This window comes from Acidovorax radicis, from assembly GCF_020510705.1.
Lineage (GTDB): Bacteria > Pseudomonadota > Gammaproteobacteria > Burkholderiales > Burkholderiaceae_C > Acidovorax > Acidovorax radicis_A.
In genome coordinates this window covers 3381204-3606207 of sequence record NZ_CP075184.1, presented here as the reverse complement: position 1 = coordinate 3606207, position 225004 = coordinate 3381204, and the positions used below count along the sequence as shown (strand labels likewise).

At 63.3% G+C, this 225004-nt stretch carries 214 protein-coding genes, 1 tRNA gene, 3 pseudogenes and 1 other annotated feature (1 of these 219 running past the window's edge); of the genes and pseudogenes, 94 read left to right on the top strand and 124 right to left on the bottom strand.

Features of this window, described 5'->3' with window-relative positions:
* Both KI609_RS16515 and cysE read left to right on the top strand, forming a co-directional pair.
* Positions 1–295, top strand: partial view of an RNA methyltransferase gene (locus KI609_RS16515; protein ID WP_226444659.1) — the final stretch only. It extends 515 nt beyond the left edge of the window; the window shows 295 of its 810 coding nt (coding positions 516–810); the start codon falls outside the window, past its left edge; it ends in the stop codon at positions 293–295.
* A 35-nt stretch (positions 296–330) separates the two neighbouring features.
* Positions 331–1113 carry a serine O-acetyltransferase gene (cysE, locus tag KI609_RS16510; RefSeq protein WP_226444658.1) on the top strand — a complete coding sequence of 261 codons (783 nt, stop codon included), beginning with the start codon at positions 331–333 and terminating at the stop codon, positions 1111–1113.
* Between the two features lie 29 nt (positions 1114–1142).
* On the opposite strand, the gene KI609_RS16505 is transcribed toward cysE, so the two are convergent.
* From KI609_RS16505 to yjgA, 3 genes are all read right to left on the bottom strand, one after another.
* Positions 1143–2162 (bottom strand): hypothetical protein, encoded by a 1020-nt coding sequence (locus KI609_RS16505; protein ID WP_226444657.1) that lies wholly within the window; start codon positions 2160–2162, stop codon positions 1143–1145.
* 63 nt (positions 2163–2225) lie between these two features.
* Positions 2226–2825, bottom strand: a complete 600-nt coding sequence (gene mog, locus KI609_RS16500; RefSeq protein WP_226444656.1) for a molybdopterin adenylyltransferase — start codon at positions 2823–2825, stop codon at positions 2226–2228.
* Entirely contained in the window at positions 2818–3489 is a 672-nt protein-coding gene (gene yjgA / locus KI609_RS16495) for a ribosome biogenesis factor YjgA (RefSeq protein WP_226444655.1), read from the bottom strand. The genes mog and yjgA overlap by 8 nt, the downstream gene beginning before the upstream one ends.
* A 77-nt stretch (positions 3490–3566) precedes the next feature.
* On the opposite strand from yjgA, the gene pmbA reads away from it, so the two are divergent.
* From pmbA to KI609_RS16475, 4 genes are all read left to right on the top strand, one after another.
* Entirely contained in the window at positions 3567–5036 is a 1470-nt protein-coding gene (gene pmbA, locus KI609_RS16490) for a metalloprotease PmbA (protein ID WP_226444654.1), read from the top strand.
* Positions 5037–5515: 479 nt separating this feature from the next.
* Complete coding sequence (locus tag KI609_RS16485) at positions 5516–6019, top strand: helix-turn-helix domain-containing protein (RefSeq protein WP_226444653.1); 504 nt, start codon at positions 5516–5518, stop codon at positions 6017–6019.
* Positions 6020–6021: 2 nt separating this feature from the next.
* Entirely contained in the window at positions 6022–6456 is a 435-nt protein-coding gene (locus KI609_RS16480; protein WP_226444652.1) for a VOC family protein, read from the top strand.
* Positions 6453–6698: a hypothetical protein gene (locus KI609_RS16475; RefSeq protein WP_226444651.1), complete on the top strand. Its 246-nt coding sequence runs from the start codon at positions 6453–6455 to the stop codon at positions 6696–6698. The genes KI609_RS16480 and KI609_RS16475 overlap by 4 nt, the downstream gene beginning before the upstream one ends.
* Before the next feature lie 42 nt (positions 6699–6740).
* Here the strand turns inward: KI609_RS16475 and KI609_RS16470 are convergent, their stop codons facing one another.
* Complete coding sequence (locus tag KI609_RS16470; protein WP_226444650.1) at positions 6741–7622, bottom strand: LysR family transcriptional regulator; 882 nt, start codon at positions 7620–7622, stop codon at positions 6741–6743.
* A gap of 72 nt (positions 7623–7694) precedes the next feature.
* On the opposite strand from KI609_RS16470, the gene KI609_RS16465 reads away from it, so the two are divergent.
* Entirely contained in the window at positions 7695–7907 is a 213-nt protein-coding gene (locus KI609_RS16465) for a hypothetical protein (protein WP_226444649.1), read from the top strand.
* A 95-nt stretch (positions 7908–8002) separates the two neighbouring features.
* Here KI609_RS16465 and KI609_RS16460 read toward each other — a convergent pair whose 3' ends face one another.
* Positions 8003–9106: a tartrate dehydrogenase gene (locus tag KI609_RS16460; protein WP_226444648.1), complete on the bottom strand. Its 1104-nt coding sequence runs from the start codon at positions 9104–9106 to the stop codon at positions 8003–8005.
* Between the two features lie 121 nt (positions 9107–9227).
* On the opposite strand from KI609_RS16460, the gene KI609_RS16455 reads away from it, so the two are divergent.
* A complete protein-coding gene (locus KI609_RS16455; protein ID WP_226444647.1) occupies positions 9228–10175 on the top strand; it encodes a LysR substrate-binding domain-containing protein in 948 nt (315 codons plus the stop codon).
* A gap of 122 nt (positions 10176–10297) precedes the next feature.
* Here the strand turns inward: KI609_RS16455 and KI609_RS16450 are convergent, their stop codons facing one another.
* Positions 10298–10744 (bottom strand): GatB/YqeY domain-containing protein, encoded by a 447-nt coding sequence (locus KI609_RS16450; protein ID WP_142144474.1) that lies wholly within the window; start codon positions 10742–10744, stop codon positions 10298–10300.
* Positions 10745–10959: 215 nt separating this feature from the next.
* Positions 10960–11172 (bottom strand): 30S ribosomal protein S21, encoded by a 213-nt coding sequence (rpsU, locus tag KI609_RS16445; protein ID WP_005799779.1) that lies wholly within the window; start codon positions 11170–11172, stop codon positions 10960–10962.
* Positions 11173–11482: 310 nt separating this feature from the next.
* Here rpsU and KI609_RS16440 point away from each other — a divergent pair, with 310 nt between their 5' ends.
* Entirely contained in the window at positions 11483–14770 is a 3288-nt protein-coding gene (locus KI609_RS16440; protein ID WP_226444646.1) for an EAL domain-containing protein, read from the top strand.
* On the opposite strand, the gene KI609_RS16435 is transcribed toward KI609_RS16440, so the two are convergent.
* Genes KI609_RS16435 through KI609_RS16425 form a run of 3 tightly spaced genes read right to left on the bottom strand, consistent with a single transcriptional unit; the run spans position 14716 to position 15728 of the window.
* Positions 14716–15168 (bottom strand): antibiotic biosynthesis monooxygenase family protein, encoded by a 453-nt coding sequence (locus KI609_RS16435; RefSeq protein ID WP_226444645.1) that lies wholly within the window; start codon positions 15166–15168, stop codon positions 14716–14718. The genes KI609_RS16440 and KI609_RS16435 overlap by 55 nt on opposite strands.
* Positions 15165–15530, bottom strand: coding sequence for an NIPSNAP family protein (locus tag KI609_RS16430; RefSeq protein ID WP_226444644.1), 366 nt, complete (start codon positions 15528–15530; stop codon positions 15165–15167). The genes KI609_RS16435 and KI609_RS16430 overlap by 4 nt, the downstream gene beginning before the upstream one ends.
* Positions 15531–15572: 42 nt before the next feature.
* On the bottom strand, positions 15573–15728 hold the full coding sequence (locus tag KI609_RS16425; protein WP_413463331.1) for a hypothetical protein: 156 nt from the start codon (positions 15726–15728) through the stop codon (positions 15573–15575).
* Positions 15729–15814: 86 nt separating this feature from the next.
* On the opposite strand from KI609_RS16425, the gene KI609_RS16420 reads away from it, so the two are divergent.
* Entirely contained in the window at positions 15815–16552 is a 738-nt protein-coding gene (locus tag KI609_RS16420; RefSeq protein ID WP_226444643.1) for an ArsR/SmtB family transcription factor, read from the top strand.
* Positions 16553–16555: 3 nt separating this feature from the next.
* Here KI609_RS16420 and KI609_RS16415 read toward each other — a convergent pair whose 3' ends face one another.
* Complete coding sequence (locus tag KI609_RS16415; RefSeq protein ID WP_226444642.1) at positions 16556–17881, bottom strand: NAD(P)/FAD-dependent oxidoreductase; 1326 nt, start codon at positions 17879–17881, stop codon at positions 16556–16558.
* Between the two features lie 75 nt (positions 17882–17956).
* On the opposite strand from KI609_RS16415, the gene KI609_RS16410 reads away from it, so the two are divergent.
* On the top strand, positions 17957–18439 hold the full coding sequence (locus KI609_RS16410) for a DUF4124 domain-containing protein (RefSeq protein ID WP_226444641.1): 483 nt from the start codon (positions 17957–17959) through the stop codon (positions 18437–18439).
* Positions 18440–18469: 30 nt separating this feature from the next.
* Here KI609_RS16410 and KI609_RS16405 read toward each other — a convergent pair whose 3' ends face one another.
* Positions 18470–19603, bottom strand: coding sequence for a sterol desaturase family protein (locus KI609_RS16405; RefSeq protein WP_226444640.1), 1134 nt, complete (start codon positions 19601–19603; stop codon positions 18470–18472).
* Between the two features lie 128 nt (positions 19604–19731).
* On the opposite strand from KI609_RS16405, the gene KI609_RS16400 reads away from it, so the two are divergent.
* Complete coding sequence (locus tag KI609_RS16400; RefSeq protein WP_226444639.1) at positions 19732–20220, top strand: acyl-CoA thioesterase; 489 nt, start codon at positions 19732–19734, stop codon at positions 20218–20220.
* A gap of 131 nt (positions 20221–20351) precedes the next feature.
* Here the strand turns inward: KI609_RS16400 and KI609_RS16395 are convergent, their stop codons facing one another.
* The 7 genes from KI609_RS16395 to nirB form a co-directional block, all read right to left on the bottom strand.
* The gene (locus tag KI609_RS16395) at positions 20352–21068 is read right to left on the bottom strand and encodes a type IV pili methyl-accepting chemotaxis transducer N-terminal domain-containing protein (RefSeq protein ID WP_226444638.1); all 717 of its coding nucleotides are present in this window, start codon (positions 21066–21068) and stop codon (positions 20352–20354) included.
* Between the two features lie 168 nt (positions 21069–21236).
* Positions 21237–22079, bottom strand: a complete 843-nt coding sequence (cobA, locus tag KI609_RS16390) for a uroporphyrinogen-III C-methyltransferase (RefSeq protein ID WP_226444637.1) — start codon at positions 22077–22079, stop codon at positions 21237–21239.
* Entirely contained in the window at positions 22076–22999 is a 924-nt protein-coding gene (ybiB, locus tag KI609_RS16385) for a DNA-binding protein YbiB (RefSeq protein ID WP_226444636.1), read from the bottom strand. The genes cobA and ybiB overlap by 4 nt, the downstream gene beginning before the upstream one ends.
* Positions 23000–23169: 170 nt before the next feature.
* Positions 23170–26016, bottom strand: coding sequence for a nitrate reductase (locus KI609_RS16380; protein WP_226444635.1), 2847 nt, complete (start codon positions 26014–26016; stop codon positions 23170–23172).
* Positions 26017–26884: 868 nt separating this feature from the next.
* Positions 26885–27286, bottom strand: coding sequence for a nitrite reductase small subunit NirD (gene nirD, locus KI609_RS16375; RefSeq protein WP_226444634.1), 402 nt, complete (start codon positions 27284–27286; stop codon positions 26885–26887).
* Between the two features lie 68 nt (positions 27287–27354).
* Positions 27355–28170, bottom strand: coding sequence for a type IV pili methyl-accepting chemotaxis transducer N-terminal domain-containing protein (locus tag KI609_RS16370; protein WP_226444633.1), 816 nt, complete (start codon positions 28168–28170; stop codon positions 27355–27357).
* Positions 28171–28189: 19 nt separating this feature from the next.
* Positions 28190–30634 (bottom strand): nitrite reductase large subunit NirB, encoded by a 2445-nt coding sequence (gene nirB, locus KI609_RS16365; RefSeq protein ID WP_226444632.1) that lies wholly within the window; start codon positions 30632–30634, stop codon positions 28190–28192.
* 498 nt (positions 30635–31132) lie between these two features.
* Here nirB and KI609_RS16360 point away from each other — a divergent pair.
* Positions 31133–31507: pseudogene (locus KI609_RS16360) on the top strand (PAS domain-containing protein); the annotation flags it as partial.
* A gap of 183 nt (positions 31508–31690) precedes the next feature.
* Here the strand turns inward: KI609_RS16360 and KI609_RS16355 are convergent.
* Both KI609_RS16355 and KI609_RS16350 read right to left on the bottom strand, forming a co-directional pair.
* Positions 31691–31825, bottom strand: a pseudogene (locus KI609_RS16355) (IS5/IS1182 family transposase); the annotation flags it as partial.
* A 255-nt stretch (positions 31826–32080) separates the two neighbouring features.
* On the bottom strand, positions 32081–33106 hold the full coding sequence (locus tag KI609_RS16350) for a LacI family DNA-binding transcriptional regulator (protein ID WP_226444631.1): 1026 nt from the start codon (positions 33104–33106) through the stop codon (positions 32081–32083).
* 204 nt (positions 33107–33310) lie between these two features.
* Between KI609_RS16350 and KI609_RS16345 the strand changes: the two genes are divergently transcribed.
* The 5 genes from KI609_RS16345 to KI609_RS16325 all read left to right on the top strand — a co-directional run bounded on the left by KI609_RS16345 (position 33311) and on the right by KI609_RS16325 (position 37487).
* Complete coding sequence (locus KI609_RS16345; protein WP_413463435.1) at positions 33311–33796, top strand: gluconokinase; 486 nt, start codon at positions 33311–33313, stop codon at positions 33794–33796.
* Positions 33793–34317, top strand: coding sequence for a TRAP transporter small permease (locus KI609_RS16340; RefSeq protein ID WP_226444629.1), 525 nt, complete (start codon positions 33793–33795; stop codon positions 34315–34317). Before KI609_RS16345 ends, KI609_RS16340 begins: the two co-directional genes overlap by 4 nt.
* 2 nt (positions 34318–34319) lie before the next feature.
* On the top strand, positions 34320–35612 hold the full coding sequence (locus tag KI609_RS16335) for a TRAP transporter large permease (protein WP_226444628.1): 1293 nt from the start codon (positions 34320–34322) through the stop codon (positions 35610–35612).
* 67 nt (positions 35613–35679) lie between these two features.
* Positions 35680–36699, top strand: a complete 1020-nt coding sequence (locus KI609_RS16330; RefSeq protein WP_226444627.1) for a TRAP transporter substrate-binding protein — start codon at positions 35680–35682, stop codon at positions 36697–36699.
* A 344-nt stretch (positions 36700–37043) separates the two neighbouring features.
* Positions 37044–37487 (top strand): CBS domain-containing protein, encoded by a 444-nt coding sequence (locus tag KI609_RS16325; RefSeq protein WP_226444626.1) that lies wholly within the window; start codon positions 37044–37046, stop codon positions 37485–37487.
* Between the two features lie 120 nt (positions 37488–37607).
* Here KI609_RS16325 and KI609_RS16320 read toward each other — a convergent pair whose 3' ends face one another.
* The 3 genes from KI609_RS16320 to KI609_RS16310 form a co-directional block, all read right to left on the bottom strand.
* Positions 37608–38447: an ABC transporter ATP-binding protein gene (locus KI609_RS16320; RefSeq protein WP_226444625.1), complete on the bottom strand. Its 840-nt coding sequence runs from the start codon at positions 38445–38447 to the stop codon at positions 37608–37610.
* The gene (ntrB, locus tag KI609_RS16315) at positions 38444–39442 is read right to left on the bottom strand and encodes a nitrate ABC transporter permease (protein WP_226444624.1); all 999 of its coding nucleotides are present in this window, start codon (positions 39440–39442) and stop codon (positions 38444–38446) included. The genes KI609_RS16320 and ntrB overlap by 4 nt, the downstream gene beginning before the upstream one ends.
* A 68-nt stretch (positions 39443–39510) precedes the next feature.
* Positions 39511–40755 carry a CmpA/NrtA family ABC transporter substrate-binding protein gene (locus KI609_RS16310; RefSeq protein WP_226444623.1) on the bottom strand — a complete coding sequence of 415 codons (1245 nt, stop codon included), beginning with the start codon at positions 40753–40755 and terminating at the stop codon, positions 39511–39513.
* A 724-nt stretch (positions 40756–41479) separates the two neighbouring features.
* On the opposite strand from KI609_RS16310, the gene KI609_RS16305 reads away from it, so the two are divergent.
* On the top strand, positions 41480–42265 hold the full coding sequence (locus KI609_RS16305) for a MetQ/NlpA family ABC transporter substrate-binding protein (RefSeq protein ID WP_226444622.1): 786 nt from the start codon (positions 41480–41482) through the stop codon (positions 42263–42265).
* Positions 42266–42344: 79 nt separating this feature from the next.
* Here KI609_RS16305 and KI609_RS16300 read toward each other — a convergent pair whose 3' ends face one another.
* Positions 42345–42971, bottom strand: a complete 627-nt coding sequence (locus KI609_RS16300; RefSeq protein WP_226444621.1) for an ANTAR domain-containing response regulator — start codon at positions 42969–42971, stop codon at positions 42345–42347.
* Positions 42972–43246: 275 nt separating this feature from the next.
* Between KI609_RS16300 and KI609_RS16295 the strand changes: the two genes are divergently transcribed.
* The 6 genes from KI609_RS16295 (at position 43247) to KI609_RS16270 (ending at position 50870) form a co-directional block, all read left to right on the top strand.
* On the top strand, positions 43247–44446 hold the full coding sequence (locus tag KI609_RS16295; protein WP_226444620.1) for a branched-chain amino acid ABC transporter substrate-binding protein: 1200 nt from the start codon (positions 43247–43249) through the stop codon (positions 44444–44446).
* A 57-nt stretch (positions 44447–44503) separates the two neighbouring features.
* Complete coding sequence (gene tsaD / locus KI609_RS16290) at positions 44504–45562, top strand: tRNA (adenosine(37)-N6)-threonylcarbamoyltransferase complex transferase subunit TsaD (RefSeq protein ID WP_226444619.1); 1059 nt, start codon at positions 44504–44506, stop codon at positions 45560–45562.
* 372 nt (positions 45563–45934) lie between these two features.
* On the top strand, positions 45935–47380 hold the full coding sequence (locus tag KI609_RS16285; RefSeq protein ID WP_226444618.1) for an efflux transporter outer membrane subunit: 1446 nt from the start codon (positions 45935–45937) through the stop codon (positions 47378–47380).
* A 117-nt stretch (positions 47381–47497) separates the two neighbouring features.
* Entirely contained in the window at positions 47498–48883 is a 1386-nt protein-coding gene (locus tag KI609_RS16280; protein WP_226444617.1) for an efflux RND transporter periplasmic adaptor subunit, read from the top strand.
* On the top strand, positions 48880–49665 hold the full coding sequence (locus KI609_RS16275; RefSeq protein ID WP_413463330.1) for an ABC transporter ATP-binding protein: 786 nt from the start codon (positions 48880–48882) through the stop codon (positions 49663–49665). The genes KI609_RS16280 and KI609_RS16275 overlap by 4 nt, the downstream gene beginning before the upstream one ends.
* Complete coding sequence (locus KI609_RS16270; protein ID WP_226444615.1) at positions 49665–50870, top strand: ABC transporter permease; 1206 nt, start codon at positions 49665–49667, stop codon at positions 50868–50870. Before KI609_RS16275 ends, KI609_RS16270 begins: the two co-directional genes overlap by 1 nt.
* A gap of 157 nt (positions 50871–51027) precedes the next feature.
* Here KI609_RS16270 and KI609_RS16265 read toward each other — a convergent pair whose 3' ends face one another.
* Positions 51028–51426, bottom strand: a complete 399-nt coding sequence (locus KI609_RS16265; protein WP_226444614.1) for an Hsp20/alpha crystallin family protein — start codon at positions 51424–51426, stop codon at positions 51028–51030.
* 93 nt (positions 51427–51519) lie between these two features.
* On the opposite strand from KI609_RS16265, the gene KI609_RS16260 reads away from it, so the two are divergent.
* Genes KI609_RS16260 through KI609_RS16245 form a run of 4 tightly spaced genes read left to right on the top strand, consistent with a single transcriptional unit; the run spans position 51520 to position 55300 of the window.
* The gene (locus tag KI609_RS16260; RefSeq protein ID WP_413463329.1) at positions 51520–52893 is read left to right on the top strand and encodes a branched-chain amino acid ABC transporter substrate-binding protein; all 1374 of its coding nucleotides are present in this window, start codon (positions 51520–51522) and stop codon (positions 52891–52893) included.
* 55 nt (positions 52894–52948) lie between these two features.
* On the top strand, positions 52949–53374 hold the full coding sequence (locus KI609_RS16255) for a GIY-YIG nuclease family protein (RefSeq protein ID WP_226444613.1): 426 nt from the start codon (positions 52949–52951) through the stop codon (positions 53372–53374).
* Positions 53371–53931, top strand: coding sequence for a DUF2239 family protein (locus KI609_RS16250; protein ID WP_226444612.1), 561 nt, complete (start codon positions 53371–53373; stop codon positions 53929–53931). Before KI609_RS16255 ends, KI609_RS16250 begins: the two co-directional genes overlap by 4 nt.
* A gap of 1 nt (position 53932) precedes the next feature.
* Positions 53933–55300, top strand: a complete 1368-nt coding sequence (locus tag KI609_RS16245; protein WP_226444611.1) for an MATE family efflux transporter — start codon at positions 53933–53935, stop codon at positions 55298–55300.
* Positions 55301–55325: 25 nt separating this feature from the next.
* On the opposite strand, the gene KI609_RS16240 is transcribed toward KI609_RS16245, so the two are convergent.
* From KI609_RS16240 to KI609_RS16215, 6 genes are all read right to left on the bottom strand, one after another.
* Positions 55326–56096 carry an ABC transporter permease gene (locus KI609_RS16240; RefSeq protein ID WP_413463328.1) on the bottom strand — a complete coding sequence of 257 codons (771 nt, stop codon included), beginning with the start codon at positions 56094–56096 and terminating at the stop codon, positions 55326–55328.
* Positions 56093–57073: an ABC transporter ATP-binding protein gene (locus KI609_RS16235; protein WP_226444610.1), complete on the bottom strand. Its 981-nt coding sequence runs from the start codon at positions 57071–57073 to the stop codon at positions 56093–56095. Before KI609_RS16235 ends, KI609_RS16240 begins: the two co-directional genes overlap by 4 nt.
* A gap of 165 nt (positions 57074–57238) precedes the next feature.
* The gene (gene mltB, locus KI609_RS16230) at positions 57239–58360 is read right to left on the bottom strand and encodes a lytic murein transglycosylase B (RefSeq protein WP_226444609.1); all 1122 of its coding nucleotides are present in this window, start codon (positions 58358–58360) and stop codon (positions 57239–57241) included.
* A 42-nt stretch (positions 58361–58402) separates the two neighbouring features.
* The gene (locus tag KI609_RS16225; RefSeq protein ID WP_226444608.1) at positions 58403–60457 is read right to left on the bottom strand and encodes a DUF3488 and DUF4129 domain-containing transglutaminase family protein; all 2055 of its coding nucleotides are present in this window, start codon (positions 60455–60457) and stop codon (positions 58403–58405) included.
* 133 nt (positions 60458–60590) lie between these two features.
* On the bottom strand, positions 60591–61625 hold the full coding sequence (locus KI609_RS16220; protein WP_226444607.1) for a DUF58 domain-containing protein: 1035 nt from the start codon (positions 61623–61625) through the stop codon (positions 60591–60593).
* 147 nt (positions 61626–61772) lie between these two features.
* Positions 61773–62693 carry an AAA family ATPase gene (locus KI609_RS16215; protein ID WP_226444606.1) on the bottom strand — a complete coding sequence of 307 codons (921 nt, stop codon included), beginning with the start codon at positions 62691–62693 and terminating at the stop codon, positions 61773–61775.
* A 52-nt stretch (positions 62694–62745) separates the two neighbouring features.
* On the opposite strand from KI609_RS16215, the gene KI609_RS16210 reads away from it, so the two are divergent.
* From KI609_RS16210 to KI609_RS16180, 7 genes are all read left to right on the top strand, one after another.
* Complete coding sequence (locus tag KI609_RS16210) at positions 62746–63699, top strand: histone deacetylase family protein (protein WP_226444605.1); 954 nt, start codon at positions 62746–62748, stop codon at positions 63697–63699.
* 139 nt (positions 63700–63838) lie between these two features.
* Positions 63839–64627: an enoyl-CoA hydratase gene (locus KI609_RS16205; protein WP_226444604.1), complete on the top strand. Its 789-nt coding sequence runs from the start codon at positions 63839–63841 to the stop codon at positions 64625–64627.
* A 33-nt stretch (positions 64628–64660) separates the two neighbouring features.
* A complete protein-coding gene (locus tag KI609_RS16200) occupies positions 64661–65983 on the top strand; it encodes a mechanosensitive ion channel family protein (protein ID WP_226450482.1) in 1323 nt (440 codons plus the stop codon).
* Between the two features lie 220 nt (positions 65984–66203).
* Entirely contained in the window at positions 66204–66953 is a 750-nt protein-coding gene (locus KI609_RS16195; RefSeq protein WP_226444603.1) for an electron transfer flavoprotein subunit beta/FixA family protein, read from the top strand.
* 12 nt (positions 66954–66965) lie between these two features.
* Positions 66966–67898, top strand: coding sequence for an electron transfer flavoprotein subunit alpha/FixB family protein (locus tag KI609_RS16190; RefSeq protein WP_226444602.1), 933 nt, complete (start codon positions 66966–66968; stop codon positions 67896–67898).
* An 89-nt stretch (positions 67899–67987) separates the two neighbouring features.
* The gene (locus tag KI609_RS16185; RefSeq protein ID WP_226444601.1) at positions 67988–69778 is read left to right on the top strand and encodes an acyl-CoA dehydrogenase; all 1791 of its coding nucleotides are present in this window, start codon (positions 67988–67990) and stop codon (positions 69776–69778) included.
* 162 nt (positions 69779–69940) lie between these two features.
* Positions 69941–70894 (top strand): NAD(P)H-dependent flavin oxidoreductase, encoded by a 954-nt coding sequence (locus tag KI609_RS16180; RefSeq protein ID WP_226444600.1) that lies wholly within the window; start codon positions 69941–69943, stop codon positions 70892–70894.
* A gap of 152 nt (positions 70895–71046) precedes the next feature.
* Here the strand turns inward: KI609_RS16180 and KI609_RS16175 are convergent, their stop codons facing one another.
* The 3 genes from KI609_RS16175 to KI609_RS16165 are packed head-to-tail and all read right to left on the bottom strand — an operon-like array spanning position 71047 to position 74057.
* Entirely contained in the window at positions 71047–72057 is a 1011-nt protein-coding gene (locus KI609_RS16175) for a cytochrome d ubiquinol oxidase subunit II (protein WP_226444599.1), read from the bottom strand.
* A gap of 13 nt (positions 72058–72070) precedes the next feature.
* Positions 72071–73429 (bottom strand): cytochrome ubiquinol oxidase subunit I, encoded by a 1359-nt coding sequence (locus KI609_RS16170; RefSeq protein ID WP_226444598.1) that lies wholly within the window; start codon positions 73427–73429, stop codon positions 72071–72073.
* Positions 73430–73433: 4 nt separating this feature from the next.
* Positions 73434–74057 carry a GbsR/MarR family transcriptional regulator gene (locus tag KI609_RS16165; protein ID WP_226444597.1) on the bottom strand — a complete coding sequence of 208 codons (624 nt, stop codon included), beginning with the start codon at positions 74055–74057 and terminating at the stop codon, positions 73434–73436.
* Positions 74058–74252: 195 nt separating this feature from the next.
* On the opposite strand from KI609_RS16165, the gene KI609_RS16160 reads away from it, so the two are divergent.
* Positions 74253–75374 carry an acyltransferase family protein gene (locus tag KI609_RS16160; protein ID WP_226444596.1) on the top strand — a complete coding sequence of 374 codons (1122 nt, stop codon included), beginning with the start codon at positions 74253–74255 and terminating at the stop codon, positions 75372–75374.
* A gap of 123 nt (positions 75375–75497) precedes the next feature.
* Here the strand turns inward: KI609_RS16160 and rnk are convergent, their stop codons facing one another.
* On the bottom strand, positions 75498–75911 hold the full coding sequence (gene rnk / locus KI609_RS16155; protein ID WP_226444595.1) for a nucleoside diphosphate kinase regulator: 414 nt from the start codon (positions 75909–75911) through the stop codon (positions 75498–75500).
* A gap of 176 nt (positions 75912–76087) precedes the next feature.
* Here rnk and KI609_RS16150 point away from each other — a divergent pair, with 176 nt between their 5' ends.
* A complete protein-coding gene (locus KI609_RS16150) occupies positions 76088–77272 on the top strand; it encodes a PA0069 family radical SAM protein (RefSeq protein ID WP_226444594.1) in 1185 nt (394 codons plus the stop codon).
* Between the two features lie 254 nt (positions 77273–77526).
* On the opposite strand, the gene KI609_RS16145 is transcribed toward KI609_RS16150, so the two are convergent.
* The gene (locus KI609_RS16145) at positions 77527–78495 is read right to left on the bottom strand and encodes a LysR family transcriptional regulator (protein WP_226444593.1); all 969 of its coding nucleotides are present in this window, start codon (positions 78493–78495) and stop codon (positions 77527–77529) included.
* Between the two features lie 114 nt (positions 78496–78609).
* Here KI609_RS16145 and KI609_RS16140 point away from each other — a divergent pair, with 114 nt between their 5' ends.
* From KI609_RS16140 to KI609_RS16130, 3 genes are all read left to right on the top strand, one after another.
* On the top strand, positions 78610–78942 hold the full coding sequence (locus KI609_RS16140) for a nuclear transport factor 2 family protein (protein ID WP_226444592.1): 333 nt from the start codon (positions 78610–78612) through the stop codon (positions 78940–78942).
* On the top strand, positions 78939–79733 hold the full coding sequence (locus tag KI609_RS16135; protein ID WP_226444591.1) for an SDR family oxidoreductase: 795 nt from the start codon (positions 78939–78941) through the stop codon (positions 79731–79733). The genes KI609_RS16140 and KI609_RS16135 overlap by 4 nt, the downstream gene beginning before the upstream one ends.
* A gap of 157 nt (positions 79734–79890) precedes the next feature.
* The gene (locus KI609_RS16130) at positions 79891–80853 is read left to right on the top strand and encodes an IS1595 family transposase (protein WP_226444590.1); all 963 of its coding nucleotides are present in this window, start codon (positions 79891–79893) and stop codon (positions 80851–80853) included.
* A 215-nt stretch (positions 80854–81068) separates the two neighbouring features.
* Here the strand turns inward: KI609_RS16130 and KI609_RS16125 are convergent, their stop codons facing one another.
* On the bottom strand, positions 81069–81380 hold the full coding sequence (locus KI609_RS16125; protein ID WP_226444589.1) for a hypothetical protein: 312 nt from the start codon (positions 81378–81380) through the stop codon (positions 81069–81071).
* A 211-nt stretch (positions 81381–81591) separates the two neighbouring features.
* A complete protein-coding gene (locus KI609_RS23060; protein WP_226450480.1) occupies positions 81592–81804 on the bottom strand; it encodes a zinc-ribbon domain containing protein in 213 nt (70 codons plus the stop codon).
* 176 nt (positions 81805–81980) lie between these two features.
* Between KI609_RS23060 and KI609_RS16115 the strand changes: the two genes are divergently transcribed.
* Both KI609_RS16115 and KI609_RS16110 read left to right on the top strand, forming a co-directional pair.
* Positions 81981–82988: an integron integrase gene (locus tag KI609_RS16115; protein WP_226444588.1), complete on the top strand. Its 1008-nt coding sequence runs from the start codon at positions 81981–81983 to the stop codon at positions 82986–82988.
* A 110-nt stretch (positions 82989–83098) separates the two neighbouring features.
* Positions 83099–84259, top strand: coding sequence for an IS30 family transposase (locus KI609_RS16110; protein ID WP_226450124.1), 1161 nt, complete (start codon positions 83099–83101; stop codon positions 84257–84259).
* Between the two features lie 199 nt (positions 84260–84458).
* On the opposite strand, the gene KI609_RS16105 is transcribed toward KI609_RS16110, so the two are convergent.
* Positions 84459–84746 carry a GNAT family N-acetyltransferase gene (locus KI609_RS16105; protein WP_226444587.1) on the bottom strand — a complete coding sequence of 96 codons (288 nt, stop codon included), beginning with the start codon at positions 84744–84746 and terminating at the stop codon, positions 84459–84461.
* A gap of 164 nt (positions 84747–84910) precedes the next feature.
* Positions 84911–85780, bottom strand: a complete 870-nt coding sequence (locus KI609_RS16100; protein ID WP_226444586.1) for a LysR family transcriptional regulator — start codon at positions 85778–85780, stop codon at positions 84911–84913.
* Positions 85781–85961: 181 nt separating this feature from the next.
* Here KI609_RS16100 and KI609_RS16095 point away from each other — a divergent pair, with 181 nt between their 5' ends.
* The gene (locus KI609_RS16095) at positions 85962–86951 is read left to right on the top strand and encodes an NAD(P)H-quinone oxidoreductase (protein ID WP_226450478.1); all 990 of its coding nucleotides are present in this window, start codon (positions 85962–85964) and stop codon (positions 86949–86951) included.
* Positions 86952–87044: 93 nt separating this feature from the next.
* Here KI609_RS16095 and KI609_RS16090 read toward each other — a convergent pair whose 3' ends face one another.
* From KI609_RS16090 to KI609_RS16080, 3 genes are all read right to left on the bottom strand, one after another.
* A complete protein-coding gene (locus KI609_RS16090; protein WP_226444585.1) occupies positions 87045–88778 on the bottom strand; it encodes a phosphoethanolamine transferase in 1734 nt (577 codons plus the stop codon).
* 24 nt (positions 88779–88802) lie between these two features.
* The gene (fghA, locus tag KI609_RS16085; RefSeq protein WP_226444584.1) at positions 88803–89696 is read right to left on the bottom strand and encodes an S-formylglutathione hydrolase; all 894 of its coding nucleotides are present in this window, start codon (positions 89694–89696) and stop codon (positions 88803–88805) included.
* 147 nt (positions 89697–89843) lie between these two features.
* Positions 89844–90959, bottom strand: coding sequence for an S-(hydroxymethyl)glutathione dehydrogenase/class III alcohol dehydrogenase (locus tag KI609_RS16080; RefSeq protein WP_226450476.1), 1116 nt, complete (start codon positions 90957–90959; stop codon positions 89844–89846).
* 331 nt (positions 90960–91290) lie between these two features.
* On the opposite strand from KI609_RS16080, the gene KI609_RS16075 reads away from it, so the two are divergent.
* The gene (locus tag KI609_RS16075; protein WP_226450474.1) at positions 91291–92307 is read left to right on the top strand and encodes a GlxA family transcriptional regulator; all 1017 of its coding nucleotides are present in this window, start codon (positions 91291–91293) and stop codon (positions 92305–92307) included.
* An 88-nt stretch (positions 92308–92395) separates the two neighbouring features.
* On the opposite strand, the gene KI609_RS16070 is transcribed toward KI609_RS16075, so the two are convergent.
* From KI609_RS16070 to KI609_RS16040, 7 genes are all read right to left on the bottom strand, one after another.
* Positions 92396–93706 (bottom strand): citrate synthase, encoded by a 1311-nt coding sequence (locus KI609_RS16070; RefSeq protein WP_226444583.1) that lies wholly within the window; start codon positions 93704–93706, stop codon positions 92396–92398.
* Between the two features lie 62 nt (positions 93707–93768).
* A complete protein-coding gene (locus KI609_RS16065) occupies positions 93769–94098 on the bottom strand; it encodes a succinate dehydrogenase assembly factor 2 (protein ID WP_226444582.1) in 330 nt (109 codons plus the stop codon).
* 27 nt (positions 94099–94125) lie between these two features.
* Entirely contained in the window at positions 94126–94827 is a 702-nt protein-coding gene (locus tag KI609_RS16060) for a succinate dehydrogenase iron-sulfur subunit (RefSeq protein WP_226444581.1), read from the bottom strand.
* A 26-nt stretch (positions 94828–94853) separates the two neighbouring features.
* Positions 94854–96659 carry a succinate dehydrogenase flavoprotein subunit gene (gene sdhA, locus KI609_RS16055; RefSeq protein ID WP_226444580.1) on the bottom strand — a complete coding sequence of 602 codons (1806 nt, stop codon included), beginning with the start codon at positions 96657–96659 and terminating at the stop codon, positions 94854–94856.
* Between the two features lie 22 nt (positions 96660–96681).
* Positions 96682–97047, bottom strand: coding sequence for a succinate dehydrogenase, hydrophobic membrane anchor protein (gene sdhD / locus KI609_RS16050; RefSeq protein WP_226444579.1), 366 nt, complete (start codon positions 97045–97047; stop codon positions 96682–96684).
* A gap of 62 nt (positions 97048–97109) precedes the next feature.
* A complete protein-coding gene (sdhC, locus tag KI609_RS16045) occupies positions 97110–97544 on the bottom strand; it encodes a succinate dehydrogenase, cytochrome b556 subunit (protein ID WP_226444578.1) in 435 nt (144 codons plus the stop codon).
* 134 nt (positions 97545–97678) lie between these two features.
* On the bottom strand, positions 97679–98467 hold the full coding sequence (locus KI609_RS16040; protein WP_226450472.1) for a GntR family transcriptional regulator: 789 nt from the start codon (positions 98465–98467) through the stop codon (positions 97679–97681).
* A gap of 226 nt (positions 98468–98693) precedes the next feature.
* Between KI609_RS16040 and KI609_RS16035 the strand changes: the two genes are divergently transcribed.
* The 4 genes from KI609_RS16035 (at position 98694) to acnB (ending at position 104169) form a co-directional block, all read left to right on the top strand.
* Positions 98694–99680 carry a malate dehydrogenase gene (locus KI609_RS16035; protein WP_226444577.1) on the top strand — a complete coding sequence of 329 codons (987 nt, stop codon included), beginning with the start codon at positions 98694–98696 and terminating at the stop codon, positions 99678–99680.
* A 19-nt stretch (positions 99681–99699) separates the two neighbouring features.
* Positions 99700–100788 carry an HpcH/HpaI aldolase/citrate lyase family protein gene (locus KI609_RS16030; protein ID WP_226450470.1) on the top strand — a complete coding sequence of 363 codons (1089 nt, stop codon included), beginning with the start codon at positions 99700–99702 and terminating at the stop codon, positions 100786–100788.
* Positions 100789–100819: 31 nt separating this feature from the next.
* Positions 100820–101440, top strand: coding sequence for a hypothetical protein (locus KI609_RS16025; protein WP_226444576.1), 621 nt, complete (start codon positions 100820–100822; stop codon positions 101438–101440).
* Positions 101441–101577: 137 nt separating this feature from the next.
* On the top strand, positions 101578–104169 hold the full coding sequence (acnB, locus tag KI609_RS16020) for a bifunctional aconitate hydratase 2/2-methylisocitrate dehydratase (protein ID WP_226444575.1): 2592 nt from the start codon (positions 101578–101580) through the stop codon (positions 104167–104169).
* 131 nt (positions 104170–104300) lie between these two features.
* On the opposite strand, the gene KI609_RS16015 is transcribed toward acnB, so the two are convergent.
* From KI609_RS16015 to KI609_RS15960, 12 genes are all read right to left on the bottom strand, one after another.
* Positions 104301–104996 carry a DUF5610 domain-containing protein gene (locus KI609_RS16015; RefSeq protein ID WP_226444574.1) on the bottom strand — a complete coding sequence of 232 codons (696 nt, stop codon included), beginning with the start codon at positions 104994–104996 and terminating at the stop codon, positions 104301–104303.
* A 520-nt stretch (positions 104997–105516) separates the two neighbouring features.
* Entirely contained in the window at positions 105517–106521 is a 1005-nt protein-coding gene (gene tolA, locus KI609_RS16010) for a cell envelope integrity protein TolA (RefSeq protein WP_226444573.1), read from the bottom strand.
* Between the two features lie 30 nt (positions 106522–106551).
* On the bottom strand, positions 106552–106977 hold the full coding sequence (locus KI609_RS16005; RefSeq protein ID WP_226444572.1) for a biopolymer transporter ExbD: 426 nt from the start codon (positions 106975–106977) through the stop codon (positions 106552–106554).
* A gap of 16 nt (positions 106978–106993) precedes the next feature.
* On the bottom strand, positions 106994–107704 hold the full coding sequence (tolQ, locus tag KI609_RS16000; protein WP_226444571.1) for a protein TolQ: 711 nt from the start codon (positions 107702–107704) through the stop codon (positions 106994–106996).
* Positions 107701–108120, bottom strand: a complete 420-nt coding sequence (gene ybgC, locus KI609_RS15995; RefSeq protein WP_226444570.1) for a tol-pal system-associated acyl-CoA thioesterase — start codon at positions 108118–108120, stop codon at positions 107701–107703. Before ybgC ends, tolQ begins: the two co-directional genes overlap by 4 nt.
* Positions 108121–108129: 9 nt before the next feature.
* Positions 108130–109314: a pyridoxal phosphate-dependent aminotransferase gene (locus tag KI609_RS15990; protein WP_226444569.1), complete on the bottom strand. Its 1185-nt coding sequence runs from the start codon at positions 109312–109314 to the stop codon at positions 108130–108132.
* 101 nt (positions 109315–109415) lie between these two features.
* The gene (nusB, locus tag KI609_RS15985; protein WP_226444568.1) at positions 109416–109973 is read right to left on the bottom strand and encodes a transcription antitermination factor NusB; all 558 of its coding nucleotides are present in this window, start codon (positions 109971–109973) and stop codon (positions 109416–109418) included.
* A complete protein-coding gene (ribH, locus tag KI609_RS15980; protein ID WP_226444567.1) occupies positions 109970–110434 on the bottom strand; it encodes a 6,7-dimethyl-8-ribityllumazine synthase in 465 nt (154 codons plus the stop codon). The genes nusB and ribH overlap by 4 nt, the downstream gene beginning before the upstream one ends.
* A 14-nt stretch (positions 110435–110448) precedes the next feature.
* Positions 110449–111570 (bottom strand): bifunctional 3,4-dihydroxy-2-butanone-4-phosphate synthase/GTP cyclohydrolase II, encoded by a 1122-nt coding sequence (ribBA, locus tag KI609_RS15975; protein ID WP_226444566.1) that lies wholly within the window; start codon positions 111568–111570, stop codon positions 110449–110451.
* Positions 111571–111804: 234 nt separating this feature from the next.
* Complete coding sequence (locus tag KI609_RS15970) at positions 111805–112098, bottom strand: 2Fe-2S iron-sulfur cluster-binding protein (RefSeq protein WP_226444565.1); 294 nt, start codon at positions 112096–112098, stop codon at positions 111805–111807.
* Positions 112099–112148: 50 nt separating this feature from the next.
* Positions 112149–112787, bottom strand: coding sequence for a DUF938 domain-containing protein (locus KI609_RS15965; RefSeq protein WP_226444564.1), 639 nt, complete (start codon positions 112785–112787; stop codon positions 112149–112151).
* 631 nt (positions 112788–113418) lie between these two features.
* Complete coding sequence (locus KI609_RS15960; protein WP_226444563.1) at positions 113419–113700, bottom strand: DUF427 domain-containing protein; 282 nt, start codon at positions 113698–113700, stop codon at positions 113419–113421.
* A gap of 315 nt (positions 113701–114015) precedes the next feature.
* Here KI609_RS15960 and KI609_RS15955 point away from each other — a divergent pair, with 315 nt between their 5' ends.
* The 3 genes from KI609_RS15955 to KI609_RS15945 all read left to right on the top strand — a co-directional run bounded on the left by KI609_RS15955 (position 114016) and on the right by KI609_RS15945 (position 118835).
* Positions 114016–114924: an SDR family NAD(P)-dependent oxidoreductase gene (locus KI609_RS15955; protein WP_226444562.1), complete on the top strand. Its 909-nt coding sequence runs from the start codon at positions 114016–114018 to the stop codon at positions 114922–114924.
* A gap of 73 nt (positions 114925–114997) precedes the next feature.
* Positions 114998–116521, top strand: coding sequence for a glutamate--cysteine ligase (gshA, locus tag KI609_RS15950; protein ID WP_226444561.1), 1524 nt, complete (start codon positions 114998–115000; stop codon positions 116519–116521).
* Between the two features lie 31 nt (positions 116522–116552).
* Complete coding sequence (locus KI609_RS15945) at positions 116553–118835, top strand: FUSC family protein (RefSeq protein WP_226444560.1); 2283 nt, start codon at positions 116553–116555, stop codon at positions 118833–118835.
* Positions 118836–118921: 86 nt separating this feature from the next.
* Here KI609_RS15945 and KI609_RS15940 read toward each other — a convergent pair whose 3' ends face one another.
* Together KI609_RS15940 and KI609_RS15935 are read right to left on the bottom strand one after the other, a co-directional pair.
* The gene (locus KI609_RS15940; RefSeq protein WP_226450468.1) at positions 118922–119107 is read right to left on the bottom strand and encodes an oxidoreductase-like domain-containing protein; all 186 of its coding nucleotides are present in this window, start codon (positions 119105–119107) and stop codon (positions 118922–118924) included.
* Positions 119108–119187: 80 nt separating this feature from the next.
* Positions 119188–119457, bottom strand: a complete 270-nt coding sequence (locus KI609_RS15935) for a hypothetical protein (protein WP_413463327.1) — start codon at positions 119455–119457, stop codon at positions 119188–119190.
* Positions 119458–119549: 92 nt separating this feature from the next.
* Between KI609_RS15935 and ylqF the strand changes: the two genes are divergently transcribed.
* Positions 119550–120521, top strand: coding sequence for a ribosome biogenesis GTPase YlqF (gene ylqF / locus KI609_RS15930; RefSeq protein WP_226444559.1), 972 nt, complete (start codon positions 119550–119552; stop codon positions 120519–120521).
* A 117-nt stretch (positions 120522–120638) separates the two neighbouring features.
* Here the strand turns inward: ylqF and KI609_RS15925 are convergent, their stop codons facing one another.
* Together KI609_RS15925 and KI609_RS15920 are read right to left on the bottom strand one after the other, a co-directional pair.
* Positions 120639–120782, bottom strand: coding sequence for a hypothetical protein (locus KI609_RS15925; RefSeq protein ID WP_226444558.1), 144 nt, complete (start codon positions 120780–120782; stop codon positions 120639–120641).
* A gap of 311 nt (positions 120783–121093) precedes the next feature.
* On the bottom strand, positions 121094–122920 hold the full coding sequence (locus KI609_RS15920) for a hypothetical protein (protein ID WP_226444557.1): 1827 nt from the start codon (positions 122918–122920) through the stop codon (positions 121094–121096).
* A 105-nt stretch (positions 122921–123025) separates the two neighbouring features.
* On the opposite strand from KI609_RS15920, the gene KI609_RS15915 reads away from it, so the two are divergent.
* The gene (locus KI609_RS15915; protein ID WP_226444556.1) at positions 123026–123961 is read left to right on the top strand and encodes a succinylglutamate desuccinylase/aspartoacylase family protein; all 936 of its coding nucleotides are present in this window, start codon (positions 123026–123028) and stop codon (positions 123959–123961) included.
* Positions 123962–124021: 60 nt separating this feature from the next.
* Here the strand turns inward: KI609_RS15915 and KI609_RS15910 are convergent, their stop codons facing one another.
* The 6 genes from KI609_RS15910 to KI609_RS15885 all read right to left on the bottom strand — a co-directional run bounded on the left by KI609_RS15910 (position 124022) and on the right by KI609_RS15885 (position 128660).
* Positions 124022–124561: a DUF924 family protein gene (locus KI609_RS15910; RefSeq protein ID WP_226444555.1), complete on the bottom strand. Its 540-nt coding sequence runs from the start codon at positions 124559–124561 to the stop codon at positions 124022–124024.
* Between the two features lie 107 nt (positions 124562–124668).
* On the bottom strand, positions 124669–124887 hold the full coding sequence (locus tag KI609_RS15905) for a hypothetical protein (RefSeq protein ID WP_226444554.1): 219 nt from the start codon (positions 124885–124887) through the stop codon (positions 124669–124671).
* A gap of 147 nt (positions 124888–125034) precedes the next feature.
* The gene (locus KI609_RS15900) at positions 125035–125880 is read right to left on the bottom strand and encodes a DMT family transporter (RefSeq protein WP_226450464.1); all 846 of its coding nucleotides are present in this window, start codon (positions 125878–125880) and stop codon (positions 125035–125037) included.
* 276 nt (positions 125881–126156) lie between these two features.
* Entirely contained in the window at positions 126157–126690 is a 534-nt protein-coding gene (locus KI609_RS15895; protein ID WP_226444553.1) for an MgtC/SapB family protein, read from the bottom strand.
* A 150-nt stretch (positions 126691–126840) separates the two neighbouring features.
* Complete coding sequence (locus KI609_RS15890) at positions 126841–127791, bottom strand: NAD(P)H-dependent flavin oxidoreductase (RefSeq protein ID WP_226444552.1); 951 nt, start codon at positions 127789–127791, stop codon at positions 126841–126843.
* 68 nt (positions 127792–127859) lie between these two features.
* Positions 127860–128660: a pseudouridine synthase gene (locus tag KI609_RS15885; RefSeq protein ID WP_226444551.1), complete on the bottom strand. Its 801-nt coding sequence runs from the start codon at positions 128658–128660 to the stop codon at positions 127860–127862.
* Between the two features lie 150 nt (positions 128661–128810).
* Between KI609_RS15885 and KI609_RS15880 the strand changes: the two genes are divergently transcribed.
* A complete protein-coding gene (locus KI609_RS15880; protein WP_226444550.1) occupies positions 128811–129746 on the top strand; it encodes a DHH family phosphoesterase in 936 nt (311 codons plus the stop codon).
* A gap of 53 nt (positions 129747–129799) precedes the next feature.
* On the opposite strand, the gene KI609_RS15875 is transcribed toward KI609_RS15880, so the two are convergent.
* Positions 129800–130984, bottom strand: coding sequence for an MFS transporter (locus KI609_RS15875; protein WP_413463434.1), 1185 nt, complete (start codon positions 130982–130984; stop codon positions 129800–129802).
* A gap of 300 nt (positions 130985–131284) precedes the next feature.
* On the bottom strand, positions 131285–131743 hold the full coding sequence (locus tag KI609_RS15870) for a thermonuclease family protein (protein ID WP_226444548.1): 459 nt from the start codon (positions 131741–131743) through the stop codon (positions 131285–131287).
* 603 nt (positions 131744–132346) lie between these two features.
* Between KI609_RS15870 and KI609_RS15865 the strand changes: the two genes are divergently transcribed.
* Positions 132347–132934, top strand: coding sequence for a DUF2242 domain-containing protein (locus KI609_RS15865; RefSeq protein ID WP_413463433.1), 588 nt, complete (start codon positions 132347–132349; stop codon positions 132932–132934).
* Between the two features lie 68 nt (positions 132935–133002).
* Here the strand turns inward: KI609_RS15865 and KI609_RS15860 are convergent, their stop codons facing one another.
* The 6 genes from KI609_RS15860 to KI609_RS15835 all read right to left on the bottom strand — a co-directional run bounded on the left by KI609_RS15860 (position 133003) and on the right by KI609_RS15835 (position 138600).
* Entirely contained in the window at positions 133003–133707 is a 705-nt protein-coding gene (locus tag KI609_RS15860; RefSeq protein ID WP_226444546.1) for an SDR family oxidoreductase, read from the bottom strand.
* Between the two features lie 184 nt (positions 133708–133891).
* Positions 133892–134893 (bottom strand): NADP-dependent oxidoreductase, encoded by a 1002-nt coding sequence (locus tag KI609_RS15855; protein ID WP_226444545.1) that lies wholly within the window; start codon positions 134891–134893, stop codon positions 133892–133894.
* A gap of 387 nt (positions 134894–135280) precedes the next feature.
* Complete coding sequence (locus tag KI609_RS15850) at positions 135281–135886, bottom strand: TetR/AcrR family transcriptional regulator (protein WP_226444544.1); 606 nt, start codon at positions 135884–135886, stop codon at positions 135281–135283.
* A 77-nt stretch (positions 135887–135963) separates the two neighbouring features.
* Complete coding sequence (locus tag KI609_RS15845) at positions 135964–136500, bottom strand: pseudouridine synthase (RefSeq protein ID WP_226444543.1); 537 nt, start codon at positions 136498–136500, stop codon at positions 135964–135966.
* Between the two features lie 31 nt (positions 136501–136531).
* Complete coding sequence (locus KI609_RS15840) at positions 136532–137494, bottom strand: IS1595 family transposase (RefSeq protein WP_226444542.1); 963 nt, start codon at positions 137492–137494, stop codon at positions 136532–136534.
* Between the two features lie 170 nt (positions 137495–137664).
* Positions 137665–138600: a M23 family metallopeptidase gene (locus KI609_RS15835; protein ID WP_226444541.1), complete on the bottom strand. Its 936-nt coding sequence runs from the start codon at positions 138598–138600 to the stop codon at positions 137665–137667.
* Positions 138601–138795: 195 nt separating this feature from the next.
* Here KI609_RS15835 and KI609_RS15830 point away from each other — a divergent pair, with 195 nt between their 5' ends.
* The gene (locus tag KI609_RS15830; protein ID WP_226444540.1) at positions 138796–140058 is read left to right on the top strand and encodes a phospholipase D-like domain-containing protein; all 1263 of its coding nucleotides are present in this window, start codon (positions 138796–138798) and stop codon (positions 140056–140058) included.
* A 168-nt stretch (positions 140059–140226) separates the two neighbouring features.
* Here the strand turns inward: KI609_RS15830 and KI609_RS15825 are convergent, their stop codons facing one another.
* Positions 140227–140475 carry a hypothetical protein gene (locus KI609_RS15825; protein ID WP_226444539.1) on the bottom strand — a complete coding sequence of 83 codons (249 nt, stop codon included), beginning with the start codon at positions 140473–140475 and terminating at the stop codon, positions 140227–140229.
* Positions 140476–140948: 473 nt separating this feature from the next.
* On the opposite strand from KI609_RS15825, the gene KI609_RS15820 reads away from it, so the two are divergent.
* The gene (locus KI609_RS15820) at positions 140949–141731 is read left to right on the top strand and encodes a transporter substrate-binding domain-containing protein (RefSeq protein ID WP_226444538.1); all 783 of its coding nucleotides are present in this window, start codon (positions 140949–140951) and stop codon (positions 141729–141731) included.
* 42 nt (positions 141732–141773) lie between these two features.
* Here the strand turns inward: KI609_RS15820 and KI609_RS15815 are convergent, their stop codons facing one another.
* The 3 genes from KI609_RS15815 to KI609_RS15805 form a co-directional block, all read right to left on the bottom strand.
* Complete coding sequence (locus KI609_RS15815) at positions 141774–142265, bottom strand: SRPBCC family protein (RefSeq protein ID WP_226444537.1); 492 nt, start codon at positions 142263–142265, stop codon at positions 141774–141776.
* A 175-nt stretch (positions 142266–142440) separates the two neighbouring features.
* Positions 142441–142758, bottom strand: a complete 318-nt coding sequence (locus tag KI609_RS15810; RefSeq protein WP_226444536.1) for a DUF2322 family protein — start codon at positions 142756–142758, stop codon at positions 142441–142443.
* A 133-nt stretch (positions 142759–142891) separates the two neighbouring features.
* Positions 142892–143041: a hypothetical protein gene (locus KI609_RS15805; protein ID WP_226450606.1), complete on the bottom strand. Its 150-nt coding sequence runs from the start codon at positions 143039–143041 to the stop codon at positions 142892–142894.
* Positions 143042–143445: 404 nt separating this feature from the next.
* Here KI609_RS15805 and KI609_RS15800 point away from each other — a divergent pair, with 404 nt between their 5' ends.
* Both KI609_RS15800 and KI609_RS15795 read left to right on the top strand, forming a co-directional pair.
* Positions 143446–150111 (top strand): DUF3320 domain-containing protein, encoded by a 6666-nt coding sequence (locus KI609_RS15800; protein ID WP_226444535.1) that lies wholly within the window; start codon positions 143446–143448, stop codon positions 150109–150111.
* Positions 150112–150555: 444 nt separating this feature from the next.
* On the top strand, positions 150556–150903 hold the full coding sequence (locus KI609_RS15795; RefSeq protein ID WP_226444534.1) for a hypothetical protein: 348 nt from the start codon (positions 150556–150558) through the stop codon (positions 150901–150903).
* Positions 150904–152236: 1333 nt separating this feature from the next.
* Here KI609_RS15795 and fusA read toward each other — a convergent pair.
* A complete protein-coding gene (gene fusA / locus KI609_RS15790; RefSeq protein ID WP_226444533.1) occupies positions 152237–154546 on the bottom strand; it encodes an elongation factor G in 2310 nt (769 codons plus the stop codon).
* Between the two features lie 679 nt (positions 154547–155225).
* On the opposite strand from fusA, the gene KI609_RS15785 reads away from it, so the two are divergent.
* From KI609_RS15785 to KI609_RS15770, 4 genes are all read left to right on the top strand, one after another.
* Positions 155226–155375: a hypothetical protein gene (locus tag KI609_RS15785; protein ID WP_226444532.1), complete on the top strand. Its 150-nt coding sequence runs from the start codon at positions 155226–155228 to the stop codon at positions 155373–155375.
* Positions 155376–155390: 15 nt separating this feature from the next.
* On the top strand, positions 155391–155873 hold the full coding sequence (locus tag KI609_RS15780; protein WP_226444531.1) for a PaaI family thioesterase: 483 nt from the start codon (positions 155391–155393) through the stop codon (positions 155871–155873).
* A 63-nt stretch (positions 155874–155936) separates the two neighbouring features.
* On the top strand, positions 155937–156884 hold the full coding sequence (locus KI609_RS15775; RefSeq protein ID WP_226444530.1) for an IclR family transcriptional regulator: 948 nt from the start codon (positions 155937–155939) through the stop codon (positions 156882–156884).
* 4 nt (positions 156885–156888) lie between these two features.
* Entirely contained in the window at positions 156889–157281 is a 393-nt protein-coding gene (locus KI609_RS15770; RefSeq protein ID WP_226444529.1) for a hypothetical protein, read from the top strand.
* A gap of 309 nt (positions 157282–157590) precedes the next feature.
* Here KI609_RS15770 and KI609_RS15765 read toward each other — a convergent pair whose 3' ends face one another.
* The 4 genes from KI609_RS15765 to KI609_RS15750 all read right to left on the bottom strand — a co-directional run bounded on the left by KI609_RS15765 (position 157591) and on the right by KI609_RS15750 (position 162594).
* Entirely contained in the window at positions 157591–158574 is a 984-nt protein-coding gene (locus tag KI609_RS15765) for a Bug family tripartite tricarboxylate transporter substrate binding protein (RefSeq protein ID WP_226444528.1), read from the bottom strand.
* A 30-nt stretch (positions 158575–158604) separates the two neighbouring features.
* On the bottom strand, positions 158605–159813 hold the full coding sequence (locus KI609_RS15760) for a CaiB/BaiF CoA transferase family protein (protein ID WP_226444527.1): 1209 nt from the start codon (positions 159811–159813) through the stop codon (positions 158605–158607).
* Positions 159814–159818: 5 nt separating this feature from the next.
* A complete protein-coding gene (locus KI609_RS15755; RefSeq protein WP_226444526.1) occupies positions 159819–160958 on the bottom strand; it encodes a MaoC family dehydratase N-terminal domain-containing protein in 1140 nt (379 codons plus the stop codon).
* 73 nt (positions 160959–161031) lie between these two features.
* Positions 161032–162594, bottom strand: a complete 1563-nt coding sequence (locus KI609_RS15750) for an acyl-CoA synthetase (RefSeq protein WP_226444525.1) — start codon at positions 162592–162594, stop codon at positions 161032–161034.
* A 1444-nt stretch (positions 162595–164038) separates the two neighbouring features.
* Here KI609_RS15750 and KI609_RS15745 point away from each other — a divergent pair.
* Positions 164039–164608 (top strand): DUF6998 domain-containing protein, encoded by a 570-nt coding sequence (locus KI609_RS15745; RefSeq protein WP_116005700.1) that lies wholly within the window; start codon positions 164039–164041, stop codon positions 164606–164608.
* 241 nt (positions 164609–164849) lie between these two features.
* On the opposite strand, the gene KI609_RS15740 is transcribed toward KI609_RS15745, so the two are convergent.
* The 9 genes and pseudogenes from KI609_RS15740 to KI609_RS15700 form a co-directional block, all read right to left on the bottom strand.
* Positions 164850–165626: a TIR domain-containing protein gene (locus KI609_RS15740; RefSeq protein ID WP_226444524.1), complete on the bottom strand. Its 777-nt coding sequence runs from the start codon at positions 165624–165626 to the stop codon at positions 164850–164852.
* Positions 165623–167398, bottom strand: coding sequence for a hypothetical protein (locus KI609_RS15735; protein WP_226444523.1), 1776 nt, complete (start codon positions 167396–167398; stop codon positions 165623–165625). Before KI609_RS15735 ends, KI609_RS15740 begins: the two co-directional genes overlap by 4 nt.
* Before the next feature lie 545 nt (positions 167399–167943).
* Positions 167944–168105, bottom strand: coding sequence for a DUF4113 domain-containing protein (locus KI609_RS15730; RefSeq protein WP_226450462.1), 162 nt, complete (start codon positions 168103–168105; stop codon positions 167944–167946).
* 818 nt (positions 168106–168923) lie between these two features.
* Positions 168924–169922 (bottom strand): hypothetical protein, encoded by a 999-nt coding sequence (locus KI609_RS15725; protein ID WP_226444522.1) that lies wholly within the window; start codon positions 169920–169922, stop codon positions 168924–168926.
* 120 nt (positions 169923–170042) lie between these two features.
* A protein-coding gene (locus KI609_RS15720) for an IS3 family transposase (RefSeq protein ID WP_226444521.1) occupies positions 170043–171274 on the bottom strand; the annotation gives its coding sequence in 2 pieces (ribosomal slippage) (positions 170043–170989 and positions 170989–171274; 1233 coding nt in all).
* Positions 170877–170993: a sequence feature (AL1L pseudoknot), on the bottom strand. Its footprint overlaps the gene before it by 117 nt.
* A 47-nt stretch (positions 171275–171321) precedes the next feature.
* Entirely contained in the window at positions 171322–171711 is a 390-nt protein-coding gene (locus KI609_RS15715; RefSeq protein WP_226444520.1) for a hypothetical protein, read from the bottom strand.
* 301 nt (positions 171712–172012) lie between these two features.
* Positions 172013–172249 (bottom strand): annotated as a pseudogene (locus tag KI609_RS15710) (hypothetical protein); the annotation flags it as partial.
* Between the two features lie 65 nt (positions 172250–172314).
* The gene (locus tag KI609_RS15705; RefSeq protein ID WP_226444519.1) at positions 172315–173307 is read right to left on the bottom strand and encodes an FHA domain-containing protein; all 993 of its coding nucleotides are present in this window, start codon (positions 173305–173307) and stop codon (positions 172315–172317) included.
* Positions 173304–174740: a S1 family peptidase gene (locus KI609_RS15700; protein ID WP_226444518.1), complete on the bottom strand. Its 1437-nt coding sequence runs from the start codon at positions 174738–174740 to the stop codon at positions 173304–173306. The genes KI609_RS15705 and KI609_RS15700 overlap by 4 nt, the downstream gene beginning before the upstream one ends.
* A 78-nt stretch (positions 174741–174818) precedes the next feature.
* Between KI609_RS15700 and KI609_RS15695 the strand changes: the two genes are divergently transcribed.
* On the top strand, positions 174819–175778 hold the full coding sequence (locus tag KI609_RS15695) for a M14 family metallocarboxypeptidase (RefSeq protein WP_226444517.1): 960 nt from the start codon (positions 174819–174821) through the stop codon (positions 175776–175778).
* 160 nt (positions 175779–175938) lie between these two features.
* Here the strand turns inward: KI609_RS15695 and KI609_RS15690 are convergent, their stop codons facing one another.
* From KI609_RS15690 to KI609_RS15665, 6 genes are all read right to left on the bottom strand, one after another.
* Complete coding sequence (locus tag KI609_RS15690; protein ID WP_226444516.1) at positions 175939–176838, bottom strand: bifunctional GNAT family N-acetyltransferase/nucleoside diphosphate kinase regulator; 900 nt, start codon at positions 176836–176838, stop codon at positions 175939–175941.
* Between the two features lie 219 nt (positions 176839–177057).
* Positions 177058–177357 (bottom strand): hypothetical protein, encoded by a 300-nt coding sequence (locus KI609_RS15685; protein WP_226444515.1) that lies wholly within the window; start codon positions 177355–177357, stop codon positions 177058–177060.
* A gap of 91 nt (positions 177358–177448) precedes the next feature.
* Positions 177449–177802 (bottom strand): DUF86 domain-containing protein, encoded by a 354-nt coding sequence (locus KI609_RS15680; RefSeq protein WP_226444514.1) that lies wholly within the window; start codon positions 177800–177802, stop codon positions 177449–177451.
* On the bottom strand, positions 177799–178089 hold the full coding sequence (locus KI609_RS15675) for a nucleotidyltransferase family protein (RefSeq protein ID WP_060987401.1): 291 nt from the start codon (positions 178087–178089) through the stop codon (positions 177799–177801). Before KI609_RS15675 ends, KI609_RS15680 begins: the two co-directional genes overlap by 4 nt.
* A gap of 89 nt (positions 178090–178178) precedes the next feature.
* A complete protein-coding gene (locus KI609_RS15670; protein ID WP_226444513.1) occupies positions 178179–178493 on the bottom strand; it encodes a nucleotidyltransferase family protein in 315 nt (104 codons plus the stop codon).
* Positions 178494–178507: 14 nt separating this feature from the next.
* The gene (locus KI609_RS15665; protein ID WP_226444512.1) at positions 178508–178951 is read right to left on the bottom strand and encodes an addiction module protein; all 444 of its coding nucleotides are present in this window, start codon (positions 178949–178951) and stop codon (positions 178508–178510) included.
* A gap of 87 nt (positions 178952–179038) precedes the next feature.
* Between KI609_RS15665 and KI609_RS15660 the strand changes: the two genes are divergently transcribed.
* Positions 179039–179788 (top strand): NYN domain-containing protein, encoded by a 750-nt coding sequence (locus KI609_RS15660; protein ID WP_226444511.1) that lies wholly within the window; start codon positions 179039–179041, stop codon positions 179786–179788.
* 75 nt (positions 179789–179863) lie between these two features.
* Here the strand turns inward: KI609_RS15660 and KI609_RS15655 are convergent, their stop codons facing one another.
* The 4 genes from KI609_RS15655 to KI609_RS15640 form a co-directional block, all read right to left on the bottom strand.
* Positions 179864–180592 (bottom strand): phospholipase D family protein, encoded by a 729-nt coding sequence (locus KI609_RS15655; protein WP_226444510.1) that lies wholly within the window; start codon positions 180590–180592, stop codon positions 179864–179866.
* 156 nt (positions 180593–180748) lie between these two features.
* Positions 180749–181819 carry a DUF262 domain-containing protein gene (locus tag KI609_RS15650; RefSeq protein WP_226444509.1) on the bottom strand — a complete coding sequence of 357 codons (1071 nt, stop codon included), beginning with the start codon at positions 181817–181819 and terminating at the stop codon, positions 180749–180751.
* A complete protein-coding gene (locus KI609_RS15645; protein WP_226444508.1) occupies positions 181816–182409 on the bottom strand; it encodes a hypothetical protein in 594 nt (197 codons plus the stop codon). The genes KI609_RS15650 and KI609_RS15645 overlap by 4 nt, the downstream gene beginning before the upstream one ends.
* Before the next feature lie 36 nt (positions 182410–182445).
* The gene (locus KI609_RS15640; protein ID WP_226444507.1) at positions 182446–184299 is read right to left on the bottom strand and encodes a glutamine--tRNA ligase/YqeY domain fusion protein; all 1854 of its coding nucleotides are present in this window, start codon (positions 184297–184299) and stop codon (positions 182446–182448) included.
* A 172-nt stretch (positions 184300–184471) separates the two neighbouring features.
* Between KI609_RS15640 and KI609_RS15635 the strand changes: the two genes are divergently transcribed.
* From KI609_RS15635 to KI609_RS15610, 6 genes are all read left to right on the top strand, one after another.
* Positions 184472–184837, top strand: a complete 366-nt coding sequence (locus KI609_RS15635; protein WP_226444506.1) for a hypothetical protein — start codon at positions 184472–184474, stop codon at positions 184835–184837.
* A 277-nt stretch (positions 184838–185114) separates the two neighbouring features.
* Positions 185115–185576 carry a type II 3-dehydroquinate dehydratase gene (aroQ, locus tag KI609_RS15630; protein ID WP_226444505.1) on the top strand — a complete coding sequence of 154 codons (462 nt, stop codon included), beginning with the start codon at positions 185115–185117 and terminating at the stop codon, positions 185574–185576.
* A gap of 83 nt (positions 185577–185659) precedes the next feature.
* Entirely contained in the window at positions 185660–186076 is a 417-nt protein-coding gene (arfB, locus tag KI609_RS15625) for an alternative ribosome rescue aminoacyl-tRNA hydrolase ArfB (RefSeq protein WP_226444504.1), read from the top strand.
* A 182-nt stretch (positions 186077–186258) separates the two neighbouring features.
* On the top strand, positions 186259–187128 hold the full coding sequence (locus KI609_RS15620) for a dioxygenase (protein WP_226444503.1): 870 nt from the start codon (positions 186259–186261) through the stop codon (positions 187126–187128).
* 89 nt (positions 187129–187217) lie between these two features.
* Positions 187218–187889: an alpha/beta hydrolase gene (locus KI609_RS15615; RefSeq protein WP_226444502.1), complete on the top strand. Its 672-nt coding sequence runs from the start codon at positions 187218–187220 to the stop codon at positions 187887–187889.
* Between the two features lie 167 nt (positions 187890–188056).
* Positions 188057–188971, top strand: a complete 915-nt coding sequence (locus KI609_RS15610) for a DUF3014 domain-containing protein (RefSeq protein ID WP_226444501.1) — start codon at positions 188057–188059, stop codon at positions 188969–188971.
* Between the two features lie 25 nt (positions 188972–188996).
* Here KI609_RS15610 and KI609_RS15605 read toward each other — a convergent pair whose 3' ends face one another.
* On the bottom strand, positions 188997–189464 hold the full coding sequence (locus KI609_RS15605; RefSeq protein WP_226444500.1) for an Lrp/AsnC family transcriptional regulator: 468 nt from the start codon (positions 189462–189464) through the stop codon (positions 188997–188999).
* Positions 189465–189566: 102 nt separating this feature from the next.
* Between KI609_RS15605 and mdeB the strand changes: the two genes are divergently transcribed.
* Both mdeB and KI609_RS15595 read left to right on the top strand, forming a co-directional pair.
* Entirely contained in the window at positions 189567–192233 is a 2667-nt protein-coding gene (gene mdeB, locus KI609_RS15600) for an alpha-ketoglutarate dehydrogenase (RefSeq protein ID WP_226444499.1), read from the top strand.
* A gap of 146 nt (positions 192234–192379) precedes the next feature.
* The gene (locus KI609_RS15595; RefSeq protein WP_226444498.1) at positions 192380–192613 is read left to right on the top strand and encodes a hypothetical protein; all 234 of its coding nucleotides are present in this window, start codon (positions 192380–192382) and stop codon (positions 192611–192613) included.
* A 163-nt stretch (positions 192614–192776) separates the two neighbouring features.
* Here the strand turns inward: KI609_RS15595 and KI609_RS15590 are convergent, their stop codons facing one another.
* The 8 genes from KI609_RS15590 to KI609_RS15555 form a co-directional block, all read right to left on the bottom strand.
* Positions 192777–193751, bottom strand: a complete 975-nt coding sequence (locus KI609_RS15590) for a threo-3-hydroxy-L-aspartate ammonia-lyase (RefSeq protein ID WP_226444497.1) — start codon at positions 193749–193751, stop codon at positions 192777–192779.
* Positions 193752–194016: 265 nt separating this feature from the next.
* Positions 194017–194700 (bottom strand): transcriptional regulator, encoded by a 684-nt coding sequence (locus KI609_RS15585; protein WP_226444496.1) that lies wholly within the window; start codon positions 194698–194700, stop codon positions 194017–194019.
* Between the two features lie 101 nt (positions 194701–194801).
* Positions 194802–195632 carry a zinc-dependent peptidase gene (locus KI609_RS15580; RefSeq protein ID WP_226444495.1) on the bottom strand — a complete coding sequence of 277 codons (831 nt, stop codon included), beginning with the start codon at positions 195630–195632 and terminating at the stop codon, positions 194802–194804.
* A 36-nt stretch (positions 195633–195668) separates the two neighbouring features.
* The gene (locus KI609_RS15575; RefSeq protein ID WP_226444494.1) at positions 195669–196484 is read right to left on the bottom strand and encodes a UDP-2,3-diacylglucosamine diphosphatase; all 816 of its coding nucleotides are present in this window, start codon (positions 196482–196484) and stop codon (positions 195669–195671) included.
* Between the two features lie 166 nt (positions 196485–196650).
* Complete coding sequence (locus KI609_RS15570; protein ID WP_226444493.1) at positions 196651–197157, bottom strand: peptidylprolyl isomerase; 507 nt, start codon at positions 197155–197157, stop codon at positions 196651–196653.
* A 44-nt stretch (positions 197158–197201) separates the two neighbouring features.
* The gene (locus KI609_RS15565; protein ID WP_226444492.1) at positions 197202–197783 is read right to left on the bottom strand and encodes a peptidylprolyl isomerase; all 582 of its coding nucleotides are present in this window, start codon (positions 197781–197783) and stop codon (positions 197202–197204) included.
* Positions 197780–199081: a L,D-transpeptidase family protein gene (locus KI609_RS15560; RefSeq protein WP_413463432.1), complete on the bottom strand. Its 1302-nt coding sequence runs from the start codon at positions 199079–199081 to the stop codon at positions 197780–197782. Before KI609_RS15560 ends, KI609_RS15565 begins: the two co-directional genes overlap by 4 nt.
* Positions 199082–199155: 74 nt before the next feature.
* Entirely contained in the window at positions 199156–200262 is a 1107-nt protein-coding gene (locus KI609_RS15555; protein ID WP_226444491.1) for a nuclear transport factor 2 family protein, read from the bottom strand.
* Positions 200263–200472: 210 nt separating this feature from the next.
* On the opposite strand from KI609_RS15555, the gene cysS reads away from it, so the two are divergent.
* The 6 genes from cysS (at position 200473) to KI609_RS15525 (ending at position 206516) form a co-directional block, all read left to right on the top strand.
* Positions 200473–201852, top strand: coding sequence for a cysteine--tRNA ligase (gene cysS / locus KI609_RS15550; protein WP_226444490.1), 1380 nt, complete (start codon positions 200473–200475; stop codon positions 201850–201852).
* A gap of 51 nt (positions 201853–201903) precedes the next feature.
* The gene (locus KI609_RS15545) at positions 201904–202605 is read left to right on the top strand and encodes a DNA-3-methyladenine glycosylase family protein (protein ID WP_226444489.1); all 702 of its coding nucleotides are present in this window, start codon (positions 201904–201906) and stop codon (positions 202603–202605) included.
* Positions 202606–202684: 79 nt separating this feature from the next.
* Positions 202685–203662 (top strand): acetyl-CoA carboxylase carboxyltransferase subunit alpha, encoded by a 978-nt coding sequence (locus KI609_RS15540; RefSeq protein WP_226444488.1) that lies wholly within the window; start codon positions 202685–202687, stop codon positions 203660–203662.
* A 404-nt stretch (positions 203663–204066) separates the two neighbouring features.
* The gene (tilS, locus tag KI609_RS15535; RefSeq protein ID WP_226444487.1) at positions 204067–205032 is read left to right on the top strand and encodes a tRNA lysidine(34) synthetase TilS; all 966 of its coding nucleotides are present in this window, start codon (positions 204067–204069) and stop codon (positions 205030–205032) included.
* Positions 205033–205112: 80 nt separating this feature from the next.
* A complete protein-coding gene (locus KI609_RS15530) occupies positions 205113–206381 on the top strand; it encodes an aspartate kinase (RefSeq protein WP_226444486.1) in 1269 nt (422 codons plus the stop codon).
* A 42-nt stretch (positions 206382–206423) separates the two neighbouring features.
* A tRNA-Ser gene (locus KI609_RS15525) sits at positions 206424–206516 on the top strand.
* A 171-nt stretch (positions 206517–206687) separates the two neighbouring features.
* On the opposite strand, the gene KI609_RS15520 is transcribed toward KI609_RS15525, so the two are convergent.
* Genes KI609_RS15520 through KI609_RS15510 form a run of 3 tightly spaced genes read right to left on the bottom strand, consistent with a single transcriptional unit; the run spans position 206688 to position 209274 of the window.
* A complete protein-coding gene (locus KI609_RS15520) occupies positions 206688–207122 on the bottom strand; it encodes an RNA-binding S4 domain-containing protein (protein WP_226444485.1) in 435 nt (144 codons plus the stop codon).
* On the bottom strand, positions 207119–208597 hold the full coding sequence (locus KI609_RS15515; protein ID WP_226444484.1) for a sensor histidine kinase: 1479 nt from the start codon (positions 208595–208597) through the stop codon (positions 207119–207121). Before KI609_RS15515 ends, KI609_RS15520 begins: the two co-directional genes overlap by 4 nt.
* Positions 208594–209274, bottom strand: a complete 681-nt coding sequence (locus KI609_RS15510; protein WP_226444483.1) for a response regulator transcription factor — start codon at positions 209272–209274, stop codon at positions 208594–208596. Before KI609_RS15510 ends, KI609_RS15515 begins: the two co-directional genes overlap by 4 nt.
* A 181-nt stretch (positions 209275–209455) precedes the next feature.
* Here KI609_RS15510 and KI609_RS15505 point away from each other — a divergent pair, with 181 nt between their 5' ends.
* The 10 genes from KI609_RS15505 (at position 209456) to KI609_RS15460 (ending at position 220721) form a co-directional block, all read left to right on the top strand.
* A complete protein-coding gene (locus KI609_RS15505; protein WP_226444482.1) occupies positions 209456–210415 on the top strand; it encodes a Bug family tripartite tricarboxylate transporter substrate binding protein in 960 nt (319 codons plus the stop codon).
* Positions 210416–210534: 119 nt separating this feature from the next.
* Positions 210535–211098: a tripartite tricarboxylate transporter TctB family protein gene (locus KI609_RS15500; RefSeq protein ID WP_226444481.1), complete on the top strand. Its 564-nt coding sequence runs from the start codon at positions 210535–210537 to the stop codon at positions 211096–211098.
* Positions 211098–212618, top strand: a complete 1521-nt coding sequence (locus tag KI609_RS15495; protein WP_226444480.1) for a tripartite tricarboxylate transporter permease — start codon at positions 211098–211100, stop codon at positions 212616–212618. The genes KI609_RS15500 and KI609_RS15495 overlap by 1 nt, the downstream gene beginning before the upstream one ends.
* 157 nt (positions 212619–212775) lie before the next feature.
* Entirely contained in the window at positions 212776–214293 is a 1518-nt protein-coding gene (locus KI609_RS15490) for a sigma-54 interaction domain-containing protein (RefSeq protein ID WP_226444479.1), read from the top strand.
* A 151-nt stretch (positions 214294–214444) separates the two neighbouring features.
* Positions 214445–215647, top strand: coding sequence for a substrate-binding domain-containing protein (locus KI609_RS15485; protein ID WP_226444478.1), 1203 nt, complete (start codon positions 214445–214447; stop codon positions 215645–215647).
* Between the two features lie 202 nt (positions 215648–215849).
* Complete coding sequence (locus KI609_RS15480; protein WP_226444477.1) at positions 215850–216638, top strand: ABC transporter ATP-binding protein; 789 nt, start codon at positions 215850–215852, stop codon at positions 216636–216638.
* Positions 216635–217372 carry an ABC transporter ATP-binding protein gene (locus KI609_RS15475; protein ID WP_226444476.1) on the top strand — a complete coding sequence of 246 codons (738 nt, stop codon included), beginning with the start codon at positions 216635–216637 and terminating at the stop codon, positions 217370–217372. The genes KI609_RS15480 and KI609_RS15475 overlap by 4 nt, the downstream gene beginning before the upstream one ends.
* A gap of 241 nt (positions 217373–217613) precedes the next feature.
* Entirely contained in the window at positions 217614–218600 is a 987-nt protein-coding gene (locus KI609_RS15470; RefSeq protein WP_226444475.1) for a branched-chain amino acid ABC transporter permease, read from the top strand.
* Positions 218601–218616: 16 nt separating this feature from the next.
* Positions 218617–219687 (top strand): branched-chain amino acid ABC transporter permease, encoded by a 1071-nt coding sequence (locus KI609_RS15465; protein WP_226444474.1) that lies wholly within the window; start codon positions 218617–218619, stop codon positions 219685–219687.
* 170 nt (positions 219688–219857) lie between these two features.
* Positions 219858–220721, top strand: a complete 864-nt coding sequence (locus KI609_RS15460; protein WP_226444473.1) for an alpha/beta fold hydrolase — start codon at positions 219858–219860, stop codon at positions 220719–220721.
* Positions 220722–220857: 136 nt separating this feature from the next.
* On the opposite strand, the gene KI609_RS15455 is transcribed toward KI609_RS15460, so the two are convergent.
* From KI609_RS15455 to KI609_RS15445, 3 genes are all read right to left on the bottom strand, one after another.
* Positions 220858–221100 (bottom strand): glutaredoxin family protein, encoded by a 243-nt coding sequence (locus KI609_RS15455; protein WP_226444472.1) that lies wholly within the window; start codon positions 221098–221100, stop codon positions 220858–220860.
* A gap of 138 nt (positions 221101–221238) precedes the next feature.
* A complete protein-coding gene (gene map / locus KI609_RS15450; RefSeq protein ID WP_226444471.1) occupies positions 221239–222033 on the bottom strand; it encodes a type I methionyl aminopeptidase in 795 nt (264 codons plus the stop codon).
* Complete coding sequence (locus KI609_RS15445) at positions 222033–222287, bottom strand: ParD-like family protein (protein ID WP_226444470.1); 255 nt, start codon at positions 222285–222287, stop codon at positions 222033–222035. Before KI609_RS15445 ends, map begins: the two co-directional genes overlap by 1 nt.
* Positions 222288–222616: 329 nt before the next feature.
* Between KI609_RS15445 and KI609_RS15440 the strand changes: the two genes are divergently transcribed.
* Genes KI609_RS15440 through KI609_RS15430 form a run of 3 tightly spaced genes read left to right on the top strand, consistent with a single transcriptional unit; the run spans position 222617 to position 224982 of the window.
* Entirely contained in the window at positions 222617–223519 is a 903-nt protein-coding gene (locus tag KI609_RS15440; protein ID WP_226444469.1) for a glutamate ABC transporter substrate-binding protein, read from the top strand.
* 3 nt (positions 223520–223522) lie between these two features.
* Positions 223523–224185, top strand: a complete 663-nt coding sequence (locus KI609_RS15435) for an ABC transporter permease subunit (RefSeq protein ID WP_226444468.1) — start codon at positions 223523–223525, stop codon at positions 224183–224185.
* Complete coding sequence (locus tag KI609_RS15430) at positions 224182–224982, top strand: amino acid ABC transporter permease (protein ID WP_226444467.1); 801 nt, start codon at positions 224182–224184, stop codon at positions 224980–224982. Before KI609_RS15435 ends, KI609_RS15430 begins: the two co-directional genes overlap by 4 nt.
* The last annotated feature ends 22 nt before the right edge of the window (positions 224983–225004 follow it).

Genomic DNA, 225004 nt, shown 5'->3' with positions numbered 1-225004 from the left:
TCTGGGCGCTGCCATTCAGGTCATTGCCTATGACTGGCGCCAGGCGCTGGGCGGCTTTGCGGTGCAGGACGCAACCCCCGCCCGTGTACAGGCCGATGCGGCGCAGGTGGCGGGGATGTTGACCCATTGGGAGCACGCGCTCACGCAGATCGGCTTTCTGGACCCTGCCGCGCCCAAGAAGCTCATGCCCCGCCTTAACCAACTTTTCAACCGCGCGCAGTTGAGCCCTGAGGAAATCCACATCCTGCGAGGTGTCGCCAAGGCCATGATCGAGACCGCGCAGGCGAAACGATAGACTGTGCAGCCCATAAACACATAACCATAACAACCATGTTCGCCCGCCTGCGCTCCGATATCCAGTGCATCCTCGACCGCGATCCTGCCGCGCGCAGCACGTGGGAGGTGATCACCTGTTATCCGGGCTTGCACGCGATCTGGCTGCACCGGCCTGCCTACTGGTGCTGGCACAACGGCCTCAAGTGGCTCGGGCGTTTCATTTCGCACTTTGCGCGCTGGTTCACCGGCATCGAGATCCATCCCGGCGCCAAGATCGGCGAGCGCGTGTTCTTCGATCACGCCATGGGCGTGGTCGTGGGTGAGACGGCAGAGATCGGAGATGGTTGCACCATCTACCAAGGGGTGACCCTCGGCGGCACCTCGCTCTACAAGGGCGCCAAACGCCATCCGACGCTGGGCAAGGATGTGGTGGTGAGCGCGGGCGCCAAGGTGCTCGGCGGCTTTGAGGTGGGCGATGGTGCCAAGATCGGCAGCAACGCCGTAGTCATCAAGCCGGTGCCCCCAGGCGCCACGGCGGTGGGTATTCCGGCGCGCATCATTCCATCCAAAGCCGGTGAAAGCGCCGACGTGACCGAGCCGCAACAGGCACGCAAATTCACGGCCTATGGCATCACGCAAGAGGACGACCCGCTGTCGCAGGCCATGCGCGGGCTGATCGACAACGCATCATCGCAAGAGCATCAGATCGCGCTGCTGTGGCAGGCCATCGAGAAACTGTCGGCGAACAACGCTCAGAACAAGGACTGTGTGCCCTGTGATGCTGCGCTCAAGGAGCAGTTCGAGGCGGGCAAGTTCAACGAGTTGGTGGGCAAGTAGGTGACCGTCTCCCCTGCTTTCGCTGGCGGTTAGCCTTTTTCTTCGTAGAACTTGCGCAACGGTGGGTCGAACAGTTCGTGATCCAGCTGCCACAGGCCCAGTGGCCCCTGCAAGAACGGGATGGAATATTCGCTGCCCACCGGGAACTGCTCCCAGTAGTCCTTGCCGCGTGGAAACCGCATCACGGGTAGCCCCCGGCGGGGGGCAACGGGTTCTAGCCGGGCAATTTCTACTATGCGGTAACGGTACTCCTGCGAAGGCGCATCGGCCAGCCATTGGTCCACGCGTTTGGCCCCGGGCAAGGCTGCACCCAGGCAGGTTGCGGCCAACAGCGCGACCAGCCCCCACGACTCCATGGAAGGGACGCCACCACGGCGCAGCCATTGGAAGGTCAGGAATCCCAAGGCGCTCACGGCGAGCAGCGTGGTGGCCATCACCAGGGGGTTGAAGATCAGCGAGACGATCTGAGAGTCGGTCAGCTCGTAGCGGCTGATAACGAAGGAGTCGATCATGCTGAAGAAGAACAGACCGAAGAAGGTCACCATCGTAGCGACGCTGCGAGGGTTTTTCTCCAGCGCGAAATCGGCGGTAGCGGCTTCGTCGAACTCCAACGCGGGGAAGGCGCTGTTCAGGATGTCGCGCAGCATTTCACGAGACTGCATGACGTTCCTGCTGTCGGCGCAAAAGAGCAGGCTCCCTTGCGGGCTGGCGCATTCGGCCCAGTAGAAAGGTCCTTTGGACATCTGGCGACCCAGCCAGTGGATCGTGACATCGCTTTTGTTCAGGACGATATCGACGCTCTTTTTATTGTTGAGCCGAAATCCCAGAAAGTGGATTTTGTCGTCCTCGTCGATGAGAGCACCTGTGGCCTCGACGGACGAAAAACGCCAGAAGCTGGTGTGGTAGCTGGGCTTTGCCAGATGGATGCGCCAAAACCGCTTGCCTTTCAATGGCTTCACCAACGCATCCTGCAGTTTCTTCTGTTGCCGGTTTTGCCACAGCATCCACACTAGGCAGGCCACCGCAAGAAGCTGAACGATATAGATCACGCAACCCTCCACCCATAGTTTGTTTGGCGCGATCTTATCGCCCAGGGGCATGGAAACGGGGTGCTACTGCTGGGCAGTCCGCACGGCATTTTTGGGCCGGAACGCCTTGCACACGTCGTCGTGCGTTTCCAGGTACGGCCCGCCAATCAAGTCGATGCAGTACGGTACAGCCGCAAAGATGCCCGGCACAAGCTGTTTGCTCTCCGCATCCTTCAAGCCTTCCAGCGTCTCGGCAATGGCCTTCGGCTGACCGGGCAGGTTGATGATGAGGCTCTGGTCACGGACCACCGCCACCTGGCGCGACAGGATCGCGGTGGGCACGAACTTCAGGCTGATCTGGCGCATCTGCTCGCCAAAGCCTGGCATCTCCTTGTGTGCCACAGCCAGTGTGGCCTCGGGCGTCACGTCGCGCAGGGCGGGGCCGGTGCCGCCAGTCGTCAACACCAGGCTGCAGCCCGCGTTGACCAGTTCGATCAACGTGGCGCTGATGCCATCCTGCTCGTCGGGGATCAGGCGCGACTCGAAGGTGATGGGGTTGTGCAGCGCACGCGTGAGCCAGTCCTGCAAGGCTGGCAAGCCCTTGTCTTCATACACGCCGCTGCTGGCACGGTCGCTGATGGAGACGATGCCGATCTTGACGGCGTCGTGGAGGGTTTCACTCATCGTCGTTGTCCTCGTCTGTGTCGCTTGCGTCTGCCGTGCCGGTGCCGCCCAGGTGCTCGCGCACCAGCTGGAACAGCTCGCGGTACGCACGGCCCTTGCGGGGCGCCAGGCCTTGCGAGACCTGGACATTGGCTTCTTTGCCCGCAGGCTGCGCATCCTTGCGGGCCTGGCGGACCAGGGCACGCAGTTGCTGCGTATCGGTGTCGGGGTGTTCCGCCATCCACGGTGCCAGCGCGTTGTCGTCGGCAATCAGGCGGTCACGCCACTGTTCGGCCAGGTGCAGTTGCAGCTTCTCGGTGGCTGATCCTTTGTGTTGTTCTTCCAGGGCCTGGCGAGCGGCCAGCACGAGCGCGGGCTCCAGCTTGCGCATGAGTTTGCCCACGTATTGCATCTGGCGGCGCTTGCCCTCGAAGTTGGTGATGCGTTTGGCCTCGGCGATGGCATCCACCAGCTTGTCGGGCAGGCCCACTGCGTCGAACAGATCCGGGCGCAGGCCCAGCAGGTCCTTGCCCAGGTCTTGCAGTTCGTCGCTTTCGCGTTTGAGATCCGTGCGGCTGGCATCGGGCGTGCCTTTGAGTTCGGCTTTGAGCTGAAGGTCCATTTCGCTGCCTTCGGCAACGAACTGGCCTCGCACAAAGTAGCCTTTTTTGGGTTTGCGTGACATGGGTGGGGGACAAAAATTAGGGGCACAGAAGACGGCAACAGGGCGGTGCCACAGCGGCAAGTATCATAGCTGCCGCTATGAACACACCCTCCCCACGCGCCCCCAAGGCTGTCCGCGCCCCCAGCGCACCCCACGCTCGACGCGCGCCGGCGCCCACGCAGGCCTCTGCCGCTTCCTCCACCCCCGACAGTGGCTTCAGCTACAGCCGGCCATTTTTTGAAGAGCTGGTGGACCGCGCGCTGGCGCACGCTAAAAAGCTGGGTGCCACCGACGCTGGCGCCGAGGCCTCCGAAGGCTGTGGCCTGTCGGTCAGCGTGCGCAAGGGCGAGCTGGAAAACGTGGAGCGCAACCGCGACAAGTCGCTGGGTGTCACGGTGTATATCGGTCATCGCCGTGGCAACGCCAGCACCTCTGATTTTTCGACCAAAGCCATCGAGCAGACCGTGCAGGCGGCCTACGACATTGCCCGTTTCACCGCCGAAGACCCCATGGCGGGCCTGCCCGATGCCGACGATATCGCGCCCGCCAGCACCCACCGCGACCTCGACCTGTTCCATCCGTGGTCGATCGACAGCGAGGCCGCCGCCCGCCTGGCCATGGCCTGCGAAGCCGCTGCCCTCAAAACCAGCCGCCGCATTACCAACAGCGAAGGCGCGGGCGTGTCGGCCCAGCAAAGCCATTTTTTCAGCGCCCACACGCGCGGCTTTCGCGGCGGTTATGCCAGCTCGCGCCACAGCTTTTCGGTCTCGCCGATTGCGTCGTTGCCCGGCAAGAATGCAGAAATGCAGCGCGATGCCTGGTATAGCTCGATGCGCGACGCGGCTGAGCTGGCATCGCCCGAGGCGGTGGGCCGCTATGCCGCGCAGCGCGCCCTGAGCCGCCTGGGCAGCCGCAAGATCCCCACCACCCAATGCCCGGTGCTGTTCGAGTCCACGCTGGCTGCCGGCCTGCTGGGCAGCTTTGTGCAGGCTGTGAGCGGCGGGGCGCTTTATCGCAAAAGCAGCTTCCTGCTCGACTCGCTGGGCAAGATGGTGTTCCCCAAACACATCGACATCCTGGAGGATCCGTTTTTGCTGCGTGGCAAGGGCAGTTCGCCGTTTGATGAAGAAGGCGTGCGGGTGGCTCCGCGCAAGGTGGTGCAGGGCGGGCGGGTGCAGGGCTACTTCCTCAGCAGCTACTCGGCCCGCAAGCTGGGCATGAAAACCACGGGCAATGCGGGCGGCTCGCACAACCTGACCATGACATCGCGCCTGACGCAGGCCAGCGACGATCTGGACGCCATGCTGAAGAAGCTGGGCACGGGCTTGTTTGTGACCGAGTTGATGGGCCAGGGAACCAACTACGTGACTGGCGACTACTCGCGTGGCGCCAGTGGTTTTTGGGTAGAAAACGGCCGCATTGCCTTCCCCGTGCACGAGATCACTATCGCCGGCAACATGAAAACCATGCTCAAGGGCATCGAGGCCGTGGGCGCCGATGCCTACAACTATGGTGCCAAGACGGTGGGTTCCATCCTGATCAATCGAATGAAGGTGGCGGGCAGCTGATTTCGGCTGGCTGCATCGCCCCATGCAAAAAGGCTCCTGGGTTCCAGGAGCCTTTTTGTTTTGTGCGTTGCCTTGCGGAATGCCGATCAGGCTATTCTCGCTGTTTACTCACTTTTTGATAGCTGCTAACGATTTATGGATGGTCGTTAGCGCTCGATTTTTTTGAAATCATTGGGGTGCAACACCATGCATTTCACGGCACGCAGCGTGGCCGCTCATTTTGCGCAGCGGGGCGTGGTGGTTGTGCTCAAGCGGAGCTGTACCGGTGGATTTGCCGCCCGTGGGCCTGATCACGCTGCGCGGGTAGCGGGTGACGCCGACGACGGGGTTGTTGCTGGAGTGCTTGCGGGCGGTGACAGCGATGGCTGTTGCGGGGCGCACCCGCCTGCGCAGTTGAAGAAGATATGCTTGCTTGGCCCGTTCCTGCTCCAGCAGACCGATGATTTGTCGCCATACCCTTTGACGCCAAGCACGCGCCCATGCCCACCCCTTCATCCCTTGCAGCGGACGCTCAGCCAGACCCTGGGCTGCTGCGCCGTCTCCTGCGTGCCAAAGACCGCATGGATGCTGCGTCGCACGAGGCTTGGTCGGTGCAGCGCCTGGCGCAGGTGAGTGGTGTTTCTTCGGCGCATTTCGCACGGTTATTCCGCCAGGCTTTCGGCATTCCGCCGCACCGCTATTTGCTGACTCGGCGCATTGAGCAGGCCACCACGCTGCTGCGCGATACCAACCTCCCCATCACTGAGATTGCATTTGTCACCGGCTGGGAGAGCCTGGGCACCTTTGGTCGCACCTTCAAAGACATCACTGGGCGCAGCCCCAGTGCCGTGCGCCAGGATGCCCTATCCGACACCTCATCGCTCGACAGGGTGCCCGCCTGTTACCTGAAAGCCGCGCAGCGCCCGGACCTGACCACCGCAGTTTCGGAGAAGCGCCGTACCGCAGCAACAGGTACAAACCAGCCATCAACAACCAAGGAGTAGTGATGACGAACCAAGGTGCGGGCGGGGGTGGCGTTGGAGTGGTGGGTTTGTATGTGGATGACCAGGATGAGGCGCTGGCCTTTTATGTCGGCAAACTGGGATTTCGGGTGCACACCGACGTGCGCAACGGTGCCTACCGGTGGCTCACGGTGCAACACCCGCAGCAGCCAGCGTTTCAGCTCGGTTTGTTCACCCCTGGACCTCCGATACACGACGAGGCCACCGCGCAGACCCTGCGCGCCATGGTGGCCAAAGGTGCCATGCCACCGCTGGTGCTGCATGTGCCTGATTGCCGGGCCGCGTATGCACAGTTGCGTGACAAGGGGGTGGAGTTCACCCAGGAGCCAGTGGACCGATACGGCAGCGTGGATGCGGGGTTTCGTGACCCTGCGGGCAACGGCTGGAAGATGATCCAGGCAGCGGGAGATGCCCGGTGACCGGCGGCCATGGCGTTCACCGGTTTCACCGGTGGGTGTCTGTGGCGTTCACGCTGACGGTGATCGCCAATTTTGCCGCCAGGACGGGCGTAGGCGAACCCCCTGCGTGGTTGACATATGCGCCGCTGCTGCCGCCGCTGGCCTTGCTGCTGCTCACGGGGCTGTACCTGTTGGCCCAGCCGTACTGGCAAGCGGGCAGCAAGCCAGGCCGTGGGCAGGCGCGCAAGGCGCCTCCCGCGTGACATCGTGGCCCGCGCGCCTGTCCTGGTGCGTCTTTCCTGCGGTTAGTCTGCAAACTCCGCCAGCAGCCCCAGCACGCTCTGAACGGCGGGGGATGCCTGGTGGCGGTGCGCCACCGCCATGGGCCGCATGAGCGGCGGCTGTAGGTGGCGGATCTGCGCGCGGGCGGTGCCTTGCTGGTCGGCGACCTCCTCCAGCGGAAGCAAGGCGGCGCACTGGCTGGCCAGGGCCAGGTTTTTGAGTGCGCCGGGGTAGCTCAGTGCCAGGAACGGGCGCGGGTGGTGCCCTGCCTGGCCGAACCAGTTGGCGATCAGGCCGTGCATCTGTGTGGCGGGGGCGAACGAAGCCCAGCGGCGCTGGGCCAGCCAATCGGGCGTCACAAACTCTGGTGCATCCCAGTCTGCGGGTAGCAGGGCCACCATGGGGTCGTTACGCCAAGGGGCTTGCCGCACCTCGGCCAGTGGGGGCTGGGGGCTGGCGACGATGGCGATGTCCAGCGTGCCGGTCTTCAGTCGCTGCATGGATTCGGCCGAACCCACGGCCTCCAGCCGGATCTCCACGCCCGGGCTGCGTGCCGCCAGTGCCTCCAGCACGCGCGGCAGCAGGTGGGTGCTGACCCCGGCCGATACACCTACCCGCACCACGCCTTCACGGCCCGAAGCGCGGCGGCGCACGCGTTCCACCAGATCGTCGCTGGCCAGCAGCAGTTGCCGGCCCTCGCTTACCAGCACCTCGCCCGCTGGCGTCAGGTCGGCCTGGCGCCTGCCGCGCACCACCAGGTCGGCGCCCAGGCGCGACTCCAGTTCCTTGATGTGCATGCTCACCGTGGGGGGCGCCAAGTGCAGTGCCTGGGCGGCGGCAGCGAAGGTGCCCAGGTCGGCGATGGCGATCAGGGTTTGCAGCTGGTCGAGGTTGAGGTTACGCATCAGGTTTTATGAATTGAATCGTCATTGAATTCAACTTTACAGATGGTAAGCCGTTGGCGAGCATTCGTCGTCATGAACCCGCTCTCTACAGACAACCCCGCCCGCGATCCCAAATCTCCCCCAATGGCACGCCGTGCCGCTCGCCCGGGCCCCGCCGCCCCCGCGAATTGGTGGCCGCGCGTTGGTACATGGCTGCAGGGATGGGCGGCGCGCGCAGGTGACGCGCTGGCGCGTGCGCAAGCGCGCATCACCGAGGAGTTCAAGGTGCCGCCCGGTGGTGGATGACCATGGTGTTGCCTCTTTTGAAGCGAAATCGGCCGCTTGCGCTTGTCCATCAAGCGCAAGCAGCTATGAAATCAGGAGTTGTCGTGCGGTGTGGCTCACTCCCCGGCCACCAGCGCCGCAATCGCTTCACCCACCTGCGTGGTGTTGGCCGTGCCGCCCAGGTCCGGCGTACGGGGACCGCTCTTGAGTGTCTCTTCAATCGCGCTCACGATGGCATCGTGTGCTTGGCGGCCTGCGCCCTGGCCCTGGGTGAGAAAGTCCAGCATCAGCGCCCCCGACCAGATCATCGCGATCGGGTTGGCGGTGTTCTTGCCGTAGATGTCGGGCGCCGAGCCGTGCACGGGCTCGAACAGGCTGGGGAAGTGGCGCTCGGGGTTGAGGTTGGCCGAGGGGGCCAGGCCAATGGTGCCGGTGGTGGCCGGGCCCAGATCGCTGAGGATGTCGCCAAACAGGTTGGTGGCAGCCACCACGTCAAAGCGCCCGGGCTGCAGCACAAAGCGGGCGGTGAGGATGTCGATGTGCTGCTTGTCCAGTGTGACCTCGGGGTAGCTTTTGGCGACGTCGTCGGCGCGCTGGTCCCACCAGGGCATGCTGATGGCGATGCCGTTGCTCTTGGTGGCCAGGGTGACATGCTTTTTGGAGCGGCTTTGGGCCAGGTCAAAGGCGAACTTCAGCAGGCGGTGGGCGCCGTGGCGGGAGTAGACCGATTCCTGGATGACGATCTCGCGGTCGGTGCCCTCGTACATGATGCCGCCCAGCGACGTGTACTCCCCCTCGGTGTTCTCACGCACCACGTAGTAGTCGATGTCGCCAGGGTTGCGGCCGGCCAGGGGGCAGGGCACGCCTTCAAACAGGCGCACGGGGCGCAGGTTGATGTACTGGTCGAACTCGCGGCGGAACTTGAGCAGCGAACCCCAGAGCGACACATGGTCGGGCACCGTGGCGGGCCAGCCGACGGCACCGAAGAAGATAGCGTCCATGCCCGACAGTTGCGCCTTCCAGTCGTCGGGCATCATTTTTCCGTGGGCGGCGTAGTAATCGCAACTGGCCCAGTCGATGGTGGTGGTTTCGAGCGCAATGCCAAAGCGCGCTGCAGCAGCCTGCACCGCACGCAGGCCTTCGGGCATCACCTCCTTGCCGATGCCGTCTCCGGCGATGAGGGCGATGCGGTAGGTTTTGGGGGCGATGGAGGCGGTCATGAAGCAGTCCTTGGGATGGGTGGAGGGGGCTGCTGTGGGGGCAGCCTGCGTTGTGGGTGCATTGTTTCCAGCGCCATCAAAAACTACAATCCACCAACTGTGGCTTCATCCTTCACACATCGTGCATAAAAGTCCTGCGGCAGATGACCTGCGCGTGTTCGCGGCTGTCGTGCGCAAGGCGAGCTTTGGCGGCGCCGCCACCGAGCTGGGCACGTCCCCTGCCTATGTGAGCAAGCGCATCCGCCTGCTGGAGCAAGACCTGCAAGTCAAGCTGCTGCATCGAACCACCCGCCGGGTGGCGGTGACGGAGGAGGGCGAGCGCGTCTTTCACTGGGCGCAGCGCATCCTCGACGATATGGAACAGCTGATGCAGGAGGTGGCGGTCACCCGCAGCGAGCCACGCGGGCTACTGCGCGTGAGCAGCAGCTTTGGTTTTGGCCGCCAGATCGTGGCGCCTGCGGTGTCGCGCCTGGTGGGGCGCTATCCGGGGCTGCAGGTGCGGCTCGAAGTGTTCGACCGGCTGGTGGACGTGGCGGTCGAAGGCTTTGACCTGGATGTGCGCGTGGGCGACGAGATCGCCCCGCACCTGATCGCGCGCCGCCTGGCTGATAACCACCGCGTGTTGTGCGCGGCGCCCGCTTACCTGCAGCGCAAGGGCACGCCACGCACGGTGGCCGACCTGGCCGCGCACGACTGCCTGGTGATCAAGGAGCGCGACCACCCGTTTGGCGTGTGGCGCCTGCGCAGTGGCGCGCAGGAAGAGTCGGTCAAGGTGCGCGGCCCGCTGTCGGCCAACAACGGCGAGATGGCCGTGCAGTGGGCCGTCGATGGGCGCGGGGTGGTGCTGCGCTCGCTATGGGACGTGGGCGCGCACCTGCAGGCCGGGCGCCTGGTGCAGGTGTTGCCGCAGTGGCAGCAAGAGGCCAATGTGTGGGCGGTGTACCCCACGCGGCTGGAGCGGTCGGCCAAGGTGCGGGTGTGCGTGGAGTTTCTGCAGGCGCATTTCCGCGCCGGGTGGATGGCGCAGGCGGCGGGAAATGACGGCGCCAGTGAAAACGGCGTGGTTTGAAGCAAAAATAGCCGCCAGCGCTTATCTGGCAAGCGCGAGCAGCTATCAAAATGATATTGACCGCAACGTAAACCGCAGTGCGGCCCACCCTGGGGTGTTATCGAGTTCTGGTCGTCGGTGGATCAGCCCGCCAGCGCGGCCTTCACCGCAGCCGACACCTGGCCCATGTCGGCCTTGCCCGCCAGGCGGGTCTTGACCACGCCCATCACCTTGCCCATGTCGCCAGGCCCTGCAGCGCCCAGTTCGGCCACGATGGCCTTCACGGCGGCCAGGGTTTCTTCGGCCGACATGCGCTCGGGCAGGTAGGCCTGCAGCACGGCCATCTCGGCCTTTTCCTTGTCGGCCAGGTCCTGGCGGCCCGCGCCTTCGAAGGCGGTGATGGAGTCCTTGCGCTGCTTGATGAGCTTGTCCACGATGGCCACCACAGCCGCGTCGTCCAGCACGATGCGCTCGTCCACTTCCTTTTGCTTCATCGCGGCCTGCAGCAGGCGGATGGTGCCCAGGCGCTCGCTGTCCTTGGCGCGCATGGCGGTCTTCATGTCTTCGGTGATCTGGTCCTTGAGGCTCATGGCGGCTTCCTTTTTTGGTTTCAGACTGGGACGGAGGGTTTGCACAAAGCCCCTCTGGCTAGGCGTCAGCGCCGCAGACAGTAGCCTTGCTACGGCAAGGCGTTGCAACGACGCCAGAGGGGCTTTGTGCAGACCCGAAAAAACAAAAACCCGCGCTTGGCGTCCCTAGCGCGGGTTTTGGGACCCAAGCGAAAAGGCTCGGGGCCGAAGATGGATCAGTACATCTTCTTGGGCAGTTGCATGCTGCGAACGCGCTTGTAGTGGCGCTTGACGGCAGCTGCCTTCTTGCGCTTGCGCTCGGCGGTGGGCTTCTCGTAGAACTCACGGGCACGCAGGTCGGTCAGCAGGCCGAGCTTTTCAATGGTGCGCTTGAAGCGGCGCAGTGCAACGTCAAAGGGTTCGTTTTCTTTTACGCGGATCGTAGTCATTAGCTAATGGTTTCCAAAATGTTGCTCGCAGAGGGACTTGGGGAGATCGGGCCTCAAGACCATACGTAGCGGTTTCCCCGTCTGTAACTAGTATTTGGCCGACGGGGCATTGCCAGCAAAGCCGGAGATTATAGCCTTTATGGCGACCCATAGCGCAAATGCCTGTCAATCGGCCCACCGCAGTGGCGTCGAAGAGGTGCCCGGGGCGCACAAGTGCTGGATGGCGTGGAAGTTGCTTCACGTTGTAACACTCACATTCACCGGTGGGCAGGCCCGGCCATTCGCCAGGGCCCGCCCTTGCCGCAAAACCATGGCATTCATGCAGCGCGTATCGGGTTGGTTGGGCCGCCTCAGTGTGGGCCGCAAGCTCATGCTCATCTATCTGCTGGACCTGACGGCGGTCATTTACGTCTCCAGCATCCTGATCCACGAGAAATACCAGGCCATCGATTTCACACGCAAGGAAATCGTGGGCACCACCTATGCGGCGGTCGTGCGCGACAGCCTCATGGAGCAGTTTCTGGAGCCTGCCCCCGATGCTGCGGCGGTGGCTCAAATGCGGGTGCGCCTGGCGGTGGTGCGGCAGATCCATGACGACGAGCTGCGCACGGAAGCGGTGGGCCAGCGTTTTGATGTCGCACTGGAGCAGCTGACCAGCGCCACGCGCGATGCAGCCGGCGGCGCGGCCGTGGCCGCGCCGTTCAGCGCGCCCTCGGTCACCAGCATGCGCAGCCAGTTGCTCAGCCAGGGCCGTGAGCTACTCACCACCGTGGGCAATCAGTCCAACCTCATCCTCGACCCTGACCTGGACAGCTACTACGCGATGTCGCTGGTGGTTTTGCGTTTTCCCGAACTTTTGCAGGCGGTGCACGACACGGTGGTATTTCTCGGCGCCGCATCGTCGGGCCATCATGGCCCGCAATGGTCGTCCGAATTGCTGACGCTGGTGGGCCGTCTGGATGCCGTGGCGCTCAGCATCGAATCGGACTACAACCAGGCATTCATCGCGGGCACGCCCGAAATGCGCGCCACGCTGACCCACCAGCGACAGGGGCTCAAGGCATCACTGGAGGGGTTTCAGGCCCTGCTGCAGGGCATTGCGGCCGGAGAGTCGCGCCTCACGCAGGCGCAATTGGCGGTGCAGCAAGCGCAGGTGCTGAGTGCGCTGCGCGACGCCTGGGGCGTGGGCTTGGTCGATCTTGAGCGCCTTTTGCAACAGCGCGTGGACAGCCTGTTTGCACGCATGTGGCTGCATCTTGGCACGGCGCTGGTATTGCTGGGCTGCATTCTGAGCCTGGTGACGTTGGTGGCCCGCCAGATCGCCAAGCCGCTGCAGCAACTGGCGCGCGTGGCCGATGAGGTACGCCGCAGTGGCGACCATAGCCTGCGCGCGCATTGGATCAGCGGTGACGAGATCGGCCGGCTGGTGAGCGCCTTCAATGAAATGCTGGCGCAGCTTGACCGCGAGCGATTGCTGCAACAGGAGATGGCCGCCAGTGCCCGTGCGGCCGAGGCGCAGCGCGAACTGGTGGAAGCCTTTCCCATTCCGATGGTGGTCACCTCCATCCCGGCGCACGACGTCTTGCATTCCAACGCGCCCGCAGCCCGGTGGCTGGGCGAGCGCAAGACCGACCCCTGGGCGCAGGGGTTGGAGCCCGGTGTGCGGGCCCGCTTTTTTCAGCGCCTGGCCGACCATGGCTCGGTGGATGAGTTCGAGGTGCGCTGGAAAGGTGGGCTGGAGCCTTCGTGGGCGGTGCTGTCGGCGCGGCGATTGCAGTTTCAGGGGCGCGACGCGGTGCTCACGGCGTTCACGCCGATCAACGTGCTCAAGGTGATGGAGCAGCGCCTGGAGCTGTGGGCGAAGGTGTTCGAGGCCTCGTCTGAGGGCATCATCATCATGAACGCCGAGCAGCAGATCATCAGCGTGAACCATGCGTTCTGCCGCAGCACGCATTACGACTTTTACGAGGTCATTGGTGAAAGCCTGGGTTTTTTGCTCGAAGACTCGGACAGCGAGGCGCTGTCGGCCCAGATCCGGCGCACCATGTTGGACAAGGAATCCTGGCAAGGCGAGGTGCGGTTTCGCAAACGGTCGGGCGAGACATACCCGGCCTGGCTCATGGTGTCGGCGGTGCGCGAGGGCAAAGGCGGCGAAGTGGCCAACCATATCGGCATCGCCATCGACATCACCGATCGCAAACGCAGCGAGGAACGCATCCAGTTTCTGGCCCACCATGATGTGCTCACCGAGCTGCCCAACCGCTCGCTGTGCGTGCAGCGCCTGCAGACGGCCCTGGCCCAGGCGCCCGTTACGGGCGAGAAGGTGGCCGTGCTGTTCATCGACCTGGACCGGTTCAAGTCCATCAACGACACCTTGGGCCACCATATTGGCGACGGCCTGCTGCGCTCGGTGGCCGGGCGCCTCACGCAGGCCGTGCGCAGCCGTGACACCGTGAGCCGCCTGGGCGGCGACGAGTTTGTGGTGGTGATGCGCGACGTGGCCGGGCGCGAGGACGTGCAGCAACTGGTGGAGCGGCGCCTGATCCCGCTCATCCGCCAAAGCCACCCGGTGGAAGGGCATGAGCTCAACGTGTCCTGCAGCGTGGGCATTGCCGTGTACCCCGAGGACGGCAACGACATCGACGAGCTCATGCGCCGCGCTGACGCCGCCATGTACGAGGCCAAGACCACGGGGCGCGACATGGCGCTGTTTTACTCGGTGGAAACCGACCAGCGTGCCGTGGCGCGCCAGACCATGGAGCAGCAGCTGCGCCGCGCCCTGGAGCGCCAGGAATTGAGCCTGCACTACCAGCCGCGTCTGAGCGCCCAGGGGGCGCTACTGCTCGGCGTGGAAGCGCTGCTGCGCTGGAACAGCCCGGCGCTGGGCGCCATCCCGCCCAGCGAGTTCATTCCCATTGCCGAAGAGACCGGCATGATCCGCGCCATCGGCAACTGGGTGCTGCAGCAGGCGTGTGAGCAGTGGGCGCGCTGGCAACCCACATCGGCAGGCGTTGCGGGCGCCACAGCGGCGCACCCGCTGGCCGACGTGTCCATCTCCGTCAACCTGTCGGCGGCCCAACTGTCCGACCCGGAGTTGATCGGCGACATCAAGGCGCTGCTGGGCCGCACGGGCATGCCTGCCGACCGGCTGGAGCTGGAGATCACCGAGTCGCAGCTCATGGACAACGCCCATGCCGCCGAACAGCAACTGGCGGCCCTCAAGGCGCTGGGCGTGCAGCTGTCCATCGACGATTTCGGCACCGGGTATTCGAGCCTGGCGTACCTCAAACGTTTTGACATTGACCGGCTCAAGGTGGACAAATCGTTTGTGCGCGACATGCTCCGCAACCCCGCCGACATGGCCATCACACGCGCCATCATTGCCTTGGGCCACACGCTGGGGCTCAAGATCGTGGCCGAAGGGGTGGAAGACCAGGCCACGGCCCAGGTGCTGGGCGCACTCGATTGCGAGGAGTTGCAGGGTTATCACTTCAGCCGGCCCCTGCCGGTGCCCGCGCTTGAAGAATGGGCACGAAGCCATGCTCAGCAGCGGTTGGGGCCCATGGTGATGGAGGAGGGCACGGTGTGCACGCCGTAAACGGTGTCCGTGCCCATGTCCGTGGCCATGTTCATATCCACGGCGGGTGAGCATGTTTCATGGGCCACCCGCGAGTCGGCGGGCGCCTGTGTGCGCTGGTGCAGGCCATAGTCGCGCAGCACCTGGGCCACACGCAGGCGGTAGTCGGCAAACACGCCCGCGCGCCCTGCGGCTTGGGCGTGGCGATGGCTGCCATGCTCGCGCCATTGCGTCACGGCCGCCTCGTCGCGCCAAAACGAAAGCGACAGCAGTTTGCCTGGCTGGGCCAGGCTCTCATAGCGCTCGATGCTGATGAACCCGTCCATCGCATCCAACTCGGCCCGCAGCGCGGCGGCGGTGTCCAGATAGGCCTGCCGGCCGTCGGCGCTGGGCAGCACCTCGAAGATCACGGCGATCATGGTTGGGGTTCCGATGCGCAGCGCTCTGGCGGCGGCAGTGCCGCACGTTCGAACGTGCCGGCCACCACCTCGGTAAATCTGCGCTCCTCGCGCAGGATGAAGCGCTGGCGCTGGGCGCTTTCAAAGTTGGCGCGGCCCTGGGCATCGGCGCGCAGGCGCTGCCTATAGGCCTCGTAGGCGGCCAGGCTGTCAAAGGCAATCAGGCCCCAGGCCTCGTAGTTGGAGCCCTCGGAGGGCAGAAAGTAGCCCACCAGATGCCCCCCGCAGCGCGGGATGATGCGCCCCCAATTTTCGGCATAGGTGCGAAATGCATCGAGCTGGAAGGGGTCGATTTCGTAACGGATGAAGCAGGTGATGGTCATGTGGAGAGCTCCCTGGGAGCGAGGGTGGAGGAAAACAAGCGCTCAGGCCAGCCTGTGCGCGAGACCACCGCCTGCAGAAAAAACAGGCGGGCCATAAACCCCCGTGCCCCAACCGAAGAGGGCGATCAGAAAGGCGGCACGGACCACGGCAGTGCCGTGGAAGGCGCGGGCTGGCATGGGAATCGATGGGGTGGACATGGCGGTGATCGTGCCCCGCCGCATGGCCGCAATGCTTCGCTGTGGAGCGAATCGTCGCCGCCCGCTTTTGCAGCACACTGCAAGCCATGAACACCAACCGCATCGCGCACGTGGCCGCCCTGGTGGGCGAGCCTGCCCGCACAGCCATGCTGATGGCGTTGATGGATGGCCGTGCCCTCACCGCACGCGAGCTGGCCGATGCGGCGCACATCACGCCGGCTACGGCCAGTCGCCATCTGGGGCTGCTGGTAGAGGCTTCGCTGCTGAAGGTGGAGCGGCAGGGGCGGCACCGCTATCACCGCTTGGCCTCGCCCGAAGTGGCGCGCGTGCTGGAAGGGTTGATGCAACTGGCTGTTTCGCCGGAGCCGTCGTCCGCGCTGCGCCGGGTGGTGGTGGGCCCGCGCAATGCGGCCCTGCGTGCCGCTCGCACGTGCTACGACCACCTGGCAGGGCGCATTGGCGTCGCCATCACGGGACACCTGCTGGATGAGGGCGCCGTGGTGTTCGAGGGCGAAGGCGACGCTGCGGCCGGTTATGTGACGGACTGCGCTGCGAGCGTGTTGCGGCACCTCGGCATCGAGCTAGACGCGATGCCTGCGGCTGGCGCAGGGCGGCGCCCGCATTGCCGCCCATGCCTGGACTGGAGCGAGCGGCGCATGCACCTGGCGGGACGCCTGGGCGCGCTGATTTGCAACCACTGTCTTGACAGCGGCTGGCTGTTGCGCGGCGAGGGCACGCGTGCGCTGGCGATCACACCGCGCGGCGCCGTGGCGCTGCGCGATGGGCTCGGCCACACGCGTTGGCGCGACGTGGTGGGCGACTGAGCGTCAGTGCGTGGGCAACGCCTGCGCGCAGGCAAACGCGCTGGCCCAGGCCCACTGGAAGTTGTAGCCGCCCAGCCAACCCGTCACATCCACCACCTCACCAATGAAGTACAGGCCGGGCTGCATCTTGCATTCCATGGTCTGCTGCGACAGGGCGCGTGTGTCCACACCGCCGAGCGTGACCTCGGCCTTTTTGTAGCCTTCGGTGCCGGTGGGTGTCAGCTCCCAGCGCGCCAGTTGCTCGGCCAGCCGCGCCAGCGCCTTGTCTGACGCTTCGGCGATGGGGCGCTGCCAGTCGGCGCTTTGCTGCGCCCAGGTGTCGGCCAGGCGGCTGGGCACCAGCGAGGCCAGTTCGTTGGCAATGAGCTTGCGTGAGCGCGCCTTGCCCTGCGCAAGTGCTGCGGGCAGGTCGACCGTGGGCGCGAGGTTGATGGCCAGGGGCGAGCCCTCTTTCCAGTAGCTGGAGATCTGCAACACCGCCGGGCCCGAAAGGCCCCGGTGGGTGAACAGCAGGTCCTCGTCAAAGGCCATGCGGTTTTTCTTTTTGCCGCCGGGCCGCCCCAAGGAAAAAGCGGCCCCCTCGGGGGGCAGCGACCCGCGCAGCGGTGGAGCGTGGGGGCCTTCATGGTCCCCCGTGCTGATCTGCACCGGCAAAGCCAGCCCGGCCAGCTGCGCATACGGTGCCCAGCCTGCACCGTCAAAAGTCAGCGGCACCAGACCCGGCTTGCGCTCGATGAGCGGGACGTTGAACTGCTGCGCCAACCGGTAGCCAAAGTCGGTGGCGCCGATCTTGGGAATGGACAGCCCGCCAGTGGCAATCACCAGCGAGTGCGCCTGCACCGGGCCCCGGTCAGTATCAATTTGATAGCTACCTGCGCTTGATGGATCTGCGCTAGAGGCCAAAAAGGCTACATTCTTGACGCTGCATGGCTGCCAGCGCGTCACTCCGCCCGCCTCGCATTCGGCCAGCAGCATGGCAATGATGTCCTCGGCCGAGCGGTCGGCAAACAGCTGGCCCTTGTGCTTTTCGTGAAACGGGATGCCGTGCTTTTGCACCAGTGCAATGAAGTCGGCAGGCGTGTAGCGCGACAGCGCCGACCGGCAAAACTGCGGGTTTTGCCCCACGAAGTGCTTGTGCGGCGCGGCTGGGTCGAGGTCGCGGTTGGTGAAGTTGCAGCGCCCCCCGCCCGAGATGCGGATCTTCTCCGCCACCTTGTCGGCATGGTCGATCAGCAAAACCTTCAGCCCCCGCTGGCCCGCCTGGCCCGCGCAGAACAGGCCAGCGGCGCCGGCGCCGATGATGATGGCGTCAAAGAAAGGGGTGGTCATGGGAGCGGCGGATTGTAGGGCGTTACATTGTGCGCAGCGCGATAGCATGTGCCATTCACCCGCCAAGGACGTTTCATGAATCCAATCCGCTACGCCGCCTGCGCGGTGGCACTGGGCTTTCTGGCCCCGGCCTGGGCCATCAACAAATGCACGGACGCCAATGGCAAGGTGTCGTTCCAGGACGCTCCCTGCGCGGGCGAGGGCGAGAAGATCGAGGTGCGGCCCGCCATCCAGGGCGCCACCCCCATTCAGCCCAGCGCTTCCCCCGTGAAGGAGGGGGTGTTCGGTGCATCCTGGCAGCGCAAGAATTACCTGCAGGCCCAGGGCATTCCCCAGGCGCGCGCGGCCATCGAGCGCAACCAGCGTGAATGCACGGCCCAGCCCCATGCCGTGGCCACGGCAGGCCCGCTGCGGCGCGGCAACCTGCCGTCGGGCAACCAGTTTGTGCAGGAGAGTGCGGCAAAGGCCGCCGATGACAAGGCCGCCTGCGAGGCACGGACCGAGGCGCTGCGCGAGCAACTGCGGGTGCTGGAGAGAGAGCTGGCCGCTATGCCCTGAACCTGCAGCCGCCCTGCACCTGAGGAGCCCTCACCCCTTCCAGGTGAACGGAAACTTGAACTGCTTCACGAACCCGTTGGGCACATAGTCGCCCAGCACACCGTAGTGCTCGGGCCAGAGCTTGGTGCTTTTGACGGCCGTGCCAAACAGATAGTCCAGAAACGCGAATTGCGCGGCGTAGTTCTTGTCGAGCGCCTCCTGGTCCTGGCTGTGGTGCCAGTGGTGAAAATTGGGCGTGACCAGCACATAGCGCAACGGGCCCAGCCGCACGCTCACATTGGCGTGGTTGAAAACGGCCTGGAAGCCCACGATGACGATGTAGGCGTCGATCACTTCCTTGGAAAATCCCAGCACGTAAATGGGCGCCAGCACCAGTGTGCGGGTGATGATCAGCTCCAGGATGTGCTGGCGTGAGCCGGCCATCCAGTCCATGCTTTTGACACTGTGGTGCACCGCGTGCAGGCGCCACAGCACAGGCACCTCGTGGTAGGCGCGGTGGGTCCAGTACTGCACGAGATCGGCCACCAGGATGATGCCAAACAGTGCCACCCAGAAGTTCAGGCCCTGCACCCAGCCGCGAATGCCGTCGCTGGCGGCCCAGCCAAAGAACTTGTGCACCACAAGGTTGGTGGCCAGCAGCACAAAGCCCACCACCATGTGGTTCACGATGAAATGGTGAAAGTCGGTCTGCCACTCGGCGCGAAACACGGGCTGGTCCTTGCGCAGCGCGAACAGCTTTTCGATGAAGATGAAGATCAGCGAGCTGCCCAGCAGGTCCAGGATGAACCAGTCCAGACCGATGTAGGGCGTGTTGTCGGGGAAGTTCGGGTTCACCTCCACCTTGTGGCCGCCCAGCAGCGCGGCGATGGCCACCATGGCAAACGCAAACGTGGCCAGCCAGCGCGAGCGGTTGAACAAAATATTGACCACTGAGATGCCGCCGGCGATCGCCATGGCGCCCAGCATGATCGTTCGGATCATCGTCACGTCGTAGCTCTTGCGCAGCTGTGGTGTGGTCAGGTACTCCGGAAAGTGAAAGGCCAGCACGCCCAGCAGGCACAGGGCCGCCAGGGTGAGCGCAATCACGCCCGACAGCAGTCCTTTGCCACGGCGCAGCGCACCATGGCTTTCGGTGAATTCGTTGAGTTTTTCTAGTTCGATCATTGGTTCCTCCTCGCACCCGGTCAGCAGGTGCTGCGCGAGTGTAGCGAAGCCGCCACGGCGGTTGCTGGTTGTGTGATGCAGCGCAAAGCAAGGCCCTCAGATGCCTGCGTGGTTTCTAAAATCGCTGCATGAACATCCCTTCACACCAACTGAGCATGACCGTGCTCATGTCGCCTGACATGGCCAACTTTTCGGGCAACGTGCACGGCGGCGCCATCCTCAAGCTGCTCGATCAGGTGGCGTATTCGTGCGCCAGCCGCTACTCGGGCTGCTACACCGTGACGCTGAGCGTGGACCAGGTGATGTTCCTGCAGCCCATCCATGTGGGCGAGCTGGTGACCTTTCTGGCCAGCGTGAACTACACGGGCAGCTCGTCGATGGAAGTGGGCATCAAGGTGGTGGCCGAAGAGATCCGCTCGCAGGTGGTGCGGCATGTCAACAGCTGCTTCTTCACCATGGTGGCGGTGGACGAGGCGCGCAAGCCCGTGCAGGTGCCGCCGCTGTCGCCCTCTACCCCCGACGAGCGCCGCCGCTGGGAGTCGGCACTGCTGCGCAAGTCGCTGCGCAAAGAGCTGGCGCAGCGGTTTCAGCAGGTGCGAGAAACCGCCGGGCAATAACGCCTTGAGTGGGTGCCTTGAATGGACGCCTTCGAAGGCCCTGGGCAGATCGCCCCGGGCCTTTTCTCTGTCTCTCACGCTGTGCTGCTCAGAACGTGTTTACGATCCCCTGCGAGATCGTAAACACGTTCTCAGGCAGCGCTTCGGCTGCGCCCGGCCAGGGACACCGCCTGCAGCGACAGGCCATCGATCTCGTTGGTGATGCCCGACAGCACATTGGCCACCACCGCAAATTCGCGCCCGTGTTGCCCCGCGCGTGCGGCCATCACCTGGGCGTTGAAGCTGACCACCTTGGCCTCGCGCGCCACGGTCTGGATCGAGGCCACGATGCCCGCCAGTTCCTTCATCAAGGTTTCGGACTGGGCCTTGTTCACCTGATCGAATGCGGTGGTGGCCGTGTTGAGCGCTTCGAGCACACCATCGGTGGACTCCACCAGCCGGGCCAGGGCCTCTTCCACACGCGGGCTCTGGCGTTCGGCCAGGTCCAGCGCGGCGTCTACCTGCTGCGCAAACAGGTCAATGGTGGCGCCCACCCCCGTGGGGCCTTGGTACACCTTGCGAATCGGCTCTGCACTCTTGGCATCGAGGTGGCGGGGTGTGTCGAACAGGCGGGCCTGGCTGTCGGCGAACAGCGCCAGGGTGCTGCGCGCCGCTTTCAGGTGCAGGTCGCTGCCGCGTGCGGCCAGCACGGTCTGCAGCACCATGCGCTGCGACAGCATGCGCTGGCGCGCAGCGAGGTTGACCAGCGACATGCCGTTGTCGCGGGCTGATGCGGGTGCTGCGGGGGCAGACGAAGGGGACAGCGTGGGCATGCTGGGGTTGCGTGCGGGGAGGGGCAAGGCTGCCATGGTGTTCCTTGTGCTGTTGCATTCAGATACCTGCCGTCAAGCAATACCCGGGCCAATGCGGGCGCCGTGAACGACGGGTGCGACGGGTGCGATGGGGTTGGAGGCAAGGCGCGGCCCCGCACCGCGCGCCATGCGGTGCGCCGGTGCGGCTTGCGGACGGCGGAAGGTTCAGCTGGCGCGGCGGGCCAACAAGGGCTGTGCTGCGGCGTCGTGTGATGCGAGCGCCACGCCCCGCACCACATCACCCACCACGATCACCGAGGGGCTGGTCAGCCCCTCGCGCGTGATGGTGGCGTGCAGTGCACCGAGTGTGGTGACGGCATGGCGCTGGTGGGGCAGGCTGGCGTGCTGGATGATGGCGACGGGTGTGCTGGCAGGCAGGCCGGTGAGCAGCTCCTGCTCGATGGTGGCTGCGCCGCTCACGCCCATGTAGATCACCAGCGTGAGCTTGGCATCGCGCGCCGTGGCGGCCAGTTGGCGCCAGTCGGTGCCAGCGTCGCCGGGCTTGGCGTGGCCGGTGACAAACACCACGCCGTGGGCATGCTCGCGGTGCGTGAGCGGCGCGCCCAGCGAGGTCAGGCCTGCCAGGCCCGCGGTGATGCCGTTGATGACGGTGACGGGCACGCCCGCCGCACGCAGGTGCTCCACTTCTTCGCCTCCTCGGCCAAAGATGAACGGGTCGCCGCCCTTGAGGCGCACCACGTTCTCGCCCTCGTTCACGGCCATCAGCATCAGCTTTTCGATAAAGGCCTGCGGCGTGCTCTTGCAGCCGCCGCGCTTGCCCACATAGACGATGCGCGCCGTGGGGGATGCGTGTGCCACGATGGCGTCGCTCACCAGGTCATCCACCAGCAGCACCGTGGCGGCCTGGATGGCCTTGAGCGCCTTGAGGGTGAGCAGCTCGGGGTCGCCGGGGCCCGCGCCCACCAGCGTGCAGGTGCCCCCGGTGCCAAGGTGGGGCGCATGGCGTGTGTGGGGCGTGTGGGGGGCGGTGTGCGTGGGGTGGCTCATGGTGTTGTCTCCGAAGCGGTTTGATCCGCGAGACGCAAGATGTGTTCCACCTGCCGTTCGATGGCGGGCGGCACGGGCAGCTCACCGGCCAGCACGCGCTGTGTGTAGGTGGCGGTGGTGGCCACGTCGATGTCGGTGGGCAGCCCGGTGACCTCGCTGGCCGTGCCCGGCTGCTGTTCCTCGAGCACGGTGTGCACGCCGCGCACAAAACCGTCATAGCGCGGTGTGCGGCGCGGGTCGGTGGCCACTTCGCCTTCGAGCCCGCGCGAGAGCAGCACGCTGGTGCCCAGGGTGCAAAAGGTGGTGCGCAGCATCTCGAAATATTCGGGGTGGGTGTAAGCCGTTACCACCACCGAAGGCCCCGCGCAGGGCGCCATCAGCTTGACGACGCTGTGCCCCGGGTTGCGCAGGCCCACCACTTCGCGCACCGACAGCAGCCGTGCCAGGCCCGCATGCAGGTGCTGCGTGTGGATATGGCGCACCGTTCCATTTGCTATCTTTTCAGGAGCTTTCAGCGCAGGTGCATCAAGCGCTGCAAGCACATCCGATGCCAAAATTCGGCGCGCCTCGGTGCGCATGCCATGCAGCAGCACCGGCAGGCCCTTGCGCGCCAGCAGCAGCGCCAGCAGCGGCGTCAACACGGGGAGCTTGCGTGCGCCGTTGTAGCTGGGCAGCACGATGAGTGGGCGGTCGGTGGCGGGCAGCAGGGCCAGGCGCTGGTGGGTGGCGTCCAGAAAGCCGCACATCTCCTCGGGTGTTTCGCCCTTGATACGCATGGCGATGCAGAACGCACCGATCTCCAGGTCGGTCACCGTGCCGTCCAGCACCTGGCCGAACAGGTCGGCTGCCTGCTCACGCGTGAGCGGCTTGGAGCCGCGGGGGCCGCGGCCGATTTCCTTGATGTACTGGCTGATACCCATGGTCTTTGTTGTGGTTGGGCTTGTGAAATACGGCTCCAGCGTCGTTATTTCGGCTTGCCGTACGCATGTACTGTCTGCGCCGAAATGCCTAGCTGGAGCCGTATTGCACAAGTCCTGATAAGGGTTGGAGTGGCTGTGCGCTATTTTCAAGCAATTCAGCCAACTTTTGGTTATATGGCAGCCCGCGCTACGGGCATGGACGCCAGCGGCCCGGTGCTGCGCACCATGCGCTTGAGCTCGGGCACGCACGAGCCGCAGTGGGTGCCGCAGCGTAGCTTGCCCTGCAGTTGCGCCAGGCGGTCGCCGTCGGTGCCGTGGCAGTGCGCCAGTTGAGCGGTGATGGCGGCGTCCGTTACGTTCAAGCAGGTGCACACCGGCTTGCCGCGCGACTGCACGGCCACGGGGGCCTTGGCGCCGGGCACCAGCAGCAGGCGGCCGTAGGTCTGTGCGGGCAGTTCTTCCTGCAGCAGGGTCTTGAGCCAGCCTTCGGCGCTGGTGTCGCCTGCGAGCACGATGCCTTCGAGCGTGGTGTTGTCGCCCTGGCGCGCCAGCCGTGCGGCCCGGCGCTGGCCGCGCTTTTTGTCGGCATAACGCAGCGTGTCGGCACCCGCCATGCCCAGCAGGGCTTCGATCTGGTCAATCAACGCATCGGGCGGTGCCTCGTGGGCGGCGGCGCGCAGCAGCACGCCAGTGCGCTCGCGGCCGGGCTCATCCAGCGGGGTGTTGTTGCTGAAGGGCACGCAACTGGTGAACTGGAAGGCGGGAAACTGTGCAATGAGTGCGGACAAGGCTTCGCGCGCAGCCAATGCCCTGTCAGCAGGCAACCAGGCCATGGCCAGCAGCGTCCACGGCAGTTCAGCCTTGAGCACCTTGACGGCCGCGTGTTTCAGCTCGGGTTGTTTGGAGGTGGGGCAGAACGCCGAGGTGGTGAGGGCGTTCACACCCGCCAGCCGCTCGCCGGTGGACGAGATGCCGCTCAAGAATTCGCTGCCCCAGTGCATCGCCATGAACACCTGCGACAGGCCCAGCGTGCTGTCGGCCTGCACGGGCACCACGATGGAGCCGCGCTTGCTGGTCACATGCACCAGGTCGCCGCTGGCCAGCTTGCGCCGCTCCATGTCCTGCGGGTGCATCTGCAGGCTGGGCTCGGCCACATGGCCAAACAGGCGGCCCAGCGTGCCGGTGCGCGTCATGCCGTGCCACTGGTCGCGCAGGCGGCCGGTGGTCAGGCTGAAGGGGTAGCGCGATTCGCGTTGTTCGGCCGTGGGTTGCCATGCATGCGGGGCAAAACGCGCGCGGCCATCGGTGGTGGGGAAGATGCCGTCTTCGTACAGGCGGGCCTTGCCGGTGGCGGCGCCCTCTGGAAGCGGCCATTGCTGGGGGCCTGCAGATTCGAGCATCTCCCACGACAGGCCCGTGATGTCCAGGTCGCGCCCGCGTGTGCTTTCGCGGTGCTCGTTCCACACGGTCTCCGCGCCTTGGTCTGCATGCTCGGTGGTGTAGGGGAACAGCGTCGGCATGCCAGGCCGCAGGCGTGCCTCCAACTGGTGCGCAAACTGCACCGCAATGGCCCAGTCGTGGCGCGCCAGGCCGGGTGCGGGCACGGCAGTGTGCACGCGCGAGATGCGGCGCTCGCTGTTGGTCACCGTGCCGGTCTTTTCGCCCCAGGTGGTGGCGGGCAGCAGCAGGTCGGCATAGGCGCAGGTGGCGGCGGTGGCAAAGGCCTCCTGCACCACCACAAACTCGGCGCGTTGCAGCGCGCGGCGCACGGTGGCCTGGTCGGGCATGCTTTGCGCGGGGTTGGTGCAGGCAATCCAAAGGGCCTTGATCTCGCCGTCGGCAGCGGCCTGGAACATCTCCACCGCCGTCTTGCCGGGTTTGGATGGCACATCGGCCACGCCCCAGAGCGCGGCCACTTCGGCGCGATGCTGGGGAAGGCCCAAGTCACGGTGGGCGCTGAGCAAGTTGGCCAGCCCGCCCACCTCGCGCCCGCCCATGGCGTTGGGCTGGCCGGTCAGGCTGAAGGGGCCCGCGCCGGGTTTGCCGATCTGGCCCGTTGCCAGGTGCAGGTTGATGAGCGCGGCGTTTTTGGCGGTGCCGCTGCTGCTCTGGTTCAGGCCCTGGCAATAGAGGCTGAGCGTGGCTTTCGATGTGGCAAACCACTTGGCGGCGGTGGTCAGGTCGGCCACGGTGATGCCGCATACCTGGGCCACGCGCTCTGGAGTGCAGTCGCGCACCAACGCCTTGAGTTCGTCAAAGCCCATGGTGTGCGCGGCGATGTAGGCGGTGTCGACCCAGCCCTCCCACAGCATGATGTGCATCATGCCGTTGAACAGCATCACGTCGCTGCCCGGCTGGATGGGCAAGAACAGGTCGGCCATGCCAGCCGTGTCTGTGCGGCGCGGGTCGGCCACGATGACCTTCATGCCCGGGTTGGCGGCGCGCGCGTCTTCGATACGGCGAAACAGGATGGGGTGCGCCCAGGCCACATTGCTGCCCACGATGAACAGGCACTGCGCGTGGTTCACATCGTCATAGCAGGCGGGTGGGGCGTCGGCGCCCAGCGTCTGCTTGTAGCCCGCCACGGCGCTGCTCATGCACAGGCGCGAATTGGTGTCGATGTTGTTGGTGCCGATCAGGCCCTTGGCGAGCTTGTTGAAGACGTAGTAGTCCTCGGTGAGCAACTGGCCGCTGACGTAGAAGCCCACGGCGTCGGGGCCGTGTTGGGCGATGGTTGCTGCGAATTTTTCGGCGGCCAGGGTGAGGGCGGCGTCCCAGCTGACGGGCAGGGCGGCCTCGTTGCGCTGTGCGCGGTGCAGGGGGTGCAGCAGGCGGGTTTGCAGGGTGACGGGGCTGGTAGCGGTGAGGTGCAGGGTTGAGCCCTTGGTGCACAGGCGGCCAAAGTTGGCGGGGTGCGTGGGGTCGCCGCGCACGCCGGTGATTTGCGCGCCTTCGGATTCGATGATCACGCCGCAGCCTACGCCGCAGTAGGGGCAGGTGGATTGGGTTTCTTGCATGGCGTGGTTTTTTTGGTGTTTTTGGCTTCTAGCGCTTATCTTTCAAGCGCTAGAAGCTATTGTTTTGATAGTGTTTGGTTTTCCTGCTACCCGTTCGGGTTGAGCTTGTCGAAGCTGGGGCGTGCTGGTTGTGAAAGCATGCTGGGTTTGAGGGCGGGAGCCGGGTTGTCGCCCCGGCGGGCGAGGTACTTTTCTTTGCTTCGCCAAAGAAAAGTACCCAAAAGAAAGGCGACCCCCAGTCTGCGACCCCTTCGCTGTGCGAAGGGGCAAACCTGCGTCGGGGCGGTTGCGGGGTGCGCCGTGGAACTCGCTTTGCTGCTGCGCAGCGCCGCTCAGACAACCACGGCGAGTCAGAGCACGAAGCACGCGCGCTCCGACGCGCGTGCCACCCCACAACCGCCCCGCCGCAGGCTCAGCCAGCAGGGGTGGGACAGCCGAACATCCATTCGGGCCATTGCTTCGCTCGGCCCAGGCTGCGCAGCGCGTGGCGCTTGCGCCCGCGAGGTGGGGCCGAGCAACGCGATGGCCCGTGTGGATGTCCGCTCCCCCGGGTTCCCTTCTGTGTGTGCCGAGAAGCGCAGGGCAGGGGGGGCGTGCGTGTGCCGCAGGACACACGCACTTCGTGCACTGGCTTGCCGCAGTTGTTTGAGCGGAGCGCGCAGCGCGCAGTGAGTTCTGCGGCGCACCGCCTGACCGAGCATCGCAGGTTGCCCGCAGCGCAGCGAAGGGACGCGCACAGTAGGGTCGCCCTTTCTTTGGTTCCTTTCTTTCGGCGACGCGAAAGAAAGGGGCTCGCCCGCCGGGGCGACATCCCGGCCTCCGCCCTAAGCGACGGCACGCGATCAAAAAAGGCAACCCCGGAAACATCTCAAGCCCCCACAGCCCTGCGCGCAGGCCCCGCGATGGGCCGCGTCAAATCCGTAGCCACAGAAACCAGCTCCAGCGCATCCAGATACACCGCTCCCTCCTCCACCTTCACCGCAAACTTCGGCGTGCACCCCTCATCCGGCGCAGCCGCCTGCCCGTCGCACAAGCCAATCGTCCAGTTGTGCATGGGGCAGGCCACCTGCGTGCCAAACACAATGCCCTGGCTCAGCGGGCCACCCTTGTGCGGGCAGCGGTCCAGCAGCGCAAACACGCCGCCCGCATCGTTGCGGAACACCGCCACATCCAGGCCTTTGTCGCGGGCCACGCGGCGCGAGCCCAGCACGGGGATGTCGTCCACGCGGCAGATGAGCTTCCATTCAGGGGTCGGGTTGTTGGTGGTCATGGAAATGGTCCTTGGTGTTGTTCGGTGGGGTGTCGGTGGGCGGATGGGGGGCCGTCGCAAGGCTGGCTTCAGCTGTTGCCCAGCGCTGCATACAGGCCTGTCACGCGGTCCATGCTGGCCAGCAGGTTCTCGCTGCTTACAAACACTTCAGACACCTGGCGGAAGGTGTTGCTGCCGTTGCCCAGGCGCTGCAATGCGGCGTCAAAAAAGACCCACTGGCCGTCGGCCAGCAACAGCTCTTGCCGGATGCGGGCGGTGGCCTGCGGCGCGTTGCGCAGCAGCTCGGTGGCGCTGATGAATTCATCGCGCGCCTTGGCGATTTCGGTGGTGGCGGTGGCGGTGTCCACCCCCAGCATGGCCGACAGGCAGAACTTGGCCATGCGCTGGCTCAGCATGCGCTGGCGGCCTGCCACGTTGACCAGCTTGCCCACGGGCTTGCCCGAGGCCGCCTCGTACTGCACCGTGCCCTGGTGGGCCAGGGCCAGCACCTTGGCGTCGGTCTGCAGCAGGGCGGCAGTGCCGTCGCGCGATGGGGTGGAGCCCAGCAGGGCGGCCTTGTGGTCGGCCCAGGCGCCTTCGAGCTTCACATAGGTGTCGCGGATGGGGGCCGACGGTGCATAGGCCTTGAGCTCACCCAACTGGCGTTCGAAAAGGGCCATGGATTGGTCCAGCACGGTGCGGGCTGCCGGGGTGTCGGCTTTGTGGGCCAGTGCCAGCCAGGCCTTGCTCATGCGCTGGCTCAGCATGCGCTGGCGGCCTGCCTTGTTGATGGCGTCGTTCAGATCGGCGACCTGGGCGTGGGCTGCGCCCGCAGGCATCAGCAAGCCCATGGCACCCCACGCGGTGGTGCAGCTTGCAGCGGTCAAAAGAGTGCGGCGATGCATGTGGTGGCTCCCGTGGTGGTCAGGCGCCCAGGGGCACAAACTGGCGCGTGTCCACCGCTGCCTTGTCAAACTCGAACCAGGGGTCGGGCTCGCCGTCCAGCGCAAACTGCAGCTGCTCCCACAGCGCCTTGCGGCCTTCGTGGTCTTCGAGAATGCGCTTTTTCACATAGTCCAGGCCCACGCGGCTCACGTAGTGCACGGTGCGCTCCAGGTACCAGCCTTCCTGGCGGTACAGCTCGCAGAACGCGCCGGTGTACTCCAGCACTTCCTCGGCGGTTTTGAGCTTGGTGAAGAAGTGCGCCACCTCGGTCTTGATACCGCCGTTGCCGGCCACATACATCTCCCAGCCGCTGTCCACGCCGATGATGCCCACGTCCTTGATGCCGGCCTCAGCGCAGTTGCGCGGGCAGCCCGACACTGCGAACTTCACCTTGTGCGGTGCATACATGCGCCACATGGCGCGCTCCAGATCTTTGCCCATCTGGGTGCTGTCCTGGGTGCCCATGCGGCACCATTCGCTGCCGACGCAGGTCTTGACCGTGCGCAGCGCCTTGGCATAGGCATGGCCGCTGGGCATGCCGATGTCCTTCCACACATTGACCAGGTCCTCCTTCTTCACGCCCAGCAAATCGATGCGCTGGCCGCCCGTGACCTTGATGGTGGGGATGTTGTATTTGTCGGCCGCATCGGCAATGCGGCGCAGCTCGTCGGCCGTGGTCTCTCCCCCCCACATGCGGGGGATGACGCTGTAGGTGCCGTCTTTCTGGATGTTGGCGTGGCTGCGCTCGTTGATGGCGCGGCTTTGCGGGTCGTCCTTGGCGTCCTTGGGCCAGGTGCTGATCAGGTAGTAGTTGACGGCGGGGCGGCAGGTGGCGCAGCCGTTGGGCGTCTTCCACTCCATAAACTTGAACACGTCGCCAATGCTGAGCAGCTTGTTGGCGCGGATCGCGTCGCGCACCGCCTGGTGGCCGTGGTCGGTGCAGCCGCACAGGGCCTTGGTCTTGGGGGTGGCGCTGTAGTCGCCACCGGCGGTGAACATGATGATCTGCTCGACCAGCCCGGTGCACGAGCCGCACGATGCGCTGGCCTTGGTGTGCTTGCGCACTTCATCGAGCGTGAACAGGCCTTTGTCCTTGATGGCCTTGCAGATGGCGCCCTTGGTCACGCCGTTGCAGCCGCAGACCTCGTCGCTGTCGGCCATGGCGGCGGCCTTGCTCTGGCCCTGGTGGCCGGTGTCGCCCAGGTGCGATTCGCCAAACATCAGCTTGTCGCGGATGTCGCTCACGCTGCGGCCGTCGCGCAGCAGCTTGAAGTACCAGCTGCCGTCCACCGTGTCGCCATACAGGCAGGCGCCCACCAGCTTGTCGTCCTTGATGACGAGCTTTTTGTACACGCCGCCAAAGGGGTCGCTCATCACGATCTCTTCGGTGTGGTCGCCGCCCTGGAAGTCGCCTGCGCTGAACAGATCGATGCCCGTCACCTTGAGCTTGGTGGACGTGAGCGAGCCCTGGTAGCGGCCGATGCCGAACTCGGCCAGGTGGTTGGCCAGCACCTTGCCTTGCTCAAACAGCGGGGCCACCAGGCCGTAGGCAATGCCTCGGTGCGCGGCGCATTCGCCCACGGCGTAGATGCGGGCGTCGGTGGTGGTCTGCAGGGTGTCGCTCACGACAATGCCGCGGTTGACGTGCAGGCGCATCTTTTCGGCGAGCTGAGTGTTGGGGCGGATGCCCACGGCCATCACCACCAGGTCGGCGGGCACCTCGGTGCCGTCCTTGAACTTGACGCTGGCCACGCGGCCTTCGGCGTTGCCCACCAGCTCTTGGGTCTGCGCTTTCATCAAGAACTGCATGCCGCGCTCTTGCAGCGACTTTTGCAGCATCTTGCCGGCCACGTCGTCCAGCTGGCGCTCCATCAGCCAGTCGCCCACATGCACCACGTTCACTTGCATGCCGCGCTTCATCAGGCCGTTGGCGGCCTCCAGGCCCAGCAGACCGCCGCCGATGACCACGGCGTGTTTGTAGGTGGCTGCCGCGTCGATCATGGCCTGTGTGTCGGCAATGTCGCGGTAGGCCAGCACGCCCTTGAGGTCCTTGCCGGGGATGGGCAGGATGAACGGGTTGGAGCCCGTGGCCATGATGAGGCGGTCGTACTCGGCGGTGATCACGTCACCGTCCTTGCTGGTGGCGCTCACCACCCGGCGCACGCGGTCCACATCGGTCACGGTGAAGCCGGTGTGCAGCGTGATGTGGTGGTCGGCGTACCACGACCAGTCGTTGAGGATGATCTCGTCGATCGTCTGCTCGCCCGCCAGCACGGGCGAGAGCAGGATGCGGTTGTAGTTGGGGTGGGGTTCGGCCCCAAACACCGTGATGTCGTACAGATCCGGGGCCATCTTGAGCAGCTCTTCCAGCGTGCGCACACCGGCCATGCCGTTACCTACCATCACCAGCTTGGGTTTTTTCATCGTGAGCCACTCCGTCGGTTCTATCGCCTGGGCGATTCGAAAAACAAAAAAGGCGTCCGCACGATGCGCCGCCGAAGTCTCGGAACCGCATGTGGGGACGCCTTCGTCCTGGCAATCCGTCTGCGCGCCGTTGCACAGGCGGGTTGCGTGACCCTTTCGGGTCGTTGCCTGCGGATAAGCAATGGCCATGCCAGTGTTTTGCACCGTGTTGGGTGCCGGGGCCAGGACGATGGGTGAAAGCGCCGCCGCAAGAGGGGGCCGCCGTTGGACGCCGGGCCGGCTGGCCGCCCTCCATCAGTGCGGTGCCCGCTCGGTGGCTTTGTGTGTAGGCGTTTGCACCACGACGGTGACACTTTGCGTGGATTGGCGACTTCTCTATTTGTAATCGAATGTTTTCAGCATTACGATGAATTGGGCGTTTCAATTGGGCGCTTCAATCGCGCGGCTTACCGCATCCATCATCCGGATGGCGCGCATCTTTCAGATGGAGGGGGTTTCATGCGCGTCAATCTGCCGGTCAGCACCCACGAATATGCGTTTCCCAAAGGCCAGACCCTGGTGTCCACCACCGATCTCAAGGGCCGCATCCTGTACTGCAACCCGATGTTCATCGAGGTCAGCGGGTACGACAGGGATGAGCTTCTGGGCCAGCCCCACAACATCGTTCGCCACCCCGATATGCCCGAAGAGGCCTACCGGGACATGTGGCAGACCATTGCCAGCGGCCTGCCCTGGTCGGCCGCCGTCAAAAACCGGCGCAAGGACGGCAGCTTCTATTGGGTGATGGCCAATGTCACACCGCTCATGCAGGGCGACCAACCCACGGGCTACATGTCGGTGCGCACCGAGGCCCGGCGTGAGCAGATCCAGGCAGGGGTGTTGGGCTGGGCTTGATTGATTTAGGTGTTTTATGGCTCTAGGGAAGCTCTTCACGAATCGGTTCTGGCTATGTCACAGCGATGCCTGAACTAAAACAGCACTCGCTTTGAGTAATGAGGCGTGCGCAGCGCACCCAGCAGGCGTTTGGCGAGGGCCATTGCCCCTATATCGGAGGCTTTACGCCCCCTGCACGCGCACCTGCCCCATGCAGGCCAGCAACTTGTGCCTTGCCATCCACAGATTGCCCAGCGCAAACAGCGTGACGATCTGCGCCGTGTTCTTCATGAGCCCCCGGTAGCGCACCTTCACGTAATGGACTGCGCAAGGGGTGGTTCAGCGACACGCGGGCGGGACCGCCGCCTCGGTCTGGTGGGGTCGATTTCCTGCGCGGGCAGGCGTGCTTGGAAGCCGGGCCCATACAGCGCAAAAAGCGCAATGACTCTCAAAAAGATAGCTGCTAGCGCTTATTTCATAAGCGCTAGAGGCCAGAAACACTCAAACAATTCAAAACAAACCTCGACCCACGTTGTCACGCATCGGTCACCCCCTGGTCACGCGTCCGGCCTGTCACGTGCTCGCTCGCACCGTCAGCTCAAACCCCAGGTCGACCGAGTTGCACTCAGGCACTTCGCCGCGCATCAGCGTGAGCAGCATGCGGGCGCTGGCTTCGCCCATCGCTGCGCGGGGGGTGCGCACGGTGGTCAGCGGCGGGGGCATCTGGTCGCTGCCCGCCAAATCGTTGAAGCCTGCAATCGCCACCTGGCCAGGCACGGCGATGCCCATGCGCTGCGCGGCCAGCAGGCCGCCCTGGGCCAGGTCGTCGTTGCAGAAAAAAACGGCATCCACGCCCGGCCGGGTGCGCAGCAATTCCTCCAGCAACTCACCGCCCAGCCGCATGGACGAGGGCTGCGCGCTCAGCAGCTCCAGCTTGGGGTCATACAGGCCCGCGTCTCTGAGGCAACGGCGGTAGCCCTCGGCGCGTTGCATGGTGCGCGGGTCGAGCTGCGCGGCCACAAAAGCGACCTTGCGGTAGCCCCGCGCCAGCAGGTGGTCGGTCATGTCGTGGCCTGCGTCGTGCTGCGAAAACCCCACGCAGTACACGCCGGGCGCCGACGTCATCTCCATCAGGTGCACGCAGGGCACGCCACTGGCGGCGATGAGGTGGCGCGCGGTTTCGGTGCGGTCAAAACCGGTCACCAGCAGGCCGGCGGGGCGGTGCGCCAGATAGGTGCGCAAAAGCTGCTCTTCTTCTTGCGGGTCGTAGTGGGTGACGCCGATCAGCGCCTGGTAGCCCAGGGGCACCAACGTGCGGTGCACCGATTCGAGAACGTCCACAAACAGCGCGTTGGACAGCAGCGGCACCAGCACGGGCACCTGCACGCTGCGCTGCGATGCGAGCGCGCGCGCGGCCGGGTCGGGCACGTAGCCCAGTTGCTCTGCCGCTTCCTTGACCCGCAACACCAACCCATGGGCCACGCCCCGCTCTCCGCGCAGCGCGCGGGACGCCGTGATCGGACTCACTTCTGCGGCCTTGGCCACGTCAGTCAGCGTGATGCGCCCGCTGGAGCGGCGTTTTGTCTCGGGTTTTTTCAAGGGATTACCCTTATTGGGATGGGTGTTGATTTGGGTAGGATAGCGCTGTCCAAAACCTTGGGCAAGGCTGCAGACCGCTTTATCGCATGTTTGGCGCATTTGCACTGGCTTTTGCAGGCACCCTGTACGGGTGCTTTTTTTGTGGATCAATGGGATAGCGCTACCAATATGAGTTTTTTGCCATCATCGGTTTTTCTGGTGGTCATGGGTGTGGCCGGCTGCGGCAAGTCCAGCGTGGGTGCCGCGTTGGCTCAGGCCGAAGGCCTGCCCCTGATCGAGGGGGATGACCACCACAGCCCCGCCAGCCGCGAAAAGATGCGGCGCGGCATCGCCTTGACCGACGCAGACCGCGAGGGCTGGCTGGCCACGCTGGGGCAGTTGCTGCAGGCGCAACCGCACGGGGTGGTGCTGACGTGTTCGGCCCTCAAGAAGGTGTACCGCGACCGTTTGCGCAGTGCCTGCCCCGGGCTGCGTTTCGTCTTTCTGGAGATTGACCGTGCGAGTGCCGGGCAGCGGGTGGCGGCCCGTGCGGGCACCCATTTCTTTTCGACCGCACTCGTAGACAGCCAGTTCGCCACGCTCGAATCGCCCGTGGGCGAGGCGGGCGTGCTGCGGCTGGATGCGTTGCTGGATCTGTCCACATTGCAGCAGCAGGCTTCGGCCTGGATTGCCACGAAGGAGGTTGCATGAGCACCCCATTGAATCCCGAGGCGGCGGCCGCTGAGCCCTTGAGCCGATTCGCCAGAACCTCCCAGGTGTTGATAGCGGGTTGCCTGGGCGTGATGGCCGTGGCCGTGTTCGTCAACGTGGTGCTGCGCTACGGCTTTGGCAGTGGCATCGCGGCGAGCGAAGAGCTCTCGCGCCTGCTGTTTGTCTGGATGGTCTTCATCGGTGCTGCGGCGGCCTACCCGGCGGGTGAGCACATGGCCTTTACCAGCCTGGCGGGGCTGCTGGCCAAACGCCCGGTGGCCTTTGGCGTGTTGACGGCGGTGATCCGGCTGCTGGTGATTGCCGCAAGCGCCATGCTGGCCTGGGGAGCCTGGCAGCAGGTGGTGGTGGGCATGGAGAGCCGGTCGGTGGTGATGGCTTACCCGGCGGCCCTGCTGCCGCTGCCCGCCTTGTTGTGTGCGTTGGCCATCGGCGTGATGGCGACCATCGAATTGATTCAACGCAAGCCGCTGGACCTTGGTCACGGCGCCGAGGTGGAGTGACCATGGGACCCGAAGCACAGGCTTTTATTGTTTTTTCGCTGGGCATGCTGGTGCTCATGGGCACGGGCATGAACATGGGCCTGGCGCTGGTGCTCACCGGCGCCGCCATGGCCTGGGTGCTCGATTTTTTTGACACGCAGCTCCTGGCCCAGAACCTGGTGGCGGGGGTGGACAGCTTTCCGCTGCTGGCGGTGCCGTTTTTCATCCTGGCGGGCGAGCTCATGAACTCGGGCGGCATCAGCCGCCGCATCATCGACATGGCGCAGGCCTGGGTGGGCCATATCCGTGGCGGGCTGGGCTACGTGGCCATTGGCGCGGCGGTGCTCATGGCGAGCATGAGCGGCTCTGCCCTGGCCGACACGGCCGCACTGGCCACCATCTTGCTGCCCATGATGCGCCAGCAGGGCTACCCCATGAACACGTCGGCCGGGCTGATCGCGTCGGGCGGCATCATTGCGCCCATCATTCCGCCGTCCATGCCGTTCGTGATCTATGGGGTGACCACCAACACCTCGATCTCGGCCTTGTTTGTGTCGGGCATCGTGCCGGGGCTGATGATGGGTGGGGGCCTCATCTTTGCGTGGCGCTGGGTGCTGCGCGGCCTGGACCTGCCGCAGGGCGAGCCCTTGCCCGTCAAGGACCGGCTGAGCGCCACGGTGCGTGCCTTCTGGGCCATGCTGATGCCGCTCATCATCATTGGTGGCATGAAGTCTGGCGTTTTCACCCCCACCGAAGCCGCCGTGGTGGCTGCGTTCTATGCACTGGTGGTGGCGTTGTTCGTCCACCGCGAAATGAAGGTGGCCGACATTTACGGCGTGCTGGTGCGCGCGGCCAAGACGACGTCCATCGTGATGTTCCTGTGCGCTGGTGCCCAGGTGGCCAGCTACATGATCACGCTGGCCGACCTGCCCACGGTGCTGACCGGCTGGCTGGGCCCGCTGGTGGAGAACCCGCGCCTGTTGATGGCCGTGATGATGATCGTGCTGGTGCTCATCGGCACCGCGCTCGACCTCACGCCCACCATCCTGATCTTTGCGCCCGTGATGCTGCCCATCGCCGTCAAGGCGGGGATCGACCCGGTGTACTTCGGCCTGATGTTCGTGCTCAACGGCGCCATCGGCCTCATCACGCCCCCCGTGGGCACCGTGCTCAACGTGGTGGCCGGGGTGGGGCGTATCTCGATGCACAGCGTGATCAAGGGCGTGAACCCGTTTTTGCTCACCTATGTGCTGATTCTTGCGCTGCTGGTCGTGTTCCCGCAGCTCGTGACCGCACCCGTGCTGTGGATGCGGTGATGGCGTTTGCCCCCTCTTTTCCCCCTCTTTTCCCGTGCCTTTCTTTCCCTTGCCAATGGAGACAACCATGAAAACTTTCCGTCGCACCCTGCTCGCCGCCCTGTCAGTGGCCGCGCTGGCTTGCTCGTTCCAGGCCGCCGCGCAAGACTTCAAGCCGCGCATCGTCCGCTTTGGCTACGGCCTCAACGAAGCGTCCAACCAGGGGCGTGCCACCAAGCTGTTTGCCCAAGAGGTCGAAAAAGCCTCGGGCGGCAAGATGAAGGTGCGCGCCATTGGTGCGGCCGCCCTGGGCTCTGACGTGCAGATGCAGCAGGCGCTGATCGGCGGCGCGCAGGAGATGATGGTGGGCTCCACCGCCACGCTGGTGGGCATCACCAAGGAGATGGCGATCTGGGACACGCCCTTCCTGTTCAACAACACCCACGAAGCCGACGCGGTGCTGGACGGCCCGGTGGGGCAGCGCGTGATGGACAAGCTCCAGGAAAAAGGCCTGGTGGGCCTGGTGTATTGGGAGAACGGTTTTCGCAACCTGACCAACAACAAGCGCGCCATCACCAAGCTTGAAGACATGGACGGCGTGAAACTGCGCGTGATGCAGAACACCGTGTTCCTCGACAGCTTCAAGACCCTGGGCGCCAACGCGGTGCCGCTGCCATTCTCGGAGCTGTTTACCGCGCTCGAAACCAAGACGGTGGACGGCCAGGAGAACCCCTACAACACCATCTTGTCGAGCAAGTTCTATGAGGTGCAGAAGTACCTCACGGTGACCAACCACGTCTACAGCCCCTGGATCGTGCTGGTCAGCAAGAAATACTGGGACGGCCTCTCGAAGGCCGAGCAGAAGGTGCTGCTCGACGCCGCCAAGAAGAGCCGCGACTTCGAGCGCCAGGACACCCGCGATGAGGCCAACAAGGCGCTGGCTGACCTCAAGGCCAAGGGCATGCAGATCAACGAACTGTCTGCCACCGAGGCCAGCCGCATGCGCGACAAGCTGGGCGCGGTGAACGCCAGCATTTCCGCCGATGTGGGCGAGGGCTTGTGGAAAGACGTGCAGGCTGCGGTAGCAAAGGTGCGCGCGGGCAAATAAGCCTGGCCATTGACCTGCAGACGACCCGCAGACGACCTGCAGACCGGCGCCTTGCCGGGTCTGGTGGTCTGGCGGGCAAAAAGGGGCTCCCCACGCGGGAGCCCCTTTTTTTATGCCCGCCCGCTGGTGAGCCAGTGCTTGCTGTGCGCCTGGGGCATGCCGCACCCCGAACCCTGTCCCCGAACCTCAATTGCAACAGCAGGGCAACACTTGCGTCGAAGTTGCCGTGCCCACCCCCATTCGCGAGATATCGGGCTTGCGCGGGTTGCGTTCGCAAGCCTTATGGGCTGAAATCAGGCGGTGGTAGGTGTTTCAACTTTCCAACTTTCAAGAGGGAGGTTCCAATGACGGTTGTTGCCAAGATTCTTCAATCCAAGCCCGACGCCATCGTGCACACCATCGCGCCGCAGGCGTCGGTGCTGGATGCGCTCAGGCTGATGGCGGACAAAGGCATTGGCGCCCTGGTGGTCACCCAGGGGGATGCCATTGTGGGTATCGTCACCGAGCGTGACTACGCCCGCAAGATTGCCCTGCTGGGGCGCACATCGGCCGCCACGCTGGTGCAGGACGTGATGACCACGTCGGTGCGGTTCGTGCGGTCCACCCAGACCAGCGAGCAGTGCATGCAGCTCATGACGGGCAACCGCCTGCGCCACTTGCCCGTGGTGGACGACAACAAACTCGTGGGCATGATCTCCATCGGCGATCTGGTGAAAGACATCATTTCCGAGCAGAAATTCATCATCGAGCAGATGGAGAACTACATCACCGGCAGCCAGGTGCGGTAGGGCGATAGGGCGGCCGGGCGGTAGCCTGGAAAAAAAGAGAAGCCCTGACAGCGGACAACGCGGTCAGGGCTTTCGTGCGGATGGCGCTGCCATCCGGGGGGCGGCCGCGCTGCGTGCGGCTCAGGCCACCTTCTCCACATGCGCCTGGCGCGTGTACAAAAAGTCGATCACCGCCTTGCGGTATTGCCCGTAGCGGGGGTCTTCGGCCAGCTCCACACGGCGGCGCGGGCGGGGCAGGTTGACGGCCAGCACCTCGCCAATGGTGGCGGCGGGGCCGTTGGTCATCATCACGATCTTGTCGGACAGCAGCACGGCCTCGTCCACATCGTGGGTGACCATGACCACCGTGCTTTGCGTGCGGGCGACGATCTCCAGCAACTCGTCTTGCAGCTTGGCGCGGGTCAGTGCGTCCAGCGCGCCAAAGGGTTCGTCCATCAGCAGCACCTGCGGCTCCATGGAGAGGGCGCGGGCAATGCCCACGCGCTGCTTCATGCCGCCCGATATTTCGCCGGGGCGTTTTTGTGCCGCCGCCGTCAACCCGACCAACGCCAGCGCTGCATCGGTGCGGGCCTTGAGTTGCGCCTTGGTTTCCCTGGCGCCAAAAACCCGCTCCACGGCCAGGTAGACGTTGTCAAAGCAGGTCAGCCAGGGCAGCAGCGAGTGGTTCTGGAAGACCACGGCGCGTTCGGGCCCGGGGCCTTTGATCTCCTTGTTGGCGCACAGAAGCGCGCCGGTGGTGGGGGTTGTGAGGCCCGCGATCAGGTTGAGCAGGGTGGACTTGCCGCAGCCCGAGTGGCCGATCAGCGCCACGAACTCGCCTTTGGCAATGGTCAGGTTGATGTCGCGCAGTGCAGGGAACAGGCCCTTGGCCGTCTTGAAGGTCTGCGCGACGCCGTGGACTTCGATGAACTTGGTGCTCGTGGCGGGGTGTGCGGATGCTGCCGCGGTGGTCGTGTTCATGCTTTCACCTCTTCAAAAGTAAATGCGGTGGCCAGCTTGATGAGTGCAAACTCCAGCACCAGCCCCACGATGCCGATCACGAAGATCGCGATGATGATGTTCTTGACGTTCAGGTTGTTCCACTCGTCCCACACCCAAAAGCCGATGCCCACGCCGCCCGTCAGCATCTCGGCCGCCACGATCACGAGCCACGCGGTGCCTACGGCCAGGCGCACGCCGGTCAGTGTGTAGGGCAACACGGCGGGGAAGAGGATTTTGGTGACGATCTTCCACTCCGACAGGTTGAGCACCCGTGCCACGTTCATGTAGTCCTGCGGCACACGCTGCACGCCCACCGCCGTGTTGATGATCATGGGCCAAATTGAGCAGATGAAAATCGTCCAGATGGCGGCGGGGTTGGCGCCCTTGAACACCAGCAGGCCAATCGGCAACCACGCCAGTGGCGAGACCGGGCGCAGCAGGCTGATGAGCGGGTTGAACATGCGCGCCAGGAAGTTGAACCGGCCGATCACAAACCCCGCCGGTATGCCCACCAGCGCAGCCATGCCAAACCCGATGGCCACACGTTCCAGCGACATCAGCACGTTCCAGCCCACGCCCTGGTCGTTGGGGCCGTTGCGGTAGAACGGGTTGCTGAAAATCTCCAGCGCCTGCTTCCAGGTTTCTTGCGGGCCGGGGATGCTGCCGCCCGTGGTGGTGGACACCACCGCCCACACGCCCACCAGCAGCCCCAGCCCACACAGCGGTGGCAGCACCGCCATCCAGAACGCGCGGGACATCGATGCCCAGTCGCGGCCCTTGGCCGGTGGAACGGGCCCAGTGGAGGGTGGTGTTGCAAGGGCTGCCGACGCGGTAGGCGTGCTGGTGGCATCGGTTTCTGAGTGTTTTTGGCCTCTATCGCTTATGGATAAAGCGCTGCTAGCTACATTTGTCATAGCGTTTTGTGCAGGCGCGGGCGCTGCATCCAGGGGGGCGTGAAAAACGGCACTGACCATGGGGTTCTCCTGTGCGGGGCGTCAAGAAAGTGGGGCAGGGGCGCGGTGGGAGCGGGCGGGGCAGGGCCTCACGCCTTGATCTTGAAGCCGTCGGCGTACTTGGCGGGGTCTTTGCCGTCCCACACCACGCCGTCGATGAGCTTGCTGGTGCGCATCACGTCCTTGGGCACATTGATCTTCATGGCGCTGGCCACCGATTTGTACAGGTCGATCTGGTTGATTTGCTTGGCCACCGCCAGGTAGTCGGGGTGGCTCTTGAGCAGGCCCCAGCGCTTGTGCTGGGTGAGGAACCACATGCCGTCTGACAGATAGGGGAAGTTGACCGCGCCGTCGTTGAAGAACTTCATGTGGTTGGGGTCGTCCCACGTTTTGCCCAGGCCGTTTTGGTAGCGGCCCAGAATGCGCTGGTTGATCACGTCCACGCTGGTGTTGATGTAGGCCTTCTGGGCCACGGTTTCGGCCATCTTCATCTTGTTGGACAGGCTGGCGTCGATCCACTGGCTGGCTTCGAGCACGGCCATCATCACGGCGCGGGTGGTGTTGGGGTTCTTCTTGACGAAATCGGCCGTGGTGCCCAGCACCTTTTCGGGGTGGTCTTTCCAGATGTCTTGTGTGGTGTTGGCCGTGATGCCAATGCCGTCCATGATGGCGCGGTGGTTCCAGGGCTCGCCGACACAGAAGCCGTCCATGTTGCCCACGCGCATGTTGGCCACCATCTGTGGTGGCGGCACGGTGATGAGCTTGGCGCCCGAGATGGGGTTGATGCCGGCCGCTGCCAGCCAGTAGTGCATCCACATCGCGTGGGTGCCGGTGGGGAAGGTGCCTGCAAAGGTGTATTCGCGCTTTTCCTTGGCCATGAGCTTGGCCAGCGAGGGGCCGTCCACCGCGCCCTTGTCGGCCAGGGCCTTGGACAGGGAGATGGCCTGGCCGTTGTTGTTGATGCTCATCAGCACGGCCATGTCTTTCTTGGGGCCCGCCGTGCCCAGGTGCACGCCATAGACCAGGCCATACAGCACATGGGCAAAGTCGAGTTCACCGTTCACCAGCTTGTCGCGCACACCGGCCCAGCTGGCCTCTTTGGTGGGGATGATGGTGACGCCGTACTTCTTGTCGAAGCCCAGCACCGAGGCCATGACCACGCTGGCGCAGTCGGTCAGCGGGATGAAGCCGATCCGCACTTCCTTTTTCTCGGGCGCGTCGGACCCCTGCGCATGAACCAGGGCGCGCAGCGCGGGGCTCACCCCCACCGCGCCCATGGTGGCGGCCTGCAGCACGGTGCGGCGGTTGAGGCTGGTTTTCAACAGATCGGTCATGGGGCGTTTCCTTGGTGCGTTAAAAACAAAAAAGGCGTCCTCTCCGGCTGGGTTGCACACTCACATGCAACGCCAAACGCGAAGAGGGACGCCTTTGTCCATGGCGATACCCCGGGGGCTCGCCGCAGCACCAACCCGTCATTGGGTCCGTGCCGTGATCAGTGGAACCGTCATTGGTCCCGCAAGGGGTAATGCAAGCGCCGTGCCAGACACGGGTTGTCTTGGGTTTGGTTGTTATCGGTGGATTATTGCTATATTTCGTATAGCTGTTAGCGCTTATAGGTTGGGCGCTGGAGGCCGATTTGGCTTGATTGACCAGCTATCTCAGGCAAACCCCATTCGCCCTGGGTTCTTGGGCAAGCGCAGGGCAGGCCCGTCGAAGGGCTCCCCAAAGTCGCGCAAGGCGCCGACAAGCTCAGCCCGAACTCAGCCCGAACGGATGTGGGGGCAGGCCTGGGGCCAGCAGTCCATCAGGCGATGGGGTTCTCAAAGTAGCCCGTGGGCCCCAGCCTGTTCTGCACTGTTGTTGTGCAATGCACCATTCGGTGGCCTCGCCTGGTGCAATGATTGCGCATAATTCGCATATAAAACCTTGTTTTTATATCAAAAAATGGCTAAGGAAGCTGTTTTGAAGGGGATTTCGCCGTTAAACTTGCCGCCAAGCGTCAGGGTTATCCCGTATTTTTTGACCCTGCCGTGCCTTCATTCATTGAAAGAGCCTGTCATGTTGAAAAAGACCCTGTCCGCAATTGCCCTTGCCGCCCTGGCCGTCAGCGCCCATGCTGCCGACGTGCTGAAGGTGGCCGCCACGACCGTGCCACACGCCGAGATCCTGAACTTTGTGAAACCCCAGCTCAAGGCCCAGGGCGTGGATCTGCAGGTCAAGGAGTTCAGCGACTACATCCAGCCCAACGCGGCGGTCGAAGACAAGCAGCTGGACGCCAACTTCTTCCAGCACCAGCCCTACCTGGACAGCTACAACAAAGACCGCAAGAGCAGCCTGGTGCAGGTGCCCAATGGCAAGGTGCATGTGGAGCCCTTCGGTGCGTACTCCAGCAAGATCAAGAACGTGAAGGACCTGAAGGATGGCGCCACGGTGGCGATTCCCAACGACCCATCCAACGGTGGCCGCGCACTGATCCTGCTGGCCAAGCAAGGGCTGATCGAGCTCAAGGACCCCAAGAGCCTCACGCCCACGCCGCTGGACGTGGCCAAGAACCCCAAGAAGCTGAAGTTCAGGGAGCTCGAAGCGCCCCTGCTGCCCCGTGCACTGGCTGACGTGGACCTGGCGCTCATCAACACCAACTACGCGATCGAAGCCAAGCTCAACCCGACCAAGGACGCGTTGTTCATCGAAGGCGCAGACTCGCCCTACACCAACATCGTGGCCGCCCGCGCGGACCGCGCCAACGATCCCCGCATCGCCAAGCTGATCCAGGCCCTGCACACCCCGGAAGTGAAGAAGTTCATCCAGGACAAGTACAAGGGTGCCGTGGTCCCTGCGTTCTGAGCGCGTCTGCGGCCTCTTTGCGCACCATCCAAAACGCTGCCTTCGGGCAGCGTTTTTTTGGGTGCACCAGGCGCGGGCGTCAGCCCAGCAGATCCATCACATCGAGCATGCGCTGTGCTACGTCCGCCAGCTTCAGGCCCTTGTCCATGGCCGTCTTGCGCAGCTTTTCATAGGCCGCCTGCTCGCTCAGGCCCTGGCGCTGCATGAGCAGGCCCTTGGCGCGGTCGATGGTCTTGCGGTCGCGCAGCTCGGTTTTGGCATCGGCGAGCTCGGCGCGCAGGGCCTGCTCGTGTTGGAAACGCGCCATCGCCACGTCCAGGATGGGGCGAATGCGCTGCGGTGCCAGGCCGGCCACGATATACGCCGACACCCCGGCGGCCACGGCATCCCTCACGTGCGAGGTGTCCTCGTCGTTGGTGAACATCACGATCGGGCGGCGCTCGTCGCGGGTGGCCATGACCACGTGCTCCAGCGCATCACGCGCTTCGCTTTCAGCGTCCACGATGATGAGGTCGGGCTGCAGCTGGGCGATGCGTTCGCTCAGAAAAACGTCGGCGGGCAGCGTGGCCACCAGATTGAAATTGTTCTCCAGCAAGCCAATGCGCAGCGCCCGCGAACGTTCTGCCTGTTCCACGGCGTGTTCGTCCTCGGGGTCGGCAATGGCCAGATCAGGGGCCACCACCACGATGCGCAAAGCCTCATTCATGGCTGCAGGCGCATGCAATTTTTGCGCCATGACGGCCCCGGCCGAGCATTGCAAAAGCAACCGCGTGCCACGCAGTCCCCATGTGGGTGGCCGTGCCTCGACCTGTTTTGCCGGGGCCGGTTGCCTGTGTCGTCGCGCTGCAGCCGGGATGGTGAGGCTTGTGGGGCCTGAAAGTTGCTAATACAGCAGCGTCCGGGCGGGCTTACCCCGTGGTGTCTTGGGGTGGGCCGCATGAACATCTCGTCACATTCATCCAACGATTGGGAGTTTTCTGCATGAATCAGCACATTCGCCGCCTGCGCCCCCTGGCGGGCGCTGCACGCCGCCTTGCCCCTGTCGCCCGCGTGGCCCTGGCCGTTGTGGCCGCTGCTGCCACTGCGGCACTGGTTGCGGGCTGCAGCAAGGTGCCCGATACCCTGAAAATCGGCGTGGCCCAGCCACTGACAGGCCCCCTGGGGGCCCTGGGGCAGGATCTGCTCAACGGGGTCAAGCTGGCGGTGGACGAGCTCAACAAAGCGGGCTACGCCGTCGATGGCAAGCGGGTGACGCTGGAGGTGGTGTCGGTGGACGACAAGGCCGATGCAGCCACGGGCAAGGTGGTCGCCCAGCAGCTGGTGGACTCGGGGGTGGTGGCGGTCATCGGGCACCTCAACTCGGGTGTGAGTATTGACACCGCACCCATTTATGCCGCCAAGGACATTGCGCAGCTCGCCATCTCGACCAACCCCAAGTTCACGCAGCTGGGTTTTCCCACCACCTTCCGCCTGGTGGGCAACGACACCTTGCAGGCGCGTGCCATCGGCTCGTTTGCTGCGACGCAACTGGGGGCTGCCCGCTACGCCGCGCTTGACGATGGAACCCCCTATGGCAAAGGCCTGGCCGATGGCGCAGCCGAGCAGCTCAAGGCCGAGAAAAAAGAGGTGGTGGTGCGCAAGTCGTTTGACGACAAGACCGTGGCGTTTGACGCACTGGCCGGTGAACTCAAGGCGGCGAAGGTCGAGGTGATTGTTTCCACCCTCAACGATTTTCAGGCGCTGGCACTGATAGACGCGCTGCGCAAGGTCGATCACACCAACGTGCGACTGCTGGGCGGAGACACGATCAAGACCACCGACATGACCCGGGGTGCCGGCGTGATCCAGGGCATCTATGCCACGTCGCCCGTGCTTGAAGCCAAGGAGTTCACCACCGGCAAGCCGTTTTTGGAGAAATACGTCGCCGCCTACAAAAAGCCCCCGGCCTATGGCGGCCACTACAGCTACGACAGCATGTACGTGTTGTCGGCGGCCATCCAGAAAGCCAAGTCTGCCGACCCCAAGGACATCACCAAGGCCCTGCACAGCATCAACGGTTATGCACCCGTGATCGGCACCATGAGCTGGGACGAAAAAGGCGAGCAGCGCTACGGTGCCGTCGGGGTGTACGAGCTGCGCAGCGGGGGCTGGGAGCTGCGCATGCGGTCAGACCGCTGGTGACACCCGCACGGGGCGCGCAGGCTCTCGCAGGCTCTCGCAGGCTCTTACACTCGCGGCATGAGTCTGCTGATACTGGGTATTGAATCTTCGTGCGATGAAACGGGCGTGGCACTGGTGCGCACCACAGGCAGTGCCGTGCCCACGCTGCTGTCGCACGCGCTGCACAGCCAGATCGAAATGCACCAGGCCTATGGTGGTGTGGTGCCCGAACTGGCAAGCCGCGACCATATCCGGCGCGTGCTGCCGTTGGCGACCCAGGTGCTGAGCGACGCTGGCCTCTTGCTGTCGGAGGTGGACGTGGTGGCCTATACCCGTGGCCCGGGCCTGGCGGGTGCGCTGCTGGTGGGGGCCGGTGTGGCCTGCGCCCTGGGAGCGGCCTTGGACAAGCCCGTGCTGGGGGTGCACCACCTTGAAGGGCACCTGTTGTCGCCCTTTTTGAGCGCTGACCCGCCCGAATTCCCTTTTGTGGCGTTGCTGGTGTCGGGCGGGCACACGCAACTTATGCGTGTGGACGGCGTGGGCCGCTACGAAATTCTGGGTGAAACCATTGACGACGCTGCTGGCGAGGCGTTTGACAAGTCCGCCAAGCTCATGGGCCTGGGTTACCCCGGTGGGCCCGCGCTCTCGCGCCTGGCAGAACAGGGCGACCCTGCGGCTTTCAAGTTGCCACGGCCCTTGTTGCACAGCGGCAATCTCGATTTTTCGTTTGCGGGGCTCAAGACCGCTGTGCTGACGCAAGCCAAAAAGCTGGGCGACGACCTGCCTGCGCGCAAGGCCGACCTTGCGGCCAGCACCGAGGCCGCCATCGTGGATGTATTGGTGAAGAAGACGCTGACGGCCCTCAAACAGACCGGCCTCAAGCGCGTGGTGGTGGCCGGGGGCGTGGGCGCCAATCGGCATTTGCGCGCTCAGCTCAATGCGGCCTGTGCTGCAGCCAAGGTGCGCGTGCATTACCCCGAATTGCATTTGTGCACCGACAACGGCGCCATGATCGCCATGGCGGCAGCGATGCGGTTGCAGGCAGGGCAGCAAGAGGCGCGCACCGACTACGCCTTTGACGTGAAGCCGCGCTGGCCGCTCGACGCCATCAGCCCCGTGCCGCAGGCTGCGACCTGACCCTCATAGGAACCGACGCCAGTGGTGCCGTTGTGCACCCCGGCGGGTGTTGGAGAGGCCGCATCATAGGCTGCGGCTCTCTGCGCGAGGCCGATAGATGTGCGCCGGTCTGCAGGGCGATCGGGCCGCCCATTGGCGAAAAGATGGCCCGCGTTGGCAGGCCCATCACCCCAGGCGTTCGTGGCCCGTTGGCTGGCGGGTGGCCACTGTTCATCCAAAGAAAAGACGGGAAACTTGACCCCGGGCATGGCAGCGCACCATATCCAACCCAGATTGTCTTGATTCTTTACCTGCGATTGACGTGCTGGGTGCCACCGCTCGGCCATGAGTTTGCACAATAGCGTCTCTTGCGCGAACGCGGTCCTGACCTCCATGAATCCCTTATCTACGTTGCACCGAGCCACGCCCCGTTTTCCCCCCCGTTGGGGCGTCTCACGGGGTGTGTGGGCCCAGGTGGCTGCCTTGGCCGCCTTGGCATCGTTGACCGGCTGTACCACCCTTGCCCCGCAGGATGCCCGTCTGCCCTCGCTCAACGTGCCGGCTGCCTGGTCTGAGGACGAGGCTGCCGCGCCGGGCCGCGCGGCCGATTCGCTTGCGCAATGGTGGCTGCGGTTGGGTGACCCCCAGCTCACCGCGCTGATCACGCAGGCCTTGCAGGCCAACACGACCGTGCGCACGGCGCAGTCTGCGCTGGCGCAGGCGCGCGCCCAGGTGGATGTGCAGGCTGCGGGCCTGTTGCCCAGCGTGAGCACTTCTGCCTCTGCGCAGCGCAGCCGCGCCGCCAGCAGCACCAGCAATACCTTCCAGGCCGGTTTTGATGCCAGCTGGGAGCCCGATGTGTTTGGCCGCCTGCGCAGCGGTGTGAACGCCAGCGAGGCCGATGCCGGTGCCGCCGAGGCCAGTCTGGCCGATGTGCAGGTGTCGCTGGCCGCTGAAGTCGCGGTGAACTACATCGAGCTGCGCGGGCTGCAGCAGCGCCTGGCCATTGCACAGAGCAACCTGGCCAGTCAGCAGGAGACCTTGCAGATCACGCAGTGGCGGTTGCAGGCCGGTTTGACCACCTCGCTGGTGTCCGAGCAGGCGCGGTCGGCGGCGCAGCAGACGGCGGCGCAGATCCCGGCGCTCGCGTCGAGCCTGGCGCAGTCACGCTACAACCTGGCCGTGCTCACAGGGCAGGCGCCCGGCGCGCTCGATGCCGCGCTGGCCGCCACCGCGCCGGTGCCGCAGCCATCGGCAGCGCTGGCGGTGGCCATCCCCGCTGAAACGCTGCGCCAGCGGCCCGATGTGCGGGCGGCGGAGCAGCGCATTGTGGCGGCGCTGGCACGGGTGTCGCAGGCGGATGCGGCGCGTTACCCCAGTTTTTCGCTCGGCGGCTCGCTGGGTTTGCGTGCGCTCACGCTGGGGGCGCTCTCCGGTGGCGGTGCGGTGACCAGCGCGCTGCTGGGCAGCGTGTCCGTCCCATTGTTGGATGGAGGCGCTGCGCGCGCCCAGGTGCGTGTGCAGGCTGCAGGCCTGGAGCAGGCCCGCGTGGCCTACGAAGCCACTGTGCTCACGGCGCTGCAGGATGTGGAAAACGCGCTGGTGGCCTTGCGCACGGACCGCGAACGGTTAGCGCTTTTGCAGGACGCAGCTGATGCCGCAGGCAACGCCGCGCTGCTGGCGCAGCAGCGATACAGCAGTGGCCTCATCGATTTTCAGTCTGTGCTGGAAACCCAGCGCACGCTGCTGTCCACCCAGGACAGCGTGGCGTCCGTCAACGCGGCCGTCGCGGCAGACCATGTGCGCCTGTACAAGGCACTCGGCGGTGGCTGGCGGTAGCCGTAGTGGCGGTTGCGGGCATGCGCCATGGTTGTTGTCTTGCCATTCGCCGGTCCGCCCGCAGCCTGGCCTGTGGCATCGCCACACGCCGACGGACCTTTTTTTGAATGACGCTTTATGAAAAAAACTGATACCCCCGACGCATCCACTTCCACCGGGCCGGCGGCTTCAGCCGGTCTGAATGCCTTGCTGGGCGCCGACCGCCCGCGCCGCTGGTGGCTGCGCACGCCGGTGTGGCTGGGCGTTGCAGCGCTGGTGGTGGTGGGTGGCGTCGTTTATTGGTGGCAAGCGGGCCAAAGTGCCAGCGTTGCGCCCAGCTACATCACCGAAGAACTGCGCCGTGGCAACCTCACACTTACGGTGTCCGCCAACGGCACGCTGCAGCCCACGCGGTCGGTGACCATCGGCAGTGAGCTGTCGGGCACCGTGCGCAATGTGCTGGTGGACGTGAACGACAAGGTCAAGAAGGGCCAGCTGCTGGTGGACCTGGACCCCGCCAAGCTGGAGTCGCAGGTCCTGCGGTCACGGGCTTCGCTGGCGTCGGCGCAGGCCCGCCAGGCCCAGGCCGCTGCCACCACGCAAGAGGCAAAGACCTCGCTGGCACGGCTGCAAGAGGTGGCGCGGTTGTCGGGCGGCAAGGTGCCGTCGGCGGCCGAACTGGACACCGGCCGCGCCACCCTCGACCGGGCACTGGCCGATGAAAACAGTGCGCGGGCCACGGTGCAGGATGCCCGCGCGGCCCTCTCCACCGACGAAACCAATTTGTCCAAGTCCTCGATCCGCTCGCCCATCGACGGCGTGGTGCTCGCACGATCGGTCGAGCCCGGCAACGCGGTGGCAGCGTCGCTGCAGGCCGTCACGCTGTTCACTGTGGCCGAAGACCTCACTCGGCTGCGTCTGGATGTGAACGTGGACGAGGCGGATGTAGGCTCGGTGAAGGTTGGGCAAACCGCCAGCTTCACCGTGAGCGCATATCCCTCGCGCCGGTATCCGGCCAAGGTCACGCGGGTGTCGTTCGGGTCCACCAAAACAGACAACGTGGTGACCTACATCACCTGGCTGGATGTGAACAACAGCGACATGAGCCTGCGACCGGGCATGACGGCGGCGGCCACCATCACGTCCACCGAGCGCAACGATGTACTGCTGGTGCCCAACACGGCCTTGCGCTTCACGCCTGCGCAGGCCCCCGGTGATGATGCCAAGCCAGGTGCTGGCGGTGCGAAGACGGCCGCATCGGGCAGTGGCGGGGGCATCATGTCGCAGCTCTTGCCGCGCATGCCACGCTCTGGCTCGGGTCCGCGCAAGCCTGGCAGCGCCGCAGAAGCGGGCGACGGGGCCGGCAAGACCCGGCAGGTGTGGATCCTGAAGGACGGGGCGGCGCAGGCGGTCACCGTGCAGGTGGGCATCAGCGACGGACGCCACACCGAGGTCACGGGCGAAGGGCTTGTCCCCGGCATGGCCGTGATCACGGACCAGCGCAGCGCCGCTGCCAAGCCATGACCGCAATGGACACACCCATCATCCGCCTGCGTGGCGTGACCAAGGTCTATGGCGAAGGCGCACTGGCTTTTCAGGCGTTGAAAGGCGTGGACCTGGACATTGCCCAGGGCGACTTCGTGGCCATCATGGGGCCCAGCGGCTCGGGCAAGTCCACGGCCATGAACACGCTCGGTTGCCTGGACCGTCCCACCACGGGCGAATACCTGTTCAAGGGCGTGCATGTCGAATCCCTCTCGCGCGATGAGCGCGCGCGGCTGCGGCGGCGCTATTTTGGCTTTGTGTTCCAGGGCTTCAACCTGCTGGCGCGCACCTCGGCGCAAGAGAATGTGGAATTGCCCCTGCTGTACCGTGGTGAATCAACCGCAGCGCGCCACGCCGCAGCGGCCAGGGCGCTCGACGCGGTGGGGCTCAAGGGGTGGGAGCATCACACGCCGTCCGAGCTGTCGGGCGGGCAGCAGCAGCGCGTGGCGATTGCACGCGCCATCGTGACCGAGCCAGCCGTGCTGCTGGCCGACGAGCCCACGGGCAACCTCGACACACAGCGCAGTCGCGAAATCATGGAGCTGCTGTGGCGGCTCAATGTGCAGCAGGGCATCACCGTGTTGATGGTCACGCACGAGCCCGACATGGCGGAGTACGCGCGGCGCATCGTGCGGTTTGTGGATGGCGTGGTGGACAGCGATGCACCCAACCCCCATCCACGGGGTCTGGGCCCTGATGCCGCCCAGGCCGCCAGCGCAGTGGTCCCCGCAGCGGCACCGGCGCATGGGGAGGGCCACTGATGTTCTTCAACACCATCTTTCTGGCCTTGCGGTCCATCCGGCGCAACCTGATGCGCTCGTTCCTCACCGTCCTTGGGATCGTGATCGGCGTGAGTGCGGTCATCACCATGGTCACTCTGGGCAATGGCGCCACGCTGGCCATCCAGAACCAGATATCGGGCCTGGGCACCAACCTGCTGCAGGTGCGCCCCGGCCAGCGCATGGGCCCCGGCGGTGGCACGGGCGCCCCGGCGTTCAAGGACACCGACGCCGACGTGATTGCCCAGCAGATCGGCGGCATCCTGGCCGTGGCGCCCGAGGCCCGCGCGGCCGCCACGGCCGTGGTGGGCGGGCGCAACTGGACGACCAGCGTCATCGGCAGCACCAATGCCTGGCTGCAGACCGGCAACTGGACTGTGCGCACGGGCCGCGACTTTTCGGACGCCGAGCTGCGTGCGGGCGCCGCCGTGTGCGTGATCGGCGAAACCGTGCGGCGCGAGCTGTTTGGCAGCAGTGATGCCGTGGGCGAACAATTGCGTGTAAAGGCCTTTTCGTGCGAGGTGGTGGGCGTGCTCACGTCCAAAGGGCAGGGCGCTTTTGGCAATGACCAGGACGACATGGTGCTGGTGCCGCTGCGCACCCTGCAGCGCCGCGTGACGGGCAACACGCGCGTGAACACGCTGCTGGTGTCGATGAAGGACGGCAGCGACCCCGAGCGTGTGAAGGCGAGTCTCACGCAGCTGCTGCGCGAGCTGCGCAAGCTCGCCGATTCGGACGAAGACAACTTCAACGTGCTCGACACCAAACAACTGGCCGACACGCTCTCGGGCACCACCAAGGTGCTGACCACGTTGCTGGGCGCCGTGGCCGCTGTGAGCCTGCTGGTGGGCGGCATCGGCATCATGAACATCATGCTGGTGAGCGTGACCGAGCGCACGCGCGAGATCGGCCTGCGCCTGGCCATTGGAGCGCTCGAGCGTGAGGTGTTGCTGCAGTTCCTGATCGAAGCGGTGGTGCTGGCGGCGCTCGGTGGGCTTGTCGGCATCGTGCTGGCCACGGGGGCATCGCTGGCGCTGTCCGCACTGATGGGGGTGCCCTACCTGTTCAACCCGGGTGTGAACCTGTTGTCGTTCGTGTTCTCGGCCGGCATTGGGGTGGTGTTTGGCTACTTCCCGGCCCGGCGCGCAGCCCGCATGGACCCCATTGATGCGCTGAGGCATGAATGAGGTTGGGGTGCGGCCCCGCAGCGATCAGCGTAGTGGTTTGACATGAAAAAGGCATGTAGCGCTATTGCTACATGCCTTTGTTGCTATATTTATAATAGCGAACTGGCCACGTGAGCTGCCTTGCGAAAGCAGCAGGCCTTTGCGCGCAAGAGGCCGCTCAGTGAATGGTCAAGGTAGTGGCCTTGCTGGTGGGCTCCACGCGAGCGAGGGTCAGCGTCAGTACGCCGTTCTCCAGCTTGGCATTGCTGGCGGTGGCATCCACTTCATCGGCCAACTCCCAGGCGCGCTGCACCTGGCGCGGTGCGCCTTCCACGCTTTGCAGGCGCACGGTGTTGCCTTCGATGCTGATCTGCAGTTGGTCGCGGGTGAGGCCAGGCACATCCAGTTGCAGCGTGGTGGTTTTTTCGTCCTGGGTCACGGTGCAGCCAGCAGAGCCTGCAGAGCGGCCTGCGGTCGGCGCGGCCATCGTTCCCATCAGAAAACGCTGCAGAGCGAGATCGGCAGAACGGGGGGCTTGGGCGTAGGCTGCGCGGCGAATCACGGGGGCGAAGATCATGAGGTACTCCTATACACTGCGCGGCTCTCGACGTGGTCGCCGCATGGCAAAGAGGTGTGTACGGCCGCGCCGCTTTTCAAGGGAAAAATCAGCATGTTTATATTGCGCACGGCAGGCTTGAAATCAGGCTTCGCGGCATTACGTCAGTCCGTTTGTGTCCTTGGTGCCGCTTGTGTGGCGGTGTTGGCGCCCTTGACTGCAGGGTGGGCACAAGCGGCTGCACCATCGGCTCCATCGGCGGGCTCGGCAGCCTCGGCGGCGGTGACGCAGGCCAAGCCGGTGAAGATGGCATTGATCGAGAGCCTCTCTGGCCCGTTTGCCAATACGGGCGAAGCTGTCTACCGCAACATTTATTGGGCCATGGAACGCGTGAACGCACGCGGTGGCGTGCAGCTGCCGGCCACCGCTGGCGGCCCGCGCCCGCTGGCGCTGGAGCGCTATGACAGCAAGGGCCAGAACGAAGAAGCGCTGTCGGCATTGCGCGCGGCCATTGATGACGGTGCCCAGGTTATTTTGCAGGGCAACTCGTCGGCCACGGCTGCGGTGCTTATCGAGGCCATCAACAAACACAACGAGCGCGATCCGGGCAAGCGGGTGCTGTTCCTCAACTATTCGGCGGTGGACCCGATCCTCACCAACGAGAAGTGCAGCTTCTGGCACTTTCGTTTTGACGCCCACGCCGACATGCGCATGGCAGCGCTCATGCAGGTGATGCGCGAAGACAAGGCGATCAAGCGCGTGTACCTTATCGGCCAGGATTACAGTTTTGGCCAGGCTGTGCTGCGCGAGGCCAAAAAGCAGCTGGCCACACAACGTCCCGATGTGGCGGTGGTGGGTGAAGAGCTGCACCCTGTCGGTCGCGTGAAAGACTTCGCGCCTTATGCCGTCAAGATCAAGGCCAGTGGTGCGCAGGCTGTCATCACCGGCAACTGGGGCAATGATCTGACGCTGCTGGTGAAGGCCGCACGCGACGTGGGCTATGAAGGAAGCTTCTACACCTTCTATGGCAACGCGCTGGGCGCGCCTGCTGCCATTGGCGACGCTGGTATCGGCAAGGTCGTGGCCGTGGCCGATTGGCTGCCCAACGTGCCAGGCGCGCAAAGCGAGGCGTTCTACCAATCGTTTCGCGCGCGCTTTCCCAAGCCACAGGACGACTACGTGCACATGCGCATGCAGCTCATGATCGAGGCACTGGCCCAGTCCATTGAGCGCGCGGGCAGCACCGACGTGGTGGCCGTCGCCCGGCAGATGGAAACCGCCAACGTGCAGATGGCAGGCCAAGGCGGCCACATGCGCGGTGCCGATCACCAGTTTCAGCAGGCGCTGGCCGTTGGAGTGATGGGGAAAAAAGGTTCGCCCGGTGTGAAATTTGACGTGGAAGGCTCGGGCTACGGGTTTCGCGTGGTGCGGCAGATAGCGGCCGACAAGGCACAACAGCCGCACAGTTGCCAGATGCAGCGTTTTTGAGTTATTTTTTACCCGGGTATATTGCGTAAAAATATTGCCCGGGTAAAATTTGGCAATGATCACTTCGTTGCCTGCGTTGACCCCTCTGCCTGCATGCGGGGGCGAGAACGCCATCCCTCCCTCTTCGGAAACACGCCGCGAGCTGCTGCGGCAATACAAGCAGTCGCGTCCTCTCGCTGGTGTTTTCAGGCTCACCAACCTGGTCACTGGCCGGGTGTTTGTGGGCGGCAGTCTCCAGCTCGACGGCGCGATGAATCGCATGCGATTCGAGCTGAAAATGCGTTCGCACCGCAATCACTTGCTGCAGCAGGACTGGATCGCGCACGGCGCCGAGGCTTTCAGCTTCGAGGTGCTCGATCAGCTCAAGGAACGGGACGATCCTCTGTTTGACTATGCGGGCGAGCTGGCCAGCATGCTCGCGCTGTGGCGCGAAGAGATTCCTTGTCACGGCGATAGCGGCTACAACGGTGGGCGTCCATGAGTGTTCATACCCTCACGGCGTTCGGAGGTTTTGAGCGCATCGCACACGGCAACCGCGAAGACGTCTTTGCACAGTTGCGCCCTCTCCAAGGCGGCGCTGCGCTCCTGATTTTTGACGATGCCACCGGTGCGTTGGTGGACCTGGATCTGCGCGAACCGGCAACCGCTGCTGCCCCAGAGCCCGCCATCGAGAGCCCGCCGCGCAGCGTAGGCCGCCCCAAGCTGGGTGTCATTGCGCGCGAGGTCACGCTGTTGCCGCACCACTGGGATTGGCTCAGCCGCCAACCCGGCGGTGCCTCGGTGGCCCTGCGCCGCCTGGTGGAGGAAGCGCGACGCATCCACCAGGGGCGCGACACGGTGCGCGAATCGCGCGAGGCGGCCTACCGGTTCATGACCGCCATGGCCGGGTCGCTGGAAGGTTTTGAAGAGGCGGCCCGTGCGCTGTTTGCGGGTGACCAGGCGCGCTTTGATGCGTTGCTGGCGCTTTGGCCTGTGGATGTTTCACACTATTTGCAGGGCCTGGCCGCTGCGTCCTGGAGCCCCGATGCCCCCCACTGAGATGACCCCCGGCGCCGTCGCAGCCACCCCACGCCCGCTGTGGCGCGTTTTTGGCGCTTTTCTGGCGCCCATGCTGGCGAGCAACATCCTGCAGTCGCTCTCGGGCACGCTCAACAACATCTATATCGGCCAGATGCTGGGCGTGAAGGCGTTGGCGGCAGTGTCCGGTTTTTTCCCGGTGATGTTCTTTTTTATTGCTTTCATGATCGGCCTGGGCGCTGGCGCATCGGTGCTGATTGGCCAGGCCTGGGGTGCGGGCAAGGTCGACCGGGTGCGTGCAGTGGCCGGTACCACGCTCGCAGTGGGCGTAGTGTTTGGCCTGTTGGTGGCCGTGCTGGGTGGGACTTTTACTGGTCCCATGCTGCGCGCGCTTGGCACGCCGGCTGACATCCTGCAAGACGCCACCGCATACGCTCGCATCATCCTGATTGCCATGCCTGGGCTGTTTGTGTTTCTGCTGGCCACGGCCATGTTGCGTGGGGTGGGCGACACCGTCACGCCGCTTTACACCCTGCTGATTTCGGCAGGTATCGGCCTGGTGCTCACGCCTGCACTGATTCGCGGCTGGGCAGGGTTGCCCCAGCTGGGCGTAGCCAGCGGCGCGGCTGCGACGGTGGTGTCGTTTGTGGTGGCCACCACATGGTTGGGCTGGCGGCTGGTGCGCCTGAACAGCCCGCTCGCGCCCGGGCATGCGTTGGCGCGGCATTTGCGCATTGACCTGGCCTTGTTGCGCGGTGTGCTGCGCGTGGGGCTGCCCACCGGGGTGCAGATGATCGTGATTTCGCTGGCCGAGCTGGCGTTGCTGAGCCTGGTCAACGGCTATGGCTCCAAGGCCACGGCGGCCTATGGCGCGGTGAACCAGGTGGTTGCGTATGTACAGTTTCCGGCCATCTCGATTGCTATCACCACGTCTATCCTGGGCGCGCAGGCCATCGGGGCCGGGCGCCTGCATACGCTGGGGGCCATCGTACGCACGGCGCTGTGGATGAACGTGGTGCTGACGGGAACACTGGTGCTGCTGGGTTACTTGTTCTCGCGTGTACTGATGGGTTTTTTCATTACCGATGCAGCCGTGATCGAGGTGGCGCAGGAGCTGCTGCACGTCATGCTGTGGAGCACCGTGATTTTCGGCATGGCCTCTGCGCTGTCGGGGATGATGCGGGCCAACGGCGCGGTGCTGGTGCCCACCGGCATTGCGATTGCCTGCATCGCGCTGGTTGAGCTGCCTGCCGCCTGGTTGTTGAGCCACCAGTTCGGGCTGCACGGGGTGTGGATGGGTTATCCGGTAGCGTTTGCTGCGATGCTTTTGCTGCAGGGCACCTACTACCGGAAAATCTGGCGCCACCAGCCTATCCGCAAGCTGGTGTAACCCCGTCCGGCCTTTGAACAGGCTCTTAGCGCCGGATGCGGTGCCCCGTTTTGAACACCCACCACACCACTGCAAGGCAAATGGCCATGAAGACCAGCGTCATGCCCACGCTCACGCCGATGTGTACATCCGCTTGGCCGTAGAAGGCCCAGCGCAGGCCGCTGATGAGATACACCACGGGGTTGAACAGCGACACCGTCTGCCAGAAAGGCGGCAGCATGTTGATGCTGTAGAACGCACCGCCCAGAAAGGTGAGCGGCGTGATGACCAGCAGCGGTATGACCTGCAGCTTCTGAAAGCTGTCGGCCCACAAGCCGATGAGGAAGCCGAACAGGCAAAACGTGATGGCCGTGAGCACCAGAAAGCCGACCATCCACACAGGATGCGCCACTTCATACGGCACAAACACGCGCGCCGTGGTCAAAATGAGCACGCCGACCAGCAGCGACTTGCTGGCCGCTGCGCCCACATAGCCTAACAGCACCTCCACCCAGTTCACCGGTGCGCTCAGCAGCTCGTAGATGGTGCCTGACCACTTGGGCATGTAGATGCCAAAGGCCGAGTTGGAAATGCTCTCGGACAGTAGCGACAGCATCAGCAGCCCGGGGATGATGTAGGCGCCGTAGCTCACACCGCCGATGTCGCCCATGCGCGAGCCGATGGCCGAGCCAAAAACAATGAAATAAAGCGCGGTGGAGAGCACCGGTGCAATCAGGCTTTGCATCCAGGTGCGAAACGCGCGGTGCATCTCGAAGCGGTAGATGGCGCTCACGCCATGCAGGTTCAGGCTGGTCATGCTGTTGGTGCTTTCGGTTCGGTTTTGCCCTGGTGCACAAGGCTCACAAAGATGTCTTCGAGCGAGCTTTCGCTCGAATGCAGGTCCTTGAAGTCAATGCCGTGCTCGGCCAGTGCACGCAAGAGCGCGGCAATGCCGGTGTCCTCCTGCTGGGTGTCGAAGGTGTAGGTCAGGGCGGAGCCGCCGTGGCTGAGCACCAGCGGCCAGCGCGCCAGCGCATCGGGCACATGTCCCATGGGCTGTTGCAGCGTGAGCGTCAGCTGCTTTTTGCCGAGCTTGCGCATCAGCACGTCCTTGTCTTCCACCAGAATCAGCTCGCCCTTGCGGATCACGCCGATCCGGTCGGCCATGTCTTCGGCCTCTTCAATGTAGTGGGTGGTCAGGATGATGGTGGTGCCCGCGTCACGCAGCGCGCGCACCAGGCGCCACATGTCGTGGCGCAGCTCCACGTCCACGCCGGCGCTGGGTTCATCGAGGAACAGGATCTTGGGCTCGTGCGACAAGGCCTTGGCGATCAGCACGCGGCGTTTCATGCCACCCGAGAGCGCCAGGATCTTGCTGTCTTTCTTGTCCCACAGCGACAGGTCCTTGAGGATCTTTTCGATGAAGGCCGGGTTGGGCGCCTTGCCAAACAGGCCCCGGCTGAAGGTCACCGTGGCCCACACGGTTTCAAATGAATCGGTGTGCAGCTCCTGGGGCACCAAGCCTATGGCGGCCCGGGCGGCGCGGTAATCGTGCACGGTGTCGTGACCGTCAGCGGTGACGCTGCCCTCGGTGGCATTGCTCATGCCACAGATCACGCTGATGAGCGTGGTCTTGCCCGCGCCGTTGGGCCCGAGCAGCGCAAATATCTCGCCCGGACGGATGTCGAGGTCGATGTTTTTAAGCGCCTGAAAGCCGCCAGCGTAAGTTTTGCTCACGCCGCGCACGCGGACGATGGCGTCCACAGCAGGTGTTGTAGATGGTGATGCAGGCATAAGGCAGGGGTGAAAAACAGGCGGGCCGCTGCGGTGGCGCTGCCACGCCAGCGGTCGAAGCCCACGATTGTGGACTGACTGGCGCTGGCGTGCACGGGCGGGGATAAGCGTGCTTCTCGATGCGCCTGGGTGCCTCTGTCCCCAGCGTCTTTATGGCCGGGTGGGTTATCGCCCGCGTGCCTCCGCCACTTCGCGCCCCAGTTCAATCACGGCCATGGCGTAGTAGCTGGACCAGTTGTAGCGTGTGATGGCGTAGAAGTTCTCGGTGCCCGCCACGTAGCTCGGTGCATCGCCGCCGTTTTGCAGCTCGACCAGCGCCAGCGGGCCCGGGTATTGCGCACCCGCAGCGTCCAGCACAGCGCCTTTGGCGGCCATGCTGGCCACGCTGAAGGTGGGCAGGATGTCGGGGGCCAGCAGTTCATCGAACTGTTGCGGGGTCGCGTCCAGTTGCACGCCGAAATGGGTGACCATGCCCGGGGTCCAGCCGTGGCCACGAAAGTAGTTGGCCACAGAGCCGATGGCGTCGGCAGGGCTGTTGAACAGGTCGATGCGGCCATCACCGTCAAAGTCCACCGCGTAGCGCACCCAGCTCGACGGCATGAACTGCCCCAGGCCCATGGCGCCCGCGTAGCTGCCCCGTGGCTCGAAAGGATCGGTGTTGCTGCGATGGCTGAGGCTCAGAAACTGTTCGAGCTCGCGGCGAAAGAACTCGGTGCGTTCTTTGGCGCGCGGGTGGGCCGAGGGGAAGTCAAACGCCAGTGTGGCCAGCGCGTCCATCACGCGAAAGTTGCCCATCTGCTGGCCGTAGATGGTCTCCACGCCGATGATGCCGACAATGATCTCGGCGGGCACGCCGTACTCGCGCTCGGCCCGCTCCAGCGTGGCCTGGTTGTCTTGCCAGAACCGCTGGCCTGCGCGGATGCGCACGGGGTCGATGAAACGGCTGCGGTACACACGCCAGTTCTTGGCCGCACCCTTGGCGGGCGGCAGCATGAGCTTGGGCACCTGGGACAGGAACTGCGCCTGGCCGATGGCCTGACGCACCCATTCGCGGTCGAGGTCGCGGCGTGCGGCCAGGTCGTCGGCAAACGCAAGGGCTTCGGGGCGCGATGCATAGAAAACGGGGGCGGCTTTGGAGCGGCCGCCTTGGCTTGTGCCTGTGGGGCGTTGGGTCTGCAGGGTGTGGATTTTTTGGTGTTTTTGGCTGCTAGCGCTTGCTGGTGTTGCGCAAGCAGCTATCAATACGCTAGCGATGGCGAGCGTGATCGTACGAAATATGTTGGGCATGTCCGGTGGTCAGGGTCTGGGGCTGGGTCAGGGTCTACAAAGTCAACGGCGGGGCGCAGTGGGCCAGGTCAGTGTGCGGAACTCGCGCCGCAGGCGCTTCCATTCGTTGTCGGGGTGCTGCGCGTAGCGTTGCTGTTCCAGGCGCAGCAGCCAGTGGGCCAATGCGGTGGCGGAGGTGCCAAATTGTGCCTGCGCCCGCTCGGCCATGGCGCGCGGCGGCAGGGTGTCGGGCAGGTCCAGCCCGGCGCGCGCCAGGCGCTGGCGTGTGCGGGCCAGCAGGCGCAGCCAGGGGTCGTGCTGGCTGCGCTCCCACAGGCTCCATCCCATGCCCCCGACGGCGGCAAGCAGGATCAGACAACCCAGCACCATGGTCAGGTCCTGCCAGCTGGGTGATTCGAACCCCAGCGACTTGAGCAGATCGAGCTGGCGGCTTTGGGTGTAATTGAGCACCCACTGGTTCCAGCGGTTGTTGGTGGCTTCCCAGAAAGCGCGCAGGTTTTGTGCAATCCCGGGGCTGATGACCGCCCCCATGGCCGACGCAAACGCGCCCTGCGGGGCGCGCAGGCGCTGGAAGGCGCCGACACGCCCTGGCGACACGGCGCCGGTGGGGTCTACCCGCACCCAGCCACGCCCCGCGATCCAGACCTCGGCCCAGGCGTGGGCATCGCTTTGGCGCACGGTCCAGGCGTTGTCCACGGGGTTGCGGTCGCCGCCTTGGTAGCCGGTGACGATGCGCGCCGGGATGTCGAGCGCACGCATCAGCACCACAAAAGCCGAGGCAATGTGCTCGCAAAAGCCTTCCTTGCGGTCAAACCAGAACTCGTCGGCAGTGTGCTGGCCATACACGCCGGGCTCCAGCGTGTAGAGATAGCCGCCGGTGCGCAGGCGCGTGAGCGCGGCCTGGACCAGCGCCTCGGCCCTGGCGGGCCCGGAGGCCGCGTTGGCCGTGATCTGTGGGTCGCTCTGCATCTGCTGCGCCAGCGCCAGCGTGCGGGGGTTGAAGCCGGCGGGCAGCTCGGTATAGGCGCGCAGGCTGGCGGTGGGCGTGCTCGGGCCATGGGTGAACTGCGGGTAGCTGGTGGCCTTGTACCGCACGAGGTCGTTGACGGGCCGGCTGGTCAGCCACTGCAGGTCCTGGGTCATGAAGGTGTCCATGCCTGCCACGACGGGTTTGTCCACCGCTGCGTCGAGCAGCAGCAGCCAGGGGCGCTGGTGGGGCTCCAGCGTCACCTCGTAACGCACAGGCTCGCCTTGCACCTGCAGGTTGGCAGGCGTGCTGGCGCGCGACAGCGTGAGGTCGCCCGAGCGGCCCGATAGCGGGAGCCACTCGGTGCCGTCGAACCGCGCGAACACCGGGCCGCGAAAGTACAGCGCGCTTTGGGGCGGTGCAGCGCCGCCCGGGGTGTCAAAACGCACCCGCATGGCCACGCTGTCATCAAGCGCCAGATCGGCCATGTTGCCCACCTTCATGGCGCCCGACAGCCCGCTGCGCCCGGTCATGCTGTCGCTGGGCATGCCCCACAGCGGCGCCATGCGCGGAAACAGCAGGAACAGCGCGGCCATGATGGGCGCGCCCAGCAGCGCCATGGTGCCGGCCGTGCGAAACGCCTGCGACAGTGGCGGGCGGCCCACCGGCATGTGCGCGTTGACCAGCGCTGTCAGCAACCCCAGCAGCGCCACCAGCATGGCAGCGGCCGTGAGCAGCGATTGCGAAAAGAAGAAGTTGCTGAGCATCGTGAAGAAGCCCAGAAAAAACACCACCATGGCGTCGCGCCGAGCGCGCAGCTCCAGCATCTTGAGCGCCAGCAGCATCACGATCATCGTCACCCCCGCATCGCGGCCCAGGATGGTGCGATGGGTGTACAGCGTGCCGGCAATCGCCAGCACCAGCGGGATGCTGAGCACCCAGCGCCCGGGCAGCGGCAGCCCCTTGAAAGCCAGCCAGCCCCGCCACAGCAGCAGCCCGCCCGCCAGCAGACTGGCCCACAGGGGCAGCACCCCCACTTGGGGGCCGATGACCCAGGCGATCACGAACAGCAAAAACAGCGTGTCCCGCGCGTCGCGGGGCAGGGCATTGAAGGTCTGGCGCAGGGTCATGGCACTTGTGCTGGCAGTTGCAACATACGGCACGCCTGGGGCGTCATGCACGATTTGCTATCAAATAAATAGCTGATTGCGCTTGTGTAATAAGCGCTAGAGGCCAATTTGTTATATAAAACAATGGAAGAAATCAGCACAGTGCCAGTGCCTCCAGGCAGCGCATGCGGTGGGCGGCGCCGGTGTCGGGCGCGATCTCCAGTCCAGGCAGGCGCAAGCCGTAGTCCAGCCCCAGGCGGTCGGCCTGCAGCACCCAGGCGGTCAGCCGCGAGATGCGGGCTTCGGGGTCGGGCAGCGAGGCGCTGGCCAGGTCGAGCCACAGCTCGTGCCGCTGGGCTTGCTGGGCGTCGCGGCTGACCAGGTCGTCGGTGCCGGTGGCCAGCGATTTGGCGGCTTTTTTCCAGACCACGAGCTTGAGCGGGTCGCCGCGCCGGTAGGCACGCACGCCGTCGAATTCGCCAATGCCCTGTGACAGCGCACTGCCCGTGCCCCCCGCGCGTGGCTCACCCGCAGGCAGCGGCGGCGCGGGCGTTTCTGGCGTGGGGTACACCAGCACCTCGGCGGCCGGGCGCCAGTAGGTCCAGACCCGAAAGGTGCCGAGGGGAAACCGGGTCTCGGCCGTCAGCGTGGGCACGCGGTGCAGGCCCCGGCGCGTGGGCTGAAACGCCACCTGCACGCTGGCTTGGCCCTGGGCGGGCACATCGGTCCAGGCCCAATGGTGTTCGGCCTTGCCCTTGCCATGCACCGACAGCGCAACGCCGTAGCGCGGCGATGCGCGGTCGCTCGACAGCTGCACCTCAAACGCGGTGCTGTGGCCCAGGAAGTGCGGCGCCGGTGTCTTGAGGTGCAAGGTCATGCCGCGCAGATTGGCGTGGCAGATATGCACACCCACCACCGCACTGCCCGCTAGCAAAAACGTGAGCAGATAACCCAGGTTGAGCTGGTAGTTGATGGATGCAACCAGCAGCACCAGCAGCGTGAGTGCGAGCATCCACCCCGAGCGTGTGGGCAGGATGTAGACGTTGCGCTGTGTGAGCACCAGGGTGTCGCTGAGCGGCAGCCGCGCCTGCCACCAGCGCTCAAAGCGGCGGCGCAGCGGCGCGATCGGGTTCAGCCGGGCGAGGGCCGCGCGCCAGGGCGCAACGGGATGGGTGGGGGCGGATGTCATGTCAATCGCTCATGGCGCCGCGCGCCGCGCATCGTCCATGGCCTGTTGAGACAGGCGTGGTCCCAGCCAGGCACGCCAAGCAAGGGCCGCCCCGCAGCGAGGGCGTCGCCCCCCGGAACGAAGGCGCGAAGCGACTCAGGGGGGGCTTCATGCCAGGGGCACGGCGTCAACCATGGCGCGCACCTGCTCGACCGCGCCGCGCCGCGCATCCCCCACGGGCACCAGGCGGTGGGCGATGGTTTGCGGCAGCACGGCCTGCACGTCGTCAGGCGCCACGTAGTCGCGCCCGCTGATCAGCGCCTGTGCCTTGGCCGCGCGCAGCATGGCGATGCCTGCGCGCGGCGACAACCCCTGCAAAAACCAGCGGCCCGAGCGCGTGGCTGCGATCAGGTCCTGCACGTAGTTGAGCAGTGGCTCGGCGGTGTGCACGGCCAGCACCTGGCGCTGCAGCTCGGCCAGCTCCTCGCCAGACAACAGCGGCAACAGGCTGCTGACCATGTCGCGCCGGTCGCCACCGGCCAGCAGCATGCGTTCGGCCTCGCGGTCAGGGTAGCCGATGGAGATGCGCATCAAAAACCGGTCGAGCTGCGACTCGGGCAGCGCAAAGGTGCCCAGCTGGTCGTGCGGGTTCTGGGTGGCGATAACGAAGAAGGGGTGGGGCAGGGCGCGGGTTTCGCCTTCCACCGACACCTGCTTTTCTTCCATGGCCTCCAGCAGCGCGCTTTGGGTCTTGGGGCTGGCGCGGTTGATCTCATCGGCCAGCAGCACCTGGGCAAACACCGGGCCGGGGTGGAACACGAAGGCCTCCTTGCCGCGCTCGTACACCGACACCCCGGTCAGGTCGCTGGGCATCAGGTCGGCGGTGAACTGCACGCGCGAAAACTGCAGGCCAAAGGTGTGCGACAACGCGTGCGCCAGCGTGGTCTTGCCCACCCCGGGCACGTCTTCGATGAGCAGGTGGCCCCCCGCCAACAGGCAGGCCACGCAGTCTTGTACCTGGGATTTTTTGCCCACAATCACCGTGTTAAGCTGATCCAGAAGTGATTTGATCTTGTGCTGTGCGTTCATGGCACGACGTTATCCGAAAAACTTCAAAGATATGCGACGAGGGGACAAGACTGTGAGCAAAACGGGCTATTTCACCCACCGGGATTGCTGGAAACACGAGATGGGCCCGGGCCACCCCGAATGCCCCGAGCGGCTGGACGCGATTGAAGACCGTTTGCTGGTCACCGGCGTGGGTGACGCGCTGGAGCGTTATGAAGCGCCCGAGGCCTCGCTGGCCGACATCGAACTGGCCCATGGCCGCATGCACATCGCAGCCCTGCGCGGTCTGTCGGACCGGCTCAACGAAGAGCTGATGGCCGGCGGCCCCAGCTATGCGCAGATCGATACCGACACCTCCATCAACGCCCACACCTGGAAAGCCTCGCTGCGCGCGGCGGGGGCCGCGCTGGCCGCCACCGATGCCGTGATGGCGGGCGAGATCGAAAACGCGTTCTGCTCCGTGCGCCCGCCGGGCCACCATGCCTGCCGTGACAAGGCCATGGGTTTCTGCTTTTTCAATAACGTGGCGGTGGCCGTCAAATATGCGCTGCAGCGCTACAATCTGCAGCGCGTGGCGGTGGTGGACTTTGACGTGCACCACGGCAACGGCACCGAAGACATCCTGGCCAATGACCCGCGTGCGCTGATGGTCAGCATCTTTCAGCACCCGTTCTACCCCTACAGCGGTGATCACGATCCCGCCCCCAACATGGTCAACGTGCCGGTGCCTGCGTACACGCGCGGCATGGACATCCGCGAGATCATCGAGATGATGTGGATGCCCCGCCTGGAGGCCTTCAAGCCCGAGATGATCTTCGTGAGCGCGGGCTTTGACGGCCACCGCGAGGACGACATGGGCCAGCTGGGCCTGACCGAGCAGGACTACACCTGGATCACCCAGCGTGTGAAAGACGTGGCCCGCCGTTATTCAAAGGGCCGCATCGTGTCGTGTCTGGAGGGTGGCTATGTGATGGGGCCGCTCGCGCGCAGTGTGGAGGCGCACTTGCGGGTCCTGGCTGATCTTTGATTCCCCCCTGAGCCGCCTGCGGCGTCTTCCCCCAAGGGGGACGCCACCCGTGGCCTGGCAAAGCCAGTTCCGCGGTGGCACTGGCCTGGAGCCGCGCCGGTTTCGGCGGCACTGGGCAGTGCAGAACACTGGAGAAATCATGAAAACGAATGCCGATGACCTGTTGCAGATCACCCACGAACCACGCGGTGTGGTCACCCTGACCCTCAACGACCCTGCCCGCTTCAACGCGCTGGGCAGCGAGATGCTCTCTGCGCTGCAGCAGGCGCTGGACGATGCGGGTCGTGACGAGTCGGTGCGTGTGGTGGTGCTGGCCGCCGTTGGCAAGGCGTTTTGCGCTGGCCACAACCTCAAGGAGATGGCCGCGCAACCGGAGCTGGCGTATTACCAGAAGCTTTTTGCCCAGTGCAGCCGCGTGATGCTCAGCATCCACAAACTCCCTGTACCGGTGATAGCACGCGTGCACGGCATGGCGACGGCGGCGGGTTGCCAACTGGTGGCGCAGTCGGACCTGGCGGTAGCGGCGGACACCGCCAGCTTTGCCACCAGCGGCATCCACTACGGCCTGTTTTGTGCCACGCCCAGCGTGCCACTGGTGCGCAATGTGCCCGCCAAGCGGGCGATGGAAATGTTGCTCACGGGCGATTTCATCGATGCCCCCACAGCGCTGGCGCAGGGCCTGGTCAATCGCGTGGTATCTGTCGATGCGCTGGATGCCGAGGTGGAGCAACTGGTGCAATCCATCCTGCAAAAGCCTCGGGTGGCCGTGGCCATGGGCAAGGCGCTGGTGTATCAGCAGCGCGAGTTGGGCATTGATGCCGCCTACCAGCTGGCGGGCCAGACCATGGCCACCAACATGATGGACGAGGCTGCGCAAGAGGGTGCTCGCGCCTTCGCAGAAAAACGCCAGCCACGCTGGAAGTGTTGAGCCGTTGAGCACACCGTTGTGAAGATTACCGCCATGGACAAGCTGATGTTCGACGATATGGGCCTGTGGACGCAGGCTTTTTTGCGCCCTACGGTGCTGGTGGAACTGGCGGCGCTGGCGGGGTGTGCGGCCCTGGCATGGCTGCTGGTGCGAGTGCTGCAGCGGGGCCTGCGCCGGGGCGACCCCCGTTCCATATTGTTTGGCGCACGGATCGTGGACGGTGCGCTGTTCCCGCTGGTGCTGTTGTGCCTGGCTTATGTGGCGCGTACCGGGCTGCAGCAGTGGGTGGCGCTGGCAGCTTTCAAGATCGCGATCCCGGCACTGGTGGCGTTGGTGGTCATACGCGCGGGGGTCAAGGTCTTGCAGGTGGCTTTTCCAGAGGCCAGCTGGGTGCGGCCCATCGAGCGCTCCATCTCGTGGTTGGCCTGGCTGGGCATGGTGCTGTGGGTCACGGGCCTGTTGCCGCTGGTGCTCGATGAACTCGATCAGATCCATTGGAAGGTGGGGGGCACCACGCTGTCGGTGCGCACCATGATCGAAGGCGTGCTGACGGCCGGTGCCGTGCTGCTCATTGCGTTGTGGGTTTCCGCCGCCATCGAGTCGCGCCTGCTGCACGCTGCCACGGGGGCTGAGCTGTCGCTGCGCAAGGCGGTGAGCAATGCGGTGCGTGCGCTGCTGGTCTTTGTGGGGCTGATGATGGCCTTGTCGACCGTGGGCATCGACCTGACGGCGCTGTCCGTGCTGGGTGGGGCCGTGGGGGTGGGCATTGGTTTTGGCTTGCAGAAGCTGGCGGCCAACTATGTCAGCGGTTTTGTCGTCCTGGCCGAGCGCAGCATGCGCATTGGCGATAACGTGCGGGTGGATAACTTCGAGGGCCGTATCACCAGCATCAATGCCCGCTACACCGTGGTGCGGTCTTCCACGGGGCGTGAATCCATCGTGCCCAATGAAATGCTGATCACCCAGCGGGTCGAAAACCTGTCGCTGGCCGACCCCCGGGTCTGGCTGTCCACGGTGGTGAGCGTCGGTTACGACAGCGACGTGGATCTGGTGTCCAGGTTGTTGGGCGAGTCTGCGTTCGCCAGCAGCCGTGTGTTGCGCGAACCAGCTCCAAGTGTCGCCTTGTCGGCGTTCGGCGCCGATGGGCTGGAGTTCACCGTGGGCTTCTGGATATCCGACCCCGAAAACGGGTCATTGGGCCTGCGCTCGGAGATCAACCGCGCCATCCTGAGCGCGCTGCGCGCCCATCACATTGATATCCCTTTCCCGCAGCGGGTCGTGCATGTGCAAGGTGGTGGTGCTTTGCCACAGGGGCTGCCTTCCGGGGCCACGGGGGCATCCGTGCCGGCCGGGTGATGTACAGAGAGCCAGCGCATGTCCCCGAGTTGCCACCGACGACAGCTGCCAGTGGACAGGGGCGCCAGGCCGTCGCCTATAATTCACAAAAAGCACGATCGTTCTTTTTTGTGGAACATGTGATCTGTGTCTCGTCTGGGCAGCGGTTTCGCTGCAGTGCGGCATAGAATGATCTGGTTTACGTAAACGTCAATTCAACCAACTATTTAGGAGCCGCAGCATGAAGGTCTTGGTCCCTGTCAAGCGCGTGGTGGACTACAACGTGAAGGTCCGCGTGAAGTCGGACAACACGGGTGTGGACATCGCCAACGTGAAGATGAGCATGAACCCCTTTGACGAAATCGCCGTCGAAGAGGCTGTGCGCCTGAAAGAAAAAGGCCTGGTGACCGAAGTCATCGCAGTCTCCTGCGGCGTGGCCCAATGCCAGGAAACCCTGCGCACCGCCATGGCCATTGGCGCCGACCGCGCCATCCTCGTCGAAACCGATGTGGAACTGCAGCCCCTGGCCGTGGCCAAGCTCTTGAAGGCGCTGGTCGACAAAGAGCAGCCCGGGCTCATCATCCTGGGCAAACAAGCCATCGACGACGACGCCAACCAGACCGGCCAGATGCTGGCGGCCCTGGCCGACCTGCCCCAGGCCACGTTTGCCAACAAGGTGGAACTCTCGGCCGACAAGGTCAGCGTCACCCGCGAAGTGGACGGCGGCCTGGAAACCCTGGTTTTGACGCTGCCCGCCGTCATCACCACCGACCTGCGCCTGAACGAGCCCCGCTACGTCACCTTGCCCAACATCATGAAGGCCAAGAAAAAGCAGCTCGACACCGTCAAGCCCGAAGACCTCGGTGTGGACGTGGCTCCGCGCCTGAAGACCCTCAAAGTGACCGAGCCCGCCAAGCGCGGCGCTGGCGTCAAGGTGGCCGACGTGGCTGCCCTGGTCGACAAGCTCAAGAACGAAGCCAAAGTCATCTAAGGAGAACAAGAAATGACCGTACTCGTTATTGCTGAACACGACAATGCGTCCATCAAGGGCGCAACCCTCAACACCGTCACGGCCGCTGTTGCCTGCGGCGGCGACGTGCACGTGCTCGTGGCTGGCCACAATGCGGGCGCTGCTGCTGCCGCTGCGGGCCAGATCGCTGGCGTTGCCAAAGTCCTGCACGCCGACGCCCCCGGCCTCGAACACGGCCTGGCCGAGAACGTAGCCGCCCAAGTGCTGGCCATCGCCTCCAACTACAGCCACATCCTGTTCCCCGCCACCGCCAGCGGTAAGAACGTGGCCCCCCGCGTGGCCGCCAAACTCGACGTGGCCCAGATCAGCGACATCACCAAGGTGGTGTCTGCTGACACCTTCGAGCGCCCCATCTACGCAGGCAACGCCATTGCCACCGTGCAAAGCGCCGACAGCGTGAAGATCATCACCGTGCGCACCACGGGCTTTGACGCGGCAGCCGCCACCGGTGGCGCAGCCGCCGTCGAAACCGCCGCAGCGACCGCCGACGCAGGCAAGAGCACCTTCATGGGCAGCGAAATCGCCAAGAGCGACCGCCCCGAGTTGACTGCCGCCAAGATCATCGTCTCCGGTGGCCGGGCGCTGGGCAGCAAGGAAAAGTTCGACGAAGTCATCACCCCCCTGGCCGACAAGCTGGGCGCCGCCATCGGTGCTAGCCGCGCTGCCGTCGATGCGGGCTACGCCCCCAACGACCTGCAGGTGGGCCAGACCGGCAAGATCGTGGCGCCGCAGCTGTATGTGGCAGCCGGCATCTCGGGTGCGATCCAGCACTTGGCTGGGATGAAGGACTCCAAGGTGATCGTGGCGATCAACAAGGACCCCGAAGCGCCGATCTTCAGCGTGGCCGACTATGGGCTCGTGGCCGACCTGTTCACGGCCGTGCCGGAACTGGTCGCCGCGCTCTGACAGAGGCCATTGCATCTGCTGCTTGCAGCCTGAAGGCATCGCTTGCGATGCCTTTTTTTTGACAATTTTTTGCTTTTCCGGAGACGCCCATGAGTTACATCGCCCCCGTCAAGGACATGCTGTTCGGCATCGAGCACCTGGCCAACATTGAACAGATCGCCCAAATCCCCGGCTTTGAAGACGCGGGCCTGGACACCGCCGCCGCCGTGCTGGAAGAGTGCGCCAAGTTCAACGAGGGCGTGTTGGCTCCGCTCAACTTCGAAGGCGACAAGAACCCATCGAGCTGGAAAGACGGCGTCGTCACCACCACCCCCGGCTTCAAGGAGGCCTTTCGCCAATACGGCGAAGGCGGCTGGCAGGGCCTGCAGCACCCGGCCGACTTTGGCGGTCAGGGCCTGCCCAAGACCATTGGCGCGGCCTGCATCGAGATGACCAACAGCGCCAACATGAGCTTTGCGCTGTGCCCGCTGTTGACCGACGGCGCCATCGAGGCACTGCTGACCGCAGGCAGCGACGAGCTCAAGGCCACCTACCTCGAAAAGCTGGTGACCGGTCAGTGGACCGGCACCATGAACCTGACCGAACCCCAGGCGGGCTCGGACCTGGCCCTGGTGCGCACGCGTGCCGAACCCCAGCCCGACGGCACCTACAAAATCTTCGGCACCAAGATCTTCATCACCTACGGTGAGCATGACATGGCCGAGAACATCATCCACCTGGTGCTGGCCCGCGTGCAGGGCGCGCCCGAGGGCGTCAAGGGCATCAGCCTGTTCGTGGTGCCCAAGTTCCTGGTGAACAAGGACGGCTCGCTGGGTGCTCGCAACGACGCGCATTGCGTGAGCATTGAGCACAAGCTGGGCATCAAGGCCAGCCCCACGGCCGTGCTGCAGTTTGGCGACCATGGTGGCGCGGTGGGCTACCTGGTGGGCCAGGAGAATCGCGGCCTCGAATACATGTTCATCATGATGAACGCGGCCCGCTACGCCGTGGGCATGCAGGGCATCGCGATCTCGGAGCGCGCCTACCAGAAGGCCGTGCAGTACGCCAAAGACCGCGTGCAGAGCCGCCCCGTGGACGGCAGCATCAATGCCAGCGCCACCATCATCCACCACCCCGACGTCAAGCGCATGCTGATGACCATGCGCGCCACCGTCGAGGGCTGCCGCGCCATGGCCACCGTGGCCGCTGCCGCGTTTGACGCCGCCCACCACCACCCCGACGCCGACACGCGCAAGCAGAACCAGGCGTTCTATGAATTCATGGTGCCGCTGGTCAAGGGCTACAGCACCGAAACCAGCCTGGAAGTGACCAGCCTGGGCGTGCAGGTGCACGGCGGCATGGGCTTCATCGAAGAAACCGGTGCAGCCCAGTACTACCGCGACGCCAAGATCCTGACCATCTACGAAGGCACCACGGCCATCCAGGCCAACGACCTGGTGGGCCGCAAGACGGCGCGCGATGGTGGCCAGGTGGCCAAGGGCATCGCTGCACAAATCGAGAAGACTGAAAGCGAGCTGCTGGCCAGCGGCACGCCAGCAGCCCTGGCCGTGGCCAAACGCCTGACGGCCGCACGCAAGGCGCTGCTCGACGTGATCGACTTTGTGGCCGGTGGCACCAAGGCCCAGCCCAACGCCGTGTTTGCAGGCAGCGTGCCCTACCTGATGCTGGCGGGCAATGTGGTGGCGGGCTGGCAGCTGGCGCGCAGCCTGCTGGTGGCGCAAGACCTGTTGCACAAGGGACAGGACGAGGCATTCATGCGCGCAAAAATCACCACGGCCCAGTTCTACGCCGAGCACATCCTGGTCAAAGCCCCGGGCCTGCGTGACAGCATTGTGGAAGGTGCTGCCAGCGTGACCGAGCTGGCACTGGAAGCGTTCTAACGCGTTCTGAAAGGGCAGCCTGCCCTTTGAGGAGTGAAAAAAGAGTGAGACGAGGCCTGTGCAGGGTGCAGGCCTTTACTATAAAAATAGTAGCTGCTAGCGATTTACTGATAAGCGCTAGAGGGCTATTTCAATCAAAACCTGTTCCTGGAAGTTGTTGCCATGTCCAAACTGCCTCCCGCGTTGCAAAACCTGTCGCTGCCCGTCATCGGCTCGCCGCTGTTCATCATCAGCAACCCCAAGCTCGTGATCGAGCAGTGCAAGGCCGGCGTGGTGGGCTCCATGCCCGCGCTCAACGCCCGCCCCGCCGAGCTGCTGGACGAGTGGCTCGCCGAGATCACCGAAACCCTGGCCGCCTACAACAAGGCCCACCCCGACAAGCCCGCTGCGCCCTTTGCCATCAACCAGATCGTGCACAAGAGCAACGACCGCCTGGAGCACGACATGCAGGTCTGCGCCAAGTACAAGGTGCCGATCATCATCACCAGCCTGGGCGCGCGTGAGGACGTGAACCAGGCCGTGCACGCCTGGGGCGGCATCGTGCTGCACGACATCATCAACAACAAGTTCGCACACAAGGCGATTGAAAAGGGCGCCGACGGCCTGATCGCCGTGGCAGCCGGTGCTGGTGGCCACGCGGGCGTGAAAAGCCCGTTTGCGCTGATCCAGGAAATTCGCCAGTGGTTTGATGGCCCCGTCGCGCTCAGCGGCTCCATTGCCAGCGGCGGCGCGGTGCTGGCGGCGCAGGCCATGGGGGCAGACTTCGGCTACATCGGCTCGGCCTTTATCGCCACGCACGAAGCGCGCGCCAGCGAGGCCTACAAGCAGGCCATCGTGGACGGCAACTCTGACGACATCGTCTACAGCAACCTGTTCACCGGCGTGCACGGCAACTACCTGGCGCCGTCGATCCGTGCGGCGGGCATGGACCCGGACAACCTGCCCGAGTCCGACCCCAGCAAGATGAACTTTGGCGGCGACGCCAAAAAGGCGTGGAAAGATATCTGGGGCTGTGGCCAGGGTATTGGCGCGATTGATGCAGTCACCAGCACGGCCGATTTTGTGGCCAAGCTGCGCCGCGAATACGAAGCAGCGCGGGCGCGGTTGAAGCTGTGAAGTGATGGTTTGCAAGGCGCCAGCGCATCTGCATCTGCATGCGCGGCTGCGGGGACAGGCGTGACGCGTTTCAGGCGGTGTAGATTTACTATCAATCTAATAGCTGCTTGCGCAATAAATCCAAGCGCTGGCGGCCAATTTGATGTGAATCTTCACAACCCGTACACCAGCTCCCGCGCCTTGCCCCAGAACACGCGGTACATGAACACGGTGTAGATCACGATCACCGGCAGCGTGATGGCCACGCCGATGCCGATCACGATCAGCGACTCGGTGGCGCTGGCGGCCTCCCACACCGTCAGGCGATCAATCACGATGTAGGGGTAGATGCTGTAGGCCAGCCCGCAGAAGGCCAGCATAAAAATGGCCACCGTCGCCACAAACACAACCCATCCATAACCGGCTGCCACCACACGCGGCGCGGCCAGCACATGGCGGATGGCAAAAAACGCCACGATGCACGCCAGGGGAATGGGCAGCAATGCAAAAAATTGGGGCAGCACAAACCATTTGTTGAACACCGTCTGGCTTACCACCGGCGTGGCCAGCGAGATGCCCATGAGGGCAAAACCCATGGGCCACAACACGCCCTGGCCCCAGCGCAGGGCCTTGCGCTGCAGATCGCCTTCGGTTTTCATCAGCAGCCAGCCCACGCCCAGCATGGCGTAGGCAGCGGGCAAGGTCAGTGCGATGCCTGCGGCAAACAGGCGGCTCCACAGGTCGGTATGAAAGCCGGTGACATAGGCGCCCAGCATCCAGCCCTGGGCCAGTGTGGTGACCAGCGAGCCGGCGGCGAAGAGGTGGTTCCAGGCGGCCTTGTGTGCATCGCGCGCCTTGACGCGAAAGTCAAACGCCACACCACGCACGATCAGGCCGATCAGCATGACCGCCACGGGCAGGTACAGCGCCGACAACACCACCCCGTGTGCCTCCGGAAAACAGATCAGCAACACACCCACGCCCAGCACCAGCCAGGTTTCGTTGGCGTCCCAAAACGGCCCGATGCTGGAGACCATCACGTCTTTTTCGGCAGGGGTCGCCAAGGGCAGCAACATGCCCACGCCCAGGTCGTAGCCATCCAGCACGACATACGCCAATAACGCCAGGCCCATCACAGCCATGAACACGAGGGGAAGGGCGGTGGCCCAGGTCAATGTTTCCATCATGTGACTCTTTTCAAACAGCCTGGGGTGTGGGGGGCGTCACGGCGGCGGGCATGGTCGAGTGCTCGGACATGTATTTGATGACACCGACATAGGCCAGCAACAGCAAGACATACACCGTCAGGTATGCGGCCAGGGTCCCTGCCACCATGGCGGGGGGATGCTGCGCCACGGCGTCTGCAGTGCGGAACAGGCCGTACACCAAAAAGGGCTGGCGACCGATTTCGGTCACATACCAGCCCGCCAGCGTGGCGACCCAGCCTGAGAACGTCATGCCCACCAGCAGGTAAAGCATGGGTCTGGGCAACGGGGCCAACGGTTGCGCGCGGCGCCGGTACAGCAGCACGGCACCTGTCCATGCCACCGCCAGCATCAACAGGCCCACGCCCACCATCACCCGAAAGCCCCAGAACACGGGCGCCACGGGCGGGTGAGCGCCTGCAAACTCGTTCAGGCCCTTGAGCTCGGCATCCCAGTCGTGCGCCAGCACCAGGCTCGCCGCTTTGGGGATCTGAATCGCGTAATCGGTGCGGCCCTCTTTTTCGTTGGGCAGGCCAAACAGCGTGAGCGGCGCGCCTTTTTCGGTGTGCCAGATGCCTTCGATGGCGGCGATTTTGGCGGGCTGGTGCTGCAGCGTATTGAGGCCATGCAGGTCGCCCATGAAGATCTGCAGCGGTATGGCCACCGCCACCGCCACCACGGCGGTGCGCAGCGCCTGGCGCGTGCCCTGGGCGGCCGTGCCCTTGATGAGCTGCCAAGCACTCACCCCCGCGATCAAAAAACCCGCCGTGAGGGCCGACGCCAGCAGCATGTGCCCAAGGCGGTAGGGAAACGACGGGTTGAACACAATCGCCAGCCAGTCCACCGCATGGAACTTGCCATCGATGATTTCATAGCCCGCCGGGGTCTGCATCCACGAATTCAGGCTCAGTATCCAGAACGCCGACAGCGTGGTGCCCAGCGCCACCATCAGCGTGGCCACCATGTGCATGCGGTTGGAAACACGGCTGCGGCCAAACAGCATGATGCCCAGGAATGTCGCCTCCAGGAAAAACGCCGTCAGGACCTCATACCCCAGCAGTGGCCCGGCAATGTTGCCCACATGTTCCATGAACCCGGGCCAGTTGGTGCCAAACTGAAAACTCATGGTGATGCCCGACACCACGCCCATGGCAAAGGTCAGCGCAAACACCTTGGTCCAGAAGTAATAGGCCTGCTCCCAGCCTGCAGCGGCCGCTGTGCCCCGCGTGGCGGCGTGGCGCAGCCGAAAGAACACCAGAAACCAGCACAACGCGATCGTGATGGTGGGAAACAGGATGTGAAAACTGATGTTGGCGCCGAACTGGATGCGCGAGAGCGTGAAGGTGTCCATGGCCTCAGCCCTCCCTACTTTGGTTGCCGACACTGGCCGCATTGGCCGCGCTCGCCAAACTGGCGGAAGGTCCCTTGCCGGTGAGCCGGTCCTTGAATTCGAGCACCCGTGTCACGGCGGCGCCCATGCCCATCAGTTGCATGGCGGTTTCAGGCGCCAGGCGCTGCACATCGTCAAACCAGGTCATCAGCCGGTCGATCAGGTCGTGCATCTCGCGCATGCGCTCCTGGGCGTAGCGCTCGTCGGGCGAAGTGGCGTCTTCGAGCAGCGCCATGCGCAACATCGACAAGGTGGGTTCGATCTCGCGGCGGCGGCGCTCTTCGGCCAGCACGCGAAAGATCTCCCACACGTCCTTGGGCGCTTCGAAGTATTCGCGGCGGTCGCCGGGCTGATGGCTGAGCTTGACCAGCCGCCACGACTGCAGCTCCTTGAGCCCCATGCTCACATTGGAGCGCGAGAACTCCAGCGTCTCGGCGATCTCGTCGGCATGGACGGGGCGCGGCGAGAGGAAGATCAGCGCATAGATTTGCCCGACGGTGCGGTTGACGCCCCAGCGGCTGCCCATTTCGCCGAAATGGGCCACAAATTGACGATTCAACGCCGGCAGGATGGTTTTGACTTGGGTCATGGGTCTGTATTGTGCATGAAATTATCGAATATTCAGTAAATACTGAAAATTGAGAAATCATGAGATCCATGAACAGGTGCGACGTCGGGTGCGACGTGCGTGCGAGCTGAACGCCCTGCAAAAAATCGCTAGGCAGAGCACAATACCGGGTTTCCCCGGGGGCATTGGCACCCGGTTGTTTTTCTCTGGCGACCCATGTCCTCCTCCTCTTCCCGCACACCCTTGATCGACATGATCAAGGGCATGGCGTGCGCGACCATCGTCTGGCACCACCTGGTTTTTTATGGACCGATGTCGGACATCGCCCAGCCGCTCGCCCCCACGCTGATGGCTTGGCTGTCTACCTACGGGCGCATGGCCGTGCAGGTGTTTTTGGTGCTCGGTGGGTATCTGGCTGCTGCCAGCCTTGCGCCGCAGGGGCTGGCGCGTTTTGACCATGCGGGCAGTGCCATCGCCAAGCGCTTTGTGCGGCTTGTCGTGCCCTATGCCGTGGCGTTGATGCTGTCGGTGCTGGTGTCGGCACTGGTCCGCCCGGTGATGGACCACCCGTCGGTCCCCGACCAGCCCAGCTTGTCCCAGTTGGTCGCCAATGCGCTTTTGCTGCAAGACATCGTGGGCAAAGACGCGTTGTCCGCGGGTGTCTGGTATGTGGCCATCGATTTCCAGCTTTTTGCACTGGTGGTGCTGGTATTAGCGGGGATCCGTGCGTTGCCTGGCACATGGGCGCGGCGCCATGCGGCCGGGTTGACCCGCGCAAGCATGGTGGTGGGGGCGGCCGCCTCGTTGTGGGTCTTCAACCGCATGGGCGAGCTCGACATGTGGGCGCTGTACTTTTTGGGGGCCTATGGCCTTGGCATGCTGGCCTATTGGGCCGTGCGTGCCCCCGACCCGCGGGGTTGGGTGGTTGCCATTGTGTTGTTGGGCGGTGTGGCCTTGGCGCTCGATTTTCGGGGGCGCATTGCCTTGGCGGTGTTCACGGCGCTGTGCCTGGTGGCGGCTTTGCGCTCGACCCGTGTGCAGTCATGGCGTGGCGTAGAGCCGCTGGTGCGGCTGGGGCAGATGTCTTACTCGGTGTTTTTGGTGCACTTTTCGGTGTGCCTGCTCGTCAACGCCGTAGTGAGCCAGGTGTGGCCAGATTCGCCCGTGTTGAACGCTTTGGGCATGGTGCTGGCATTTGGCTTGTCACTGGCCGCCGGTCGCGTGCTTTATCTGCGGGTGGAGCGGCATGTTCCGTCGTGGACCACAGCCCTGCGCTGGCAGCTGGGTCTGGTGGGGGCGGGCATGCTGGTGGTGATGACGAGCCACTGGGCCGCCTGAAGTCGCCAGCGATAGCTGCGAGCGGCCGTGGGGCCGCGGTGCCATTCACGGCAAACGCCATGGTCTGCGCTGCCGCCGCCACGGCAAAACGCGCCAGGGTGGGCGCTTCGCCGGGGGCCGGTTTTAGCGGTGCAGTTCGCCAGCGCTTTCGGGCTGGTACAGAATTTCTTTCACCCGCACCGTCATGGATTTGCCGCCCGGCCCCGGCCAGGCGAGTTCGTCACCCACAGAAAGACCCAGGAGCGCGCTGCCCACCGGCGCAAAAATCGACAATTTATCGGCACTGCCGTCGATGTCACGGGGGTAGACCAGCGTGAGGCAAAACTCCTTGCCGGTTTCCAGAATGGAGAACTGCACGGTGGAGTTCATCGTGACGACGTGGGGCGGAATTTCTTCGGGTGCCACCATATCGGCGCGGTCAAGCTCTGCCTGCAGCTCCGCCTTGCCGGGAAACACGCTGGCCGGAATGGCCGCCAGCAGGGCTTCAATGCGGTCGACGTCCAGAGACGAGAGAATGATCTGGGGTTTGCGCGCCATGGCGGTACCTCGGTGGATGGTTGCAAAGGGCGGGACTGTAGTCGATTGTGAATCTCGCACTGCCACGCGCGGTCAATGGGGTGCGTGATGTCAATGCCATGCAAGGGGTTGTGGGCTGGTCTGCATGTGTGCAAAAGGGTGCAAAAGGAATTGAATAACTGTACATTCATACAGTTATGAAACCAGCCACTCCCGTTTCAACCGAGCCGTACCCCCTCCGCGTCAGCGATGCCTCTGCGGCAGCCGAGGAAGTGCGTATCCCCCTTCAGGCCATTCGGGGCCGTGGCGCTGCCTCGGCCATGGCCCATCGGTTCGAGCGGGTGGCGCGCGAGGTGGTGGACGACGGCTGGGGTCATGAACCCGGGGCTGCGCAGGACGGCGATGCGCCAGCCGCACCTGCCACCCGCGTGCACCTGGAAACCGCGCGCAGTGCGATCTGCGCCAATGATTCGCCCGACATCTTTTTTGAACGTTCGGTCAACCCCTACAGGGGTTGTGAGCACGGCTGCATTTACTGCTACGCCCGGCCCACGCACAGCTACCTCAACTTCTCGCCCGGGCTCGACTTTGAGACGCAGATCGTGGCCAAGCACAACATTGCGCAGGTGTTGCGCCAAGAGCTCGTGCAGCCGCGTTACGTGCCACGCTTGCTCAACATCGGCTCCGCCACCGACTGCTACCAGCCCGTGGAGCGCGACCTGAAGCTCACGCGCAGCGTGATCGAGGTGATGCGCGAGGCGCGCCACCCGTTTTCGCTCATCACCAAATCCAGTGGCGTGGAGCGCGACCTCGACCTGCTTGCCCCGCTGGCTGCGCAGCGCCTGGCGGCCGTGTACGTCACTATCACTACGCTTGATGCCACGCTGGCCCGCCGCATGGAACCTCGCGCTGCAGCGCCCCACCGGCGGCTGCGCACCATCCGCGCATTGGCCGACGCCGGTGTGCCTGTGGGCGTGAGCGTGGCGCCCCAGATCCCGTTCATCACCGAAGACATGGAACACGTGCTGGAGGCTGCGCGCGACGCCGGTGCGCGCACCGCGTTCTACACCGTGCTACGCCTGCCGTGGGAGCTGGATGCGTTGTTTCGCGAATGGCTTACGGTGCACTACCCGCAGCGGGCCGAGCGCGTCATGGCCCGGGTGCAAGACCTGCACCACCTCACCGATGCCCAGCGCGCCGCCGGCAAGACCTATGACAGCGACTTTGTCACCCGCATGAAAGGCAGTGGGCTGTGGGCCGACCTGCTGCGCCAGCGTTTTGCCAACACCTGCCGCCGCCTGGGGCTCAACCGCGAGCGCGAAGGGTTGGACCTGGGGCAGTTCAGGCCCGGGCTGCTGCGAGGGCAGGGCAGCCTGTTTTAGTTTTAGAACCCGTGCTCCACCCAGCGGCCCGCACTGCGTTGCCTGGTCAGCCTCACCACAGGGCTTTCCCATCCAGTCCCCATGGCACCTGGTCTGGCCCAGGGGCAAGCAGTTGGCACTGATTGCCGAGGTGTTTGGGGCGCATTGGGTGGGAGAGGTGGATGGGTTGATGGGGCGGATGGGCTGGCGGTGAGCGCAGCCTGGTCCGCGTGAGCGGTAGACATCGGCCACCTGTATCTGCACCTGTATCGGCATCACCCACGAGTGGCCGCCCGGGCGGTGGCCTTGGCCCTTGAAGGAGGTGGTGAGCCAGTCTTGGGGTCGGTCAGGTCTCGGTCCACCATGCAGTCAATGAAGGCCCTCAATGCCGGTGACGGATGGCGCCGGTTCGAGTAGTACAGGAACAGGCCGGGCTTTGCCACCGACCAATCCGCGAGCACCTGCACCAGCCGCCCCTGGTCGATGTGCTCGTCAACGCGTTGACGATCAAAGGCATAGGCAATGCCCAAACCCTGCACCGCTGCAGCCACGCCGGTGTCCGAGTGGTTGGTCACCAGCGGTCCTTCCACCGCCACCTCCACCCGCTTTCCTTTTTTTTCGAACTCCCAGCGATACGTCCGGCCGTCTACCTGAAGCCGCCAGTTGATGCACGCGTGGCCGTGCAGGTCTGCAGGTGCCTGTGGCGTGCCGCGCTGCGCCAGGTAGTCGGGTGACGCTACAGCGATCATCTTCACGTCCGGGGTCAGCCGTACGGCGATCATGTCCTTGTCCAGCCGGCCGCCTACGCGGATGCCCGCATCAAAGCGGCCCGCGACGATGTCGCTCAGCCCGTCGTCCACCACGATGTCCAGCGCCACATCTGGGTGCTCTTGGTGAAACCGACCAAGCCGTGGTGCGATGACCTGTGTGGCCGCCATGCCCAGCGTGTTGATGCGCAGCGTGCCCCCCATTTGGCCCGCCGCTGCACTGGCCTCGGCAACGGCGTCGGCCATGTCCCGCAACAACGGCGCCATGCGCGCATACAGCTGCGCCCCGGTGGCCGTGGGCGCCACGCTGCGCGTGGTGCGGTTCAACAGCCGCGCTCCCAGCCGGCCTTCAAGCTGGCGGATCGTCTGGCTCAGCGCAGAAGGCGACAGCCCCAGATGCTCCGCCGCGCGCGCAAAGCTTGCGCGCTCCACCACGGCGGCAAAGGCCTTCAGTTCTGCAAAATCCGATCCGCGCATTCTGTATTGCTTTCTACATAGCCTATTCAAATTCTAGGCCATTCACTAATTTATGCTGCAGGCGCATCCTGACGACTTCAGTAACCCAACGACTAACCCAAGGAGATCGTCACCATGACCACTTTGAGCCTCCCCGAACCCATTGCCGCCTACTTTGCAGCCGACCAACAAAAGAACGCCCAAGCGCTTGCGCACTGCTTCACGGCGCACGCCGTCGTCCAGGACGAGGGCCACACCTATTCGGGCATCGACGCCATCAAGGCGTGGAAGGCTGCGGCATCGACCAAGTACACGTACACCACCGAACCCTTTGCGCTGGAGCAGAGCGACGGCCAGCAGGTCGTCACCAGCCGGGTCGAAGGCAACTTCCCCGGCAGCCCGGTTGACCTGCGCTACCGCTTTCGCCTGGAACGCGGCCTGATCGCGTCGCTGCAGATCACCGTATGAGCTTCGATCTTCAATTGCGCGGCCAGCGCGCACTGGTCACGGGCGGCACCAAAGGCGTGGGCGCTGCCGTCGTGCAAGGTTTGGTGGATGCTGGCGTGCAGGTGATGGCTACCGCGCGCTCAAGGCCTGCGCAGCCGACAGACGGCGTGGTGTACGTGCCTGCCGACGTCTCCACCGCCGAGGGCGCTGCACAGGTCGCGCAGGCGGTGCTCGCGCACTGGGGCGGCGTGGACATCCTGGTCAACGTGGTGGGCGGCTCCAGCGCGCCCGGCGGGGGCTTTGCGGCGCTGGACGATGCGCAGTGGTTCAGCGAACTGAACCAGAACCTGATGCCCGCCGTGCGCCTGGACCGCGCCCTGCTGCCCGCCATGCTGGCCCAGGGCTCTGGCGTCATCGTCCACGTCAGCTCTATCCAGCGTGCGCTGCCGCTGCCGCTGCCGCTGCCCGAGTCCACCACCGCCTATGCCGCAGCCAAGACGGCCTTGTCCACCTACAGCAAAGCCTTGTCGAAAGAGGTCACGCCAAAAGGCGTTCGCGTGCTGAGCGTCTCGCCCGGCTGGGTCGAAACCGAAGCCGCCATCGCCCTAGCCGAACGCGTGGCCGCGCAGGCGGGCACGGACTACGAGGGGGGCAAGCAGATCATCATGCAGTCGCTGGGCGGCATCCCGCTGGGCCGCCCCGCCAGGCCGCAGGAGGTGGCTGATCTGATCACCTTTTTGGTGTCACCACGGGCGGGGGCGATATCGGGCTCGGAGCACGTGATTGACGGGGGGACGGTGCCGACGGTGTAGACGTACACGCTGAGCAGGGGTGCGGCCATCGAAGCGCCTCTGTCAAAAAATCAAGGCAAATTGGCCTGATTAGCGACATACCTCAGATTGCGCAGAACAAAGCCCAGCCAGAGGACTCCAACGGACATGCCGAGTTCTCGGCGCCAAGGAGCAAGCGATGTCCATCAACACCATCCAGTTCCAGCGCGGGCTGTCGCTGCCACAATTTCAGTCTCAGTACGGCAGCGATCAGCAGTGCGAGCAGGCCCTGGTGGCCGCCCGCTGGCCCGATGGCTGGCAGTGCGCGCATTGCGGCTGCAAGCGCTTTTTTCACCCCCGCAATGGCACGGGCCGTCTGCTGTGGGAGTGCTTGCTTTGTGGCTACCAAAGCTCATCCATCGTGGGCACTGTGATGGAACACACCCATGTGCCCCTAAAGCTGTGGTTTCTTGCCATGTACCTGCTGACGCAGAACAAGAACGCCATCAGCGCCCTGGCGCTCAAGCGCCAGTTGGGCGTGTCCTACAAAACGGCATGGCTGATGAAGCACAAACTGATGCAGGCCATGGCCCAGCGCGATGCGCGCTACCTGCTGCAAGGGCGGGTGGAGATTGACAATGCCTACCTTGGGGGCGAGCGGGCAGGCCACATCAACGGCGGGCGCCGCGCAGCCAACAAGACGGCCTTCGTCGCCGCAGTGCAGACCAGCGTCGATGGCCGGCCCCTGTACATGCACTTGACGCCTGTGCAGGACTTTACCAACCAGCACATGCGGCAATGGGCACAGGGCCACCTGGCGGCGGGCTGCCACGTGGTCAGCGACGGCACGCGTGCCTTTGCGCAGGTGCAGCAGGCGCAGGCCACGCATGAGCGCCACGTGACTGGAGGTGGGCGCCAGGGGGCGCAGACACCTCAGCTGCGTTGGGTGAACACCTTGCTGGGCAACCTCAAGACCAGCATGGCAGGAACCTATCACTCGTTTGACCACACCAGGTATGCCCAGCGCTACTTGGCCGAGTTCTGCTGGCGATTCAACCGCCGCTTTGATCTGCCTGCCATGCTGCCCAGACTGTTGAAGGCCTTGGTGACTACTGGCCCACTGCCTTTGAAGCTGCTGCAGGTATCTGAGGTAAGTAGCTAATCAGGCAAATTGGTCTCTGGCGCTTATCTGTAAAGCGCTGGAGGCTATTGAATGCATAGCATCTTCGGGCCGCGCTAGAGGTGTGGTCGGTAGGCTGTTCTCGGCCAACACCAGCCGGTGGCAGCCAAAGAAAGCGGACGCTCAATGTTGAAGGTAAGCGGCTTGCCGTAGGCAAGTCCGCTTGAGCGACGGGTTAGAACGCATGGTGGCGCGCCTTATGCAAGCAGCTGACCAAGGCAAAACACCGCAGCGAAAACGACGAGCATTAACACCAGCCCTGCGAGAATGCGGAGCCAAGAAAAGCTCTTTTCTTTGGTGCGGCGCTCGACTGCCTGACTGACAGGATTGCGGAAGATGAGCTCGCCCACGAACTCTGCAGCGATGGTGACAGGAACAGCTAACGCGAAGAGCAGCAGCCAACCGACCCAGGACGTTGGCCGAGCAGGAAACGACTGCAGCAGTGCGAGACCGCCCAGCACCGCGGACAGCAGGACGTACGCAGCGACGAATTTCGGTGCTGGCTTCATGCTTTGCGCTCTAACGCCCAAGGTAAGCGGCGCTGGAAGGAGCGCAGCGACTGAAGGGTACCAACAAGGGCCAGGACAATGGCGAAGCCATGGCCCTTGTTGGCGTCCGCTTGACCGCCCAGTTAGGCGCTGAATTTTGGGCTTTGGCGTTGCACTTCATTGTTGAAGGTGCGCTTTTGAAGCATGGGCTTTGACCTTCCAAGGCTTCAGCCTAAGTTTTAGATGAGCAGTCATGGCAGAGCTTAGGTAGATACCAGACAAATCGTTTCTCGACCTCGTAGGCAACTTGTTGCTCTCTAGCGGTGAAAACAAATGATCTCGTGCAGGATCGGCATTTGCACCGAATCCCTTCGTACTCGGTCACCCGTTCGTCGTAGTGCCCGGTCGTGCGCTGGCTTCTAACCGACCACTGAGTTCGGTCCATAGGGATGTTGGAATCGGCTGTGGACATGTGTGGCCTAACGTAATGTAGACCGCACCAACCCGCAGGCCATATCTGGCGCTTGCGGTCTAAATTGGTACGCGAAAAGCGCCGCAAGGGGCTTGCAGCCTCGCTGTGTGGCACGTATTCTGTATGTAAATACAGTACTAAATTTAGCCATGAAACCCGCCGCCCCTCCTGTGCTGCGCGCCACACGGTTACTAGATCAGGTCCGTGAGCGAATTCGTTACAAACACTATAGCCTGCGCACCGAGCAGGCCTATGTGCAGTGGGTGCGCGTGTTTGTGAAATGGCACGGCTTGCGGCATCCACGAGACATGGGGCAGCTGGAAATCGAAGGTTTTCTGGCCATGTTGGCCAACGAGCGGCGGGTGGCTGCTGCCACGCACAACCAGGCGTTGAGCGCACTGCTCTTCCTCTACCGCGAGGTGTTGGGCATTGACCTGCCATGGCTCGATGGCGTGCAGCGCCCGCGCACGCCCAAGCGCATTCCTTCGGTTTTGACGACGGCCGAGGTGGCGGCACTGCTGTCGGCGTTGTCGGCCGATATGGCCTTGCTGGCACGCCTGCTGTACGGCACCGGCATGCGTCTGATGGAAGGCCTGCGCTTGCGGGTCAAGGACTTGGATCTTGATCGCGGGGTGATCGTGGTGCGCCAAGCCAAGGGCGACAAGGATCGGGTGGTGATGCTGCCGCGCAGTTTGGCCGCCGAACTGCGCCAACAGGTGCTCGCGGCGCGCGCACTGTGGGAGCAAGATCGGCAGGCGCAACGCGGTGGCGTGGAGGTTCCGCATGCACTGGAGGCCAAGTACCCAGGCGTGGGGCAGCGGTGGGGATGGTTCTGGGTGTTCCCCGCTTCATCACTGTCGGTGGACCCGCGCACGGGTGTCTGGCAACGCCATCACGTCTATGAGGAGCGTTTGCAGCGTGCCCTGAAGAAAGCCGTGGCACAGGTGGGCATTTGCAAGCTCGTTTCGGTGCACACCTTGCGCCACAGCTTCGCCAAGCATTTGTTGCAGTCGGGCACCGACATTCGCACAGTGCAGGAACTGCTGGGGCACTCGGACGTGAGCACGACGATGATCTATACCCATGCCCTGAAAGTCGCTGCCGGAGGAGCCTCCAGCCCCTTGGATTCCTTGGCGTTGAACATGCAGCCTGGCTGAATGACGGCTTTGGAGCTTTTAAGCTTTTATCTGGATGGCGGCTCAGGGCGGCAGATTCAACCGGTCGATGCAACACACTAACCACCGCGTAGGCGCAAGGAGTGTTGCAGATGAAACAGCGACCAAGAATCTACTATTCAGATACCCAGAAGGCGCTGATGTGGGAGCGCTGGAAGCAAGGCTGGACGCTGCATGAGATCGGCAAGCTCTTTGATCGCGCCCACTCGTCGATCCATCGGATACTTGCAGAGACGGGCGGATTCCGGCCTGCGCAGCGATCACGTGCAGCAATTGCATTGACGTTGGCAGAGCGCGAGGAGATCTCGCGGGCGATGGTGTCAGGCGAATCGATTCGCTCCATCGCAACGCGGCTCGGGCGAGCACCGTCGACGATCAGCCGAGAGATCAAGCGCAATGGCGGCTGTGATGGCTACCGTGCAACTCAGGCAGATGAAGCGGCTTGGAATCGAGCGCAGCGCCCAAAGCGCTGCAAGCTCAGGCAGAACCGTGCATTGGCCCGGATCGTGGCTCACAAGCTGCGGATGCTGTGGTCGCCGGAGCAAATTGCAGGTTGGCTCAAGCAAACTTATCCTTGCGACGAGAGCCAGCACGTGTCACACGAGACCATCTACCGCAGTCTGTTCATTCAAGCGCGTGGCGCCTTGAAGAAGGAGCTGTTGGAGCACCTCAGACGCACTCGTGGAATGCGCCGATCACGGCACTACACACAGAAGACGGCAATTCACGGAAAGATCGTTGACGCTGTTTCGATCAGCGAGCGCCCCGCTTGCGTCGAGGACCGGGCAGTGCCTGGTCACTGGGAAGGCGACTTGGTCTTTGGCAGTGGCAACAGCCAAATTGCGACACTGGTTGAACGTCAAACGCGATACGTGATGCTGGTGAAGCTGAATGGCAAAGACTCGCAGTCGGTCGTCAAGGCACTCATCAAGAGCGCCAGCAAGCTACCGCAGGAACTGTACAAGTCACTGACCTGGGACAGAGGCTCGGAGATGCATGCTCACAAGCAATTCACGATGGCTACCGACATCCAGGTGTACTTCTGCGACCCGCGAAGCCCATGGCAGCGGGGAAGCAACGAGAACACGAACGGCTTACTCAGGCAGTACATGCCCAAGGGCATGAATCTCTCGGGTCTCTCACAGCTTCAGCTCAACGCCATTGCGAGACAATTGAATGAGAGGCCGCGCAAGACGCTGGGCTTCCACACACCCGCTGAGATGTTCAGCGAATGTGTTGCATCGACCGGTTGAATCTGCCGCCCCGAGCAGGCACTCGCAGCAAACGCTGCGCATCACGCACTGGTTTTCAACACCAGCGCGTGCAGATAATTCAAACCAAATTGGCCTCTAGCGCTTATCCATAAAGCGCTACCAGCTATTCAATCAATAGCATCAACCGCCGATCCCGTAGTCGCGCTTGCGTGGCTGCTGTGCGCCGTCTGCGGGCTGTTTAAACCAGCACGTCCCGGATAGAGGCGTCCTTGTCGAACTGCGCCTTGGCAAACGGGCACAGCGGGACCACCTTGGTGCTTGTGGCCCGCGCCCATTGCACCAGGGCGTCGAGCAGCGCGCGCCCTACACCCTGGCCGCTGAGCGACGGGTCTACCTCGGTGTGGTCCACGATGACCATCGTGGCGTTGGTGCGGCTGTAGGTCATCTCGGCAATGCGCTGACCGCCGTTTTCTACGTAGAAGGCGCCTTTGGCGTCTTGTTCCTGGTGGTGGATGGTGTGTGGCATGGTTGGGTGAATAGGGCCGAGGGGGTTGGCGTTGGAGTATGGCGCAGCAGCTTGTGCCCGCCGCTGCTTGTTGGGGTGGCTGGTTGCTGGGCCGTTGCTTGCTTGTTTGTTTGCTCATGCGCTTTGGGCCCGAAGGCAACGTTCAGCAGCCTGCCATTTTTTACCTACTGCTCGCCAAATGCCTCAGACAGAAACTCTGCCGTGGCGCGCACCCGGGCCGTGCGCTGCAGGTCGGGGTGCATGACTTGCCAGATTTCGTAGTCGGTCGCCCGGCGGCGTTCGGGCCAGATGCGCACCAGGCCTTCGCGCTCGCCCATCCACACCGGCATTTCACCCAGGCCAATGCCCGCCGCCACGCCTTTGCGCACCAGCAGGCTGGAGCGCACGGCCAGCGCGATCCGGGCCTGGCGGGCGGGCACGCCCGCCATGGTCAGAAACGGGTTTTGCTCCAGGTAGGGGGCATAGGCCACCAGGTGGTGGCCGCGCAGTTCGTCCTCTGGCGCGGGCGCGCCAAAGCGCTCGATATAGCCCGCGCTGGCAAACAGGCCAACGGGCCACGACACCACGCGGCGCACCACCAGATCGGGCGCTTCGGGTCGGACATTGCGGAACGCGATGTCCACCTGCCGGCGGCTGAGGCTGAGCAACTGGGTGGAGACCTCCAGGTCCACGCGGATGTGGGGCCAGTGCTGCTGCAGGCGCTCGATGGCGGGCATCAGCAGGTCGATGGCAATCGAGTCGGTGCTGGTCACGCGCACCAGGCCGCCAGGGCTGGCGTCCTGGCCTTCGATGCGGGTGCGCAGGTCCAGGGCCGCGCTTTCCATGCGCCGGGCTGCGGCCAGCGCTGTCTCGCCCGCTGCGGTGAGCAGGTAGCCGTCTTTGGCGCGCAGAAAGAGCTTGGCACCCAGCTCGGCCTCCAGCGCGTTCAGGCGCCGCCCGACCGTGGCCTGGTCCACGCCCAGGCTGCGCGCGGCGGCGCGCAAGGAGGGGGCGCGGGTCAGGGCGAGAAAGATGCGGGTGTCGTCCCAGTTCATGGTGGTCGGGAGGGTGCGGGGGAGAACTAAGTGTGATGCAAATTTGCATCAATGTAGAGCGAAATTGCTGCGTTTAAAACACTGCGAGGCGCCCTATCCTTCGAAGCTTGAAAGAACTGCTTGAGGAGCAACACCCATGTCCACACCCGTGACTGAACACCCCGCAACCACCCAACGCACCATGCAAGCCATCGTGTTCGATGACTTCGGTGGGCCCGAAGTGCTGGTGGCCCGCGAGATACCGACCCCCGAGGTCCGTCCGCACGACTTATTGGTTCGCAATGCTTCCATCGGCGTCAACCGTGCCGACCTGTCGCATCGCAAGGGGGCTTACGGCCGCGCCTACTTTGGCGATGCCGACACCATGGGGCTGGAGATTGCAGGCACGGTGGTGGCGGTAGGGCCTGAGGTGCAGGGCTTTGCCGTGGGCGACCGTGTGATGGGCATCGTGGGCGGTGGCGCCTACGCTGAGGTGTCGCGCATTGACCACCGCATGGCCATGCATGTGCCTGCGGGCATGGACCTGGTGGCGGCTGGCGCCGTGGCCGAGGTGTTTGTGACCGCGCATGAAGCGCTTTTCCACTTGGCCCGTTTGCATGCCGGCGAGTCGGTGCTGATCCATGCAGCGGCGGGCGGCGTGGGCTCTGCCGCCGTGCAATTGGCCCACGCGGCGGGAGCCCGGGTGTTTGCCACGGCGGGTGGTGACAAGCGCGACGCCGTGCTGGCCTGTGGCGCCGATGTGTTCATCGACTACCGCAGCGAAGACTTTCAGGCGGTGGTGGCGCAGGCGACGCAGGGCCGGGGCGTGGATGTGGTGATCGACTTCATTGGTGCCCCGTACCTGGAGCGCAATGTGCGGTCGCTGGCCGAAGGGGGACGCCTGGTGTCCGTGGGCCTGCTCGGTGGCGCGCAGGGGGCTGTCTTGCCGATGGATGCGGTGCTGTACCGCCACCTGCAGATTTTCGGCACGGTGATGAAGTCCCGACCGCCCGAGGTCAAGCAGGCCATGGTGCAGCGGTTTGCGCAGCAGTGGCTGCCAGCCTTGGCCGCAGGGGTGATCCGACCGGTGATCGACAGCACGTTTGCGCTGGCAGACGCCGCGCAGGCCCATCGGCGCATAGAGTCCGGCGCCAGCGTTGGCAAGATCCTGTTGCTGCCGGGAGTGCACTGAGCACACCGGGCGCACCGGGCGCTGTGCCAGGCCTGCGGCCCGTTGGTGGCGCCGCCGCGCCTTTTGTAGCGCAGGCCAGCGCGTCAGCCGGCCTCAGCCCGCTGCGGCGGGCTTGCGGCACCCGGCAAACATGTCCAGCTCTGCGCTGTACGCCTCGGTCTTCACATCCATCAGGCCCAGCACCGAGTGGAAGTAGTAGTCATGGCTCAGGCGCCGTTCGCTCAGGTCTTTGCGCAGGCAATCGGTGCTCAGGTGGGCGCGGCTTTGCATGGCGGGCGACAGCCAGGTGATCCAGGGCACGTGTTTTTGTACGTCGGGTGCAATGGAGTAGGGCAGGCCGTGCAGATAGACATTGTTTTCGCCCAGCGATTCACCATGATCTGCTACATAAATCATAGCTGCTTGCGATTTATTGTCTTGCGCTCCAAGCCAGTTGAGCACTGAGTCGAGAAACTGGTCGGTTTCAACGATGCTGTTGTCGTACGCGTTCACCACCTGCTGGCGGTCACATTCCTGCAAGGCGGTGGATGTGCATTCGGGGGTGAATTTTTTGTTCTCGGGCGCCGAGCGTTTGTAGTAAGCCGGCCCATGGCTGCCCATCTGGTGCATCACGACGACGGTGCCGCGCTGGCGCTGTTCGGCGGGCAGGGCTGCGATGCGCGCGTCCAGGTCCTTGAGCATGACGCGGTCCAGGCACTCGCCGCCAGTGCACAGTGTGGGGTCGGGGGTTGCCGACATGATGGTTTCACCGACGCGGTCACACACGCCCTTGCAGCCGGATTGGTTGTCCAGCCACAGGACGGCCAGCCCGGCGTGGTGCAGCACGTCGACGAGGCTCTCGAAATTGGCAGGCCGCCCTTCATAGCCCTTGCGTCCGAGGTGCGAAAACATGCAGGGCACCGATGCCGCGGTGCTGGTGCCACACGACCACGCATCGTGTGCGCTGATGAGGTCATTGCGCGCCGCGAGCAAGGGGGTGGTGTTGCGCTCATAACCGTTGATGCCAAAGTTGCCGCTGCGTCCCGTTTCACCCAGCACCAGCACCAACAGCGGTGGCTTGGCCTGGTCGGCGTAGCTGGCGCCCAGTTGCGCATCGCGCCCCAGGGGCAGCAGCTTGGTGCTGTCCATGCGCAGCGGCTTGGTGGCGATGTTGCCCAGCGCATAGACGCTGTTGAGCGGGTTGATCAGGTAGCGCAGCTTGGTGTTGTTGCGCATGGAGGACGCGAAATCCTGAAACACCAGGAGCAGGCACGCCACGACAACGACGATGGAGCCCACCAGCAGCAGCCCGTTGTGCCCCACCTGGCGCACCGCGCTCGAGTGCAGCACGGGGCGCCGATACAGCCACACCAGAGGGGGCGCCGCCAAGAGCAACACCGTGCCTGCCATGCGCCAGTTCAGCAGGTCGCCGGCTTCCTTCACGTCGGTCTGGAACACGTTCACCAGCATGCTCGCGTCGATGGCAATGCCATAGGCGAGCATGAAGTAGGCGCCAAATGCCGCCATCAACACCAACACCGCAGCGGCGGGCTTGAGTGTCCACCGCCAGGCCAGCAGGCTCAGCAGGGCCGCATTGCCTGCCGCCACGATGACCACAAACGCCAGCGAAAAGCCCCAACCGCGCAGGCTGCCCTGGCCGGGCAGCCGGGCCACCTCTTGCCACAGTGGCACGTTGCACGCGGTGGCCAGCCAGACGCTGATGAACACCACCACCCAGGCGCGATGCAGGGGACGGCGGGTAGGGGTGGTTTTGGGGGAGGAAGGCTCTGTGCCGGGGGGCGAAGCCAGGAACGGCGAAGGCAGCATGCGCCGCAGGGTTGAAAACATGGCGGGTAGTGTGGGGGCTGATGCTTAAGACTGCGTTAACGCTGCACCACGAACCATGCGTGCATGGTGGGCCAGGTGGTCCTCCATGAACGTCTGAATGAAGTAGTAGCCGTGGTCATAACCCGCGTGGCGGCGTAGCGTGAGGGGCTGACCGATGTGGGCGCAGGCTTCTTCAAACAGATGGGGGTGCAACTGTTGCGCCAGAAACTGGTCAGCCAGGCCCTGGTCAATCAGGATGCCATCGGGGTAAGGGGCCATGGGCTGGTTTTGCATCAGCACGGTGGCGTCGTATTCGCCCCATGCGGTGCGGTCTGCGCCCAGATAGCCGGTGAAGGCCTTTTCGCCCCAGGGGCACTGGCTCGGGGCGCAGATGGGGGCGAAGGCCGATACCGTCTTGAACAGGCCGGGGTGCCGCAACGCCAGCGTGAGGGCTCCATGGCCGCCCATGGAGTGGCCAAAGATACCCAGGCGCTGCGCATCGATGGGCAGGTGCTGGGTGACCAGGGGCAGCAATTCCCGGATGAGGTAGCTTTCCATGCGCCAGTGGGGGCGCCACGGAGCCTGGGTGGCGTCCAGGTAGAAGCCCGCGCCGATACCGAAATCCCAGCTGGCGCTCGCGCCGTCGATGGATTGCACCGCAGGGCCGCGGGGGCTGGTGTCGGGCGCAATCAGCGCCATGCCCATCTCGGCGGCCAGGCGCTGAGCGCCCGCTTTGATCATGAAGGTCTCTTCATTGCAGGTGAGCCCGGCCAGGTAGAGCAGGGCGGGAATTTTGTCGCCTGCCTGGGCGGGGGCCTGGGGCGGCAGGTAGACCGAAAACTTCATCGGCAGCCCGATCTCGCGGGACGCGTGTTGGTAGAAGTTTTGCATTCCGCCGTGGCATGCCTGGGTGCTTAGAAGTTCAAGAGTGCCTGTCATGGGTGCTTTGCTTCAAAAAATGTAGCTGGTTGCGCTGGTAAATAAAGGGTTTCATGCCAATAACATATTGAAAGCCTTATAGCACCAGCGCAAGGTGCTCCTGTTTTTATCAGGTCGCGTTAGTTTCATTTTTTATTGGTGTATTGCTCAGGCGGCGTATTTGATCACCGAGCGGATCGACTTGCCTTCGTGCATCAGGTCAAAGGCTGCGTTGATGTCCTTGAGGCCCATGGTGTGGGTCACAAAGGGCTCCAGCTGGATCTTGCCGGCCATGGCGTCTTCGACCATGCCAGGCAATTCGCTGCGGCCCTTGACGCCGCCAAACGCCGTGCCCATCCACTTGCGGCCGGTGACGAGCTGGAAGGGGCGGGTGCTGATCTCTTGCCCAGCGCCTGCCACGCCGATGATGACGCTCTGGCCCCAGCCACGGTGCGCGCATTCGAGTGCGGCACGCATCACGTTGACGTTGCCAATGCACTCGAAGCTGTGGTCCACGCCCCAGGTGGTCATCTCCACAATCACTTGCTGGATGGGTTTGTCGAAGTCCTTGGGGTTCACGCAGTCGGTGGCGCCAAAGGTGCGGGCCAGGTCGAACTTGGAGGGGTTGGTGTCCACCGCGATGATGCGGCCCGCCTTGGCGATTTTTGCGCCCTGGATAACGGCCAGCCCAATGCCGCCCAGGCCAAACACGGCCACCGTGTCGCCCTCTTGCACCTTGGCCGTGTTCTTGACGGCGCCCAGGCCCGTGGTCACGCCGCAGCCCAGCAGGCACACCTGCTCGGGGTTGGCGTTGGGGTTGACCTTGGCCAGCGACACCTCGGCCACCACGGTGTATTCGCTGAAGGTGCTGCAGCCCATGTAGTGGTAGATGGGCTGGCCGTTGTAGCTGAAACGGGTGGTGCCGTCGGGCATCACGCCCTTGCCCTGCGTGGCTCGCACGGCCACGCACAGGTTGGTCTTGCCGCTTTTGCAAAACAGGCATTCGCCGCATTCGGCGGTGTAGAGTGGGATCACATGGTCGCCGGGCTTCACGCTGGTCACACCTTCGCCCACCTCCACCACGATGCCAGCGCCTTCATGGCCCAGCACCACGGGGAACAGGCCTTCGGGGTCTTCGCCGCTGAGTGTGAAGGCGTCGGTATGGCACACGCCGGTGTCGGTGATGCGGATCAGCACCTCGCCCTTTTGGGGCGGGGCGACGTCGATCTCGACGATTTGCAGGGGTTCTCCGGCCTTGAAGGCCACGGCGGCTTTGGATTTGATGGTCATGATGGTGTGGGTCCCTGTTTGGAAATGGCGGGGTGCCGCAGGTGCGTGGCGCGGGCGCTGGTGGAGCGACAACATCCGGCGCGTTGCGGGTAAACCGCCACTGTAGGCCAAGTGGCGCGCCCGCAAACGCCCATGGCCGCGTACCCAGGGGTTATGGCCGAATTTCAAGGGTGGAGCCTTTGGCGGTCATGCGAGCCGCCTGGCCCGTATAGTCAGGCGCCTTTGGCCCGGCCCGCGTGGTGGGTGCGCAGGTGCAACAGTATTTGCATCTGCCGCCCGCTTTGGAGCAGCGGCGCCAGGTGTCTTTTGTGATTGCACCGTGCGTATAGAAAACCATCCTCCCCATGCTGGCGCGCATCGCGTCGATCTTGTTGTGTACCCCGGCTTCAAAGCGCTCGAAGCGGTGGGCCCGATGTCGGTGTTTGATTACGCCAACGTGCATCTGCGCAAGCGTGGCCGCCCGGACGGGTATGTGGTGCGTGTGGTGGCTGAGCAGGCCGGCTCCGTGCGGTCAGACACGTTGATGGCCCTGGATGCCACCGCATCGCTGGCTGACCTGGACCGCGGCGGGGTGGGCTGCACCGTCATTTTTGTGGGCTCGCGCAATATTGAGCAGGCACTGGCGGCCTCGCCGGGCCTAGTGACCTGGGCGGCGCGCGTGGCCCCGCAGGTGGCCCGCATGATCGCGCTGTGTTCGGGCAGTTTTTTTCTGGCGGCAGCCGGCTTGCTGGATGGCCGGCGCGCAGCCACCCACTGGAGCGTGACCACGTTGCTGCAACAGCGGTATCCGGCCATTGACGTGGACGCCGATGCTATCTACGTGCGCGACGGCTCGTTGTGGACATCGGCGGGTGTGACCGCCGGGATCGACTTGGCCTTGGCGCTGGTGGAAGAGGATTTTGGCCACGCGCTGGCGCTGGAGGTGGCCCGCGATCTGGTGGTGTACCTCAAGCGTCCGGGCGGGCAATCGCAGTTCAGCGTGCAACTGGCCAGCCAGAGCACGGGGCACCGGGATATTCAGGCGGTGCAGAGCTGGGTGCTGCAGCACCTCGCCGAGCCGATGCCTATTGCCGCCATGGCCGCGCGTGCTGCCATGAGCGAGCGGCATTTTCGGCGCGTGTTCGCACAAGAGACGGGCCAGGCACCTTCGGCCTTTGTCGAGGCGGCCCGGCTCGAGGGCGCCCGCCGCTTGCTGGAGTCGCACGCCAGCTTGCCGCTCAAGGCCGTTGCCGCCCGTGTGGGCCTCGGGTCAGAGCAGGTGCTGCGGCACTTGTTTGTGCGGCTTCTGGGCATCACGCCGCAGGCCTATCGGGAGCGGTTTGGTGGAGGGGCGCGGCGCTGAATCCAGCCATGAAAAAAGCCCGCAGGCAGTGCCTGCGGGCTTGATCATCACCGGTGGTGGGCGGCAGGGGCCACACCTATCGCACCCATCAACGCTTGGCGACGGTGCCGATGTCGCGGCGCTCTGAGCCCGTGAACAGCTGGCGAGGACGGCCGATCTTGTACTCGGGGTCGCCAATCATTTCATTGAGCTGGGCAATCCAGCCCACGGTGCGGGCCAGGGCAAACACGCCGGTGAACAGGTTCACAGGGATGCCAATGGCGCGCTGCACGATGCCCGAGTAGAAATCCACATTGGGGTACAGCTTGCGCGACACGAAGTATTCGTCTTCCAGGGCGATCTTTTCCAGCTCTTTGGCGAGCTTGAACAGCGGGTCGTTTTCCAGGCCCAGCTCGGCCAGGACTTCGTTGCAGGTTTCCTGCATGAGCTTGGCGCGGGGGTCGTAGTTCTTGTACACGCGGTGGCCAAAACCCATGAGCTTGACGCCGGAGTTCTTGTCCTTGACCTGCTTGATGAATTCGCCGATCTTTTCCACGCCGCCCTGGGCCTGGATGTCGTGCAGCATGTTCAGCGCAGCTTCGTTGGCGCCACCGTGTGCAGGGCCCCACAGGCAGGCCACGCCAGCCGCAATGGCGGCAAACGGGTTGGTGCCCGACGAACCGCACAGGCGCACGGTAGAGGTCGAAGCGTTTTGCTCGTGGTCTGCGTGCAGGATGAAGATGCGGTCCAGTGCGCGTTCGAGCACGGGGTTGACCTTGTACTCTTCGCAGGGCGTGCCGAACATCATGCGCAGGAAGTTGCCGGCATAGCTCAGGTCGTTCTGTGGGTACATGTAAGGCTGGCCCATGCCGTACTTGTAAGCCATGGAGACCAGCGTGGGCATCTTGGCGATCAGGCGGATGGCGGCAATCTCGCGGTGCTTCGGATTGTTGATGTCCGTGCTGTCATGGTAGAAGGCCGACAGGGCGCCCACCAGGCCGGTCAGCACCGCCATGGGGTGTGCGTCACGGCGAAAGCCGCGCAGGAAAAACTGCATCTGCTCGTTGACCATCGTGTGGTTGGTCACGAGCTTGTGGAAGTCCGTGCGCTCCGATTCATTCGGCAATTCACCGTTGAGCAGCAGGTAGCAGGTGTCGAGGTAATCACACTTGGTGGCCAGCTGTTCGATGGGGTAGCCGCGATACAGCAACTCACCCTTGTCACCGTCGATGTAGGTGATGGCCGACTGCGTTGCCGCCGTGGACAGGAAGCCGGGGTCATAGGTAAACATGCCCGTTTGCGCATACAGCTTGCGGATATCAATGACATCCGGACCAATGCTGCCCTGGTAGACCGGCAGATCCACGCTGGGGCTGCCGTTGCTGAAGGACAGGGTGGCTTTGTTGTCAGCTAGCTTCATTGTTACTTTCCTTGGGGGGGTGGTTGCCGATATTGATGCGGTCGTGCGGCGTGGTGGCTATGTCAGGCCGGCAGCGGGGTCGAGACGCCGTTGCGCTCTCGCAGCATGCCCAGCACTTCACGTACTTCTTCCGTGTCTTGCTCGCCGTGGGGCTCGCGCCGCCGCAGCAACAGATCCAGCAAGTCGTTGTCAGCCAGATCCATCAGCGAGAGCATGCCCGTGGCATGGCGCGTGGTCAGCGTTGATTCGTAGCGGTTGAAAAACTGCTCGATGAACAGATCATTTTCAAGCAGGCCGCGCCGGCAACGCCAGTGCAGCTTGCTCAACTCACGCTCACCCAGCAGCGCGCAAGGCGCTGCCGACGTGATGGATGTGGTGGACAGTGATTCCATGGCCCGGCGTTCAGTGGGTGACAAGGGTCAGATGGCGCGACGCACCATCAGTTCCTTGATCTTGCCAATGGCCTTGGTGGGGTTCAGGCCCTTGGGGCACACATCCACGCAATTCATGATCGAGTGGCAGCGGAACAGGCGGTACGGGTCTTCCAGGTTGTCCAGGCGCTCGCCCGTGGCTTCGTCGCGGCTGTCCGCCAGAAACCGGTAGGCCTGCAACAAGCCCGCAGGGCCCACGAACTTATCGGGATTCCACCAGAAGCTGGGGCAGCTGGTGGAGCAGCTAGCGCACAGGATGCACTCATACAGGCCGTCCAGCTCTTCACGCTCTTCAGGCGACTGCAGGCGCTCCGTTTCGGGGGGCAGGCTGTCGTTGATCAGGTAGGGCTTGATCGAGTTGTACTGCTTGAAGAACTGCGTCATGTCCACGATCAGGTCGCGGATCACCGGCAGACCAGGCAGAGGCTTCAAGGTGATGACGCCTGGCAGCGTGTTCATGTTGGTCAGGCAGGCCAGACCATTTTTGCCATTGATGTTCATGGCGTCGGAGCCGCAGACGCCTTCGCGGCAGGAGCGGCGGAACGACAGGGCAGGGTCTTGTTCCTTGAGCTTGATCAGGGCGTCCAGCAACATGCGCTCGTGGCCGTCGAGTTCGATCTCGATGGTTTGCATGTAAGGCTTGGCGTCTTTGTCCGGATCGTAGCGATAGATTTGGAATGTGCGTTTCATGTTGCTTCTCTCGTGGGGCGACCTGGTTAGAACGTCCGGACTTTGGGTGGAATGCTGTCCACGGTCAGTGGCTTGAGGGTCACCGGCTTGTAGGTGAGGCTGTTGCTGGCGCTGTGCCACAGCGTGTGCTTGAGCCAGTTGACATCGTCGCGGCCCAGCGGTGCCGTGGGGTGATCGGCAGGGTGCTCGTAGTCATACACCGTGTGGGCACCACGGCATTCCTTGCGTGCGGCTGCGGACACCATGGTGGCCTGCGCCACTTCGATCAGGTTGTCCACTTCCAGTGCCTCGATGCGAGCTGTGTTGAACACCTTGGACTTGTCTTGCAGCGTGACGCCACCGACGCGTTCGCGCAGGGCCGCGATCTTGTGCACGCCTTCGTCCATGCTGGCCTGGGTGCGGAACACACCAGCATGCTGTTGCATGGTTGCGCGAATGTCGCCCGCGAGTGCCTGAGAATAGACACCTGCCGTCGAGTTTTCGAGCTGGTTCAGGCGCTCCAGGGTGCGGTCAGCCGCATCGGCTGGCAAAGGCTTGTGTTCCTTGTGCTTGGAGTTGAACTCGACGATGTGGCGGCCAGCGGCCTTGCCAAACACCAGCAGGTCCAGCAACGAGTTGGTGCCCAGACGGTTGGCGCCGTGCACGCTGACGGCCGAGCATTCGCCGACTGCGTACAGGCCATTGACCACAACGTTGCTCGTGCCGTTGTGCGAGACAACCTGGCCGTGGATGTTGGTCGGAACGCCACCCATCTGGTAATGGATGGTGGGCACCACAGGAATTGGTTCCTTGGTGATGTCCACGTTGGCGAAATTGACCCCAATTTCATACACCGACGGCAGGCGCTTGTGGATGGTTTCGGAGCCCAGGTGGTCGAGCTTGAGGAGCACGTAGTCCTTGTTGGGGCCGCAACCACGGCCTTCCTTGATTTCCTGGTCCATCGAGCGGGACACGAAATCGCGGGGCGCCAGATCCTTCAATGTGGGCGCATAGCGCTCCATGAAGCGCTCGCCGTTGCTGTTGAGCAGGATGGCGCCTTCACCACGGCAGCCTTCGGTCAGCAACACGCCAGCACCAGCCACGCCGGTGGGGTGGAACTGCCAGAACTCCATATCCTGCAGCGGGATGCCAGCACGTGCTGCCATGCCCAGGCCGTCACCAGTGTTGATGAACGCATTGGTGGAGGCCGCAAAAATGCGGCCCGCGCCACCCGTGGCCAGCAGCACGGTCTTGGCTTCGAGGATATACAGATCGCCCGTTTCCATTTCGAGCGCCGTCACGCCCACCACATCGCCGTCGGCGTCACGGATCAGGTCCAAGGCCATCCACTCGACGAAGAAGTTGGTCTTGGCCTTGACGTTTTGCTGGTACAGCGTATGCAGCATGGCGTGGCCCGTGCGGTCGGCTGCGGCGCAGGCACGTTGCACGGGCTTTTCGCCGTAGTTCGCAGTGTGGCCACCAAACGGGCGTTGGTAGATCGTGCCGTCAGGGTTGCGGTCGAACGGCATGCCGAAATGTTCGAGCTCATACACCACCTTGGGTGCTTCGCGGCACATGAACTCAACGGCGTCCTGGTCGCTGAGCCAGTCTCCGCCCTTGATGGTGTCGTAGAAGTGATAGTGCCAATTGTCCTCGCTCATGTTGCCCAGCGAGGCGCTCACGCCACCCTGTGCCGCCACGGTGTGCGAGCGGGTGGGAAACACTTTGGACAACGAGGCCACGTTCAGGCCGGCGTTGGAGAGTTCGAGTGCGGCGCGCATGCCGGAGCCGCCAGCGCCGATGATGACGACGTCGAACTTGCGCTTGGTGATGTTGGCTTTTGTATAGCTCATTGTGTACCTTCAATCGCGGGAATCAGAGACGCCACAGGACCTGGATGCCCCAGCCGGCGCAGCCCACAAGCCAGACAATCGTGAAAACTTGCAAAACGAGTCGCAGTCCCACAGGCTTGATGTAATCCATGAAAATATTTCGCACGCCTACCCACACGTGCCAGATCAACGCCACGATCACGGAGAAGGTCAGCACCTTCATCCACTGGCTGGAGAAAATTCCAGCCCACAGGTCGTAGCCGATGGGGCCCTTGGAGAAAATCAGTTGTGCAAGCACGACGATGGTGAACAGGGCCATGAGGACTGCAGTCACGCGCTGACTGAGCCAGTCGCGCAGACCGTAGTGAGCACCCACAACAATGCGCTTGGAGCCGTAATTGACGGACATGGTGTTTTTTCCTTTGATCGTTGCTTGTGCGGCCCGCCACCAGGCAAAAGCCGCCGTGTTAATCAATACAGCCCGAACAGCTTGGCGCCCAGCACCAAGGTGAGAGCAATGCTGATCACGAGCGTGACAAGTGCAGACGACTTGCCAAATGCTTTGGTCACTGCGTCATGGTTGGTGTCCATCCACAGGTGGCGCAGACCCGCCATGAAGTGGTGCAGGTAGGCCCAGATCACGGCCAAAGCGGCAAGCTTTACGAACCAGCCAGGCACAAAACCGACCCCTGCATTGAAGGCTGCGGTAAAGCGTGCGAACGAAATCTCGGATGACAAGGAGGTGTCGAACATCCAGATGATGAACGGCAGCAGCAGGAACATGATGATTCCGCTCGCTCGGTGCAGGATGGAGACCCAGGCCGCCGGTGTCATGCGGTAGGTCGTCAGGTCCTTGAAGGCATTGATGTTGCGGAATTCAGGCCTTTTTTTGGCTAGTTCTGTCATGTCTGGTGCTTTCGTGGATGTAACTGCTTTGTAATTTGAAGATGCAAAGAACGCAAAATTCTATTGCAATGCAACAACGAGGGGTTTGAGTTGATCGGAATTTCTGATGTTGAATGAGGGTTGCCAGCCTGTTGTCAGCTCAGTTCGTTACGGTAGTGGTGCGTGTCCGTGAGGTAGAGGCCGCGACGTAACTCCATCGGAACATCGTTGTAGGTGTATGCGATTCTTTCCACGCTCAAAAGCGGCGTGACCGACGACACCTGCAAAAGCCGTGTCTGGTCTTCATCGGGCAGCACTGCTCGAATTTTTTCTTCTGCGCGCACCATCCGGACGCCGAAATCGAGTTCGAACATGGCGTAGGTGGGGCCTTGGTAATTGGCGAGTTGCTCGGCAGTGAGCCCCTTGAATGCCTGGCCAGGTAACCAGATGTCTTCGAGAATGGTCGGTACGCTGGCAAATGACAAGATGCGTTTGGCCTGCATGACGGCATCCCCGCTGCGCAAGGCCAGTGCGCGCGCCACGTCTGCGCTGGCGCGTACCCGTCGGCAATCTATGACCTGACGCTGTGCCGGGCCCTCGACCCGTGCGTCACCGGTGTCCGGTAGCAGTTTCAAAAAACGGTATTGCACATGCTGCTCGGCATGTGTGGCCACGAAGGTTCCCTTGCCTTGTTTGCGCATGACGAGGTTCTCTGCCGCCAGTTCGTCAATCGCCTTGCGCACCGTGCCCTGGCTCACGCGAAACCGCGCGGCCAACTCCATTTCGCTCGGAATCGCTTCGCCGGGCTTCCACTCGCCCTGCTGGAGGCTTTGCAGGATCAGCCCCTTGATCTGCTGATACAGCGGGCTGAAAGCGGGCGTCGATGCACCCACGGAGCCGGACGGCGTAGGCGGGCTGTCTGCAACAAACGGGAGGGAGGACATGGTTGGTGATGTGCGTGGGTTGTTGTATGGCAGCGCGATTGCCACGTGACAAACGAACGACAGGCGGGGTGTGATCATATCTTATATAAGACATAAGACAAATTGACTGAGTGGCTCAATCAAGGGTAAACTCCAAGGCTGTTTTGCGAGGCACGGGCTGCTGGTAACAGGCGCTGTGCTTGCGTTGCACTCACACCTGTTTTCCTCACTTTCTGGAGTTTTCACCATGAGCAAGAAGCCCGTCCGTGTTGCTGTCACCGGCGCTGCTGGCCAAATCGGTTACGCCCTGCTGTTCCGTATCGCTTCTGGCGAAATGCTGGGCAAAGACCAGCCTGTCATCCTTCAGTTGCTCGAGGTGCCGGTGGATGGCCCCCAAAAAGCGCTCAAGGGCGTGATGATGGAACTGGACGACTGCGCGTTCCCGCTGCTCGTCGAGATGACTGCCCACAGCGATCCCATGACCGCCTTCAAGGACGCTGACTACGCGCTGCTGGTCGGTTCGCGCCCTCGCGGCCCGGGCATGGAGCGTGCCGAGCTGTTGGCCGTCAATGGCGCCATCTTCACGGCACAAGGCAAGGCCCTGAACGCCGTGGCTTCGCGCAACGTGAAGGTGCTGGTGGTGGGCAACCCCGCCAACACCAACGCCTACATCGCCATGAAGAGCGCACCTGACCTGCCGCGCAAGAACTTCACTGCCATGCTGCGCCTGGACCACAACCGCGCCGCCAGCCAGATCGCTGCCAAGACCGGCAAGGCTGTGGCCGACATCGAAAAGCTGACCGTCTGGGGCAACCACTCGCCCACGATGTACGCCGACTATCGCTTCGCCACTATCAAGGGCGAAAGCGTGGCCAAGATGATCAACGACCAGGAATGGAACGCCAACACCTTCCTGCCCACCGTCGGCAAGCGCGGCGCTGCCATCATCGAAGCGCGTGGCCTGTCTTCGGCTGCCTCGGCCGCCAATGCCGCCATCGACCATATGCGCGACTGGGCTCTGGGCACCAACGGCAAGTGGGTCACTATGGGTATCCCGTCGGACGGCCAGTACGGCATTCCCAAAGACACCATGTTTGGCTTTCCCGTGACCTGCGAAAACGGCGAGTACAAGGTCGTTGATGGCCTGGAAATCGACGCCTTCTCGCAAGAGCGCATCAACATCACGCTGGCCGAGTTGCAGGGCGAGCAAGACGGCGTTAAACACCTGCTGTAAGAGACAGGCCTCCGTGCAAATGCAGCCGACGCCATTGGCATCGGGCCCACAGGCCGCCCATGTCCCCGTGCAGGGGCAGGGCGCTGCGCTTTCTTCGCCAGCGTCGTTGCGCGTTCACCCGCGTGACGTGCTGCTGGGCGCTCAGGCTCAAACCGGGTTTCTTCCTGTATGCGACCACTACAGCGGAGTGGAAGCGCGTATGCGAAAAAGCCTGCAGTTGCAGGCCGAAATGATGCAGGAGCTGGGCACCTGTGTTTTTGATGTCACTCTTGATTGTGAAGATGGCGCGCCCGTAGGTTTTGAGTCTGACCATGCCCGGCTGGTTGCCAGCCTGGCGCTGGCTGCGAACCCTTTGGCGCGTGTGGCAGCCCGTGTCCATGCGGTGGACCACCCGTCCTTCGTCAACGATATTGCGACGATTGCGGGGGAGGCCGGCCACAGGCTCTGCCACATCATGGTGCCCAAGGTGGAATCCGTGGACGATGTGCTGCGGGTTGAGCGAGCGCTCGCGCAATCCTGCAGCACACGCGTGCCACTTCATGTCTTGATCGAATCGCCCGCTGCTGTGCACCGCGCGTTCGAGATCGCGGCCCACCCTCTGGTGCAGAGCCTGAGCTTTGGTCTTATGGATTTTGTATCTGCCCATGGTGGTGCCATTCCTGCTTATGGCATGACATCCGGTGGGCAGTTTGCACACCCGCTGGTGGTGCGCGCCAAGCTTGAAATAGCAGCGGCCTGTCATGCCAACGGCAAGGTCCCCTCGCATTGTGTCGTGACTGAATTCACCGATGCTTCAGCCATGCTGGGAGCGGCTCGCCGCGCCGCGCTAGAGTTGGGCTACACCCGCATGTGGAGCATTCATCCAGCGCAGATCCGTCCGATCCTGGAGGCCTTTGCGCCACAGCAGGACGACATTGAAATGGCCGGCAAGATAATTGTGGCCGCAGATCAGGCGGACTGGGCGCCCATCCGTTTCGAGGGCGCGCTGCATGACCGCGCCAGTTACCGGTTTTATTGGCAAGTTCTCGAGCGCGCGCACAGCACAGGGCGTGCGCTTCCTCTTTCCGTGCGTGCGTGGTTTGGCGCAACGGCTTCTGTTCCATCGTGAGCTACTGAATATTCCCAAGCAGGACACCCCCATGAAATCCTTCATTGCTTCCGCCCTGATGTTGCTGGCCCCGGCCATCGTGTTGGCCCAAACCCCCGCCGCTTCCGATAGCAAGGCTGCTGCGAAGCCTGCGGCCAGCGCCAAAACCAAACCTGCAGCCAAACCTATAGCCAAGGCCCCCGCCGCCAAGAAGGCAGCGGTTGCCAAGAGGTCCGAGGCCACCAGCAGCCGTACACAGCTCCGCAGCGCCACGAGCCAGGTGGCAGCGGGCATTGTCGCGGCCGAAGCGGCGCTCTCGCCCGCTGAGTTGGCGATCGCGGAGCGTGTCCATGTCGGACGCATGCCCTGTGAATTGGGCGCCTTCGTCACGGTCTCTGCAGATGCGACGTCGCCAGGCCGCTTCAATGTGGAAGGTAAGGGTTTCAAGTACCACATGTCGCCAGTGGCCACGACCACGGGCACGGTTCGTCTGCAGGACGACAAGGGTGGCGCCGTGTGGTTGCAGATCGCCAACAAATCGATGCTGATGAACCAGCGCCTGGGCCAGCGCCTGGCAGATGAATGTATGAGCCCCGAGCAGGTGGTGGTGGCCGAGGCCATCAGGAAGAACCCACCTGTGAGCGTTCTTGAGCCCATGCCCGCTGGCAAATAAGCGCCAGAAGGCGCCCCAAAAGGCGCCTGAAGTTTCAATCACCAAAAGACGAACCCTTGTGCGTGCAAAGGTGACGGCCCTGGAGGCCATCGCTGGTAGGCGCGCCGCCTCACTTAAGAACGAAACCGGAGAAAGAAATGTTGAAAGATTACCGAGACCATGTCGCAGAACGTGCTGCATTGGGCATCCCACCACTGGCCCTCGAAGCCCCGCAGGTCGCCGAGCTGATCGAGCTGATCAAGAATCCGCCCGCCGGTGAGGAGGCTTTTCTGCTGGATTTGCTGACCCACCGCGTGCCGCCTGGTGTAGACGACGCTGCCAAGGTGAAGGCCAGCTTTCTTGCAGCCGTGGCGCACGGTGACATCACGGTGCGCCTGATCTCCAAAGCCAAGGCGACAGAATTGCTGGGCACCATGGTGGGTGGCTACAACGTGCATCCGCTGATCGAGTTGCTGGACGACGCGGAGGTGGCTGCCGTGGCCGCCGAGAGCCTGAAGAAGACGCTGCTGATGTTCGACTTCTTCAACGACGTGGCCCTCAAGGCCAAGGCCGGCAATGCCAAGGCCCAGGACGTCATCAAGAGCTGGGCCGATGCCGAGTGGTTCACTACCCGTCCCGAGGTCGAGAAAAAGATCACCGTCACGGTATTCAAGGTGCCAGGCGAAACCAACACCGACGACCTCTCGCCCGCGCCGGACGCCACCACGCGCCCTGACATCCCGCTGCATTACCTTGCCATGCTGAAGAACACGCGCGAAGGCGCGGCGTTCAAGCCCGAAGAAGACGGCAAACGCGGCCCTATGCAGTTCATCGAAGACCTCAAGAAGAAGGGCCACCTCGTGGCCTATGTGGGCGACGTGGTGGGCACTGGCTCCAGCCGCAAGTCTGCAACCAACAGCGTGATCTGGGCCACGGGCCAGGACATCCCCTTTGTGCCCAACAAGCGCTTTGGTGGTGTGACGCTGGGCGGCAAGATTGCCCCCATCTTCTTCAACACCCAGGAAGACTCAGGCTCCCTGCCTATTGAAGTGGACGTTTCCGGGCTCGAAATGGGCGATGTGGTCGACATCCTGCCCTACGACGGCAAGATCGTGAAAAACGGCGCGACCGTCGCCGAGTTCAAGCTCAAGAGCGACGTGTTGTTTGACGAAGTGCGCGCTGGCGGCCGTATCAACCTGATCATTGGCCGCTCGCTGACGGCGAAGGCCCGGGAGTTCCTGGGCCTGCCTGCCTCCACGCTGTTCCGCCTGCCCACTGCGCCAGTGGCCACCAAAGCCGGCTTCACGCTGGCCCAGAAGATGGTGGGCCGCGCCATTGGCCTGCCGGAAGGCCAGGGCGTGCGCCCCGGTACGTATTGCGAACCCAAGATGACTACCGTGGGCTCGCAAGACACCACGGGCCCCATGACCCGCGACGAGCTGAAGGATCTGGCGTGCCTGGGCTTCTCGGCCGATCTGGTCATGCAATCGTTCTGCCACACGGCGGCCTACCCCAAGCCCGTGGACGTGAAAACGCACCGCGAACTGCCTGCCTTCATGAGCAACCGCGGTGGCGTGGCCCTGCGACCTGGCGATGGTGTGATTCACAGCTGGCTCAACCGCTTGCTGCTGCCGGACACCGTGGGCACTGGTGGTGATTCGCACACCCGTTTCCCTATCGGCATTTCGTTCCCCGCAGGCTCTGGTCTGGTGGCTTTCGGTGCGGCGACGGGTGTGATGCCTTTGGACATGCCTGAATCGGTGCTGGTGCGCTTCAAGGGCGAAATGCAGCCTGGCGTGACGCTGCGCGACTTGGTGCATGCCATTCCGTTGTACGCCATCAAGCAAGGCTTGCTGACGGTGGCCAAGGCCGGCAAGATCAACGCGTTCTCGGGCCGCATCCTCGAAATCGAAGGCCTGCCCAACCTGAAGGTGGAGCAAGCGTTTGAACTGTCGGACGCCTCGGCAGAGCGCTCCGCCGCTGGTTGCACGATCAAGCTCAACCCCGAACCCGTCAAGGAATACCTCACCAGCAACGTCGTGCTGATGAAGAACATGATCGCCGACGGCTACGCAGATGCACGCACGCTGCAGCGTCGTATCGAAAAGGTGGAAGCCTGGCTGGCTAATCCCAACCTGCTCGAAGCCGACAAGGATGCTGAATACGCTGCCGTCATCGAGATCGATCTGGCCGACATCAAGGAACCCATCCTGTGCTGCCCCAACGACCCTGATGACGCCAAGACCCTGTCGGAAGTGGCGGGCACCAAGATCGATGAAGCCTTCATCGGTTCGTGCATGACCAACATCGGCCACTTCCGCGCTGCAGCCAAGTTGCTGGGCGGCAGCCGTGACATCCCCGTCAAGCTGTGGGTGGCACCACCGACCAAGATGGACGAGAGCGAGCTGATCAAGGAAGGCCACTACGCCAACTTTGGCGCTGCTGGTGCCCGCACCGAAATGCCCGGCTGCTCACTGTGCATGGGCAACCAAGCACAGGTGCGCGAAGGCGCTACCGTGGTGTCGACATCCACCCGCAACTTCCCCAACCGCCTGGGCAAGAACACCAACGTGTTCCTGGCCTCTGCCGAGCTGGCCGCCATCGCGTCCAAGCTGGGCAAGATCCCCACGGTGGCCGAGTACCACGACGCCATGGGCATCGTGAACAAGGATGGGGCCTCGATCTACAAGTACCTGAACTTCGACCAGATCGAAGAGTACGCAGAGATTGCCAAGGGCGTTGCTGCCTGAAGCTTCGGTGATCCGAATTAAAAACCCGCTTCGGCGGGTTTTTTTATGATCGGCAGCGCCCGGGATGAGGCGCCGACACCCTTGATTCGCGCGTGCTGGGTCCTGGGCGGGCGCCAAATGCCCCTGGGGCATCAGGTCGCAGGGCTGTCTTTGTTGTCTTTTGGTGGCGACTTGTCCTCTGCAGGTTTGGGCGTCAATTTGCTCGCTAGAAAATCGTCGAACCCCTTCATGACCAGCGCATAAGTCTTGTTGATGCCTTGTTCGATGGGGCTGTCTGCTCCCAATACGTTCAAGCCGCTCAGGATATCTTTGGCTTCGCCAAAACCGCGTTCAAAGCCGCCACGGATCAGACCGACAAAATCCTTCGCCAGCGCGTCGGGGTCCTTGCCCTTGTTTTGAAGCTGCGCTGCAAACGCGTCATAGAAAGCGGTAGACAAAGACAGAATGCGGCCCGCCGTTGCCTCGGGGCTTGCGTCTGGCGCGTCGGCGGTGCCAATGGCATTCGGCCCCAACTCAGCGGTCAGAAATTCATTGATGCGGTCAATGGCTGTGCGGTACAGCAAGGTCAGCGACGAATTGCCCGACTGGATGGATACATCCATCGACGCTTGCAGGATTTGTGCGTTCTGCTGGCTGCGCAGGTCACTGGCCGAGGTGTTGTTGGCTGACGTGGGTGACTGGGCCCTCTGCGCCGCCCCTTGCCCCTCCTTCGTCCCTTTCACCTCTTGGGCCGACGACGCACTGTTCACGGACGGGGCCACAGTGCTGGTGGGGTTGGCGGCTGCCGGTGTGGCAGTGCGGGGGAATCCCATAGAAGGCGTGACCATGCTGATCTCCGGGTGATGTTGCAAGGGTTGCTTTCCCTCTAGTTATCGACCAACAGGCCGAAAAAGTTGAATATAGTGGGTAAAAGACAGTTTTTTCAGGCTTTAGAGGCGGGTTGAAGCGCCGACCTGGTATGGGCCGCGATGGGTGCGGTGACTGACCATTGCCACGAGCACTGGCTTGCAGCCCCAGGGGCAGTCTCGCTGGCGTCCGTAGGTGTGGCGCGGGGTGGCTTGGCTTGAAGGATTTGAAACCCGGCGCTGCATGAAGCCGGTGGCCTGCCCTTGAGCGAAGAGGCTAGAAGGGCGGAGTGGCTTTGAATGCTATTTAAAAGATAGCTTCTGGCGCTTATAGGATAGGCACTAGAGCTCGATTTGAATGATATTTGCAGATGGCCGCCGATGGCCGACGGTGTCCTGACGTTCTTTGGCGGTGACGTATTCAGGCCCACTGTCCAACACGCCAACACGCTGTGAACGGCGTGGCATTGGCGGCATTCGGGTCACAGCGGCCCTGCCTGCATCAATCCTGCGGTCGGAAGCCAATCACGAGTGACGAGGGCACGCGTCCATCCACATCGCGGGGCAGCGTTTCGGTCTTGTCGAGCGCACGTAGCACGGCATCGTCCCAGGCCTTGTTGCCACTCGCTTGCACCAAGCGTTTGCCCACGATGGTGCCGTCCGGCGACAGCTTGACTTCCACCTCTGCGCGCGGGTTGCCCGAAATCGCATCGGGATACACAATGTTCGGTTTGACCTTGGCGGCCACTTTGCCGCCATAGCTGCCCGATGGGCCCGCACTGCGCTGCGCGTTGCCAGTGGCTGTCTCGCCGCCCGTGGCACCGGCCAGCCCTTGCATGCGGCGCATATTGTCTTCGCGCAACTTGGCCAGTTGCTTGTCGTTGGCCTCGGCCTTGCGCTTGGCGGCTTCTTCGGCTTTGCGCTTGTCTTCGGCCAGTTTTTTCTGCTTCTCCAGCTTTTCCTGCTCGGCCTTTTTCTGTTCGGCCAGCTGCTTTTCGTGCTGCTCCTGCGCTTTCTCTTTCTCTTTTTGCAGGCGCTCTTTCTTCTCCTGCTCCAGGCGGTCGCGGCGCTCGTCTTCTTTGCGTTCACGCTCCCGTTTTTCACGTTCAAGCTGCTGCGCGCGCGCTTTTTTCTCCTGCTCCAGGCGCTTCTTCTCGCGCTCGATGGCGATGTCGGCCTCGTGGGTGTCGGGGGGCGGAGGTGGCGCGACACGCACGGGTGGCGGGGCGGGCGGCGGTGGTGCGGGCAGCGTGACTGGGGTGGGTTCTGGCACCGGTGTTGGCGTGGGAGGTGGCGGTGGCGTCACGGCGCGCGGGGCGGCTTGCGTGGGCACGGCGGCCCACAATTCGGCCTCGACCGCCGGCTGATCAGCGGTGTTCTTCCAGTTCACGCCCCAGGTGAGGGCGCCAATCAGCACCAGATGCACCAGCACCGCCAGTGTGATGGCGCGCATGCGCGCGGGGGGGCGAGGCGGGGAGAACTGATCGCGGTCGGTATGGGCGTGCATGGACGTGAGAGCGGGCGGCGACGGTAGGGTTCAACCGCCTTGTTTGACGGACAATCCCACGCGTTGCACGCCCGCCTTTTGCAAGGCGTCCATGGCCTTCACCACGGATTCGTACTGCACACCTTTGTCTGCGCTGATGACCACGGCGCTGTTGTCTGTGCCCAGCGACTTTTGCCAGCGGCTGGCTGCATCACCGATTTCACGCTGGTTCAGGCTGCGCGTGGCGTCGGGGGTCTTGAATTGGAGCGAGCCATCCTTGTTGACGATGACCTGCGCCACGACCTTGGGCATATTTTTGCCTTTGCCTACGCTGGGGACATCGATCATGCCCGGCGTGAGCATTGGCGCCGTCACCATGAAAATGATGAGCAGCACCAGCATCACGTCGATGAACGGGACCATGTTGATCTCGTTGATGGTGCGGCGGCCTCGGCCGCGGGATGCCATGGCGGGCATGGTGATATCTCCGTGCTCAGTGGCCTGAGGCCGTGCCTGTGGGCGCGGGCTGTGCGCCCAGGTTGCGCTGCAGGATGTTGGAGAACTCCTCGATGAAGGTCTCCTGGTGTGTGGCCACGCGGTCGATGTCGCGCGCAAAACGGTTGTAGGCGATCACGGCCGGAATGGCAGAGAACAAACCGATGGCAGTGGCCACCAGCGCTTCGGCGATGCCTGGCGCCACGGTGGCCAGCGTGACCTGTTCCATGCCCGCAAAGCCCGTGAAGGCATGCATGATGCCCCACACCGTGCCAAACAGGCCGACATACGGAGACACGGAGCCCACCGAGGCCAGGAAGGACAGGCTGGACTCGATCACGTCCATCTCGCGCTGGAAACTCGCGCGCATGGCCCGGCGTGCGCCGTCGAGCAATGTGCCGGGGTCCACGATGCGGCGCTCGCGCAATTTTTGGTACTCGCGCATGCCGCTGGCGAAGATACGTTCCATGGGCCCGGCCTGCTTGGCGTTCTGGGCCGCACTGGCATACAGATCATTGAGGCTGGTGCCTGACCAGAACTCGCGCTCGAAATCGTCGTTGAGCGTTTTTACGCGCTGGAGGGCAAACAGCTTGCGAAAAATGGCCGCCCAGCTGGCGACGGAAACGCCCAGCAGCAATAGCATCACGAGTTGCACCACCCAACTGGCGTGTAGCACCAGAGAGATGATGGACATGTCTTGGGAGTTCATGGTGTGAGTTGTTCCAGAAGGGTGCTCGGGATTCTTGCGGGGCGCATCGTGGCGGCATCGACCCATCCGATGCGGATGGTGCCTTCATTCAGCAAAACCGGGGGCTGGTGGGTCATTTGCTCTGGTTTCAGGAGCGCCTGCTGCATTATTGTCAACGATGCGCGGCCCGTCTCTTGAAGGGCCGCGGTAACAATCAGTTCGTCGTCCAGGCGGGCAGGGCGGTGGTAGCGCAGCTGCGCATCCGTTACGACAAACATGCCGCCGGTTTGTTCCCTGAGTAGTTGCTGGCCGATGCCCAGCGAGCGTAGCCACTCCGTGCGCGCGCGTTCAAAGAATTTGAGGTAATTGGCATAGAACACGATACCCCCGGCATCGGTGTCCTCCCAATAAACGCGGATCGGTAACTCAAACGCCACGCCAGCCCCTTAGCCGAGCAATGTGCGCAGCCGCGCCACGGATTCTTGCAGCTGCGCCATGGAGTTGGCGGTGGAGAACCGGATGAAACGCTCGGGTTCCGCCGTGCCAAAGTCGCGCCCCGGCGTCACCGCAATGTGCGCGCGGCGCATCAGTTCAAACGCAAAGTCCCAGCTACCGTTCACGCCCAGGCGCTGTGCAGCTTGGGTGCAGTCGGCCCAGGCGTAGAAGGCGCCGTCGGGCATCACGGGCACCGTGAGGCCCAGCGATTGCAGGGCCGGGATGAAGTAATCGCGCCGCGCCTTGAACTCGGCGCGGCGGCGTTCGTATTCGGCAATGCTCTCGGGCTCGAAGCAGGCCAGCGCGGCGTGCTGCGACACCGTGCTGGCACAGATAAACAGGTTCTGCGCCAGGCGCTCGACCACCGGCACCATGGCGTCGGGCACCACCATCCAGCCCAGGCGCCAGCCGGTCATGTTGAAGTATTTGCTGAAGCTGTTGATGCTGATGATGTTGTCGTCAATCGCCAAGGCTGTGTGGCCGAACTCTTCCTCGTACGACAGGCCCAGGTAGATCTCGTCGATCATCGTGATGCCGTCGTGCGACCGCACTACGTCATGGATGCGGCGCAGCTCATCGGGCGCAATCGAGGTACCCGTGGGGTTGGACGGCGAGGCCAGCAAAACGCCCCGCGTCTTCTCGCCCCAGGCGGCACGCACCTTGTCCGCACTCAGCTGGTAACGCTCGGCCGCGGTGGTGGGCAGCAGCACGGCCTTGCCTTCTGCGGCACTCACGAAGTGGCGATTGCAGGGGTAGCTGGGGTCGGGCATCAGGATCTCGTCGCCCGCCTCGATCAACGCCAGGCACGCGAGCTGCAGCGCCGCCGATGCGCCGGCCGTCACCACAATGCGCCGGGCGGGCACGTTCACGCCAAAGCGGCTCAGGTACCAGCCGCTGATGCGCTCGCGCAGAGCATCCAGACCGAGTGCATTGGTGTATTGCGTTGTTCCGTTGTGGATGGCGCGCGCTGCGGCTTCCTGCACCAAAGACGGCGCGGTGAAGTCGGGCTCGCCAATGTTCAAAAAGATCATCGGCTCGCGCGTGCCCGCCACTTCGCGGGCGAGGGCCTGGGCGGCCTTGGCCACTTCCATCACGTAGAACGGTTCGATGCGCTCGGCGCGCGTGGAAAACTTCATGGGAAGGCATCCTGCCCGTGGGGGGACGGGCGTGGTTCGGGAAGACGGTGCACCGGGCGTGACAGCATGCGTGCTGCAGCAGCACGGCGCGGGTGGCGCGTTCAGGCGCCTTCGGAAGCGTTGGCTTGCGATGCCGCGGGTGCGGTGGCCGCGCCAGAGGCTTTGTCGGCCGCCACTTCCTGTGCTCGCAGCTTGGGGGCCAGGCCGTTGAGCACGGCATTCACATACTTGTGGCCGTCGGTGCCGCCAAACTCCTTGGCCAGCTCAATACACTCGTTGAGCACCACGCGCCAGGGCACGTCCAGGCAGTTCTGAAACTCATACACGCCGATCCACATCACCGCGTGCTCAATGGGCGAAATCTCGGCCATCTTGCGGTCCAGCAGCGGGGTGATCAGCGCATCCATGTCGGCGGCTTGGGCAATAGAGCCGTGCAGCAGCGCGTCGTAATGGGCCGAGTCGGCCTTGTGAAAGCCGGCCAGGTCGCGGGTGAATGCATCGATGGCCTCGGGGGCGTTGCCGCCCACCAGATGCTGGTACAGCGCCTGCAGCGCAAATTCGCGTGCGCGGCTGCGGCCTGATTTGGAGGCCGCCTTGCGGGTGCCCGTGGCCTTGAGGCCGGTGCGCGTTTGTTTTGGGGGGCGGGTGTTTTCGCTCATGACAGATCGTCCAGCAGGTTGGCCATCTCCACCGCCACGCGGGCTGCGTCCACGCCCTTGTCGGTCTGGCGTGCAATCGCCTGGTCCATGTTTTCGGTGGTGATGATGGCGTTGGCGATCGGTGTCTGGTAGTCCAGCGCCAGGCGCGTCACGCCTGCGCCGGATTCATTGGCCACCAGTTCGAAGTGGTAGGTCTCGCCGCGGATGATGCAACCCAGGGCGATCAGCGCGTCGTAGTTGTCGCTCTCGGCCATGGCCTGCAGGGCCACGGGCACTTCAAGTGCGCCGGGCACGAGTACGTGCGTGATGTTTTTCTCTTGCACGCCAAGGGCCAGCAATTCGCCCCGGCAAGCGGCGGCCAGCGAATTGGTGATGCCTTCATTGAAGCGGGCCTGCACGATGCCGATGTGCAGTTTTTTACCGTCCAGGCGGTCTGCCGTGCCTTTGTCTGCGCCAAACATATGTGGTGTGCTCTTTATTCTTTGGGGATGAAACCGGTGATTTCGAGGCCGTAACCGGCCATGCTGGGCATGCGGCGCGGCTGGCCCATGAGCGCCATTTTCTGAACGCCACATTCGCGCAGGATCTGTGCGCCTACGCCGTAGGTACGCAGATCCATGCGGCCACGTTCGGGGGCCTGCGCGGCGCGGGCCGTGCCCTCGAACTGGTCCAGCAGCTGCGCAGCGCTCTCGTTGCAATTGAGCAGCACGGCCACCCCTTTGCCCTGCGATGCCAGGTATTGCAGGCTGGTGTCCAGCCCCCACGAATGCATGGAGCGGTTGACCTCCAGCGCGTCCAGCACCGACAGGGGTTCGTGCACACGCACGGGCACCACCTCGTCGGCACCCCATTGGCCCTTGACGAGCGCGAGGTGCACGGCCTGGCTGGGTTTGTCGCGGAATGCGTGGGCCGTGAACTCGCCAGCGGCCGTTTTCAGCGTGCGCGTGCCTACCTTTTCGACCAGCGATTCGGTGCGGCTGCGGTATTCGATCAGGTCGGCAATGGTGCCGATCTTGATGCCATGTTCGGCGGCGAAGAGCTGCAGATCGGGCAGGCGCGCCATGGTGCCGTCGTCTTTCATGATCTCGCAGATCACGGCGGCGGGGCTGCAGCCGGCCATCAGGGCCAGATCGCACCCGGCTTCGGTGTGGCCGGCACGCATGAGCACGCCGCCTTCAACGGCCTGCAGCGGAAAGATGTGACCGGGCTGCACCAGGTCACTGGCCACGGCGCCCGGCGCCACGGCGGCTTGCACGGTGCGCGCGCGGTCGGCGGCCGAGATGCCGGTGGTCACCCCTTCGGCAGCTTCGATCGAGACGGTGAAGGCCGTGCCCATCTTGGTGCCGTTGCGGGCCACCATGGGCGGCAGCTGCAGGCGCTCGCAGCATTCGCGCGAGAGGGTCAGGCAGATCAGGCCACGGCCGAAGCGGGCCATGAAATTGATGGCCTCTGGCGTGACGTGGTCGGCGGCCAGGACGAGGTCACCTTCGTTTTCGCGGTCTTCTTCATCCACCAGGATGACGACGCGCCCGGCACGCATCTCGGCCACGATGTCTTGGACCGGCGAAATAGGCACAGGGGTGAGGGGGGTGTTCATGGAAAAAGGCTTTCATTGGGGCCGCAGCGCAGGTTCTTCAGGCCGGGGGCTTGGCCAGCGAATGCCATGCCACCCCGAGAACCATCCAAAGAACATGCGATGCGGCGCTGCCGCACGTCACAGGGCGGTGTGTTGTATGCCGCCGCTGCCAAAGAGCAAAGATGGGATTTTAGTTCACCAGGGGCCTGCGTGCTGGCGCCGCGCGGCATCAAGCCGCGCCGTGCTTGTGTTGCCTCAAATAGAGGCGCCCTGCAGCGTCACATCCGACGCGGGGTAGGCGACGCAGGGCAACACGCAGCCTTCGGCTTTTTCTTCGGCCGAAAGGCCGGGCCACTCGACGGCATAACGCACGGTGCCTTCCACCAGCTGGCCGATGCAGGTGCGGCAGGTGCCGTTGCGGCATGAGCTGGGCCAGTCAATGCCGCCTTGCTCCAGGGACAGCAGCAGGGGTTGCTCAGGCCAGGCATCACATTGCAGACCGTCGGGTTCGACCTTGGCGATAAAAAAGGGGAGGGTGGGGTTCGTCATGGGGCAGGCGCGGGATGGATGGTCAATCGGCGGAAACAGCACGGCCAGGTTCAGCCGGCAGCGGGTGTGGTGCGTGTCCACACCAGCAAAAGATTGTTGGCCGGCAGCGCGTGGCGCTCGCTCAGCACGAGGCCGGCATCTGCAGCAACGGCAGCCACGTCTTCGATGCGCCGTATGCCCCAGGCGGCGTCTTGGGCGCGCAGGCTGGCGTCAAACGCCAGGTTGCCGGGCGCGGTGGGCACGCCGTCTTCCAGATAGGGGCCATAGGTCACCAGGTGCCCGCGCGGTGCCAGATGGCGTGCGGCCCCCTGCATCAGCCCGGAGCAGCAGGCCCAGGGCGCTATGTGCAGCATGTTGGCGCAAAAGACGAGGTCAAACGACGTGCCGAACGGCGGCCTGTCGCTGGGCCATGCGCTGCGCTGCACATCAAGGCGCAAGGGGGGTTGCACATTGCGGGCGCCGCCGTGCAGTGCCCAGCCGGTGATCGAGCCGAACTGCGCGTCGGTCAGGTCGGTGGGCTGCCAGCGCCAGCCGGGCAGGGCGGCGGCAAAGTGCGCCGCGTGCTGGCCGGTGCCGCTGGCGATCTCCAGCGCCGCGCCCGTGGGGCCCAGCAACGCCTGGAGCTGCGCCAGGATGGGCTCCCGATTGCGCTCGGCGGCAGGGCTGTGGTGAAGCATGGGGTCGGACATTTGAGTGATTTTGGCCTGTAGCGCTTGTCTGTTAAGCGCAAGCAGCTATCAAATAGTGAGTAAATTGCGGTGGCGGCTGGCATTTTGCCTGGCCGTGTTGCGTGGCGCAGGTGCCTTGTTTTTCAGCACCACAAGTGCTTTCCTTGTAAATCAAGCACTTAGGCCGGTCATACAAAGCTTGCGCAGAGTTATCCACATGATTGTTCAGTGCGGGCAGGGATAACCCCGTGGTTTTCCCCTGTGCACTGGCGCCGCTGGGTGGAGGGCAGTACCCCTGGGTGAGGTTTGGCGTACTTGCATTATTTTTAAGCAGCGCAATGATATTCCTTAAAAATCAACCACTTAGGGACGTCATCCCAGGCTTGTCCAGAGTTATGCACAGGATTGTCCAGTGCTGACAGGGATAACCCGTGCGTCGATGGTTCCGGTGTGCTTAAAAATGAAGCAATGCAGGGGCGCGCCTTGCAAATCAATGACTTAGGTCGGTCATACAAGACTTGCCCTCAGTTATCCACATGATTGTCCAGCGCTCACAGGGATAACCCGCAGTACGTCGGGGTCAGGACTTGCTGCCCCGTGGTGCCAACACCAGCACCAATGCCCACATCAACACCCGCACCAACACCAACGTTCAGGCCGTAACCTTCACGTCCTTCCAGAACGCCACGCGACCGCGAACCTCTTCGGCTTCGGGTTTGGGGTCGGCATAGAACCAGGCCGCATCGGTGTTCATCTCGCCGTTGACCAGCAGAGACATGTAGCTGGCCTGGCCCTTCCAGGCGCACGTGGTCTTGTGGTTGCTGAAAGTGAAGTACTCGCGCTTGAGTGCGCTTTCGGGAAAGTAGTGGTTGCCTTCGACCACCACGGTGTCATCGCTCTCGGCAACGACCACGCCGTTCCAGACTGCCTGCATGGAAGAATCCTTGATAAAAAGGGCCTTGGGCGCTTGATGAATAAGCGCGTACAGCTACAAAATTGTGAGTGGTTGCGTGCCAGGCACACATCGGTGTGTGCCCAACGGGCCTTGAAAAGGCATGAATACCTTACCTGATTCATCATTCCCCTCAAGGGGTGTGGCCTGCGCCCAGGCGTGCCCCACGCAGTCGCCTGCGCAACCACGCGCGGGCGCGGCGTGGCTTAAAGTGCCACGCGGGGCGGGCACTCGATAGGCGCTCGCCAGCGTGTATTTCCTTTTCCTCTTTTTTGTGACAACAGGAGAACCATCACCATGGGTATTGATTTCAAGGGCCGCGTGGCCATCGTGACGGGCGCCGGTGGTGGCCTGGGCCGCCAGCATGCGCTGGCGCTGGCGGCGCGCGGCGCCAAGGTGATGGTCAACGATCTGGGCGGCGCGCTCGATGGCAGTGGTGGCACCGTGGGCGCGGCGCAGGCCGTGGTTGACGAGATCCGCGCGGCGGGCGGCGAGGCGCTGGCCAACGGCGCGTCGGTCACCGACTTTGCGGCGGTCGAAGCCATGGTGCAGCAGGCCATCGACGCCTGGGGCCGGGTGGACATCCTGGTCAACAACGCGGGCATCCTGCGCGACAAGTCGTTTGCCAAGATGGACATGGCCGACTTCCGCCTGGTGGTGGATGTGCACCTGATGGGCGCCGCCCACTGCTGCAAGGCCGTGTGGCCGCACATGGTGGCCCAGCAGTACGGCCGCATCGTCATGACCACGTCGTCCACCGGCCTGTATGGCAACTTTGGCCAGGCCAACTACGGTGCGGCCAAGCTGGCCCAGGTGGGCCTGATGCAGACGCTCGCGATTGAAGGCGCCAAGCACAACATCCACGTGAACGCGCTGGCCCCCACGGCCGCCACCCGCATGACCGAAGGCCTGATGCCGCAAGAGGTGCTGGACGCCCTCAAGCCCGAGGCCGTGGTGCCCGCCATGCTGGTGCTGGCGCACGAAAGCGCGCCCACGCGCACCATTTTGTGCGCTGGTGCGGGCACGTTCGAAGCGGCCCACATCACGCTGACCGAGGGCATCCACGTGGGGATCGGCGCGGATGTGCCCGAGCAGCTGGCGGCCCGCTTGGCCGAGGTCACTGCGCGTGCTGGCGAGCAGGTACCACAAAGTGGCGCAGCACAGGGGACCAACGAAGTGGGAAAGGCGTTGGCCGCAAGGGCATGATATTTGTCCGGGCGCGCCAGCCTGCTCCGTGCTAAGTTCCGCTCCGACAGACGACGGATCGTTAAAAATACCTATGAGCACTTTGCACGAAAAACTGGCCGCGTACCCGATAGACACGCTCGGAGGGATTCGCCGCGGCATCGAAAAGGAAGGCTTGCGCGTACAGCCCTCCGGCGATCTGGCCCTGACGCCGCACCCGGCGGCGCTGGGCTCGGCGCTCACGCACCCGCACATCACCACCGACTACAGCGAGTCGCAGATCGAACTGGTCACGGGCGCCCACCTGGGTGTGCAGCAGTGCCTGGACGAACTCACCGAGATTCACCAATTCGCACTGCGCGCGCTGCATGCACAAGGCGACGAGACGCTGTGGGTGTCGAGCATGCCCTGCCGCCTGCCCACGGACGAGACGATTCCGCTGGCGCGTTATGGCAGCTCCAACGTCGGGCGCGCCAAAAGCGTCTATCGCATGGGCCTGGGCCACCGTTATGGCCGACGCATGCAGACCATTTGTGGCATTCACTACAACTGGTCGATGCCGGGTGTCACCAGCGAGCAGTATTTCTCGCTGATCCGCAACTTTCGCCGCCATGCCTTTGTGCTGCTGTACCTGTTTGGTGCCTCGCCTGCGCTGTGTCCGTGTTTTGCCCAGGGCCGCCCCCACGCGCTGCAGCGCCTGAGCGATCAGGCCTTGTACCTGCCCCACGCCACCTCGCTGCGCATGGGGCGCCTGGGCTACCAGAGCGACGCGCAAGCCACGCTGGCCGTGAGCTATAACGGCCTGCAAGGCTACGCCGACTCGCTGCACGAGGCGCTCACCAAGCCCTATCCGGCCTATGAGGCCGTGGGCATCCGCAATCCCGGCGGTGATTACAACCAGCTGGGCACCAGCCTGCTGCAGATTGAAAACGAGTTCTACGGCACCATCCGTCCCAAGCGCGTGATCCACCCCGGCGAGCGCCCGCTGCATGCGCTGCGCGAGCGCGGTGTCGAGTATGTCGAGGTGCGCCTGATGGACCTCGACCCCTTCGTGCCCGTGGGCATCACGGCCGAGACCATGCGCCTGCTGGATGTGTTTTTGCTGCACTGCCTGCTCTCCGACAGCCCGCCCGACACTCCCAACGAGATCACTGAGCTCAAACACAACCAGCACCTCACGGCCGCGCGTGGCCGCGAGCCGGGCCTGTGCTTGCTGCGCAATGGTCAGAACGTGCCGCTGGTGGACTGGGCCGCGCAGGTGCTGGACGAATGTGTGCCGCTGGCCGCAGCGCTGGACGCCACGCACGCCAGTGGCGACTACAGTGCCGCCCTCGCCAGTGCGCGCGCGCTGGTGGCGCAGCCAGCGCAAACGCCTTCGGCCCGTGTGCTTGCACAGATGGCGCATGCGCACGACAACAGTTTCACCGCCTTTACCCTGAGCCAGTCCTTGCAGGCCCGCGACACGCTGCTGGCCCTGCCGTGGAGCGCCGACCAGCAGGAGCGCCACGCCGCGCAGGCCGAGCAGTCCCTGGTCAGCCAGAAGGCCATTGAAGACGGCGACACCCAGCCTTTTGAAGAGTGGCGCCAGCACTACATGGCCGCCCAGGGTTTGGGATAACCGGCCGCTGCGCACGTTGATGGACCCTGTCATGGCCACAGGCACCGCCTTGCGACTTCGGATGGCGGCGCGCCTTCGTGCCATGCGGCGCGTGGCCCTGAGCCATTACGTACTCAACGGTCTGGTGGGCGCCGCCGGCCTGCTGCTGATCTCGGCCAGTGTGCACCTGTGGCTGGGTGCGCTGGCGGCAGCCGCCGCCACCGTGGGGGTGATCGTCGCGATTCCGCCGGACAGCGTGGCGCCCCGGCGCGGCAAGTTCTGGCAGATGCTGCCTGGGCCGGTGTTGAGCATGCCGCTGTTTTTTGCCGTGCAGTGGCTGCATCCCACGCCCGTGCTGCTGGGACTGTTGCTGGTGCCGGCCACCTTTTTGGTGTTTTTGGGCATGGCGTGGGGCAAGCGCGGTGCGCCGGTCGCCATTGCCATCATGCTGGCCATGGTGTTTGCCATGGCCGTACCCGTGCACACGGGCGGCGAGCCGGCAGCGGCTGCACTGTCGACCACCTTGTATTTCGGCCTGGGGGCGCTGCTGTATCTGCCGTTTTCGCTGGTGGCCAACCACCTTCTCAATGCGCGCTATCGCGTGCAACTGCTCGCCGACACGTTGTTGTCCACGGCGGGCCTTCTGCGCCTGCAGGCCCAGCAATTTTCTCCTGCTGCGCCAGGCAGCACGCCCGTGCTGCTGACCGGCCAGCTGCTGCGCCGCCACGCCACGCTGGCCGACCAGCTGCAGTCGGCACGCGACGTGGTGCTCGAAGCGCCCGACACCCCACGGCGCCAGCGCCTGGCGGGCATGCTGGTGCAGGTGCTGGAAATGCGCGACCACCTGCTGGCCTGCGAACTGGATCTCGACACCTTGCACAGCCAGCCGGGGCAGGCCCCCGCACTGGCGGGGCAGCAGGTGGTGCTGCGGGCCCTGGCCGCCAAGGTCGCGCTGCTGGCGGACGATTTGCTGCTGGGCCGCAAACCCATGCCGTTTGAGAGCCTGCGGGGGCGACTGCAAACCCTTGCCTCGACCCCGGTGCACGGTGATGACGGCGCTGCTGCCGCAGTGGGTTTTGCACCCGGGCTGCTCGCGCAGGCCCTGGCGGGCCGCATTGGCCGCATCAACGACGAAGTGCTGCACCTGATCGCCCTGGCCCGCGACGAGGCCGAACCCGACCTGGCCGTGGTACGCCGCAACTGGCAGATGTTTGTCAGCCCCACCACCTGGTCGTGGAAGCCCTTTGCGGGGCTGTGGCGCTGGCAGGCCCCCGCGCTGCGCCATGCGCTGCGTGCGGCAGCGGCCATTGCGGTGGGGTTTGCCGTGGCGCAGCTGTTGCCCTGGGGCACCCACGCCTATTGGGTGGTGCTGACCATCGTCGTGGTGCTGCGCGGCAGCCTAGCGCAGACGCTGGAGCGCCGCAACAGCCGCGTTCTGGGCACCGTGGTGGGTTGCGTGCTGACCCTGGGCCTGCTGGCGGCGCATCTGCCGCCGCTGGCGCTGATCGCCTGGTTGACGCTGGCGCAGGGGGTAGCGCACGGGTTTGCCTTGCGCCGCTATGTGGTGACGGCGGTGGCCGCCACCACGCTGGGCCTGCTGCAGGCGCACATGCTCAACAGCGGCGAAAGCACCACCTTTGCGCTGTTCGAGCGCATTGCCGACACCCTGATCGGCACGGGCATCGCCTGGGCCTTTGCCTATGTGTTGCCGTCCTGGGAGCGTACGCAGCTGCCAGGCCTGGTGGAGCGCACGCTCACGGCGCAGGCGCGCCACATGCATGTCGCCCTGGGGCTGGGGCAGTTCCAGGCGGTGGACACTGCGCCCGAGCTGGCCTGGCGCCTGGCCCGGCGCGAAGCGTATGACAGCCTCTCGGCGCTGGTGCAGGCTACGCAGCGCTCACTGGTCGAGCCGCGTGCCGTGCGCCCGCCGCTGGCCCCGCTGGAGCATTTGCAGGCCCACAGTTACCAGTTGCTGGCGCAGCTCACCGCCGTCAAAGCCCTGCTGGTGCTGCGCCGCGACCTGCTGCAAGCCGATCAGGTGCAGGGGCCGCTGGCACAGGCTGCCGAACGCATCAATGCACTGCTGCTGGGTGCGGCACCACCTCCCGCAGTTGCGGCAGACGCATTGGCATCGCCCGTGCCCGAACCCTTGCCCAGCCCCTTGGAGCGCGACCTCACCCCCTGGCTGCTGCGCCGCCTGTGGCTGGCCACCGACCTGGCGGCACAGGTGCGCGCTGACGCGGATCTGGTGCGGGCCTGGCTGGCACCTTCGACACCACCTTCATTGCTGCCGGAGCGCGCTGCTCCCACAGCAGACGGGCTGCCACAAAAATAGCGTGCCAGGATGCCTGTGCACTGGCTTGGCGCCCATCCGGTGCAGGGCTTTGCCGCAGGGCGTTCGCAGTGGTCAGAGCGAAGCAGTCAGGGCGCAGTGCGCGCTGGTTCCCACTGCAGCAGCGCCTCATCCCGCCAATACACCGCTGCATCGAAAAAACCCTCCCACACGCAGCCGTTGCAGCCCCGGCCGCAACAGGTGGTGGGCTCGGGCGGTGGGGTGCGAAGCCGGATGCCGGCGCCAGCGGCCCGGGCCTGCAGCGCCGCGAACATGGCCCTTGCCGACGCCGCATCCCCGATGGGGGCTGTGATGGCGTTGAGCGCGTCAACGGTACCCGCCGCTGCACCCCTGTTCACCGGGCGCCGCGTTGCGCTTTGAAGCGGCGCAACGCGTAGTTCACCAAAAATGCCAGCCCCAGCACCAGCGCAAACCAGCCCACCAGCGTGACCTGGGCCATCAGTTCGCGCACGCTGGTCGACCGCGCCACATACGGTGCCAGCAAGATCACCAGCCCGATCAGTGCGCAGGTCACGCCCTTGAACAACATCTCCTTGTCTGTCTTGCTGATGGTGCGGACCGGGGGCGCGGGTGTTTTGCCGGGGGCGATTTTGGGGCGGGGCATGGTGTTCAATAGCGTGTTGCGGCGGCGGTGGGCAGACCGCGATTATCCTTGCCACCCACCGACAGACTTGTACGACGAAGAAAGACCCCCGCATGGCCATCCAGTGGTTCCCCGGTCATATGCACCTGACCAAAAAAGCCATCACCGAGCGCATCAAGGACATTGACGTGGTGATCGAGGTGCTGGACGCCCGGCTGCCTGGCTCCAGCGCCAACCCGCTGCTCGCCGAGATCACGGGCCACAAGCCCACGCTCAAGGTGCTCAACAAACAGGACGTGGCCGACCCCGAGCGCACCGCGCTGTGGGTCGATTGGTACAACGCACAGAGCGCCACACGCGCCGTGCCGCTCGATGCCTCAGACCCCGCGCCCGCGCGCAAGCTCATCGACGGGTGCCATGCGCTCTCGCCCAACCGGGGTGGCATGGCCAAGCCCATGCGGGTGTTGATCTGCGGCGTGCCCAATGTGGGCAAGTCCACGCTGATCAACACGCTGACCAACAAGCGCCAGGCCAAAACGGGTGACGAAGCGGGCATCACCAAGCTGGAGCAGCGCATCACGCTGGCCGATGATTTCTATCTGTGGGATACGCCGGGCATGTTGTGGCCCCGCATCGTGGTGCCCGAAAGCGGCTACAACCTGGCCGCCAGCGGTGCCGTGGGGCGCAACGCCTATGACGAGGAACTGGTGGCGCTCGAGCTGCTGCGCCGCTTGCAGCAGCACTACGCGCCGTTGCTGGAGGCGCGCTACAAATTGGGCCTGCCTGCGGGTACCGTGGCCACCATGCACGATGAGGAACTGCTCGAAGCCATTGGCCGAAAGCGTGGCGCCATGCTGGGCGGTGGCCGTGTGAATTTGCAGAAAACCGCCGAGATCGTGATGACCGACTTCCGCTCGGCCATATTGGGCCGGATCACGCTGGAAGATCCCGCCGAGTTCGAAGCCTGGCGCGCTGCGGGTCTGGCCGAAGACGCCAAACGCCAGGCCAAAAAAGATGCCCGCACCAAATCCAAAGGCAAGGGCTCTGGGGTGCGGGAACCCTCACCGGGCAGCGATCTGACGTAAAAATAGCTGCCAGCGCCTATGGATAAAGCGCTGGCAGCTATGATTTAAGTAGCAAATCTAACGGGCCTGGCGAATGGTTGGCGCGACATCCGTCGCCGCCGAACCAGTGACCAGAGGCTACTTGTTCTTGTCCTTGCCGCGTGGGATCACTGCCGTCATGGGGGGCATGGGGCGGTCAGAGCCGGTGTGCTCCTTGGGCAGGGAAGTGTCCTTCTTGGGTTTCTTCGCCATCTTGTTGCTGCGTTGTTCGCCTTTTGCCATGGGGCCTCCTTTAAGGGTCTCGGGATGGGACCATGCCGGCATGGTACGTCACAAACCATGCCCTTTTGTGCCGCTGTGACTATGCGGCCGCAACGGCCTGCGTTGTCTGGCGCGCCATCATCATGAGACCAGCACCTGCACATAGCCCGGTGCGGCCACCGGATGGTGTGAACGGTGCATCACCCGCCACAGGGCCAGGGCCTACCCGTTGCGCAATGCGCAGGACACGCTGGCGCAAGAAGGCCCGGGCCCGCATTTTTGAGCGCCCCACCGTGTGGGATCAACGCGGCGTTGGGGCTTTGAACAGGCTCTTAAATGTGCTGGCCTGCTGGTGCCGACGGACTTTGCCCACACGCTTGCGCGTGATCGTGCAAGTCCGTGGCGCGGATGCTTGTGTTGACCTGCCCGTAAAAGCGCAGCAGCCGCGCCATGTGGTCGGCGGCGCCACGGGGCAGGGCGGTGCGGGGTTCGCTTTGGCGCTGGGTGTAGCTGAACACGACCACGGGGGGGCCGTCACGGGCTTCGTCCACATCGAGCTGGTAGGCGCTGTGGGCGTCGTCCGGGTCGTCGCCGGGCGCCTCTGCGCCGTTTTTCCAGCTGAGCTTGAGCGCGCGGCCCCAGGGTTCGCCGTTGTGCATGCAGGGCTGGCGGGCGCCGACCCACACCTCGCCCTCCCACCAGCCGTTGTGGTCGCTGTCCCACCAGTCGTTGTAGCGCTCGGTGAACACCGGCAGGCTGGTGAATTCCTCGACGGCTGTGGCCGTCAGTTCGCCATGCAGGCGCTGGTAGAGCGGGTAGCGCGCGTGGTGCTGGCCCGTGGCCTTGCGCACATAGTCCAGCACACCGCGCCAAGCTTGTTGGCAGGCCTGCCAAGCCTGCCCGGTGTCCATGGTGTGGGGACCGGCTTCCATGCGGGGCACCCGATTCTGCGCCGGGTTCATGGCCGGGCTTTGTTCGTCGTGCTGGGCTGTGGGGGGTACAAGGGCCTGCCAATCGCCCGCCTGGCCGTTGGTGTAGCGGCGGTAAATCAGTGTGAGCTGCGGTGAAGCAGGCGGTGCCTTGCGCCCCAGCAAAGCGATCAGTTTTTGCAGGGGGCCGCGCGCCGCGGGCTCGCGCTCAGCCGCCAGATAAAAGTCCCAGGTCTTCCACACGGTGATGTACACGCTGTCGTCGCGGCGGTCGCCTTCTTCGTCCACGTGCCGCTGGCACAGGGCGAAGTCGGTCTGGCCAAACCATCCTGCCGCTTTGTGCTCCTTGTGGGCGATCACGGGGCTGTGCACCACCGCCAGAATGTTCTGCGCCGTGATGGCATCGCCTTCACACAGGTCGTGCGCCATCGGCTGTGCAGCGTGGATGTTGGCGCTGCTGCACGCGGCGCTGCCGCCCGCCCGCACGGCCGCCACCACGCGGCTGCGGCTGAGCATGCTGGCAAGGCCGTTCTCGCCGTCGTGGACGCCCTCATGAAGCGCCGGGGCAAACACCGCGCCCATGATCTCGCTGGAGAATTCGGCCCGGTGGGGCACGCCCCGCACCTCGTCCATCAGGAACTCCACCTGCTCCACACCGCCGATGCGTGGCCGGTAGTTGCCGGTGAACAGGGCCACGCGGGCCTGCAGCCCTCCCGCCACCGATAAAGCGCCGTGGGCACTGCCGGGTTTGCCGTTGTTGTGGGGGCTGTCGCCCCACAGCAGATCATCCACGCGCAAGGCGCCCTGTATGTCCGTTTGTTGACCGCTCAGCACCGCGTTGCGCACGTGTGCATCCCCCAGCACCATCAGGTGTGTGGGGGTGTCGACGGTGTCGCTTGGTGGGTCGCTGGTCAGCGCACCGTCAACGTGCAGTTGACCTGCAATGAGAATGAGAAATGGCGATGCCGGGACGAACACTTGCGCATCGTCGTCCTGTGGGTACGGTCGTTGGCCCAGGCTGCCCAGGTCCGGCAGTGCGGCGCGCAGTGTGTTGTGTGGGGCCAGCGGGGCATTCAGGTGCAATTGGGGCAATGACAGATCGCCCGCGATATAGAGCACCGTCTCACTGGCCAGCTCAGCGGGTGCATGCGCCAGGCGCTCTGCCAACCAGCACCCGGGCGGAATCTGGTCGGCCACATCGGCCAGCGGGCAAAGTCGGACGGTAGGCATGGGTCAACAGGCGCGGAGGGGCACAACGGCGGGCATCGTACACCGCCCCCTGCAAGCCTGCGGCTTTGCGCAGACAATGATGTGCTGTCTTATCCATTCACCGCCATGGCCCAGAATCTCCCTGTTTTTGAAGTGTTGCCTCGTGACCTGTCCGCTTACCGCGAGGGCAACGTCGGGATCGACTATGTGCACCGTTTCGAGTCAGGGCAGCCCGGCCCGCACGTGCTGATCAATGCGCTCACGCATGGCAACGAGATCTGCGGCATGGTGGCGGCCACGCATCTGCTCGACACCGGCGTGCGCCCGCGCATCGGCACGCTGACCATCAGTTTTGCCAACGTGGCGGCCTACGAATCGTTTGACGCGTCGCAGCCGCACGAGAGCCGCCAGCTGGTGCACAACCTCAACCGCATCTGGTCCGCCAGCGAGCTCGATGGCACGGCAGAAAGCCCCGAGCTTTTGCGCGCGCGCGCACTGCGGCCCGTGGTGTCGGCGGCCGATCACATCCTCGACATCCACTCCACCAGCCAGGACGTGGTGCCCTTCTGGGTCTACCCGGCATATGCGCGCAATGCAACGGTGGCACTGGCCCTGGGCCGCCCGCCCGTGCACCTGGTGATGCCCAGCGGCCTGGGGTCGGGCACTCCGCTCATCCAGCATGGCCGCCATGGTCTGGCAGAGGGCCAAGGCGTGGCGCTGGTGGTGGAGTGCGGCCAGCATTTTCTGCAGTCGGCGGCCAACGTGGCGACAACGGCAGCGCTTGATTTTCTGGCCCACTTCGGCCTGGTCGACGCACCTGCCGACCGCCCCGCACCAGGCCCGCAGAGCCGCTATGAGCTGCTGCAGACCTTGATGGTGCGCACGCCGGACTTCCGGTTTGTGCGGCCGCTGGTGGGGTTTGAGGTGTTTGCCGAAGACGAACTGATTGCCACCGATGGCGAGGACGAGATCCGCGCGCCGTGTGACGACTGCACCGTGTTCATGCCCACCCGTGAGCCGATTGTCGGCCGCGAGGCGGTGTACCTCACGCGGCCGCTGTAAGCATTCCTTAACTTGGCGGCGGGCGCTGTGTTGTGATCAACATGGCCCGCTGTCAGCGGGTCAGAACGATGAACCGGCCTGCTGCAAAAACGCAACCTCTTCAGGCGTGGAGGTGCGCCCCAGCGCCGCGTTGCGGTGCGGATATCGCCCAAACCGGACAATGATGTCGCGGTGGCGCGCCTCAAACTGCAGGTTGTTTTCAAGCCCTGGCTGGTCAAACAACACCATGGCTTGCGCATGGATGGTGGCTGACTCGCTGTGCATGTAGGGCATGTAGGCAAAGGCGCGCTGGGCAGGCGCCAACGCGCCATCGTGTCCACCCGCCACCAGCTCTTGTGCCAGCACCAGCGCTTGCGCGTCGTTGGCAAAAGCCAGGGCCGTGCCCCGGTGGATGTTGCGCGAGAACTGGTCGAGCACCAGGATTTCTGCGAGGCGCCCTTGGGGGCTCGAGCGCCAGGCCCAAAGCTCGCCTTGGCGCGCTGCGTCCAGGGTGGCGCCAAAACGCCCCGCGATCTGGGCGTCGAGGGCGCCGTCTTGCGCAAAGTGCTGGGCGGGTGTGAGTTCCTGGAACCAGAAATCCAGAATGGCTTGGCTTTGCATGGAGCAGTTTATTGAGTCAAATGGGCCGCCAGCGCTTGTTGATAAAGCGCTGGCAGCTATCAAAATTGAGTGTTTCTACCGTGCGTCGCTCGCCGTGGTGTTGCGCATTATTGGTCGTCAATGCGTATCTTCCCATCGCGCACATATTGCTTGAACTGATCGTGAGGGATGGCGGCTGCGCCGACGGCATCATTGTCGGCTGTCCAGCTCAGGGTGGTGCTGTCTTTGGCGGCATCCAGCTCCACCGGGCCTTTGGGGATGGTCAGGGGAGCGCCGTCGCCTGGGGTGTAGGTCACGTGGCCTGTGATGGTGGCGTGTTGTGTCATGCAATGGTCTCCTTGAGCGGCGGTGCCGCAGTGCTGATCACTGCATTGGATGGCCCCAGGCGTTGCGATGCTGTCAGACCATGCGCTGTGTGGATGCGGGCCACGGGCCTGGGTGCTGATGGGGGCATGGCCGCTGTCGCAGCGCTTTCAGGGTGGCAGCACCGCCTGGGCGCGTTCCTGTCGCACCAGATACAGGCCGCTGCCCACGATGATCGCGCCGCCGAGCAGGGTCCAGACACCTGGCACGGCCTGCCACAGCAGCCAGTCGAGGCCCATGCCCCAGGCCAGGGCGGTGTATTCAAACGGCGCCACCACTGACGCCTGCCCGTGGCGAAAGGCCTCGGTGATGGCCACCTGCCCCAAAAAACCCGTAACTGCCAGGCCCGCCACCAGCGGCCAGTGCGCCTGCGCCACGTTCACCCAGTGGGGCCAGGCCAGGGTGGTGGCGCCCAGTGCCAGGAACGTGGTCGTCCAGAACACCAGGCTGGCGCTGGAATCGGTGCGTGAAAGCACGCGGCCCGTGATGGCCGACACGGCATAGCCACAGGCCGCCCCCAGCACGGCCAGCGCACCCAGGGTAAAGAACGCATCCTGGCTGGGCCGCAGCGCCACCAGCACCCCCACCATGCCCAGCGCAATGGCCACCCAATGGGTGGCGCGCACCTTTTCGCCCAGCACCACCGTGGACAGCGCCGTGATCAGCAGCGGCGCAATGAAAAACAGCGTGTAGGCCTCGGCCAGGTCCAGTTCCTTGAGCGCGTAGGCAAACAAGGACAACATGCTCACATTGATCACGCCGCGCAGCAAATGCAGCGGCCAGCGCACCTTGAGCAAGCGGCGCACTTCCCCGCGCCACAGCACATACAAGGCCACCAGCGGCAACGCTGCGCAGCCCCGCAGCGCCGCCACCTGCATGGCGGGGTAGCTGCCTGCCAAGGTCTTGAGCAGCGCGTCCATCAGCGAAAAACACCCCACCGCCACGACCATGGCCATGATGCCGCGCAGGTTTTCAGACGCGGCGGTGTGTGCTGCGGTCGATGGGTTCGGTGCAGGTGCCGGATGGCCGGGAAGGGAGCGTGCAGGTGGTTTCATGGGCGCACCGTCGGGCGGCACTTGGTGTGGCTCTGGAAGACCGGAGCACGGGAACGAGGCCCGCCGCGTCGATGTTGCGCACGCACGTCGCAGGCAAGGGTGGCCAAAAAGTGTAGCGCAGCGATGGGTGGACTGCTAGGTGCGGTCGATGGGCCCCTGCGCGCAGCGCGCCGATTTTTATTCGTGCGGCGCTGGGGCCGCAGCAGCCGCCGGGCGCGATGGCTTCGCGCTGCGGGTGACCTTGTCGTGCAGCACCGGTATCGCCCACAGCACCACCAATGCCAGCAAGGTGCTCAGCACGGCCGTGGCCTCCAGGCCCAGACCGGCCGCCACACCGATGGCCGCCGTGAGCCAGATGCCGGCGGCGGTGGTCAGGCCTTTGACCTGGCCCTCTGCATCGCCCTTGAGAATGGTGCCTGCACCCAGAAACCCCACGCCCGCGATGATGCCCTGCAACACCCGGCTGTTGTCGGCAGCCGCAATGCCGGCTTGTTGTGCCACCAGCACAAAGAGTGCCGCACCCATGGCCACCAGCATGTGGGTGCGCACCCCGGCGGCCTTGCCCGCCTGTTCACGCTCCCATCCCAACACGCCACCGAGCAAAGCCGCCACCCCGAGGCGCACCACAATGCGCGTGGCCTGCGCCGCGTCAGACACGTCCGAAAACTCTGCGGCGATGGTGTGGGTGATGGGTTGCCACCAGTCAGTCATGGGTGCCTTGTTCTGAGGTGTTGGGCGGCCATGCGCTGCACGCAAAAAATCAGGCCGAGGTGAGCCACACACTGTGCGTCACATGCCCCGATCAGTCCGCCGGCTTCTGGCGCCTGCTGCCGTAGGACGCGGCCCCGCAGGGCGCGGGCTTTACCCAAACGCGTGCGCAGCGGCCATGGCGCCCATGCGCTGGCTGATGGCAAAAAACTCTGCCACCGTGTCATCGACGATTTGCTGTGCGGTCTTGATGGAATCGATCAGGCCCACGGTTTGGCCCGCGAGTGCAGGGGCCGCTTCCATGTCGCCGTTGAAATAAACGTTTTGTATCCCAGCAAAGCTGTCGGCCGGCATCAGGCCCGCCTCATGGATGGCTTGGGTACGTGCCGACTTGAGCGCGCGGATACAGGGGCTTGCCTTGGTGTTGAGCATCCAGGTGCCGGTGACACCCGCATCGACGATGGCATTTTTGTAGTTGGCATGCACGGGGCTTTCGGCGCAGCTCACAAAGCGGGTGCCCATTTGCACGGCTTCAGCGCCCAGCGCAAAAGCGGCCGCCATGCCGCGCCCATCGCAAATACCGCCAGCGGCCACCAGCGGCACGTCCACTTGGGCGCGGATCGCCTGCAGCAGCACCAGGGTGGAGACCTCTTCGGGGTTCTTGAAGCCGCCGCCTTCGCCGCCTTCGACCACCAGGCCGTCAATGCCTGCGTCCACGCACTTGAGCGCGGTATCCACGGTGGGCACCGCGTGGTAGACGGTGATACCTGCATCCTTGAGCGGTGCGATGAACTTGGCGGGGCTGCCGGCCGAGGTGGTCACAAACTTCACGCCCGATGCGCAGACAAAACGCAGCATGGCGTCGTCCTTCAAAAAACGGATGGGCAGGTTCACGCCGAACGGCAGGCCCAGCGCGCTCATCTTGGTGATCTCGGCCTGGCAGTTGGCGGTCTCGCCAGAGGAGGTTTCGATGATGCCCAGCCCGCCCGCGCGGGACACCGCCGAGGCCAGCTGCGAGCGCGCTATCCAGCCCATGGGCGCCTGGATGATGGGGTAGCGCGCACCGGTGTGGGCAAGGACGCGGTTGGTGGCGGGTGCGGTCATGGGCGGAGTCTCCTGATGGTGGGAGTGCCCATTATTTCGACGGGCACGCCGTCGCCGTGTCGCCCGCGTTACGGGGCCGAGGCGGGTGTCTCTTCCCAGGGCAGCTGTGCAAACAGGCGTTGCCAGTCAGCGCTGGGGTGCGCGGTGGATGCATCGGCGGGGTCGTCGGCGGCTTCCTGCCCGCCGCCCCAGTCCGCAGGCCCGGGCCAGCGCAGCCCGCTGTCAAAAGTCATCACGGCCCCCGACACCGGGTGGGGCACTGTGAGTTGCCAGGCATGCAGCCACAGCCTTTGTTGCCCCAGCCGCTCGGCCCACCAGCGGTTGAGGGGGCCTTTGCCATGCGTGGCGTCGCCAAGGATGGGGTGCGCCAGGTGCTTGAGGTGGCGGCGAATCTGGTGCCGCCGCCCCGTGGTGGGGATGGCCTCGACCAGCGAGGCGCGGGTGGTGGCAAAACGCGCATCGCTGGCCTCGGGCAGCGTGAGCTGCGCCAGGCGCCGAAAGCGCGTGTGGGCGTCTTGCACAGCCGCATCGGCAGGGGTGTCGTCGGGTTTGAGCGCATGGTCCACCTCGGTGGCCTCGGGCGCCCAGCCGCGCACCATGGCCAGGTAGCGCTTGTGCGTGGCGCCGTGCTCAAACGCTTGCGACAGCGCGCGGGCCGCATCGCTGTGCAGCGCCATCACCAGCACGCCGCAAGTGCCCTTGTCGAGCCGGTGCACGGGATACACATGCTGCCCCAGCTGGTCGCGCAGGGTCTGCATCACAAAACGGGTCTCACCCGCATCCAGCCCCGTGCGGTGCACCAGCCAGCCCGCGGGCTTGTAGACGGCCACCAGATGCGCGTCGCGCCAGAGAATGTGTAGTGGGGGCATGGGCGGGGTGGTTGTCGGCGCGAGGTCCTGCATGGGAAGGCGCAGGCGAAGGGCTGGACGGATTGTGCAGCACGATGTGCAGCCAAAAGAACGCGGGCGATCACCCGAGCGGTGCGCGGCGGCGCATCGACCCGGCGACAATGGGCAGTCATGACGAAGAAAACCATCCTCCCCCTGCAACTGCTGGTTGCCCCCGATCACAACGACCCCGCCCCGCTGATTCTTTACCACGGGCGCAACTGCCCCGATGGTTTTGGTGCCGCGCTGGCGGCGTGGCTTTACTACGGCGACCGTGCCGAATATCTGGGGCTCGATCACGGCGATATCCAGTCTGTCGACGACCTGCCACCGGTGCAGGGCCGTGCGGTCTACATCCTCGATTTTTCTTTTTCTGCCGAGGTGATGAGTGCCCTGGACGAGCGCGCGGCCAAGCTGGTCATGCTGGACCACCACAAAAGCGCGGCCGAAAAGCTCACCGGTTTTGCCTGCCGCTGTGGCGTGGTGCACTTTGATATGAACAAGTCGGGCGCGCGCCTGGCTTGGGAGTTTTTTCACCCCAACGAGCCCGTGCCTGCATTGCTGCAATATGTGGAAGACCGCGACATCTGGAAGTGGGAGTTTGCCGAGAGCGCAGGTTTTCTGTCGGCCCTCGACATGGAGCCGCAGGACTTTGCACGCTGGCGCGAGATTGCGGGCTTCGCCACCGAGCAACTTACCCAGTTCATGGCGCGTGGCGCGGCCATGGACGAAAAATACCGCAAGCTCGCCGCCGATATTGCCGAGGGCGCGCAGCCCCTGGTTTTCAACGGCATCGAAGGCCTGATGGTGAATGCCCCTGGCATGTTCCACAGCCTGGTGGGTGATTTGTTGTCGGCCAAAACCGGCACCTTTGCGCTGATGTGGAGTGCGAGCGCCAAGGGTGTGAAGGCGGGCTTGCGTGCGCAGCGCAATTTTGATTGCATCGCGCTGGCCGAAAGCATGGGCGGCGGCGGCCACGCTCAGGCCTGTGGTTTCAAGATGGCGGTGGATCGCTTGCCTGAGCTGCTGACGGGTACGTTCAACGCCACGGCACCGCAGTCGCACTGAGCGTCTCACCAGGCCTGCGCCTTGGGCGCCTGGCCTGGTGATGTGGCCAAGGCTCAATGGGCGTTGGCGGCTTCTTCGAAACGGTCCACCTTGCGCAGCGCCTGAAACGCCAGCATCCAGCCCCCCACCACGCCCAGGGTGCACAGCCCACCCACTACGGCGGCGGGCACCACGCCCACCCACGATGCGCTCGTGCCCGCGCGAAACTCGCCCAGTTCGTTGGACGAGCCGATGAACAGCATGTTCACCGCGTTCACGCGCCCGCGCATGGTGTCAGGGGTGGAGAACTGCACCAGCGCACTCCGGATGTACACACTCACCATGTCGGCCGAGCCGGCCACCATCAGCGCGGCAAAAGACAGCCAGAACACCGTGGACAGCGCAAACACCAGGTTGGCCACGCCAAACACCGCCACGGCAATGAACATGGTGCGCCCCACGCGGCGGTTGAAGGGCCGCATGCTCAGGTACAGGCCAGCGCTCACCTCGCCCACGGCCATGGCGCTGCGCAGCGCCCCCAGGCCTGCAGGGCCTACATGCAGCACCTCGTGGGCGTAGATGGGCAGCAAGGCCACCACGCCGCCCAGCAGCACCGCAAACAGGTCGAGCGAGATCGTGCCCAGAATGATGGGCCGCGAGCGGATGAAGGCAATACCCGCGCCAAAACGCTGCCACATCGTGCCCTGGGTGGGCCCCGGTGCGGTGGCGTAGGCCACCACCACCCGCAGCAGCAGCGCCACACCCAGCACAAAACAGGTGCAGCACACGGCATAGGTCAGCTGACCGCCACCCAGCGCATACAACACGCCGCCGAGCAGCGGCCCGCCAATGCTGGCCGTGCGCATGAGCATGCTGTTGGCCGCAATCGCCTGCGCGAGCTGGTCGCGCGGCACGATCTGCGGCAGCAGGCTCTGCATGGCCGGGCCTGAGAACGCACGTGAGCAGCCATACAGCACCAGCACGGCATAGATGCCCGCCACACCGCCCGCACCATGGCCTGCCAGCCACCACAGTAGGGCGCTGCACACGGCACCCACCGACCAGCTGATGGCCAGAATGCGCTTGCGCTCAAAACGGTCGATCAGGTCGCCTGCGGGCAGCAGTAGGCACAACATGGGCAGAAACTGCGCCAGGCCCACATACGCCAGTGCCAGCGGCTGGCGGGTGATGTCATACACCTGCCAGGCCACCACCACGGCCTGCACCTGCGTGGCCACCACGGCCACCACACGGGCCATCAGAAAAGAAACAAAACCGGCGTGGCGGTATACGTTCGGTTCCGCCTGGGCTTCGGTTGGGGCGTTGGTGGGGGTTTGTTCGGGCGCGGCGTGGGCGGGCAAAGGGTGGGGGGCGGTCACAAACGGGCAAGGCTCAAGAAAATCGGCCCCCACGCCGGGCGGGCGGCCTGGGGACAGCGGTGGTTGAAATGGGCGCTACCGGGTGGTGGGCCTGGCGGGCGATGCTATCGGTTTCCGCCAAAATCTGCTGAGACCGGCGATGCGGCGCTTTACAAGACAAACCCGTGGACCGGGCGCTTTTCAGTGCCCGAAGGCATGCTCTTGGGTGCGGTGGTGCCGATGCCTGTAGTCCCACGGCGCCTGGGGGCGCCGCTGGGACCACAGGCCCGTGCCGGTGCTGCGTGCCTGGCGCTGCAGCGGCGCCAGGTGGGGGTGGGCGCTCGCATAGGGTGTGTACACCCAGGCCAGGCCCGCGCGTACCTGCGCGGTGGCCACGTCGGTGCCGCCGCAGCGCACGTTGGCCACGGTGCGGCCGTAGCTGTCGGTGTCCAGAGGCTGCAGCGCCGCGCGCTGGCGAAAACACAGCCGCGCCAGGTTCTGGCGCGACTTCTGGCCAAACGCCTGGCGGGATTCGGGGGCGTCGATGGCGGCAATGCGCACCTTGACGGGGTGGTAGGCGCCGGGCGCGCCGCAGCGCGCGGTCAACGTGTCGCCGTCGCTGATGGCGACAACAAGGCAAAGCAAAGTGGCGATGGGCATGGAGGTGGGGTAGGAACGCGGCGCACACGGCGTGCGTTCGTCAGATGGAGATTGTTTTTACCGGATTGGCGTGTGGCCTCATCCCGAGCGAAAAGAGGGATGGAGGGCTCGAAATCCGTGGTCTGCAGAAAATGAGGTGTTTTTAGCCTCTGGCGCTTTATGTATAAGCGCTAGCAGCTATCAATGGTATAGCATTGTGCACCCGCAGGTTTGATCGGCTGGCGGCATTTTCACGGCAAAAAGTGGGCGGGCGCACCGCGATGCCGGCTTCCAACGCAGGCGCGACGGCGCACCGATTCGCGGCAACCTGAGGCTCGCATTGTTAAATGCGCGTGTTGTTGGCCGGTTTCTCTCAGATCACTGCCAATTGATACGCGATGGATGCTTTTGGTGCCTTCAAACGGTGGCGGAATGGCCCCATAGTGTGGGGCTGCGGCGGGCGGTTGTGTATTGCGCGCGCAGTAACTTGTGGCCCACCACGGAACCGAGCGCTATTGCGCCCGTCTGACAGTCGATACCCCGCCACCAATGGATGGGGCCCGTTTGATGCATTCGAATCCGATGACGATGAACAAGGAGTACCCGGTTTTGCGTTTTCCATGGATGAGCTCTCCAGCACCATTGCCGGCCACCCGTGGCTGGCGCCCCCTGGGCCGCGCTGTCGCACTGGGGGCTGCGGCCTGCGCGCTGGCGCTGCTGACCGGCTGCGTGGGCACGACCGCCAAGAAATTCTCGGTGCAGGAAGATTTTGGTTCTGTCACCACCTATTCACGCCTGTTTGACGCCACCCCTGTCGAGACCTGCGAGGCATCGCGCCGCGCACTGCTGAGCCAGGGGTATGTGATCTCCTCCAGCGCCAAAGAAATGGTCGAAGGCAGCAAGAATTTTCAGCCCGAGCCCGAGTCGCACCTGCAGATGGTGGTGCGCGTGGTGTGTGTGCCCGAGGCCGACAACGGCAAGGTGAGCCTGGGTTTTGTCACAGCCACCCAGGACACCTTCTCGCTGCGCAAAACCAACAACTCTGCCAGCCTGGGCGTGGGCGCCATCGGCTCGGTGTCGCTGCCGTTTTCATCCACCAGCGAATCGCTGGTCAAGGTGGGCAGCGAGACGATCGCCAAAGCCGCGTTTTACGAGAACTTTTTTGATCTCGTCAAACGCTACCTGGTGCTGGATAAAACCGCTGAGGATTGATGCGGGCTGGGGGTGGACAGACGTTGCTGTTGCGACAGTCATGCGGATGCTTTTTGCGTCACACCGGTTCAGGCTATTGGCGGCAGATAGCTGGGTCGATCGGCTGACAGCCCTGATTTGACGTGCTGGGTGAGGTCGTCGGCCAGCACTTCATCCGCACCCGCTTCAAGCCCGTCCAGTGCACGGCGCACGATCTCGTCGGGGCTGGATTTGGGCGCTTTGAGGCCCCGTGTGAGGTCGGTATCGACATAGGCCATGTGCAGGCCCATCACATGCGTCTTTTGTTCTGCCAACTCGTAGCGCAAGGCGTTGGTGAGCGACCAGGCCGCTGCCTTGCTGGCCGAATAGGCCGCCAGCTCACCGCCATTCACCCACGACGCTACCGACAACACATTGAGCAGCGCACCGCCGCCATGGGCCTTGAGGATGGGCGCAAAGGCTTTGCTTACGCGCAGCACGCCATAGACGTTGGTTTCAAAAAGGCGGCGGGTCACTTCTTCGCTGTCGGCCGCCAGAAAGCCGCCGGGCTGGGCGATGCCTGCGTTGTTGATGACCAGCGTTACATCGTGCGCCAGCGCCGCCGCAGCCGCCACGTCTTCAGGCTTGTTGACGTCGAGCTGCAATGCCTGCACCCCGGCCATCGTGATGGTGGCCGGGGTGCGCGCTGCGGCGTACACCTTGCGGGCGCCACGGGCGAGCAATTCGCGCGCAAAACTCAGGCCGATGCCACGATTGGCACCGGTGACAAGAACCACAGCGTTTTCGATTTTCATGGGGAACTCCAGAATGTGAGAGGTGAGAGGTGAGAGGTGAGAGGTGAGAGGTGAGAGGTGAGAGGTGAGAGGGAAGGGAACGAGGGCCGAGGGCCGAGGGCCAAGGATGAAAGGCAGATGAATGCGGCACGCGTGTTGTGGTGCAGCGGTGCAGTGATTCCGTGGACTAGCTATCGGTAGGGCCTTACTTGACCTCGATGACCACCTTGCCTTTGGCATGGCCGGTCTGCACATAATTGAGCGCGTCGTTGGTGGCATCGAACGCAAACACCTTGTCGATCACGGGGCGGATGGCCTTGGCCTCCATCAGCCGGGTGATCTCTTGCAATTGGCGGCCATCAGCCTTCATGAACAGGAACGAATAGTCCACACGGCGCGCGCGCGCCCGGCGGCGGATGCCAGCGCTCAGTAGCCGGATCACGAACTTCACGAACGCCGGGGCCGCGATGCCTTTTGCAAATGCGGGATCGGGTGGGCCCGAGATCGACAGCAGCTTGCCGCCCCCTTTGAGCACACGCAGCGACTTCTCCAGCGTCTTGCTGTCCTGGCTGTTTAGCACCACGTCATAGTTGTGCAGCGCCTCTTCGAAATCCTGGGTCTTGTAGTCCACCACGACATCGGCGCCCAGGCCCTTGACCAGGGCTGCGCTGCCTGCGCTGGCGGTAGTGGCCACCGTAGCGCCCAGGTGTTTGGCCAGCTGGATGGCAAACGTGCCCACACCGCCAGAACCCGCCTGGATAAACACCTTTTGCCCACGGTGAAGTTGGGCCCGCTCTACCAGCGCCTGCCATGCCGTAAGGCCCACCAAGGGTATCGAGGCGGCCTCCACCATCGTGAGGTTGCGGGGCTTCAGCGCCAGTGAGGTCTCCTTGACGGGTACCAACTCGGCGAAGGTGCCGATGCGAAAGTCATCCACCCGCGCATAGACCTCGTCACCCGGCGTGAACTGCCGCACACGCGGGCCGACCTTGACCACCACGCCCGCCACATCGTGGCCCAGGGTGAGCGGAAGCTTGTAGGGCAGGATGCGTTTGAACTCGCCGTTGCGGATTTTGGCGTCGAGCAGGTTCACTCCAGCGGCGTGAACCTCCACCAGCACTTCGTCATCCTGCAGCTCTGGTTGGGGCAGGTCGGCCAAACGCAGGGCGCGGTTTTTGGCGTACTTATCGATGACAAAGGCTTTCATGGTGTTCCCTTGGTTGGTGTTGGGCGTGTTGGGTGTGTTGTGACGGGCATGGTGGTGTGAACGTTTTTTCAGCCCTGCAGCCGCAGGTCTTTGCGCACACCGGCGTCAGCCAGCTGCAGGGCCGTGGCCTGGCCAATGCCCGAAGAAGCCCCTGTGACCCATGCCACTGTGCCGTGGGTGCTCATTGCAGTGCCCCACCAGCGCGTGGGCCGTTCACGCGACCTGGCGCGCTCATTTCTTGATGGAGCGGGTCGCAGTCGTTGATGGTTTGGTGGCTTACTGGCATGATGATCATCATTTGTAATAGCGAGCGAAAAATGAAAAAATCAGGTTACAAAAATCACCCCCTACCGGACACCTGCCGATAGCTCGTGGCGAGGGTCGAATTCAGTGGCCGGGAGGCGACAGGTGTTTGAGTGCTGCTTCTCGCAGGCCATCCGACAGCGATGGTTCGTCCACCGCCCGGGCCAGCACCAGCGCGCCCACCATGGTGGCCACCGTGACAAGCGCGTGTTCGTGTGCATCGGGTTGTCCCCAGTCGGGCGACTGGCGTGCCACCAAGTCGATCATTTCCTTGATGTGCTGCGTGGTGATGCGGCGTACCTCGGGGGTCTGCCGGTGCGTTTCAGAGCCCAGTGCGGCCAGTGGGCACCCTCGTTCGGTTTGCTGGACATGCTCGCGCGAGAGGTAAGCGCCCAACATGGACGCCAGGGCCTGCTGGGCTGGGGCACTCGCCACCACGCGGGCCACAGCCAATGCAGAGTCGGCGCAGGCCTGGCGGGATGCCTCGGCCAACATGGCCTCACGGGAGTCGAAGTGTGCATAGAACGCGCCGTGTGTCAGACCCGCTTCTTTCATGATGTCTGCGACACCCGTGCCGTCGTATCCACTGCGGCGGATGGCGCGTGATGCGACCGACACGATACGCTCGTGGGTCGCCTCTTTGGCGGCAGTCCTGGCATTCGTTTTTATGTTTCGCATGATGATCATCATACATGTTTTGAAAAAAACGTGCAGGCTGATAGCCGTATAGCTTGCGGCGCAGCACTTTCGGGCGTGGTTGGCCCGCGTCAACCTTCCCAAGTACCCGGCGCAAGCCCTTCGAGCGTGTAGGGCCCGATGGCCGCGCGGATGAGCCGCAGCGTGGGGTGGCCCACGGCGGCCGTCATGCGGCGCACCTGGCGGTTGCGGCCTTCGCGGATGATGAGTTCGATCCACGTGGTGGGGATGGCCTTGCGCTCGCGGATGGGTGGGGTGCGGTCCCACACCGCAGGCGCGGGCTCCAGCAGGCGCGCGCGGGCGGGCAGGGTGGGGCCGTCGTTCAGCACCACGCCACTGCGCAGTGCGGCCAGCGCGGTAGCACTGGGGATGCCTTCCACCTGCACCCAGTAGGTCTTCTCCATCTTGAAGCGCGGGTCGGCAATGCGGGCCTGTTGCTTGCCGTCGTTGGTCAGCAGCAGCAGCCCTTCGCTGTCGGCATCCAGCCGCCCGGCCACATACACGCCGGGCAGGTCGATGTAGTCCTTCAGGCCCTGCCACTTGCCTTCGGGCGTGAACTGGCTCAGCACGCCATAGGGTTTGTTGAAGCGGATCAGGCGCGGGGTCATGCGTGGAAGAGTTTTGATTAAAAATGCCTGATTAGCTACTTACCTCAGATACCTGCAGCAGCTTCAAAGGCAGTGGGCCAGTAGTCACCAAGGCCTTCAACAGTCTGGGCAGCATGGCAGGCAGATCAAAGCGGCGGTTGAATCGCCAGCAGAACTCGGCCAAGTAGCGCTGGGCATACCTGGTGTGGTCAAACGAGTGATAGGTTCCTGCCATGCTGGTCTTGAGGTTGCCCAGCAAGGTGTTCACCCAACGCAGCTGAGGTGTCTGCGCCCCCTGGCGCCCACCTCCAGTCACGTGGCGCTCATGCGTGGCCTGCGCCTGCTGCACCTGCGCAAAGGCACGCGTGCCGTCGCTGACCACGTGGCAGCCCGCCGCCAGGTGGCCCTGTGCCCATTGCCGCATGTGCTGGTTGGTAAAGTCCTGCACAGGCGTCAAGTGCATGTACAGGGGCCGGCCATCGACGCTGGTCTGCACTGCGGCGACGAAGGCCGTCTTGTTGGCTGCGCGGCGCCCGCCGTTGATGTGGCCTGCCCGCTCGCCCCCAAGGTAGGCATCGTCAATCTCCACCCGCCCTTGCAGCAGGTAGCGCGCATCGCGCTGGGCCATGGCCTGCATCAGTTTGTGCTTCATCAGCCATGCCGTTTTGTAGGACACGCCCAACTGGCGCTTGAGCGCCAGGGCGCTGATGGCGTTCTTGTTCTGCGTCAGCAGGTACATGGCAAGAAACCACAGCTTTAGGGGCACATGGGTGTGTTCCATCACAGTGCCCACGATGGATGAGCTTTGGTAGCCACAAAGCAAGCACTCCCACAGCAGACGGCCCGTGCCATTGCGGGGGTGAAAAAAGCGCTTGCAGCCGCAATGCGCGCACTGCCAGCCATCGGGCCAGCGGGCGGCCACCAGGGCCTGCTCGCACTGCTGATCGCTGCCGTACTGAGACTGAAATTGTGGCAGCGACAGCCCGCGCTGGAACTGGATGGTGTTGATGGACATCGCTTGCTCCTTGGCGCCGAGAACTCGGCATGTCCGTTGGAGTCCTCTGGCTGGGCTTTGTTCTGCGCAATCTGAGGTATGTCGCTAATCAGGTAAAAATGGCCTCTAGCGCTTGATGGATAAGCGGTAGAAGCTATCAAATGAATAGCTATGGTGAAAGGCTCTGCGCCTTATGCGGGTACGAACAGCGCCGGGTCCACCATGGTGCGGTTGAGCATCACGCCCCAGTGCAGGTGTGGGCCGGTCACGCGGCCGGTGGCGCCCACCTTGCAGAACGCATCGCCCGCGTTCACCACATCGCCCACGCGCACATCCACGCTGCTCAGGTGGCAGTACATGGTCAGCAGGCCCTGGCCGTGGTCCAGCCACACCGTGCCGCCGTTGAAGAAGTAGTCGCCCACGTCAATCACCCGGCCCGGCAGCGGCGCCACGACGGGCGTGCCCGTGGCGGCGGCGATGTCCATGCCGCTGTGCGGATTGCGCGGCTGGCCGTTGAACACGCGCCGCAGCCCGAACGAGCTGGACCGCCGCCCCGGCACGGGCACCCGCATGCGCAGCGATGGCAGGGCCGCACCTGCAGGCTGCTCGGTGAAGGTGGCCATCACCCCGGCCTGGTGATCGCGCTCGCGTTCGTAGCGGGCCTGGTCTTCGGGCGAGAGGTCCACCGTGCGCGGCGACACTTTCAGGCGCTGCTCTTGGTATTGCTTGGGGGCCACGCTGTAGTGCACCAGGCGCGGGCTGCCGCCGCCTTCGGCCAACACGGTGATGAAGGCATCGCCCGGCGCAGCGGCCAGCGGTATGCCCACGACGGCCGTCCACTCAATGGCGTCGCCCACCACCCGCAGCGGCACGTCCACATCGCCCTGGCGCACCTGCGCCACGGGCCGTGTGGCCGCCGGGCCCAGCGACAGCCGCGCCACGCCCCCTGGCACCTGCAGCGCCTGGGGCCATACCGTGGGTGCGGGTGGCAAGGGCTTGGCGTGCAGTGGCGCCACCAGGGCGGGCTGAGCAAGAAGGCCCGCCGTGCCGATCAAGGCGCTGCGGCGGTTGATGAGGCGGGCGGGGTGGATGAGGGCAGGGAGGGCGGGGTGGGCAGATTCAGACACGGCAGGGCAACAGTAAAAAATGCGGTGAGGGTGAGTGTGTGGCAGGTGCGTGGCAAGTGCGTTGTGGCCGCGCTTGCACGGCCCGCATCCCGCGATTGTGCCGCCCAGCGTTGGCGGTGTCGGCCTACATCGGGCCTACAGGTCGACATCCACAATCGCGCCATGCAAAAAGCAGCGGGGTGCCGCCGTTCCACCATGTTCACCGTTCTACTCACTGCATTGGCCACCGGGGTGCTGGTGCTGTTGGCGCTCAATTTCACCGCCGGCGAGAAAAAGGTGCAGCAACAGTTGCCCCGCCTGTACCAGACCGCCAGCCCGCAGTTTGAGCGCGCACTGGGCAGCTTGCTCGGCCCGGCCCTGGTGGACGGCAACGAGGTGACCGAGCTGCTCAACGGCGACCAGATCTTTCCCCCCATGCTGGCGGCCATCAGCGCCGCGCAAAAAAGCATCACGTTCGAGACCTACATCTACTGGTCGGGCGACATCGGCAAGCGGTTTGCCGATGCCCTGAGCGAACGCGCCCGTGCCGGTGTGCCGGTGCATGTGCTGATCGACTGGGTGGGCAGTGCCAAGATCGAGGAAAGCTATCTGTCCGAGATGAAGGCAGCGGGCGTCCAGATCGAGAAATTCCACAAACCCCATTGGTACAACCTGGCCCGCCTGAACAACCGCACCCACCGCAAGCTGCTGGTGGTGGACGGGCAGGTGGGTTTTACCGGCGGCGTGGGCATTGCCCCCGCATGGACGGGCGATGCGCGAGACCCCGACCACTGGCGTGACTCGCACTACCTGGTGCGCGGCCCTGCCGTGGCGCAGATGCAGGCCACTTTTTTGGACAACTGGCTCAAGGTCACCGGCAAGGTGCTGCATGGCGAGGCGTACTTTCCACACATCGCCTCGGCGGGTGGGCAAAAGGCGCAGATGTTCTCCAGCTCGCCATCGAGCGGCAGCGAGAGCATGCAGCTCATGGTTTACCTCGCTATCACTGCCGCCGAGCGCAGCCTGGACTTGTCGGCGGCCTATTTTGTGCCCGACGCGCTCACACGCAAGCTGCTCATGGGGGCGCTGGCGAGGGGGGTGCGTGTGCGCATCGTCACGCCCGGCGAACACACGGACACCGAAACCGTCAAGGCGGCATCGCGCGCCACCTGGGGCGAGCTGTTGAAGGCAGGCGCGGAGATTTACGAATACCAGCCCACCATGTACCACTGCAAGGTCATGATCGTGGACGAGCTGCTGGTGTCAGTGGGCTCCACCAACTTTGACAACCGGTCGTTCCGCCTGAACGACGAGGCCAACCTCAACGTGCTGGACGGGGCGTTTGCACTGCGCCAGAGCAAGGTGTTTGAAGGCGACATTCAGCGCTCGCGCCGCGTGACCTATGACGACTGGCTGGAGCGCCCCTGGCGCGAAAGACTGACCGAGAAGATGACGGCCTTGCTGCGGTCGCAGCTGTAGGTCGTGAACACGTTCTCATTGGATGACGTTGATGGACACCCCACGGCCCTGCGCGTGGGTCGTGTCCACGGCGTTGGAGTCACCCTTGAATCACGGGTGCATCGCGTGCGATGGTGGTGCAAAGGTGGTGGAAAGGGCGTGCGATGCCCATCCGCACCCGTGCGCAGCTCAGTGCGTCACAAATTCATAAGTCACTACTTCGCTCTCCACCATGTCCAGAATGTCGTCGAGCACGTTTTCGTCCTCGGTGCTGCTCCACAGGGCTTCGGGGTCGGTGGCGAACAGGGGCTCGATGGCGATGTCCATGAACTTGCCGTCGGGCAGCTTGATGACCGGTGTGCCCTCTGACGTGTCGGTCAGCTCCCAGTCGTCGGGCACAGACATTTCGAGCTGAATGGTGACGTTGAGTTTTTTCATGGCGAATCCTTGGTTGCTAAGCCGGGCAGGGTAACCCAGATTGATAAGAAATGGGCGCGTAGCGCTTATTGGATAAGCGCAATGCGCTATAAAAAATAGAGCGTAAGCAGGGGCCTGCGCCAGCGTGCCCTGGCCCTGGCGCCGTGCAGCCGTGGCATGGCATTTGCATACGCCTGGTGCGCTGGTGTTCAACGACTGCAGCGCTCTGCCACTTTACCAACTGTCACCATTCTCGGCGCCACTCTTGGCATCACTACGGGCACCGCTACGTGCATCACTGTGTTCGGTCATGCGCCAAAGCGGCCACGTGCCTGCACCCTGGGCAAGCCCCGATGGTTTGGATGGAGGCCTGCGGTAACGTGGGCCCCCGCCATGCTTGCGTTCACCGCACAGGGCCACGCAGTGGGCCCTTCCGTGTGTGCCGAGTTGGCCAAGTTTGCCAAGAAGCCCACCACCCTCTGGAGAACCTCAAAATGATCGTTAAAAAGACCCTTGCCCTGGCCGCTGCCGCCATGGTTGCCGCCCTTGCCTTCAGCCAGGCCGCGCAGGCCGGACCCCGGCTCGACAAGATTTTGGAGGCCAAGGTCATCCGCGTGGGCACACCCGGCGACTACCGCCCGTTTGCCATCAAGACCGACGCGGGCTACGCGGGCCACGACATCGACGTGATCGAAACCATGGCGAAAGAGCTGGGCGTGAAGATCGAATACGTGCCCACCACCTGGACCAATTTGGTCAAAGATTTGCAGGGCGACAAGTTTGACGTGGCCGTGGGCGGCATCACCCGCAACGTCAACCGCATGCGCCTCTTTGACATGCTGCCCGGCTACGCCCCCTTTGGCAAAGTGGCCCTGGTGCGCGCGGCCGACAAGGCCAAGTACACCAGCGTGGACGCCATGAACCAGCCCACGGTGCGCGTCATCAAGAACCCGGGCGGCACCAACGAGACCTATGTGCTGGCCAACCTGAAGGCCGCGCAGGTCGGCACGCACGACAAGAACGCCGAGATCCCTGCGCTGATTGCCGAGGGCAAGGGCGACGTGATGATCACCGAGACGTATGAAGCCCTGCACTACGCCAAGACCGACCCACGCCTGGCCGCCGCGTTTGTGGACGCGCCCCTCACGCCCAAGAACTACCTGGGCTTCATGCTGCCCACCGACGACGCCGACTATGTGCGCGTGATGGGCTTTGTGTGGGGCCTGGTGGACAGCCGGGGCACCATCAAGCAGGCCGCAGACAAGTGGTTGAAGTGACCCGGTTGATGTGACAAGGGCCGGGGGCTGTGCGCGTGTGCGTTACTCGCCCGGAATCTCCGGCTCCACCAGCAGCGCCAGCAGCTGCAGCGACTCCTGCCAGCCCAGGGTGCACATCTCGGTCGGAATCACGGCCGGAATGCCCTCTTGCACCGCCGTCACCTCCGTGCCCACCAGCACCTTTTTGAACGTGATGGTGGTGCGCATCTCGTCCGGCAGGTGGGGGTCGTCAAACCGGTCGGTGTGCACGATGCGCTCGCCCGGCACCAGCTCCACATATTCGCCGCCAAACGCGTGCGTGCCGCCGCTGCTCATGTTGGTGAACTGCATGCGGTAGCTGCCGCCCACGCGCGCATCCAGGCTCAGCACCCGGCAGGTAAAGCCGTGGGGCGGCAGCCATTTGCACAGGGCATCGGCATCCAGAAACGCGCGGTAGATGCGTTCGGCCGGGGCGCGCAGCACGCGGTGCAGGGTGACGGTGCCGGTGATGCCCGTGGTTCCGGTGGTGGTTGCGGAGGTGTTGGGGGTTGTCATGCGGGTCTCCAAGAGGGTTGTCGCCAGGGGTGTATGAATGACAGCGTGGGCCATGAAGCCATTCGGGTCAATGGCTTCGATCACTCACGCGTTCATACCCCTACGACGAACGGCTCAGCGCACTTTCGACAGCCGGGCGCTGCCTGCCCCGCTTTTTTGTGTGCGGGGTGCCGCGTCAGGCCGCCACGGTGCGCACCGCAAAACCCTCGCTGCCCTGGGCCCAGGCCAGCAGCCGGTCGATGTTGGGGTGCTTGCCGGGGAAGGCCCGTGCATCGGCCACGTGCTCGGCATACCACTCCAGCCCCAGGCTGGCGGCTGCGGGCGTGATGCGCCCGCCATACAGCGCCGCCAGCGCGGCATACACCACCAGCGAACCGGTCTGGCCGGGCTTGTTCTCGATGGTGGCCAGCACCTGGCCGTCCGCGCCCAGCAGGTGCAGGGCGGCGAGGTGGCTGGCGGAGGGGAGTTGTTTCAGGCGGTCTGCGAAGTTCATGGCAGTCAGATTTAAATGAAATGGGCCGCAAGCGCTAGAAGATAAAGCGCGAGCAGCTATAAAAAAGTGAGTGATTGAATCAGAGGGGCGAAATCTTAAGGGATGTGGGCATGGCCCAAAGACTCTCAGGCGCTCACGCCTGCCACACTCCAAACCCCGCCGAGCGCAGGTCGATGCCGATCTCGATCTCGCGGTCCACCGCCTCCTCGTAGGTCATGGGGTTGAAGCCCGTGTGCCACGCGATTATTTGAAAATAGACAGTTGGATTCCACTTTGAAATCAAGCACCTCTGTCAGTTTCCTTGTCCATTAATTTTGCCAAGTCGATGGACGCAAGTTCCATCATTTGTCCATTTTGTTGATTCCATGCAAACCGAATCCACGGGGGTTAGTGGGTCACTTCTAGAAGGAAATCAACAGGTAGCTGGCTTGGCGGAGTCAATTGCCTCGCAAGAACTCTGGCTGCGGATCCTTAGCGCCTACCGTTCAGGATAGCCGCAGCTATTGCGAATATTTGCAACGCGGCAGACGGCCCGAGACCGCTGATGTACAAGGCGCGCTGATTCGTACAAAGGGTCCCTAACGTCCGATCATCTCGATCGCCCCGTCATTCGATCAGCAAGTAGACAATAAACATTTGTTACAACGTTATCCGCACCCCACAATAGTGGCGAAAAGGAGAACGTGCATGACAAGGGAGTCGGGTCCATTGACAGAGGCTGGTACGCCTGAAAATTCTGTTGTTACAGAGGCTCCACCTCCCACGGTTCGATTGCAGATCAGCGCTGCGAAAAAACTAAACCTCGCAGCCTTCCAGAACGCAGTACCTGCGTTGCACGAATTGGTGATCGTCAATGAGACCTCGTCGCTGATCAGCGAGTTGACCGTTCAATTGATTTCCGAGCCGCCCTTCGTAAAGCCTCGCGTCTGGAACGTGGAATCGGTCGGCGCAGGCGAGAGTTATCACCTGCGTGATCTCGACGTTCAGCTGGACGGCGCTCTCCTTTCGCGCTTGACGGAAGCTGAAACAGCTTCTCTGCGCTTCGAATTGCGCAGTCGCAAGCAATCAGATGAAGTTCTTGCGAGGCACGAGTCCGCTGTAGAACTTCTGGCGCGAAATCAATGGGGCGGCATTGGTCACTTGCCAGAGATGGTGGCGGCATTCGTGCAGCCGAACGACCAGGCTATCGACCGGTTGCTCAAAGGTGCCGCCTTGGCATTGCAGACGGGAGGAAAGTCAGGGTCGATCGATGGCTACACCCATGGCTCGAAACGGGCATGGGAGCTGGCGTCGGGTATCTGGGCTGCAGTGCTGCAGCGCAAGCTCAACTACGCGCTGCCGCCCGCCAGTTTTGAGCACACTGGGCAGAAGGTTCGCAGCCCTTCGCAGGTGCTCGATGGCGGCTTAGCCACCTGCCTAGATCTTGCGCTGATGTTCGCAGCATGTCTGGAGCAGGCGCACCTCAACCCCTTGCTGATATTCACACACGGTCACGCATTTGTCGGCGTGTGGCTGCGGGACGAAGAGTTTTCTACCTCTGTGGTCGATGACATCACGGCGGTGAGAAAGCGTTTGAAGTTGCAGGAGATGTTGGTTTTCGAAACAACGCTGGCGGCGCAGAGCCAAGCAGTGAGTTTCAGCCAGGCCATCGCCAACGCAAACCGTCAGTTGTCGGAAGATGAAGAAGACAAGTTTGAACTGGTCATCGACGTGAAACGCGCGCGCATGTCGCGCATCAAGCCGCTGGCGCAGGGGCACGCCGTCGCAGAGGCTGTACCAGTTGAGGTTGAGCCAGAAGGAACGATCGGCATTGAAGATGCCCCAGACCTGCCCGAAGATGCCATCACCGATACGCCGACATCTGAACTCGATCCCAAAGACAGACTGGCCCGGTGGCAGCGCAAACTACTCGATCTGTCACTACGAAACACGTTGTTGAATTTCAAGCAGGGGAAGAAGGCGTTGCTGCTGGACGTGGCAGCGCCAGAACTGGAAGACACCCTGGCAGACGGGCAAACGATCAAGCTGCTGCCCAGCCCAGCACTCATGCAAGGTCAAGACCCTCGTAGCCAGCAATTACACGAGGCAAGAAGCCTTGAAGACCTCCGGAAGGCGCATGCAAAGGACGCCCTGAAGCACCGTGAGGTATTCATTCGGCTGGAAGATCAAGAACTGGAAGGACGCCTGGTTGAGTTGTATCGAGGCGCCCGCAATGCGATGCAAGAAGGTGGTTCCAACACCCTTTTCATTGCGCTCGGGTTCCTGGTCTGGACCCGACCTGATAAGCCAGATGCTCGGGTCAAGGCGCCCTTGATCCTGCTGCCGATCACGCTGAACCGCAAAAGCGCCCGTTCGGGGTTCACGCTGCAAGAACACGAAGATGAGGCGCTGTTTAATCCGACGCTGGTCGAAATGCTTCGACAGGACTTCCAATTGGAGTTGGGCATTGCCGCTGGCGACCTTCCACGTGATGAGTCAGGTCTGGACATAGCAGGCATCTGGAAGCGCGTTCGCAGCGCCATCAAAGATATTCGAGGCTGGGAGGTCAGCGAAGACGTCGTGTTGTCGATGTTCTCCTTTGCCAAGTACCTGATGTGGAAGGACTTGTCAGATCGCACCGACGACTTGCGCAAGTCGCCAGTGGTGGCACACCTGATCGACTCGCCGCGCGAACCCTACCCATCCGCAACGCCCTTCCCCGAGACCCGGAGGCTGGACACTGACTACCCACCGCAGCAGGTGTTCAGCCCACTCCCCGCAGACTCGTCCCAGCTGTCTGCCGTGATGGCTGCTGCCAGAGGCAAGGACTTCGTGTTGATCGGTCCGCCAGGAACCGGCAAGAGCCAGACCATCGCCAACCTGATCGCCCAATGTCTGGCTGAGAACAAACGCGTACTTTTCGTGGCTGAAAAGATCGCAGCGCTGGATGTCGTCTTCCGCCGCCTGCGGGAAGTCGGGCTGGGGGAGTTCTGCCTCGAATTGCATTCAAACAAGAGTCGCAAGCTCGACGTGCTGAGCCAGCTCCAGAAGTCCTGGGAGTCCAAAGGTGAGGTGGACGCAGCCACCTGGGAAGCCAAGGCGCGGCAATTGGGTCAAGTACGCGAGCAACTGTCCACCTATGTTGAGCGCCTTCACCACCGCCACCGCAACGGTTGGACGATCTTCAAAGCCATCGGGTGTGTCGTTGGAGGCGATGCGTTACCTGACCTGCGATTCAGCTGGGCCTCTCCGCGTGCGCATGATGAGGCTGCACTGACCGAACTGCGAAATCTCGCCGGTAGGTTGCAGGCCAACGCTGCGGCTGTGAACCCTGATCAGTTGCTGACCGGCCCCCTGGTGCCAGTGCACGGCACGGAATGGTCCGCCAAGTGGCAACAGGAAATGGTCAGGTCCGCACAGACACTGCAAACCTCCAGTCGTGACTTCCAGGCCGCAGCGCTAAACCTGGGGCAACTTCTAGGCATGGAATGGCCAACGCTGCACCGTCAAACCCGCTCAGCGCTCGGTGTACTTGCCAAAGCCTTGCCTCAGGCGTCTTCTCAAGACTGGAGTTTCTTCGCGCTGCCGGACAGTGAGACCATCTGTGCCGCCTTGAAAAACGGAAATGATCTGCTCGGCCAACACCGGGAGATCTCCTCGAAAATGTCCGCTCCGTGGCCGGTCGAGCTGCAAACTCGCCTGTCTCATGCGCTCGACTTGCTCGACAAGCACCGAAACCTGCACGCGGAACTTGCAGCGCCCTGGCCACCTGCGGTCAGCGATGAGATCGAGCGCGGGGTCCAGTTGATCGAGGAAATGAATCAACTACGCACGGGTCTTTCCGTGAAGTACGGATCAGGTGTCGGACAGCTCAATGTGTCTCAGCTGCAGCGCGATTGGGCCAAGGCCGAAAAGGCGCTCTGGCCGATGTCTTGGCTAGGCAAGCGAAAAGTGCGCAGTGCGCTTGAAGGAGTCATCGATGGCACCGGTGAACCGCGTGTCGCCGATGATCTTTCTGCGCTCGTACGCATCAAGGGCCTACGTGAAGAAGTCCAACAACTGAATCCGGGTGCTGCTGCTGAAGGCTTGTGGTCTGGCATCAAGACCCGGGTTGATCACGCTCGCAGCGCCTTAAAAGCCAACATCGCTCTGCATGCCGCACGCATGCATAAGCCATTTAAGCTCGAGGGCTTGGACGCAGCATCTGAGGGATACTGCGGCGAGCGCTGGACACGCGAAGTTCAACGCCTGAAGGCCTTGTTAGATCTGGACCATCGCCTGACCGAGTGTGCACCGCTCTCGGAAAGCAGCCACGGACTTTGGCAAGGGCACAACACCGATTCCGCAGTTCTTCGTTCAGCGCTCGCATTTGAACGCGAGCGATCGATCTTGCTTCAAAGGGGCATGCTGCAGACACCGCATCAGGAGGTGGGCGACGGGCGATGCGGCACAGCACTACAACAGCAGCATGAGCAGTTGCAGAGACGCAGTGCGGTGGAGGCACGGCTGCTTTCCATGACTGGTCTCGCTACCGAATGCCCAGGGGTCTGGAATGCATTGGATACCGACAGCGACGGGATCGAGCGAGCGCTGAAGTTCCATGCCTCGCTGAAGGCTGGCCTGTCTGGCCTTGGACTGGCTTCTTCTGCCGTAGCTGAAGCGCGTCGCAGCTTGTACCAGGTGCTCGCAACGCGTCGCGCCGAACTGGGTGACTCCGGCGTGATTGGGCAAGCCTGTCACGGGATCATGGCGAAGCTGGCAGACCTCAACAGTGCGACAGAACAGTTTTGCAACAACGCAGCGCAGCCAGACACTGTCCGCCGCTCGTTCGCAGACCTTGAGCCCGTGGTGCTGGCTGAGATGGCGGAGCAATTGGAGTCTCATCATCAGGGCCTGCACGCATGGTGCGCCTGGCGCCATGCTCAGGTCGATGCACGCAATGCAGGGCTCCCGGCACTGGTGGGCGCAATCGAGGCAGGTGATGTGACCTCGGCGCAGGTGCCCGCCGCATTCGAAGTGAACTATGCCCGCTGGTGGCTCGCGGAAGCGGTGGACGAAGACTCGGTTCTCAAGCGATTTGTCTCTGCCGAGCATGAGCTTCGCATTCAGGAGTTCCGCGCCCTGGATGACGAGTTCACCAAGGTGTCCCGTGAATGGATTCGCGCGAAGCTATGTGCCAACCTGCCAGCGACCGACAGCATCCAACGCAACAGTGAATGGGGCATTCTGCGCCACGAGATCACCAAGAAAAAGCAGCACAAACCGCTGCGCCAGCTGTTGCAAGAAATTCCATCGGTAGTGTTGCGGCTGACCCCTTGCCTGCTGATGAGTCCGTTGTCGATCGCTCAGTACCTCTCGGCCGAAGCCAGCAACTTCGACCTCGTGGTGTTCGACGAGGCCTCACAAATTCCGGTGTGGGACGCCATCGGTGCCATGGCTCGGGGCAAGCAGGTGGTGATGGTGGGTGATCCGAAACAATTGCCCCCCACTAACTTCTTCGGCCGCAGCGAAGGCACTGATGGTGACGATGACGTCGTCGAGGGCGATCTGGAGAGCATCCTTGACGAGTGCCTGGGTGCCAGCCTGCCCACGCGCAATCTGTCTTGGCACTACCGCTCGCGCCATGAAAGCCTGATCGCCTTCAGCAACCACCGCTACTACGGGGGTGGTCTCGTCACTTTTCCGTCACCCGTCACAGACGACCGCGCCGTCAGCTTCCACCTGGTGAAGGGGCGCTATGAAAAAGGCGGTGCCCGCATCAATCAACCAGAGGCCCAGGCACTGGTGGCCGATCTCGTGGGCAGACTCAAGCGCCCGGGCTTCCGGGAGTCCGGCCTGACCATTGGTGTAGTGACGTTCAACTCCGAACAGCAGGGACTGATCGAAGACTTGCTTGACGATGAGCGCCGCAAAGACCCCGGCTTGGAGCCCTACTTTTCGGAAATGGAACTCGAACCGGTGTTCGTGAAGAACTTGGAGAGTGTGCAAGGTGACGAGCGCGACATCATGTATTTCTCGATCACCTACGGGCCTGACATGGCCGGTACCGTGTCGATGAACTTCGGCCCACTGAACCGCGACGGCGGTGAGCGGCGCCTGAATGTGGCAGTGACGCGCGCCCGGCATGAATTGCGCGTGTTTTCTAGCCTCCGTGGAGAACAGATGGACCTGTCGCGCACCAAGGCGAACGGCGTACGCGACCTGAAGCACTTTCTGGAGTTTGCAGAACTCGGCCCGCGCGCGCTGGCCGAAGCGCACCACGGCAGTCAGGGTGATTTTGATAGTCCTTTCGAAGCCGGTGTGGCCACTGCGCTGGGACGCAAGGGTTGGCAGGTGCACACCCAGATTGGCGCTTCGTCGTTCCGCGTGGACCTGGGCGTGGTGCACCCTGACTTTCCGGGTCGCTATCTAGCGGGGGTGGAGTGTGACGGGGCAACCTACCACCGCTCCGCCACCGCACGCGACCGGGACAAATTGCGCGAACAGGTGCTACGCGGACTTGGCTGGGAAATCGTGCGCATCTGGTCTACTGACTGGTGGGTGAATCCGGGCGGCACCCTGGAGCGTGTACACGCAGCGCTAACTGAACTGCTTGAGAAAGACCGGGGACAGCGAGCCAATGAAGTCATCGAGCGACCTGACGAGCCACTCACCGAGCCGAGTGGTCCAGATGTCACGCCGAGCCTTGACGTGATCAACGAGGTCGAAGCAGCAATTGCACGCGCCGCATCGGGCCTTCGACTGCCCCCCGTCAGCGCTCCGTTGGAAACCACAGCGCAGACAGAGGTTGTCTATGCACGCGCGGCTTCGCCTTTGTCAGTAGCGAAAAACAAGGCTCCTGACGACCAAACAGATCCCCGCTTTCAGGCATCGCAACCCAGCGATGCAGTATCCGCCAACACGATCTCTGCTGACTTGTTCTACGAGCCCAGCTATGACGCGGTGTTACAGGAGATGGTCGAGTGGATAGTGACGCGCGAGGGACCTGTTCTAGATACGGTTCTGGCCCGACGCATCGCGCGGGCTCACGGTTTTCAACGAACGGGTAGTCGAATTCAGGAACGGATCGAGAAGGTCGCGCGACAGATCTTTAAAGCCACAGAAGAGACCGGTGGGACCTTCTACTGGCCTCGTGAAATTGAGCCGTGCCAAGAAATACCTTTCCGTCGTCCAACGGACGACGACAGCGCACGGAGCGTCGAAGAAATTTGTACGGCGGAGCTTTTGTCGCTTGCCCGCTGGGTGTTGCACCGAGGGCTCTCCGAACAAGAATCTGTGGTTGCAATGGCTCGCGAGTTGGGCATGCAGAGGATCCGCGAGGCAAGCCGCATTCGAATTGAAAACGCACTCCTGATGGGACGCGAACTCAAGTAGTTTGAAGGTGTTTCAGGACACTCCAACTCTGTGTTGACCCAGAGGGTGTTGTGTATATACAGGCGTCATCGCGCTGATGGCTACGCGCAACAGAGCAATATGATTGGCTATCACTGCAGAGCCTGCCTAGGTCGCGGCAGGTTCAGGCTGATAGCAGCCGTTCAGCTTTCGAGCTGGTCACTCCAAACCCGCCACTTAAGTCAGCCAAATGACGATCATTCAGGCTGCAATGATTTCGTTCAAGTGGCGCCGCAAACAAGTCGGTATGGGGCCTTGGTACAAGCGCTTCCCAGCTGTGGGCTGATGAAAACGTACACCTCATCCGACGCACTGGTAAGCTCAACCGCATACTTATGAAGGCTCAGCGACAAGCACGACTAGACGTTGCGCATCGGGGTCACTTGGCACGTTGTCATTCGCTGGAGCAAAAGGAATCTACTTTTCATGAGCTTTACAGCAACCGTGTTCAGGCTTTTTACCTCCGTTGTGGGAGCCTTGCTGCCAAAGGGCAAGCAACTTTATGCAGAACGCTCTGCTGGAATAGTCCCGGAGGCCGTCCCTGTCGACCAAGCAGAAAGAATCCTCGACGATGCCCTGAACAGATTGGGCGCCGTCGATCTGGAACACCCGTGGTGGAAGCGTGCTTTGGTGGAGATAGGAGCGGCCGCGATTCGACCGGACTGGTTCAAGAAGCCGCATGTTCAGGAATGGCTTTCGCAGACGAATGTTCAGCGCCTTCTCAAGGTAGTTACGAAGGCCAAGCTGACGGGGGGGGGAAGTTCATCGAGATGACCATGAGGCACTCGTCGCAAGCTACATGCTGAACTCACATGAGGATCGCCAACACGCCGAATCGGTGATCACGCTCGCGGTAGCTGTGCTGAAGGCCAGCATCATGGGGGCTGTTCGTGATCCTGGCACTGCGGCGATAGTTCAGGCTCATGCGACAGGCCACCAAGAGCAACTGGTGGCTATGAGTGAACAGTTGAAGATGATCGTTCCGGTAGACCTCGACAAGTTAACGGAGATCGCAAAGAGCTACGTAAACCTCATTCCTCATGATATTGGTGGAACGCAACTCGACCGAACTTCGCTCCTTGAGACTCTGAGCGCGAAGTTAACCATGGCCCGCCTAGTTCAGATTCGTGGACTGCCAGGAAGTGGAAAGTCAGTTGTGGTGAGGCGGGCGGTAGAGCGCGCGCTAGAACGTGGGCCGGTCCTCTTCCTCAAAGCCGAGCAGCTCGAAGGCACCAGTTGGATCAGCTACGCAACCTCACAGGGCCTGTCAGGCGCTCCTTTGGAAAAACTTCTCGTGGAGGTCGGGGCCGTAGGTACTCCCATACTCTTCATCGATGCAATCGATCGGATCGAAAAAGTAAACCAGCCCGTCATCCTGGATGTGGTCCGCACCATCGTGGAGTCGCCGTTGCTCAAAAAGTGGCGCGTGGTCGTCTCGCTCCGCGACACCGGCATTGAAGTGCTTCGCATTTGGTTGGGTGACTTTCTTGATGTTCTGAAAGTCGAGACACTTGACGTTAGTCAGCTGAGCGACGAAGAGGCGGAGACACTAGCAGAAGCCAAGCCACATCTAAGGCCGCTTCTGTTCGGATCAGCCCAGGTGCAAGAGGTCGTCCGACGTCCCTTCTTTGCGAAGGTTCTGAATCAGAGTTATGTAGCTGACCCCAGCGCCCCGACATTCGCGCCCCAATCCGAAGTCGATCTGATCGAGCATTGGTGGCGGCGGGGCGGCTACAACGAGAGTGGCCAAAGCGCGATTGAACGGCAGCGCACGCTGCTCGACCTGGCGCGTGTTCGTGCTCGTCAGCTTAGCCAGCCGATTGGCCTTAGCCAGCTGACTTCGGTCGCGCACATCGATGACCTAAGATCTGACGGCATTCCGAAAGCAGGGGAGCACCTCACAGCTCAGGCCCTCGAATATGCCGAGCTGGCGGATCCGAAAAACTATCAAGCGTTCCGCGCCAAAGGGGATTCAGACGAGGTAGCAATTGTCCACATCAGCCCCTCTGCCGCGAAACCTGAAAACGTCGCTAGGGCCGAAGAGGCATCTAAGCAGCTTAGACAGATGGGCCTTTGGACGTGGGCGTCCAAGTCCTTCGAAGAGAAGTCACTGGGTGACACCTACACCGTCGACGAGGCCATCGCGTCGGCCAGGGAGGCTGACACCAGCGACTTGTTCGAGCTCTCGAACGACGGGAACGAGGAAGAGCAATTGGGCATGCGTCGAGGTGCGGTCGCTGCTACTGCGGCCATCACGCTCAACTTCCGAGACGGGCGCACTCCGGAAGACCTTGAGTGGGCTCGTGATGTTCTTGGGCGCGCGGTCCGTCTGGCAGAAAAGCCCGATCTGATGTGGTCGCCTGGTTCCGTAATCCCGTGGCACCAGGCGATCTACGTGGCACGAGGCCTCGCGGCGGATCTCGTAGTGCGACAACGCGATGGTGTAGCGGCCCTGGCCGCTGGTCATCGCATTGAGCCGCGACTGGTAGTCGGCCAGCTCGGCCTCTGGCACCTGACCGCCGATGGCCACGGTGCCGGCCCCCAGGCCCGATGTGCCGGTGACCAGGCCGCGCCGCAACGACAGGTCGCTCGTGACGTCGCCCACGGAATGCTCGGGCACGGCGATCTCGATCTGGACAATCGGCTCGAGCACAGCCGGCCGGGCCTCGCGAATCGCCGCCATGAAGGCATTGCGGCCGGCGGTCGCGAAGGCGATGTCCTTGCTGTCCACGCTGTGGTGCTTGCCGTCGTACACCACGACGCGCACATCGACCACTGGGTAGCCGGCGATCGCGCCGCACGCCAGCACCTCGCGCACGCCTTTTTCGACGGCGGGGATGAACTGGCCCGGGATCGTGCCGCCCCTGACTTCGTCGGAGAACTCGAAGCCCGCGCCGCGCGCGAGCGGCTCGATGCGCAGGAAGACTTCGGCGAACTGGCCGGCTCCGCCGCTCTGCTTCTTGTGGCGGTAGTGGCCCTCGGCCGGCGCGGTCACAGTCTCGCGGTAGGCGATGCGCGGTGGCCGCGTTTGGACCTCGAAGCGGTAAACCTCGCGCAGGCGTTCGAGCACGATGCGCAGGTGCAGCTCGCCAAGCCCGTAGAGCACCGTCTCGTTGGTCGCGGCCACATGCTCGATGCGCAGGCATGGGTCTTCGGCTACGAGCTTGCCCAAAATCTCCCAGGCGCGCTGCTCGTCGCCATGCCGCTTGGGCTCCACGGCCAGGCCGTACACCGGCACCGGGAACGGCAGCGGTGCAAGATGCACATGGCTGTCTTGCGCTGCATCGTGCAACACGGCATCGAAATGGATCTCCTCGACCTTGGCCACCGCCACGATGTCGCCCGGCGCCGCGTGCGACACCTCAACATGGTCCTTGCCCTGGAGCATGAACAGGTGCCCCACCTTGAAGGGCTTGCGGCCGTCGCCGATGTAGAGCTGGCTGTCACGCGTGACCGTGCCCTGGTGCACGCGGAAGATGCCCATCTTGCCGACAAAGGGGTCTATCGTGATCTTGAACACATGCGCCAGCACGTGCAGCGTCGGGTCAGGCTTGGCCTTCATGGGCATGGCCTGTGCGCCTTCGCCAACGATGAATTCCGGCGGGTTGGCCTCGGTCGGGTCGGGCAGGAGCTTGACGATCACGTCCAGCAGCTCGGCCACGCCGGCGCCGCTGCGCGACGAGGTGAAGCAGACCGGGATCAGGTGGCCTTCGCGCAGCGCCTGCTCGAGCGGCGCGTGCAGCTCGGACGGGTCCACGTCGCCTTCCTCGAGGTAGCGATCGACGAAGGCCGCGTCGACCTCGACCACCTGCTCGACCAGTGCGCGGTGCGCTGCTTCGACGGGGCCGAAGTCGGAGCGCCCGAAGCGGTTGAAGAAGCAGTCGATCACCTGCCTGCCGACCCCGTCCGGCACGTTCAGCGGCAGGCATTCGCGGCCGAAGGTCGCCTGGATGTCGGCCAGCAGGCCGGTCAGCGAGACGCCCTGCGCGTCGATCTTGTTGACGATGATCATGCGGGTGAGGTGGCGCGAGGCTGCGTAGTCCATCATGCGCACCGCCATCGGCTCGATGCCGGTGGCGGCATTGATGACCACCGCCACCGTTTCGACTGCCTCCAGCGCGGGCAGGCTCTGGCCGAGGAAGTCGGGGCCGCCGGGCGTGTCGATGAGGTGGATGCGCGTGGCGGCATGCGTGAGATGCATCACCGAGGCATTGAGCGAATGCAGCATGCGGCGCTCGAGCGGGTCGTGGTCGCTGACGGTGCTACCGCGCTCGATGCTGCCGCACGCCCCGATGGCACCCGCCTTGTACAGCAAGGCCTCGGCCAGCGAGGTCTTGCCGGCGGCCGCGGCGCCCACCAGCGCCAGCGTTCGCACTGCTTTCATTTCGGCCGCGAGGCCGTTCGATCGGCTTGGCATGGCTGGACTCCTTTGCACGTCCGGAAGGCCGGCCCGGCGGCCCGCATGGGCTCGGGCGTTGCGTGTGGACGTCGAGGCAGCGTACGGGATTGACCGCGCTGATGCAAGTTGATTGCGCCGCCGATTTCCAGTACCTGACCGGCATGCGTGCCGCGTTAACCTCCCCTTGTTGCCAGCGTGCAGAGACATGGGCTCACGCTCAAGATGTCTCAACAACAACGCTCTGAACCCGTCATGACCACTGTCACCGTCGACTCTGTATGCCATTGCCGGCGACCGGTCATCGCGCTCGATATGTGTCGAGGGCTTTCAACGACTGCACTGCGGTCGTCACCGTGAATTGACGGAGCGCACACCACCGGTGGTAATCGCTGCAGAGCCGCCCTTGTTGTTTCAGCTTTGGGCTGATCTGAGTAATTTGGGGCCCGCGTACGAACGGGGATAACCGCCACCACTGGCCCTAAACACCTCGAATGGCCGTTTGGTCCTCGGAGCCGACAACTCTACTGCTCGGTTCACCGCGTATTGACTTGTAAAACCGCTTCGCCGATTCGCGACAGACTTATATCGACTTCGTTGAAAAGCACGCTGAACTGGTTTGCAGACCCGTAAGTGGTGGATCGACCTGTGGACGACTTCCCAGTGATGCCTCCTCAACATTGGCTGCATACCACTAACCTTGAGCGACTTTGTCAAGCTGGCGGAAGCCAATGCAGGAATACTCGTAGGCATCAACGTTCCCGAAACACGGCGGGCTGAGAATCCAACTCCTGAAAAGGTCGTTAATGAAGGCAATGAGCTTTGCTACGACGATCATGTTTCGACCTAGTATGACATCCATAAATTGTCTAAGTACAATTTAAAAGACAAAAGTACAATAGCGAATCAGCGCCGACTCACGGTGCAGGAGCTTGTCTTGGAGACTGAGGCAACCGCGGAATGGAAGATGCGCGCCATCCAAGGGTTCATAGCCCATGCTGGCCCCCTTTGGGCGCGGCGCGAAGGAGATGGCTGGGCCTATGGATTTGCGATCAGCACACAGCACCTGAACCCCGCCGGCGTGGTGCATGGCGGCGCCCTGCTCACTCTCATAGATCACGCAATGAGCACGGTGGCCTGGGAGGCCGCTGGCCGGGTGCCTTGCGTCACCTTACAGCTGGATTCGCATTTCGCCGCCCCGGTGCTGGCGGACCAATTCGTTGAAGCGCGGGCCCAAGTCACCCGGTGCACTGGCACCCTGATTTTCATGCGTGGCGATTTGCGCGTGGACGATAGCTTGGTGCTGGGTGCCCAAGCGCTGATGAAGCCACTGAAGAGGATTCCTTAATCCCCGGTGGGGCATGGCCATGCTGCCCGTCGGCCCCGCGAAGTGTATGAACGAGGAAACGCCATGGAAAGAAGCATTCCCGCACAGCACAGCTTGATGGCCTTGTATGGCATGGCGACGGGCGGAGCATCGCCTGAAGCAGATGCAAATAGGGTTAACCTAGCCGGATTGCAGCTCCAGAAGAAGCACTCCCGCATGGCATCCCGATCCACCTCAGCCGCAGCGCCTTCAGCAACCAAAACTGGTCGGAGCGTGCGCGTGCGCCCCGTCCCGGCAGTTACACGCTCGATCGCTATCCTGAGGCTATTGGGCGAACAGAAGCAGCCGCTCACGCTAAAAAGCGTGGCACAGGCACTCGACCTGGTTCCAAGTACTTGCTTGCACATTCTGAGAGTGCTGGTCTCAGAAGACCTAGTCACGTTAGATCCCGACACTAAACGCTACGCTCTGGGAACGGGCATGATCAGTCTCGCTCGCAGCGTACTTGAGGGCGGCGGGTTCAAGCAATTGGTCCAACCGGTGCTGGACCGCATGGCAGCACAGTTCGGCGTGACCGCTATGGGCGTGGAGATTTCCGCCCGGCAGACGGTGATGGTGCTTGCCATTTCGCAGTCCAACCAACCGTTTCGCGTACACACCGATGTGGGTAGCCAGTTCGATACCTTGGTAAGCGCCACGGGACGATTGATTGCGGCCCATAGCGGGGAAGGATGGCCAGCGCTTAAAGAGAAATTTGCCCGGGTTGCCTGGGACAAGGCGCCAAGCTACACAGCATGGAAAAAAGAAGTCGAGTTGACCCGCCTGCGCGGATGGGCCTTGGACAGAGACAATTTCATGGCCGGCATCACCGTGGTAGCGGTGCCGGTCCTCTCATCGAGTGGACGACTGGTCCACACACTTGTAGCTGTGGGACTTACGAGTCAGCTTGGTGCGCCACGAGTTGAAAAAATGGCTCAGGCGATGCAGCGTGAAGCGGCTGATCTTTCAGCGTTGCTGGACCTGGGAGCATAGTGTCATGTCCAAGAAATTAGAGATACCGAACTGGCATACGGTCTTAAAGACCATCACCATGCCCGCAGACATCGATGCAAGTGGCCATGTCCCAACAGGGTGGCTGCTGGCAAAAATGGATCTAGCTGGTGCCGTTCTACCAGGCCAGCATTTTCGCGGCCCGGTGCAATTGATTGGTCTGTCAGGTATCTCGATTAGCGGGCGACCTCGCTTGGGACAGTGCATAACCTTTCGCTGCCGTTGGATAGCTGGAGATACGGCCCACGCATTGCTTGACATCGAAGCTTGCAGTGAGGACCGTGGGCAGATCGGGGAGGAGAAATTGCTCGGTGCGCAATTACGCTATGTCCCCGCTGTCGTGGAAGTGCCCGAGAATATTTTTCCGGGAAGCTTCTGAGCTGCCTACTTTGCGCGGAGGCGCGATGCTCCGATGTTCATTTCTGCGCAAGTCTCACACACGCGTCTTGTATTTCGACGCAGTATGGTTAGTCGCAGCCCTACCTTCTGAGACGCGTCTCTCGTATATCGAGCAAGCCAGACAACTGTGAGCGCGATCCATACGTCCATCGCGTTCGTCGATTGAATATGGGGAGGTGGAAAGGCCGCAGATCAAGCATTTCGACTTGTCCCCCCTGAGCAATGCAGCCTAAATTTGTCCGAACGCCATCACCGCTAAGCGGGCGACACTCGCCGCCCGCTCTCGGTGTCACTGATCTGCCCGGATGCCGGCAGCCTTGATGATGGGTGCCCAGCGTTCTCGTTCCTTCCTGGCAAAGACACCAAGGTAGCCAGAGCTCCCACCCGCAGGTTCGAACCCCAGATCTAGCAGGCGTTGGCGAACATCGGGTTTTGCCAGCACTTTGTTGACGGCTGTGTTGAGCGTTCGAGTGATTTCTGCTGACGTTCCTTTGGGGGCGTAGAGTGCATTCCATGCCACGAATTCAAAACCAGGATGGCCTTGCTCTGCGACTGGCTTGACTCCAGGTACAAGACTGCTGGCAGTGCCCGATGTGACTCCCAAGGCGCGTAGCTTGCCTGCTGCAAGATGGGGGCGCAATGCGAGTGGAGTATCAATAGTTACGGAAAGCTGCCCACCGAGTACATCGGTCATCGCGCTTCCTGAGCCCTTGTAAGGGATACCGAAGAGCGGGGCTCCCGAACGTTCTTTTAGGAACTCAACAACCAGACGCGCCGATGTGCTTGGCATAGCTATATCTGCCGAGCCTGGGGTGCGCTTCACCGCCTCCAGTACGTCGCCTACGGTGCGATATGGAGTATTGGCGCCCGCTGCAAGCACCATGGGGAAAGTTCCGACCATCGCGATGGGCTCGAAATCCTTGGCTGGATCGAAAGGCATCTTGGGATAGAGGAACTGGTTGAGCACATGGGTGGCATTGGTGCCCATGGTCAGGGTGTAGCCGTCACCAGCAGCCTGGGCCGCCATCTCGGTCCCCAAAATGCCCCCGGCGCCTGCCTTGTTCTCCACAACGATGGGCTGCCCCAGCTCCTTCGAGAGCTGCTCGCCCAGCAGCCGGGTGGCCACGTCGGTGCCCTGGCCGGCAGCGTAAGCAACAATGATGCGGATAGGTTTACTGGGATAGGTGGTTGACTGCGCCTGGGCTACCTGTACGTTGAAAAGTAGCAGACTGGCAGCAGTCGTGGTGATCATTCTGGCCGCGATATTTCGCATGCTTGTCTCCTTGTATTTGTATTCTGAAGGTCACAGAGGGGAGTGGGTGCGCGCGATGCCCCTGTGGTAAAAATCTCTCCTCTGCGTCTCGTTGAATCCGAGATCGGATAGCACCTCGTCCGAGTGCTGACTGAAACCCGGTGGCGGGTCGCCCGGCGATGCCGGGGTACCGTAGAGGCGCATTGGCCCCCTGAGCGCTGTAAATGCACCCTGCTGGATAATCATTTCGCGGTGTGCGCAATGCGCCTGTGCCAGCGCCTGCGGCACGTCGTTTACTACACCTGCTGGCACACCCACGCGCATCAGGTCCCTGCACAAGGTCTCGCTGTCAACATTGGCTATTGCGGCTTCGATCAGAGCCTTGAGCGGTTGTCTGTGCGCCAGGCGCTCGGCATTCGTCCGAAAGCGCGGATCGTCAGGGAGTTCGCTGCAGCCGATGTGGTGGCTGAACCGGCGGAACTGGCCATCGTTGAGAATGCCGATGAACACGTGGGCATCACTCGCTCTGAACTTGTCGTAGGGCGCGATGTTGGGGTGCGCACTACCGAGCAGGCCCGGCGTCTGGTTTGAGGCAAACCAGTTCGATGCATGCGGAAGCAGCAGGCTGAGCGCGGTGTCGTACAAGGTGGCCTCCACCCGCTGGCCCTTGCCACTGACTTGCCGGCTGCACAGCGCCATAAGGATGCCCGTGAGCGCGACGTAGCCGGTCAGGTGGTCCACGATGGGGATGCCCATGCGCGTTGCCCCGCTGGAGGACTCGCCGTTGATGCTCATCAGCCCGCATTGCGCCTGCAGCACCGCGTCGTAGCCCGGCAGGCCGCCAAGCGGGCCGTCGCGGCCGAAGCCGGAGATGGCGCAATAGACAAGCCGAGGGTAGCGCGCAGCCAGTACCTCCTCGTAGCCCAAGCCCCATTTCTCCATGGTGCCGGGCAGGAAGTTTTCCACCAGCACGTCAGCACCATCGAGCAGGCGGTGCAGCACCTCCTGCGCATCGGGCTGAGAAAGATCCAGACTCAGTGCCTTCTTGCCTCGGTTGAGCGCGGCAAAGTAGGCAGAGTTTCCCATGGCGTCGTAGGGCGGGCCGAGGTGACGAGTCTCGTCGCCTCCCGGAGGCTCGATCTTGACGACGTTGGCACCGTTGTCGGAGAGCATCTGGGTGCAAAGGGGGCCTGCGAGTACTCGGGTCAGGTCTACGACCCGCAGGCCCCCCAGCGCAGTGGTTGCGCTGACGGTCGCCATGGTGCTCACCCGCGGCTGGGCAGCACGACCACGCCACCGCCTACTGCGGACTGTTCGCCGTCCTGGTTTTGCGCTTCCTGCTCAATCTCCACCATGTGCTTGCCGTTCTCCACGAACTTGCGCGTCACCTTGCCCTTGATGAACACCATGTCTCCCTCTGGGTTGTGGCGGCGGACTTTGCAGCTGGCCTTGTACAGAAAGCCTGTGTCGCCCATCCAGTTAGTGAGGTGGTGCGTCATCCACGAGGTACGCTCCGGGCCATAGTCATAGGCGCCAGGTGCCCCTACTTCCAAAGCAAAGTCTTCTTCCCAGTGGACACGCTCTGGTACGTCTGGGATGCCAAAACGGTTTTTGATGCCCACGCCAGGGTGCGCGTCGATCAGCTTCCAGGCTAGCTTGTTGGCGCGGATGTAGAGTCCGCCCCAGCCTTGTGCGTAGGCAACGAAACCGGTCACCGTCATCGGGCCCTTGAACATGGTGGGCAACTCATCACCTATGTTGACGTCTTCCCAATAGCGGGGGACAGCGCCGCGCACTTCTTCATCGCGGTACAACTTGTAGGCTTCGCCCAGTTCCTCGTCGGTGTAGCGACGCACGCCGCGTTCACGCACTTCGCGGTACTTGGTGCCGTTTTCACGAGCATGGTCACGTTCAGTACGGAAGCACCAGCTGTCGGCCTCGGCCACCTTGTCGCCGCTCTGGTTGAAGAAGTCCACGTGATAGATCTGCTGGATGGCGCGTCCAGCAAAGCGAGTCTGGTGCTCGACCAAGTCCTTGAGGTAGGACTCGGTGGAGATCACGTCATTGCGTCGCACCTCCTTATGCCAGGTCCAATCGGCGCCTGACCACATGGCGTGCACGCCAGGCAGGCCTCCCACATAGCCTGAGACGATGCGGCTCGTGGAGAACAGAAAGCTGGGCAGCGCCACAAGACCCCCGTAGTGACTCTTGGCTGCGTAGTCGGGGTCGCACCACAGCGGGTTGTCGTCGCCGATTCCGTGGGCGTAGTGGCGAATGTTGTCGCGCGTGGCCTCGTAGCACCACGGTTCGGCGGTCTGACCGATCTTCACGCCGATGCGCTGACGAAGGTCGTCCAGGCCGCTATCGGTGATCTTGGGGAAGGTACGTTGCGTTTCGGTTGACATGTATGTCTCCTTTTTTTGCGGTTGGTTGGAACGGGAAATGAGTCTGCGAAATGGGTGTGGCACGGAAGCCTGCTCAGACGGTGGAGGTGGCTTGAGCGGCGGCCTCGCGCTCACGCAGCACTTTGCGATGCACCTTGCCTGCAGGTGTCTTGGGGAGCTCAGCCACAAAGGCTATGTGGCGCGGGTATTCGTGCTGGCTGAGCTTGGTCTTGACGAGGCTCTGTACTTCGTCGACGAAGGCATCGCTGTGCGCCCGATCCGAGACCACGAAGGCCTTGACGACCTGGCCGCGGATGGCGTCCGGCACACCGATAACGGCGGCTTCGAGAACGTCCTCGTGCATCAGAATCACGTTCTCTATCTCCACCGCGCTCATGGTCCAGCCGGCGGAGATGATCACGTCGTCGGCGCGGCCACCGTGGTAGAAATAGCCATCTTCATCGGTGCGGCCCAGGTCCTTGGTAGGTACCCACTGGCCGCGACGCAGTACCATCAACTGGCCAGTGACTCCTGGCGGGCACACTTTGCCCTCGGCGTCGTGGACCTCGACCACCGTGCCTGGCACGGCTTTGCCCAGCGAGCCGCGCTTGACGGGAAAGTCCGCTGCGCCTGGGTAGCTCACTAGCACAACGCCGATCTCTGTAGTGCCGTACATGCTGCACACAGGCAGACCAAAGCACTCTTGCACGAAGTCGGCCGTGTCGTCGTCGATGGGCTCGCCAGTGAAGGACAGCCTCTCAAAGTGGTAGTTGTAGTCACCCGCCTTGCCGCAGTTCTTCATCATGCGGTAGTGGGTAGCGGCCGCCGACATGTTGGTGAAGCGATGCGACGATAGGGCCTGCAATAGTCGTTCAGGGTTGAACCGGCCGCTGTAACTACCCACCGTGAGGCCTAGGGCCAGCGGCGCAAGCGTCCCGTGCCACAGGCCGTGGCCCCAGGCGGGGGACGAGGGGCACATGAAGCGGTCGCCTGGGCGTAGCCCCGTGCCGTAGAGCGCAGCCACCATCAGCGTGACCAGGGCCTTGTGCGTGTGCTTCACAGCCTCGGGCAGTTCGCGTGTGGTGCCCGAGGTGTACTGGAACACTGCCAGCTCGTCGGGGGACGACTGGATCTTGTACTGTGATGGCAGCGCGCCAAGGTCTTGCCAGAGGGCTGTGCTGAAGATTTCGTACGGTGTGGTACCGAGGCCTGCCGCCACTTCGCGCTTGTCCTCATTCGTCACCAGGAGGACTGGTTTGCAATCGCCAACGCGCAGGCGCACTCCATCGGGGCCGAACAGAGTGAAGAGCGGAACTGCAATAGCGCCGCGCTTGATCACGCCGAACATTGCGGTATAGAACTCGCGCGACGGCTCCAGCATGATCGCCACGCGATCACCCTTTTGCACGCCCTTGCGTTCCAGGTAGTGCGCAAACTGCGACGAGTCGCGCGACAAATCGTCGAAGCTGATCTTCTCGTCCGCGCCATCCGCGCGGCACACGATCACCGCTTCGCCGCCTTGGCCTGCATGGCGGTCCACACATTCGTGGGCGATGTTGAACGCGCTGCGGTCGCCATCGAAAAGCTCCCACAACCTCTCAGTAGCGAAGTGGCTCTGTGCATCGGAATAGCTCGTGTAATCGGTAAGGCGTTTCATGTCTGCATGGATTTCGTGTGTTGGTGTATGTAGTCTCGATTTCCACGTTTGAATTGTCAAATACAACTTATAGTTGTATATAGACAATCATGAATGAGGTTGATTGGCGACTCTGTTGCCGCTATTCGGGCGTGCGGATGCGCGTGCGGGAGTGAAGGGACCGGGTGCACGGTGCATCGTGCGTGAGCGCGTGTGGCGGTAGGGAAAAGTCGGCCTCGAAACTGCAATCTCGGCGACCTAAGTGCTGCATGGATGTGGAGAGCGCGTTGGAACCTTGGCTCGACTCTTCCTGCTAAGACGACCCCTATCGCCAATCGAAATTTCGTTGCGCACAGGGGCTTGCTACGCTCTTTCCGGCGACCGAAATGCTGAAGAATATGAATCCAGATTTATTGTCTATACGCAATCGAATTGCAGTTTTTGACATTTTGACGCCGGGCTCATGACAATGGGAGTCTTCTTGCTCATACACACACCACTACCCGAGGTCAGGATGCGCCAACTCAAGACTTTTGATCAACTCCGCACACTGATGGTCCGTGAAGTGCAGCGGCACGAGCACCTGAGCGACCTGCAACCGCGGTTGGTAGCCTTGCCGGAGCGCGACGCCAGCGGATGCAACTGGGCAGTGGAAAGGTGGGCGACGTCTCTGGGGGTGGAGCGGGCACCATGCACGCAGTTGCAGGCGTTAGTGAAGGCTTGCCAGTTGCAGTTCAATGCAGTCGGCAGATCCCCTGGCAATGCCACTGCAGTTCTGTTGCCTGTGATCGCACGGGCTACCGAAGTACCAAGTCACACTGCGCGCAAATCGCACGTGCTGCGCTAAGCAACGGATAGCTCACCGTCGAGCATCCAGGTCCTCCTATTTCCTAGGAGCCTAAGGGCGCTCAACACCGGTGGGTCACGCTGACGCAGCAATTTTTTGATCGCCTGATCGGCGTTGTCGACGAGGGGTACAGATCCCGAGGCGGCTCGACACTGTCCTCAAGCGAGACGCACTCAAGGACTACCTCACTCCGATTTTCCGGACCGGTGAGGACCTCTTCTCACGAAGAGCGGGGTGCTCCTACCGGACTAACGACAAGAGGCTGTTGGTCGGATGACCGGTTGCTGCCCCTAGAACTACTAGGCGTCCGAATGGTAGATATCAACAATCGCAGCGGAGTTGTGGTTCGTCACTGCGAAGACGGCTTCAGGCTGGTTGCGGAAGTTCGACACCTGCGAGCTAGACATCTGCACGAAAGCTGATTGCAGTCATTCGCGACCGGTTCGGCTTAGACAAGCGTACCGACGTTTAGACGTTACCCTCCCGAACCTATGAGCCCATCTGACGCAACGTGACATTCGCCCCTTACCTCTGCTATACCCACTCCGTTTGCCGATTCACAACGCGAACTGCAGACCGACGCCGCAACAATCGAGCGAGCAAGGAGCGCGAAACAGAATGAGCGATTGGGATTTTCTTCACGACATGCACGACCGTGGCTACAGCGCCGACGACATAGCGGATGCTGCGGCCTGCGGCTATGCACCTTGGGAAGCGAAGTACATCGACCGGCAGTGGGCCGAGGAGCAACTTGAGGGCGAGCCAGAGGACACCGCCGCCTCGATTCAACCTGTACGAAGCAGGGAAGGCTTCCCGTTCAGCATCCTGAAGCAGAAGGAAATCTTCCAAGACTTGGTCGAATGCGCGACGCGCCATTTCGACAACACTGGCCGATACCTCCAGGTCTGGGGCGAACTCGGCGAAATCTACGCGGAGATCAAGTTTGGGCTTCGCCGCCATGCGACCCACGCCCCCGGCTCGGACGGAACGATTGACGGCAAGCGTGTTGAGGTGAAGACTATCTCCCCCGAGAAGACCAGCGATCACGTATTGGTCAAGACCCAGGGCAACTTTGAGAAGCTGCTGATCGTCCGCATTGATCGGGAGTTCCAGTTCCAAGGCAAGCTCATCGACCGCAGCGAGCTTTCGGGCGGCGCGGGCAAGTACCTCAAAGCGCGGCTTCCCTGACGTTCTATTGGGTGTGGGCCGCATTAAGGTCATTTCCTATCTGCTGTATCCGGCGGGTCGAAGGCTGACTTCGTGCCACTGCTGCGCCTTATGCAGTCGGCAGGTGCTAAGTACCCGAATCGGATTAGCGAAGCCCACTTGGTGGGTCTTTTCTTTAAGGCCGTTCGCTCGGCTGAGCCCATTCGACGTTGGAGGCTCTAGCCCCACCACTTTATGGTGTAGCCGCAGGCCTTCAACTCCTTCACACTTCGGTCTTCCAACCGCCGAATTGGTCGAGTCCAACGTACACAACGCCACTGATGTCGTTGGGCGTTTCTATCTCGCCCTTGACCAGCGCGCATACGTTTTCTCGACCAAGCTTCGCCATCAGGTACCCATGCTCGAACACAACATTCTGACGAGCTCGGTTCTTAGGAGGAATTTTTGATTCGTGAACGCCGCGCCCGTGGTCGCACGCGGTGTAGAGGACCAGGGCAAAGTCCGCATCATTGGTGTAGCGCTCAATCTTCTCAATGATCGTCATGCCTGAACTCGCCTGTTCATGCAGGATGATCGGCTCAAGCCCTAGGTCCGAAACGAAGCGTGCCACTTCCTGCTTTGCTTCGTTATCGCGGCCATGCACGATGAAGACTTTTCGCTTGTTCCGCGTGACGGGCGCGGCTACCGGTAAAGAACCTGGGGATCGCATGAACACTGGCGTAGCAGCGTGTTCGGGTGCTGCCGTCTGCTGTCCAAACTCCAAGGAGTCCAGCAAGGGGGTGAACTCTTTCGAAATGTACGTTCGCCGCTCTGCGTAGGTCTTGAATTTTGGCTGGATGAAATTCCAAAAAGAACTCAAGTCGCGATTTGTACGGACAAATGGCGGAACCAAGTGTGCGGTATCAGACAAGGACAAAAGCTCCTGCCTGAGGGTGGCATATTCATTATTGTCCGCATTTCCGCCTGTAGCGTGGGAGCTCAGCAACGTGGCCAAATAATTGGCCTTCTCAAATGGGGTGTGCAGGAATTCTATGCTCATGGTTTATTGTCGCTGAGATCTTTCGACTGGCCGAACATAAACTTCCCGACGTGCCAAATTGCTCTTCCAAAGTTGTTGAGCAACTGCTCGCCCTGCCTGAGATACGAAAGGCTTTGGTCAATACCGGCAAGCTTGATGGCGTCTGCTACCTTTGAGCCGGTTGGATGTGCGTCTCCCACGCGCATGTCGTAGACACCTGCAATCTCTGCAAATACTTCACGCGCCGTATCGGGTCCGACCGTTTGCGCGAGCACGTCTTGGAGAAGCTTGTTCGAGCCGAGTTTTTCTTTGTCCGCATGAGTCGCAATTTTGCGAAGCTCGCGGACATTGAGGCGGTCCGAGAACACGCGGACAAGCTCCTTGGCCAGCCTCAGCAGCGACGCCTGATCCTTGCTCATGAACCTAGACACGTTTTGCATCGACGCAGTGTCATCAATATCGTGAGTGAACAGGGATATTCCATAAACCTTGCGAAAATTATCCTCCAGCTGACGCATCGTCCCAAACAGCATTTCTTCGACGGCATGCGTATCTGCCGGTTTAGCCTTGACTTGCGAAGCCAGCAATTCGATCGAAACCTTCCCTTCCGGCGCTACGTTATGCGCGGCCCAAAGATGCTGCTCCCATGGATATAGCTTGGCAATGTCGTAGGCATATACAGTAATCAAGTCAGCGGAATTAATTCCGAAATGGGTCTTGTATCCAGACGTTGACTTGATACCGCCTGTTTCTGCCGTGTACCAGTGCAACGTGAAGCCTCTATTGCTTAAAAGTTCGTTGACCACGCTGGATCGGAACCACAGCCAGCGGCCAATGTCCTCGTTATCCAGCTTGGCGGAGGGCATGCGCGTACCGTCAGTCTCCACGATGAATTGAGGAAGGTTCGTGTCTTCATCTCCACGAACTCGAATGCTTCGCGATTGGTGGTCGATCCATTCGTCTCGCCAGAATTCGCCTTCAACTCGAATACCTTGATAGCCGCCACGTTCGCCTTGCGACTGTTCATGGCTAGTGTTTCCGTCGTTGTCCGGTCCCATTACGGGCGCGTCTTCTTCCTCATCAACGTCATTTCGCCACATACGAAACATAGCCCAAGTACCACCGAATACTTTGTTGACTTCGCGAATTAGAAGTTCAAATCGTCCGCCGTCGCGTTCTTCCTCGTGCTCTTTCAGATTTGCATACTCGCTCTTTTCAAGCGCGGGTACGTTTTCCACTCTTTGCCGGTAATAGGAGAGTCGCAGCGATAGGTTCCTGGCTGCCAAGTAATCAAGTAGAAACTCACGCTTGATTTCGATCAGGGTATGTTCGTTGTCCTTGTCGAGGACTTCACGTGCAACGACAACGAAGTTTTCTTTTGGCCTTACCCAGTTCGTCCCTTCCTTTATAAGGCCGAGCGCCACGACTAGATCGGGATTCAAGATCCATTGCCTGCCGCCGACTACGGGTTGCGGGTGTTCAAAGACAAGGTTGACGCCGATGGGCTCCTTGTCGTTGTATTGGTATTGGTCGATGGATGCGTAGCCGTCCTTGTAGGCATACGGCTCCACCGTGTGGCCGATGCCCAAGTTGCCCCAGCCTAAGCGCTCCTCAACGAATGCCCGCTGCTCTGGCGGAAACGCAGCAGACCCTAATCCAAAGTATTCGCTGGAGTGGACTGCCTCTCTAACGTCACCCTTTTCGTCTTTCACGGATGCCCTCAAGGGCACCCAGGTTGCGGTTGAGAACAGGCGGCGAGTTTCTTTTTTCTGGAGAATCCACTCTTCGTTCATTTCTGGTGCTGCATCGTGGTGCGTGTGTGTCTGGGTGCACCATTCTGCCGCGCGGCCGCGGCGTGTGATTCCTCCCTGGTGTGGACACATCGTCGCGTGACTCTAGTCGCTTGCTCGCCGCGCGCGCATGCACCGGGCGGCGAGCATGTTGGTTGCGGCCTGGTTCGGCTTGACTCGAATACGTTTGGATTGCTCGAACCGGTCTGGTACATAGGTAGGCTCCAGATCTCGGCCGCGTAGTTCCTGCGCTCGCCAGTCCAGGCCGGTTCACGCTGCTCCAGACGGGCGCAGCCGCCTACCGCGTGGGCTCCGGAGTGGGATCATGCTCCTAGCATGCTTCGTCAGAGGGACCGCAACGTAGGGATCGAGAACATGAGACATCGCTCAGTTCCCAGACCCTAACCTTCTCGGTCAGTGTGCCCGGCTCATGACGTTGTGGCTTCGCGAACGTCCGAAGACGTCGATGTTGCCGTCAGTCGCGGGCGCATCACTGTAAGACCGCAATCGCTGCAGATCCGACGTCCGGCGTGGCAGCCTGCCCATTTTCAAGCCCGAGCAACCGGCACATCCTCCCACCGAGTCGTGTATTGCGGTGTGCGCCTCTCCTGCTTCATCCCCCAGTCCTTGCCCTTGTTGGTGCCCCCCGTGGCGCCTGAATGCACGGTGCCTTTGCCATACCGCTGATTGATCGTATCCAGCGCCACCATCATCCTCTCGTGCAAGCCGCCCATTCCGGTAGTCGTAGATCTTGCGGTGACCTTCCGGCGATCCTTGGTGCTTTGGCGATTGGAACCACTTCGAATTTGGAAACACCCAAAGATAGTTTTCTTCCCAGCCGAGACCGGCGGGCATTTGCACGCGGTATGGGAAGTGCTTTTGCTCCAGGACCAGATCCGTTAAGCCCTCGAATAATGCCTCATTGATCGCCAGCACACGGGCGAAGTCGTGCAGATTGACGGGTTCAGTACCGAGGGATTCCCTGCTGTTTTTTCGCACCAGTCGAATCCCCTTGGCCAGGTCCGTGAGACCGGTCAACGCTTCCAGAAGCTTGAGGTTGAACGTCTGTTTTTGGAATGCATTGGTGCTACCGAATAGCTGTCGGCGGTAGCCGTCTTCCACATCCGCAGCATAGTGCCGGTAGGCATCATAGGTGTTAGCACCGCCTGCCAGGCATTGGGCATGGCCATTGCGGTCAGCCCAATCCATCAGATTCTTCAAAAATTCGCAGTGCCCATTGACCGTATAGGGACGTAAACCCCCTACCGTGATGAGCTTGGACAGTGTCCTGATCAATCCCCGCACCTGCGAAATGCGGTCATTCTGGAAGCTTTTCAGGGCGACTTCCGTACAACCATTGGCTTTGCGTTTCTTAGGTGAACGAGATGTATAACAATACGCGCCGATGTCGTGGACATGTCCTGCAACTCGGACCATGACTCGCTCAGGATGCGGAAGCCGCGCCTCGTTCGGCAACGGCAAGTCCACAATCTCAACATTCCGTCCGACAAACATGCTGGGCGAGTTCTCACTCATCCGAACCTCGCAAAGAATTGGCACCCGCAATCCAGGCCTGTACCTGCTCACCGTATCCGTCGATGGCTGCGTAAATCACTTGCATACGGCTGCGGTATTGCAGATACCTCTCGGTAGTCTGCAGACTGGAATGCCACATCAGTTCTTGCACCGTGCCGAGTACCTTGCTCAGGGTGATCTCTCCCTTCTGCACTCGGGGCATGAGGAGGTCAACACAGTTCATGCCAAAGGTCGCTCGGAGATCATGGATCTTGAAATGAAACTGCTGATCGTGGCGTTCTCGTATTGCAGGAAGCAAACGGTCAGACACGAACTTGCGAACAGTTCCACCATCGCACAGGTAGCTACTAGTGTGTTCAGGGTCAAATACCCGTGCATCGTCCTTGCTCAAGTAGTACGGCTGGCCCCTGTTGGTGAGAAACAAGTACTGGTTCTGTTGATCTCCTCGCTTTGCGGCTCTGCGACGAGTTTTGGCACGGTCACTGTGCGCGTAGGTTCGCATGGCTTCAAACAACGCTTGAGGAATATGCAGAATTCCGTGCTTGCCACCTTTGGTGTCGATCAGCGTCCCTGGTCCGCACTTCAACTTGACAACCTGCCTCCCACCGGCCAGATGACCGCCAAAGGCATGCGGATGCCCGAGGAAGAATCCGACTCTCAACGTACAAGCGGTCTGTATGCGCGCGCCGGTGGCAATCATGAACCAGTGCAGCAGGTACATCTCCGTGTTCCCGATGGCCAACAGGGCATCAAGGAGCCACCTCTGCTCAACAGATGTAAGGGGCCGGAGCTCACCACCGTCTAGAATCGTCTCACGAAAGGCATCATTGGCTTTGGGGGCCTCTATGTGCAGGTCCGTCGTCTCTACGTTCTTGACAACCTGGGCCCCGTATATGGTCTTGAAGGCCAGATTCACTTGTCTCGTCTTCCAGGCAGGATGTTCAGGTATGAAGTACTCAGCCTTGGCAAGAAACTTGTAAAAGTCAATCACCGTGTGCATTCGGTGTGCGGCCGTGCTTGCCGCCAATTCACCCAGGAAGACCTGATTCTTGAGGTGACCGTAGTACCGGTATGAACCGCCCCGGGTTTCGTGGAGGCCGGTTGGTTTAAGTCAGGCCGCCACCATGGAGGACTGACTGGCGAGTTGCCGGTAGTAGTTTGCCTCAGCCTCTGCCGGCGGTATGTATCCGATGGGTCCGAGCAGCCTGTGATGGTTGAACCAAGACACCCATTCCAGCGTTGCCAGCTCTACCGATTCACGAGTTGGCCAGGACCGTCGATGAATCACCTCGGCCTTGTACAGACCGTTGATCGTCTCAGCCAAAGCGTTGTCATAGCTGTCGCCCTTGCTGCCCACCGAGGGCTCGATGCCTGCCTCTGACAGCCGTTCGCTGTAGCGGATGCTGACGTATTGCGACCCCCTGTCGGAGTGATGAATCAATGCGCCATCACGCTCGGGTTGCCTGGCATACAGGGCCTGCTCCAGGGCATCCAGAACGAATTCCGTTTGCATGGAGGTGCTGACCCTCCACCCCACAATGCGCCTGGCGTATACGTCGATCACGAAGGCCACGTACAGCCACCCCTGCCAGGTTGAGACGTACGTGAAGTCCGAGACCCACAGCTGGTTGGGCCGCTCGGCCTTGAACTGTCTGTTGACCCGATCCAGCGGGCACGGTGCTTTCATGTCGCTGATGGTGGTGCGAACCACCTTGCCACGGCGCACGCCCTGCAATCCCAGGCGCTTCATCAAGCGCTCGACCGTGCAGCGGGCAATGGACAGCCCTTCGCGGTTCATCTGTTTCCAGATCTTGTCGGCGCCATAGACCCGCATGTTGGCCTGCCAGACGCGCTCAATATGCGGCACCAGGGTGTCATCACGTTGGGCGCGCGGACAGCGCAGCCGTGGATTGCGTTGACGGGCGGCATGACGCCAATAGCCTGACGGGGCGATCTGCAGCACCTTGCAGATCGACTCGACCCCGTAGGCCTGTCGATGCTGATCGATGAAGCCCTTCAGGGCTTCAGACGGCGGTCGAGTTCCGCCTGGGCGAAAAACGCGCTGGCCAGCTTCAAGATCTCGTTGGCTTTGCGCAGTTCTTTGACCTCGCGCTCCAGCACCTTCATCCGTTCACGCTCGGAGGTGGTGATGCCCTCACGCACGCCGGAATCGACCTCGGCACGCTTGACCCACTCGTGCAAGGTCTGCGGCACGCAGCCAATCTTGGGGGCGATGGATTCAATGGCAGCCCACAGCGAGGGGTACTCGCCTCGGTGCTCACGCACCATGCGAACAGCGCGCTCGCGGACCTCAGGTGAAAACTGGTTCGACTTCTTGCTCATGGCTCAATCCTCTCAGAGAAAAGAGCCTCCTCAAAACGCGGGGCGGTTCAGTACGTCACCCTCTCCAGGATGTTCTTTGGAAACTCAAATAGGAGATCCTGGCTCTTCTGGACATCAAGCCAGTGCCGATAGGCACCGAGATCGTCCGCCAGGGCATGGTACGTCGCCATCTCAGGCCGTTGTACCTCTTGAACATGCTCAAGCAGGTACACCGTCGCTAAGTCCCATGGTCGCCCCTGTGAGTCCAAGGCGAACGCAAACAGGTTCCATGCACTGGCTTGACCGGAGGAGGATGGACGGAAGTGATACGAGTTACAGGAACTCCCACCACGGCTATCACAGAACCGCCGCTCGACAGCTCCTACCTCGTCCAACTCACATTCCTGGGTAAGTTGAAATGCAGGTACAACAACTTTACGAGGTACTGTGCGCTTCATCAACAACCTCCGAAGTTGAATCCGACCGCCGTGGAAAACCCGCCTGTCTGCACCACGAGGTTGTAGACAGCCCTGCGGGTGCGCGGGTTTCCCGCTGCTCCCAGGCACTGACGCGGTTGCCGTGGAAAAGTGCAAGCACTTGCAGGCAGCCCACTTGCCCACTAAGCCTTAGTAGAGAAGCCAGTAACAACCTAAACAAGAAGAATGGATGCTTGTACTTGTTTCAATCTACTGAGTACCACTCAGGTTGTCACTTTTTATTTGACTACCATGTCGCATTGAAAATGGATTAACTCCCATGTCCCTCGTACAGGTCCGGCAGCAGGCGCAGGCCGTATTGCGTCACAAACCGGTTGGCCTGGATGCCCGCCTTGTGTTTGTCAAACCGCACGTCCGGGTCCAGCCCCGTCATGCCTACGTACACGCAGGGCTTGCCGTCGACGTAGCCGGGGTTGCATTTGCGAAAGCGCGGCTCCAGCAGCACGTCTTTGGAGAGCTCGACCACGTAGACGTGGTGGTGCGGTTTGCGGCGGCGCATGGGGCAATGGAGGGGGCTGGGTAGAGGTTGGATAGACGCTGGGTAGACGCAGTCCGTCAGGTGGCCTACTCGTCGTCCTCGTCTGCCTGGCCGTCATCGCGCAGGCGGCGGTCGAGTTTGCTGCGCAGCGACTCGGCGTCTTGCAGAAGCTGATCCACCGGCACGGCCGGGGCCACGCGCAGGCTGGGGGGGAACAGGCTGCTCATGTACAGCTCGTTCGTCAGCCGCATGCGGTTGAGCCACTGCGCACCCAGCCACGACGGCACGCCCAATGCCACCACGGCGGCCACCGCCCAGGCCAGGCCCACGCGGCGGCGTGGCAGCACGGTGGCCAGATGGGCATACAGCGCCGCCGCCAGCACCAGCACGGCCAGCAGATTGGCGAACTGCGAAAAAACCTCCAGCGAGAAAGCGAATGCGGTCAGGTTGCTCACCAGCTGCACCACATCGGCCCCCAGGGCCGCAGCGCAGGCAATGCGCACATGGCGCCAGAACCGCAGCTGGCCGGCAAACACCTTGTTGGCCACCGCCCACATGCCCGACCAGGCGCACAGCACCATCAGCGTGCTCAGCAGCACGACAGGCAGCGACTTCAGGTATTGCGACGCGTCGCGTGCCTCCAGCCACGACGACCCCGCCGCAGCAGCCACCATCAGCACCACCCAAGCGGCCGTCATGGCCAGCATGCGCCACGGAAACAGCGGCAGAGCCTGCTCGTCGGCAATGGCCGTGTCGGCCAGGCGCAAGGCGATGTGCGTGCGACCCAGGTCAACGGGGGTGCCGTCGGGCCAGTCAAAGCGCTCGCCCTGGCCGTGGCGCTTGCGCTGCAGGCGCGCGCCGTTGCGTGTCTCCAGCACCTCCACCTGCACTGCGCGCGGGCCGTCTGCTGCGCGGTCGATACGCAGGTGCGTGGGCGCCACAAACGGGTCGTCCAGCACCAGGTCGCAGTCCAGCGCCCGGCCCACCGTCACGGGCCAGTGCGTGATGGGCGCGCGCGCCAGCAGCGCGCCGTGGCGGTCAAAGGCTTCGATCAGCCCCAGGGTCGGCATCGTGCTCATGGTGCGGCCTCCCAGCGAAACGCCTTGAGGTAGTGGCTGGCCAGCTTCATGCCGTTATCAAACGCAATGCCTTGCACATCCAGGCGGCCCAGCACGCCCTGCGTGGGCTGGTTGACCGAGGCGGCCAGCACGGTCATGTTGTACAGACCGGTCAGCTTGCGGTAGGCCGACAGGCACACCACCGCCCGCAGCGGCACGGTGCCGGGGTCTACAAACCGCTCGGTGCACTCGGCCGCCGTCTGGTGGCGGTTGCCGCGTGTCTGCAGCCGCTCGTTTTCAAAGCTTTTTGAGAATACCCGGGCAAACCGTGCAGCGCCCAGCGTGGGCGCGTTGTAGGCCTCGTAAGACAGGCGCACCGCGCCGGTGCTGAAGTCCCCGGCCACCACGTCGCTGTCGGCCTGGCACTGCGTGCGCTCCAGATTCAGACCGGGAAAATTCGGGTCGCGCCCCGAGCCCCAGCAGCGCGCCAGCGCATCGTCGGGCACCGGCAGGCGGTAGTTGCCGTGGCGCTGCTCGCGAAACGGCGCTTTCAAGAACCGGTCTGTCAGCAGTTGCTGGTGTTCCATCAGCTGCCGCGTCATCTCGGCATGCGCGGCCTGGGTGATGGGCTCTGCGTTGGCCGCACGCTGCACCAGCGCCTGCGCAAACTCGGCCGGGATCAAGAAGCTGACCTGCTCGCCATCGAGCCGCTTGGCCACGTTCACGCCCAGCACCCGGCCCGCATCGTCCACCGCCGGGCCACCGCTCATGCCGGGGTTGAGCGCGCCGCCAAAAAAGATGCGCGGGTAAAAGCTGCGCTTGACCAGCCCGTTGTAGGTGCCCTCGGTCACGGCAAAGCCGATGTCGAGCGGGTTGCCCAGTGAGTAGATGCGCTCGCCCTGCGCCAAGGCTTCGGCGGCAGGCCGAAAGCCCAGCACGGGCGCCGCTGCCTTGCGCTCTTTGGCGCGCAGCACGGCCAGGTCGTGCTGCACGTCAAACGCCAGCAGCTCGACCTCGCCCTCCTGCCCCTCCATCGTCACATACACGCCCCGGTAGCGCTCGGGCTCCAGCGCCAGTTGGCTGGCCACATGAAAGTTGGTGACGATCAGCCCGTCGGCCGACACAAAAAAGCCCGAACCAATCGACGCCTGCGTGTTGGCATTGCGCAGCAGCGTGCGGATCTGCACCAGCTTGTCGCGCGACAACTCGTAAATGCGCCGCGCATCGCGCGACAGCAGCGCCGCGTCGGCCGCTGTGGGCGCAGCGGCCACAGTGCCCGCCGTGCCCGCTGGTGCGGGTGCAGTGCCATCCACAGGGGCACTGCCCGCCGGGTGAGCGGCCGGGGTGTTGGCAGAGGCGGGTGGTGGGGCATTCTGTGCGTGGGCCAGGGCGCAGAGCAGCAGAACGAAGGACGAGGTTGCCAGCCGCAGGGGCCGGATCAGGGGGAAGGGCATCGCGGTATTCTATGAACGCCTTGCGACAAGCCTTTTTGTCTCGTTAGCCATTCACCAGCCACTCCATCCCACGCACCCATGCAACCCACCCATTCCCACTATCCCATCGGCACGCCCGGCCAACCCTGGGGCGCCTCAGAACGCGACCAGTGGCGCGCACGCCAGGTGCGCCAGCGCAGCTACGCCGACGACGTGCTCACGGCCATTGAGGCGCTGCGGGGCCAGTTCGATGTGGAGATGTATGGCGATGTGATTTATGCCAACGCACAGCACCCGGCAGAGCGCTTTCCCCTGCGGGCCCTGCGCAGCCGTCACTGGCAACCCGACTTACCCAGCGTGCTCGTCACCGGCGGCGTGCACGGCTACGAAACCAGCGGCGTGCACGGCGCGCTGCGTTTTGTGGATACGCAGGCCGACCGCTTTGCAGGCCGCGCCAACCTGCTGGTGGTGCCCTGCGTCAGCCCCTGGGCGTACGAGCGGTTTCAGCGCTGGAACTTCGACGCCATCGACCCCAACCGCGCCTTCCGCGAAGGCTCGCCCGCGCAGGAGTCCGCCGCCCTCATGCGCCTGGTGGCGCAGCACAGCGGCCAATACGGCCAGTTCGCCGCCCACCTCGACCTGCACGAAACCACCGATACCGACGAAACCGAATACCGCCCCGCCGTGGCCGCGCGCGACGGCAAAGTGTTCGAGCCCGGCAGCATCCCCGACGGCTTTTACCTGGTGGACGACACCGACAACCCGCAGCCCACCTTCCAGCAAGCCATCATCGACGCCGTGAGCCGCGTCACGCACATTGCGCCTGCGGATGACAAGAACGAAATCATCGGCTCGCCCGTGGTGGCGCCGGGCGTCATCCGCTACCCGATGAAGCACTGGGGACTGTGCGCGGGCATCAGCGGCGCGCGCTACACCACGACGACCGAGGTCTACCCGGACAGCCCCCGCGCCACGCCAGAGCAGTGCATCGAGGCGCAGGTGGCGGCAGTGTGTGCGGCGGTAGAGTTTGTGTGCCAGTCCAGCCCTTCGCCAGATTGAGGCTGATTTGAAGTTAAATTGGCCTCTAGCGCTTAATGGATAAGCGCTGGAAGCTATGAAATTGATAGTTCTCAAGTGAGCGTATTTACCCGCCAGCCGAATGCGTACCCCCGCACCCACGGCGCTTGCTTGGGCAGCCTGATGGCGGCGTGAAGCACCCCTACAGGTGGTAGTGGCCCGCCGCTTCGGGCTGGTACAGCACCTTGCCGATCCGGATGTGGCAGGTGCGACTCGGCATCCGCCAGCTGAAGGCATCGCCCGCTCGGTAGCCCAGGATCGCGGTGCCAATGTCGGAGAACACCGAAAGCTTTCCGGCGCGTTCGTCTGCGTCTTCGGGGTACACCAGCGCGACCTCGCGTTCCTCGTCGTCCACGTGCAGCAGGGCCTTGGAGTTCATCGTCACCACATCATCGGCCACGTTCCACGGATCGACCACAATGGCGCGCTCGATCTCATGCTCCAGCTCAAACACCGTCGGTCCTTGCTCTACCTCCACCAGATTTTTGAGCCGCGCTTTGTCGATCTCGGTGATGTAAATGTCCGAGGTGTGGGCTGCATGGCTTTCCCGCAGAAGCCTCAGATAGCGCTCCGAACTCATCGACAACGACTTCATCACTGGCGACTCGTTTTCCAGCACAAAACCGCCCTGCAGAAACGCTTTGAGCGAGCGCACGTTGTCCGGGTGGATCTTGGCGATGAGCTTCTCGGCCCGCATGTCAAAGAAAGCGAGTTTCAAGCCCTCGCGGATGGCGCTGGCGCCCAGCTTGCGGCCCCAGTTGTCCCGGTTGCCGATGACCAGGACTATCTCGCACTCCGCCCCCTGCTTGACGAGGCGCACGAAGCCCACAGGAACGTCGTGGCGGTCAAAGGCCATGAAGAAGCGGCCACCCTGATTGAACAAATGCGTCAGGACGGGCAGTTGCACCCGCCCGATGAAGCGGGAAACGTGGCGCGAGTCGCTCAGGAAGCGCGTCACGTCCTCGTCTTCCAACCAGTCCATCAATGTCAGCGCGTCGGCCCGCGTGATCTCCGGGCAGAGAGAAATGAAAGGCTTGTCCATCTTCATCCCCATTGGGTCCAAAGTATGAAAGCCTTCCATGGGCATGGCATGGCCATGACGGTTCTTTCGAAGAACGCGGATTCTAGCGGGGCTGGCAATTGCGCAGGTGCCACTGGTGCATCGGCTGGCTCCGCCGGGGGGCATTCAGCGGGGGCTACTGCCTGACGGTTGCTGGTGGTGCCTCCAGCGGGAGGGTTCGTGGCTTTCTTTCGGCAGCGCTTAGCTCAAATCGCCCAGCGCGCCGAGCAACCGCGCGCTCACCTCAGTCGCGTCAGGCGTAGCGAACTGCATGTTGTGTTGCCCTGTCAGCGGCCCATGGCCAGGCTCCATGCGGCCAGCAGCGTCGTAGCCCATGGCCTTGAACTTCCAGACCCCGCCGACCAGCTTGAGCGAGCCCACATGCGCGCCATCGGCTGTGTGTACAGACACCACACCGGCGTTGACGGGTAGCAACTGCAAGGGACCTGCCAGCGGGCCGGGCGGCACATGGGCGAAGGTAGGGGTGAACGAAGGCGTCATGGACGGGCTTTGGTGGTGGTCAGTTGTTTGAATGAAATTGGCCTCTAGCGCTTGATGGATAAGCGCAAGCAGCTATCGAAATTGAAGCAAGCTAGAGCGAGAGTGCTGCTACTTGCGCCCGCAGAGCTGGCAGGTCGTTCTGCACGGTTTGCCAGACGATGCCCAGGTCCACAGTGAAATAGCCGTGGGCCAGTGCATTGCGCATTTCGTAGGCGAAGCCCCACGGAACATGGGCATGTTTCTGCGCGAATTCGGGGTGGTTCTTGGCCACGTTGTTGCTGGCCTCACCGATCACTTCCAGGTTGCGAATCACGGCGTCGCATGTCTTGCGGTCTGCCAGGAAGGCGGCCAAGTCCATCCCCACCGTGTAGTCCTGAATGTTGCCGACGGCCTCCAGGATGTGCTGCAAATAGTCTGCTACCCGCAGCGGGTGCGCTCTGCTCATACAGCCATCGCCTCGCGCAGCACCTGGTCCCGAAAGCTAGCGGGCAGGCTGTTGGGGGTGAGCACATCCACCTCCATGCCTAGCAACTGTTTCAGCTCAAACCGGATCGCACCAATGTCCATCAGCGTGGTTTGCGCGGTGGGCTCTACCAACAGGTCCAAGTCGCTGTCGGCAGTGTCGTCCCCATGCAGCGCCGAGCCAAACACCCGCACGCTGCTCACACGGTGGCGCAGCGCGATCTCGCGGATTTGCGAGCGGTGGAGGGAAAGGGCTTCGGAGGGGCGCATGGTTTGGAGTTTAGCGGCGCTGCGGTTTTTTAGGTCAAATCGGCCTCTAGCGCTTATAGAGATTGCGCTAGCAGCTACTAAACGGATAGCTAATCTTCTGCGGAAAAGATGATCGCGCGATACCGGTTGATGCTGGCCAGCATATAGGGGTTGCGCACCGCGCCCGGCTCCACCAAGTCCACGCCCCGGCCCAGCAGGGCCTCCAGGTCAGCCTTGGCACCAAAAAATGACTGGAGCCCCGGCTCGACGCCCGGCGCAAACTCCACCAGAAAGTCAGCATCACCGTGGGCCGGGTCAAAGTCACTGGCCCGCGCAGCCGAACCAAACACCTCCAGCCGCTGAATGCCATAGCGCTGGCAGATGGCAGCAATGCCGGAGCGGTGTTGTGCGATGGCAGGGTGCATGTGGGTGTTTCCGATCAGGCGCGGGGCTTGGCGTTTGGCTGTGTCGCGGGCTCGTCGCGCTTGCGTAGATAGTCCTGCGGGCTTTCATACAGCACCTTGCCGTCGACCGCCACCACCATGTGGGTGTTGGCGCGCAACGCATCCTCAGCTGCGCGCAAGCCTGCACGGGACAAGGCGGCCAATGCCGCTTGGGCGAGGTCTGAGGCTGGTGTGGTCGGGACAGATGCAGCGCGCATGTTGTTAACTTGGTGTTTTTCGATGGCATCTGACAAGCTCACCGCCTTGACCTCGCTCCGGCGGTAGGCGGTCAGCCGGTCGCCTGCCTCTTTGGCCCACAGTGTGTCCATTGCCCCATCGGTTTGGTCCAAGCTGTCGAGGATGCGCACCACCAATTCGATCCGCTCTGCTGGGGGCAGTTGGGCGGCTTGGGCGCTCAGCGCTTCTGCAGTGGTTGTCATGGTGGCTCCATGGAGGCTGAAATACAAAGCAGCACTGTAGCGCTGAGATATTGGGCCGTTAACATGCCTGAAAACACAGGGAGAGACATGGCGACCAACACCAACCAAAAACTTGCCGTACTGATCGATGCAGACAACGCGCAAGCGTCGGTCGTTCAAGAACTGCTGGCCGAAGTTTCGCGTTATGGCACGGCCACCATCAAACGCGCATACGGCGACTGGACCACTACCAACCTCAAGGGGTGGAAAGATGTTCTGCACAAACTGGCGATTCAGCCCATCCAGCAGTTCAGCTACACCAGCGGTAAGAACTCGACCGATGCCTCGCTGATCATTGATGCGATGGACGTGCTGCACGACGACACCGTGGACGGTTTTTGTTTGGTCAGCAGCGATAGCGACTTCACTCGGTTAGCCACTCGCATCCGCGAAGAAGGCAAAGTGGTTTACGGCTTTGGCGAACGTAAAACCCCCGAGCCCTTTGTGGCTGCATGCGATAAGTTCATCTATACCGAAATCTTGCGGACAGAGCAGGTACTCGAAAAGGATGAACCTAAGGTAGAGCCTGTTGCTGTGGCCGATGTTCGTACATTGCAGCCCTTGATCATTGCAGCCATTGATGCCAATGCCCGTGAAGATGGCTGGGCGGCACTTGGCGGCGTGGGGAGCCATATCAGCAAGATCAACCCTGCTTTCGATCCCCGAAACTACGGGTTCAAAAAGCTGAGTGAGCTGGTGCGTTCTCTTAAGTATCTAGAGGTGAAAGAGTTACCTCTAGTCAGGCCTGATGGTGTGACCTTGTCGAATGTTCAGATACGAACCAAGCGGGTTTCGTAAGAGATTTAGGCCCCTCGCGCTTACTGCTTAAGCGCAAGGCGCTATGAAATGTGAAGCAAACTGCTTCTAAGTCTTCTATGAGGAGAGCACCAAATCCTGTGGCCATAAGAAATACGGGCCAAACCGGGATTTGGCGACGAACTCGACGCCAGCCTGTTCGCCCTTGGGGCTCAACGCATGTTTGTCACCCTGCTGAATCAAGTATCCCAACTCGGTTGCGCGATCCAGAAGTTGCGCCGTTTTTAGTCCGAGCTTCTGAGCAAATTTGGAAGATGGAACCTTGTCGCCCGTAGATGTTTCGCTGTCGGTGGGCGTCTCTGCGCCTTGTGTTGAAACGTGGTCTGGTTCTTTGCTGGCCACACGCTCCAGGGAAATCCGGACCTCATCGCTGATCCGAATGATGCGCTGCGCCTCTTCGTAAGCGTCTTTGTAGAGCTGCCCGTCGTCGCTGCGCTGAATCAGGATGCCCATCTCGTTGTTATTCACCTGGCTGAATTCGTACAGATTCAAGCTGGTGATGATGCACATCTCTTCGTTCATGTAGCACTTGGCATGCAAGTTCTTGCAGAAGCTGGTGCGGATATAGGTCAGGCCGCGCAGCCATTCAATCTCTTGCGGCTGCAACTCGCTTTTGCCGTAGACGATCCGGACATCGATCTTCAAGCGGTTTTTGTCGGCCAGCAGTTCCTTCATCCGGTCGTTGAGCTTGAGGAAGGGGCTGATAAGAATCAAGCGATCTGACGCACTCTTGATGAGTTCTTCAAGGTGGTAGTTGGTGCCGGTTGTCGAAAGAAACTTTGCCATCTATGTTTATCTCCCTTGGAATAGAACGCTTATGGCCATTGACTGCCGCCGGCCTCGATCATCAATAAAGGCACAAGGCAAGACCTGACCCCGTTGCCGCATGAAAAGAGTAGGGCGCCTGCTCGCACCTTGTGCTCTTTCTGTTGCGCTTGCCTCTTATCCCTTTAAAAGGGTTGCAATCCGCTGGTGGCGAATTTGACGCTCTTTCTTGTTGTTGACGGCCTCTTTGGCTGCCAATGTGTACTCCGCATCTGGCTTCGCGGCAAATTCCAATAATGCGGATCGTGTGGCTAAATAGTCGATATTCTGATTAACTTCGAGTCTCTTTGCTATTGCGACTACTAAAGAAAAGAAGTTCGCTTTGGTTGACCAAAATGAGTGTCTTTCAATTTGGAGATTTGTTGCTGAAATCAATGCGGATGATACGAGTTCGTATGTATTGTCCTTTTCTGGAAAAAAGTCTTTATAGTCGTCGAGTAAAGTGGTAGTTTTCTCGTTTCGATTGAAAAATCCCCCTAAAAGGGTTGACATGATGTTTAGCAAATACATCAAATGAACCTTGCGAGCGATTTCACGATCGGAGAAAACAGATAGTTGGGATATTAAGTCTTCGAAAGAGCTTGGCTTTTTGGTCTTCGCCCATGCGATTAGTTCAGGTGGGAGATTTGGGTCTAACTTCCAATCCTCTTCTTCTGCTGCATCTTTTGGGGGATTTAAATCGACGTCGTTTGCAAGCAGTCTGGCGACGTACATATATTCGGTGGATGAGTATTCGGAGGCCAATCTCTCAATGGTAGTGAGAGAGTTGGCTGTTCTGTTCAGACGCTTGAATATCTCCAAAACGTCTGGACTGTCATTTGGCATGTCGAGCATAACAACAGCGATTTCGAACTTCAATAGGGTTTCTTTTTCAGGAGTTTCGAGCTCCTTGAAGAATCTTCCATTCACGGGAAACTTATTATCAATAAATTCCGTTATCGCATTTGTCCTTTGTTGGCCATCAACGATACAAGAGGTTGCTTTCATGCTCTCAACGTCAATTTTTCCGCGGGAAAAAAACATTGGAGGGAATGGGTAGCCGAGCAAAATTGTTTGAATGAGATCTTTTTTGTGAATCTCTCGCCAAACCAAATTTCTTTGAAAGTAAGCATCGGGAACCAGACGTCCTGCTCTAACGTCATTCACAAGATCGAGAAGAGTGACTGATTGAACTTTATATTTACTCATACGATTCCCTGTTTCGAAAGATATGTGTTTATGGCTGACTCTTGCTTTGCCGCCATAAAGCTTTCCCGTGCATATACTCCAGCGCTTATTCCGTCGCAGAAATTCGAGTAGTCATCGGCAAGCTTGCCGAAAAAGTTTTCCCATTCCGCTTTGCGCGGAGATGCGGGCATCAGATCCGGTCGAATAACTCCTTTCCGGAGATAGCGTAGAAAGCTGTCTTTCTTCTCTCTTTGCTCGCTCGGAGTTCCGCTGAATTTACTGGAGTCTCGCCAACCTTCAGTTATTTCAAACGCAAGCTCAAAAAGATCAAGGTATAACTGTTGATCAACTATTGCGATGTCCAGATCTGAACTGGTTTTATCGAAGGGCGTGTCTTTCACCAAACTAAATCCAGTATGGCCAGATCCGACCACCCGAATGGACGTCAAAGGTAGTTTGAGAAATTCACAAACTTTTTCGTAGAGCCCAAGCTGGAGTTGAGTGTTGCCCGCAAAAGCGAAAGACGGCGCTAAGAAATAGAGCTGCCTGGCGATTTGCCTCTTTGGCAAATGAGCCTTTGCACTCTCTTCAATTAGGGCGCGGTAGTCCACGGTCTGATCTGCCTGGAATTAGAGTTGAGGCTTTGGTCACTTGCCCCAACTATCCTTCAACCCCACCGCCAAGTTAAACACCGGCTTCCCCGCCGCGTGGTCCACCCGGTCCGCCACAAAGTACCCGTGCCGCTCAAACTGGAACTTGTCGTCCGGCTTGGCGTTGGCGAGGGACGGCTCCACGATGGCGGTCACAACCTTCAGGCTGTTCGGGTTCAGGCTTTCAATAAAGTCCTTGCCGCCCGCGTCGGGGTGGGCGTCGAGGAACAGGCGGTCGTACATGCGCACTTCGGCGTTCACGCCGTCGGCTACGCCCACCCAGGTGATGGCGGCTTTCACCTTCACGCTGTCGGCGCCGGGGGTGCCGCTTTTGGTGTCGGGCACCACGGTGGCCAGCACTTCGGTGATGTTGCCGTCGGCGTCTTTGTTGGCGCCGGTGCATTCGATGACGTAGCCGCCCTTCAGGCGCACCTTGTTGCCTGGGAACAAGCGCTTGTAGCCCTTGGGGGGCACTTCTTCATAGTCTTCGCGTTCGATCCAGACTTCTTTGCCGATGGTGAAGTGGCGCACGGGGCTTTCCACGCCTTCGGGTGGGTGGGGTAGGGCGGGCAGGCTGCAGGGCTCCAGGTGGCCGGCGCCCATCACGTCGTCCCAGTTGGTCAGCACCAGCTTGACGGGGTTGAGCACAGCCATGCCGCGGTGGGCCTTCAGTTCCAGGTCTTCGCGCAGGCAGCCTTCCAGGGTGCTGTAGTCGATCCAGCTGTCGGATTTGGTGACGCCAATGCGTTCGGCAAAGGTCTGGATGGCGGCGGGGGTGTAGCCACGGCGGCGCAGGCCGACTATTGTTGGCATGCGGGGGTCGTCCCAGCCGCTCACCTTGTGGTCGTATACCAGCTGGGCCAGCTTGCGTTTGCTGGTGATGACGTAGGTGAGGTTCAGGCGTGCAAATTCGTACTGGCGGGGGGGCGGGCTGGCCAGCAGGCCGATTTCGGTCAGGCGCTCCAGCAGCCAGTCATAGAAGGGGCGTTGGTCTTCAAACTCCAGCGTGCACAGGCTGTGGGTGATCTGCTCCAGCGCATCCTCGATGGGGTGCGCGTAGGTGTACATGGGGTAGATGCACCAGGTGTCGCCCGTGTGGTGGTGCGTGGCGCGGCGGATGCGGTAGATGGCCGGGTCGCGCATGTTGATGTTGGGGCTGGCCATGTCGATCTTGGCGCGCAGCACCATTGATCCATCTTCATGCAGGCCGTCGCGCATTTCGCGAAAGCGCGCCAGGTTTTCGGTCGGGGTGCGGGCGCGGAAGGGGCTGTCCACGCCGGGCTTGCCAAAGTCGCCCCGGTTGGCGCGCATTTGTTCTACGGTTTGTTCGTCCACATAGGCCTGGCCGGCTTCGATCAGCGCTTCGGCTGCGCGGTACATGAAGCCGAAGTAGTCGCTGGCCTGGTAGGGCGCCACGCTGTAGTCGCCCTGGCTGCCGTTCCAGTCAAAGCCTAGCCATTTCACCGCGTCGATGATGCTGTTGACGTATTCGGTGTCTTCTTTTTCGGGGTTGGTGTCGTCAAAGCGCAGGTGGCACACGCCGCCGTAGTCGCGCGCCAGGCCAAAGTTGATGCAGATGCTCTTGGCGTGGCCTACGTGCAGGTAGCCGTTGGGCTCGGGCGGGAAGCGGGTGCGGATCTTGGCAGGGTCGGGCTGGCCTGCGGCATGGTGGGCGGCGTCGCCGGGCGTACCCGCCCAGTGGCGGGGGGCGTAGGTGCCTTTTTCCAGATCGGTTTCGATGATCTGGCGCAAGAAATTGCTGGGCTTGGCGGCTTCAGGGGCTGCTGCGGCAGGCGCGGCAGAGTGATGGGCGGCTGGGTTGGCGGGATTGGCAGGGTTTGGGGTGCTCATTGGCGCATTTTAGGCGGCGGTTTCGTGATGCTTTACGCATAGAAACAAGCGCGTGTACGTCCAGACACAACGTAAAGACCGTTTTGTGCCATCCTTTCTCCTACTTGATGCGTTATGTACCGGTGAGGTCAGTCCATTTGGCTGGCAGTCCTCGCTCAAACAGGAGATTTCCATGACGAAAACCCGTTCTATCTATGCCCTGGCCGCTTCGGCTGGCGTGGCGCTGGTGCTGCTGACTGGTGCGGGCGCTGCCCAGGCTCGCAGCGACGTTAATTGGTCGGTTGGCATTGGCGTGCCCGGTGTGGTGGTTGGGGCCAGCAATGGCTATGGCTACGGCTACGCTCCAGCCCCGGTGTATGTGGCGCCCCCGGCGTATTACGCGCCCCCACGGCCCGTGTACTACGCACCTCCCCCACCGGTGTATTACGCGCCCCCACGGCCCGTGTACTACGCACCTCCCCCACCGGCCTACTATGGCGGTTATGGCTACGGCCACCGCCATCACGGTGGGCGCGACGGCCGCCATTGGGACCGCTGATCAACCGCTCGCGGTTGTGCGATGGTTGCCTGATATCGGTTGATTGATCGTGCGGTCGTCGGTGGTGGCCACCTATTTGTAACCAAACTCTTGGGCGTGCGAGCCGCTCATCATCGGCAGCATTGCACAGGCTGCCTTTCACAGCGGTCCTTCGGGGCCGCTTTTTTGTTGCGTGCCCATGGCCGTGGGGCCGGGCAGGTGACGGCCGTGTGCCGCCGCATAATCGCGCACTCTGGCCTGCCAGCGTGGCGGGCATCCAGCTTCGGAGCCTTTGCCTGTGAAAACCGTTTTTGTCCTGAATGGCCCCAACCTGAATCTGCTGGGCACGCGCGAGCCCGCCGTGTATGGCGCCGACACGCTGGCCGATGTTGAAAAGCTCTGCGAGGCCGCGTGCCAGCGCCATGGTTTTGCGCTGCGTTTTCACCAAAGCAACCATGAGGGCGCGCTGGTGGACTGGATTCACGAGGCGGGTCGACTGCACGCCGCTGGTGAGCTTGCTGGCGTGGTGATCAACGCGGGTGCCTACACCCACACCAGCATTGCGCTGCACGACGCTACCAAAGGCACGGGCATCACGCTCATCGAGCTGCACATCAGCAACGTGCACGCACGCGAGTCTTTCCGCCACCACTCTTATATGGCGGCGGCGGCCAAGGCCGTGATGTGTGGGTTTGGTGTGCTGGGCTACGGCCTGGCCATCGACGGGCTGGCGCAGTTGCAGGCCAAGGCTGCGGCCTGAGGCGCTGAGCGGCCTCGCCCTGCTTTTCCTTCCTTTTGCCTGCAAAGCCGGATGGCCCCCGTCGCACCGCGCACCCTACCGGCATGACTACACCACCGCGTTTCGAGATTCGTGACGATGAGGTCGAGATCACGGCCATGCGTGCCCAGGGGGCGGGCGGGCAAAACGTCAACAAGGTGTCCAGTGCGGTGCACCTGCGCTTTGACGTGCGGGCATCATCGCTGCCCGAGGACGTGAAAGAGCGCCTGCTGGCCTTGCGCGACACGCGCATCACGCAAGAGGGCGTGGTGGTCATCAAAGCCCAGCAGTACCGCAGCCAGGAGCAAAACCGCGCAGATGCGCTGGAGCGGCTGAACGCCTTGGTCAACACGGTGGTCGTGCCCCCACGTGTGCGCCGCGCCACCAAGCCCACCTATGGGTCCAAACAGCGCAGGCTTGAGGGCAAGACACAGCGCGCCGAGACCAAGGCATTGCGCGGCAGGGTTCGCGACGGGTCCTGATGCGTCGGCCGGATGGGGCGCTTGCGCTGCGTGGCGGCGGGTGGGCGGTATGGAGGGCGGCAGGCTGATGCGGCGCTTTGGGGTGCATTGGCACCAACGGTAGAACAATCTGTTGGGCCTTTGGGGCTTGGTAACGGGCGCTGTCCGCCCTACATTCAATGCATCACCGAAGGGAAACCGCCATGCCTGTCATTACCGCTTCCACAACCACAACGTCTGCCTCCACCGCGACTGCTGCCAGCATTGAGCGCAATGCGGCGACGCTGCCGGCGCTGTTTGTCTCACATGGCGCGCCGCTGTTTGCCATCGACGCTGGCACCACGGGCCCGGCACTCACGCAGTGGGGCGCATCACTCAAGGCGCAATACCCCGGCCTGCGTGGCGTGGTCATCATGTCGCCGCACTGGATGGCGCGCTCTGCCCAGGTCATGACCGGGCCGCAGCCCGCTACCTGGCACGACTTTGGTGGGTTTCCCCCCGCGTTGTACGAACTGCAATACCCGGCCGCAGGCTCGCCCGCGCTGGCGCAAGAGGTGCTGGGCCTGCTCCAGGCTGCCGGTGTGGCTGCGCAAGGCGATACCGCGCGCCCTTTTGACCATGGCGCCTGGGTGCCGCTGATGCATTTGTTCCCGCAGGCCGACGTGCCCGTGGTGCAGGTGGCGCTGCCCGTGGGGGCGGGCCCCGCCGAGGTGTATGCGTTGGGTGCCGCCTTGCGCAGCCTGCGCAGCCAGGGCGTGCTGGTGGTGGGCTCGGGCAGCATGACGCACAACCTGGCCGAGTTTTTTGGCGGCGAGCGCGAGCCAGCGCCGTATGTGCTGGAGTTCAGCCGCTGGATCGAAAGCGCGCTGGCACGTGGCGACATGAAAGCACTGCTCAACTACCGCAGCGAGGCCCCCCATGCCAGCCGTGCACACCCGACCGAAGACCATTTCTTGCCCATCTTCTTTGCGCTGGGGGCTGCCGGCGACGATCTGCACGCCAACTACTTGAGCCGCGAGGTGATGTACGGCATTCTGTCGATGGACGCCTTTGCCTTGGAGCCTGTGCATTGACTCGTTGAGCAAGGTTTCATCGTCACCATCGTCATCAGCGACTGCTGCTGCAGCAGCAACATTTCCACCAACACATCAGGCGCACCCACATGCTGAATCTACCGCTTACTTTCTTGCAACGACCCGCTTCTGCCACCACACCCCGCCCCTGGCTGCTGGTGTTGATGCACGGGGTAGGCAGCAACGAACAAGACCTGTTCAGCCTGGCGCCGCAGATCCCCGAGCGCTTTCATGTGCTGAGCCTGCGCGCACCGTTTCGGATGGGGCCGGGCTCCCATGCCTGGTTTGATTTTTCCATCGAACCCGGTGGCGAGCGCTCCATCAATGAAACCCAGGAGGCGGAAAGCCGGGCCCTGATTGCCAGGACCATCGAGTCGGCGGCCGAGCAGCTGGGTATTCCCCCCGAACGTGTGGTGGTGGGGGGCTTCAGCCAGGGCGGCATCATGGCGCTGTCGCTGCTGCTGACCCAGCCTGCGCTGATGCAGGCTGCCATGGTGTGGCACAGCCGCTTGCTGCCGCAGGTCATACCGCTTGCAGCGCCCGCTGACGCACTGCGGGGCAAGCAGCTGTGGCTGAGCCACGGCGTCCACGACAACGTGATCCCGCTGGCCAACGCGCTGGCCATCGCGCACCACATGGCGCCCCTGCCTGTGACCGTGACCTATCGCGAGTTCCCTGGCGCGCACGAGATACGCCCGGCCGAGCTGACTGCCACCGTAACGTGGCTGGATTCGCTGGCAAGCACGCCAACGGCGTTCTGAGTTTTTCTGACCACGTGGTAGTTGATTGCCAGCGCGTCGCCTACATCGCGTTACGCGCCCCCCATCGGCTGGGTTTCCAATAGCGCCTTCGCTATGGGATGCATGGGGGAACGCCTGGTGCAATACAGGGTCGCACAGGTCCTGTTCCCGCACTTTGAGGAGACCCGATGCCCGATCAAGACACCGCCGAGTTCCGTCCCGCGCCTGCGCGCACCGCCCCCGCCCCCTGGCTCGTTGCCGCCGTGCTGGCCTGCGGGGTGGCCGCCGGTGCCGCATGGTGGTTCTGGTGGCGGCCGGTGGAGCCGCCCGCTGCACCGCCGCCGGTAGTCAGCGCGCCTGCGGCGCCTGCGCCAGAGCCCGTGGCATCAGCCCCCTTGCCGGAAGCGTCGGGCCCGCAAAACCCGGTGGATGCGCTGGCCCGCGCCGATTCAGCACTGCCTGCGCTGGCCGAGTCTGACAAACGCGTGGGCGAGTTGTTGGCCGAGCTGCTCGGGCGCGACAAGGTGATGACCTATCTGCTCACCGACGGTTTTGTGCGCCGCGTGGTGGCCACGGTAGACAACCTGGGTCGTGCCCATGCCCCATCGCGCATGTGGCCGGTGCCGCCCACGCCGCAGCGGTTTGTGGTGGATGGTGAGGCCGATGGCAGCAGCAATGCACCCACCACCGTGTCTGCCTCCAATGCCGCTCGCTACACCCCCCTGCTGGCGTTTGCCGAGGCAGTGCCCATGGAGCCCGCAGTGGCGTTGTATGCGCGCTTGTACCCGCTGTTCCAGCAAGCCTACGAAGAGCTGGGCTACCCCCGGCGTTATTTCAATGACCGACTGGTGGCGATGCTGGACCACCTGCTGCAGGCGCCAGAACCCCAGGCCCCGCTGCGGGTAAAGCTCACGCCCGTGAACACGGAAGTGACCAACTTGCGCCCGTGGGTGCGATATGAATATGCCGACCCAGCGCTCGAGTCGCTGTCCAGCGGGCAGAAGATCCTGGTGCGCATGGGCCCCGCCAACGAGGCGCGGGCCAAGGCGTTGATCCGCGACCTGCGCAAGCGCGTGGCCACGAGCGAAATCGCGCGCAAATAGTGTTTTTTGCCAGGCGGGGCCTGTATCACGCCGCAGGCAGCGGCAGCGCCGTCTTGTAGCGCACCTGCTTGAGCGCAAAGCTCGACCGTATTTTCTCGACGCCCGGAATGGGTGCCAGCTGCTCCAGAATGAACCGCTCCAGCGCCCCGATGTCGGCCAGCGCCACGCGAATCAAATAGTCGCTGTCGCCGCTCATCAGGTAGCACTCCATCACCTCGTCGTGCTCGGCAATGCGGCGTTCAAAGTCGGCCAGGGCTTCCTTGCTCTGCGTCTTGAGGCTGATGCTGATGAACACATTCAGGCCCAGCCCCAGCGCCGCCGCGTTGGCCAGCGCCACATAGCGGCTGATGACACCTGCCGCCTCCAGCGCCTTCACGCGCGCCAGGCAGGGCGAGGGTGACAGGTGTACGCGCCGTGCCAGTTCCACGTTGGACAAGGAGCCGTCGGCCTGCAGCTCGGCCAGAATGCGCAAATCGAGGGTATCCAGTTTCATGTGCTGCAGTTTATGGCTTTGGCGGCATAAAGTGCCATGGTGGCGTGGCGTGAAAGGCAAAACGGCAACTCATTTGGAGCCCGCCTCGCTACAGTGGCTTCCATGAACGCCCTCACACCCCACGCCCTGCTGCAACCAGCCCCCGGCGCCACGCCCGACGCCGACCCTGAAGAAACCGCCGAATGGCGCGATGCCTTCCTGGCGCTGGTCGCCACCGAAGGCCCCGAGCGTGCGCGGCACATGCTGCAAGAGCTGGTGCGGGTGGCGCGCGCGCAGCGCATTGGCTGGCACCCCGACCTGAACACGCCGTATGTGAACACCGTGGCGGTGCAAGACCAGCCCGTGTTCCCCGGTGACCTGGCGGTGGAAGAGCGCGTGGCCTCCATCGTGCGCTGGAACGCGCTGGCCATGGTGGTGCGTGCCAACCAGGCGTATGGCGAGCTGGGCGGGCACATTGCCAGCTACGCCAGTGCGGCCGATTTGTTTGAGAGCGGCTTCAACCACTTCTTCCGCGCCCGTGAAGGCCTGGGCGAGGGCCAGCACCGGGGCGACTTGGTGTTCTTTCAGCCGCACAGCGCGCCCGGCGTGTACGCGCGGGCATTTCTCGAAGGGCGCTTGTCTGAACAAGACCTGATGCACTACCGCCAGGAAATCACCGCGCCCGCCGCCAGGGCGCAGGGCCTGTGCAGCTACCCGCACCCGTGGCTGATGCCGGACTTCTGGCAGTTCCCCACCGGGTCGATGGGCATCGGCCCCATCAGCAGCATCTACCACGCGCGCTTCATGCGTTACCTCACACACCGCAACCTGCTCAACTGCACGGGCCGAAAAGTGTGGGGCGTGTTTGGCGATGGAGAGATGGACGAGCCCGAATCCATGAGCGCGCTGACCCTGGCCGCGCGCGAGGGGCTGGACAACTTGGTCTGGGTGGTCAACTGCAACCTGCAGCGCCTGGACGGCCCGGTGCGCGGCAATGGCCGCATCATCGACGAGCTCGAGCGCCTGTTCGCCGGTGCGGGCTGGAACGTGGTCAAGCTGGTGTGGGGCAGCGACTGGGACGGCCTGTTTGCCCGCGACCTGACGGGCGCTCTGGTGCGCACGCTGCAAGGCACGGTGGATGGGCAGATGCAGACTTTTGCGGCGAAGGACGGGCGCTTTAACCGCGACAACTTCTTTGGCCAAAGCCCTGAGCTGGCCGCGCTGGCGCAAGGAATGACGGACGAGCAGATCGACCGCTTGAAGCGCGGCGGGCACGACCTGGTGAAGATCCACGCCGCCTACGCCGCCGCTGCCGCCCACAAGGGCCAGCCCACCGTCATCCTGGCCCACACCAAAAAGGGCTACGGCATGGGCCAGGCCGGGCAGGGCAAGATGACCACGCACAGCCAGAAGAAGCTGGACGACACGGACCTCATCGAATTCCGCAACCGCTTCAACCTGCCGCTCACTGACGAGCAGGCCACGGGCCTGGCATTCTTCAAACCTGCCGAAGACAGCCCCGAGATGCGCTACCTGCGCAGCCACCGCCAGAACCTGGGCGGCTACCTGCCGCGCCGCGAGACGGCGTGCGGCGCGCTGCCCGTCCCATCCATCGATAGCTACGCGCAGTTCGCGCTGCAGGCCGATGGCAAGGAGATGAGCACCACCATGGCCTTCGTGCGCATGCTGGGCACGTTGCTCAAAGACGCCACGCTGGGCCCGCGCATCGTGCCCATCGTGGCCGACGAGGCGCGCACCTTCGGCATGGCCAATCTGTTCAAGCAGGTCGGCATCTACAGCAGCGTGGGCCAGCGTTATGCGCCCGAGGACATCGGCTCGGTGCTGAGCTACCGCGAGGCGCTGGACGGCCAGATCCTGGAAGAAGGCATCAGCGAGGCCGGCGCCATTGCAAGCTGGACGGCTGCTGCAACGAGCTACAGCGTGCACGGCCTGGCCATGCTGCCGTTCTACATCTACTACTCCATGTTCGGCTTCCAGCGCGTGGGCGACGCCATCTGGGCGGCCGCGGACCAGCGTGCGCGCGGCTTTTTGCTGGGCGCTACGTCGGGCCGCACCACACTGGGCGGCGAGGGCCTGCAGCACCAGGACGGCAGCAGCCACCTGGTGGCAGCCACCATCCCCAACTGCAAAGCCTACGACCCGGCCTATGCGGGCGAGATGGCCGTGATCATCGACGCCGGTATGCGCGAGATGGTGACCGAGCAGCGCGACGTCTTCTACTACGTCACGCTGATGAACGAGAACTACGCCCAGCCCGACCTGCCTGCCGATGCGGCAGAAGGCGTGCTGCGTGGTTGCTATGTTTTTAAGAGCTACTCGCGATTTATGGACGGGCGCGATAGCCCTATTTCATCCCAATCTGTCACCCTGATGGGCTCCGGCGCCATCCTGACCGAGGTGGTCAAGGCGGCGGAGCTGCTGGCCGCCGGAGGCGTGGATGTGACCGTGCTCAGCGTGACCAGCTGGAGCCAACTGGCCCGCGATGGTGTGGCGTGCGAACAGCGTTGGCTGGCGGGTGAATCCACGCCTGCACCCGCATGGCTGACGCAGCAGCTGGCCGCGACGCGCGGGCCGGTGATTGCCGCCACCGACTACGTGCGCGCCGTGCCCGAGACGGTGCGCGCGCTCATCCCCGAGGGCCGCAAGTATGTGACCCTGGGCACGGATGGATTTGGGCGCAGTGACACGCGTGCGGCATTGCGCCAATTTTTTGGCGTGGACGCTTCCAGCGTGGCCCACGCGGCGCGGCGCGCGCTGGCTGCTGGCTGATGAACGCGGGCTCTGTGCGGGCGCGTGCTGCTGTCCCGCCATTCATCCATTCCACCACCTGGGTGGGTCAGGGTGGGGTGGGTGACTACCATTGCCCCATTCGGCACAGGCTTCCTACACCGGCCCAGTAACCGTGAGAGGGCGCCATGACACACGTCACCTGGGACCACAACCCGCCGACCACCTGGATGGCCACCGTGGACGGACAAGCACTGTGCTCCATCAAACGCAAAGACATTGGCGGGTGGACCGCCGTCTGGACGGACGATCGCCTGTGGCCGCCGCCATCCCATTTGCCCAAGGCCAAGCCGCAACCCACCCAATTTTTCAGCAGTATGGAAGATGCCAAACAGGCGGTGGAGCATGCGCTGGCGACGTGAGCCCTTGTTGGACCTGAACCCATCAGGCATCAGGCATCAGGCTTGGTTCTGTTGGGTTCTGTTTTGCTCTGGCCCGCTTCTTTTTTGGTAGCGTTCAGCGCAATACCATAAAGCGCTAGGGCCAGATGAACTCATAAAATTTCTCGGCCTGAGAAACCACCAATCACCGCGCCAGCAACGCGCAAAACCGCGCCAGGTCCACATTGCCGCCGCTGATGAGCACGCCCACGCGCTGGCCCTTGAGGTCATCACGCATGGCCCGCGCGGCTGCAAAACCCAGGCAGCCCGTGGGCTCCACGATGAGCTTCATGCGCTCGGCAAAAAAGCGCATGCTGTCCACCAGCTGTTCGTCTGTCACGGTCAGGATGTCGTCTACATCACGCTCGATGATGGGGAAGGTGATGTTGCCCAGGTGCTGCGTCTGCGCACCGTCGGCAATCGTCTGCGGCGTGTCGATGTGCACGATGGCGCCGCTGCGAAACGACTGCTGGCCATCGTTGCCCGCTGCAGGCTCCACGCCATAGAGCTTGGTGTGGGGCGACAGCGCGCGCGTGGCCAGGGCCGAGCCCGACAGCAGGCCACCGCCGCCCAGGCACACAAAGAACGCATCGAGCGGGCCGACCTCTTCAAACAACTCCTTGGCGGCAGTGCCCTGGCCCGCCAGTACATCGGCATGGTCGTAGGGTGGGATCAAGGTGAGGCCGTTGCGCTCGGCCAGGTCGCGCGTGATCTGCTCGCGGTCTTGCGTGTAGCGGTCGTAGAACACCACGGTGGCGCCATAGCCCTGCGTGGCCGCCACCTTGGCGGCGGGCGCGTCCTGCGGCATCACGAGGGTGGCAGGAATGCCCAGCTCGCGCGCGGCCAGCGCAATGCCCTGCGCATGGTTGCCCGACGAGAACGCGATCACGCCCGCTTTGCGCTGCGCTGCGTCGAATCGGGCCAACGCGTTGAATGCACCGCGGAACTTGAAGGCGCCCATGCGCTGCAGGTTCTCGCACTTGAAGAACACCTGCGCACCAAACTCTTCGTTGATGGTGCGTGACGTGAGCACCGGTGTGCGGTGCGCGTGGCCGGCAATGCGGCCGGCAGCGGCCACCACGTCGTCGTAGGTAGGCAGGGCAAGAGGCGTTGAGGACATGGGGGGACTCCGGTGGGATGGAAAAAACGGATAAAAAAAGCGTGCGATGCGGTCAAGGCGATAGGCAGGAGGCCGTGGGGCCGCTCGCGCGGGCCCTGCGTGTCGGCGCCCACGGCATTGAGGTGGGTGCCGGGCTGCCCGGCGGCTGTGTGAAAGCCTTTTGCTCGGCACTGCGTGCAGCACGTCTGGCGGCTGCCGCAGGGCACTGATCTGATGGGTGGCCAGCGGCGCAAGCTGGGCTTGCGCGCCGGGGTGTGCCGGGGGATTACTTGGCATCACCGTACACCGTGGCGCGTGACACGCCCAAATGCCGGGCCACCACGTCCATGGCGCGGCGCACTTCCATGCAGCCTGAGTCTTTCAGCTCACGCAATAGCGCACGCCGCTCTGCGGCCTTGAGCGCGCGCGGTGCGGTGGACAGGCGCGCCGCGAACTGGTCGATGCGCTGGCGAATGGCCTCGGCGCCGGCCGGGTCCAGCGACTCGGTGAGCCCCGTGTCCCCGTCGATGGCGGTGAACTGTCCCACCACACTTTGCAGGCTGCGAAACAGGGTGAGGTCCACGTTCAGGCACAGCGCTGCGATGTACTCGCCCGATGAGTCCTTGATGCCCACCGACGTGCTCTTGGCCTGGCGCCCGTCAGAGAACTGGTTGGCGTAGTTGGCAATGACCTGGGGGTAGTCGGGGTCGGCAATGCGTGCCAGGCCCAGCTCGGTGGTCGGGTCGCCTATGCGGCGGCCCGACAGGTTGTTGTGGATGGCCAGGATGGCATGTTTGGGGTCCAGCAGGTCGTGCACGACCACCTCGCAGAACGGAGCAAAGGTGGCGGCCAGGCCTTGCGCGACCTGTTCGATCTGGCTGAGCAAGGCGATCTGTTCAGCGCTGCGCGCAGGTGCTCGCCTGCGCGCACGGGTGGGCGGCGAGGAGCGGTGGGCGGCTTCTTTTGGCATTCCGACAATTTATCCAGATTTAGATAAATTGTCAAAATCAGACAGAATGTCTAAACCCTGCTCTGCCTGGCGTTGGCCAGCGGAGCCAGCGGAGGGGCTTGTCAGCGTGTGATGATCGGGCGCTTGAAAAACGCATCCAGCACGGGCATCAACGCAGGGAACTCTTGCGCGAACCTTGTCGGGTTCACGAAATAGGCTTCGCAAGCCACCGCAAAAAATTCGGACTGCGAGGTGGCCCCATAGGCATCCAGCCAGGGGCGCTCGGCGCCAAAGCGCTCGGCCAGGATGACCCGCTCTCGGAACTGTTCGTACGCGGGCTCCCACGCAGCCCACCAGGCACCATAGGCTGCGCGGCCGCTGCGGGTGCCCATGAAGCCTGCGGGCAGGGGCGGGCAGCCGTTGGGCTGGCCATTGCGCATGTCCAGCTTGTGCACAAACTCGTGCACCACCACGTTGTGGCCGCGCGCCGTGTTCTCTGCCGCGTTGGCGATGTGCTGCCAGCTGAGCATGATGGGGCCGCGCTCCATGGCTTCGCCCAGCAGGACCTGGGTGTGCTCGTGCACCACGCCGGCCTCGTCCACCGTCTGGCGGCGTGCGACGGCCTCTCCGGGGTGCAGCACGATGGTGACGAAATCGTCATACCAATCGAGCGCCTTGGCCGGGTCGCCCCAGTGCAACAGCGGCAGGCAGGCCTGGGCCGCAATGTCAATGGCCATGGCGTCGGTCACCACCAGGCCGTGTGCGCCATGGAATTGCTTGTGATGCAGGAACAGCGCGCTCAAGGCGCGCAGCTTGGATTGGTCGTGCAGCGACAGGGCTGCCAGAAACGGGTAGCGCCCCAGGGTCTGGAGCCACAGCGTGGCAGAGATGTCGGGCACTGGGGCTACCGTGGCGCGGACACGGCTCCAGAGCCGGTTGAGGAGAGGGGGCATGGCGATCAAGCAGCAGGCGGCGAAGCCCCGCGCAGTTCAGGATCGCTCGTACTTGGGGGCCAGGGGCAGCCGTTCCAAGCCCGCGTGGGACAAACGCAGTGTTTCCGCGCGGGGTGGTAATGCTGCGGCGTCCCAGTCGCTGAGCACTACACGCTGTAAGCCAGGGGCCAGCGCGTGGTCGCCGGGGCGGTGGGTGTGGCCGTGGATGAGCGTATGCGCCTGGGCCGCCTGCAGCCAGGCGATGGCGGCTGGGCCGTCCACGTCGGCATAGGTGACGCCCGACTGTTTGCGCGCCTCGCTCTCCTGGCGGATGCCGCGTGCCTGCGCGCGGCGCGTGGCCAGGGGCTGGGCGAGAAAGTGCTGTTGCCACTCGGTGCTGCGCGCTTGCACGCGAAAGCGCTGGTAGTCCACGTCGTCCAGGCACAGCAGGTCGCCATGGCTGAGCACAAAGCGCTGGCTATTGAAGACGAGCACGGTCGGGTCTGAAAGGCCCGTGATGCCGCAGTGGGCCAGAAACGCAGGCCCCGCCAGAAAGTCGCGGTTGCCATGCATGAAGTACACCGGCAGACGCTGCGCCGCTGCTTTCAGGGCTGCACAGCCTTGGGCTTCGAAGCTGCAGGGTTCCTGGATGGCATCGTCGCCCACCCAGACCTCGAACAGATCGCCCAGGATGAAAAGGGCGTCGGCATCGGTGGCCTGCAGGTAGTGCTGCCACGCGGCCACGGTGGTGGGCTCGCCGGCTTGCAGGTGCAGGTCCGAAATGAAATCGACCGTGCGCCAGTGCGAGGGAGCGATGAGCTCCTCGAACCGGGGCACGGTCGTGGTCACGGCGGATGTGATTTTGTCAGTCATCCATTGCGCTATGCGGAATCCCTGGCCCGTAACACGGGCACGGCCTAAGCCAGGGACGCCGAGCAAGAGTCGCCCCGCAGCGAGGGCGTCGTCCCCCTTCCCGCACTGCGCAGCGGTGCGAGAGAAGGGGGAAGGCGCGCAGCGCCACAGGGGGATGTCCCATATTTCAAAGGGCCACGGCCTTCTCGATCACAACGTCTTCCTTGGGCACGTCGTCATGGAAGCCCGAGCGGCCTGTTTTCACGGCCTTGATCTTGTCCACCACATCGGTGCCGCCGACGACCTTGCCAAACACGGCGTAGCCCCAGCCCTGGGCCGAGGGGGCAGTGTGGTTCAGGAAGCCGTTGTCGGCCACGTTGATAAAGAACTGTGCAGTGGCCGAGTGGGGGTCGCTGGTGCGGGCCATGGCCACGGTGTAGTTGGCGTTCTTGAGGCCATTTTGGGCTTCGTTCTCGATCGGCGCATCCGAGTTCTTTTGCTTCATGCCGGGCTCAAAACCACCGCCTTGCACCATGAACCCAGGGATCACGCGGTGGAAGATGGTGTTGTTGTAGTGGCCCTTGTTCACGTAGGCCAGGAAGTTCTCCGTCGACTTGGGGGCTTTGTCGGCGTCGAGTTCGAGGGTGATGACACCGTAGCCGGTGATGTGCAGTTCGACTTGGGGGTTGCTCATGGCAGGTTCTTTCGGAAAGGAGTTGTCAGACAGAGGTGGAGGGGTCACTTCACCAGGGTGGCGGAGTTGATGGTGACCGGCGCGGTGGGCACGTTCTGGTACGGGCCTTTGTTGCCCGTGGCCACGGCCTTGATCTTGTCGACCACGTCCGTGCCCTGGACCACCTTGCCGAACACGGCATAGCCGTGGCCGTCAGGGCTGGGGGCGTTGAGCATGGCGTTGTCCTTCACGTTGATGAAGAACTGCGAGGTCGCTGAGTTGGGGTTGCCCGTGCGCGCCATGGCGATGGTGTAGGTGTCGTTCTTGAGGCCGTTGCTGGCTTCGAGTGCGATAGGGGCCTTGGTGGGCTTTTGCACCATGTCGGCGGTGAAGCCACCGCCCTGGATCATGAAGCCGTCGATCACGCGGTGAAAAATCGTGCCGTCGTAGTGTTTGTCTTTGACATAGGCGAGGAAGTTCTCGACCGTTTTGGGCGCCTTGGCTGCATCCAGCTGCACCACGATGTCTCCCATCGAGGTGGCCAGCTTGACCTTGGGGGCATCCTGTGCCTGGACGGGTGCTACGGAAAACATAGCTGCTAGCGCAATACTGGCAAGCGCCAGGGTTGAATTTCTTCTGGAAATCATCCAATCACTCCTTCGAAAAATATCTGCCATTGTTGGCCCCGCCGCGTCCAGTACTGGCGCTTGACGGGGCCGGTACGGGCGCCTTCGGCGACTTCGCCGAACGTTACCACCATGGTGTCGGCCGAGTCCGTCCACCGCAGGTAAGACCTGTCCTTGAGCTGGAGTTCCCGGCCCTTGAGCGCGCGGGTCTCGGCCTGCAGCACTTGGGACCACTCGTTCAGCGGCTTTTGGCGATAGCTTTGAAAGTCGGGGGCATAAAAGCCCAGCAAACGCTTCATGTCGCCCTCGGTCTTGGCGTTGCGCCAGGCGTTGAGCACGGCATCAAACGACTTGCGCTCGGCCTGAATACTGTGCGGCTGCACCCATTGCAACTGGCGTGCAATGACCACGGGGGTGGAGCGCGGCTCCACCGTGCGCAGAATGCGTTCGAGGTCGGGATTGGCCAGCACCAGGCACCCATCGGACGCCAGCGGTGCGCGCGAGAACTGCTCGGGCGGTGTGCCGTGCAGCCAGATGCCGCTGCCGGTTTTGCCCCGGCTCTGGTCCAGTGGGTTGGGGTAGTTGATGGGCAGGGCGCCAGCGCCGTAAAAGTCCTTGAGCGTGGCGGGATCGAGGCGGCTCGTAATGAAATACACGCCCAGTGGCGTGCGCTGGTCGCCTTCCACCACCTTCTCTATGCCAAGCTTGCCCACCGACGCGTAATAGTCGGCCACCAGCCGCAGGCCCTGGGCGGTGTTTTCGAACAGATACAGCCGTGAGCGCGATGCATCCACCGCAATGGCGTGGCGCGAACGCGTTGACAGCTCCAGAAAGTGCGCCGGCACGCTGTGCGCTGGCGGGCGGCTGCGTTGGGCCTCCAGGCGCTGGCGCCACTCGGTGCGCAACTCTTCCAGTGTCGTGGCCGCCTGAAGGCCCGGGACCCCATCGGGCACGGGTGGCATCGTGCCCAGCGTTCGCGGGGTGGGCACAGGGCGGGTGCGCGACATCAGCAGATCGCCCACGGCCAGCTGTGCCAGTTGAAAGTTGGGGTAGTCGCGTGCCAGGCTTTCGGCCTGCACCAGGGCCTCGCGGCTACGGCCTGCGGCCACCAGCTGATAGACCGCCATCAGGCGGGTTTCGGCTTGGCCGTCGCGCAGCGCAGGCGGGGCAGGCACTGCTGTAGCTGCAGCTGCAACCACCTTGCTGGCGCGATGCCCTCGCGCGCCCTGGGGCAAGACGGGCGTCGCCTGCAGCAGGGCTGCCAATGCCAGGACGCTGCCTGCAATTCGGCGGCGCGCAGCGGGCCCATGCATCAACATGCGTGATAGCACGGGCCGGTCAAGGCAAAAAAAAGCCCACGCCTGAGGCGCGGGCGCCGGGGCTGGACGCACGATCAACCGCCGGTGGATTCGCGGACGATGGCCCAGCGGCCATTGTTGTTGATCAGCTCCAGCGTCTTGCGGCTGGCCACATTGAGCGCATCGGCGCTGTAGGCCTGGCGAAAACGGGCTGTGGCCTTGTTGCCATTGACCGACACCGTGACGTCCGACAGCTTCACGCTGATCTTCGATTTGCCCACGATGCGCGCTTCGCGCTCTTTTTCCCAGGCCGCGCGGGTCTGGCGGCCTGGCGGGTCAAACGACTTGTCGTAGGCGCCCAGATACGCCTTCATGTCCTTGGCGGTCCACGCATCTGCCCATGCCTGCACCGCAGCCGTGACGGCCTGAATGGATGCATCGCTGACCACGGCGGTGGCTGAGGCCGGTGTTGGTGCTGCCGCAGCCGGGGCTGGCGCGGCGGCAGGGGCTGGCGCTGGGGTTGCCGCAATGGCAGGGGCCGGGGCCGGGGCAGGCGCGGGCGCAGCAGGTGCGGGTGCGGGTGCGGGCCTTTGGGTCATCACCACCGCTGGGGCTGCCGGCGCAGCGGCGGGCGGCGTGGCGGACGTGGCTGCGTGGCGCCCCGCCTTGCCCGTGGTATCGGTCGAGAACAGCTCACGAATGAGAGCCAGCTTGGGCTTGAGGGACGTGGCGTTGTTGGCGTCCAGCTGCAGGGCCTTGTTGTAGGCCTGGCTGGCGAGCTTGGCGTAGATGTCACCCAGGTTTTCTTGCGCCGTGGCGTAGCTGGGGTTGGTGCGGATCGCCATCTCCAGCGCGGTGCGGGCCTTGTCCAGCTGGTTCTGGTTGGCGTACAACACGGCGAGGTTGTTGTAGGGTTCGGGGAGCTCGGGGTACTCTTCCGTGAGCTTGGTGAAGGTGGCGATGGCGTCGGCCTGTTTGCCCGAATCCGTCTGGGCCACGCCGCGCAGGAAGCGCAGCTGCGGATCGCGTGGGTTGGCGGCCAGCCGCTGGTCTGCCTTGACCAGGGCTTCTGCTGACTTGCCGGCCTTGAGCAACTGGGTGATCTCGGCATAGTCGTCCGCCTGGGCCACGCCGGTTCCCATCAGGGCGGTCAGGGCCAGCAGGCGCAGAAGGCGTGGAAGTGTGCGTCGGACTTGCTTCATGGGGATCCAGGGGTGGGGGCGGCGTCGGGCCCGGGCCGGGCTTATACTGCGGCGGATTGTAGCTGAGGGGGTTGTCATGACGGTACGCTGTTGCCGCAGGTGATTTCGCTGTGCGCCCTAGGCGGGCGCACCCCCTCCAGGGGCTCGCCCCCGTCGCTACAGGGCGCTGGTTCGCCCCATTCCCATCCGATCTCCCGTAACTGAAACCCCATGAGTTTGCGCATCTACAACACGCTGTCGCGTGCATTGGAAGAGTTTTCCCCGCTCGAACCTGGCCATGTGCGCATGTATGTGTGCGGCATGACCATCTATGACCTGTGCCACATTGGCCACGCCCGCATGATGATGGCGTTTGATGTGGTGCAGCGATGGCTCAAGGCCAGCGGCCTGCGCGTGACCTACGTGCGCAACATCACCGACATTGACGACAAGATCATCAAGCGCGCGCTGGAGCGCGGCATCACCATTCGGGCGCTCACCGACGAGATGATTGCCGCCATGCACCAGGACATCGGCCTGCTGGGCATCGAGCCGCCGTCGGTCGAGCCCCGCGCTACCGAATACGTGCCCCAGATGCTCTCGCTCATTGGCCAGCTGGAAGGCAAAGGCCTCGCTTACCGCGCGAGCAACGGCGACGTGAACTATTCGGTGCGCAAGTTCGACGGCTACGGCAAGCTTTCGGGCAAGTCGCTCGATGAATTGCGTGCTGGCGAGCGTGTGGCGGTGGATGACGGCAAGCAGGACCCGCTCGACTTTGTGCTGTGGAAGTCGGCCAAGGCCGACGAGCCGCCCGAGGCGAAATGGGACAGCAGTTTTGGCTCGGGCCGCCCTGGCTGGCACATTGAATGCTCGGCCATGAGCTGCGCCACCCTGGGCGAAACGTTTGACATCCACGGCGGCGGAGCCGACCTGCAGTTTCCCCACCACGAAAACGAAATCGCCCAGAGCGAAGGCGCCACCGGCAAGCCGCTGGCCAAATTCTGGATGCACAACGGCTTTGTGCGGGTGGACAACGAGAAGATGTCCAAGAGCCTGGGCAACTTCTTCACCATCCGTGATGTGCTGAAGTCCTACGACGCGGAAACGGTGCGCTTTTTTATCGTGCGCGCGCACTACCGCAGCGCGCTCAACTACAGCGACGCGCACCTTGACGACGCACGCCAGGCCCTCAAGCGCCTTTATACGGCGCTGAGCCTGGTGGGCCAGGCGGATGTGGCGGCCATCGACTGGGCCGACCCGTATGCCGCGCGTTTCAAGGCCGCGATGGACGACGACTTCGGAACGCCCGAAGCCGTGGCGGTGCTGTTCGACCTGGCGGGTGAGGTCAACAAGACCGGTTCGACCGCACTGGCCGGGCTGCTCAAGGCGTTGGGAGGGTGCCTGGGGCTGCTTCAAGGCGATCCCAAGGCCTTCCTGCAATCGGGTGCGAACGCCAGCGATGCCGACATTCAGGCCCAGATCGCCGCGCGTGCCGCCGCGAAGGCGGCCAAGAACTTCGCCGAAGCCGACCGCATTCGCAATGCGCTGCTGGCCCAGGGCATCGTGCTCAAGGACTCCGCGTCGGGAACCACCTGGGAAGCCGCGCAGTGATGATTTCTGAGTTTCTAATGAAAACGGCCTCTGGCGCTTATGGAGTATGCGTTGGCAGCTTCTAAAAAGATAGCGACTGAAGGCCAGGCTGTGGCCCCTGCACCTGTGCCTGCATCTGCCCCTGCCCCTGCGCTCGCCACGCCTGAGTACTGGGCCGAGGCCTGCAAACACCTGGTGAAGAAGGACCGGGTGATGAAGCGCCTGATCCCGCAGTTTGGCGATGCGGCGCTGCACACGCGGGGTGACGCATTCACCACGCTGGCGCGCTCCATTGTTGGCCAGCAGATCTCGGTGAAGGCCGCACAAACCGTGTGGGAGCGTTTTGCGGCGCTGCCCCGCAGCATGAAGCCCGCCAACGTGCTCAAGCTCAAGATCGACGACATGCGCGCGGCGGGCCTGTCCGCGCGCAAGGTGGATTACCTGGTAGACCTTGCCGTGCACTTCGATGACGGCAAGCTGCACGTGAAGGACTGGGCGGCGATGGACGACGAGGCCATCATTGCCGAGCTGATCGCGATTCGCGGCATCGGCCGCTGGACGGCCGAGATGTTTTTGATCTTCTATTTGATGCGGCCCAATGTTCTGCCACTGGACGACGTGGGGCTGATCAACGGCATCAGCCAGAATTATTTTTCAGGCGATCCGGTCAGCCGCAGCGATGCCCGGGAGGTGGCCGAGGCCTGGAAACCCTGGTGCAGCGTGGCGACTTGGTATATTTGGCGCTCGCTCGAGCCCCTGCCCGTTGCTTATTGACACATTTTCACAGGCACGCTGGTGACAGCGCGTGCCATTCGTGGCGGCCCCTGCAGGGCGCGACCCAAGGAGAAAAACGTTGGCCAAAAAGACCTTTCTGGATTTCGAACAGCCGATTGCCGAACTCGAATCCAAAATCGAAGAACTGCGCTACGTGCAGACCGAGAGTGCTGTCGATATTTCTGAAGAAATCGACCAGCTCAGCAAAAAGAGCCAGCAGCTCACCAAGGACATCTACAGCGAGCTTAGCCCCTGGCAGATCACCAAGATTGCTCGCCACCCCGAGCGTCCCTACACGCTCGACTACGTGCGCGACATCTTCACGGATTTTGTCGAGCTGCACGGCGATCGCCACTACTCGGATGATCTGTCCATCGTGGGTGGCCTGGCCCGTTTTAACGGCCACGCCTGCATGGTGCTGGGCCACCAGAAGGGCCGCGACACCAAGGAGCGCGCCATGCGCAACTTTGGCATGAGCAAGCCCGAGGGCTACCGCAAGGCGCTGCGCCTGATGAAGACGGCCGAGAAGTTCAAGCTGCCCGTGTTCACCTTTGTGGACACGCCCGGCGCTTACCCCGGCATCGATGCCGAGGAACGCGGCCAGTCCGAGGCCATCGGCCGCAATATCTTCGAGATGGCGCAGCTCGAAGTGCCCATCATCACCACCATCATCGGCGAAGGCGGCTCGGGCGGCGCGCTGGCCATCAGTGTGGGCGACCAGGTCGTCATGCTGCAGTACGCCATCTACTCCGTGATCAGCCCCGAGGGCTGCGCGTCCATCCTCTGGAAGACCAGCGAGAAGGCCCAGGAAGCGGCCGACGCCCTGGGCATCACCGCGCACCGCCTCAAAGCCCTGGGCCTGGTGGACAAGATCGTGAGCGAGCCCGTGGGCGGCGCACACCGTGACCACAAGCAGATGGCCGCCTTCTTGAAGCGCGCTCTGGGCGATGCGTTCCGCCAGGTGGCCGACCTCAAAACGAAAGACCTGCTGGACCGTCGCTACGACCGGTTGCAGAGCTATGGGAGGTTCAGCGACACCAAGGCGGATAGCCGCTGAGCGCCAACGTCCCTAAGAACGTGTTCACGATCTAAGTGCCTAAGGCCCGCAGCACCCCGGGCTCTTTCGCGTGCTTCATCTTCAGCGGCCCTTTTGGGGCCGTTGTTGTTTGATGGGGCAGCGGGCCATGGTGCCATTCCGGCCGTGGCCGCCAACGCGGTGCCCACCCAACCCACCCCGATGTGAAGCGCGCCTTGAATCCCGCCATCGATGGGGTTCCATCGGTGATCGCCACCGGTAACCACGACCGTGACGGTGATCCTGATCCATACCATGATGTGATGGGCGCGCGTGGCGAAGGGAGCGTGCCCTGGATAATCGGCGCCCATGTACTCCCGCTCCGTCTTTTGTTTTTGTGCCTGTGATTCGTTACCGCCGCTTCGTGGCGCCAGCCAGCGGTTGGCATGACCCAATCGTTCGACGCAGCCATGCAGGCCTTCGCGCCCGCATTGCCTTTGGCGGTGGGTCTGAGCGGTGGCGCAGACTCTACGGCGCTGTTGCTGGCGTGTGCGCGACGTTGGCCCGGGCAGGTGCAGGCCATCCATGTGCACCACGGTTTGCAAGCAGCAGCCGATGGTTTTGAACAGCACTGCGTGCGCCTGTGCGAGGGTCTGAAGGTGCCGCTTGTGGTGCAGCGGCTGGATGCCCGCCACGCCCCTGGCCAGAGCCCCGAAGATGCAGCACGGCAGGCAAGATACAAGGCTTTTGAGGCTGTGGCGCTTGACTGTAAAGCGCAAGCTGCTATCAAATCAATAGCTATTGCGCAGCATGCAGATGATCAGGCCGAGACCCTGCTGCTGGCGCTGTCGCGCGGCGCGGGCGTTGCCGGGCTCGCCGCCATGCCTGCCCGCTGGGAGCGCGCAGGTGTGGCGTGGCACCGCCCATTGCTGCAGGTGGCCGCCGGTGACGTTCGCCGCTGGCTCGGTGCGCAGGGACAGTCTTGGGTGGAAGATCCCACCAACAGCGACGAGCGCTATACCCGCAACCGCATCCGGGCGCAGCTTTTGCCTGCCTTGGACGCGGCTTTTCCTTCCTTTCGTGACACGTTTGCGCGGTCGGCGTCGAATGCGGCGCAAGCCGCCGAGCTGCTCGAAGACCTGGCGCGGCAGGACCTGGCGCTGGTCGGCGCACCACTTCACATCACCCGGCTACAAGGGTTGAGCCGTGCCCGCCAGGCCAATGTGTTGCGCCACTGGCTGCGCAGTACCCACCAGACCACCCCGGCGGCGGCGCAACTGGGCGAGCTGCTGGACCAGGTGGCGGCCTGCACCACGCGGGGCCACCGCATTCATATCAAAGTAGGGCGCGGTTTTGTTGTGCGGACCGGGCCAATACTCGATTGGTACAATCCCCAGGTTTTGGTCCCCTAATCGTACGAACAACGGCGGCGCGCCAAAACAGTGTTTTCAACCTGCGCCGTGGCTTCGGATTCGTCACCCCAATAATTCCAATGGCATTGATCGTTCACAAATACGGCGGCACCTCGATGGGCTCTCCGGAGCGCATTCGCAACGTCGCCAAGCGCGTGGCCAAGTGGGCCCGCGCAGGCCACCAGATGGTGGTGGTGCCCAGCGCCATGAGTGGCGAAACCAACCGGCTCCTCGCGCTGGCCAAGGAACTCGCCCCCTCGCGCGCCACACCCGCTTACAACCGCGAACTGGACATGCTGGCCTCTACGGGTGAGCAGGCTTCTTCCGCATTGCTGGCGATTGCGCTGCAGGCCGAAGGCATGGGTTCGGTCAGCTATGCGGGCTGGCAAGTGCCCATCCGCACCGACAGCAGCTACACCAAGGCACGCATCGAGTCGATCGACGACCAGCGGGTGCGTGCGGACCTGGACAGCGGCAAGGTTGTTATCGTCACGGGCTTTCAGGGCATCGATGACGAAGGCAACATCACCACGCTGGGCCGTGGCGGCTCCGACACCTCGGCGGTGGCTGTGGCAGCGGCCATGAAGGCCCACGAATGCCTGATCTACACCGACGTGGACGGTGTCTACACCACCGACCCCCGCGTGGTGCCCGAGGCGCGCCGCCTGCTGACGGTGAGCTTCGAGGAAATGCTCGAAATGGCCAGCCTGGGCAGCAAGGTGCTGCAGATCCGCTCGGTCGAGTTCGCCGGTAAATACAAGGTGCCCATGCGCGTGCTGTCCAGCTTCACGCCCTGGGACATAGACATCAACGAAGAAGCCAAGTCCGGCACGCTGATCACTTTTGAGGAAGACGAAAAAATGGAACAAGCCGTCGTATCCGGCATCGCTTTCAACCGCGACGAGGCCAAGATCTCGGTGCTGGGCGTGCCAGACACCCCCGGCATCGCCTACCAGATCCTGGGCGCTGTGGCCGACGCCAATATCGAAGTCGATGTGATCATCCAGAACGTGAGCAAGGAAGGAAAAACCGACTTTAGCTTCACCGTCAATCGCGGCGACTATGCCCGCACCATCGAATTGCTCAATGAAAAAGTGCTGCCCGCCTTGGGCGCGCAAGAAGTGGTGGGCGACACCAAGATCTGCAAGGTCAGCATCGTCGGCATCGGCATGCGCAGCCATGTGGGCGTTGCCAGCAAGATGTTCCGGGTGCTGAGCGAAGAGGGGATCAACATCCAGATGATCTCCACCTCCGAAATCAAGACCTCGGTCGTGATTGACGAAAAGTATGTCGAACTGGCCGTGCGCTCTCTGCACAAGGCATTCGACCTCGACCAGCCAGTCGCCTGATCGGCCAGAAACGCCTCTGAAATGAGGCATAATAGCTGGATTGGAAACGTGACCGAGTGGCCGAAGGTGCTCCCCTGCTAAGGGAGTATGGGGTGTAGAGCCTCATCGAGGGTTCGAATCCCTCCGTTTCCGCCAAGATAAAGCCTAAGTAGTTCATCTACTTAGGCTTTTTTCTTTGGTGCATTGAAATGCCACATTCCTCAGGCGCAGAGCGCTTCCTTCCGCTCCAGCACGGTTTTTATGCCATGGAGCCGGTGCGCGGGGTGCGCGGGTCCGTTGGTTTGTTCCGTTTTTTGCCGCGCCAGATCACTCGTCGAGTGATGCGCTCCAGCGTTTTCCCCAGTCTGCCGCTTGGGTTCGCACCTTGTCGATCTCGCGGCGATCACGTTTGGTCGGGCGGCCCTCCACCAAGGTGGCGGCAGGCTCGGGGGCCAGGCGGCGTTGTTCGGCTGCCTGTTCGCGCAGGGCGATGCTTTCGGCTGTTTCCTCGTAGAGCTGTTGGGCCACGGGTGCGGGGCCCCGGGCTCCGCTGAGTCCTCTGACCGTGACGGTGCGCGTCACTGGGCCCTGGCGCATGGCCACGATGTCGCCGCAGCGCAAGTCCCGCGCCGGTTTGGCGGCCTGGCCGTTGAGCGTGACGCGGCCCTTGCTGATTTCTTCGGTGGCCAGGCTGCGCGTTTTGTAAAAACGCGCGCACCACAGCCATTTATCGAGGCGCATTGTCTCCAGCATCGTGTTCATGAAGACGATTGTGCCGCTTGTGGGCGCAGTCCGTCGTCTGGTGTGGGTGCTGCAAGCGGCAGGCGCACCACGGCATCCAGGCCGATGACGTGGTTGCCTTCCATGCGGTTGGTCAGTGCGATGCTGCCGCCCAGTGCCAGAACAATCTCGTGGCAGATGGCCAGGCCCAGGCCGCTGCCGCTGCGCACGTCGCCCGCCGAAAACGGCTGAAACAGGCGCGTTGCCAGCTCTGAGTCGATCCCGTGGCCCTGGTCGCTGATGGTGAGCGCCATGTGGCGGCCGTCGCTGCGCAGGTCCACCGTCAGCTCGCTGCCGGGTGGCGCGTGGCGCACGGCGTTGTGCAGCAGGTTGCGGCTGAGCTCGCGCAGCATCCATTCGTGCGCTTGCACCAGGGCCGCGTCGGTGTGAATGCCGAAGTCCAGGTTGCGCTGCGCGATCAGGGGCGATATCTCCAGTGCCACGGCGCGCAGCACCTCGTCCATCCGCGTGGCAGGTGGCGTGTTTTGCTGGCGCAATTGCTCGACCTTGGCCAGTGCCAGCATCTGGTTGGCGAGCTGGGTGGCGCGGTCCACGGTGTCGCTGATCTCTTGAAGTGCCTGCAGCGGCTCCACGTCGCCCCGCAGCGCCGACTGCACTTGTGTCTTGAGCACCGCCAGCGGCGTGCGCAGCTGGTGTGATGCGTCACGCACAAAGCGCTTTTGGTTGCGCAGCAGATGGCGCAGGCGTTGCATCACCTCATTGGTGGCGTCCAGCAGGGGTTGCAGTTCACGCGGCGCCAGGGGCGCGGTGATGGGGCTCAGGTCTCCCTCGCGGCGCGACTGCAATTGCTTGCTGATTTGCCATACGGGGCGGGTGGCCAGTTGCACCACCACCACCACGGTGAACGCGATCACCACAATCAGCAGCGCCTGGCGCAGCAGGGTGTTCCACAAAATATGCAGGGCCAAGGATTCGCGCATTTCCAGCGTCTCTGCCACCTGGATCACCGCCATGGCGCGGCCTTGTGCGCTGGCCACGGGTTGCAGAAGCACGGCCACTCGCACGGCACGGTCGCGAAATTGGTCGTCGTAAAAATCCACCAGTGCCGCATAGGGTGGGCGCATGGGGATGTTGCCGTGCCACACAGGAAGGTCTTCAAAGCCCGACACCAGGTCGCCCTTGAGTGTGGAAACCCGGTAGAACATCTGGCTCTGGTTGTCTGCCTCGAAGGCCTCCAACGCCGAATAGGGCACGGTGGCACGCAACCGGGCCTGGTCGTCGAAACCCGTGACATCCAGCTGTTCGCTGATGCTTTTGGCAGACGCCAGCAGGGTGCGGTCATACGCCGTATGGAGCGACGCCAGCGTCTGTTTGTAGAGGCTGAGGGTGTTGAATGCGATGAACAGTGTGACGGGCAGCAAGATGCCCACAAGCAGGCGCCGCCGCAGCGAATGGTTGCGGCTGGCGCGGGTGATGCGCGCAATGGCGGTGCTCATGTATCGGCACGCAGCAGATAGCCCAACCCACGCAAAGTCATCAGCGTGAGGCCCGTTCCCGTTAATTTCTTGCGCAGCCGGTAGACCACCACTTCGATGGCTTCGTATTGCACGTCCAGCTGGCCCGGGAACACCAGCTCATACAGCCGCTCCTTGGTGACGGCATGGCCCGGCTGCGCGAGCAGCGCGTGCATCAGGGCCAGTTCGCGCGGGGTGAGTTCCATCACCTCACCGTTGAGGTACAGCGCACCGCTGTCCTTGTCATAGCGGATGGCGCCTATCTGCAGGGTGCTGGGCGCCACAGGCGTGCCAGGGTCGGCGCTGCGCCGCACCAGGGCACGCAGGCGCGCTTCGAGTTCATCCAGGTCAAAGGGCTTGGGCAGGTAGTCATCTGCACCGGCGTTCAAGCCCATCACGCGGTCCCCCACGGTGCCGCGCGCGGTGAGGATCAGTACCGGCGTGCGCAGACCCCGCGAGCGGGCCTGCTGCAGCACCTGCAGGCCATCGAGCCCGGGCAGGGTGAGGTCCAGGATGACCGCGTCGGGTTGCCGGGCGGCCCATTGGCTGAGCGCTGAACGGCCATCCCCTGCGGCCGTGACTTCCATGCCGCGGCGGGTCAGCGCGCGGTGCAGGGTGGCCTGCATGGTGGGGTCGTCTTCAACAAGAAGCAGTTGCATGCGCGGCACCATATCACCGTCTCAGACGCTGTTCAGGGTTTTTTCTGCCCCTTTGAAAAGATCCCCTGCAACTTCGTGTGGTGTCGGTCGTATGGGTGTTTTCCCTGAGTTCGAGGACAGCCGTTTGACAGGCAGCGCGCGCATCATCAAGCGGTTCGCCAACCCTCCAAGGAGACAAACAATGCGTCGCGATACTTTCCTCAAGTCCCTGGCCGCTCTCGCGGCCGCGGGCACCTTGCCCCTGTCGGCCCAGGCCGCCAGCGCCGTCAAGATGATGATTCCCGCCAACCCCGGCGGCGGCTGGGACACCACCGGCCGCGCTCTGGGCAAGGCCCTGCTCGACTCGGGTGCTGCGTCTTCGGTCACTTATGACAACAAGGGCGGCGCGGCTGGTGCCATCGGCCTGGCACAGTTTGTCAACTCCAGCAAGGGCGATCCAAACGCCCTGATGGTGATGGGCGCCGTGATGCTGGGCGGCATCATCACCGGCAAGCCGCCGGTGAATCTGTCGCAGGTCACGCCGATCGCGCGCCTGACGAGCGAATACAACGTGTTCGTGCTGCCCGCCAACTCGCCGTTCAAGAGCATGGCCGAGGTCATCGCACAGCTCAAGAAGGACCCTGGCAGCGTCAAATGGGGCGGTGGCTCGCGCGGCTCCACCGAGCACATTGCGGCGGCGATGATCGCGCGCGAAGTGGGTGTGGACCCGGCCAAGATCAACTACGTGGCGTTCCGTGGGGGCGGCGAAGCCATCGCTGCCATCCTGGGCGGCAACGTGACGATTGGCGGCGGGGGCTACAGCGAGATGGCCGAATACATCGCCACCAAGAAGATGACGCCCATCGCCGTCACCTCGGGCCAACGTCTCAAGGGCTCGACCGTGCCCACGCTCAAGGAGCAGGGCGTCAACGTGGAGATTGGCAACTGGCGCGGCGTGTATGCCGCCCCCGGTATCTCGGCCGATCAGCGCAAGGCGCTGACCGACATGGTGGCCAAGGCCACCAAGAGCAAAGCCTGGGCCGAGGCACTGCAAAAGAACGACTGGACTGCGGCCTGGATGGCGGGTGACGAGTTCGCCAACTTCGTCGACAACGATTTTGCCAGCCTGCGCGCCACCATGGTCAAGGCGGGCATGGTGTAACAGCTCCTTGCTGGTACAGGGCCCCTTCGGGGGGCATTTTTTGTGCGTGTCCTGGTGGCACGCTGGTTGTTGCGCCCCGGGCACCGTTGCCCAGGGCGTTTGCCGAGAAAGAACTGAGCATGTCTGACTCCATTGCCTCTTCTCCCCCGCCGATCGGGGGCGATTCTGCCGCTGTCAGCGGCGTGCCGTCCGTACGCATGCAGATCGCGGTGGGCGTTGCCGTGCTGCTGGTGGCCGTGGCGCTGGCCGTGGGCGCCGTGGATATTCCATCAAACGCTGGCTATGGCGGTGTAGGCCCCAATTTCCTGCCCTGGCTGGTGGCCGGGGTGCTGGCCTTGTGCGGCGCGGTGCTGGTGTGGGAGGCGCTGTCCGGCGGCTTTCGCTTCATGGATGACCCCGGTGGTGCTGCGCGTGCAGATAAAGGGGCCTTCGCCTGGGTCTCGGCGGGCTTGCTGCTCAACGCGGCTTTGATCACCACGGTGGGTTTCATTGTGAGCTGCACGCTGTGCTACCTGCTGGCCGTGCAGGGCCTGCGCCGCGCAGCGGGGCAGCGTGCGGGCAGCGTGCGCACCTGGTGCATTGATCTGTTGACGGGGGCGCTGATATCCGCGCCGGTGTTCTGGGCGTTCACGCAGTTCCTGGCGATCAACCTGCCCGGACTCACGCAGACAGGGTGGCTGTAATGGAAATTTTTGATGCACTGATGGCGGGCTTTGCCACCGCCGCCACGCCCGCCAATCTGCTGTGGGCCTTGTTTGGCTGTGCGCTGGGCACGGCCGTGGGTGTGCTGCCCGGCATCGGCCCGGCGGTCGCCGTGGCCATGTTGCTGCCCATCACGGCCAAGGTCGAGGTAACGGCCTCGATGATCTTCTTCGCCGGCATCTACTACGGTGCCATGTACGGGGGCTCCACCACGTCCATCCTGCTCAACACGCCGGGCGAGACCGCCAGCATGGTGACGGCGATGGAGGGCAACAAGATGGCCAAGAGCGGGCGCGCTGGGGCGGCGCTGGCCACCTCGGCCATCGGCTCGTTCGTGGCGGGCACCGTTGCGACCGTGGTCGTGACCTTGTTCGCGCCTTACGTGGCGGACTTCGCCGTCAAGCTCGGGCCGCCCGAATACTTCATGCTCATGGTGCTGGCGTTCACCACCGTGAGCGCGGTGCTGGGCAAGAGCACCGTGCGGGGCATGACGGCGCTGTTCATCGGCTTGGCGGCGGGCTGCATCGGCATGGACCAGATTTCCGGTGCGGCGCGCTACACCGGCGGCAAACCCGAACTGCTCGACGGCATCGACATCGTGCTGGTGGCCGTGGGCCTGTTCGCCGTGGCCGAGGTGCTGCATGCCGCCATGTACGAAGGCCGCGTGCAGGAGACCAGCAACACCATGAGCCGCGTGCACATGACGCGGCGCGACTGGAAGCGCTCCGTTCCAGCGTGGCTGCGCGGCACCTTGATCGGCACGCCGTTCGGCTGCATACCGGCTGGCGGCACAGAGATCCCGACCTTCCTGAGCTATGCGATGGAAAAAAAGCTCGCCAAGGGTGAGAACAAGGCCGAGTTCGGCACCGTGGGCGCCATCGAAGGCGTGGCGGGCCCCGAGGCGGCCAACAATGCGACAGTGACGGCGGCCATGATCCCGCTGCTCACGCTGGGCATTCCCACCAGCAACACCACGGCGGTGCTGCTGGGCGCGTTCCAGAACTACGGCATCAACCCCGGCCCGCAGCTGTTCACCACGTCGGCCGCGCTGGTGTGGGCGCTGATTGCCTCGCTCTACATCGGCAACGTGATGTTGCTGGTGTTGAACCTGCCCATGGTGGGTATGTGGGTCAAATTGCTCAAGATTCCCAAGCCCCAGTTGTACGCGGGCATCCTGATCTTCGCCACGGTGGGCGCCTACGGCATGCGCCAGAGCGCGTTCGATTTGTTCCTGCTGTACGGCATTGGCATGCTGGGGGTGCTGATGCGGCGCTTTGACTTCCCCACGGCACCCGTGGTGGTCGGCATGATCCTGGGGCCGCTGGCCGAGGCGCAGATGCGCAATGCGGTGTCGATCGGCGAAGGCAGCTGGCTCATTTTCCTGCAGCGCCCGATGTCGCTCGCGCTGATCATCATTGTGCTGGCGGTGCTGGTGCTGCCGCGTCTGTTCAAGCACCTGGCGCAGCGCAAGCTGGCGCGCTTGCAGCAGCTCGATGCCTGAGCCAGCCGCCTGGCTGGGCGGGCACTTCGCTCCACATTGCGCATGCAATCGGGCGAATGCGCTTGATGGATAATCGTGGGAAGCTATTGAATCAATAGCATTTATGCGCACAGCGCGGCGTGCGGCCTGGCGGTCCGCGCCGCGCTACCATCGACGGATGTCCCTGCCTGTTGATGACGCCCCCGCGCTGCCCCTGGATGCCCAAGGCATTCTTGAATTGGCGGCGCGCTCCATGTTTCAGCTGTTTTCCAGCGTCAGCCAGGGCATGTTTCTGGTGGACCGCAGCGGGCGCATCGTGTGGGTGAATGAAGGCTACCAGCGGTTTTTGCCCGACCTAGGCTTTTCTTCGGTCGACCAGTTTGTGGGGCGGATGGTAGAAGAGGTCATTCCCAACACCGGCATGCGCCGCGTGCTGGAGACGGGCAACCCCGTGCTGATCGACCTGCTCACCAACCAGGCGGGCACGTTTGTGGTCAGCCGCATCCCCTTGCGCGACGATGCCGAGCGGGTGATTGGTGCCATCGGCATCGTGCTGTTTGACCACCCCGAGACCACACTGCAGCCGCTGATCAGCAAGTTTGCACTGCTGCAGCGCGACCTGGACGACGCGCGGCGCGAGCTGGCCAGCCAGCGCAACCGCTCGCTGGTCATCGCCAGCAGTGGCGAGCGCCGCGCTAAATACACGTTTGCGAGCTTCATCGGGTCGAGCACGGCGGCGGCCGAAGTCAAACGCCAGGCGCGGCGCGCGGCGCAGTCGAGCAGCCCCGTGCTGCTGCTGGGCGAAACGGGCACCGGCAAAGAGCTGCTGGCACACGCCATTCATGCCGCATCCAGCCGCGCCAGCGGCCCGTTTGTGAGCGTCAACATCGCCGCCGTGCCCGACACGCTGCTGGAGGCCGAGTTTTTTGGCGTGGCGCCTGGCGCCTACACCGGCGCATCGGCCAAGGGGCGTGACGGCAAGTTCAAGCTGGCCGACGGCGGCACGCTGTTTCTCGACGAAATCGGTGACATGCCGCAGAGCCTGCAGGCCAAGCTGCTGCGCGCATTGCAAGAAGGCGAGATCGAGCCGCTGGGCAGCAACAAGCTGGTGCCTTTCAACGTGCGTATCCTGGCGGCCACCTCACGTGATCTGGCCGCGCTGGTGCGTGAGGGGCGCTTTCGCGAAGACCTGTTTTACCGGTTGCACGTGTTGCCCTTGCGTGTGCCCCCGCTGCGTGCGCGCCGCAGCGACATCCCCGCGCTGGTGGAGGCGCTGGGCGAAGACCTGGCGCTGCGCAATGGCACGCTGCCGCCCGAGCTGCTGCCCGATGCGCTGGCGCTGTTGGCTGGGCAGCCCTGGCGGGGCAATATCCGCGAACTGCGCAACGTGCTGGAGCAGGCCGTGATGCGCAGCGATTCGCAGTCGATCGATGCGGCGCAGCTTGAACGCATCTTGCGCGAGGCCGGTGTGGAGCCCGCTGCGCCCGCGCCCGTGCAAGACGCGCTGGCCAGCGCCCAGGTGGACGACGCGGACGAAAGCCGCTACCTGCGCCCGCTCGCAGAGCAGGTGGCCGAACTGGAGCGCAAGGCCATCGCCGCTGCGCTCAAGGTGCATGGCGGCAACAAGCTGGCCACCGCAAGGCAGCTGCGCATCTCGCGTGCCACGCTGTATGGACGTCTGGAAAACCCTGAGTAAACATTGAACATCTGTATGAAAATCAGCCATTTTGATTGACTGATTTTCAGGCGATTGCTGTGTGGGAGATAATAAATTTCTATACAGATCAATCACTTGTGTGCTGGCACAAACTGTGCAATGTTCAGGCATCACAACAGGAGACATCGCCATGCACCGTCGCACTCTGGTCGCACTCGCCACCGCTGCCGTTACCGCAGTGACTGCCGCCACACTGTCCGCCAACGCCTTTGCCGATGCGGGCGAAATCCGCATCGCCCACGTCTACAGCAAGACCGGCCCGCTGGAGGCCTATGGCAAGCAAACGCAGACCGGGCTGCTGATGGGCCTGAGCTACGCCACCGGCGGCACCATGGCCGTCAATGGCAAGAAGCTGGTGGTGATCGAGAAAGACGACCAGGGCAAGCCCGACCTGGGCAAGAGCCTGCTGGCCTCTGCCTACTCTGATGACAAGGCCGACATCGCCGTGGGCCCCACCTCGTCGGGTGTGGCGTTGGCCCTGCTGCCCGTGGCAGAGGAATACAAGAAGATCCTGTTGGTCGAGCCTGCCGTGGCCGATGCCATCACGGGCGACAAGTGGAACAAGTACATCTTTCGCACCGGCCGCAACAGCAGCCAGGACGCGATCAGCAACGCCGTGGCCATCGACAAGGCCGGCGTCACGGTGGCCACGCTGGCGCAGGACTACGCCTTTGGCCGCGATGGCGTGAAGGCCTTCAAGGATGCGCTCAAGAACGCCAAGCTCGTGCACGAGGAATACCTGCCCACCACCACCACCGACTTCACCGCCGGGGCCCAGCGCCTGATCGACAAGCTCAAGGATGTGCCCGGCCGCAAGGTCATCTTCATCATCTGGGCGGGCGCGGGCAACCCGTTCAAGATCGCCGACATGGACTTGAAGCGCTATGGCATCGAGATCGCCACGGGCGGCAACATCTTGCCCGCGATGGCGAGCTACAAGAACTTCCCCGGCATGGAAGGCGCCACGTATTACTACTTCGGCATCCCCAAAAATCCGGTGAACGAAGCCATGGTCGCCGCGCACTACAAGGAGTTCAAGGCGCCGCCAGACTTCTTCACGGCGGGCGGCTTCAGCGCTGCGATGGCGCTTGTCACGGCCCTCAAGGCCACGGGCGGCGAGACCAACACCAACAAGCTCATCAAGACCATGGAGGGCATGAGCTTTGACACGCCCAAGGGCAAGATGACCTTCCGCAAGGAAGACCACCAGGCCCTGCAGAGCATGTACCACTTCAAGATCAAGGTGGACCCGGCCTTTGCCTGGGGCGTGCCCGAGCTGGTGCGCGAGATCAAGCCCGAAGAGATGAACGTGCCGATCCGCAACAAGCGTTGATGGTGGCGGTGGCGGCCAACGCCGCTCCGCACAAAAAAACGCCCCGCACCCCATGCCCCGCACACCACGCGGGCATGCGGGCATGGGGTGGTAGCTCATATTTTGATAGCTTATGGCGCTTGATAGATAAGCGCTAGAGGCCTTTTTGACTCTTTTTGACTCTTTATTTGTCTGCGCCATCGCAGCCACCAGCTGTTTGCCCATGCTCGCAACCCACAACCTGACCATCCGCTTTGGCGGCCACGTGGCGGTCAACGGCGTGACCTGCTCCTTCGAGCCGGGCACGCTGACCGCCATCGTGGGCCCCAATGGCGCGGGCAAGACCACGTACTTCAACCTGATCTCGGGGCAACTCAAGGCCACCAGCGGCACCGTCACGTTGGGGGGCAAAGACCTCACCAGCCAGCCCGTGTCAGCGCGCACGCACGCGGGCCTGGGCCGGGCGTTCCAGCTCACCAACCTGTTCCCCAACCTCAGCGTGCTGGAGAACGTGCGCCTGGCCGTGCAGGCCACGCGCGATGGCAAACACCGCAGGGGCTTGAATCTGTGGAGCATCTGGAGCGACCACCGCGCGCTGACCGAGCGGGCTGAATCCATCCTGCAAACGGTGGCCATGTATGAGCGGCGCGACACGCCAGTGGCCAGCCTGCCGCATGGCGACCAGCGCAAGCTGGAGGTGGCGTTGCTGATGGCGCTGGAGCCGCAGGTCTACATGTTCGACGAGCCCACCGCCGGCATGAGCCACGACGAGGCGCCCGTGATCCTGAACCTGATCCGCGAGCTGAAGAAAGACAAGACCAAGATCATCCTGCTGGTGGAGCACAAGATGGACGTGGTGCGCGAGCTGGCCGACCGCATCATCGTGCTGACCAACGGCACGCTGGTGGCCGATGGCCCGCCAGCCGAGGTGATTGCATCGCCCGTGGTGCAGGAAGCTTACCTGGGCGTCAGCAAGGACGCTGACAAGGACGCAGGCAAGGAGGCCGCATGAGCACGACGCCAACGACCAACCTGCTCGAACTCAAGGGCGTGCACACGCACATCGGCGCGTACCACATCCTGCACGGCGTGGATCTGGCGGTGCCCAAGGGCCAGCTCACCATGCTGCTGGGCCGCAACGGTGCGGGCAAGACGACCACGCTGCGCACCATCATGGGCCTGTGGCATGCGTCGCAGGGCTCCATCCACTTTGGTGGCAAAGACATCACGGCGATGAACACCCCGCAGATCGCGGGCCTGAACATCGCCTATGTGCCCGAGAACATGGGCATCTTTGCCGACCTCACGGTGAAAGAAAACATGCTGCTGGCCGCGCGCCGGGCCCGCAACGCGGCGCAGATGGACACCGCCCGGCTCGAATGGATCTTTCGGCTGTTCCCGGCGGTAGAGAAGTTCTGGAACCACCCGGCCGGCAAGCTCAGCGGCGGGCAAAAGCAGATGGTGGCCGTGGCGCGCGCCATCGTCGAGCCCCGCGACCTGCTCATCGTGGATGAGCCCAGTAAGGGCCTGGCGCCCGCCATCATCAACAACATGATCGAGGCGTTCGGCCAGCTTAAAAAGAGCGGCGTGACGATTTTGCTGGTGGAGCAGAACATCAGCTTTGCCAAGCGGCTGGGCGACACCGTGGCCGTGATGGACAACGGCCAGGTGGTGCACGCGGGCAGCATGGCCGCGCTGGCCGAGGACGAGGCGCTGCAGCGTTCGCTGCTGGGGTTGGCGTTATGAGTGTTGCCATGCATTTCAAGCCTTTTTGGGCTCTTCTAGCGAATAGTAGTGATGGAACTCGCCGCACGTCTGAAGACGGCGATTTCGACGTACGACATTTATCGAGTGCATCACTAGCATTCGCTAGAAGAGCCCCTTTTTGGCCTCTGGCGCTTTATTCATCTGCGCAAGCAGCTATCAAATCAATAGTAAATGCAGGGGCCGGCGCGCGCCGAGCGCGCTGCCCACAAGGAGCGCTGGCATGAGCATGGCCCGTGATTTCGACTGGAAGCCGCTGGCCCTGGTGCCTGCGCTCGCGCTGCTGGTGCTGCCCTTCATCGGCTCGCCCAGCACCTGGCTCACGCTCACGGTGGCGGGGCTGGCCATGGGCATGATCATCTTCATCATCGCCTCGGGCCTCACGCTGGTGTTTGGCCTGATGGACGTGCTCAATTTTGGTCACGGCGTGTTCATTGCGCTGGGCGCCTTCGTGGCCACCAGCGTGTTGGGCGCCATGGGCGACTGGGCGGGCTCTGACCAGCTGTGGCGCAACATGGTGGCTGTCCTGCCGGCCATGCTGGTGGCCATGGCCGTGGCGGGCGCCGTGGGCCTGGCGTTCGAGCGCTTCATCGTGCGGCCCGTGTATGGCCAGCACCTCAAGCAGATCCTCATCACCATGGGCGGGATGATCATTGGTGAAGAACTCATCAAGGTGATCTGGGGCCCCGCGCAAATCCCGCTGCCGCTGCCCGGCGGCATGCGCGGCGCACTGCTCATTGGCGATGCCGCCATCGAAAAATACCGCCTGGTGGCGGTGGCCGTGGGCCTGCTGGTGTTTGCCGTACTGGCCTGGACGCTGTCGCGCACCAAGGTCGGTTTGCTGATCCGTGCGGGCGTGCAAGACCGCGAGATGGTCGAGAGCCTGGGCTACCGCATCCGCCGCCTGTTTGTGGGCGTGTTTGTGGTGGGCTCGGCCCTGGCGGGCCTGGGCGGCGTGATGTGGGGGCTGTACCAGCAAAGCGTTGTTCCGCAGATGGGCGCGCAGGTCAACGTGCTGATCTTCATCGTGATCATCATCGGCGGCCTGGGCAGCACGGGCGGGGCGCTGATCGGCGCGCTGCTGGTGGGGCTGATGGCCAACTACACCGGCTTTCTGGTGCCCAAGGTGGCGCTGTTCTCCAATATCGCGTTGATGGTGGCCATTCTCTTGTGGCGTCCGCAAGGCGTTTATCCCGTGGCCAACCGCTGATGAGGAGCCGACTGACATGCTGAACCGACTTCTCTCCGGCGACTATCCGCGCAGCAAGGTGCTGGCGGTGATCCTGGTGGCCATCTTCCTCGGCCTGGCGTCCGCGCCGTTTCTGTTCCCGGGCGTCAAGGCGCTGTCCGTGGCGGCCAAGGTGCTGATCTTTGTGGTGCTGGTCGCCAGCTTTGACCTGCTGCTGGGCTACACCGGCATCGTGAGCTTTGCGCACACCATGTTCTTTGGCATCGGCGCCTACGGCATTGCCGTGGCCACCACACGCGTGGGGCCCACATGGTCCGCATTGGCCGTGGGGTTGGGTGGGGCGCTGGTGCTGTCGCTGCTGCTGTCGCTGGCCGTGGGCCTGTTCTCGCTGCGCGTGCGCGCCATCTTCTTTGCCATGATCACGCTGGCCGTGGCGGCGGCGTTTCAGACGCTGGCTTCGCAGCTGTCGGACATCACCGGCGGCGAGGACGGCCTGACCTTCAAGGTGCCCGAGATCCTGTCGCCCAGCTTCGAGCCGTTTGACGATCCCTTCCTGGGGGTGACCCTGGATGGGCGCCTGCTCTGCTACTACCTGCTGTTCGTCACCGCCGTGGTGCTGGTGCTGGCGCTGCTGCGCATCGTCAACTCGCCGTTTGGCCGTGTGCTGCAGGCGATCCGCGAGAACGAGTTCCGCGCCGAGGCCATTGGCTACCGCGTGGTGGTGTACCGGACCACGTCCAGCGTGCTGTCGGCGCTGTTTGCCACCATGGCAGGCGCGATGCTGGCGCTCTGGCTGCGCTACAACGGGCCCGATACCTCGCTCAGCTTCGAAATCATGATGGACTGCCTGCTCATCGTAGTGATCGGCGGCATGGGCACCATCTACGGCGCGGTGATTGGCGCCGTGCTCTTCCTGGTGGCACAAAGCTATCTGCAGGATCTGCTGCGCCTCGGCAGCGAGGCCACGTCGGGGCTGCCCTGGTTGTCTGCCTTGCTGTCGCCCGACCGCTGGCTGCTGTGGCTGGGCGTGTTGTTTGTGTTGTCGGTGTATTACTTTCCCACCGGTGTGGTGGGGCGGCTGCGTGCGGCAGTGCGCCGGGCGGCATGAAGGTGATGTCGCTTTGGGTGCCCGCTGCTCGCCTGGGGGCGCGCCGCTTGCGTCGCCCATGCCGCCCATGCCGAGCTGGTTGTCTTGTTCTTTGATGGCTCTTCGGCTTTGTCCATCGCCTTCACTGCGTTTTGTCTCTCCCCTCTTTGCTCGCCTCAAGGTTGTCCACCATGTCCCCTACGTCGCGCTACATCCCCTGTGCCGGTTATGAAATCCACACCACGGAGTGGGGCGCCCCTGATGCGCCGGTGGTGATTGCCTGGCACGGCCTGGCGCGCACCGGGCGCGACATGGATGCGCTGGCCGCGCACCTCGCACCGCGCTACCGCGTGATCTGCCCCGACACCATCGGCCGGGGGCTGAGCCAATGGGCCCGCGCGCCGCAGCAAGAGTATTGCCTGTCGTTTTACGCACGCATCGCGGCCGATCTGCTCGATCAGTTGGGTGTGGAAACGGCGCACTGGATTGGCACCTCGATGGGCGGTGCCATTGGCACCGTGTGTGCATCGGGCCTGTTCGAGCCACGGCTCAAGGGCCGCATCGCGAGCCTGCTGCTCAATGACAATGCGCCCCAGCTCGCCGACGCTGCGCTGGAGCGCATCAAGGCCTATGCGGGCCAGCCGCCTGCGTTTGACACGGTGATGGAGCTGGAGGCGTTTTTCAGGCAGGTGTACCAGCCCTACGGCTGGCTCAGCGATGCGCAGTGGCGCCAGCTCACCGAAACCAGCACCCGCCGCCTGCCCGATGGGCGCGTTACGCCGCACTACGACCCGGCCATGGTGCAGCAGTTCACCCGCCACACCAACGACTACCTGATCTGGGACCACTACGACGCGCTCGATATTCCGGTGTTGTGCCTGCGCGGCGCGGCCTCAGATTTGGTGCTGCGCGAAACCACCCAGGCCATGCTCACACGCGGCCCCGGCGCGCGGGGCTTGGTGCAGGTGATCGAAGTGCCAGGTTGCGGCCACGCACCCGCGCTGAATGTGCCCGAGCACCACGCGTTGGTCGATACATTTCTGGCGCGCGCCTGACGCGCTATGGCGGGCGCCTGGGGTGAGGGGAGGGCGGCGCCTGGCGGCCTGTTCTGCGCAACGGCCCCGGTGCCGCCAGCGCCTGCAGACACGCGCCTGCGCCTTGAAGCGCTGACGCGCTCAAAAGTTCAAACGCTTAAAGGCTTAGTTGGGCCAATGCGGCCTGCAACCCCGCGAGCCCACCCACGCGCTGGTTGTTGATGAAAATTTGGGGCATCTGCCGCACGGACGGCCCGCACTTGGCATAAAACGCCAGTCGCTCAGCTTCCTCGTCGATCTTGATCTCTTCGTAAGGCAGCGAGCGCGACTTGAGCAGCATCTTGGCCGACTCACATTGGGGGCAGGCGGATTTGGAATAAACGGTGATCTGAAGCGTCATGGGCGCGATTTTAAGTGGTGCCACCCCGTGGATGTGCCGTAGGGCATTTGCAGGGGGCCCCTTCACCCCCGGCGTTCGCGGGCGCAGCGGGCGCAGCAGGTGTCGTGGGGCCGCGTTGCGCCTTTGCCGATGCCCGTGTCAGATCGGTGCGTAGCCGCCCGTGCCGCCCGGCCAGGCCGTCAGCACTTCGTAACCCGTGGGCGTCACGGCCACCATGTGCTCCCACTGGGCCGACAGCGACCGGTCTTTGGTCACCACCGTCCAGCCGTCGGCAAGCTCTTTGGTGTCGCGCTTGCCGGCGTTGAGCATCGGCTCGATGGTGAAGATCATCCCGGCCTCCAGCGTCAGGCCTTCGCCGCGCCGCCCGTAGTGCAGCACCTGCGGATCATCGTGATAGATCTGCCCGATGCCGTGCCCGCAGTATTCGCGCACCACGGTGAAATGCTCGCGCTGCGCCACCGCAGCAATCGCGTGCCCCACGTCGCCCAGCTTTGCGCCCGGCTTGACCTGTTGAATGCCCGCGCGCAGGGCTTCATACGTTGTCTTGACCAGGCGCCGCGCCAGCACGCTGGGCGCACCCACAAAAAACATGCGGCTGGTGTCGCCAAACCAGCCGTCCTTTTTGACGGCCACATCGATGTTAACGATGTCGCCCTTTTTCAGAATCTGCTGTGCCGACGGGATGCCGTGGCACACCACGTGGTTCACCGAGGTCAGCACCGTCTTGGGGTAGTCCATATAGCCCAGGTTGGCTGGGATGGCCCCCTGCACCTTCACGATGTGGTCGTGGCAGAGTTGGTCGAGCGCCTCGGTGCTCACCCCCGGCACCACATGGGGCTCGATCATGCTGAGCACCTCAGCGGCCAACTGGGCCGCATGCCGGGCCATCACCAGCTCGTCGGCCGACCGAATGGGAACGTCGCCGCGCGCCATCAGTGTTTGCCCACCACGCGTGCTGCTGTTTTGTCCAGCTGGCCCGACGCCGCCAGCGCCACGTCCAGCCCGCCTGCCAGCTCGGCCCGGACCAACATCTGGCTGATCTCGCGGTGGTCCAGATCGGGGTACATCTCGGTCAACATGCCGACCCGCATCCAGTGCTCGGCCTGCGCGTTGATCGAGCGGCTCAGCGCGGTGCCTGCCACACGCAGGTTTTCGTGCATCAGGTCTGAAATTTTGACAATGCCCATGGGCCACCTCTATATGAAACGTATGCGTATTGTATATGTTTCGTGTGGTTAGGCTGGGGCGTGACACGCCCGTTGTCGAGGCGCTTGCTATTGTTTTTGTATGGTTGATCGGCTCAGGAAAAGCGCCAGCGGCCAATTTTCGGTACATTCCACGCTCGCTCGCAGCGGCGGGCGTTGGCGGTTGTCGCCGCCAGGGGCCTGTAGTGACGGGGCGGCGATGAGCCACAAGAATGGCTCCACCGCCTACAGAGCGGTACATGGGCCAGCAGCTCGTGCATCCTCCAACTGCTATATATTGGTTTTCGTCACACACCCCCCAAGAGAACTGCATGTCGATCCAACACATTCTGAAATCCACCGTAGTGGCCCTGGCGGTCGTGACCGGTGGGTCGGTTTTTGCACAGGGCACGCCCATCAACGCTGCGGCGTTTGATGCGCTGGTTGCACAGGGCCCCGTTGCTGACGCTGCGACCATTGCGTCGAGCACCTGGGCCAGCAAGATCAAGCAGGCCGGCACGCTGCGCTTTGGCGGCACACAAACCTCAAATCTTTTCTCGCTGCTCAACGAGAAAGACGGCAAGATCCGCGGCTTCGACGCAGGTTTGGCGCAGCTCATCACGCGCTACATCCTGGGCGACGCGGGCAAATTCAAGTTCACCCAGGTGACCTCGTCCACGCGCGAGCCCGTGCTCATCAACGACCAGGTGGACATGGTGTTTGCCACCTACTCCATCACCCCCGCCCGCGCCGAGAAGATCTCGTTCGCCGGCCCCTACTACACCTCGCAGGCCGGTGTGCTGGTCAAGGCAGGCAACAAAACCATCCAGTCGTACAACGATCTGGCCGGCAAGAAGGTAGCCACCCAGGCGGGCTCCACCGGGCCCGCGATCCTGGCGCAATACGTGCCCAAGGCCACCGTGCAAGAGTTCCAGACGCACCAGGAGGCGCTGGACGGACTGCGCCAGGGTCGCGTGGACGCCTACGTCACCGACCACACGCTGCTGCTCAACACCCTGAGCCTTGGCACCGGCGACGCGCAGCTGGCAGGCGCGCCCTTTGGTGCGCAAGACCCCTACGGCGTGGGGCTGCCCAAGGGCTCGGACGGCGTGGCCTTCGTCAATGCCTTCCTGAAGAAAATCGAAGCCGACGGCACCTGGGCCAAGCTGTGGACGATTTCGATCGGCCAGCGCACCGGCAGCACCGCTGTCCCCACGCCGCCTGCCATCCCGTAACCAATGGGCGGCGTCTCCAGCCTTCTGGCCGACTACGGGCCTGCCTTCGGGCAGGCCCTTTTGTTGACCTGGAAGCTCACACTGCTGTCGTTTGTGCCCGGCTTCTTGCTGGGCATCGTCGTCACGGTGCTTCGGCTGTTGCCGCTGCCGCCACTGCGCTTTGTGCTGACGGCCTACGTCGAGATCTTTCGCAACATTCCCAGCGTGGCGCTGCTGATCTTCATCGTGTTTGCGCTGCCCGATCTCAACGTGCTGATCGACTATGAGCCCAGCGTGATCCTCACGTTGACGCTGGTGTGCTCTGCATTCACGGCCGACTACCTGCGCTCAGGCATCAACACCGTCGGCGGCGGGCAGGTGGAGGCCGCGCTGGCCCTGGGCATGCGGCCGCTGCGCATCATCTCTGCGGTGGTCATGCCGCAGGCGCTGCGCGCGGTGGTGCAGCCCATGACCTCGCTGCTCATTGCGGTGATGTTGTCCACCTCACTGGCGTCGCAAGTGCCTTTGCCGGGCAGGGACCTCACCGCGCTCGTGTCCAAAATCGCTACCGACTCTGCCGCCGGCATTGCCGCGTTCGCAGTGGCCGCCGCGCTGTACGTGGCGACAGGCTTGCTCATCGCCTGGGCGGGCGCCACCTTGGACAAGAAGGTGCGGATATTGCGATGAGCCGCCCCCTCGAAGACATTCTGTTTGGTGACCCCAGCCCCCGTGCCCAAGCCGTCAACCGTGCGTTGAGTGTGTTCGCCGCTGCCTTGCTGATCCTGCTGGCAGCGGGCATCGTGTTCCGGTTTCATGCGGCGGGGCAACTCGACGCCCGGTTCTGGAGGTTTTTTGCCTTGCCCACTACCTGGGCCTTTCTGGGCAAAGGTCTGCTGGGCACGCTTCAATCAGCGGCAATGGCAGCCGTCATTGCGCTGGGCCTTGGCCTGGTGCTGTTGCAGGGGCGCCTGGCGCGGCTGCGGATCGTGCGCTGGCCCAGCATCGCCGTCATCGAGTTTCTGCGTGGCACGCCCACGCTGTTGCTCATCTATGTGTGTTTTCTGGTGCTTCCGCCGGTCGGCATCAAACTCAGCACCTACTGGATGTTGACATTGCCCGTCGGCCTGAGCACGGCCGCCGTGGTGGCCGAGGTCTACCGCGCGGGCGTGCTCGCCGTTCCACGGGGCCAAACCGACGCCGCGCGAAGCCTGGGCATGACCGACATCCAGGTCTTCTTCGCCATCGTCTTCCCACAGGCCCTGCGCTACATCGTCCCGGCGCTGGTCGCGCAACTGGTCATCGTGGTCAAAGACACCACCTTCGGCTACATCGTCACCTACGGTGAACTCATGCAGAACGCCAAGGTGCTGATCGCCAACTACCACGCACTGGTGCCCGTGTACCTTGTCGTGGCGCTGCTTTATTGCCTGGTGAACTACGTCATATCACGGGCGAGCAAACGACTGGGCAGGCCGGTGTATTGAGCATTTGCAAGCTGACCTTGTC

Excerpts from the sequence above, each read along its gene's own strand:
- KI609_RS16200 (WP_226450482.1), top strand. The coding sequence starts at position 64,661 with ATGGACAAGCTGATGTTCGACGATATGGGCCTGTGGACGCAGGCTTTT.
- KI609_RS15620 (WP_226444503.1), top strand. The coding sequence starts at position 186,259 with ATGCCTGTCATTACCGCTTCCACAACCACAACGTCTGCCTCCACCGCG.
- ribBA (WP_226444566.1), bottom strand. The coding sequence starts at position 111,570 with ATGAACACCCCCCTCACCCCTGTGCCTATTTCGCCGGTCCAAGACATC.
- KI609_RS15515 (WP_226444484.1), bottom strand. The coding sequence starts at position 208,597 with ATGAGCACCGCCATTGCGCGCATCACCCGCGCCAGCCGCAACCATTCG.
- KI609_RS15650 (WP_226444509.1), bottom strand. The coding sequence starts at position 181,819 with ATGAGTAAATATAAAGTTCAATCAGTCACTCTTCTCGATCTTGTGAAT.
- KI609_RS16305 (WP_226444622.1), top strand. The coding sequence starts at position 41,480 with ATGTTGAAAAAGACCCTGTCCGCAATTGCCCTTGCCGCCCTGGCCGTC.
- KI609_RS16430 (WP_226444644.1), bottom strand. The coding sequence starts at position 15,530 with ATGACCATCACCTGCTTCATCCGTTACGAAATCGACCCCTTCCAGCTC.
- tilS (WP_226444487.1), top strand. The coding sequence starts at position 204,067 with ATGACCCAATCGTTCGACGCAGCCATGCAGGCCTTCGCGCCCGCATTG.
- ylqF (WP_226444559.1), top strand. The coding sequence starts at position 119,550 with ATGGCCATCCAGTGGTTCCCCGGTCATATGCACCTGACCAAAAAAGCC.
- KI609_RS15935 (WP_413463327.1), bottom strand. The coding sequence starts at position 119,457 with ATGCCCCGCCCCAAAATCGCCCCCGGCAAAACACCCGCGCCCCCGGTC.
- KI609_RS16440 (WP_226444646.1), top strand. The coding sequence starts at position 11,483 with ATGGCATTCATGCAGCGCGTATCGGGTTGGTTGGGCCGCCTCAGTGTG.
- KI609_RS15440 (WP_226444469.1), top strand. The coding sequence starts at position 222,617 with ATGTCGATCCAACACATTCTGAAATCCACCGTAGTGGCCCTGGCGGTC.
- KI609_RS15490 (WP_226444479.1), top strand. The coding sequence starts at position 212,776 with ATGTCCCTGCCTGTTGATGACGCCCCCGCGCTGCCCCTGGATGCCCAA.
- KI609_RS16190 (WP_226444602.1), top strand. The coding sequence starts at position 66,966 with ATGACCGTACTCGTTATTGCTGAACACGACAATGCGTCCATCAAGGGC.
- KI609_RS15635 (WP_226444506.1), top strand. The coding sequence starts at position 184,472 with ATGACGAAAACCCGTTCTATCTATGCCCTGGCCGCTTCGGCTGGCGTG.
- KI609_RS15775 (WP_226444530.1), top strand. The coding sequence starts at position 155,937 with ATGGAAAGAAGCATTCCCGCACAGCACAGCTTGATGGCCTTGTATGGC.
- KI609_RS16090 (WP_226444585.1), bottom strand. The coding sequence starts at position 88,778 with ATGTTTTCAACCCTGCGGCGCATGCTGCCTTCGCCGTTCCTGGCTTCG.
- KI609_RS16245 (WP_226444611.1), top strand. The coding sequence starts at position 53,933 with ATGACCCCCGGCGCCGTCGCAGCCACCCCACGCCCGCTGTGGCGCGTT.
- KI609_RS16425 (WP_413463331.1), bottom strand. The coding sequence starts at position 15,728 with ATGTCCACCCCATCGATTCCCATGCCAGCCCGCGCCTTCCACGGCACT.
- KI609_RS15845 (WP_226444543.1), bottom strand. The coding sequence starts at position 136,500 with ATGACCCCGCGCCTGATCCGCTTCAACAAACCCTATGGCGTGCTGAGC.
- rpsU (WP_005799779.1), bottom strand. The coding sequence starts at position 11,172 with ATGACTACGATCCGCGTAAAAGAAAACGAACCCTTTGACGTTGCACTG.
- KI609_RS15675 (WP_060987401.1), bottom strand. The coding sequence starts at position 178,089 with ATGCGCCCCTCCGAAGCCCTTTCCCTCCACCGCTCGCAAATCCGCGAG.
- KI609_RS16160 (WP_226444596.1), top strand. The coding sequence starts at position 74,253 with ATGTCCTCCTCCTCTTCCCGCACACCCTTGATCGACATGATCAAGGGC.
- mltB (WP_226444609.1), bottom strand. The coding sequence starts at position 58,360 with ATGCCCAACATATTTCGTACGATCACGCTCGCCATCGCTAGCGTATTG.
- KI609_RS15770 (WP_226444529.1), top strand. The coding sequence starts at position 156,889 with ATGTCCAAGAAATTAGAGATACCGAACTGGCATACGGTCTTAAAGACC.
- KI609_RS15455 (WP_226444472.1), bottom strand. The coding sequence starts at position 221,100 with ATGACGCTTCAGATCACCGTTTATTCCAAATCCGCCTGCCCCCAATGT.
- KI609_RS15640 (WP_226444507.1), bottom strand. The coding sequence starts at position 184,299 with ATGAGCACCCCAAACCCTGCCAATCCCGCCAACCCAGCCGCCCATCAC.
- KI609_RS16395 (WP_226444638.1), bottom strand. The coding sequence starts at position 21,068 with ATGGCAGCCTTGCCCCTCCCCGCACGCAACCCCAGCATGCCCACGCTG.
- cysS (WP_226444490.1), top strand. The coding sequence starts at position 200,473 with ATGAGTTTGCGCATCTACAACACGCTGTCGCGTGCATTGGAAGAGTTT.
- KI609_RS15920 (WP_226444557.1), bottom strand. The coding sequence starts at position 122,920 with ATGCCTACCGTCCGACTTTGCCCGCTGGCCGATGTGGCCGACCAGATT.
- KI609_RS16105 (WP_226444587.1), bottom strand. The coding sequence starts at position 84,746 with ATGCCACACACCATCCACCACCAGGAACAAGACGCCAAAGGCGCCTTC.
- KI609_RS16345 (WP_413463435.1), top strand. The coding sequence starts at position 33,311 with ATGGGTGTGGCCGGCTGCGGCAAGTCCAGCGTGGGTGCCGCGTTGGCT.
- KI609_RS15460 (WP_226444473.1), top strand. The coding sequence starts at position 219,858 with ATGTCCCCTACGTCGCGCTACATCCCCTGTGCCGGTTATGAAATCCAC.
- KI609_RS16255 (WP_226444613.1), top strand. The coding sequence starts at position 52,949 with ATGATCACTTCGTTGCCTGCGTTGACCCCTCTGCCTGCATGCGGGGGC.
- KI609_RS15990 (WP_226444569.1), bottom strand. The coding sequence starts at position 109,314 with ATGAAGTTTTCCACGCGCGCCGAGCGCATCGAACCGTTCTACGTGATG.
- KI609_RS15705 (WP_226444519.1), bottom strand. The coding sequence starts at position 173,307 with ATGAGCACGATGCCGACCCTGGGGCTGATCGAAGCCTTTGACCGCCAC.
- KI609_RS15690 (WP_226444516.1), bottom strand. The coding sequence starts at position 176,838 with ATGGACAAGCCTTTCATTTCTCTCTGCCCGGAGATCACGCGGGCCGAC.
- KI609_RS15825 (WP_226444539.1), bottom strand. The coding sequence starts at position 140,475 with ATGAAAAAACTCAACGTCACCATTCAGCTCGAAATGTCTGTGCCCGAC.
- KI609_RS16330 (WP_226444627.1), top strand. The coding sequence starts at position 35,680 with ATGAAAACTTTCCGTCGCACCCTGCTCGCCGCCCTGTCAGTGGCCGCG.
- KI609_RS15495 (WP_226444480.1), top strand. The coding sequence starts at position 211,098 with ATGGAAATTTTTGATGCACTGATGGCGGGCTTTGCCACCGCCGCCACG.
- fusA (WP_226444533.1), bottom strand. The coding sequence starts at position 154,546 with ATGCCAAGCCGATCGAACGGCCTCGCGGCCGAAATGAAAGCAGTGCGA.
- KI609_RS15470 (WP_226444475.1), top strand. The coding sequence starts at position 217,614 with ATGAGCATGGCCCGTGATTTCGACTGGAAGCCGCTGGCCCTGGTGCCT.
- KI609_RS15850 (WP_226444544.1), bottom strand. The coding sequence starts at position 135,886 with ATGATGATCATCATGCGAAACATAAAAACGAATGCCAGGACTGCCGCC.
- KI609_RS15905 (WP_226444554.1), bottom strand. The coding sequence starts at position 124,887 with ATGACACAACACGCCACCATCACAGGCCACGTGACCTACACCCCAGGC.
- KI609_RS15580 (WP_226444495.1), bottom strand. The coding sequence starts at position 195,632 with ATGCCCCCTCTCCTCAACCGGCTCTGGAGCCGTGTCCGCGCCACGGTA.
- ntrB (WP_226444624.1), bottom strand. The coding sequence starts at position 39,442 with ATGGTCAGTGCCGTTTTTCACGCCCCCCTGGATGCAGCGCCCGCGCCT.
- KI609_RS15900 (WP_226450464.1), bottom strand. The coding sequence starts at position 125,880 with ATGGCCATGGTCGTGGCGGTGGGGTGTTTTTCGCTGATGGACGCGCTG.
- KI609_RS16220 (WP_226444607.1), bottom strand. The coding sequence starts at position 61,625 with ATGACATCCGCCCCCACCCATCCCGTTGCGCCCTGGCGCGCGGCCCTC.
- KI609_RS16465 (WP_226444649.1), top strand. The coding sequence starts at position 7,695 with ATGAACCCGCTCTCTACAGACAACCCCGCCCGCGATCCCAAATCTCCC.
- KI609_RS15730 (WP_226450462.1), bottom strand. The coding sequence starts at position 168,105 with ATGGTGGCGCTGGATACGATCAATCAGCGGTATGGCAAAGGCACCGTG.
- KI609_RS16235 (WP_226444610.1), bottom strand. The coding sequence starts at position 57,073 with ATGCCTGCATCACCATCTACAACACCTGCTGTGGACGCCATCGTCCGC.
- ribH (WP_226444567.1), bottom strand. The coding sequence starts at position 110,434 with ATGTTTGGCGCAGACAAAGGCACGGCAGACCGCCTGGACGGTAAAAAA.
- KI609_RS15945 (WP_226444560.1), top strand. The coding sequence starts at position 116,553 with ATGGCCACAGGCACCGCCTTGCGACTTCGGATGGCGGCGCGCCTTCGT.
- KI609_RS16295 (WP_226444620.1), top strand. The coding sequence starts at position 43,247 with ATGAATCAGCACATTCGCCGCCTGCGCCCCCTGGCGGGCGCTGCACGC.
- KI609_RS15510 (WP_226444483.1), bottom strand. The coding sequence starts at position 209,274 with ATGCAACTGCTTCTTGTTGAAGACGACCCCACCATGCAGGCCACCCTG.
- KI609_RS15810 (WP_226444536.1), bottom strand. The coding sequence starts at position 142,758 with ATGAACTTCGCAGACCGCCTGAAACAACTCCCCTCCGCCAGCCACCTC.
- nirB (WP_226444632.1), bottom strand. The coding sequence starts at position 30,634 with ATGAAAAAACCCAAGCTGGTGATGGTAGGTAACGGCATGGCCGGTGTG.
- KI609_RS15880 (WP_226444550.1), top strand. The coding sequence starts at position 128,811 with ATGACGAAGAAAACCATCCTCCCCCTGCAACTGCTGGTTGCCCCCGAT.
- KI609_RS16340 (WP_226444629.1), top strand. The coding sequence starts at position 33,793 with ATGAGCACCCCATTGAATCCCGAGGCGGCGGCCGCTGAGCCCTTGAGC.
- KI609_RS15445 (WP_226444470.1), bottom strand. The coding sequence starts at position 222,287 with ATGGGCATTGTCAAAATTTCAGACCTGATGCACGAAAACCTGCGTGTG.
- ybiB (WP_226444636.1), bottom strand. The coding sequence starts at position 22,999 with ATGGGTATCAGCCAGTACATCAAGGAAATCGGCCGCGGCCCCCGCGGC.
- tsaD (WP_226444619.1), top strand. The coding sequence starts at position 44,504 with ATGAGTCTGCTGATACTGGGTATTGAATCTTCGTGCGATGAAACGGGC.
- KI609_RS15960 (WP_226444563.1), bottom strand. The coding sequence starts at position 113,700 with ATGCAGGCAGTCTGGAACGGCGTGGTCGTTGCCGAGAGCGATGACACC.
- KI609_RS23060 (WP_226450480.1), bottom strand. The coding sequence starts at position 81,804 with ATGGACCGAACTCAGTGGTCGGTTAGAAGCCAGCGCACGACCGGGCAC.
- KI609_RS15595 (WP_226444498.1), top strand. The coding sequence starts at position 192,380 with ATGACACACGTCACCTGGGACCACAACCCGCCGACCACCTGGATGGCC.
- KI609_RS15870 (WP_226444548.1), bottom strand. The coding sequence starts at position 131,743 with ATGCCCATCGCCACTTTGCTTTGCCTTGTTGTCGCCATCAGCGACGGC.
- KI609_RS15665 (WP_226444512.1), bottom strand. The coding sequence starts at position 178,951 with ATGACAACCACTGCAGAAGCGCTGAGCGCCCAAGCCGCCCAACTGCCC.
- KI609_RS15480 (WP_226444477.1), top strand. The coding sequence starts at position 215,850 with ATGCTCGCAACCCACAACCTGACCATCCGCTTTGGCGGCCACGTGGCG.
- KI609_RS16280 (WP_226444617.1), top strand. The coding sequence starts at position 47,498 with ATGAAAAAAACTGATACCCCCGACGCATCCACTTCCACCGGGCCGGCG.
- KI609_RS16415 (WP_226444642.1), bottom strand. The coding sequence starts at position 17,881 with ATGACCACCCCTTTCTTTGACGCCATCATCATCGGCGCCGGCGCCGCT.
- KI609_RS15750 (WP_226444525.1), bottom strand. The coding sequence starts at position 162,594 with ATGAAACGCCTTACCGATTACACGAGCTATTCCGATGCACAGAGCCAC.
- KI609_RS16270 (WP_226444615.1), top strand. The coding sequence starts at position 49,665 with ATGTTCTTCAACACCATCTTTCTGGCCTTGCGGTCCATCCGGCGCAAC.
- KI609_RS16135 (WP_226444591.1), top strand. The coding sequence starts at position 78,939 with ATGAGCTTCGATCTTCAATTGCGCGGCCAGCGCGCACTGGTCACGGGC.
- KI609_RS16240 (WP_413463328.1), bottom strand. The coding sequence starts at position 56,096 with ATGACCAGCCTGAACCTGCATGGCGTGAGCGCCATCTACCGCTTCGAG.
- KI609_RS16070 (WP_226444583.1), bottom strand. The coding sequence starts at position 93,706 with ATGAAGCTAGCTGACAACAAAGCCACCCTGTCCTTCAGCAACGGCAGC.
- KI609_RS15435 (WP_226444468.1), top strand. The coding sequence starts at position 223,523 with ATGGGCGGCGTCTCCAGCCTTCTGGCCGACTACGGGCCTGCCTTCGGG.
- KI609_RS15925 (WP_226444558.1), bottom strand. The coding sequence starts at position 120,782 with ATGGCAAAAGGCGAACAACGCAGCAACAAGATGGCGAAGAAACCCAAG.
- KI609_RS15745 (WP_116005700.1), top strand. The coding sequence starts at position 164,039 with ATGAGCGATTGGGATTTTCTTCACGACATGCACGACCGTGGCTACAGC.
- KI609_RS15965 (WP_226444564.1), bottom strand. The coding sequence starts at position 112,787 with ATGTCCGACCCCATGCTTCACCACAGCCCTGCCGCCGAGCGCAATCGG.
- mdeB (WP_226444499.1), top strand. The coding sequence starts at position 189,567 with ATGAACGCCCTCACACCCCACGCCCTGCTGCAACCAGCCCCCGGCGCC.
- KI609_RS15840 (WP_226444542.1), bottom strand. The coding sequence starts at position 137,494 with ATGTCCATCAACACCATCCAGTTCCAGCGCGGGCTGTCGCTGCCACAA.
- KI609_RS15475 (WP_226444476.1), top strand. The coding sequence starts at position 216,635 with ATGAGCACGACGCCAACGACCAACCTGCTCGAACTCAAGGGCGTGCAC.
- KI609_RS15715 (WP_226444520.1), bottom strand. The coding sequence starts at position 171,711 with ATGAAGCGCACAGTACCTCGTAAAGTTGTTGTACCTGCATTTCAACTT.
- KI609_RS15670 (WP_226444513.1), bottom strand. The coding sequence starts at position 178,493 with ATGCACCCTGCCATCGCACAACACCGCTCCGGCATTGCTGCCATCTGC.
- yjgA (WP_226444655.1), bottom strand. The coding sequence starts at position 3,489 with ATGTCACGCAAACCCAAAAAAGGCTACTTTGTGCGAGGCCAGTTCGTT.
- KI609_RS16065 (WP_226444582.1), bottom strand. The coding sequence starts at position 94,098 with ATGGAATCACTGTCCACCACATCCATCACGTCGGCAGCGCCTTGCGCG.
- KI609_RS15890 (WP_226444552.1), bottom strand. The coding sequence starts at position 127,791 with ATGACCGCACCCGCCACCAACCGCGTCCTTGCCCACACCGGTGCGCGC.
- pmbA (WP_226444654.1), top strand. The coding sequence starts at position 3,567 with ATGAACACACCCTCCCCACGCGCCCCCAAGGCTGTCCGCGCCCCCAGC.
- KI609_RS15700 (WP_226444518.1), bottom strand. The coding sequence starts at position 174,740 with ATGCCCTTCCCCCTGATCCGGCCCCTGCGGCTGGCAACCTCGTCCTTC.
- KI609_RS16145 (WP_226444593.1), bottom strand. The coding sequence starts at position 78,495 with ATGCGCGGATCGGATTTTGCAGAACTGAAGGCCTTTGCCGCCGTGGTG.
- KI609_RS16215 (WP_226444606.1), bottom strand. The coding sequence starts at position 62,693 with ATGAACGCACAGCACAAGATCAAATCACTTCTGGATCAGCTTAACACG.
- KI609_RS15500 (WP_226444481.1), top strand. The coding sequence starts at position 210,535 with ATGTCTGACTCCATTGCCTCTTCTCCCCCGCCGATCGGGGGCGATTCT.
- KI609_RS15895 (WP_226444553.1), bottom strand. The coding sequence starts at position 126,690 with ATGACTGACTGGTGGCAACCCATCACCCACACCATCGCCGCAGAGTTT.
- KI609_RS15820 (WP_226444538.1), top strand. The coding sequence starts at position 140,949 with ATGATCGTTAAAAAGACCCTTGCCCTGGCCGCTGCCGCCATGGTTGCC.
- KI609_RS15615 (WP_226444502.1), top strand. The coding sequence starts at position 187,218 with ATGCTGAATCTACCGCTTACTTTCTTGCAACGACCCGCTTCTGCCACC.
- KI609_RS16125 (WP_226444589.1), bottom strand. The coding sequence starts at position 81,380 with ATGAAGCCAGCACCGAAATTCGTCGCTGCGTACGTCCTGCTGTCCGCG.
- KI609_RS15755 (WP_226444526.1), bottom strand. The coding sequence starts at position 160,958 with ATGTCAACCGAAACGCAACGTACCTTCCCCAAGATCACCGATAGCGGC.
- KI609_RS15865 (WP_413463433.1), top strand. The coding sequence starts at position 132,347 with ATGAGCTCTCCAGCACCATTGCCGGCCACCCGTGGCTGGCGCCCCCTG.
- KI609_RS15940 (WP_226450468.1), bottom strand. The coding sequence starts at position 119,107 with ATGTTCGCGGCGCTGCAGGCCCGGGCCGCTGGCGCCGGCATCCGGCTT.
- KI609_RS15860 (WP_226444546.1), bottom strand. The coding sequence starts at position 133,707 with ATGAAAATCGAAAACGCTGTGGTTCTTGTCACCGGTGCCAATCGTGGC.
- KI609_RS16140 (WP_226444592.1), top strand. The coding sequence starts at position 78,610 with ATGACCACTTTGAGCCTCCCCGAACCCATTGCCGCCTACTTTGCAGCC.
- KI609_RS15915 (WP_226444556.1), top strand. The coding sequence starts at position 123,026 with ATGGCCCAGAATCTCCCTGTTTTTGAAGTGTTGCCTCGTGACCTGTCC.
- KI609_RS15575 (WP_226444494.1), bottom strand. The coding sequence starts at position 196,484 with ATGACTGACAAAATCACATCCGCCGTGACCACGACCGTGCCCCGGTTC.
- fghA (WP_226444584.1), bottom strand. The coding sequence starts at position 89,696 with ATGACAGGCACTCTTGAACTTCTAAGCACCCAGGCATGCCACGGCGGA.
- KI609_RS15765 (WP_226444528.1), bottom strand. The coding sequence starts at position 158,574 with ATGCGAAATATCGCGGCCAGAATGATCACCACGACTGCTGCCAGTCTG.
- KI609_RS16275 (WP_413463330.1), top strand. The coding sequence starts at position 48,880 with ATGACCGCAATGGACACACCCATCATCCGCCTGCGTGGCGTGACCAAG.
- KI609_RS15970 (WP_226444565.1), bottom strand. The coding sequence starts at position 112,098 with ATGACGAACCCCACCCTCCCCTTTTTTATCGCCAAGGTCGAACCCGAC.
- KI609_RS16260 (WP_413463329.1), top strand. The coding sequence starts at position 51,520 with ATGTTTATATTGCGCACGGCAGGCTTGAAATCAGGCTTCGCGGCATTA.
- KI609_RS16040 (WP_226450472.1), bottom strand. The coding sequence starts at position 98,467 with ATGTCCTCCCTCCCGTTTGTTGCAGACAGCCCGCCTACGCCGTCCGGC.
- nirD (WP_226444634.1), bottom strand. The coding sequence starts at position 27,286 with ATGACCACCAACAACCCGACCCCTGAATGGAAGCTCATCTGCCGCGTG.
- KI609_RS15740 (WP_226444524.1), bottom strand. The coding sequence starts at position 165,626 with ATGAGCATAGAATTCCTGCACACCCCATTTGAGAAGGCCAATTATTTG.
- KI609_RS16320 (WP_226444625.1), bottom strand. The coding sequence starts at position 38,447 with ATGAACACGACCACCGCGGCAGCATCCGCACACCCCGCCACGAGCACC.
- KI609_RS16130 (WP_226444590.1), top strand. The coding sequence starts at position 79,891 with ATGTCCATCAACACCATCCAGTTCCAGCGCGGGCTGTCGCTGCCACAA.
- KI609_RS15885 (WP_226444551.1), bottom strand. The coding sequence starts at position 128,660 with ATGCCCCCACTACACATTCTCTGGCGCGACGCGCATCTGGTGGCCGTC.
- KI609_RS16420 (WP_226444643.1), top strand. The coding sequence starts at position 15,815 with ATGAACACCAACCGCATCGCGCACGTGGCCGCCCTGGTGGGCGAGCCT.
- KI609_RS16400 (WP_226444639.1), top strand. The coding sequence starts at position 19,732 with ATGAACATCCCTTCACACCAACTGAGCATGACCGTGCTCATGTCGCCT.
- KI609_RS15800 (WP_226444535.1), top strand. The coding sequence starts at position 143,446 with ATGACAAGGGAGTCGGGTCCATTGACAGAGGCTGGTACGCCTGAAAAT.
- KI609_RS15560 (WP_413463432.1), bottom strand. The coding sequence starts at position 199,081 with ATGTTGATGCATGGGCCCGCTGCGCGCCGCCGAATTGCAGGCAGCGTC.
- KI609_RS15910 (WP_226444555.1), bottom strand. The coding sequence starts at position 124,561 with ATGCAAAGCCAAGCCATTCTGGATTTCTGGTTCCAGGAACTCACACCC.
- KI609_RS15760 (WP_226444527.1), bottom strand. The coding sequence starts at position 159,813 with ATGGCGACCGTCAGCGCAACCACTGCGCTGGGGGGCCTGCGGGTCGTA.
- KI609_RS16150 (WP_226444594.1), top strand. The coding sequence starts at position 76,088 with ATGAAACCAGCCACTCCCGTTTCAACCGAGCCGTACCCCCTCCGCGTC.
- gshA (WP_226444561.1), top strand. The coding sequence starts at position 114,998 with ATGAGCACTTTGCACGAAAAACTGGCCGCGTACCCGATAGACACGCTC.
- KI609_RS15565 (WP_226444492.1), bottom strand. The coding sequence starts at position 197,783 with ATGATTTCCAGAAGAAATTCAACCCTGGCGCTTGCCAGTATTGCGCTA.
- KI609_RS16460 (WP_226444648.1), bottom strand. The coding sequence starts at position 9,106 with ATGACCGCCTCCATCGCCCCCAAAACCTACCGCATCGCCCTCATCGCC.
- KI609_RS16165 (WP_226444597.1), bottom strand. The coding sequence starts at position 74,057 with ATGACCCAAGTCAAAACCATCCTGCCGGCGTTGAATCGTCAATTTGTG.
- KI609_RS16025 (WP_226444576.1), top strand. The coding sequence starts at position 100,820 with ATGAAATCCTTCATTGCTTCCGCCCTGATGTTGCTGGCCCCGGCCATC.
- KI609_RS15585 (WP_226444496.1), bottom strand. The coding sequence starts at position 194,700 with ATGCCAAAAGAAGCCGCCCACCGCTCCTCGCCGCCCACCCGTGCGCGC.
- KI609_RS16480 (WP_226444652.1), top strand. The coding sequence starts at position 6,022 with ATGACGAACCAAGGTGCGGGCGGGGGTGGCGTTGGAGTGGTGGGTTTG.
- KI609_RS16335 (WP_226444628.1), top strand. The coding sequence starts at position 34,320 with ATGGGACCCGAAGCACAGGCTTTTATTGTTTTTTCGCTGGGCATGCTG.
- KI609_RS16100 (WP_226444586.1), bottom strand. The coding sequence starts at position 85,780 with ATGAACTGGGACGACACCCGCATCTTTCTCGCCCTGACCCGCGCCCCC.
- sdhD (WP_226444579.1), bottom strand. The coding sequence starts at position 97,047 with ATGTCCGTCAATTACGGCTCCAAGCGCATTGTTGTGGGTGCTCACTAC.
- KI609_RS15955 (WP_226444562.1), top strand. The coding sequence starts at position 114,016 with ATGGGTATTGATTTCAAGGGCCGCGTGGCCATCGTGACGGGCGCCGGT.
- KI609_RS15855 (WP_226444545.1), bottom strand. The coding sequence starts at position 134,893 with ATGAAAGCCTTTGTCATCGATAAGTACGCCAAAAACCGCGCCCTGCGT.
- KI609_RS16110 (WP_226450124.1), top strand. The coding sequence starts at position 83,099 with ATGAAACAGCGACCAAGAATCTACTATTCAGATACCCAGAAGGCGCTG.
- KI609_RS15465 (WP_226444474.1), top strand. The coding sequence starts at position 218,617 with ATGCTGAACCGACTTCTCTCCGGCGACTATCCGCGCAGCAAGGTGCTG.
- KI609_RS16095 (WP_226450478.1), top strand. The coding sequence starts at position 85,962 with ATGCAAGCCATCGTGTTCGATGACTTCGGTGGGCCCGAAGTGCTGGTG.
- KI609_RS15520 (WP_226444485.1), bottom strand. The coding sequence starts at position 207,122 with ATGAACACGATGCTGGAGACAATGCGCCTCGATAAATGGCTGTGGTGC.
- KI609_RS16310 (WP_226444623.1), bottom strand. The coding sequence starts at position 40,755 with ATGACCGATCTGTTGAAAACCAGCCTCAACCGCCGCACCGTGCTGCAG.
- KI609_RS16410 (WP_226444641.1), top strand. The coding sequence starts at position 17,957 with ATGAATCCAATCCGCTACGCCGCCTGCGCGGTGGCACTGGGCTTTCTG.
- KI609_RS16250 (WP_226444612.1), top strand. The coding sequence starts at position 53,371 with ATGAGTGTTCATACCCTCACGGCGTTCGGAGGTTTTGAGCGCATCGCA.
- sdhA (WP_226444580.1), bottom strand. The coding sequence starts at position 96,659 with ATGAGCTATACAAAAGCCAACATCACCAAGCGCAAGTTCGACGTCGTC.
- nusB (WP_226444568.1), bottom strand. The coding sequence starts at position 109,973 with ATGAGCGAAAACACCCGCCCCCCAAAACAAACGCGCACCGGCCTCAAG.
- KI609_RS16265 (WP_226444614.1), bottom strand. The coding sequence starts at position 51,426 with ATGATCTTCGCCCCCGTGATTCGCCGCGCAGCCTACGCCCAAGCCCCC.
- KI609_RS16435 (WP_226444645.1), bottom strand. The coding sequence starts at position 15,168 with ATGATCGCCGTGATCTTCGAGGTGCTGCCCAGCGCCGACGGCCGGCAG.
- KI609_RS16285 (WP_226444618.1), top strand. The coding sequence starts at position 45,935 with ATGAATCCCTTATCTACGTTGCACCGAGCCACGCCCCGTTTTCCCCCC.
- KI609_RS16195 (WP_226444603.1), top strand. The coding sequence starts at position 66,204 with ATGAAGGTCTTGGTCCCTGTCAAGCGCGTGGTGGACTACAACGTGAAG.
- KI609_RS15590 (WP_226444497.1), bottom strand. The coding sequence starts at position 193,751 with ATGTCCTCAACGCCTCTTGCCCTGCCTACCTACGACGACGTGGTGGCC.
- map (WP_226444471.1), bottom strand. The coding sequence starts at position 222,033 with ATGGCGCGCGGCGACGTTCCCATTCGGTCGGCCGACGAGCTGGTGATG.
- rnk (WP_226444595.1), bottom strand. The coding sequence starts at position 75,911 with ATGGCGCGCAAACCCCAGATCATTCTCTCGTCTCTGGACGTCGACCGC.
- KI609_RS16015 (WP_226444574.1), bottom strand. The coding sequence starts at position 104,996 with ATGGTCACGCCTTCTATGGGATTCCCCCGCACTGCCACACCGGCAGCC.
- KI609_RS15695 (WP_226444517.1), top strand. The coding sequence starts at position 174,819 with ATGCAACCCACCCATTCCCACTATCCCATCGGCACGCCCGGCCAACCC.
- KI609_RS16300 (WP_226444621.1), bottom strand. The coding sequence starts at position 42,971 with ATGAATGAGGCTTTGCGCATCGTGGTGGTGGCCCCTGATCTGGCCATT.
- acnB (WP_226444575.1), top strand. The coding sequence starts at position 101,578 with ATGTTGAAAGATTACCGAGACCATGTCGCAGAACGTGCTGCATTGGGC.
- KI609_RS15505 (WP_226444482.1), top strand. The coding sequence starts at position 209,456 with ATGCGTCGCGATACTTTCCTCAAGTCCCTGGCCGCTCTCGCGGCCGCG.
- KI609_RS16185 (WP_226444601.1), top strand. The coding sequence starts at position 67,988 with ATGAGTTACATCGCCCCCGTCAAGGACATGCTGTTCGGCATCGAGCAC.
- KI609_RS15555 (WP_226444491.1), bottom strand. The coding sequence starts at position 200,262 with ATGAAGCAAGTCCGACGCACACTTCCACGCCTTCTGCGCCTGCTGGCC.
- KI609_RS16325 (WP_226444626.1), top strand. The coding sequence starts at position 37,044 with ATGACGGTTGTTGCCAAGATTCTTCAATCCAAGCCCGACGCCATCGTG.
- KI609_RS15570 (WP_226444493.1), bottom strand. The coding sequence starts at position 197,157 with ATGAGCAACCCCCAAGTCGAACTGCACATCACCGGCTACGGTGTCATC.
- KI609_RS16450 (WP_142144474.1), bottom strand. The coding sequence starts at position 10,744 with ATGAGCCTCAAGGACCAGATCACCGAAGACATGAAGACCGCCATGCGC.
- KI609_RS15875 (WP_413463434.1), bottom strand. The coding sequence starts at position 130,984 with ATGGCCCGTGTGGTGGCCGTGGTGGCCACGCAGGTGCAGGCCGTGGTG.
- KI609_RS15430 (WP_226444467.1), top strand. The coding sequence starts at position 224,182 with ATGAGCCGCCCCCTCGAAGACATTCTGTTTGGTGACCCCAGCCCCCGT.
- KI609_RS15795 (WP_226444534.1), top strand. The coding sequence starts at position 150,556 with ATGAGCTTTACAGCAACCGTGTTCAGGCTTTTTACCTCCGTTGTGGGA.
- mog (WP_226444656.1), bottom strand. The coding sequence starts at position 2,825 with ATGAGTGAAACCCTCCACGACGCCGTCAAGATCGGCATCGTCTCCATC.
- KI609_RS16470 (WP_226444650.1), bottom strand. The coding sequence starts at position 7,622 with ATGCGTAACCTCAACCTCGACCAGCTGCAAACCCTGATCGCCATCGCC.
- KI609_RS16170 (WP_226444598.1), bottom strand. The coding sequence starts at position 73,429 with ATGGACACCTTCACGCTCTCGCGCATCCAGTTCGGCGCCAACATCAGT.
- KI609_RS16005 (WP_226444572.1), bottom strand. The coding sequence starts at position 106,977 with ATGCCCGCCATGGCATCCCGCGGCCGAGGCCGCCGCACCATCAACGAG.
- KI609_RS16380 (WP_226444635.1), bottom strand. The coding sequence starts at position 26,016 with ATGCAAGAAACCCAATCCACCTGCCCCTACTGCGGCGTAGGCTGCGGC.
- KI609_RS15830 (WP_226444540.1), top strand. The coding sequence starts at position 138,796 with ATGTTCACCGTTCTACTCACTGCATTGGCCACCGGGGTGCTGGTGCTG.
- KI609_RS16205 (WP_226444604.1), top strand. The coding sequence starts at position 63,839 with ATGAAAACGAATGCCGATGACCTGTTGCAGATCACCCACGAACCACGC.
- KI609_RS15530 (WP_226444486.1), top strand. The coding sequence starts at position 205,113 with ATGGCATTGATCGTTCACAAATACGGCGGCACCTCGATGGGCTCTCCG.
- KI609_RS15660 (WP_226444511.1), top strand. The coding sequence starts at position 179,039 with ATGGCGACCAACACCAACCAAAAACTTGCCGTACTGATCGATGCAGAC.
- KI609_RS16405 (WP_226444640.1), bottom strand. The coding sequence starts at position 19,603 with ATGATCGAACTAGAAAAACTCAACGAATTCACCGAAAGCCATGGTGCG.
- KI609_RS16060 (WP_226444581.1), bottom strand. The coding sequence starts at position 94,827 with ATGAAACGCACATTCCAAATCTATCGCTACGATCCGGACAAAGACGCC.
- KI609_RS16225 (WP_226444608.1), bottom strand. The coding sequence starts at position 60,457 with ATGACCCTGCGCCAGACCTTCAATGCCCTGCCCCGCGACGCGCGGGAC.
- tolQ (WP_226444571.1), bottom strand. The coding sequence starts at position 107,704 with ATGAACTCCCAAGACATGTCCATCATCTCTCTGGTGCTACACGCCAGT.
- cobA (WP_226444637.1), bottom strand. The coding sequence starts at position 22,079 with ATGAGCCACCCCACGCACACCGCCCCCCACACGCCCCACACACGCCAT.
- KI609_RS16115 (WP_226444588.1), top strand. The coding sequence starts at position 81,981 with ATGAAACCCGCCGCCCCTCCTGTGCTGCGCGCCACACGGTTACTAGAT.
- KI609_RS15610 (WP_226444501.1), top strand. The coding sequence starts at position 188,057 with ATGCCCGATCAAGACACCGCCGAGTTCCGTCCCGCGCCTGCGCGCACC.
- KI609_RS16035 (WP_226444577.1), top strand. The coding sequence starts at position 98,694 with ATGAGCAAGAAGCCCGTCCGTGTTGCTGTCACCGGCGCTGCTGGCCAA.
- KI609_RS15680 (WP_226444514.1), bottom strand. The coding sequence starts at position 177,802 with ATGAGCAGAGCGCACCCGCTGCGGGTAGCAGACTATTTGCAGCACATC.
- sdhC (WP_226444578.1), bottom strand. The coding sequence starts at position 97,544 with ATGACAGAACTAGCCAAAAAAAGGCCTGAATTCCGCAACATCAATGCC.
- KI609_RS16030 (WP_226450470.1), top strand. The coding sequence starts at position 99,700 with ATGCAGCCGACGCCATTGGCATCGGGCCCACAGGCCGCCCATGTCCCC.
- cysE (WP_226444658.1), top strand. The coding sequence starts at position 331 with ATGTTCGCCCGCCTGCGCTCCGATATCCAGTGCATCCTCGACCGCGAT.
- KI609_RS16485 (WP_226444653.1), top strand. The coding sequence starts at position 5,516 with ATGCCCACCCCTTCATCCCTTGCAGCGGACGCTCAGCCAGACCCTGGG.
- KI609_RS16180 (WP_226444600.1), top strand. The coding sequence starts at position 69,941 with ATGTCCAAACTGCCTCCCGCGTTGCAAAACCTGTCGCTGCCCGTCATC.
- KI609_RS15485 (WP_226444478.1), top strand. The coding sequence starts at position 214,445 with ATGCACCGTCGCACTCTGGTCGCACTCGCCACCGCTGCCGTTACCGCA.
- KI609_RS16370 (WP_226444633.1), bottom strand. The coding sequence starts at position 28,170 with ATGCATCGCCGCACTCTTTTGACCGCTGCAAGCTGCACCACCGCGTGG.
- KI609_RS15815 (WP_226444537.1), bottom strand. The coding sequence starts at position 142,265 with ATGACAACCCCCAACACCTCCGCAACCACCACCGGAACCACGGGCATC.
- KI609_RS16175 (WP_226444599.1), bottom strand. The coding sequence starts at position 72,057 with ATGGAAACATTGACCTGGGCCACCGCCCTTCCCCTCGTGTTCATGGCT.
- KI609_RS15605 (WP_226444500.1), bottom strand. The coding sequence starts at position 189,464 with ATGAAACTGGATACCCTCGATTTGCGCATTCTGGCCGAGCTGCAGGCC.
- arfB (WP_226444504.1), top strand. The coding sequence starts at position 185,660 with ATGACTACACCACCGCGTTTCGAGATTCGTGACGATGAGGTCGAGATC.
- tolA (WP_226444573.1), bottom strand. The coding sequence starts at position 106,521 with ATGCACGCCCATACCGACCGCGATCAGTTCTCCCCGCCTCGCCCCCCC.
- KI609_RS15735 (WP_226444523.1), bottom strand. The coding sequence starts at position 167,398 with ATGAACGAAGAGTGGATTCTCCAGAAAAAAGAAACTCGCCGCCTGTTC.
- KI609_RS15655 (WP_226444510.1), bottom strand. The coding sequence starts at position 180,592 with ATGGCAAAGTTTCTTTCGACAACCGGCACCAACTACCACCTTGAAGAA.
- KI609_RS15685 (WP_226444515.1), bottom strand. The coding sequence starts at position 177,357 with ATGACGCCTTCGTTCACCCCTACCTTCGCCCATGTGCCGCCCGGCCCG.